Source organism: Streptomyces sp. NPDC093109 (genome assembly GCF_040701725.1).
Taxonomy (GTDB): domain Bacteria; phylum Actinomycetota; class Actinomycetes; order Streptomycetales; family Streptomycetaceae; genus Streptomyces.
This window is the reverse complement of the sequence record NZ_JBFBEZ010000016.1, coordinates 1-175,508: the sequence shown is the minus strand read 5'-3', so window position 1 is coordinate 175,508 and position 175,508 is coordinate 1. Positions and strand designations below refer to the sequence as shown.

Here is a 175,508-nt window from a genome sequence, read left to right as displayed (position 1 = left end):
GGCAGCTCGGCGTCGTCCACGATCCCGTGGCAGGCCTCTACACGGCCGTCGCCCGGGTGACCTTCCCGGGCCTGGCCCTGGTGGACACCGAGAAGAGCGCCGGATCGGGCTGCACCCGGTGCCGGTCCAGCCGCAGGACCGTGGTCTTGCGGGCGCCCTGGAGCTTGATCCGTACCTCCGAGTTGCCCCGGTGGTGGCTGAGGATCTCGCCGAGCCTGCTGACCATCGGCGGGGTGAGCTTCACCGTGGGGATGGTGATGGTGACGGGCGCGTCCGTCCCCGCGTTCGACACGTCGGGGACCTGCATCTCCATCGCGACGAGCCGGGGGACGTCCTCGCGCTTGTCGAGACGGCCCTTGACGAAGACGACGGTGTCCTCGACGAGCTGGGTGGAGACCAGCTGGTACGTCGCGGGGAAGAACATGCACTCGATGGAGCCGGCCAGGTCCTCGACCGTGGCGATGGCCCAGGCGTTGCCCTGCTTGGTCATCTTGCGCTGGAGGCCGGAGATGATGCCGCCGATGGTGACGACCGCGCCGTCCGCGTGCTCACCGCCGGTGAGCTGGGAGATCGCCGCGTCGGACTTGTCGGACAGGACGTGCTCGATACCGAAGAGCGGGTGGTCGGAGACGTACAGGCCGAGCATCTCGCGCTCCTGCGCGAGGAGGTACGACTTGTCCCACTCGACGTCGGAGAACTCCACGTCGAGCCCGAAGCCCGGCTCGCTCGATTCCTCGTCGCCGCCGCCGAAGAGGTCGAACTGCCCCTCGGCCTCCTTGCGCTTGACGGCCACCACATTGTCGATCATCGGTTCGTGGTGGGCGACGAGCCCCTTGCGGGTGTGGCCCATCTCGTCGAACGCGCCGGCCTTGATCAGCGACTCGACGGTCCGCTTGTTGCAGACGACCGCCTCGACCTTGTCGAGGAAGTCGGGGAACGTCGCGTACTTCCCCTTCGACTTGCGGCAGCGGATGATCGAGTCCACCACGTTCTGGCCGACGTTCCTGATCGCCGTCAGACCGAAGAGGATCACATCGCTGCCCTGGGCGGCGAAGTTCGACTGCGACTCGTTGACGTTCGGCGGCAGCACCTTGATGCCCATGCGCCGGCACTCGTTGAGATAGACCGCCGACTTGTCCTTGTCGTCCTTGACGGAGGTCAGCAGCGCCGCCATGTACTCGGCGGGGTAGTTCGCCTTGAGGTACGCGGTCCAGTAGGTGACCAGGCCGTACGCGGAGGAGTGCGCCTTGTTGAAGGCGTATCCGGCGAACGGCACCAGCACGTCCCACAGCGCCTTGATCGCCGCGTCCGAGAAGCCGTTCTTCTTGGCGCCCGCCTCGAAGAGGACGAAGTTCTTCGCCAGCTCGTCGGCCTTCTTCTTGCCCATCACACGGCGGAGGATGTCGGCCTCGCCGAGCGAGTACCCGGCGACGATCTGGGCGGCCTTCTGCACCTGCTCCTGGTAGACGATCAGACCGTAGGTGAGCCCGAGAACCTCCTTGAGGGGCTCCTCCAGCTCCGGGTGGATCGGGGTGATCTCCTGGCGGGCGTTCTTGCGCTCCGCGTAGTTCGTGTGCGAGTTCATGCCCATCGGGCCCGGCCGGTAGAGGGCCGAGACGGCGGAGATGTCCTCGAAGTTGTCGGGCTGCATCTGGCGCAGCAGCGAGCGCATGGGGCCGCCGTCGAACTGGAAGACACCGAGCGTGTCGCCGCGGCAGAGCAGTTCGTACGTCTTCGGGTCGTTCAGCGGCAGGGCGAGCAGGTCGAGTTCGACGCCCTTGTTCGCCTTCACCATCTTGACGGCGTCGTCCATGATGGTCAGGTTGCGCAGGCCGAGGAAGTCCATCTTCAGCAGGCCGAGCGACTCGCACTGCGGGTAGTCCCACTGGGTGATCGTCACCCCGTCGGTGTGCCGCACCCAGACCGGTACGTGGTCGGTGATCGTCTCGCTGGACATGATCACGCCGGCCGCGTGCACACCCATCTGCCGGACCAGGCCCTCGACGCCCTTCGCGGTGTCGATGACCTTCTTGACGTCCGCCTCGTTCTCGTACATCCCCCGGATCTCGCCCGCCTCGCTGTAGCGCGGGTGCTTGGGGTCGGTGATGCCGTTGAGGTCGATGCCCTTGCCGAGGACGTCGGCGGGCATGGCCTTGGTGAGGCGGTCGCCCATGGCGTACGGGTAGCCCAGGACGCGCGCGGAGTCCTTGATCGCGTTCTTGGCCTTGATCTTGCCGTAGGTCCCGATCATGGCGACCTTGTCCTCGCCGTACTTCTGGGTCACGTACCGGATGACCTCGCCGCGCCGGCGTTCGTCGAAGTCGATGTCGACATCGGGCATCGAGATGCGCTCGGGGTTGAGGAACCGCTCGAAGATCAGTCCGTGCTCGATCGGGTCGAGGTCGGTGATGCCCATGGCGTACGAGACGATCGAGCCGGCCGCGGAGCCACGGCCGGGGCCGACCGCGATGCCGTTGTTCTTGGCCCACATGATGAAGTCGGCGACCACGAGGAAGTACCCCGGGAAGCCCATGTCGATGATGATGCCCATCTCGTACTCGACCTGGCGCTGGCGGTCCTCGGGGATCCCGTTCGGGAAGCGGCGGGCCATGCCACGCATGGTCTCCTCACGGAACCAGGAGACCTCGGTGAACCCTTCGGGCACCTCGAAGCGCGGCATCAGGTTCCGCTCCTGGAACCAGCCCTCGGTGTCGACCTGCTGCGCGACCAGCAGGGTGTTGGCGCACCCCTCCTGCCAGGCGTCCGAGGAGTCCACGGCGTACATCTCGTCGGTGGACTTGAGGTAGTAGCCGGTGCCGTCGAAGCGGAAGCGGTCGGGGTCGGAGAGGTTCTTGCCGGTCTGGATGCACAGCAGCGCGTCGTGGGCGGTGGCCTCCGACGCGTAGGTGTAGTGGGAGTCGTTGGTGACCAGCGGCGGGATGCCGAGCTTCTTGCCGACCTCCAGCAGCCCGTCGCGGACCCGGCGTTCGATCTCGATGCCGTGGTCCATCAGCTCCAGGAAGTACCGGTCCTTGCCGAAGATGTCCTGGTAGTCGGAGGCGGCCTGGAGCGCCTCGTCGAACTGGCCGAGCCGCAGCCGGGTCTGGAGTTCCCCGGAGGGGCAGCCGGTGGAGGCGATCAGGCCCTCGGACCACTTCGAGATGGTCTCCCGGTCCATCCGCGGCCACTTCTGGAGCCAGCCCTCCTTGTACGCGTCCGAGGAGAGCCGGAAGAGGTTGTGCAGCCCGGTGCTGTTCGCCGCCCAGATCGTCTTGTGGGTGTAACCGCCGGAACCGGAGATGTCGTCCCGCTTCTGGTGCGGCTGGCCCCACTTGACCTTCCGCTTCAGCCGCCGCGACTCCGGGGCCACATACGCCTCGATGCCGATGATCGGCGTCACGCCCGCCTTCTTCGCCTGGTGGAAGAAGTCGTAGGCGCCGTGCAGATTGCCGTGGTCGGTCATCGCGATGTGCGTCATGCCCATCTCGTTGCACGCCTTGAACATGTCCCCCAACCGCGCGGCACCGTCCAGCATCGAGTACTGGGTGTGCACATGCAGATGGGTAAAAGGCGGCTTGGTCACGGCGGGGGCCTCCAGCGGGCGGACGACACGGGGGTGTCCGGAAACAGCCTCCGGGGCCGGTGGGCCGGCGGTGGCCGGGTGGGACAGCTGGGAAGTCTACGTCGCGAAAGCGGCGGCCGACGGGCACTCGTGGCGAGCGCCGGGCGTTGCCTCTCCGGGTGCGGCGTGCCGCTCCCGGCCGCTCCGCTCACGGTCCCGTTCGTTACGCCGTCCCCGTACATCCATCCGATTTGTCAGGCACCAGGAGGCACCCAGCGATGTCGGTCCCGCGACCCGTGGACGCAGCTGACGAGCAGCGCGGCGAAGAGATCCTCGACGTTTTCGAGACGGCGTTCGGGGAGTTGTCGGCGGCGGATCCGGCTGCTTTCCGGGTGAAGTTCCGGAAGATGGCCGCCTCGCCCTTCGCCTTCTACCGGGGCACGGCCTGCCTCTTCTACCGCGACCTGGAGCAGGCGCGCGCCGGGTCCCGGGCGGCGGGCCCGTTCCTCGACGAGCGGACCGGCCGGGTGTGGATCCACGGTGATCTGCACGCGGAGAACTTCGGTACGTACATGGACGCCACCGGGCGGCTGGTCTTCAATGTCAACGATTTCGACGAGGCGTACATCGGTCCGTTCACCTGGGACCTCAAGCGCTTCGCCGCCTCCCTCGCGCTGATCGGCCACACCAAGGCCCTCAGCGACGACGTGATCACGGAGCTGGTGGAGATCTACGCGGGCTCCTACCGCGAGCGGATCCACGCGCTGGCGACCGGCGCCAAGGACGACGAGGTGCCGCCCTTCACCCTGGACACGGCGCAGGGCCCGCTGCTCGCCGCCCTGCGCTCGGCGCGCTCGCGCACCCGCTTCGCGCTGCTGGACTCGATGACCGAGATCCGGGACTACGAGCGGCGCTTCGCGCCCGGCGCCGGCGCGGTCGAGCTGGACGCGGCCACCCGGTACAAGATCCTCGCGGCGTTCGACGGCTATCTGGAGACCCTCCCCGAGTCCAGCCTGAACCGGCCGGACTCCTACCGCGTCAAGGACGTCATCGGCCGGCGGGGCGTCGGTATCGGCTCGGCGGGGCTGCCCTCGTACAACATCCTGCTGGAGGGCGGCAGCGACGCCCTGGAGAACGATGTCGTGATCTATCTGAAGCAGGCGCAGTCCCCGGCGGCGGCCCGGCACATCACCGACCGCGCCGTGCGCGAGTACTTCCAGCACGAGGGGCACCGCACGGTGATCTCGCAGCGGGCCCTCCAGGCGCACGCCGATCCGTGGCTGGGCTGGACCGAGCTGGGCGGGGCCGGGCAGCTGGTGGCGGAGGTCTCGCCGTACGCGGTGGATCTGGACTGGTCGGAGCTGGACGACCCGGAGGAGATCGCGGAGGTCGTCGCCGACCTCGGCAGGGCGACGGCCACGATGCACGCGGCGGCGGACGACGAGAGCGGTCACTCGCTGGTGCCGTTCTCCACGGAGCGGGCGATCGACGCGGCGATCGCGGCCGACGAGGACGGCTTCGGGGCGCTGCTGGTGGACTTCGCGCACTCCTACGCGGCGCGGGTGCGGACGGACCACCAGATCTTCGTGGACCTGTTCCGCAACGGCCGGCTGGTCAGGCAGGCGGCCCCGGTCGTCCTTTAGGGACCGTTTACAGGGAGCCATGGCACACTCGGCGACGATGGACATATCCGGGACGCGGCTCAGAGCGGCGCGGGCAGCACTCTTCACGGCACTGGTCGTGACGCTGTCCGCGGGCTCCCACGTGCTGCTCTCCCGCGTCCCGCTGCCGCTGTCCGTGGTGGCCGCGCTGAGCGCCGTGGTGTTCCTGGCCGCCTACGCGGCGGCGGGCCGCGAGCGGGGCTTCTGGCGGATCGCCTCCCTGGTCGTGCCGCTGGAGCTGGCCGCCGACACCGTCTTCACCAGCGGCCAGCGCGTCTGCTACGGCCCGGCGGGCGGCCCCGTGGCGGGGTCGCTCCGCGCGGTCGGCTTCGACGTGCTGTGCGGCGGCGCGCTCGGAGGCCGGGCGGCCGGTACGCCGCTGCCCGGCGTGGTCCCGGCCGACTCGGCCGCCGCGGCCCTGCTGAACTCTCCCGACCCGGCCCTGCCCTGGCTGCTGCTCGGCGTCCATGTCTCGATCGGGCTGGCCGCCGCGCTCTGGCTGCGGCACGGCGAGCGGGCGCTGTGCCGGCTCGTCAGGGCGGCCGGGGCCGCCGCCTTCCGGCCGCTGCTGACCGCGGTCGCCGCGGTGGCCACCGGCGCCGTACGTTCCGTACGGCGCGGGCCCCGCCCGGCGGACCGGCCGCGTCCCTCCCGTACCCGCTTCCTGGTGCACTCCGTACGACGGCGGGGGCCACCGCGCCCCGCGCTCGGCGCTGTCTGAGCCCCCACCCCGGCCGTCCCCCTCGTACCCCCACGTCCTCACACGGAGTGAACCAGCATGAGCGCACGGAACAACCAGTCCAACAAGGCCGCCGCCCGTGAGCGGCTGCGTCTGGAGCGCGAGCGGCAGGCGAAGAAGGACAAGGTCCGCCGCCAGGTCGTCGTCGGCGTCTCCGCCGTCGCCGTCCTCGCGATAGCCGGCGGCGTCGGCTACGCCGTCGTCCAGGCCAACAAGCCCTCCCACTGGGAGGCCATGAAGGACGAGAAGACCGTCGTCGCCCCGAAGAACACCGAGGGCACGGACGGCACGACCGTCGTCATCGGCAAGTCGACCGCCAAGAAGACCCTCGAACTGTACGAGGACTCCCGCTGCCCGATCTGCGCCCAGTTCGAGCAGACCGTCGGCCCGACCGTCCAGAACGACATCGACGCCGGCAAGTTCAGGATCAAGTACATCGGCGCGACCTTCATCGACAACTCCGACAACGGCACCGGCTCCAAGAAGGCCCTGTCGGCGCTCGGCGCGGCGCTCAATGTGAGCCCGGAGGCGTTCCTGGAGTACAAGACCGCGCTCTACTCGGCGAAGTACCACCCCGAGGAGAGCAGCGACAAGTTCGCCAAGGACAGCTACCTGATCGAGGTCGCGGACTCGGTCAAGGCCCTCAAGGGCAACACGGCGTTCCAGAACGACGTCAAGAACGGTACGTACGACGCCTGGGCCATGAAGATGTCCGCCACCTTCGACAAGAGCGGCGTCCAGGGCACCCCGACCCTCAAGATGGACGGCAAGAAGCTCACCGCCCCGGGCAGCGACAACCCGCCCATGACGGTCGCCGACTTCAACACGGCCCTCACCGCGGCCCTCAAGGGCTGACCGCTGATCCGCCCGTCCGCGGTCCCCTCCCTCTCGGCGGGGGCCGCGGACGTTCGCGACGTTACGGTGCCAGCGACTCGATGAACGCGAGCCCGGTCCGCCAGGTCTCCTCGGCGGCCCGCTCGTCGTAGTCCGGCAGCTCCGGGTCCGTGTACAGATGCCCGGCCCCCGGATACCGGTAGATCTCCACATCCGCCCCCGCCCGCCGCATCTGCAGGTACCAGGACGACAGCCAGTCGTGCGACTCGAACGGGTCCGGGTCCGCCACATGCAGCTGTACGGGCAGATCGTCGACCGACGCGCTCTCGGCGATGTCCGACGTGCCGTGCAACAGCAGCAGCCCGCGCGCCTTCGCGTCGCCCAGCGCCAGGTTCTGCGCGATCGAGCCGCCCAGCGAGAGGCCGACGTAGACGAGGCCGCGCTCGGAGTAGGGCGCGGCGGCCAGAACCGCGCGGCGCAGCAGCTCGTCCTTGCCGATCCGGTCCTTCAGCTTGGTGCCCTCCTCCACGCTGGAGACGGTTTCCCCGTCGAAGAGGTCGGGCACGCGCACCTCGTGCCCGGCGGCGCGCAGCCGGTCGGCGGCTTCCCGCACCGCGGGGCGCAGACCGTAGACCGAGTGGAAGAGCATGATGTCCATCCGGACATCCTGCCAGCCCGGCCGCACCGCACCGCCGCACAGTCCCCGCGGGAGCGGCCCGCGAGATCCGAGAGAGATCCGAGAAGCCATGGAACACCTGCTGCGCCCGCTCATCGTCTTCGGGGGCTCCGTCCTGCTCACCCTGGCGCTGGGCTGGGCCGTCGACCTGGTGCTGCGCCGCGCGGACGGCCGCCACCCCGAGACCCCGCTGTGGGGGCTGCTGCGCCGCTGCCGGCTGCCGCTCCAGGTCCTGCTGCTGACCGCCACGCTGCGCAGCACGTACCGGCAGACGCGGTGGGCGGTCGTCGAGACGTACCAGGGGGCCATCGGCCAGGTGCTGACGCTGGTGCTGATCGCGGCGGGCGCGTGGCTGGTGGTACGGATCGCGTCGGCGGCGGTGGAGTCGGCGTACGCGCGCTACGCGTCCTCGACGCGGGATCCGGCGCGGCTGCGCCGGGTCCGTACGCAGGTGACGCTGATCATGCGGATCGTCACGGCGGTGGTCATCGTGGTGGCGGTGGCGGCGATCCTGATGACGTTCTCCGATCTGCGGTCGATCGGCGCCTCGCTGCTGGCCTCCGCGGGCATCATCGGCATCGTGGCGGGTGTGGCCGCGCAGTCCACGCTCGGCAATCTCTTCGCCGGGTTCCAGATCGCGTTCGGCGACATGGTGCGGATCGGCGACACGGTGGTGGTGGACGGCGAGTGGGGCGTCGTCGAGGAGGTCACCCTGACGTTCCTGGCGGTAAGGACCTGGGACGAGCGGCGGATCACGATGCCGGTGTCGTACTTCACGGGGAAGCCGTTCGAGAACTGGTCGCGCGGCGGTGCCCAGTTGACCGGCACGGTCCTGTTCCAGCTGGCCCACACGGCGCCGCTGCCGCTGATGCGCGAGCGGCTGCACGAGATCCTGCTGGACTGCCCGGCCTGGGACGGCCGGTCCTGGAGCCTGGCCGTCACGGACACGAACGCGACGGCCATGGAGGTGCGCGCGGTGGTGACGGCCAAGGACGCGGACGACCTCTGGACGGCGCGCTGCGCGGTACGGGAGCGGATGATCGCCTGGCTGGTGGCGCACCACCCGTACGCCCTGCCGGGGACGGCGGCGGAGGCGCCGGCCCCCGAGCTACCGGGCCCGCGCGACGAGCCGCCCCGTACGGCGAGCGCGGCGGACCGCGCCGACGGGGCCGACCGGGACTGACCGGGCCCGCCCCTGCCGCACTCAGTGCATGCTGCGGACGTCCAGGTGGCGCAGCACCCGGTCCACGATCTCCGGGTCCGAGCCCGGCTCGTTGCGCGCCGACAGGACCTCGTGGCGGGCCGCCGACATCATCTCGCGCTGGATGCGCTGGACGGTCTTGATGCGGTCCACGCGCTTGGCGACCCACTCGCGCCGCTCGTCGTCCGCGAGGTCGGGGCTGATCCGCAGCCCGATGTCGGCGGCGGCGCGCATCAGCCGCTCGCTGATCTCCTCCGGCAGCTCCTCGACCTTCTCGATCTCCTTGAGCCGCCCCTTGGCCGCCTTCGCGGCGCGCAGCGCCAGCGAGTGCTCCAGCTCGTGCTCGGCGTTCGTGTCGGCGCGTACGCCCAGCTTCTTCACCAGCCAGGGCAGCGTCAGCCCCTGGACGACGAGCGTGGCCATGATCACCGCGAACGCGATGAAGATGATCTCCTCGCGGCCGGGGAACGGCTCGCCGCTGTCGGTCTCCAGCGGAATGGCCAGCGCCAGCGCGACCGACGCCACCCCGCGCATCCCGGCCCACCACATGACGACGGTCTCGCGCCAGCTGGTCGGGATCTCCTCGTCGTAGTCGCGCAGCTTGTGCATGCGCTTGGCCAGCCAGGTGGCGGGCAGCAGCCAGAGCAGCCGGACGAACACGACGACCGCGACGACCGCCGCGCCCCAGCCGAGCATCTCCCAGCCCCGGCCGGTCGCCGCGCCGAACGCGTTGTGGAGCTCCAGCCCGATCAGCCCGAACGCCACCCCGGTCACCAGGGTGTCGATGACCTCCCAGAAGGAGTTGCCCGCGAGCCGCCCCATCACGTCGTCGGCGTCCGCGGTGTGCGTGGCGAGGAAGAGCGCGATGGTGAGGACGGCGAGCACCCCGGAGCCGTGCAGCTCCTCCGCGAGTACGTACGCGACGAACGGTACGAGCAGCGAGAGGCCGATCTGGAGGGTCGCGTCGCCGAGCAGCGACATCAGCTTGTTGGTGAGCCAGCCGAGGGCGAGCCCGACCACCACGGCCACCACGGCGGAGAGCACGAGCGAGCCGACCGCGCTGGGCCAGGAGAACGTGCCGGAGACGGCCGCGGCGATCGCCACGTGGTAGAGCACGATCGCGGTGACGTCGTTGAAGAGCCCCTCGCCCTCCAGGATCGAGACCAGCCGCCGGGGCAGGCCCAGCGAGCCGGCCACCGCCGTCGCGGCCACCGGGTCCGGCGGGGCGACGAGCGCGCCGAGCGCGATCGCGCCGGCGATGGGCAGCCCGGGCACGATGGAGTTGGCCACCGCCGCCACGGCCGCCGTCGTCACGAAGACGAGCGCGACCGCCAGCAGGAAGATCGGTCTCAGGTTCGCCGTGAACTGCCGCCAGGACGTGCGCTGTACGGCGGCGTAGAGCAGGGGCGGCAGCAGCAGCGGGAGGATGAACTCCGGGGGCACCTGCACATTGGGGACGAACGGCAGCAGCGCCAGTATGACGCCGACGATCGTCATGAGGACCGGCGAGGGCAGCCCCAGCCGGTCACCGAGCGGCACGGTCAGCACCGCCCCGAGCAGGAGCACGATCAGCAGTGCCAACTGGTCCACGGTGGGCCCTCCGGTGGTCGAGACCTCAAGCCCTGTGGGGGCGAGCAAGGTGAGTGATCAAGACTCAAGCCTGCCATGGGCCCGGTCGGAATCAGGCCATGGGGTACCGGAAACCGGCCTCAGAGGGCCCGGCGCATCGACCGGTGCGCGATGCCCGCGTCCAGGAACTCCGGACCGTACGCGGTGTATCCGAGCCGTTCGTAGAAGCCCAGCGCGTGCGACTGCGCGTGCAGCTCGACGGCGGTGAGACCTCGCTCACGCGCCGCGTCCTCGACGGCCCCGACCAGCGCGACGCCGATCCCGAGGCCGCGGGCGGCCTTGCCGACCGCCAGCCGGCCCAGCGCGCCGGTGGCCGGGTCCCCGCCCGTACGGTCGGCGGCCTCCGGCCCGTACAGCAGCCGCGCGGTGCCCAGCGGGTGCCCGTCGGCCCGTACGGCCAGCACATGGAGCGCCGTCGCGTCGCGGCCGTCGTACTCCAGCTCCTCGGTGACGCCCTGCTCGACGACGAAGACGTCCCTGCGGACCGCGAAACACGCCGCGAGGTCCGCCGGGGCCTTCGCGACCCGCAGCGTGTAGCCGGGGGCGGTGGGCGCACTCACGCGTTGCTCTCCGCCCGGACCTTGTCCAGCGCGCCCTGGAGGTCGTCGGGGTAGGTGCTGGCGTACTCCACCCAGCGCCCGTCCGACGGGTGCTCGAAGCCGAGCCTGACGGCGTGCAGCCACTGCCGGGTGAGCCCGAGCCGCTTGGCCAGCGTCGGATCGGCGCCGTAGGTCAGATCGCCCACGCAGGGGTGGCGGTGGGCGGACATGTGCACGCGGATCTGGTGCGTACGGCCCGTCTCCAGCTTGATGTCCAGCAGGGAGGCCGACCGGAACGCCTCGATCAGGTCGTAGTGCGTGACCGACGCCTTGCCCTCGGCGGTGACGGCCCACTTGTAGTCGTGGTTCGGGTGGCGGCCGATGGGCGCGTCGATGGTGCCGCTCATCGGGTCGGGGTGCCCCTGGACGAGCGCGTGGTAGCGCTTGTCGACCACGCGCTCCTTGAACTGGGCCTTGAGCAGGGTGTACGCGCGCTCCGACTTGGCCACGACCATCAGCCCCGAGGTGCCGACGTCGAGCCGGTGGACGATGCCCTGGCGCTCGGCCGCTCCCGAGGTCGAGATGCGGTAGCCGGCCGCGGCGAGGCCGCCGATGACGGTCGTACCGGTCCAGCCGGGGCTGGGGTGCGCGGCCACGCCGACCGGCTTGACGATCACGACGATGTCGTCGTCGTCGTGCACGATCTCCATGCCCTCGACGGGCTCGGCGACGATCTGCACCGGCGCGGCGGCCGGGGGCATCTCCACTTCGAGCCAGGCACCGCCGCTGACCCGCTCGGACTTCCCGACGACGGCGCCGTCGACCTGGACCTTCCCGGAGGCGGCGAGGTCCGCCGCCTTCGTCCGGGAGAACCCGAACATACGGGCGATGGCGGCGTCGACGCGCTCGCCCTCCAGTCCATCGGGCACGGGCAGCGTTCTGATCTCGGGAAAGCTCACCTGTCGAGTATGCCTTGTAGCTACACCCGGCCGGACCGCCAAGCCTTACCGTCAGTCCTTGTGGACGGTCCCGTCGGGGTCGAGCCCGCGGAACGACAGGATCACGATCAGGACGCCGCCGCAGCAGATCGCCGAGTCCGCGAGGTTGAAGACCGCGAAGTTGGCGGGGGCGATGAAGTCCACCACGGCGCCCTGGAAGATTCCCGGCGAGCGGAAGATCCGGTCGGTGAGATTGCCGAGCGCGCCGCCGAGCAGCAGGCCGAGCGCGATCGCCCAGGGCAGGCTGTAGAGCTTGCGCGCCAGCCGGACGATCACCACGATGACGGTCGCCGCGATGATCGTGAAGATCACGGTGAACGCCTCGCCGAAGCCGAACGCGGCGCCCGCGTTCCTGATCGCCTGGAACTGGAGCAGATCGCCGATCACCCGGATCGGCTCGTGGTGCTCCAGCTTGGCCACCACGAGCATCTTGCTGCCGAGGTCCAGCAGATACGCGAGGAGGGCGACCGTGAGGAGCACGGCGACCCTGCGCTTCCCCTGGGGCTGCTCGGCCGGGGCCGCCGCCTCTTCGTCATCCACTTCCGGCGTACCGATGACCCGCTCCGCCTCTGCCACGTGAGTCCCTCAAACCTAGGTGCCGACTGAGGACGAGGGTACGGCACGGGACCCGGCACACACGTTCGCCATCAGCCCCGGCGTTCCTGCTTCTGCTTGTCCTCCACACAGAGGGTGGCCCGCGGGAACGCCTGCATACGGGCCTTTCCGATCGGCTTGCCGCAGATCTCGCAGAGCCCGTAGGTGCCCGAGTCGAGCCGCAGCAGCGCGCGCTCGGTCTGCTCCAGCATCTCGCGGGCGTTGGCGGCCAGGGACATCTCGTGCTCACGCGTGATGTTCTTCGTACCGGTGTCCGCGTCGTCGTCGCCCGCGCCGTCCCCCGAGTCCCGCATCAGCCCGGCGAGCGAGGTCTCGGACGCGGCGATCTCGGCCTGGAGCCGGACGATCTCGCCCGTCAGCTCGGCGCGCGCGTGCGCGACCTCCTCCGGGGTCCACGGATCCTCGCCGGGCCGTACGGGCAGCTCGCCCGGGGGCGTCGCGGCGCCGGCCGCCGCGACCGCGGTCGCCACCCCGGCTCCGCCCGCTCGCGCCGCCGTACGCCTGCCCGCGGTCTTCTTGGCTGCCACCTTTTTGGCTCCCGTCTGTTCAGCGGCCTCGGCCGCCCGGCCGGCCGCGGACGCGGCCTTCTTCGCAGTGGTGGTCTTCTTCGCCGTGGTCTTCCCGGCAGCCGCTTTCTTGGCCACCGCCTTCTTCGCCGCCGTTTTCTCGGCAGCGGCCTTCTTGGTAGCCGCCTTCTTGGCCACCGCCTTCTTGGCCGCCGTCTTCTTCGCCACCATGGCCGCGGCCCCTTCACATGTGGTGATATCGCACGCGAATCGTGCTGGGGACGATAAATCGGCCCCAGCCCCGCGGCAACGGGGCACGCCGCCGGTCGGGCCCCTCTCCGCCACGGCGAAACGGGCCTCCATCCGTTGTTCCCAGCTCCCCGCCCGGTAATCCGCCGCCACGCGGGCCGCCCGCGTCCGGCCCGGCCGGTATAACCATTCGGGTCATACGTTCGACCGGTCGGCCCCGCCGGGCGCCGGAAATCCGGTCGGCCACGCCCGGCCCCTCCCCGTACACTGGGCGCAGCGACAGGCGTGGATGGGGACAAGCAGCGTCGTACGCGGCCATGAGCGACCCGGGGACGGTGCGAGCCCGGGGGCAGAGCGCGAAGTGAGCATCACCCCTGAGCCGCCGGAAGAAAGCCACCGGCCCGACCACACGGGCCCGGAGCGAGTAGAACCGGCAGCGCGGCCTCAATGAGGGGGTCACGGACGGAGTCCCGTCCGGGGCCAAGGAGGGTGGTACCGCGGGAGCCTGGCTCTCGTCCCTCCGACGGAGATGCCACAGTTCCGCCGGAGGAAGCGCCCGATGACATCAGTGAACCCGCCGCAGTACCGCCAGGTACCCGCCCAGGTCGACCTGCCCGCGCTGGAGCACGCCGTACTCGATTTCTGGCGTGAGAACAAGGTCTTCGACAAGAGCCTCGAACAGTCCGAGGGCCGCCCCGAGTGGGTCTTCTACGAGGGCCCGCCCACCGCCAACGGCATGCCCGGCGCGCACCACATCGAGGCCCGCGTCTTCAAGGACGTCTTCCCGCGCTTCCGCACCATGCGCGGCTACCACGTCGCCCGCAAGGCCGGCTGGGACTGCCACGGGCTGCCCGTGGAGCTGGCCGTCGAGAAGGAGCTGGGCTTCACCGGCAAGAAGGACATCGAGGCGTACGGCATCGCCGCGTTCAACGCCAAGTGCCGCGAGTCCGTCACCCGCCACACCGACGCGTTCTCCGAGCTGACGACCCGCATGGGGTACTGGACGGACCTGGACAACGCGTACCGCACCATGAACCCGGAGTACGTCGACTCCGTCTGGTGGTCGCTGAAGGAGATCTTCAACAAGGGCCTGCTGGTCCAGGACCACCGCGTCGCCCCCTGGTGCCCGCGCGACGAGACCGGCCTCTCCGACCACGAGCTGGCGCAGGGGTACGAGACGATCGTCGACCCCTCCGTCTTCGTCCGCTTCCCGCTGACCTCGGGCCCTCTGGCGGGCGAGGCCGCGCTGCTGGTCTGGACGACCACCCCCTGGACCCTCGTCTCGAACACCGCCGTGGCCGCGCACCCCGAGGTCCGGTACGTGGTCGCCACGGACGGCACCGAGCGGCTGGTGGTCGCCGAGCCGCTGGTCGGCAAGGCGCTCGGCGAGGGCTGGGAGACCACAGGACAGTCCTTCACCGGCGCCGAGATGGAGCGCTGGACCTACGACCGTCCCTTCGCGCTCATCGACTTCCCGGCGGAGGCGCACTACGTCGTCAACGCCACCTATGTGACGACGGAGGACGGTACGGGTCTGGTCCACCAGTCCCCCGCCTTCGGCGAGGACGACCTGCTCGTCTGCCGCGCGTACGGCCTCCCCGTGGTGAACCCCATCCGCCCCAACGGCACCTTCGAGGAGGACATCCCGCTGGTCGGCGGGGTCTTCTTCAAGAAGGCCGACGAGGCGCTCACCGAAGATCTCAAGGCACGCGGCCGGCTCTTCCGCCATGTTCCGTACGAGCACAGCTACCCGCACTGCTGGCGCTGCCACACCGCGCTCCTCTACTACGCGCAGCCGTCCTGGTACATCCGTACGACGGCCATCAAGGACCGGCTGCTGGCGGAGAACGAGCGGACCAACTGGTTCCCCGACTCCGTCAAGCACGGCCGGTACGGCGACTGGCTGAACAACAACGTCGACTGGGCGCTCTCCCGCAACCGCTACTGGGGCACCCCGCTGCCCATCTGGCGCTGCGAGGAGAACCATCTGACCTGTGTGGGCTCGCGCGCCGAGCTGACCGAGCTGACGGGCACCGACCAGAGCGGCCTCGACCCGCACCGCCCGTACATCGACGAGGTCACCTTCGGCTGCCCCACCGAGGGCTGCGGACAGCTGTCGACCCGGGTCCCCGAGGTGATCGACGCCTGGTACGACTCGGGTTCGATGCCGTTCGCGCAGTGGGGCTACCCGTACCAGAACAAGGATCTGTTCGAGAAGCGCTACCCGGCGCAGTTCATCTCGGAGGCCATCGACCAGACGCGCGGCTGGTTCTACACGCTGATGGCGGTCGGCACCCTGGTCTTCGACAAGTCGAGCTACGAGAACGTCGTCTGCCTGGGCCACATCCTGGCCGAGGACGGCCGCAAGATGTCCAAGAACCTGGGCAACATCCTCCAGCCGATCCCGCTGATGGACCAGCACGGCGCGGACGCGGTCCGCTGGTTCATGGCGGCCGGCGGCTCCCCCTGGTCGGCGCGGCGCGTCGGCCACGGCACGATCCAGGAAGTGGTCCGCAAGACGCTGCTGACGTACTGGAACACGGTGGCCTTCCAGGCGCTGTACGCCCGTACGTCCGGCTGGGCGCCCAGCGCGGCCGACCCGGCGCCGGCCGACCGCCCGATCCTGGACCGCTGGCTGCTCAGCGAGCTGCACGCGCTGGTCGACCAGACGACGGACGCCCTGGAGACGTACGACACCCAGCGCACCGGCAAGCTGCTCTCGGCCTTCGTCGACGACCTCTCCAACTGGTACGTGCGCCGCTCGCGCCGCCGCTTCTGGCAGGGCGACAAGGCGGCGCTCCGCACGCTGCACGACGTGGTCGAGACGGTGACGCGGCTGATGGCGCCGCTGACCCCGTTCATCACGGAGCGGGTCTGGCAGGACATGATCGTGCCCGTCACCGAGGACGCCCCCGAGTCCGTGCACCTGGCCTCCTGGCCGGAGCCGGACCTCGCGATGATCGACCCGGCGCTCTCCCAGCAGATGGCGCTGGTACGGCGGCTGGTCGAGCTGGGCCGCGCGACCCGCGCCGAGTCGGGTGTGAAGACCCGCCAGCCGCTCTCCCGCGCCCTGATCGCGGCGACCGGCTTCGAGGCGCTCTCCCCCGAGCTGCGCGCCCAGATCACCGAGGAGCTGAACGTCTCCGCGCTGGCGACGCTCTCCGAGGTGGGCGGCTCGCTGGTCGACACGACGGCGAAGGCGAACTTCCGCGCGCTGGGCAAGCGCTTCGGCAAGGGCGTCCAGGCGGTCGCCAAGGCCGTCGCGGAAGCCGACGCCGCCGCACTCTCCGCCGCGCTGCGCGAGGGTACGGCGTCGGTGACGGTGGACGGCGAGAGCGTCCCGCTGGCCCCCGACGAGGTGATCATCACCGAAACCCCCCGCGAGGGCTGGTCGGTGGCCTCCGACGCGGGCGCGACGGTGGCCCTCGATCTGGAGATCACCCCCGGACTCCGGCTCGCGGGCCTGGCCCGTGACGCGATCCGGCTCATCCAGGAGGCCCGCAAGAACAGCGGTCTCGATGTGGCGGACCGTATCGCGGTGCGCTGGACGGCGACGGCCCCGGACACCGCCGAGGCCCTGACGGCGCACACCCCGCTGATCGCCGACGAGGTCCTGGCGACGGACTTCGCCCAGGGCGCCGCGGACGACACCTACGGCGAGCCGTTCGAGGACGAGGGCCTCTCCCTCGTCTTCCGTCTCCGCAAGGCGTAGGAGACTCCCCGGGCGTCGGGCGGGCCGGACCTCCGGCCCGCCCGGCGCTCACCCGGGGAGCTCGGCGGGACCCGCGTCGACCGTGTGGTCGAAGACGAACATGTGGCCGGGATGGTGCGTGATCGTGTACGCGGCCCGCACGGCGGGCAGCGCCAGCTGCGGGGTGACTCCGCAGGCCCAGAAGACCGGTACGTCGCCGGGTTCGACGACCGGCGAGGGCCCGAAGTCCGGCCTGGCCAGGTCGGCGATGCCGAGCGCGGCCGGATCGCCGATGTGTACGGGCGCGCCGTGTCCCGCGGGGTAGCGGGACGTGATCTCGACGGCGCGCGGGACCAGTGGTGCGGGGATCGCCCGCATGCTGACCACCAGTGGCCCGGACAGCCGTCCGGCGGGCCGCGTCGGCAGGTTCGTGACGTAGACGGGCGGCGCGGCGGACTCCTGGGCGTAGCGGACGGGAACGCCCGCCGCGCGCAGCGGCCCCTCGAAGGTATGGCTGCACCCGAGGAGGAAGCCGACCGCGTCCTCGCGCCAGTACTCCGTGATGTCGGTGGGTTCCGCGACCTGTTCGCCGTGCTGCCAGACCCGGTAGCGGGGCAGCTCGGTACGGAGATCGGCCGTGGTCGCGCCGAGCCGTACCGTCGGATCGCCGGGCTCGGTGACGGCGAGCACGGGACACGGCTTGGGGTTGCGGGTGCAGTAGAGCAGGAAGTCGTACGCGAGGTCCTGGGGGACGACCACGAGATTGGCCTGCTGATAGCCGTCCAGCAGACCGGCGGTCGGCCCGGTCCACCGGCCGGCCGCCACGAGGCGCCGCAGCTCGGCCGGGGTCTCCGGGGCGGCCGGGGTGGTCCGGGCCGCCGTCACGCGAGTTCCGTGTGGCTGGATTCCTTGACGGTGCGCAGCGTGAGCAGAGCCATCACGGAGGCCGCCATGAGCAGATACCCCGGGGCGAGCAGATCGCCGGTGGAGGCGATGAGCCAGGTGGCGAGGTAGGGGCTGAGTCCGCCGCCGATGATGGTGCCGATGTTGAAGCTGAACGAGAGGCCCGTGTAGCGCACCCGGGTCGGGAACATCTCGGCGTAGGTCGGGTAGGTGACCGACTGGACGATGGGCATGGGCAGGGCGAGCACGACCATGGCGCCGACCGCGAGCGGGAAGCTGCCGAGTCCCATGACCAGCATGGCGGGGACGACGAGGATCGCGTATCCGGCGAATCCGACCGTGATCAGCCGTTTGCGGCCCCAGCGGTCGGAGAGTCCGCCGAAGACGGGCATGAGACAGGCCACGAAGAGGCTGATCCCGCCCATGATCCAGAAGGTGTTCGACTTGGAGTAGCCGAGGTCGGTGGTGAGGTAGATGTTCATGAAGATGAGGCCGACCCAGTAGCCGCAGTTGGACCCGATGGCCAGCAGGGTCACCTTGAGCACCTGGGCGCGGTGTTCGGTGAGCACCTCGGTCAGCGGCGCCTTGGCCGTGGCCTTCTCCGACTTCTTCGCGAGGAAGGTCTCGGAGTCCTCCAGCCGGTTGCGGGCGATCAGCGCGACGGCGATCAGGGGCAGCGAGAGCAGGAAGGGGATGCGCCAGCCGTACGCGTCGAGCTGACGCTCGTCCAGTACGGTCGTGGTGATCCCGGCCACCAGGGCCGCGGTCCCGCCGCCGAGGGCGACGCCGACCGGGGTGAACGCGCCGAAGAATCCGCGCTTGCCGTGCGGCGCCGACTCGGCGAGATACGTGGCGGAGCCGGTCACCTCGCCGCCCGCGAAGAACCCCTGGGCCAGCCGTACGAGGAGCAGCGCGATCGGCGCGGCGACCCCGATGGTGCCGGCGGTGGGGAGCAGTCCGACGGCGGCGGTGGCGCTGCCCATACCCACCACCGTGAGGATCAGTACCGGTTTTCGGCCGACCCGGTCGCCGAGCCGCCCGAGGACGATGCCGCCCAGCGGTCGCATCAGGAACGCGCTGCCGAACACCGCCAGCGTGGCCAGCAGGGAGGCGGTGGGGTCGTCGCCGGGGAAGAAGTGCGGTCCGATGATCACCGCGAGATAGCTGTAGACGCCGAACTTGTAGTACTCGATGGCCGTTCCGGCGGCGGCGGCGATGGCCGCCCTGCGCGGACGGCCGCGTGCCGCTCCGTCGTCCGCCGGGCTCGCGGTGGCCGGGAGAGTCGGTTCACTTCCCGTCCCTCCGTTGTCCTCGACCGTCGTTGGTAGGCTTTTCATGGGGTCCTCCGGGTCTGACATGTCCTGTGGCCGGGATGTGCTGTCAGTCGTGCGGGCTTGTGTTCCACGGTCCGCGCGGCGCGGGGGTCCCCGCCGCGCGACGGCCATCAGCGGGACCAGTCCTCCTGCTGATGACCGTCGTCTCCTGCGAAGTGCGGACCGGTGCGGACCGGTGCGGACCGACCGGTCTCAGACGGCGAAGAGCTGGCTGATGTCGGCGAACGCCTTGAACTCCATCGCGTTGCCGGCCGGGTCGAGGAAGAACATCGTCCACTGCTCGCCCGGCTCGCCCTGGAAGCGGACATAGGGCTCGATCACGAACTGGGTGTCGACGGCGGTGAGCCGCGCGGCGAGTTCCTGGAACTCCGGCACCGAGAGCACCAGACCGAAGTGCGGAACCGGCACCTGGTGGCCGTCGACGGGGTTCGTCCCTGCGATGCCGTCGCGCGGAGTCCCGGACGGGCCGTCGCCGACCTGGTGGGTCACGACCTGGTGGCCGCCGAAGTTCCAGTCGATCCACTTCGTGTCGGAGCGGCCCTCGCCGAAACCGAGCACCTTGCCGTAGAACTGCCGGGCGGCGTCGATGTCGTCGACCGGGATGGCGAGGTGGAACGGGGCGAGGGAAGCGGGCTGGTCGGTCATGGTTCTCTCCTTGTGGGTCCTGCTGTTGCCGTGCGGCGTGGAATGAAGGAACAAAAGGGAATGTGCGGAGCCCGGTCGCCCGGGCCCGTTCTGCTACGGCCCTCCTCTCAGCGCATGGGCATGAGCCGCAGTTCGTCGCCCGGCACCGCCTGGCCGACGAGATCGATGTCGGCGTCGGTGACGACGCCGATGACGGGATAGCCGCCGGTGACCGGGTGGTCGGCGAGGAAGACGATCGGCTCGCCCGAGGGCGGCACCTGGATGGCTCCGCGCATGGTGCCCTCACTGGCCAGGTCGACCGAGCCGATGGAGAGCGCGCCGCCGGTCAGCCGCGCGCCCACCCGGTCGCACTGGGCGGAGACCCGCCAGGGCTCACTGGTCAGCCGGTGCCGGTCGGCGGCGCCGAACAGCTCGTGCCGCGGCCCCCACCGGAACCGGACGGGGATCGGCCCACCGCAGGGGACGATGCTGAACGCCAGCTCCAGCGGCACCCCGGGCACCGGTCGCGCGGGCCCGAGACCGTACCGCGACCCGGCACCGACGGGCGCGGGTCCGAGTCCGGTGAGGGAGTCCCGCGAGGCCGACCCCAGCACCCGTTCCGGCTCCATCCCGCCGGAGACGGTGAGATACGTACGGCAGCCGGCCCACGGACGCCCGATGGCCAGCACGGCTCCGGCGGGCAGCCGCACGAGCGGCGCGTCGTACACCGGTACGCCGTCCACCGTCACCGGAGCCGGCGCCCCGGTGATCGCCACGTACCGGGACTCCGACAGGGTCACGGCCAGGCCGCCGACGGTCACTTCGAAGGCCGGGGTGTTCTCCGGGTTGCCGGCCAGCCGGTTGGCGAGGCGGAAGCTGCGCCGGTCGGCGGGGCCCGAGGCCGGGACGCCCAGATGGGCGAGACCGGGCCGGCCGAGATCCTGCACGCTGGTCGCGACCCCCGCCGCGACAACGGTCAGGACCGCGCGGGCGCCCCCCGCCGAGCGCGCCGCGTCCGCCACGACCGGTGCGGTACGGACGGACACCACCGGACTCCGCCGGGGACCGAGTGCGGTGGTCATGACGCGACCTCCTCGAACACGACCCGGTCACCGATCGCCAGCCGGTTGGGCGGCTGCGCGTCGACGTCCCACAGCCGCTCCTCGGTGACCCCGATCTGGTGCCAGCCCCCGGGGGTGCCGCCGGGGTACACCACCGTCTGGTTCCCGGCGATCGCCACCACCCCGGCCGCCACCCGGGGGCGGGGGCTGGAGAGCCTGGGCAGCCGCAGGCTCTCCGGTACCCCGTCCAGATAGGCGAAGCCGGGCGCGAAACCGAAGAACCCGACCGTGTACGTGCCCCCGGTGTGCAGCCGCGCGACCCGGCGCGGGGTCATCCCGACGCGCTCGGCGACCGCCGCCAGATCCACCCCGTCGTACCGGACCGGAATCACGACCGTACGTCCCGGAGCCGGCCGGGACGCCCGCCCGCCGACCTCGTCGAGCACGGCGCGCAGTTCGGCGGCGAGCGGCTCCATCCCGGCGAGCGTCTCGGCCACCACCAGGACGGTCGTCGCGGCGGGTACGACGTCCCGCAGCTCCGACGACCAGGGCCGCGCACGGATCGCGGTGGCCACATCGGCGGGGCGCGGCCCGGCGCAGTCGATCAGCCAGCCCCGGTCACCCGCCCGCCGCAGGACCGGTTCCGCGCGGGTCACAGCCGTACCCCGGTCGGCACGGCGGTGAGGCCGTCGGGCGTGCTCACGGCAACTCCGGCCGCGGCGAGGGCCGTCCGTACGGCGGCGGTGATGGCGACCGCGCCGGGCGTGTCGCTGTGCACGCACAGCGCCGCCACCTCCCCGCCGTCCGGGGTGATCCGTACCGTCCTGCCGCTCACCGAGGTCACCGTTCCCGTCCGCGCCATCTCCAGCGCGCGGCGCGCCGCCTCGGCCGGATCGGTGACCAGGGCGCCCGGCTCGGACCGGGGCACCAGCAGGCCCTCGTCCGTGTAGCCGCGGTCGATGAACGCCTCGGCCAGCGGGCGGCAGCCGGCCTCGACCGCGCGCTCCCACACGGCCGTCCGCGGCTGGCAGAGCAACGGCAGCTCGCGGTCGTACAGCGTGACGGCCTCGACGATCGCCGCCGCGTGTCCCGGGTGGTGGGCCGCCGCGTTGTACAGCGCGCCGTGCGCCTTCAGATAGCTGACCCGGCTGCCCGCCAGCCGCGCGAAGACCTCCAACGCGCCTATCTGATAAAGGATTTCGTTGACCAGCGTCCCTTTCGGCACATCGATGAAGCGCCGCCCGAAACCGGCCAGGTCGCGGTAGGAGACCTGCGCCCCGATCGCCACGCCCCTGGCCGCGCTCGCCTCGCAGGTACGGCGCAGGATGTCGGGGTCGCCGGCGTGGAACCCGCAGGCGACATTGGCGGCCGTGACGAGGTCGAGCAGATCCCCCTCGTCGGCGGGCCCCCACACCCCGAACCCCTCGCCCACATCCGTGTTGATCGCGAGCGCGGTCACCGGCCCGTCTCCGCCCAGTAGGCCTCGATCGTGTTGCCGCTGTTCTCCCAGGCCGCGTGCAGTCCGTGCTGTCCGCCGTCGATGTGCGCGACGATCTGCCGGGCCAGCTCCTCCGCGTTGCCGTCGGCCAGCGCCTGGACCATCGCGGCGTGTTCGCACTGCACGCGCTCGTACGCCGAGGTGCCGTGCACGTAGAAGCGCGAGTACGGCTCCAGGCGGTGGTACATCCCCGAGATGACCTCGTAGCGCAGCGGCAGCCGGGACAGCCGGTACATGTCGAGATGGAACGCGAGGTTCGTCCGCGACCAGGAGTCGGCGGCGGATTCGGCGAGGCGCTCCATCTCCTTGGCCATCGCGTCGAAGCGGCTGATGTCGCGCCGCGAGACCCGCTCGGTGACATGCTCGGCGAAGCTCGGCTCGACCAGTCGGCGCAGGTTGTAGATCTCGTCGATCTCCTCCAGATCCAGCACCGTCACAAAGGTGCCGCGCCCCGGCGTCGTACGGAGCAGCCCCTCGCTGGCGAGGGTCCGCATGGCCTCCCGCAGCGGGATCCGGCTCACCCCGAACCGGTCGGCCAACTCGTCCTGCACCAGCCGGCAGCCGGGCGGATAGACCCCCTCGACGATCAGCCGACGCAGCTCGCCGGTGACATCGTCGGCGCCGTTGGCGTCACCCCGGGTCCCTCTGACTTCTCGACTCATATCCCGTGTATACAGTGGATGCACAAGCCAGGGGAAGAGTGTCGACCAACAGTGATCCGGGATTTACCCCAAGGAAACCCGCCGCTTCCAAGCCCGTCCGCCCCTTCAAGCCCGCTCCGCCCCCGTCAAGCCCGCCCGGCGATTGAGGACACCCTTGAGCCCGCCCGGCGATTGAGGACACCCTTCAGCCCGCCCGGCGATTGAGGACACCCTTCAGCCCGCCCGGCGATTGAGGGCACCCTTCAGCCCGCCCGGCGATTGAGGGCATCCTTCAAGCCCGTCCGGCGATTGAGGACCGGGGCCCGGGGCGGAGCCCCGTTCAAGCCCCCGCGCAGCGGAAAAGGGCCGGGCCCGGGACATCAGTCCCGGGCCCGGCCCTTCAGCCTGCCGACGGCTACGCGTACCGCACGCGCACCCCCGTCAGTTGTCGTCCTCGTCGATCAGGAACCCACGCATCGGCGACGGCGCCTGCTGCATCGGCTGCGGCGCCTGCGGCCGAACCGGCGCCATCGGCTGGGTCATCGCCGGCGACATCTGCTGCTGGCCACCGTACGAAGGACCCGACGACGGCGCGCCCATGGAACCGCCCATGGAGCCACCCATCGAGGACCCGCCCATGGAAGGTCCGCCCATGGAGCCGCCCATCGAAGGCGCGCCTCCCATTCCCATCGCGCCCGCACCCGCCTGCGCCATGGAGGGCGACGGCGGCAGCGAAGCGGTCGCGGGGGTCCGCGGCGGCGCCAGCGAGTCGTCCGCCTGGGTCTCCAGCTGACGCAGCTGGCTCTCCAGATAGGACTTCAGCCGGGTCCGGTACTCGCGCTCGAAGCCGCGCAGATCCTCGACCTTGCGCTCCAGCGTCGCGCGGGCGGACTCCAGGGAGCCCATCGCCACGCGGTGCTTCTCCTGCGCGTCCCGCTCCAGCGCGTCGGCCTTGGCACGCGCGTCGCGCTCAAGACCCTCGGCGCGGCTGCGGGCCTCGCCGACGATCTTGTTGGCCTCGGAACGCGCCTCGGCGATCGCCTGGTCGGCGGTCTGCTGCGCGAGGGAGAGCACCCGCGCGGCGCTGTCGCCGCCGGGGCCCTGACCGGGCTGCTGCATCTGCGGGTTCTGACCCATGGGACCGCCCATCGGGCCACCCATCGGTCCGCCCATGGGGCCACCCTGCTGCTGCATGGGTCCACCCATGGGGCCGCCCTGCTGCTGCATGGGTCCACCCTGCATGGGGCCGCCCTGCATCGGACCTCCCTGCATGGGGCCGCCCTGCATCGGGCCACCCTGCTGCATGGGTCCGCCCATGGGGCCGCCCTGCTGCTGCATGGGTCCACCCTGCATGGGGTGCTGCTGCTGGCCGCGCGGGTCGTGGCCCTGCGGACCGGGACCCTGGCCATGACCGCTCGGTCCCGCGGGCAGCTGGGGCGCGCCACCGGGCAGTTGGGGGGGACCCATCTGCGGGGGCTGCTGCTGCTGCGGCGGTCCGGATATGGCGGCGGGCACGGGACCCCCGGGCCGGTCCTGCTGCTCCGGAGGCTTGCGCATGCCCTGTTGCTGCTGCTGTTGCTGCTGGTTCTGCGCGGCGGCACGCGTCGCGGCGGCCAGCTTCGCGCGCAGATCCTCGTTCTCGCGGAGCAGGCGGGTCAGTTCGGCCTCGACCTCGTCGAGAAAGGCATCGACCTCGTCCTCGTCGTAGCCTTCTCGGAGGCGGACGGTCGTGAACTGCTTGTTCCGCACGTCCTCGGGGGTCAACGGCATCTCTACTTCACCTCTACGTAGTCGTCGGCAGTCGGCAAGACCGTATCGCTCACATTCCCCTCGCAAGACTGCTCACGAGCGAGATCAGGATCCAAACGATGATCATCAGAACGAAGAAGGACAGGTCGAGTGCCACGCCCCCGAGACGCAGCGGCGGAATGAACCGCCGCAGAAGCTTGAGCGGTGGATCGGTGACAGTGTAGGTGGCCTCCAGAACGACCACCATCACCTTGCCGGGCTGCCATGAGCGGGCGAACTGGAAGACGTAATCCATGACCAACCGGAAAATCAGCACGATGAGGAAGCACATCAGCGCGATGTAGACCACCTGTAGTGCGATGCCCATCCCGCTGCTTCCCTCTCCCCTGGTTCACTCTGCTTCGGTCGTCCGCCGGGCCGTTCCCGACGTCCGACCGGGTTGTTCCCGGTGCTGCGTTCTAGCTCTGGTTGAAGAACCCGCCCTCCGCGATGCGGGCCTTGTCCTCCGCCGTGACATCGACGTTAGCAGGAGACAGCAGGAACACCTTCTGCGTCACGCGCTCAATGCTGCCATGGAGACCGAAGACGAGTCCCGCGGCAAAGTCGACAAGTCGCTTCGCGTCCGTATCGTCCATCTCCGTCAAGTTCATGATCACCGGGGTGCCTTCGCGGAAGTGTTCCCCGATGGTACGGGCCTCGTTGTAGGTCCTCGGGTGCAATGTGGTGATGCGGTAGGGCTCCCGCTCGGACACGACCTTGGGCATGATCACCGGCGCGTTCTTCTCCAGGCTCGGACGTTCAGGTGTGATGGACGCCACGGGGGCGATTCGCGCCGGACGTCCGCTTTCCGCAGCCAGCGCGACCGGCTCCCGCTCGCGCTGCGCGGGGGGTTGGACCATACGCACCGGTTCCTCACGCTCCGGCTGGTGCGCGGACTGGTGCCGCCGGTGCTCACGCTCCGGCTCCGGCTCGGGTTCGAAATCATCGTCGGGGTCGAAGCCCCGGCCGTCGTACCCATCGTCCTCCACGAGGCCGAGGTAGACCGCCATCTTGCGCATCGCGCCGGCCATGCTCTGAGTCCTCCGCTCTGTGGTGGATCGGCCTCGTCACCAAGTGCCCGCGATCCACTGGGTCTACCCACCTTTCGGCGGAAATGACCATATTTTCTGCTGTGGTCCGACTTGCTTCGCGACGTTACCCGAGCCGGGGTCGGACTCCGAGTACCGCCGTACCGACGCGTACATGTGTCGCACCGGCGGCCACGGCGTTCTCGAGGTCCGCACTCATCCCCGCGGAGACCATGTTCGCAGCCGGATGGTCCGCGCGCAGGCGGGATGAGATTTCCCGCAGCCGCTCGAACGCCGCCTCGGGACGACCCGCGAAAGCCCCGGCCAGCGGGGCCACGGTCATCAGTCCGCCGAGCCGCAACCCGGGCGAAGCGGCCACCGCCGCCGCCAACTCCTCGACCCCGTCGGGCGCCACGCCACCCCTCGCCCCGCGCTCGCCCGACTCGGCGTCCAGCGCGACCTGGATCAGACAGACCGGCTCGCGCCCCGCGCGGACCGCGGCCGCGGAGAGTGCGGAAACGAGCTTGAGCCGATCGACAGACTGCACCACATCGGCGTAACTGGCTACGGAACGGACCTTGTTCGTCTGCAATTGGCCCACAAAATGCCAGATCAGCGACAAATCTTTACAACTGGCGGCCTTGGGGGCGGCGTCCTGGTCCCGGTTCTCGGCCACCTGCCGGACGCCGAGTTCATGGAGCAGCCGCACATCGCTCGCGGGGTAGGTCTTGGTGACCACGATCAGCGTCACCTCCGACCGCTCGCGGCCCGCGGCGGTACAGGCGTCGGCGATCCGGCGCTCCACCGCCGCCAGGTTCGCCTCCAGTTCACTCCTGCGGTCCTTCATGTTCACCGGTCCAGCCAGACATAGCCGGCGAGCCGCCCGGTCGTGCGGTCGCGGCGGTACGAGTAGTGGTCGTGCGACTCCCGGGTGCAGACCGCGGAGCGCTGCCGGTCGCTCACCCCGAGGGCCGCGAGCTGCGCGTGCACTCCGGCGACGACATCGACGGACGGGGTGCCCCAGCTGGTCTCGGACCCGGCCTCGGGCACCGCGGCGGCGACCTCGTCCCGCATCGCGGCCGGGACTTCGTAACAGTGGCCGCAGACGGCGGGTCCGCTGCGGGCGGCGATCCGTCCCGGCTCGGCGCCGAGCGCGGTCATCGCCTCGACGGCGGCGGGCACGATTCCCGCGACGAGTCCGGGGCGGCCGGCGTGGGCGGCGGCCACGATCCCGGCGACCGGGTCGGCCAGCAGCAGCGGTACGCAGTCGGCGGTGAGCACGGCGAGGGCGAGCCCGCGGCGCGCGGTGACGACCGCGTCGACGGCCGGGATGTCCTCACCGGTCCACGGTCCTTCGGCGACGGCCACCTCGCGGCCGTGCACCTGGTTCATCCACACGACCCGCGCGGGGTCGATGGCCAGGGATCTCGCCGCGCGGTCCCGGTTGGCCAGGACGGCGGCGGAGTCGTCACCGACCGCGCCGCCGAGATTGAGCTGATCGTACGGAGCGGCGCTCACCCCGCCCCACCGGTCGGTGAAGGCGAAGTGCGCGCCGCTCAGATCCGTGTGGCTTCCTATCACTTCAGGAAGTCCGGGACATCCAGCTCTTCCGCCTGGCTGTCCTGGTACGGACGGGCCGGCGGGACATGCGGCTGGCCCAGCTGCGAGAACTTCTCGCCCACCGGGGCGGGATCGGCCTTGGCCGGGCTCTCGTCACGCGGCGGGACGGTGCCGAGGCCGCCGCCGGAGCGGCCGGTGTCGGCCGTCCGGGAGGAGGACTGCGGCTCGTCGCGCTTGGACGAACCCGCGCCGAGGACGTTCTCCCGCCGGGTCGGCGGCTGTCCGCCGTCGAAGCCGGCCGCGATGACCGTGACCCGTACCTCGTCACCGAGGGCGTCGTCGATGACGGCGCCGAAGATGATGTTGGCCTCGGGGTGGGCCGCCTCGCTGACCAGCTGCGCCGCCTCGTTGATCTCGAAGAGACCGAGGTCGGAGCCGCCGGAGATGGAGAGCAGCACCCCGCGGGCGCCGTCGATGGACGCTTCGAGGAGCGGCGAGGAGATCGCCATCTCGGCCGCGGCCACCGCGCGGTCGTCGCCGCGGGCCGAGCCGATGCCCATCAGCGCCGAGCCGGCCTCGGACATCACGGACTTGACGTCGGCGAAGTCGAGGTTGATCAGGCCGGGCGTGGTGATGAGATCGGTGATGCCCTGGACGCCCGAGAGCAGCACCTGGTCCGCGGACTTGAACGCGTCGAGGACGGAGACCTGCCGGTCCGAGATGGAGAGCAGCCGGTCGTTGGGGATGACGATGAGGGTGTCGACCTCTTCGCGGAGCTCCGCGATGCCGTCCTCCGCCTGGTTCGCCCTGCGGCGGCCCTCGAAGGTGAACGGGCGGGTGACCACACCGATCGTCAGGGCGCCCAGGGAACGCGCGATGTTGGCGACGACGGGCGCGCCGCCGGTGCCGGTGCCGCCGCCCTCGCCGGCGGTGACGAAGACCATGTCGGCCCCCTTGAGGACCTCCTCGATCTCCTCGCGGTGGTCCTCCGCCGCCTTGCGGCCGACCGCCGGGTTGGCGCCGGCGCCGAGGCCACGGGTGAGTTCCCTGCCGACGTCGAGCTTGACGTCGGCGTCGCTCATCAACAGCGCTTGCGCGTCGGTGTTGATCGCGATGAACTCGACACCCTTGAGACCGACCTCGATCATTCGGTTGATGGCATTGACACCACCGCCGCCGACACCGATGACCTTGATGACTGCGAGGTAGTTCTGCGGTGCTGCCACGTCGAAGGCCTCTCGCCTCGAGTTACGTGTCGTCGCGGTGCCGGGATGGCGCTGCGACGACTGATGCCGATGGGACGGTCCGAAACGCCGACCCAAACCCTCACGTTGAAGTTCAGGGTTACCAGTGTGTCCGCTTCTTGGACTCTTCCGAACAGGACACTAAGTCGACAAGTGGCGCACGTTCAACGAACACGCCGAACCTCCCGTTTTTCTTTTCACCCTATGTGATCACCCATAGCGCTGACCAACCAGGGTGCTGGCCAGCACATATGTGCGTCAACTACCCGATGCGGCAGGCGCGGTGGGTGCGCTCACATCGAAGTGCCCCGCTTTGGGGACCGCTTTCATGAGCGCGGCGAGCGCACGCGCCTTGGCCGTGCCGTCCTCACCGCTTCCCCACATCACCGTACGGCGGCCGGTCAGCTCCAGGGAGATGGAGTCGTACGAACGGACCCGGACGACCCGGGTGTCCGCGGCCACTTCCGGGGGCAGCTCCGCGCGCACCCGGACCGCTTCGAGGGCGAGACGCTCCGCCGGGAAGCGCTGTGAACCGGCCTGCTGACCGACCGTCAGGGCGAGCAGCGGAACGCCCTTGGGCGCCGAGTCGACCGTGGCGAACCGGACTCCCTTGGCGTCCATTTCGATAAACTTCGCGCCCTCTTCGACGAGCAGAGTGGGCTTACGTTCGGTCACTTTCAGGCCGATTCCGTTCGGCCATGACCGTTCGACCACGACCGCGTCGATACGCGGCAGCTCCTCGCGGAGCCGCGCCCCGATCGCGTCCGTGTCCACGGAGATCAGCGGCGTCCCGAGCGGGACGGCCGCGGCCCGCTCCACCTGGGCGCGGGTGAGCACCTCGGCGCCCCGGACGGTCACCTTCTCCGCGCGCAGCCACGAGGAGCCGTACAGCACCCACAGGACGCCCGCGGTCAGCAGGACCAGCCCGGCCAGGACGAGCACCGGCCGGGACCGGGCGAGCCGGAACCGGCGCTCCTCCGGCTCGTCACCGGGGTGGCCGGACGCCGACCCGGGTCGGGCGTCCCGTTCGGCGGTCGTCGGTCCGGCCACGCTCCTGCCTCCCTGTTCTGCGCCTGGTTCTACGCCTGTCGGCGTGCGGCGATCGCCTCGTACACCATGCCGACCAGCAGATCGTCGGCGTCCCTGCGGCCGAACTCGGCCGCCGCGCGGGACATCTCGTACAGCCGGTGCGGATCGGCGAGCACCGGCAGGACATTGCCCTGGATCCACTCGGGCGTCAGTTCGGCGTCGTCGACCAGCAGTCCGCCGCCGGCCTTGACCACCGGCTGGGCGTTGAGCCGCTGTTCACCGTTGCCGATCGGCAGCGGTACGTAGGCGGCCGGCAGTCCGACGGCGGAGAGTTCGGCGACGGTCATCGCGCCCGCGCGGCAGAGCATCATGTCGGCCGCCGCGTACGCGAGGTCCATCCGGTCGACATACGGTACCGGGATGTACGGCGGCATCCCGGGCATGTTGTCCACGCGCGGCATTTCGTTCTTCGGACCGACCGCGTGCAGGATCTGGATCCCGGAGCGCTGGAGCACCGGGGCGATCTGCTGCACCACCTCGTTGAGCCGGCGTGCGCCCTGCGAGCCGCCGGAGACGAGCAGCGTCGGCAGGTTGGGGTCGAGCCCGAAGGCGGCGCGCGCCTCGGGGCGTGCACGGGCCCGGTCCAGGGTGGCGATGGTGCGGCGCAGCGGGATCCCGATGTAGCGGGCGCCGCGCAGCTTGCTGTCGGGGGTGGAGACGGCCACCCCGGCCGCGTACCGGGAGCCGATCTTGTTGGCCAGTCCCGGCCGCGCGTTGGCCTCATGGACGATGATCGGCACCCCGAGCCGTTTGGCCGCGAGATAGCCGGGCAGGGCGACGTAGCCGCCGAAGCCGACGACACAGTCCGCCTTGGTGCGCTCCAGGATCTGCTCGGCGGCCTTGATGGTGCCGCGCAGCCGCCCGGGGACGGTGATCAGCTCGGGCGTGGGCTTGCGCGGCAGCGGCACGGCGGGGATCAGTCCCAGCTCGTACCCCCGCTCGGGAACGAGCCTGGTCTCCAGGCCCCGTTCCGTGCCGAGGCACGTGATCCCCACAGTGGGGTCCTGCCTGCGCAGGGCGTCCGCGAGGGCGAGCGCGGGCTCGATGTGGCCGGCGGTCCCCCCACCGGCGAGTACGACATGCACCGAAATTCACCGCTCTCCGGACGGACGCTTCTTGACGCGCCGTCTCATCGTCTTCCATCTCACCCCGGCCCGCTTCCCACGGAAGACAGGCTGCCGCATGGCCAGGGCCGCCTTCGCGGCGGGATCCTCCCGCGCGAACGCGATCAGCAGCCCGACGGCGAACATGGTCGGCAGCACTGCCGATCCTCCGTAGGAGAACAGCGGGAGCGGGACACCGGCGATCGGCAGCAGGCCGAGCACCGCACCCATGTTGATCACGGCTTGCACCATGATCCAGGTGATCACACCTCCCGCGGCGTACCTCACGAAGGGATCCTCCGTGCGTCCGGCCACGCGGATACTCGCATAGCCTAGAGCCGCGAAGAGCGCGAGCACCGACAGCGTCCCCGCCAGTCCCAGTTCCTCCCCGGTGATGGCGAAAATGAAGTCGGTGTGCGCTTCCGGCAGTTGACCCCACTTTTCCACACTCGCGCCGAGGCCGGAACCGAACCATCCGCCGGAGGCGAGGGCGTAGATTCCGTGGACCGCCTGCCAGCACTCCCCGTCGGGGCCGAGTTCGACCGCGCCGACGCAGGAGAACCGGGACAGCCTGTTCTCGCTGGTCTTGATGAGCATGAAGCCGATGAGCCCGGCGACCCCGAGCACCCCGGCGAAGAGCCGGGTGGGGGCGCCGGCCAGCCAGAGCAGTCCGAAGAGGATGGCCGTGAGAATGATCGCGGTGCCCATGTCGCCGCCGATCATGATCAGTCCGAGCAGTACGAAGGCGCCGGGCACCAGCGGCACCAGCAGGTGCTTCCACTGCGTCAGCAGCCGCTTGTCCTGTTTGCGGGCGAGCAGATCGGCGCCCCACAGGACCAGCGCGAGCTTGCCGAACTCGCTGGGCTGGAGCTGGAACGGGCCGCCGAGATAGATCCAGTTCTGGTTGCCGTGGATCGACCGCCCTATGCCGGGGACCTGCACCAGCACCATCAGGAAGACGGTGCCGACCAGCAGCGGGTAGGCGAGCGCCCGGTGGAGCTTGACCGGCATCCGGACGGCGGCGAGCAGCAGCCCGCCGCCGAGGACCACCGCGATGAGTTGCTTGCGGAAGAAGTAGCTTCCGGGCAGCGAGTTCTGGAGCGCGTAGATCATCGACGCGGAGTAGACCATCACCAGACCGAGGACGGTGATCAGCAGCGCGCTGCCCAGGATCAGGTAGTACGCGGTCAGCGGCCGGTCCCAGGCGCGGCGCAGCCGCTCGTACAGCCGCCGGGGGGCACCGCCCCCGGGCGGCCGGGTCAGCCCGCTCCCCCCGCCGCGCCGGGCCGCCGCGGGGGGCCGCCGTACGGGAACGCCGGGGGCCCGGCCGCGCAGCGCGAGCCCGAACCGCCTCCCGTTCGAGGGGCAGGCGCCGACCTCGCGCGTGGTGTCGGTGGCGTGGCTGCCCGCGAGGGCGGGCGAGCCCGGGAGTACGCCCGCGTAGCCCCAGCGGCCCGCCGTGGGCCGCGGTCCGCGGTCCGCGATGTCGTCGGCCGGCATCGTCGCTGTCCCCTCCAGTCGTGCCTGGCGCGGCTGCCGGTGGGCGCGGGGCCCACGGCCGGTGGCGCGGCCCCGGACAGCTCGGCGCGGCACGGGGCCGCGGCCGGTCAGGCGTGCTCGGCGGCGAGGGCGTGCACGGCGTCCGCGAACGCCTCGCCCCGCTTGTTGTAGTTGACGAACATGTCCATGGAGGCGCACGCCGGGGCCATCAGGACCGTGTCCCCCGGTTCGGCGAGCCGCGCCGCTTCCCGGACCGCCGCGGACATCGCCCCAGTGTCGGTCCGGTCGAGGTCCACGACCGGGACTTCGGGGGCGTGTCGCGTCAGGGCTTCCTTGATGAGCGCCCGGTCGGCGCCCAGCAGGACCACTCCGCGCAGCCGGCCGGCCGCCGCGCCGACCAGTTCGTCGAAGGACGCGCCCTTGGCGAGGCCGCCCGCGATCCAGACGATCGGGTCGTAGGCGGTGAGGGAGGCCTGGGCGGCGTGGGTGTTGGTGGCCTTGGAGTCGTCGATGTAGGTGACGCCGGCGACTTCGGCGACCCGCTCGATCCGGTGCGGGTCGGGCCGGAAGGCGCGCAGCCCGTCGCGGACGGCCTTGGCGGGCACGCCGAAGGCGCGGGCCAGGGCCGCCGCGGCGAGCGCGTTGGCGACGTTGTGCGGGGCCGGCGGTTCCACGTCGGATACCTGGGCGAGTTCCTGGGCGTGCTCGCGCCGGTTCTCGACGAAGGCCCGGTCGACCAGGATGCCGTCCACGACGCCGAGTTGGGACGGGCCCGGGGTGCCGAGGGTGAAGCCGATCGCCCGGCACCCCTCCTCGACGTCGGCGGCCCGCACCAGCTCCTCGGTGGCGGGGTCGGCCGCGTTGTAGACGCAGGCGACCGTGTTGCCCTCGTAGACCCGGCCCTTGTCGGCGGCGTAGGCCGCCATGGAGCCGTGCCAGTCCAGGTGGTCGGGGGCGAGGTTGAGCACGGCGGCGGAGTGGGCGCGTACGCTCGGCGCCCAGTGCAGCTGGTAGCTGGACAGCTCGACGGCGAGCACGTCGTACGGTTCGTCACCGGTGACCGCGTCGAGCAGCGAGACGCCGATGTTGCCGACGGCGGCCGTACGGAGCCCGGCGGCCTCCAGGATGGAGGCCAGCATCCGTACGGTGGTGGTCTTGCCATTGGTACCGGTCACGGCGAGCCAGGTCGCGGAGTCGGGCTTCCGCAGCCGCCAGGCCAGCTCGACATCGCCCCAGATCTCCACACCGGCGGCCTCGGCCGCCGCGAAGAGGGGCTTGTCGGGCCGCCAGCCGGGCGCGGTGACGACCAGCTCGGTCCCCTCGGGCAGCGTGGCGCCGTCCCCGAGGCGGACCGTCACGCCGAGCTGTGCCAGCTCGGCGCCCTGGGCGCGGGCCCGTTCGTCGTCCACCTCGTTGACGACGGTGACCACCGCGCCGAGCCCGTGCAGGACCCGGGCCGCCGGGATCCCGGACACCCCGAGACCCGCGACGGTGACCCGCTTGCCGTGCCAGTTCACTTCTCTGCCGCCCAGCCCGCGTAGAAGATGCCCAGACCCACGATCACGCACATGCCCTGGATGATCCAGAAGCGGACCACCACCAGGACCTCCGACCACCCCTTGAGTTCGAAGTGGTGCTGGAGGGGAGCCATCCGGAAGACCCGCTTACGGGTCATCTTGAAGGATCCGACCTGGATGACCACGGACATCGTGATCATCACGAACAGGCCGCCGAGGACGGCCATCAGGAACTCGGTACGGGAGAGGATCGCGAGGCCCGCGATCCCGCCGCCGAGCGCCAGCGAGCCTGTGTCCCCCATGAAGATCTTGGCCGGCGAGGTGTTCCACCACAGGAAGCCGAAGCAGGAGCCCATCAGGGCGGAGGCCACGACGGCGAGATCGAGCGGATCCCGTACCTCGAAACAGGCGTTGGGGTTGGTCAGGGTTATTGCGCTGGCGCAGGACTCCTGGAACTGCCACAGCCCGATGAAGGTGTAGGCGCCGAAGACCATCACCGAGGCGCCGGTGGCGAGCCCGTCCAGACCGTCCGTCAGGTTCACGCCGTTGGACATGGCGAGAATCATGAAGAGCGCCCAGACCACGAAGAGCACCGGGCCGATCGACCAGCCGAAGTCCGTGACGAACGACAGCTTGGTGGACGCCGGGGTGATGCCCCGGGAGTCGGCGAACTGGAGCGAGAGCACCGCGAAGGCGGTACCGACGATCAGCTGGCCCGCCATCTTCGCCTTGGCCCGCAGTCCCAGCGACCGCTGCTTGACGATCTTGATGTAGTCGTCGAGGAATCCGACGACCCCCATCCCCGCCATCAGGAACAGCACCAGCAGGCCCGAGAACTTCGGGTCCTCGCCGGTGATCACCTTCGCCAGGGCGTACGCGATCAGCGTGGCGAGGATGAAGGCGATACCGCCCATGGTGGGCGTCCCCTTCTTGCTGCCGTGCGTACGCGGACCGTCGTCCCGGATGAACTGCCCGTATCCCTTGCGGGCCAGGAGCTTGATCAGCAGCGGAGTGCCGATCAGGGTCAGAAAGAGCCCGATGGCTCCCGCGAAGAGGATCTGCCTCATCGGCCGGCGACCTCGCCCTCGGTGGCGTTCTCCAGCAGTGCCTGGGCGACCCGCTCAAGACCGACCGACCTGGAAGCCTTCACCAGCACGACGTCTCCCGGACGCAGTTCACTGCGCAACAGGTCGACCGCCGCCTGCGCGTCGGACACGTGCACCGACTCCTCACCCCACGAACCCTCGTTGTAAGCGCCCAATCGCAGCCAGGACGCTTCCCTGCCCCCGACTGCCACGAGCTTGCTGACGTTGAGCCGGACGGCGAGCCGTCCGACCGCGTCGTGCTCGGCGAGCGATTCGTCCCCCAGCTCGGCCATCGGGCCGAGCACCGCCCAGGTACGGCTCCCCGCGGGCCGTGAGGCACCGCCCATGGCGACCAGCGCACGGAGCGCCGCTCTCATGGATTCGGGGTTCGCGTTGTAGGCGTCGTTGACGATCGTCACGCCGTCCGAGCGCTCGGTGACCTCCATACGCCAGCGGGAGAGGGTTCCCGCCTCGGAGAGCGCCACGGCGATCTCGTCGGCGGACATGCCCAACTCATGGGCGACGGCGGCCGAGGCGAGCGCGTTCGACACGTGGTGCTCACCGTACAGCCGCAGCGTCACGTCGCTGCACCCGGAGGGTGTTCGAAGCCTGAACGCCGGCTGTCCCGTGGCTGTGAGGCGGACGTTCTCTGCCCGTACGTCTGCTTCGCCCGACTCTCCGAACAGCACGACGCGCGCCTTCGTGCGCGACGCCATGGCGCGGACCAGCGGATCGTCCGCGTTCAGGACGGCGATGCCGCCCTGTTCCGCGGAGGGCAGGGACTCCACCAGCTCGCCCTTCGCCTGCGCGATCTGCTCCCGGCCGCCGAACTCGCCGATGTGGGCGGTGCCGACGTTCAGGACGAGACCGATCCTGGGCGGTACGAGACCGGTGAGGTAGCGGATGTCACCGATGTACCGCGCGCCCATTTCGAGCACGAGGTAGCGGGTGTCCTCGACGGCCCGCAGGGCGGTGATGGGCAGGCCGATCTCGTTGTTGAGGTTGCCTTCCGGCCAGATCGTGGGACCCGCGCGCCGGAGCAGCTGGGCGATCAGGTCCTTGGTGCTGGTCTTGCCCGCCGATCCGGTGAGCGCGACGGAGGTGGCGCCGAGGCGCTCCACGACGGTACGGGCGAGGGCGCCGAGGGCCCCCACGACATCGTCCACGACGATGGCGGGCACGCCGACGGGGCGGGTGGCCAGCACGGCCACCGCGCCCGCCGCGACGGCGCCGCGCGCGTAGTCGTGGCCGTCCACGCGCTCACCGGCGAACGCGGCGAAGAGACCGCCGGGCTCGACCGCGCGCGAGTCGTAGACGACGGATCCGGTGACGAGAACGGCCGGATCCGGTATGTCGTGCGGCTGCCCGCCGACGATGGCGGCGATCTCGGCGAGGGAGAGGGCGATCACTGGGTCATCCCTGACTGTTGTTCTCGTGACGGTGCTCCCGCCGCGCGGCGGGAGCGCTCGATGGCCTCGCGCAGCACCAGCCGGTCGTCGAAGGGGCGCACCACCCCGGCGATGTCCTGGCCCTGCTCATGGCCCTTGCCCGCGATCAGTACGGTGTCGTCCGGCCTGGCGCGGGCGACCGCGGCGGCGATGGCCGAGGCGCGGTCCGCGTCGACGAGGACGTCGCCGCGCTCGTGGGACGGCACCCCGGCGGCGCCGGTGAGCATCGTGGCGAGGATCGCGAGCGGGTCCTCGCCGCGGGGGTTGTCCGAGGTCAGTACGGCCGTGTCGGCGAGCCGGGCGGCGGCGGCGCCCATCGGGCCGCGTTTGGTCTCGTCGCGGTCGCCGCCGCAGCCGAGGACGATGTGCACCTTGCCGGGGGTGACCTTGCGCAGGGAGCGCAGGACGGACTCGACGGCGTCGGTCTTGTGGGCGTAGTCCACGACGGCCAGATACGGCTGGCCCGCCTCGACGCGCTCCAGCCGGCCCGGCACGCCCGGTACGGCGGCGATGCCGTCGGCGGCGGTCTGCGGGTCGATCCCGGCGGCGGCCAGCGTGACGATCGCCGCCAGGGTGTTCGCGACGTTGAAAGGCCCTGGCAGCGGCGCCCTGGCGGCCACGCGCTCGCCCTTGGGGCCGACCGCGGTGAAGGCCGAGCCGTGGGTGCCGGTCTCGACGTCCTCGGCGTGCCAGTCGGCGTCGGGGCTGCCCTCGGCGGAGAAGGTGGTGACGGGCACGCCGGACTCGCCGGCGAGCCGGCGGCCGTACGCGTCGTCGAGGTTCACCACGCCGGTCCTGCTGCGCTCCGGGGTGAACAGCCCGGCCTTCGCCCGGTAGTAGTCCTCCATGCCGGAGTGGAACTCCATGTGCTCCGGGCTGAGGTTGTTGAAGACGGCGACGTCGAAGACGCAGCCGTCGACCCGGCCGAGCACCAGGGCGTGGCTGGAGACCTCCATGGCGACCGAGTCGACGCCGCGTTCGCGCATGACGGCGAAGAGCGCCTGGAGGTCGGTGGCCTCGGGGGTGGTGCGCTCCGACTTGATGCGTTCGTCGCCGACGCGCATCTCCACGGTGCCGATGAGGCCGGTGCGGTGGCCCGCCTCGCGCAGTCCGCCCTCGATCAGATACGCGGTGGTGGTCTTGCCCGAGGTGCCGGTGATGCCGATCTGGAGGAGCCCGGCGCCGGGGCGTCCGTAGATCTCGGCGGCGAGTTCCCCCATGCCGGCGCGCGGGTCGGCGACGACCAGGAGCGGCAGTCCGGTGGCGGCGGAGCGCTCCGCGCCCGCCGGGTCCGTGAGGATCGCGACGGCGCCGAGCGCGGCGGCCTGTCCGGCGAAGCCGGCGCCGTGGACCCGGGCACCGGGCAGCGCCGCGTACACATCACCGGGTCGTACGGCCCGCGAGTCGTGGGTGATGCCGGTCGCCTCCCCCGGGCCCCTCACCTCCTCCGGGCGGGGGAACTCGGCTCCCAGCAGAGCGGCCAGCTCCGCGAGGGGGATCGGGCGGACCCGTTCCGGACGGGGCGTCCCCGGCGGCCTCGGCGGGGCTTCGTCAGGGGTGGCGGGGGTGGTTCGGGACTGATCAGCTTGTGGCACGGCGGTGAGCGTACCGGGCTCGAAGGCGGCCGGGCCACGCGAGGTGGCCGGGTGCGCGGGGGGTTCCTGGTGGTTCCCGGAATCGGGGGTGATCGTTGTCACTGGCGCTTTCCCTGGGGGTCACTCGCCGGGTTTGAAGGTGACCGGCAGCCGGGCGGGTGTACTGCCGGTCGGTGCGACCCGCAGTGTCTTGAGAGCGAACTCCATGACCTTCTTGTAGATGGGTCCGCAGGTCTGGCCGCCGAAGTAACTGCCCTTGGTGGGGTTCTGGATGGCGCAGTAGACGGTGACCTGCGGGTCGTCGGCGGGCGCGAAGCCCGCGAAGGAGGCGGTGTATCCCTTGTAGATGCCGAGCTTGGGGTCGACCCGGTTGGCCGTACCGGTCTTGCCGGCGACGCGGTAGCCGGGGATGCGGGCCCTGGTGCCGGTCCCCTCCTCGTCGTCCACGACGGACTCCAGCATGGAGGCGACGGTCTTGGCCGTCCCCTCGCTGACGACACGGGTCTTCTTGGGCGCGGCGGCGGGGGTGAAGCGGCCGTCGGGGTCGTGGGTGCCGCGGATGAGGGTGGGCTCGATCCGTACCCCGCCGTTGGCGATGGTGGAGTAGACGGAGGCGGCCTGCATGGCGTTGAGGGAGAGGCCCTGGCCGAAGGGGATCGTGTACTGCTGCGAGGTGGACCAGTCCTGCGGCTTGGCCAGCAGGCCCTGGGTCTCCCCCGGGTAGTCGAGGCCGGTGGGCCGGCCGATGCCGAACCTGGTCAGATACGAGTGGAGGACCTTGTTGGCCTCGGGCTGGGTCTTGCCGAGCTGTCCGGTGGCCAGGATGGTGCCGATGTTGCTGGACTTGGCGAGGACGCCGTTGAGCGTCAGGTACCAGGTGGGGTGGTCGATGTCGTCGTGGAAGAGCCGGTCGCCGCGGTGCAGGGTGTTGGGGACGACGACATGGGTGCCGGGGTCGGCGGCCTTCTCCTCCAGGACTGCGGCGATGGACATGACCTTGCTGGTGGAGCCCGGTTCGTAGGCGTCCTGGAGCGCGGCGTTGCCCAGGGTGGCGGCGTTGGCCCGGGAGAGGTCGTTGGGGTCGAAGCCGGGGGCGTTGGCCATGGCGAGCACCTCGCCGGTCCTCGTGTTCTGCACTATCACGTACCCGCGGTCGGCCTTGGACTCCTTGACCTGGTCGGTGATGGCCTTCTGGGCCGCCCACTGGATGTCGCGGTCGATGGTCAGCTCGATGCCCGAGCCGGGGACGGCGGGCTTCTCGTGGGAGGTGGCGGTGGGCACGCGCCGGCCGCCGGACTGGACGTAGGTGGCCTTGCCGTCCTCGCCCGCGAGCTCCTTGTCGAGCATGGACTCGATGCCGCCGCCGCCGTGGCCCGCGGCGTTGACGTAACCCAGTATCCCGGCGGCGAGGTCGCCGTTGGGGTACACCCGCTTGCTGCTGGGCTCCTGGAAGACGCCCGAGAGCACGCTGACGCCGGATCCGCCGCCGGACTTCTCCTTGGCGGCCTGCTCGGCGAGCACGCGCTTGAGGTCCTTGATCTGGTTCCAGACCTGCGGGGTCTGCCGCCGGGCCAGCACCGCGTACCGGGACTTGAGCTTGAGCTGCTTGACGACCTCGGCGCTCTCCACCCCGAGGATCGGCGCGAGCAGCTCGGCGGCCTGTTCGGGGGCGTCGGGGATCTTGCTGAAGCGGGGGGCGAACATCGACGGGTCGGCCGTGATGTCGTACGCGTCGACGCTGGTGGCGAGGGCGACCCCGGAGCGGTCGGTGATCTCGCCGCGCTCGGCCGCGATCGTATGGCTGAGGTAGCGGCTCTTCTCGGCCCTGGCGGCGTACGCGCTGGCGTCGACGGCCTGCACCTGGAGCAGCCGGACGACGAACACCAGCAGGACGAGGGTCAGTCCGAGGCCGACCAGCCGCAGCCGGGGCCGGGGGCTGCCCAGCTGGATGCGGTGCGGGGCGGCGGGTCCGGTACGCGGCCGGCCGGGCGCCGGGCGGGCGCCGGGGCGTGGCCGGCCGGCGTTCGCGGGGCGGGCGGGGCCGGGTACCCGGCGGCGCGGTGGTTCCTCGGGGGGCACTGTGTCACCTGCCGGAGGTGGTCGGGGCCGGTGGTTCGGACGCGCCGGCCGAGGGCGAGGGGACGGGAACGGACGGGGAGGACGGAGAGACGGAGGGGGAAGGCGAGGGTGAGGGCGCCGGGTCGGGCGCGGGCACCGGCGGCGATTCCTCCATGGTGGAGGGCTGCCCGGCGGCCCCCGTACCCGTGGCCGCCGTACCCGTGGCCGCCGGATCGGCCGGCTCCGGTACGCCCTTGACCGTGCCGTCGGCGTTCAGGAAGGCGGGGCTGCCGCCTGGCACCATGCCCAGCTCCCGGGCGCGCCGCTCCAGGGCGTACGGCGCGGAGTACTCGTCCACGTCACGCTGGAGTGCCTGTTCTTCGTCGGTGAGGTCGGTGGTGCGCTTCTTGAGGGCGCTCAGCTGGAACGAGCCCTCGTTGAGCGCGGAGTTCAGCAGCAGCAGCGTGATCAGACCGCTGCCGAGGAGCAGGACGACCAGCAGGACGAAGGGGGTGCGGGCCGCCGAGCTGTTCCCGGCCGGCATCAGCCGGGAGAGCCGTGCGGCCCGTCCCCTCAGCTGCTTGGCCGGCCCCTTCACCGCACGTCCTCCCGGATCCGCTGCGCCCCCCGGAGCCGGGCCGGAGCCGCGCGCCGGTTCTCGGCGATCTCCTCCTCGGTGGGCAGTTCGGCGCCGCGGGTGAGGAGTTTCAGCCGGGGCTGGTAGCGCTCGGGGACCACGGGCAGGCCGGGCGGCGCGGTGTTGGCGGCGCCGGCCGCGAAGACCTGCTTGACCATCCGGTCCTCCAGCGACTGGTACGAGAGGACGGCGATCCGGCCCCCGACGGCGAGGCGCTCCACGGCGGCCGGGATGGTCCGCTCCAGCACGGTCAGTTCGCCGTTGACCTCGATGCGCAGGGCCTGGAAGGTGCGCTTGGCGGGGTTGCCGCCGGTGCGCTTGGCGGCCTGCGGAAGCGCGTCACGGATCAGCTCGACGAGCCGGGCGCTGCGGGTGAAGGGCTCGCGCTCGCGCTCCCTGACGACCGCGGACACGATCCGCTTGGCCTGCTTCTCCTCGCCGTACGCGCGCAGGATCCGTACGAGTTCGCCGGGCGGGTAGGTGTTGAGCACCTCGGCGGCGCTGACGCCCGTCGTCTGGTCCATCCGCATGTCGAGCGGCGCGTCCTGGGCGTACGCGAAGCCGCGGTCGGCCTCGTCGAGCTGCATGGAGGAGACGCCGAGGTCGAACAGGATGCCCTGGACGCGGGGGATGCCGAGACGGTCGAGGACATCGGGCAGTTCGTCGTAGACGGCGTGCACCAGGGTGGCGCGGTCGCCGTACGGGGCGAGCCGCTCGCCGGAGAGGCGCAGCGCCTCGCGGTCGCGGTCGAGCGCCACCAGCCGTGCGGCGGGGAAGGCGGTGAGCAGTGCCTCGCTGTGTCCGCCGAGGCCGAGGGTGCAGTCGACGACGACGGCCCCGGGTTCGGTGAGCGCGGGGGCCAGCAGGTCGAGGCACCGCCGGAGCAGCACGGGGACGTGCCGGGCCTGGTTGCCGAGTGTCTCCGTGGCCGGCTCGCCGCTCTCGCTCATACGCCCTCTCAGGTCCGGCGCGGCCGTACGTACTGCCGGGTCCCCGCCCGCTCAAGAAGGGGAGGTGGTCCGCCGGCGCCGGGAAGGGCGTCGGCCGACCGCCGAGCGGGAGGGGGCCGAGCCGCACGTTTCGCCGCGCACGCGGGGAAATTCGGGATGTGATTCGGGGGGTGTCCGTGGACTTCGCGCCACTTTAGTCCACTGGTCCTTCGGGTCAATCAACCGGCCAGCGCGCCGCGCGGGTCGCTCGCCACAAGCCCACAAAAGCCTTAATTCACCCATTCGGCCGCCCCCGGCTCGGCCTTGTGGGTTAGCTCACACAACGCCCCGATGAGGTTCTTTGTCCCCTCCCGCAGAGGGCTTCACCTGCTGGTGCCGACTAACGTCTTGGGTATGTCGACTTCCGCGCATCTCCCCGCAGGGGCCGCCGGGGCCTCCGCCGGTGCGGCCCGCACCGGCGGGACGGTCACCGACCGGCTCGTGGACGCCAATCATCAGTACGCGGCCGGGTTCGAGGACCCGGGAATGGACGCCCGCCCGGTTCTCCAGGTCGCCGTGGTGGCCTGTATGGACGCCCGTCTCGACCTGCACGACGCGCTCGGGCTCGCCCTGGGCGACTGCCACACCATCCGCAACGCGGGCGGTGTGGTCACCGACGACGTCATCCGCTCCCTCACCATCAGCCAGCGGGCGCTCGGCACCCGCAGCGTCGCGCTGATCCACCACACCAACTGCGGCCTGGAGAGTCTGACGGAGGACTTCCGGCACGAGCTGGAGATGGAGGTCGGCCAGCGGCCCGCCTGGGCCGTGGAGGCGTTCCGCGACGTCGACCAGGACGTGCGGCAGTCCATGCAGCGAATACGCACCTCACCCTTCCTCCCGCACCGGGACGACATCCGCGGCTTCGTCTTCGACGTGAAGACGGGACTGCTGCGGGAGATCGACCCGTCAGTCTGAGACCCGTCAGTCTGAGACCGGTCGGTCTGAGCACCGGCGGGTCGCCGCACGTACTCCGGGAGGTGCCCGCCATGACACCTCCCGGAGGGTTTCCGGACCAGAGAAACAGCAAAGCCGACAATTCCCACCGACTTATCCACAGGCGGATGACACGAGACGGTAACGGCAACAAGAATGCGTGTGGTGGCGGCGTCCCGGATCCTTCCGCGGACGGTGCCAGTGTTTCGGGGAGGGCCGGGCCGTCTGATGACCATCGGCCCGAGGAAAGGGCCGAGGAGGGCCGGGTGACGACCTATGACGATCGAGCGAGCCTCACGGATCTGACCACCACAGCGGAGCGTGTCCGCGCGTCGGTGGAGGGTGTGATCGAGGGCAAGCCAGAGGTCGTACGGCTTTCGCTGACCGTGCTGCTCGCCGAGGGACATCTTCTGATCGAGGATGTTCCCGGCGTGGGCAAGACCATGCTGGCCAAAGCGCTCGCACGCTCCATCGACTGTTCGGTGCGGCGTATCCAGTTCACCCCCGACCTGCTGCCGTCGGACATCACCGGCGTGTCGATCTACGACCAGCAGCAGCGGGAGTTCGAGTTCAAACCGGGCGCGATCTTCGCGCAGATCGTGATCGGCGACGAGATCAACCGCGCCTCGCCCAAGACCCAGTCGGCGCTGCTGGAGTCCATGGAGGAGCGCCAGGTCTCCATCGACGGGCACACCTATGAACTGCCCGACCCGTTCATGGTGGTCGCCACCCAGAACCCGGTGGAGATGGAGGGCACCTACCCGCTGCCGGAGGCGCAGCGCGACCGCTTCATGGCCCGGGTGTCGATGGGATATCCCAGCGCCGAGGCCGAGTTGCAGATGCTCGACGTGCACGGTGGCGTCTCCCCGCTGGACGATCTCCAGCCGGTGGCCCACGCGCACGACATCGTGAAGCTGATCGACGCGGTGCGCACGGTCCATGTCGCCGAGTCCGTCCGGCGGTACGCGGTGGAGCTGGTCTCGGCGACCCGTACCCACCCGGACCTCAGACTCGGTGCCTCCCCGCGCGCCACGCTCCATCTGGTGCGGGCCGCGAAGGCGGCGGCGGCGCTGGCCGGCCGGGAGTACGCGCTGCCGGACGACGTGCAGTCGCTGGCGGTCGCCGTGCTCGCGCACCGGCTGCTGCCCACGGCGCAGGCCCAGCTGAACCGGCGTACCGCCGAGCAGGTCGTACAGGACATCCTCCAGCGGACCGCGGTTCCCACGGCCGACGGCGGCCGTGCCCCGGGCCGCGCGACCGCGCCAGGCGGCGCGCTCTTCGGCCAGCAGTCCGGCGCTCGGCGGCTGTGATGGCCTCCGGGGTGCCGGCCGGCGCGGACGGCGGGGACGGCCGGGACGCCGGGGAGCACGGCGGGCTGCGGGCCGCGCTGTCCGGACTGACCACGCGCGGCCGGTCGTTCCTCGCCGCCGGGGTCGCCGCGGCCGTCTGCGCCTATGTGCTGGGCCAGTCGGATCTCCTGCGGGTGGGGCTGCTGCTCGCGGTCCTGCCGCTGATCTGTGTGGCCGTCCTGTACCGCACCCGCTACCGGGTCGCGGGCAGCCGGCGGCTGACGCCCTCGCGGGTGCCGGCGGGCGCCGAGGCGCGGGTCCATCTGCGGATGGACAACGTGACCCGGCTGCCCACCGGGCTGCTGATGCTCCAGGACCATGTGCCGTACGTCCTCGGGCCGCGCCCCCGGTTCGTGCTGGACCGGGTGGAGCCGGGCGGGCGCCGCGAGGTGTCCTACCGGGTCCGGTCGGATTTGCGCGGGCGCTATCCGCTGGGGCCGCTCCAGCTGCGGCTGAGCGACCCGTTCGGGATGTGCGAGCTGACCCGCTCGTTCAGCGCGTACGACACCCTGACCGTCATCCCGCGCACCGAACCGCTGCCGCCGGTGCAGCTCGCCGGCGACTCCTCGGGGTTCGGCGACGGGCGCCAGCGCTCGCTGGCGCTGGCCGGCGAGGACGATGTGATCCCGCGCGGCTACCGGCACGGCGACGACCTGCGCCGGGTCCACTGGCGCTCCACCGCGCGGTACGGCGAGCTGATGGTGCGCCGCGAGGAGCAGCCGCAGCGCGCGGGGTGCACGGTGCTGCTGGACACCCGGCGCGCCGGGTACCAGGGCTCCGGCCCTGACTCGGCCTTCGAATGGGCGGTGTCCGGCGCGGCCTCCGCCCTGGTGCACATGCTGGAACGCGGCTTCGCGGTACGGCTGCTGACGGACACCGGCGGCACGGTCCCCGGCGAGGGCGCCGACGGCTTCGCCGGCGCGACGCAGGAGACCGCCGAGGCGGCCGGGCTGATGCTGGACACCCTCGCCGTCGTCGACCACTCCGACGACACGGACCTCTCCCGCGCGTACGACGTGCTGCGCGGCAGCTCCGGCGGGCTGCTGGTGGCCTTCTTCGGTGATCTCGACGCCGAACAGACCGCGGTGGCCGCCCGGATGCGGCAGCGCAGCGGCGCCGCCGTCGCCTTCGTGCTCGACAGCGGCGGCTGGACGGTGGGCGGCGGGCCCGCGGGCCGGGCCGAGGAACGGCTGCGGCAGCTGCGCGAGGCGGGCTGGACGGCGCTGGCCGTGGCCTCGGGCGCGGAGCTGCCCGAGCTGTGGCGGCAGGCCGCGCGGCAGCACTCGGAATCGGCCGTCACGGGCGGCTCCACAGGCTTCTCCGGAGGATGGTCATGAGCGGTCGCGGAAGGCTGGCGCTGTGCGCGCTCGCCGCCACGCTGATGTCGGCGGGCGCCCTGCTGCCGCTGGTGGAGCCGGCGCTCTGGCTCCTGCAGGCCGGGCTGATGGTCGCGGTCATGAGCGCGGTGGGCGCGCTGGCCAGACGGGTGCCGCTGGCGCGCGCGCTGACGGTCGTGCTCCAGACGGTCGCCGCGCTGATGATGCTCACGGTGGCGTTCACCAAGGACGAGGCGCTGTTCGGCTTCGTACCGACCCCGGAGGTCTTCACCGCGTTCGCCGATCTGTTCTCCTCGGGCGCCGACGACGTCGGCCGGTACGCGATACCGGCCCCGGCAACGGACGGCATCCGGCTGATGCTGATCGGCGGGGTGCTGCTCATCGGGCTCGCGGTGGACGCGATCGCGGTGACCTTCCGCAGCGCCGCCGCGGCCGGACTGCCGCTGCTCGCGCTGTACTCGGTGGCCGCGGGGCTCTCGGGCGGGGCGGGCGGCTGGATGTGGTTCCTGCTCGCGGCCGTCGGCTATCTGCTGCTTCTGCTGGCCGAGGGCCGGGACCGGCTGTCCCAGTGGGGCCGGGTGTTCAGCGGAGCGCCCGCCGCCGCCCGCTTCCCGGCCGGGCCGAACGCGTCCGGCCGCGCCCCGGTGCGCACCGGCCGCCGGATCGGTGTGGTGGCGCTGGGCGTCGCCCTGGCGGTCCCGGCCGTCCTGCCCGCGCTGGACGGCGGGCTGCTCGCCGACGCGGGCCGCGGCACCGGCGCGGGGTCGGGCGGTGGCGGGACCATCTCCGCGGTGAACCCGCTGGTCTCGCTCCAGGACAATCTGAACCAGCCCGAGGACCGCGAGGCACTGCGCTACAAGACGAACGCGAAGAACACCCAGGACATGTATCTGCGGATCATGGCCCTGGACCGGTTCGACGGCACGTCCTGGCGCTTCTCGCAGCGCGCCGTCGAGGACGTGCCCGACCGGCTGCCCGGCGCGCCCGGTCTGCGCTCCGACATCGGCACCACCGAGGTGACGACCAATGTCTCGGCCGCGGGCTGGTACCGGCAGAACTATCTGCCGATGCCCTACCCGGCGACCAAGGTGAAGATCTCGGGCCGCTGGCGCTTCGAGCCCACGGGCCGCACGCTGGTCGGCGACCGCGGCCAGTCCACGCGCGGCGCCCGGTACGAGGTCGACAGTCTGCTGGTGAATCCCACCAGCGAGCAGCTCGCCTCGGCGCCCGAGGCGAGCGCCGCGCTGCGCCGCGAGTACACCCAGGTGCCGGCCATCCTGCCGGACGAGGTGAAGCAGACCGCGCTCGACGTCACCAAGGGCGCCAAGAACGACTACGAGAAGGCCGTCAAACTCCAGGACTGGTTCGCGCTGGACGGCGGGTTCACGTACAACACCGAGGTCGACTCGGGCACCGGGGTCACGGCGATCACCCGCTTCCTTCAGAACAAGGAAGGCTTCTGCGTCCACTTCTCGTTCGCGATGGCCGCGATGGCCCGCACGCTGGGCATTCCGGCGCGGGTCGCGGTGGGCTTCACCCCGGGCACTCCGCAGTCGGACGGCAGCATGTCGGTCGGGCTGCGCGACGCGCACGCCTGGCCCGAGCTGTACTTCGAGGGCGTCGGCTGGACCCGCTTCGAGCCGACCCCGAGCCGGGGCAGCACACCGGACTACACCCGTCCGGAGACCCCGGCCGACGGACCGACCGATCCGAGCAGCCCCGACGCGAGCACCTCGGCCGAGCCGACGGTGGCGCCGACCGCCTCGGAGAGCGGCTGCCCTGCCGAGGCACGCCGGCTGAACGAGTGCGACGCGGCGGCGGCCGACACGATCACCCCGCCGACCGACACGGGCACCCCGGTGGGCACGGTGGTCTCCGTCGTCCTGGGCTCCCTGGCCGTCCTGCTGCTGCTTCTGCTGCCGCTGCTGTGGCGGACCAGGGTCCGGGCCCGGCGGCTCGGCTCCGGTGGGCGCACCCCGCAGGACGCCTCGGCGCGGACACTGGCCGCGTGGCGGGAGATCACCGACACGGCGTGGGACCACGGCATCCCGCCGGACGATTCGCGGACTCCGCGGAAGGCCGCCGCCCGGATCGTACGGCTCGGTGGTCTGGAGGGGCCGCCGGCCGAGGCCGTGCACCGGGTGGCCGGTTCGGTCGAGCGGGTGCTGTACGCGCCGGATCCCCTGCCGGGGACGGGCCTGGCCGAGGACGCCCGGCTGGCCGGGGCGGGGCTGAGCGCCTCGGCGGGCCGCTGGACCCGGCTGCGCGCACTGCTCGCGCCGCGCTCATCCGTTCGGGTGGTCTGGGCCGTCTCGGAGCGCTGGACGGCGCTGGCCGACCGCTGGGAAGCAGGGCGTGCGGCCCTGGCCACCCGCTGGTCGGTCGCCACGGCCCGGCTGCGGCCCTCCCGGCAGCGGGGCTGACCGGGCAGAGCGGGCCGGTGGTCATGACTGAGGGGCGAACGCTCAATGCGTTCGCCCCTCGGTCATAGGTCCTGCTGTGGTGACCTCGCTCGCTTACTGACCCTGTTCGTCGCGGCGGCGCTGCCACCGCTGCTCGATCCGGTTCATCATCGAGCGACGCTGTCTGGATTGTCGCCGGTCGGCCGTGGCGCCGCCCGAAGCGCCGCCCGCCGCCTGTTGTTCACCTGGTTTGGGCGCTTTGCGCCAGCCAGTGACCGCCAGGACCGCACAGCCCAGCATGACGAGGAACCCCACCACACTGATCCAGATCTGCTGGGCGACCATTCCGGCCATGAGGAGCGCGATACCCACCAGGAAGCCTGCGACTGCCTGGTAGACCCGTCGCCGGGTGTACGTACGCAGCCCGCTTCCCTCAAGCGCTGTCGCGAACTTGGGATCTTCGGCGTACAGCGCTCGCTCCATTTGCTCGAGCATTCGCTGCTCGTGCTCCGAGAGCGGCACGGAGTCCTCCTAGTCGTCGGTCGCGGGGGGCGACCGGTATGCGGCTCCTTCAAGGATAGGCAGGGAATCGCCCCCGTGAAACCCGCCCTCAACGCCAATTCGCCATTCCGGGCCGCCATGTCGGCTCGCTTGTTGAGGCGTTGATTCCCCAACCATCGACCCGTCATGCCGGATGGTGTACCCCGATCATACGGCGCCCGACGCCCCGCCGGGGGGCCTGTGGCGCACTCCATGCGCGGCTGCGTCGCTGATCAGCAACGCGATCGGTCCTCCCGGCCCCCGCCGGTGCCCTCCGGACGCGCTCCGGGGGGCCTCGCGGACGGTCTCGGGCCCCGGCCGCGTCCCGGTTCCGCCTCTCAGTTCCGCTTCTCGCCCAGGACGTGGAGCTGGCCGGCCACGGACTGGAAGGCGGGCAGCTCGGCCGCCGCCGCCTCCAGTTTCAGCAGCGCGTCCAGGGCGCCGGGCTGGGTGTCGACCAGACCGCCGGGGACCAGGTCGGCGAAGACCCGTACGCCGTGTACGGCGCGGACGGCCAGGCCTGCCTCGCCGACCAGCTCCGTGAGCTGCTCGGCGGTGAAGCGCCGGGGCACGGGGTCGCCCTCGCCCCAGCGTCCCGCCGGGTCGGTCAGCGCCTGCCTGGCCTCGTTGAAGTGCCCGGCGAGCGCGCGGGCCAGCACGGCGCCGCCCAGGCCCGCGGCGAGCAGGCTGAGCGTCCCGGCGGGACGCAGCGCCGCCACCGCGTTCCGGATGCCGTCGGCCGGGTCGTCCACGTACTCCAGCACGCCGTGGCAGAGCACGGCGTCGAAGCCGCCGCGCTCGACCACGTCGAAGAGGCCGTGGATGTCGCCCTGCACCCCGCGGACGCGCTCGGCCACCCCGGCCTCCGCCGCCCGGCGCTCCAGCGCGAAGAGCGCGTTCGGGCTGGGGTCGACCACCGTCACCCGGTGCCCCAGCCGGGCGACGGGCACCGCGAAGTTGCCGGTGCCCCCTCCGGTGTCGAGCACATCGAGGACATCCGTCCCCGCCGCCTTGGCCCGCTGGTCGAGTGCGTCCTTGAGGACCTCCCAGACCACGGCGGTACGGAGGGAACCACGGGGGCGGGATGGCGTCTCCCCGCCGAAGACAGCGGAAGGCTCCGACACGGCAGTTGACTCCTAGGGCGGCGCCGCCCCGGACGGCGGGGCGTGGAACAGTGCGGATTCGCCCCCACCCTATTGCCTGCGGCCTCTCCTCCCGGTCACCCGGGCGGCCGGGGCCGGGGCGCGGCCGGTACGAGCAGCCGCTCCACCAGACGCAGGAACATCGCCGCGTCCCGCAGCAGGTCGTCCGCGTCCCGGCTGCTGGCCGCGTCCCGTATTCCGGCCTCGGCACGGGCCCTGCGGGTGGCGCCCGCCGCGAACAGGCCGCTCCACTCGGTCAGCTCGGGCGCGATCTCGGGGAGCACCTCCCAGGCGCTCCTGATCCGGCGCCGGCGCTGGGGCGTGGCCTCCGGGCGTCCCCGGACCGCGAGCACCGCGGCGGCGGTGCGCAGCGCGGCAAGATGGGCGGTGGCGTAGCGCTCGTTCGGAGAGTCCAGCGCGGCGGCCTCGTCCAGGCCAGAACGCGCCTGCGCCAGCAGGTCCCGGGCGGCGGGCGGGGCCGAGGTCAGGCGGGCGACGGGGTGGATGTCGGCGGGCGGTCCGGTCGGTGAGGGCGAGGGGGCGGGACCGTCCGTACGGCGCCGGTGCGCGGCATCCGTGGAAGAGCGGGCCATGACGAGCCTCCTGTCGTCGTGTGACGGCGCTGTGGCCGTATGTGCCCATCCTGAGGGGCACCACTGACAATCGGCTCCGACCTGCGGTTTTCCCCGTTCGGTGGCCTGCCCGCCACCCGCCGCCCACCACGCGCGGAAGCGCCGGTCCGGTGCGGCTCCGTCCCCCCGAAGCCGCGCCGGACCGGCGCCTTCCCCCCGTTCCCCCGTTCGTTCCCCCGTGTCCCCCGTGTCCCACGTTCCCCCGTGGTCCCCCTGTCCCCTCGCGTCGGGGGTGCCGCGCCGTTCCGCCGCCCCGTGTCGGCGGTGCGGCGCCGCGCCCCCTCCGCGGACTCCACTCTCTCGTCTCCGCGGATGACGGCCCATCCGCTCCGCTACTCATCCGGGGTCTGGGTACACGTACTCAGCCCGCCCGTTTAGAGTCCCTGGCATGGCACGGATTGTGGTGATCGGCGCCGGCATGGGCGCCATGGCGGCGGCTGCCCGGCTGGCGGTGGCGGGGCACCGGGTGGCGGTGTACGAGCGCGCGGCGACCTACGGCGGGGCGGTGGGGCGCTTCGAACGCGACGGTTTCGTCTTCGACACCGGCCCCGGGCTGCTGCGGCTGCCCGCCGTCCAGCGCGATCTCTTCGTCAAGACCGGCAAGGAGTCGCTGGAGCAGAGCGTGCGGCTCGACCAGGTGGACCCGGCGAGCCGGCATGTCTTCGCCGACGGTACGGACGTACGGCTGCCGAACAGCTCCCGCGCGGGCGTCGTCGCCGCCCTGGACGCGGCGCTCGGCGCGGGCGCGGGCGTCCGCTGGGGCGAGTTCCTCGGCCGGGGACGCGATGCCTGGGACCGGTCCCGCAGGCCGCTGCTCGAAGAGCCGCTGTGGCCCGACTGGCAGGTGCTCGGCCGCGATCCGTACCCGGCGCTCCGGCAGCGCCGGCTGCTGCGCGGCGCCCGGCAGGCCACCACGCTCGCGGAGATCGGCGCCTGGGAGCTGGCCGATCCCCGGCTGGCCGCCCTGCTGGACGGCTGCGCCCTGTCGTACGGCCTCGACCCGCGTACCGCCCCCGCGAGCGCCGCGCTGCTCCCGTATCTGGAGCAGACCTTCGGCAGCTGGTATGTGCGCGGCGGGATGCGGGAGTTGGCGCGCGCGGTGTACGAACGGTGCCTGGCGCGGCGCGTGGAGTTCCACTTCGGCGCCGAGGTGGTCCGGATCGTGGAGAAGGACGGCGCCGCCGCCGGGATCGAGCTGGCGGACGGCACGGTCGTGCCCGCCGACCGGGTCGTGGCGGGCGTCGCGCCCGGCGGGCTGGTCTCGGCGGAGCTGGACGCGGAGGGCGACGTCCTGCCGCGGGCGGCGGACGGGAGCGCGGTGCCCGGCCGGTTCACGGTGCTGCTGGCGCTGCGCGGCGCCCGCGACGCGGACGCGGCGCACCGTACGGTGCTGCACTCCCCCGACGGCGGCGCCGAGGCCGCCGACCTCTTCGCCGGGCGGACGGCCGCGCGGCCCACGGTCACGGTGGTGCGCCCCGACGATCCGGCGACCCGCCCCGACGACGGCCACGAGGCGGTCACGCTCACCGCGACGGTCGCGCCGCACGGCCCGCAGGGCCGGTCGGTCGACTGGTCGGCCGGCGAGCTGCGCGAGCGGTACGCCGATGTGCTGGTGGCGGCGGCCGGCGCTGTCGTGCCCGGGCTGGCGGAACGGCTGCTCTGGCGCGAGATCCGTACCCCCGCCGACACGGCGGCCGAGACCGGCGCGCCCGGCGGTGCGGTGCCGCCGCCCGCACTGGCCGGCGCGGGCGGCCGGCTGCTGTATCCGGCGAACGCCACCCGGCTGGCCGGGCTGTACCGGGCGGGCGGCTGGGCGCATCCCGGCGGCGGGCTCGCCCATGCCGGGATGTCGGGCGCGCTGGTGGCCGGGCTGATCGTGGAGGGGGCCGGCTTCCGCGGCTCACAGTGAGCAGTGAGCAGTGAGCAGTGAGCCGACGGTCCGTCAGTAGCGGTACTGCTGGTCGTTGTAGTGCGGCTGGGAGCCCGAGCCCTGGTCGTACCCCTGCTGGTACGGCGGCTCCCCCGGCATCGGCGGGAACGGCTCCTCCCCGTCGCGCTCGCGCTGCTGCGGCATCCAGACGCCGCCGGGGGGTGTGTCGCCGGCGTACTGCTGGCCGCCGTAGGGGTCGGCGTACTGCTGCTGGTCGCCGCCGAAGCCGTCGTACGAGCCGTACGCCCCGGCGCCGCCGGCCGGGGCGGCGGGGGACGGGCCTACGTACGGGTCGGAGTACGCCGCGTACTGCTGCCCGCTCGCCCCGATATCGCCGCCGGTCCCGGTCCCCGTCCCGTTGCCCGTCCCATAGTCGTACTGCTGCGCGTAGACGTCCTGGCCCTGGTAGCCGTAGCCGCTGTTGTACGCGTCCGAGGGCGGGGACGCGTCCTGCGCGCGGACCGCGAAGACGTCCTGGTCGGCCTGGTCCGGCTGCTGTCCCGGCTGGTCGGGCAGGCCGGTCCGGTAGGCGTCGAAGTCGGCCGCCCAGTCGTTCACCCGCTGCCCGTCCGCGTCCTGGCCGTTCGCGTCCTGCGCCGACCGGGACCCGTCGCCGTACCCGCCGTACTGCGCGGTCTCGTCGGGCAGCGGCTCCGTCTCGTACACGAACGCGGGATCGGCCGCCGGTGCGACCGGCGCCGCGTACTCCAAGTCCGAGACTTCGAGGGCCGGTTCACGGTCGGCGGCCTTGCGGCGGCGGCTGACGCTCGGCCTGCCGCTGATCGCCCAGCCGGTGGCGAAGCCGCTGCGGAAGGAGAGCGTCACATACGTCTGACCGACCGCGAAGCCGGTCGCGCCGAGCCCGATGACGAAGACGTTCGGAATCAGGACGCCGAGCACCACCACCATGAACCCGGCGAAGGCGAGCAACCGCCAGCGCAGCCGCGCCTTGTACTGAAGCAGTACCTCGCCCAGCAGCCACAGGGCCACGATGCCGAATGCGATGTAGAGGACCGTCCAGCCCATGCCCGCCCCTCTCCTGCGGCCGCCGCCCCGGAGCGGGGGCGGGTACGGCCGGTCACGACTGCACGTGCAGTCCGAGATTCTCGTAGATTTCGAGCGTCGCAGTGGAGTTGTTGAGCGTGATGAAGTGCAAGCCGGGGACACCCTCGGAGAGCAGCTCGGCGCAGAACTCCGTTGCGAACTCGATGCCAATGGAGCGTACAGCGGCCGGATCCTCCCTGACCGCGAGGATCCGCTCCTTCAGCCGGGCCGGGAAGACAGCGGTGGAGAGCTGCGGCAGCCGTTCCAGCATTTTGACGCTCGTGACGGGCATGATCTCGGGAATGATCGGTGTCGCGCAACCGGCGGCGGCGACGCGGTCGCGAAGCCTCAGATAACCCTCGGGGTCGAAGAACATCTGGGTGATGGCGTAGTCGGCGCCGGCCCGGCACTTGTCGACGAAGTGCCGGATGTCCGTGTCCCAGTCCGGCGAGCGCGGATGCATCTCCGGGAAGGCGGCCACACCGACGCAGAAGTCGCCGGACTCCTTGATGAGCCTGACCAGTTCGGCGGCGTAGCGCACACCCTGCGGGTGCTTGGTCCACTCACCCATGGGGTCGCCGGGCGGATCGCCGCGCACGGCCAGGATGTTGCGGATCCCGGCGTCGGCATACTGGCCGACCATGTTGCGCAGCTCGGCGACGGACTGGCCGACCGCCGTCAGATGGGCGACCGGGGTGAGGGTGGTGTCGGCGGCGATGCGCTCGGTGGCCCTGACCGTGCCCTCGCGGGTGGAGCCGCCCGCGCCGTAGGTCACCGAGACAAAGCTCGGGGCCACGGCTTCGACCCGGCGCAGCGCGTTCCAGAGATTGCGCTCCCCCTTCTCGGTTTTGGGAGCCCAGAACTCGAACGAGAAGGACGTTTGTCCGGATGCGAGCAGGTCACGCACGGTAGGTGCGTGATCGGATCTGGTCGAAGCGGTGCCGTGGGCCATACGGGCAGGTTAGCGAGGGGCGCGGCTCAACCCAACCGGTCAGGGAACATTCGCCGGTATTGCCGGTTAACTGGCCGGCTTCGCCGTCCACATTCCGATACGAGGGCGTCACTCCGCGCGTTCGCGCACCCGCTTCGCCAGGGCGGCGGTCGCCGCGCCCGGGTCGTCCGCCTCGGTGATCGCCCGTACGACGACGATCCGGCGGGCGCCCGCGTCGAGCACCTCGTCGAGGTTGCCCGCGTCGATCCCGCCGATCGCGAACCACGGGCGCGCGGGGGCCAGCGCCGCCGCGTACCGGACGAGCCCGAGCCCGGGCGCGTGGCGGCCCGGCTTGGTCGGGGTGGGCCAGCAGGGGCCCGTACAGAAGTAGTCCACGCCGGGCTCGGCGACGGCGGCGTCCACCTCGGCCTCGGCGTGGGTGGAGCGGCCGACCAGCGTCCGCGGGCGCAGGATCGCGCGGGCCGCCGGCACGGGCAGGTCGCCCTGGCCCAGGTGCAGTACGTCGGAGCCGATGGCGTGCGCGACATCGGCCCGGTCGTTCACGGCGAGCAGCCGGCCGTGGCGGCGGCAGGCGTCGGCGAAGACCCGGAGGTGGTCCAGCTCCTCGGCGGCCTCCAGGCCCTTCTGGCGCAGCTGCACGATGTCCACCCCGGCCGCGAGGACGGCGTCGAGGAACGCGGGCAGGTCCCCCTGGCGCGTACGGGCGTCCGTGCAGAGGTAGAGCCGGGCATCGGCCAGCGTCGACGGATCGGCCGTGGGCATGGGAAGTCCCCCCGTTCGGTTCGGCTCGGTGCGCGACGGCGTCATCCCCTACGGGGGACAGCGCCGCCGCGCACCACGAAAACGCTAGACGGCGAGCGCCTGGGCCCGGCGCTTCACCTCCGTGCCGCGGTTCTCACTGAGCGCCTGCGCGGGGGTGCCGGGCAGGCTGGGGTCGGGAGTGAAGAGCCACTCGATCATCTCTTCGTCGGTGAAGCCGTCGTCCCTCAGGAGCGTCAGGGTGCCGGTGAGGCCCTTGACCACCTTGTTGCCGTCGATGAAGGCGGCGGGCACCTGAAGCGCCCGGTTCTCCCCCCGGCGCACGGCGATCAGCTGGCCTTCCTTCACCAGCTGCCGCACGCGCGTCACCTCGATATCGAACATTTCGGCGATATCGGGCAGGTGGAGCCACGCGGGGACGAGAGCATCGATCTTTGCGTCAATCTCGGTCACGGGACAAGCGTGCCATCCCGGACTGACAGTCGGTAGCCAAGGCCCCCTGAACGAGCGCGCACCACGGGGTCACCGCCGTCACACCACCGCTCCGCGCAGCGGTACGGACGGATCCGCCACCCGAGCGGGATCCACGCGCGCGCCCGCGTCGATCAGCTTGCGGCCCTGCGCGAGGTCCCGGGGCCTGCCGACGGCCAGCAGCGCCACCAGCACCCCGTCCCGCAGCCACACCGCCGACCAGGCCGCGCCCGCCGGGTCACCGCGCCGTACCAGCGCGTCGGCCGCCGCGTGATGGCCCGCGTACTGCACGAACCGGCCGAACTGCTCGGACCAGAAGTACGGCACCGGGTCGTAGACCCGCTCGGTCTCGCCCAGCACCTGCGCGGCGACCGTACGCGGCCCCTGGAGCGCGTTGTCCCAGTGGTGCACCAGCAGCCGCTCGCCGTAGCGCGCGGACGGGAAGGAGGCGCAGTCCCCGACCGCGTACACGTCCGGCAGCGAGGCGCGCAGCCGCTCGTCGGCCGTGACGGAACCGTCCGGGCCGAGCGCGATGCCCGAGCCGGCCAGCCAGGCCGTCGCGGGCCGCGCGCCGACGCCCACGACCACCGCCTCGGCGGGCAGCGACCGGCCGTCCGCCAGCACCACCGCGCCCGGCTCGACGGCGGCCACGCGCGCGTGGGTGAGCAGTTCGGCGCCGCTCTCCCCGTACCAGCCGGCCATCGGTCCTGTGACCTCGGCGGGCAGCGCGCCCGCCAGAGGCCTGTCCGCCGCCTCCACGACCGTCACCGCGCAGCCGGCCTCGCGGGCCGCCGTGGTGAACTCCGCGCCGATCCAGCCCGCGCCCACCACCACGATCGCCTGCCGCCGCGCGAGCACCGGCCGCAGCCGCTCGGCGTCGTCCAGCGTCCGCAGCGCGTGGACACCGGGCATCCCCTCGGTGCCGGGCAGCAGGACCGGCTCCGCGCCGGTGGCGACGACCAGCACGTCGTACGGGACCGGTCCCGCCGCCGTGTCCAGCTCCCGGTCCCCCGCACGCAGCCCCGTCACGTCCAGCCCGAGCCGCAACTCGACGTCGAGCGCCGCGAAATCGAGGTCGAACGCCGAGCTGTCCGCCTTGCCGAGCAGCAGCGCCTTGGAGAGCGGCGGCCGGTCGTACGGCGGATGCGGTTCGGCCCCGATCAGCGTGACCGCGCCGCCGTACCCCTGCTCCCGCAGCGCGACGGCCGTCTGCACGCCCGCCATTCCCGCGCCCACGACGACAACCCGCCGAGCCGGCTCAGACATCCGAGCCCTCCAGGAGGGCGCCCGCGGGCAGCTCCTCCACCACGCTCGTGCCGCTGCCCTCCCGCGACTCCCACTCCCAGGTCTCGTCCAGCCTGACCCGCCCGTCGGGCAGCTCGCCGACGGTCGAGAGGCAGTGCCCCGACGACGTCCCGCCGTCCCGCTTCAGCTGTACGTAACGGAAGTCCAGCCGGTCGCCCTCGCGTGTCCCCACGAGATGGCCGCACACCACGTCGCCGCCCGCGTAATCGGCCCAGATCCGGCCGTTCTCCTCGTGGTACCGGAAGCGTGTACGGGTCCCGACCTGGCCCGGAGCCTGGTCGGCGACCGGGGAGAGGACGAGTCCGTCGAGCGAGCGTGCCACCGTGAATGCTCCCTTACCGCCCGCCGCGCGGGACGTTAGTCTGGCCGTCGACACTACCTCGCGGGAGTCCGGACGCACCGGGCTGAGAGGGAGGCTGACGCGGCCTCCGACCGTACGAACCTGATCCGGGTCATGCCGGCGAAGGGAGGGGCTGGACGCCCATGCAGTCGTTTCCCCAAGGTGCTACCCGTTCCGATGTCCTCGTCATCGGGGGCGGGATCATCGGCCTCGTCACCGCCTGGCGGGCCGCGCAGCGCGGGCTGCGCACCGCCGTCGCCGACCCGGACCCGGGCGGCGGGGCCGCGCGCGTCGCGGCCGGCATGCTCGCCGCCGTCACCGAACTCCACCACGGCGAGCAGACCCTGCTCGGCCTCAACCTCGCCTCCGCCGAGCGCTATCCCGCCTTCGTCGCCGAACTGGAGGACGCGAGCGGCCAGGACACCGGCTACCGCGCCTGCGGCACCCTCGCGGTCGCCCTCGACACCGACGACCGCGCCGAACTCCGCGAACTCCACGCCCTCCAGCTCCGCTCCGGGCTCACCGCCGAGTGGCTCACCGGGCGCGAGTGCCGCCGCCTCGAACCGATGCTCGCGCCCGGCGTCCGCGGCGGCCTGCGGGTCGACGGCGACCACCAGATCGACCCCCGCCGGCTCGCCACCGCCCTGCTGACGGCCTGCGAGCGCGCCGGGGTGGTGTTCCACCGCGCCCGCGCCGAACGCCTCTCCGTCGCCCGGGAGCGGGCCACCGGCGCCGTCCTGGCCGACGGCCGCGCGCTCGCCGCCGGCCAGGTCGTCCTGGCGGCCGGCAGCCTCAGCGGCCGGCTCCCGGGCGTCCCGGACAACGCCCGCCCGCCGGTGCGGCCCGTCAAGGGCCAGGTCCTGCGGCTGACCGTGCCACGCCCGTACGCGCCGTTCCTGTCCCGGACCGTGCGGGCCGTCGTACGCGGCAGCCACGTCTATCTCGTACCGCGCGAGAACGGCGAACTGGTCGTCGGCGCGACCAGCGAGGAGCTCGGCTGGGACACGACCGTCACGGCGGGCGGCGTCTACGGACTCCTGCGCGACGCCCACGAACTCGTCCCCGGCCTCACCGAACTCCCCCTCACCGAAACCCGCGCGGGCCTGCGCCCCGGCACCCCCGACAACGCGCCCCTCCTCGGCCCCACCGCCCTGCCCGGCCTGCACCTGGCCACCGGGCACTACCGCAACGGCGTCCTGCTCACGCCCGTCACCGGCGACGCGATGGGCGAGCTGCTGGCGACGGGTGCGCTGCCGGCCGTCGCCCGGCCGTTCGCCCCCCTGCGGTTCGCCACGCGCGCGTTCACCGCGCCCGTACGTCAGGAGCAGCTCACGTGAACGTCCCCATGCCCGTCCCCATGACCGTCTCCGTGAACGGCGAGCCCCACGCGTTCGCCGCCGCCACGACCCTCGACGCGGTCGTCGCCACCCTCACCCCGGCCCGCTCGGGCGTCGCCGCCGCCGTCAACGAGACGGTCGTCCCCCGCACCCGCTGGTCCGACACCCCGCTCGCCGACGGCGACCGGGTCGAGATCCTCACCGCCGTCCAAGGAGGCTGACCGCTGTGGCCGACGACCCGTTCACCCTCGCCGACACCACCTTCGGATCCCGGCTGATCATGGGCACCGGCGGCGCGACCGGTCTCGACGTGCTGGAACGTTCCCTCATCGCCTCGGGCACCGAACTCACCACCGTCGCCATGCGCCGCCTGGACCCGGCCGCCGGGGACTCCGTCCTGTCGCTCCTGCGCACCCTGGGCATCCGCGTACTCCCCAACACCGCCGGCTGCTTCACCGCCGGCGAAGCCGTCCTCACCGCCCGGCTGGCCCGCGAGGCCCTCGGCACCAACTGGGTGAAGCTGGAGATCATCGCCGACGAGCGCACGCTGCTGCCCGACCCGATCGAACTCCTCGACGCCGCCGAGACCCTCGTCGACGACGGCTTCACCGTCCTCCCGTACACCAACGACGACCCGGTCCTCGCCCGCAAACTGGAGGACGCCGGCTGCGCCGCGATCATGCCGCTCGGCTCCCCGATCGGCTCCGGCCTCGGCATCCGCAACCCGCACAACTTCGAGCTGATCGCCGCCCACGCGCGCGTGCCGGTCATCCTCGACGCGGGCGCGGGCACCGCGTCGGACGCGGCGCTCGCGATGGAACTCGGCTGCGCGGCGGTCATGCTGGCCTCGGCGGTCACGCGGGCGCGCGAACCGGTCCTGATGGCCTCGGCGATGCGCCACGCGGTCGAGGCGGGCCGCCTCGCCCACCGCGCGGGCCGAATCCCCCGCCGCCACTTCGCGACGGCGTCCTCGCCAACGACCGGCCTCGCGTTTTCGCCTCCCGGCTAGGGGCCGTGGACTGTAGCGGTACGGGTACGTCTTGGGCCGGCCCCCGGCACAGACGCAACGACCGTACCCGTACCGCTACAGTCCACGGCCCCCCGCCGGGAGGCGGAACCGTAGACTCACGGACGTGGATACGACCCTTCAGGACCCCATCGTCGGGCACATGCTCGACGGCCGCTATCGCGTCGACGCGCGCATCGCCGTCGGTGGCATGGCCACGGTCTACCGGGCCGTCGACACCCGGCTCGACCGGGTCCTCGCGCTCAAGGTGATGCACCCCGCGCTCGCGACGGACGCGACGTTCGTCGAGCGGTTCATCCGGGAGGCCAAGGCCGTTGCCCGGCTGGATCATCCGAATATCGTCGGGGTGTTCGACCAGGGCGCCGAGGGCGCGTACGTGTATCTGGCGATGGAGTACGTCGCGGGGTGCACGCTGCGCGACGTACTGCGGGAGCGGGGCGCACTTCAGCCGCGTGCGGCGCTGGACATTCTGGAGCCGGTGCTGGCCGCGCTGGGCGCCGCGCACCGGGCGGGGTTCGTGCACCGGGACATGAAGCCGGAGAACGTGCTGATCGGAGACGACGGCCGGGTCAAGGTCGCCGACTTCGGGCTGGTGCGGGCGGTGGGCGATGTGACGAACACCACCGGGTCGGTGCTGGGGACGGTGTCGTACCTCGCGCCGGAGCAGATCGAGCAGGGGACGTCGGACACCCGGGTCGACGTGTACGCGTGCGGGGTCGTGCTGCACGAGATGCTGACGGGGGCCAAGCCGCACACCGGGGACACCCCGGCGCAGGTGCTGTATCTGCATCTGAACGAGGACGTTCCGGCGCCGTCGAAGGCCGTGCCGGGGCTCGCCGCGGAGCTGGACGCGCTGGTCGCGGTGGCGACGGCGCGGAACCCGGAAGGGCGGCCGGAGGACGCGGTGGCGCTGCTGGCGCGGGCGCGGGCCGCGCGGGCCGCGCTGACGGACGCTCAGCTGGACGCCGTACCGCCGAAGGCGAAGCCGGAGCCCGGGCCCGGCGAGGGCAGGGGCGCGGGGACCGAGAGCCGTACGACGGTGATACCGCGGGTCCTGCCCGTCGAGGACCGGCCGGTGAACCGGACGAGCAGGCTGGAGACCGGGCCGCCGTCGCAGGACGGTCCTGGCCGGCGGGGCGGCGCCGGGCCGCGGATGCCGTGGATGCCGCGGCGCGGGATCGTCGCGGTGGTGCTCGGTGTGCTGCTGGCGCTCGGGCTCGGTACGGGGGTCTGGTACATCAACTCGGGCCAGTTCACGCGTGTGCCGTCGGTGCTCGGGAAGAGCGAGGCCGACGCGCGCCGGCGGCTCGCGGACGAGGGTCTCGACGCGAAGGTCACGGACGGCTTCAGCGACGCGTTCGAGCGGGGCACGGTGATGGCCACGGAGCCGGAGCCGCGCGCGCGGGTGCGGGGCAGCGGGCCGGTGACGCTGGTCGTCTCGCGGGGGCCGAAGACCGTGCGGGTGCCGGAGCTGGCGGGCAGGCCGCTGGCGGAGGCGCGGAGCCTGCTGAAGACGGAGGGGCTGGCGGCCGGGGTGGTCACCGAGGAGTTCAGCGACGAGGTCGCGCAGGGCTCGGTGGTCTCCTCGAAGCCGGCGGGCGGGTCCGACGTACGGCCCGATACGGGTGTGGCGCTGGTGGTCAGCAAGGGGGCCGCGATCGAGGTCCCGGAGGTCACCGGGGAGCCGCTGGCGGATGCCACGGCGCGGCTGGAGGAGGCGGGGCTGACGGTCAAGGTCGCCGCGGACCGGGTGAACTCGACGGTGGCGGAGGGTTCCGTGGCGGAGCAGTCGGCCGCGCGGGGGACCCGGCTGGCCAAGGGCGACACGGTCACGCTGACGGTGTCGAAGGGGCCGCGGATGGTCTCCGTACCGGATGTGACCGGGCAGAAGACGGCGGACGCCAGGAAGACACTGGAGGCCGCGGGCTTCGAGGTCAAGGAGGAGCGCAGCTTCCCGTTCCTGGGCGACACCATCGGCAAGCAGTCCGTGGCGGGCGGCGACACCGCGCCCGAGGGCAGCACGATCACCATCACGACCAAGGGACTCTGAGGCGATGCGCAACCCTGTCGGCGGCCATGTGCCCGTGGCCGGCGGGCTGGCGACGACCGGACTGGCGTACGCCCGTGAGCTGGGGGCCGAGGTCGTCCAGGTGTTCGTCGCCAATCCGCGGGGCTGGGCCACACCGGCCGGGAATCCGGCGCAGGACGAACGGTTCCGCGCGGAGTGCGCGGCGGAGGGGATCGCGGCGTACGTCCACGCCCCGTATCTGATCAACTTCGGTTCGCACACGGAGGCGACGGCCGAGAAGTCGGTGGAGTCCCTGCGGCACAGTCTGCGCAGGGCCCGCGAGATCGGCGCGCCGGGCGTGGTGGTGCACACCGGGTCGGCGACCGGCGGCCGGTCGCGGGAGGTGGCGCTGGCGCAGGTACGGGAGCTGGTGCTGCCGCTGCTGGACGAGCTGGACCACGCGGACGATCCGTTCCTGCTGCTGGAGTCGACGGCGGGCCAGGGCTCCTCGCTCTGCTCCCGGACGTGGGACTTCGGCCCGTACTTCGAGGCACTGGACGCGCATCCCAAGCTGGGCGTCTGTCTGGACACCTGCCACATCTTCGCCGCCGGGCACGACCTGACCGGTCCGCACGGTATGCGGCAGACGCTGGATCTGCTGGTGGAGACGGTCGGTGAGGGGCGGCTGAAGCTGATCCACGCCAATGACTCGAAGGACGTGGTGGGCGCGCACAAGGACCGGCACGAGAACATCGGCGCGGGCCATATCGGCGAGGAGCCGTTCCGGGAGCTGTTCCGCCATCCGGCGACGGCCGGCGTACCGCTGGTGATCGAGACGCCCGGCCACGGGGACGGGCACGCGTCGGACGTGGAGCGGCTGAAGAAGCTGCGCGGCTAGCAGGGGCCAGTGCCCCTCCCACACAGGCCCTAGAGTTCCGGGCCCTCGCCGGGGGCTTCCTGGTACGAGTAGCGCTGCTCGGCCCACGGGTCGCCGACGTTGTGGTAGCCGCGCTCCTCCCAGAAGCCGCGCCGGTCGGCGGTCATGTACTCCACGCCCCGGACCCATTTGGGTCCCTTCCAGGCGTACAGGTGCGGGACGACGAGCCGGACCGGGAATCCGTGTTCGGCGGTGAGCAGTTCACCGTCCTTGTGGGTGGCGAAGATCGTACGGTCGCCGGCGAAATCGTCGAGCCGGAGATTCGCGCTGAAGCCGTATTCGGCCCAGACCATCACATGGGTCACGTCGGGCGCGGGCGGCGCGAGTTCCAGGACCGTACGGGCGGGGACACCACCCCATTCGGCTCCGACCATGCTGAACTTCGTCACGCAGTGCAGATCGGCGACGACGGTGGAGAACGGCAGGGCCGAGAATTCTCCGTGATTCCAGCAGTGTTTGTCGCCGTCGGCGGTGGCTCCGAAGACGCGGAACTCCCAGCGTTCCGGCCGGAACTTCGGCACCGGACCGTAATGGGTGACCGGCCAGCCGCGCTGCAGTCGCTGCCCCGGTGGCAGCTCGGGCTGTTCCGGCTCCCGATGTTCCCGGCTCTCCGGCTGACCCATGTCTTCCATGGTGACAGACCGGCGGGGGTGGTCATGACCAGCCACGGGCCGATTCGGGCAACTCCTACTAAGCATGTACTTACTGGACGTCCCCTCGGCGTCGGTGCAAAGATGCGCGCATTCTGCCCCGACACCTTGCCCGAAAGGAGTCTCTGCGATGCAGGGCGACCCCGAGGTCATTGAATTTCTCAATGAGCAGCTGACTGCCGAACTCACCGCGATCAACCAGTACTTTCTCCACGCGAAGATGCAGGAGAACTTCGGCTGGACGAAGCTCGCCAAGTACACGCGCGCCGAATCCTTCGACGAGATGAAGCACGCCGAGCTGCTCACCGACCGGATTCTGTTCCTGGACGGGCTGCCCAACTATCAGCGGCTTTTCCATGTGCGCGTCGGCCAGACCGTCACCGAGATGTTCCAGGCCGACCGGCAGGTCGAGGTGGAGGCGATCGACCGGCTGAAGCGCGGCATCGACGTTATGCGCGTCAAGGGCGACCACACGTCCAAGGGGATCTTCGAAGCGATCCTGGAGGACGAGGAGCACCACATCGACTATCTCGACACGCAGCTGGAGCTGATCGAGAAGCTCGGGGAGCCGCTCTACATCGCACAGGTCATCGAGCAGCCCGACAGCTGACCTGCCGGTGACCCGTCGGGCGTCAGGCCGCCCTGGCCGCTTCGGGGAGGTCCTGTACGGCCGTCTCCGAGGCTGCCGCGAGCGTCTCGGAGAGCAGCTCGCGGCGCGGGCAGCCGCCGCGGCCAAGGAGCGACTGGATCCGGCGTACGCACGAACCGCAGTCGGTGCCGGCCTTGCTGGCGGAGGCGATCTGCCGGGGGGTGCACGCACCCGCAGCCGCGTGTTCCCTGACCTGTGTTTCGGTGATGCCGAAGCAGGAGCAGACGTACACGCGCGGTTCACCTCCCGGGCGGGGGTCGAGGTCGGAGTCTCCGAGGGCCGCTCCGGACCCTTCCGGTGAGGCTAACCTAACCTTACCCGTGACGAGCCCGGCGGAAAAGTCCCGGAAACGGCAGTGGGGTACGGATCACATCGATCCGTACCCCACCGGTGCACTCCGGGCGTCTACTGGTCGCGGTACATCTCCGCGACGAGGAAGGCCAGGTCCAGCGACTGGCTGCGGTTGAGGCGGGGGTCGCAGGCCGTCTCGTAGCGCTGGTGGAGATCGTCGACGAAGATCTCGTCGCCGCCGCCCACGCACTCGGTGACATCGTCGCCGGTCAGCTCGACGTGGATGCCGCCCGGGTGGGTGCCGAGGCCCTTGTGGACCTCGAAGAAGCCCTTGACCTCGTCGAGCACGTCGTCGAAGCGGCGGGTCTTGTGGCCGGAGGCCGCCTCGAAGGTGTTGCCGTGCATCGGGTCGGTCACCCACGCCACCGTGGCGCCGGCGGCCGTGACCTTCTCGACCAGCTCGGGGAGCTTGTCCCGTACCTTGTCGGCGCCCATCCGGACGATGAAGGTCAGCCGGCCGGGCTCGCGGTCGGGGTCGAGCCGGTCGATGTAGGTGAGCGCCTCGTCCACCGTCGTCGTCGGGCCGAGCTTGATCCCGATCGGGTTGCGGACCTTCGAGGCGAACTCGATGTGCGCGCCGTCCAGCTGCCGGGTGCGCTCACCGATCCAGAGCATGTGGCCCGAGACGTCGTACAGCTTGCCGGTCCGGGAGTCGACGCGGGTCAGCGCCGTCTCGTAGTCCAGCAGCAGAGCCTCGTGCGACGAGTAGAACTCGACGGTGCGGAACTCGGCCGGGTCGGTGCCCGCGGCCTTCATGAAGTTCAGGGCGTTGTCGATCTCGCGGGCGAGCTGCTCGTACCGCTGGCCCGACGGGGACGACTTCACGAAGTCCTGGTTCCAGGCGTGCACCTGGCGCAGGTCGGCGTAGCCGCCGGTGGTGAAGGCGCGGACGAGGTTGAGCGTCGCGGCGGACGCGTGGTACATCCGCTTGAGCCGCTCGGGGTCCGGGACGCGGTCCTTCTCGTTGAAGGCGAAGCCGTTGACGGAGTCACCGCGGTACGTCGGCAGGGTGACGCCGTCCCGGGTCTCGGTGCCCTTGGAGCGGGGCTTCGAGTACTGGCCGGCGATCCGGCCGACCTTCACCACGGGCACGGACGCCGCGTAGGTGAGGACGGCGCCCATCTGGAGCAGCGTCTTCAGCTTGTTCCGGATCTGGTCCGCGGAGACGGCGTCGAAGGCCTCGGCGCAGTCGCCGCCCTGGAGCAGGAACGCCTCGCCCTTCGCCACGGCCGCCATCCGGGACCGCAGCTGGTCGCACTCGCCCGCGAAGACGAGCGGAGGATAGGCCGCCAGTTCGGCCACGACCTCGCGCAGGGCCGCCGGGTCCGGATACTCCGGCTGCTGGGCAGCGGGCAGTTCCTGCCAGGACGGCACGTCGGTGGTGAGCTTCTCAGCGTTCACTGTCACGCGCCCCAGATTACGTGGTCGGCGCGGCGTTCATCCGCACGGACCACAGTGTGGAACGCGCGGCCGGTTCCGATGCGCTACAGTCCCGCTCATGTTCGCGCTTTCGAACCAGACCTGGTGGTGGCCCGCTCGTCCGGCGGCCCACTGAAATCGCGCGCGAACGTATCGCGAAGGCCGCCCGAGGGGCGGCCTTCAGTGTTTTCCGGGGCCGGGACACCGGCCGGGGAAGGCGGGCCGTTCCTCTCCTCTCCCGGAAGGAACACCCGCCCATGGCTCTCATCCCGATCACACCGGTCACCCCGGTCACACCGGTCACACCGCTCGGCCCTCCCCCGCCGCTCGCCGTACTCGTCGCCCGGCTGCTCGCCGACGACTGCCCGCCCTTCGCCCTGCTGCGCCGCCGCACCCCAGGCCGCGACCACGGGATCGTGGAGCTGCTGATCGGCTCCGTGCACGAGGCCGACCGGCTCGCCGACCTCCCTGACGGGGAGCGGACCGCGCTCGCGCTGGTGCCGTTCCGGCAGATCAGGGAGCGGGGCTTCGACGTACGGGACGACGGCACGCCGCTGGCCGTGCTGGTCGCGGACGAGACGTACGAGCTGCCCCTCGACGAGCTGTCCGGGCTGCTGCCCGCGCATGACGTACGGGTCGAGGACGGCGCCTTCGACCTCGACGACGACCGGTACGCGGATGTCGTACGGCGGGTCGTCGACGACGAGATCGGCCGGGGCGAGGGCGCGAACTTCGTGATCCGGCGGACCTTCGGGGGCCGGATCCCCGGCTTCGGACGGGCGGACGCGCTCGCGCTCTTCCGGCGGCTGCTCACGGGCGAGCGCGGCGCCTACTGGACGTTCCTGGTGCACACCGGCGCGCGCACGCTGGTCGGCGCCAGCCCCGAGGTGCATGTGCGGATGAGCGGCGGGACCGTCGTGATGAACCCGATCAGCGGCACCTTCCGCTATCCGCCGCAGGGGCCCGACACGGCCGGGCTGCTGGAGTTCCTCGGCGACCGCAAGGAGACCGACGAGCTGTCCATGGTGGTGGACGAGGAGCTGAAGATGATGTGCACGGTCGGTGACCGGGGCGGGGTGGTGATCGGCCCCCGGCTCAAGGAGATGGCCCATCTCGCCCACACCGAGTACGAGTTGCGCGGCCGGTCCTCGCTCGATGTGCGCGAGGTGCTCAGGGAGACGATGTTCGCGGCTACGGTCACGGGATCGCCGGTGCAGAACGCCTGCCGGGTCATCGAGCGCCACGAGTCGGGCGGGCGCGGCTACTACGGCGGCGCGCTCGCGCTCATCGGGCGGGACGCCGGCGGGGCGCAGACGCTCGACTCGCCCATCCTGATCCGTACGGCCGACATCGACGCCGACGGCGGGCTGCGGGTGCCGGTCGGCGCGACGCTCGTACGCCACTCGCGCCCGGAGAGCGAGGTGGCCGAGACACACGCCAAGGCGGCGGGCGTGCTGGCGGCGCTCGGGGTCGCCCCGGACCGGTCCCGTACGGAACCGGCGCGGCGGCGGCTCGCCAACGACCCCCGGGTACGGGCGGCGCTGGACGCGCGGCGGGCGGACCTCGCGCCGTTCTGGCTGCGGATGCGGGACGAGCGGCCGACCCTGGCGGGGCACGCCCTGGTGGTGGACGGGGAGGACACCTTCACCGCGATGCTCGCCCATCTGCTGCGCTCCTCGGGGCTGGAGGTGACGGTACGGCGCTACGACGAGCCGGGGCTGCGGGAGGCCGCGCTCGGTCACGAGGGGCCCGTGGTGCTCGGCCCGGGACCCGGTGACCCGGCGGACACCGCCGACCCGAAGATGCGGCTGCTGCGCGGGCTCACGGCCGAGCTGACCGGCGGCGCGGCCCCGCGCCGGGGCGGTCTGCTGGGCGTCTGCCTCGGCCACGAGCTGATCGCGGCGGAGCTGGGCCTCGCCACCGTACGCAAGCGGCTGCCGTACCAGGGCCTCCAGGCCCGGATCGGTCTCTTCGGCCGGACGGAGACCGTCGGCTTCTACAACAGCTTCACCGCGCGCTGCGACGACGCGTCGGCGGCGGAGCTGGCGGAGCGCGGGGTGACGGTGAGCCGGGACGCGTCGAGCGGCGAGGTGCACGCGCTGCGCGGCGCCGGATTCGCCTCGGTGCAGTTCCACCCGGAGTCCGTGCTGACGCTCAACGGCCCGGCGATCGTCACGGAGCTGCTGACGGGAGTGGGCGCGGGAGCCGGCGCCGGTACGGGGCGGGTCGCCGCGTCGGGCTGAGGGGTCCCGGCCTCCGGCCCGCCCCGTCCGCTCTCAGACGTCGTCCAGGCCGCGCTCGATCGCGTACCGCACCAGCTCGACGCGGTTGTGCAGCTGGAGCTTGCCCAGGGTGTTCTGCACATGGTTCTGCACGGTGCGGTGCGAGATGACCAGCCGTTCGGCGATCTGCTTGTACGACAGCCCCTTGGCGACCAGCCGCAGCACCTCGGTCTCCCGGTCGGTCAGCTGCGGCGCCTTGGGCTCGTCGGGCGCGGCCGGCGCCGGGTCGGAGGCCAGCCTGCGGTACTCGCCGAGGACCAGCCCGGCCAGTCCTGGGGTGAAGACCGCGTCACCGGCCGCCGTGCGGCGTACGGCGTCGGTCAGCTCCTCCGTACTGGCCGACTTGAGCAGATAGCCGGTGGCACCGGACTTGACCGCTTCGAGGACGTCGGCGTGCTCCCCGCTGGCGGAGAGCACCAGGACGCGCAGCCCCGGGAGCGAGCCGACCAGCTCCTTGCAGACCTGGACGCCCGGCATGCCGGGCAGGTTGAGGTCGAGGACCAGGACGGCCGGGGCGACCGCCCGTGCGCGGCGCACCGCCTGCGGGCCGTCCCCGGCCGTGGCGACGACCTCGAAGCCCGCCGCGTCCAGGTCGCGGGCGACGGCGTCCCGCCACATCGGGTGGTCGTCGACCACCATCACCCGGATCGGGCCGTGCGTGTCCGTCGTCGTCATGTCGCGCTCGCTCATCGGTCTCTCTTTCCCCGTCCCCGTGGAACTCTCAGTTCGACCTCGGTGCCCTGGCCCGGCACCGAGATCAGCTCGGCCGTCCCGCCGAGATCCCGCAGCCGGCCCCGGATCGAGAGGGCCACCCCGAGCCGGCCCTCGCCCTCGGCCTGCGCGAGCCGGCCCTCGGGGATGCCGGGGCCGTCGTCCCGTACGGTCACGATCACCTCGTCCGTCCAGTCCTCGACCAGGATCCAGGCGCGGGCGTCGGCACCCGCGTGTCTGCCGACATTGTCCAGCGCGGCACCGACAGCGGCGGCCAGTTCGTCCGCGGCGGCCCGGTCGAGCAGCACCGGAGCGCCGGGTTCCGCGAAGCTGACGCGGGGGCCGGCGTACGGCGTGAGCAGGGCGCGCAGATCGCACGGGCCTTCGTCGGGTGCGGCGTCCGGCGGCCCGGCGTCCGGCCGCTGCGTGCCCGGCCGTTCGGTGCCCCGCGGCACGCGGGGGGCGGGCACCGGGCCGCCGGTGACCAGGCTGCGCAGGGCGATCTCCTGCTCCCCCGCCATCCGGCCCAGCTCGGCGGCCTCGCCGCCCAGGGCCGTACCGCGCCGCTGCACCATCGCCAGCACCTGGAGCACGCTGTCGTGGATGTCGCGGGCCAGCCGTTCGCGCTCCCGCGTGGCCGCGTCGATCTCCAGGGCGCGGGCGAGGGTGGCCTCGATGGCGCGGGCGACCTCGACGACGTACCCGATGGCGATGGAGACGAACCACACCAGCAGCACGTTGTGGGCGGTGTCCCGGCTGGGGTGGCCGCGCTCGATGAGATTGGCGACCGCCACGAAGGTCGAGGCGAAAGCGGCCCAGCGCCAGCCGCCCTTGAGGGCGAACGCGAGGACCGAGCCGGCGGTCCATATCGACGGCAGGGTGGTGCCGTCGATGTTCCGGGCATCGAGATCGGCCAGCGGGGTCAGCAGAATGCCGGTGAGCGCGATGGTGAGGTCGGCGGCCAGGAAGCGGGTGGTGCAGCGGGCCGCGTTCGCCACCTTGGGCAGGGTGGCGATCGTCCAGACCGCCAGGAACGCGAGGAACACGATGGCGATCCAGGGGCGTTCGAAGCGATCTCGCCCCAGGACGAAGAGCAGGATCGCGTAGCCCATCGTCAGCAGCCGGTAGCCGGTCAGCGCCCGCCACAGCGGCAGCTCCACCGACATCCGTGCGGCAGGCTTGCTCTTCGCCATGTGCCCCCCTGTTGTTCCCGCCGCCGGCGGCGGTTCACTGGCCCTTCGGGTCCGCCGCCCTCGGGGTCGCGCCCTTGGCCGCGGTCGCCGCCTTCGCGTCCTCGGCGAGCTGGCGCTTCGCCGCGGTCGCGTAGATGTCGACGTACTCCTGGCCACCGAGCTTCATGATCTCGTACATGACCTCGTCGGTGATCGACCGCAGGATGAAGCGGTCACTCTCCATGCCCTGGTAGCGGCTGAAGTCCAGCGGCTTGCCGATCCGGATCCCCGGGCGCATCAGCTTGGGGAGCACCTTGCCGGGCGGCTGGATCTTCTCCGTGTTGATCATGGCGATGGGGATGACCGGCGCCCCGGAACCGAGCGCCACGCGCGCGAGGCCGCCGGGCTTGCCGCGGTAGAGGCGGCCGTCGGGCGAGCGGGTGCCCTCCGGGTAGATGCCGAAGAGTTCGCCGTTGGCCAGCACCTTGATGCCGCTCTGGATCGCGGCGTCACCCGCGCCGCGCGCGCCCGAGCGGTCCACCGGCAGCTGCCCGACGCCCTTGAAGAAGGCGGCGGTGAGCTTGCCCTTCACCCCTGGCGAGGTGAAGTACTCGGACTTGGCGATGAAGGTGACCTTGCGGTCGAGCACGGCCGGCAGGAAGAACGAGTCGGAGAAGGAGAGATGGTTGCTCGCGAGGATCGCCGGCCCCTCCGCGGGAATGTTCTCCAGTCCCTCCACCCAGGGCCGGAAGGCGAGTTTCAGGGACCCGCCGATGGAGAACTTCATTGCGCCGTAGATCAACTCGGGTGCCTCCTGTGTGCTGTCGGAGAGACCTTAACCCGTGGCCGCCCCGGGCTCCCCTTCATGGGTGTCCGACGGACCTGGTCGGTGTCGGTCCGGTCGCGTACGGTGAAGTACATCTTCCGAGACTCACGAACAGGAGACCCCGTGCCGGTCCTCCCCGGAGCCGAGCCGTACCGTCATGAGGGCGGCGAGGTCGGCGTCCTTCTCTGTCACGGATTCACCGGCTCCCCGCAGTCGCTGCGTCCCTGGGCCGAGTATCTGGCAGCGCGGGGTCTGACGGTCTCTCTGCCGCTGCTTCCCGGCCACGGCACCAGCTGGCGGGACATGGCGCTCACCGGCTGGCAGGACTGGTACGCGGAGGTGGACCGGGCGCTGCGGGAGCTGCTGGAGCGGTGCTCCCAGGTCTTCGTGGCCGGACTCTCGATGGGCGGCGCGCTGGCGCTGCGGCTCGCGTCGAAGCACGGGCGGGCGGTCAGCGGGGTCGTGGTGGTCAACCCCGGGATCAAGGTGCACGGCCTCGCGGCGCACGCGCTGCCGGTCGCCCGCCATCTGGTCCCGTCGACGAAGGGGATCGCGAGCGACATCGCCAAGAGCGGTGTCGCGGAGGTCGGTTACGACCGGGTGCCGCTGCACGCGGCCCATTCGCTGCGGAATTTCTTCCGGCTGGTGGACACGGGGCTGCCCCAGGTCACCCAGCCCCTGCTGCTGCTGCACAGCGCCGTCGACCATGTGGTGCCGCCGGCGGACTCGGCCCGGATCCTCGGCCGGGTCTCCTCGGTGGATGTCCGGGAGGTGGTGCTGGAACAGAGCTACCACGTCGCGACGTTGGACCATGACGCGGAGCGGATTTTCGACGAGAGTCTCGCGTTCATCGGCCGGCTCGCTCCGACTGTCGGCAAGAAGGGGAGCACCACCGGTGGCTGAACATGACGCGGACCGTGAGCCGCAGCCGATCGACGAGGACGCCGCCTGGGCGGCGATCGTCGCGGGGTACGGCGAGGAGCCGGCGGATCCGCCGGGCGCCAAGCCGTTCAAGTCCGTGGAGGATCTGGCGCTGCTGGAAGGCGACCGGAACCGTACGGGTACGGGGAAGGTCCCGGCCGTAGAGAAGGTGGTGGAGACCGGTCCGGACAAGGCGGCCGAGAAGCCCGCCGAGAAAGCCGCCGAACCGGTCGAGGCCCCGGAACCCGCAGCATCCGCCGGGCCGGTGGACGACGACATCCCCGGCGAGAAGGCGGCGGACGCCCCCGCCGCCGACGCCGCCGACGCCGGAAAGCCCGCGCTGGGCGGCTCCGTCGTCTTCGCGCCCGGCGTCGGCGGTCCGCGCGACTACCGGCTGGCCGAGCCCCGCGACGAGGACCTCGACGCGGGCGACGAGGGCCACTTCGTCCCGCCGGAGCCGCCGCCCCTGCCCGAGTCCGATGTGACCAGCCGGTTCGCCTGGCTCGCCGTCATCGGCGGGCCCGTACTGATGCTGGTGTCCGTCCTGCTCCAGTGGGACATGACGTGGTGGCTGACCACGATCTCCGTCGGCGGCTTCCTGGGCGGCTTCGCCACCCTGGTGGCCAGGATGAACGATGACGACGAGGAGAACGACGACCCGGGCCGCGGCGCGGTCGTCTGAGAGCGGCACTTTCAGGACACGGGCACACGCAGGGCGGCGAGGACCGGCAGATGGTCCGTCGCCGCCCTCAGATCGTCCTCGGTGACGCCGGGCAGCCCGCGCGGCACCCCGCAGCCGAGGACCTCGATCCCCTCCGTGACGAAGACTGCGTCGATGCGCTGACGCGGCTCGGCGGGCGTGGACGTGTACTCGTCGCCCCAGGGGCTGACCGCCCGGCAGTCCCGCAGCTCCCCGGCGAGCAGCCGGAAACTCCGGCCGGTGGGGCCCTCGTTGATGTCGCCGGCGGCGATGGCGTACGGCACGTCCAGGGCCGCCAGCCGGGCCGTCAGCGCCCGCGCCTGCGCGTACCGCTCGTCGGCCCGCAGGCTCAGATGGCAGCTGAGCAGCCCCAGCCGGGCGCCGCCGATCCGTACCACCGCCGTCGCGAAGCCGCGCCGGTGCAGGCCAGGGGTGTGGGGCAGCAGGATGTCCTCGGTGCGCTCGACGGTGGCGCGCAGCGAGCAGAGCAGCAGCGGGCCGGTCGCGGGGGCGCCGCCGCCGAGCACCACGAGACCGGTGTGCGCGGCCAGCCAGGCGGCGTGTTTGCGCCAGCGGAAGAACCGGGGCGCCTCCTGGACGAGGACGAGATCGGGCGCGCAGGCGCTGATCACCCGGGCCAGCGCCGCCCGGTCGTCGCGCATCGAGCGGATGTTGTAGCTGAGCACCCGGATCTGAGCAGAACCGTCCGGTGCGGTGCCGGATCCTGGCAGCGTGTCCATCGCCATGGGGACAACGTATCCGCGTACGGCCGCGACGGCAGCCGCCCGGCACGGCCGCGCCCGCCGTACCCCTGACGGATACGGCGGGCGCGGCGCTCGGATACTGCGTGAGCTTCTGCGTCAGCCCTGCCTGGCCAGGTCGGCGGCGCCCACCAGCCCTGCCTCGCCGCCCAGTTGGGCCGCGAGCACCTGGGCGTGCGGACGCCACTCGCCGCCGATCAGCCAGCGCCGGAACGACTTGCGGATCGGGTCGAGGACCAGTTCGCCCTCGTCCGAGACCCCGCCGCCGACGATGAACGCGGACGGGTCGAAGAGCGAGGCCAGGTCGGCCAGGCCCGCGCCCGCCCAACGCGCCAGCTCACGGAACGAGTCGACGGCCACCGGGTCGCCCGCGCGGGCCGCCGCGCTGATGTGCCGGCCCTCGATGGCGTCCGGGGTGCCGTCGCCGAGCCCGAGCAGTATCGCCGCGTTCTCCGGGGTCGCGTTGGCGCGCTGTTTGGCGTACCGCACGAGCGCACGCCCCGACGCGTACTGCTCCCAGCAGCCCTGGCTGCCGCAGCCGCAGAGCAGCCCGTCCGGTACGACCCGGATGTGGCCGAACTCGGCGGCCACGCCGAAGCGTCCGCGGCGCAGCTTGTTGCCGATGATGATGCCGCCGCCGAGGCCGGTGCCGAGGGTGATGCAGATGACGTCCTCGTGGCCCTGCCCGGCACCGAACTTGTACTCGCCCCAGGCCGCCGCGTTCGCGTCGTTCTCCACGACGACCGGCAGTCCGACCCGCTGCTCGACCTTGTCCTTGAGCGGTTCGTGCCGCCAGTTGATGTTCGGTGCGAAGAGGACCGTGGCGCGCTTGTCGTCGACGTAACCGGCCGCGCCGATGCCGACCGCCTCGATCTGGTGCCCCTCGCCGGCGCCGGAGACCGCGGCGCAGATCGCGTCCACGATGCCTTCGGCGGTCGGCGGGGTGGGCACCTTGTGCGTCTCCAGGATGGCGCCCTCTTCGTCGACCACGCCGGCCGCGATCTTCGTGCCGCCGATGTCGACGCCGATGGTGAGTCCCATGTGTCCCTCAGTTTTCGGTCGAGCCCCGCTGGCGTCAACCGTACCCGAGGGCGGGCGCCCGACCGGTCAGTCCAGGTCGATGGGACCGCCGGAAGCGGGCCCTTGGTCCCTGGGGTCGGTGGGGTCACCCGAGGTCTTCGTGTCGGGTGCGGGCCCCGGGGCGGCGTCCGGGGTGTCCCCGCGGGTCCACCGGGTCTCCTGGGACTCGACGGCCGAACGGTACGCGGCGAGAAGCTCGCCACCGGCGGCGGCGAGATGGTCGAAGACGTCCGGGTTCCGCTCGATGACCGGCTCGACGGCGGCCTTCGCCTGCTGGATGAACTGCTGCACGGCGCCCTGCGCGGCCATCCCGAACAGCGGGTTCTGCAAGGCGGAGACCTTGTCCGCCACCGCGTCGACCAGCTTGCGCAGCTCCTCGGCGGCCGAGCCGGGCGGCGGCCCGTAGGTAGCGCGGCGGCGTGCCTTCTCCGCCTCCAGATCCTCGGCGCAGGCCGAGGCCCAGGCGTCCGGGTCGGCGGCGTCGCGCTCGGTGGGATCGCTCATGGGGTGCTCCCGCGGTATCGGCCGGTGCTGCTCACCATTGCCGCTCACCTTCGACGGTACCCGAACGGCCGGGCGCCGTTCAGGGGGTAAGCGGTTCAGTTCGTACGCGGCCACAGCGAGGGATCGGGCGCGAAGCGCACCCGCAGCACACCGTCCGTGAGGGCCGCGCCGGTGACCGTGCAGCGGCGCAGCGCGGAGGGCAGCGGCACGATACGGCGGAACGCGCCCACGGTGAGCAGGAGTTCGTCGTCGCGGCGCACCAGGCCGAGCTCGCTCTTGACCGCGCCGGGCAGCGGCACGTGCCAGACGAGCAGCTTCTCCTCGGTGAGCCGGTCCTCGACGGTCCACGGCGCCGCCCCGGGCGCCGGCTCCGCGGGAGGTGCGACGCCGAGCAGGGCGAGATCGTCCAGCCCGCGCGGGTCCCGGCCCAGGTGGGCGGCCTCGTGGACGGCCCCGTACTCCTCGTGCCACTCCTCCAGGCACTTGCGCTGCTGCGCGACGAGCGTCGCGAGCCAGGGGCCCGCGTCGTCGCCGGGCAGCACCCGGTTGGGGACGAGGGTGTCCGCGCGCAGTCCGTAGAGGCCGAGCGCGGTACGGGCGGCGCGCAGCGCGTCTGCCGCCGCGGGTCCGGGCTCGGCGACCAGCCGTACGGTCGTCGCGGGGTCCTCGATCAGGGTCTGTACGGCGGCGAGCCCCTCGTCCCAGCGGGCGGTGGCCTCGTACAGCCACTGCGCGGGCATCGGTATCCCCGCGAGCTGGGCCATCAGCGGGCGCAGCGCGCGGGCGGCCTGGCGTTCCTTGGGGACCAGACGGCGCAGATAGCGGCGCAGCTGTTCGGGCAGGGCGAGTACGGCGAGCGCCTCGCGCAGCGGCGGCAGGTCGACGACGACGACGTCCCAGTCGCCCTCGGCCGCCCGGCGCAGGGCGTGCAGCAGGGCGAACTCCTCGCTGCCGGGCAGTTCGGTGATCTCCTCACCGGCCAGCGGGCGGGCGCCGAGCAGATCGAGTCCGGTGCCCAGGCGCTCCTGGAGGCCGAGCAGCTCCGTACGGAAGTGCTCCCCGGAGTCGATGCCGACGGCCCAGAGCCCGTCGGTGACCGCGGTGGGCTCCGGCCCTGCCGGGCGGCCCAGCAGGGCGTCGAGCGGGTCGGCGGAGAGCAGCAGGGCGCGCGCGCCGCCCCGGGCTGCGGCCAGCGCGGTCGCGGCGGCGACGGTGGTACGGCCCGCGCCGCCGGGGCCGGTGACCAGGACCGTACGCATCGGGGTCAGGCCTCCGGCCCGGATTCGACGTGCTTCTTGAGGCCGGCGAGGGCGCGGTCGATGATGACCTTCTCGGCCTTGCGTTTGATCATGCCGAGCATCGGGATCTTGACGTCGACGGTCAGCCGGTAGGTGACCTCGGTGCCGCCCGCGACGGGCGTGAGCGCGTACGTACCGTCCAGCTGGCGCAGCATCTGGGACTTGACCAGGGTCCAGCTGACCTGGTCGTCGCCGGTCCAGGTGTAGGCGAGGGTGTGGTCGTCCTTGATGGCGCCGGCGTCCAGCACCAGTCTGACCTTCTCGGCGCGGCCGTTCTCGTCGGTGGAGAGCACCTCGGCCTCCTTCACCTCGCCGGTCCAGTCCGGGTAGCGGGCGAAGTCGGCGATCACGCCCATGATGTCGGCCGGGGCCGCCTCGATCGTGATGCTCGAACTGGTGTGTTCCGCCATCGCCGTGCCTTTCCGGTGCCTGGGTGCGCGGTGTGCAGGCTATCGCGACCGCACGGGCCCGCTCTGCCCGGTATCGCTCACCACGGGGTCACCGCGGGGTCACCGCGGGCTCACCACTCCATGGTCCAGGGCCGTCCGGTCGACGCGAAGTGCCCGACGTTGACGCACTCGGTGGCGCCGATCCGCATCCGGCGGGCCAGCGGCTGGTGGACATGGCCGAACAGCGCGTAGCGCGGCCTCGTCCGGCGGATCGCGTCCAACAGGGCGCGGCTGCCGCGCTCGAAGCGGCGGGCGACGGTGTCGTACGTCAGCTCCGGCACGTCCGGCGGGATGTGCGAGCAGAGCACGTCCACCTCGCCGAGCGCCTCGATCTTGGCCGCGTACTCCTCGTCGGAGATCTCGTACGGGGTACGCATGGGCGTCCGCAGGCCGCCGCCGACGAAGCCGAAGACCCTGCCCCCCAGTTCGACGCGCTCGCCGTCGAGCACGGTGGTGCCGGGCCGCGCGTACTCGGGCCAGAGCGCCGGCATATCGACATTGCCGTAGGTGGCGTACGTCGGTGTGGGGAAGGCGGCGAAGAGTTCCGCGTACTGGCGCCGTACGGCCTTCTCGATGGCGGTCGCCTGGTCGATCCCGAGCCCGGCCCACAGCTCCCGGCCGAACTCCCTGGCCTCCTCGAAGCGGCGGGCGGTGCGCAGTTCGACGATCCGGTCGGCGTTCGCGGTGCCGAAGAGGTCCGGGAAGATGCCCCGCGAGTGGTCCGCGTAGTCCAGGAAGAGCACGAGGTCCCCGAGGCAGATCAGGGCGTCCGCACCGTCCCCCGCACGAGCGAGATCCCGCGCGTTGCCGTGCACGTCACTGACCACATTGACTCGCATACCTCGCATGCCGATCACCCTAGGACCCCACCGGCCCGCCCGGTAGAGGGGGCCGGACCTGCGCTTCCGTAGCGGCCCGCACCGCACGGATCACGGTGCGCGAGGTACCGTCGTAACCGTGTGACGCGGGGAACATCGGTCAGGACCCCCTATCGGTGGGCGCGTACCGATGGGTAACGTCCGGGCAGTCCAGTGGCCCGCAGCCCGTGCGCACAGAGCCGTGTCGCCGGCGCCCGATGAGGAGCAGCAGATTTGCGCGAGTTCAGCCTTCCGGCACTGTACGAGGTCCCCTCGGACGGCAATCTGACCGATCTCATCCGGCGCAACGCCGTGCAGCATCCCGATGTGGCGGTCATGGGCCGCAAGGTGGACGGCGTCTGGACCGACGTCACCGCCACCCAGTTCCTCGCCGAGGTGCGCGCGGCGGCCAAGGGTCTGATCGCGGCGGGCATCCAGCCCGGCGACCGGGTCGCGCTGATGTCCCGTACCCGCTTCGAGTGGGTACAGCTCGACTTCGCGATCTGGAGCGCGGGCGCGGTCACCGTACCGGTGTACGAGACCAGCTCCGCCGAGCAGATCCAGTGGATCCTCGGTGACTCCGGCGCGGTCGCCGCGATCGTCGAGAGCGACGGCCACGCGGCGACACTGGAATCCGTACGGAAGGACCTGCCCGGCCTCCGCGACGTCTGGCAGATCGACAAGGACGGCGTGGACCGGCTCGTCGAGGCGGGCGCGGAGATCCCCGACGAGACCGCCGACGCCCGCGCCACCAGCGCCAAGGCGGACGACCCGGCGACCATCGTCTATACCTCGGGCACCACCGGCCGCCCCAAGGGCTGTGTGCTGACCCACCGCAGCTTCTTCGCGGAGTGCGGCAACGCCGTCGAGCGCCTCAAGCCCCTCTTCCGCACCGGCGAGTGCTCCATCCTGCTCTTCCTGCCCGCCGCGCACGTCTTCGGGCGGCTGGTCGAGGTGGCCGCCGTGATGGCCCCCATCAAGCTCGGCTGCGTACCCGACATCAAGAACCTCACCGAGGAACTGGCCACGTTCCGGCCGACCCTGATCCTCGGCGTCCCCCGCGTCTTCGAGAAGGTCTACAACGCGGCGCGCGCCAAGGCCCAGGCCGACGGCAAAGGCGCGATCTTCGACCGCGCGGCACGCACCGCCATCGAGTACAGCCGCGCGCTGTCCACCCCGCGCGGCCCCTCCCTCGGCCTGCGGATCCGCCACGCGGTCTTCGACCGTCTCGTCTACGTCAAGCTCCGCACCGTCCTCGGCGGGCGCGGCGAGTACGCCATCTCCGGCGGCGCGCCCCTCGGCGAGCGCCTCGGCCACTTCTTCCGCGGCATCGGCTTCACCGTCCTGGAGGGGTACGGCCTCACCGAGTCCTGCGCCTCGACCGCGTTCAACCCCTGGGACCGGCAGAAGATCGGCACCGTCGGCCAGCCGCTGCCGGGCAGCGTCGTGCGGATCGCCGACGACGGCGAGATCCTCCTCCACGGCGACCACCTCTTCGCCGGCTACTGGAACAACGAGGCGGCGACCGCCGAAGCCCTCACCGACGGCTGGTTCCACACCGGCGACATCGGCACCCTCGACGAGGACGGCTACCTCTCCATCACCGGCCGCAAGAAGGAGATCCTCGTCACCGCCGGCGGCAAGAACGTCGCCCCCGCCGTCATCGAGGACCGCATCCGCGCGCACGCCCTCGTCGCCGAATGCATGGTCGTCGGCGACGGCCGCCCGTTCGTCGGCGCGCTGATCACCCTCGACGAGGAGTTCCTCACCCGCTGGGCCACCGACCACGGCAAACCCGCCGACGCCACGGCGGCGACGCTCCACGACGACCCGGAGCTGCTGGCGGAGATCCAGCGGGCGGTGGACGAGGGCAACGCGGCGGTGTCGAAGGCGGAGTCGGTACGCAAGTTCCGCGTCCTGACGACCCAGTTCACGGAGGAGGCGGGGCACATCACGCCGTCGCTGAAGCTGAAGCGGAACGTGGTGACGCGGGAGTTCGCGGAGGAGATCGAGGTCTTGTACCAACGGTGACGCCTCCCGGCGAGGGGCCGTGGGCTTGGTGGTGCGGTTGCGGGGTGCGGCCGGTGGTGTCTGTGCCGGGGGCCGGGGCACTCCGGAGGCGCATCCCCGGATGCATGATTTACGCCGCGTGCGGCGGCGTTCTTCGACTGCGGGTGCGTGCAGCGGCACAAATCACGCTCTACATCCGGGGACGTCACCTCCTGCGACCCCGGCCCCCTCCGGTCGGTGGACGGCCGGCGCACGAACATCCCGGGCCGAGCCCGGTGGGTCTGTGCGGGCGGGGAAGGGGGCACCGCAGGGGGTATGTGTCCGGACGTAAAGCGCGATTTGTGCCGCTGAACGAAACCCGCGCCCTGCGTACCGGCCCGCACGCGGCGTAAATCGTGCAGTCCGGGCACGTGCCCCCGGAGGGGCACCCGGCGACAACCCGCACGTACCCACCGGGCCGAGCCCGAACAGACCCGTACCCCCGGCCGTCACCCGCAGGTGTGCATCGGGCCGAGCCCAAGACGGACCCCGGCCCCCGACCAGCACCCGCAGGCCCGCACCGGGCCGAGCCCAAAACAGACCACGGCCCCTCGCCGGGAGGCGGCCCGGCGGGAGGCTACAGAAGCCGCCGCAGGCGCTCCGCCAGCGTGTCCCAGCGCCACTTCTCCTCGACCCAGGCCCGCCCCCGCTCCCCCATCCGCCGTCGCAGCTCCGCGTCCTGGAGCAGGGTGACGATCCGTTCCGCCGACTCCGTCGCGGCTGTCTCCGGCGGGCCGCCGCGGACGACCCAGCCCGTCTCGCCGTCGAGGACCGCGTCGGGCGCGCCGCCCGAGTCGCCCGCGACGACCGGGAGGCCCGTCGCGGATGCCTCCAGGTAGACGATGCCGAGGCCCTCGACGTCGAGGCCGCCGCGCCGGGTGCGGCAGGGCATCGCGAAGACGTCGCCGGCGCCGTAGTGGGCCGGGAGGTCGGCCCAGGGGACCGCGCCGGTGAAGTGGACGGACGCGGCGACGCCAGTCTCGGCGGCCAGGCGGCGCAGGTCGCGTTCGTACGGGCCGCCGCCGACGACGAGCAGGACCGTGCCGGGGACGCGGGCGAGGATCGCGGGCAGGGCGCGGATCAGGGTGTCCTGGCCCTTGCGCGGGACGAGGCGGGAGACGCAGACGACTACGGGCCGGTCCGTGAGGCCGAGCGCCGCGCGTACGGCCGCGCCTCCCGAGTCGGGGTGGAAGGTCTTCTCGTCGACGCCGGGCGGGAGTTGGACCATGCGCGCCGCCGCCGCGGGCGTCACCGCCGCGGCGATCCGGGAGCGCGTGTACTCGCCGAGGTACGTGATCGTGTCGGTGGACTCGCCGATACGCCGCAGCAGGGCGCGGGAGCCCGGCAGTTGCGCCCACGCGGCCTCGTGGCCGTGGGTGGTGGCGACGAGCCGCTCCGCGCCCGCGCGCCGCAGCGCGGGCCCCATCAGACCGAGCGGGGCCGCCGCGCCGAACCAGACGGACCGGCAGCCGTGCTCCCGCAGCAGCCCGGCGGCCCGCCGGGTAACTCTTGGGGTGGGCAGCAGCATGGTCGTACGGTCGCGGACGACGGCGAAGGGCTGTTCGGCGTCGAACGCAGCCGTCGCCTCCGCGCCTTCCCGTCCGCGCTTCCAGGTGGAGGCGTAGACGACGACGCGTTCGGGGTCCAGGCGCAGCGCCATGTTGTGCAGGAAGGCCTGGATGCCCCCCGGCCGCGGCGGGAAGTCGTTGGTCACGATCAGTGTCTTGCGCATCCCGGCCGACAGTACCGGGCGCGCCCCGCGCGGCGCCCGCCCGGCGTCGCACGGCGCCCGGCATCATGACGGGATGAGCATGGCGGGTGCGCGCGGTACGTGGATCGCGGTCGCGGTGTGGTCGCTGACCAGGGCGGCGCTGCTGCTGTGTGTCTTCAAGGTCGTCACGGTGCCGGGGCCCGATGTGACGAGCGATGTGTCGGTGATCTACCGGGGCTGGTACGACGTGCTGCGCACCGGCACGTATCCGCTGGGGGATGTGACCTGGCAGTATCCGCCGGCCGCCGCGCTGGCGGTGGTGTCTCCGGCGGCGCTGCCGTTCCTGGGCTACGCGTCGGCGTTCTTCGTGCTGGTGTGTCTGTGCGACGCGGTGGTGCTCGGCCTGCTGGTCCGGGCCGGTGGGGCGGCCGGCCGGTCGATGCGTGGTGTGTGGGTGTGGATCGCGGGGGTGCCGCTGCTCGGCGCGACGGCGTACGCGCGTTACGACCTGATGGTGACCGCCGTCGCGGTCGGCGCGCTGCTCGCGGGGGCGGCGCGGCCCCGGCTGCTGGGGGCGCTCGCCGGGTTCGGGGCGGTGCTGAAGGTATGGCCCGCGCTGCTGCTGGTGGGGACCGCGCGCGGCCGGGTGACGCGGCGGGCGTGGACGGCGGCGGCGGTCACGGCGGGCGCGGTGGTGGCGGGGTGCTGCGTGGCGATGCCGGGCGCGCTGACGTTCCTCACGTACCAGCGTGACCGGGGTACGGAGGTCGAGTCGCTGGGGGCGCTGGTCTTCCAGGTGGCGCGGCACTTCGGCTGGGAGGGGAGTGTGCTGTTCAGCTACGGCTCGGTGGAGTTCGCGGGGCCGTACGTGCCGCTGGTGAGCCGGCTGGCGCTGGCGCTCGCCGTGCTGTCGTTCGGCTGGCTGCTGGTGTGGCGGCTGCGGGCGCGCGGGCTGACCGCCGCGGTGGTGCCGGAAGCGGCGTTCGCGGCGGTGCTGCTGTTCACGACGGTGAGCCGGGTGATCAGCCCGCAGTACATGCTGTGGCTGGTGGGGCTGGCGGCGGTGTGTCTGACGCTGCGGCCGGGCCGGATGGCGCTGCCCGCCGCTCTGGTGCTGGCCGCGACGGCGGTGACGCAGCTGGAGTTCCCGCTCTTTTTCGATCAGGTGGTGGCGGGCCGTCCGCTGGGTGTGACGCTGCTGTTCGTCCGCAACGGCCTGCTGGTGGCGGCAACGGTGACCGCCTGCCGTGTGCTGTGGCGCGCGACGGTGCGGGAGCGGGAGCCGGAGTGTTCTCCGGACGGGGTCAGGCCAGCCGCTTCCGTACGTAGTCGCGCCAGCGCGCCGTGAACTCCGCCTCGGTGGTGCCGAGGACGTCGCGGGCCGCCCGCGCCACCGCGCCCGCGCGGCCGGGGTGCGCGCCGACGGTCCGGTAGAAGGCGGTCAGCGTCCGCTCGTCCCACCGGTCGGCGATCAGCTCGCAGGCCAGCCAGCCGCTCTCGTACGCCCTGGCGAGCCGGTCGGCGTCGCCGCTGAAGGCGAAGTCGGTGTCGGGCGGCAGGGCGGCGGGGGCTTCGTCGCGGCGGACGGCGCGCCGGAGTTCGGGCGCGATCCGCGCGGCGGTGAGGCCGGTGGAGCGGTAGGCGACATGGTCGGCGAAGCCTTCGGAGAGCCAGGTGGGGGTGGCGGGCGTGGTGGCGGCGCGGGTGGCCACATGGGTGGTCTCGTGGGTGAGGACGACGCCCTGTCCGAGGTCGCTGAGTTCGCCGTACGCGTCGGGGTTGACGATGATCCGGTCGGCGGGCGTGGCGCCCGTACCGCCCGTTTCGCCGGTGGTGACGGCGGCGATGGACCGGTAGCCGTCCTCGGCGGCCCCCAGCAGCGCCGCCATGGCCCTCCGCGAGGCCGGTACGAGCAGGACCACCCGGCGGGCCCAGGAGTCCGGCCAGGCGCCGTCGACGGCGGGGACCGCCCGGTCGGCGGTGGCGGCGATCCGGCGCAGCAGCCGCTCGTCCTGCCCGACGCCGAGGACCAGGCTCCGGGCGCCGGTCACGGCCCGTACCCTGCCCTGCTGCCAGAGCTGTTCGGCGCCGCCCGCGCCGGCCTTGTCGCCGGTCACGTACCAGCGGCCGTCGCGTTCGGCGAGGGTCAGCGCGCGGGGGGTGGCGACGGGAGCGGTGTCGTAGCCGGTGATCCGGTAGCGCAGTTCGGCGCGGACGGTGGCGCGGGCGCCGGTGCGCCGTACGTCGGTGAGGTGGTAGCTCCAGGAGCGGAGCGGCAGTTCGGCGAGGTTCGCGAACTCGGCGCGTACGGTGGCGCGCAGGGCGTCCGCGCGCGGGTCGAGGACGGCGAGACAGGCCGCTTCGTCGCGGTCGAGTACGGCGGCGGCCCGGCGGTCGAGGAGCCGGCGGATCGCGTCCGTGGCGGTGCCGGCCGCCGGGGCCGGTGCCGGGGCCGTGCAGGCGGCGGCCGGCAGCAGGAGCGCGGCGAGCGCCGGCAGGACAGCCCGCCGGCGGAGCCCGTGCCGCTCCGGTCCTTCGTCCGCCCGCTCGCCCGCCATCCGGCCGATCGTACCGACGCCGCGGACCGCGTCAGATCCGGGTGACCGACGAGACGGGCATCATGCCGACCGGGTCGTAGCGCACCGGCGCGCCCGGGTAGGGCGCGTGGATGACCTGGCCGTTGCCCACGTACATCGCGATGTGGCTCGCGTCCGCGCGGTACGCGACGAGGTCGCCGGGGAGCGCCTGCGAGAGCGGCACCTGGCGGCCCGCGTACCGCTGGGCCTGGGAGGTGCGCGGCAGGCCGATGCCCGCCTGTCCGTACGCCCACTGGGTGAGCCCGGAACAGTCGAATCCCGAGGGGCCGTTGGCGCCCCACACATAGGGCCGGCCGACCGCGCCCGCCGCCGCGCGCACGGCGGACGTGGCGCGGGCCGAGGAGCCCGTGGCGGAGAGGCCGCCGCCGAACGCGCCGCCGTCCAGGTCGCCGCGGTCCGAGCGGGAGGACCGGTCGTAGGCGCCGCGGTCGGCGGTGGGCAGGGCCGCCAGCACGCGGCGCGCCTCGGCGAGCTTTCCCTCGACGGTGCGCTTGTGGCGGGCGACCGCGGTCCGGCTGCGCTCCAGTTCGGTGAGGTCGCGGGCGGCCTCCTTCCGTACCTGCCCCAGTTGCCGCTGGGCCTGCTGGAGTTCCCGCAGGGCTCCCGACTGGCGCTGGCCGACCCGTTCGAGTACGGCTGCCTTGTCGAGATAGCTGTCGGGGTCCGAGGAGAGCAGCAGGGCCAGCGACGGGTCGATGCCGCCCGAACGGTACTGGGCGACGGCCAGCGAACCGAGCGCGCCGCGCATGGTGTTGACCTGTTCCTGGCCGCGCGCCGCCCTGTCCTGTGCCTCGTCCACGAGCGTACGCAGCCGCCGGGTCCGCTCGTCCGCCGCGTTGTACTGCTCGGTGGCCCGCTCCGCGTCGGCGAGGAGCCGGTCGACCGTGGCGCTGGTGACCTCGGGCCTCTGCCCCGGGTCGGCGCTGGCCGGGGCCGCGCCGAGCGCCGCCGCCGTGGCCGCCGCGGCGGAGACGGCGGAGATGGCGCTGACCCGGGCCCCGAGAGTGGGTCCTGACTGGGTGGGACGGCGATGGGACACCACAGGAAGCCGAACTCCCTTCCGCTGTACGCACTGACGCGGCCCGTGCCGCCCGACGGGCGGACCGCTCACCGGGGCCGCGCGCAGCAGACAGTAGCCGGGCGACCACGGAGCGGCCAACGACCGCCTCGCGTACACAAAGTGACGCCCCGTCGAAGACCACAAGGTCATCGACGGGGCGCGGCGTCAGCGGAAGACGCGGGATTTCCCTCGAATGGGCGGTGTCGTCGGCGGGTCAGCCGATCCGGACGCCGAACTGGAACGGCATGTTGTTGATCGACTCGTAGCGCACGACGGTGCCGGTGCGCGGGGCGTGCAGCACCTGGCCGTTGCCCGCGTAGAAACCGACGTGGTGCTGGTCCCCGTAGAAGATGACGAGGTCGCCGACCTGGAGCTGGCTCATCGACAGGTGGGCACCGGAGGCGCCCTGGGCCTGGGAGGTACGGGGTATGGAGACGCCGGCCTGCGCGTACGCCCACGAGGTGAGCCCGGAGCAGTCGAAGGTGCTGGGGCCGCTCGCGCCGTAGACGTACGGCGAGCCGATCTTGCTCTGCGCGGCGGCGAACGCGGCGGAGGCGCGCTGCGAGGCGGGCACGGAGCTGCCGAGGTCGGGGGTGGTGGAGCCGGTCGAGGAGGTGGTGCGGGTGCTGTCGCGGCTGGCGCGGTCGGCGGCGGCGCGCTCCTCGTCGGCCTTGGCGATCGCGGCGCGCTCGGCGGCGGTGAGGGAGTTGAGCAGCCGCTGCGCCTCGGCGAGCTTGGCCTTGACCTCGTCCTTCTTCTTGCCCAGTTCCTTGCGGGTCTCCGCGAGGTCGTTGACCTTGGACTGGGCCTCCTTGCGCTGCTGCGCGAGGGTCCGCTGCTTCGACTGGACCTGCTGGAGGGCCTCGGCCTGCTTGGCGCTGACCTGGTCGAGCGCGGAGGCGTTCTCCAGGTACGAGTCCGGGTCCGAGGAGAGGAAGAGCTGGAGGGCGGGGTCGATGCCGCCGGTGCGGTACTGGGAGCTGGCGATCGCACCGAGGCCGTCGCGCAGTTCGTTCAGTTCGTCCTGGCCGCGGGCGACCTTGTCCTGGACGGCCTTGACTTCCTTCTGGAGCTTGTCCTGCGAGTCCTCGGCGGCCTTGTACTTCTCGGTGGCGACCTCCGCCTCGTCGTAGAGCTTGTCGACCTTCTCCTTGACGTCTGCCTTGCTCGGCTTCGGGTCGGCCTGGGCGGCCTGGGACGTAAGAGCGACAGCGGCGGCGGCGACCGTGGTGAGCACGGTCACCCGTGCGCGGCTCGGCTGCTTGGGACGACGGTGGGACCCCACGGAGGCGAGCTCCTTCTCCTCAGCCGTCCACCGGGCCACGGTCGACGGTTACTTCGCCGCCACCCCGAATGGGTGATCAACCGCGCGAAGGTTCGAGGCATGACCCTAGTGACCTTCTTGTGATCAGTTCAAATCCTCACCAGAAAAAAGTCGGTCACGACGCATATTATTTACAGCCACCACACAGGCAGTAATGGACATTTGACGCTGCGCTCTGTCAATGTGCGACCAATTCGGTCATTGGCCGCAGGAGTTGACCAAAGCCCGCAGGACCGCTCCAATACCCCGCTATACGCGCGAAAGCCGCTTCAGCAGCAGCGCGGACGCGACGGGCCTGGCACCGGCCTTCGCCACACCGTCCGCGACCTCCCGGTCGGTGGAGACGACCACCACGGGCCGGCCGGGCGGCTCCGCCCTGACGAGCTGGCGGATCAGCTCGTCCGCCGTCACCCCCGGCTTGGAGAACAGCACCCGCACCCCGCGCGGCGGCGCGAGCAGCACCGGCGCCGCCAGCTCCGCACCGTCGAACACACAGGTCATCTCCGCGCCCGTCTGCGCCGCCAGCATCGCCAGCCCGCCGAGCAGCCGCAGCCGCTGCTTCTCCAACGGCATCGTGGGATAACCGGTCTTGGTGACGTTGTAGCCGTCCACGATCAGATGCGCCTGCGGCAGCGCGAGCAACTGGTCGAGCAGCGCCGGATCCGTCTCGGAGAGCGCGCGGGCCGCCACGTCCTTCGGGGACATCCGGCCCGGCTCCACCGCGTCGACCGTATCGGCCGGGCGGCTGGCGGCCGGCGGCAGCGCCAGTTCGCGCCGCAGCCCCTGCGCCGACTCGAGCACCGTGTCCAGCAGCAGCCGCAGCCGCATGTCCTCCACCGACCGGCCCTCGCGCACGGCCCGGCGGCTCGCCTCCACCGACGCCTCCGCCTCCGCCAGCCGCGCCCTGACCCGGCGCGTCTCGCTCTCGGCCGCCGACACCTGGGCGGCGCTCTCGGCCCGCAGCGCCTCGGCCTCCGCCGCCGTACGGCGCAGCGCGGCCTCGCCCCGCTTCACATCGCTCTGCGCGCTGCGCAGCTTGCGGTGGAGCGACTCGGCCTCCTTGCGGGCCGCCTCCAGCTCCGTACGCAGCCGCTCGGTGTCGCTCTTCGTCAGCGCCCTGGCGACGGCCAGCTCCTCGCGGAGCCGCTCCAGCTCCCGCCGGGTCTCCTCGTCGGCGCGCTCGGCGTCCGCCCGCTGTGCCTCCTCGCCCGCCGCGGCCACCAGCTTCACCCATCCGGGTGGTCTCAGGACATACGCGGCGGCGGCCACGTCGACCGGATCCGCGGCGGCCGGCGGCGATCCCGACTCCAGGGCCGCGGCCAGCTCCGGCTGGGACTGGGCGATGCGCTCCCCGATCCGGCCCCGGAACACCGCGTCGCTCTCCAGGGCGGCGGCCATCGCGTTGCCCGCGAACTTGGTCCGCCGGTTCGGGGTGAAGCGGGCGTACTGGCGCAGCTGCGCCGGCAGCTCCGTGACGGTCAGACCGCCGAAGGCCTCAGAGACCAGCGCCACGACCCGGCGCCGTACCCCGTCAGGCAGGGGGCGGTCGAGCGCCTCCACGGCGTCACCGCCGGCCGCGCCGGCCGGCTCAGCACCGCCCGTGGGCTGCTCCACGATCCGTCACCCCACTACCCCTTTCGGGCGGCTCCCTCAGGAACCGGCGCCCGGCCTGTCCACCAGTTCGATCTGATCCACCGCGTTGCACCAGCGGCAGCGCACGGACTCGATGGTCTCACTGACCACCTCGCGCTCCTCGACCTTAGGCTCCCCGGCCAGGTCCAGATGGACGTACTCGACGGACTTCGAGGACCGGGTCACATCGAACCGGGTCAGATTGCCGCACAAGGTGCAGCGCCATCGGGTGGTGGCCGTGGGCTGCGGAACCGTCGTCATCGTGATCGTGCCGTCCTTTTCCATCGTCCTTGGTGCGGGTGCCCCGCGGCGCGACGTCGAACCGCGGATGGCATCCGGCAACCCTAAGGCCTCAGGGGCACCCCGCGGGGCGGCGAGGCGCTCTGTACCGAAGGGTCCCGGTACGCCATGCTCTGTCCGTGATCTCATGGCGGAGGCTCGCACGCGGACCCGTGGTGACCTACGGGCTGATCGGCGTCTGCGTGCTGGCCTTCCTGCTCAGCCCGGTCTCCGGGCTGCGTCCGGGGTACGGCGACGGCGACGCGCTCCGCGCCGCCCAGAGCGCCTACTTCGAACGGTGGGGCGTCATCCCCGACCAGCTGATGCGCGGCGCCTCCGCCCGTACCCTCCTCACCCCGCTCACCGCGCTCTTCGTCCACGGCGGCTGGCTGCACCTGCTCGGCAACATGCTCTTCCTGCATGTGTTCGGGGCGATGACCGAGGAGCGCATGGGCCGGGCGCACTTCCTGCTCTTCTCCCTCGGCGTCGGCTATCTCGCCCTCTTCGCGTACGCGGCGGCCAACGCCGGCTCCGCGCAGACCCTGGTGGGCGCCTCCGGCGCGATCTCGGGGGTGCTCGGCGCCTTCCTCTACCTCTTCCCGCGGGCCCGGGTCACCAGTCTCTTCCCGTTCCTGCTCTTCCTGCCGCTGCGCTTCCCCGCCTGGTCCGTGCTGATCTTCTGGTTCGCGCTCCAGTGGCTGGCCCTGCGCGGCGCGGGCGAGGGCCCCGGGGTCGCCTACCTCGCGCATCTGGTGGGGTTCGGCGCCGGCTTCTGCTACGCCTGGGTGCGTTACTGGCGTACCGATAGAGTGCACGGACAGACCGGGGCCACCGAGGGAGAACGCCAACCGTGATCACCGCGATCGTGCTCATCAAGACCAGCGTCGACCGGATCCCCGAGATCGCCGAGTCCATCGCCTCGCTCGACAGCGTCAGCGAGGTCTTCTCGGTGACCGGTACGTACGACCTGATCGCCATGGTGCGCGTACCCAAGCACGACGATCTCGCCGATGTCATCCCCGGCCGGATCAGCAAGATCCCCGGCGTCGAGGCCACCGACACCCACGTCGCGTTCCGTACGTACTCGCAGCACGACCTGGAGGCGGCCTTCGCGATCGGACTCGACGCGTAGGACCGCCTCCGGCGGGTACGTACGTACGTACGCGTTACGCGGCGGCCGTCGCGGCGCCGTTACGGTCCGGGACGCACCGGCCGTCCTCCGTGCGGTAGTTCCACCGGGCGCCGTCGCTGACCAGCTCGCGCACCGCCCGGACGAACCGCTCCACGTGCTCGTCCGGCGTCCCCGCGCCGAAGCTCACCCGGATCGCGTTGAGCGAGCGCTCGCCCGGCTCCGCCTCCGGCGCGCCGCACTCCCCCGGGTCCTGCGGGTCGCTGCCCAGCAGCGTCCGCACCAGCGGGTGCGCGCAGAACAGCCCGTCCCGTACCCCGATGCCGTACTCCGCCGAGAGCGCGGCGGCGAAGTGCGAGCTGTTCCACCCCTCGACGACGAACGACAGCACCCCGACCCGCGGCGCGTCGTCCCCGAAGAGGGAGAGCACCTTCACCTCGGGCACCTCGGCGAGCCCCGCCCGCACCCGCGCCACCAGCGCCTGCTCGCGCGCCGACAGCGCGTCGAAGCCGGCCTCCGTCAGCGCCTTGCAGGCCGAGGCGATCGCGTACACCCCGATGACGTTCGGCGAACCGGCCTCGTGGCGCGCCGCCGTGGTGTGCCAGTCGACGTCCACGCCGCCGTCGGCCCGGCGCGCGACCTTGCGGCTGGCGCCGCCGCCCGCGAGATACGGCTCGGCGTCCCGCAGCCAGTCGGCGCGGCCCGCGAGGACCCCGGAGCCGAACGGCGCGTACAGCTTGTGCCCGGAGAAGGCGATCCAGTCGACATCCAGCTCGGCGATGTCCACCGCGTGGTGCGGTACGAGCTGAGCGGCGTCCAGCACGATCCGGGCGCCGTGCGCGTGGGCGGCGGCGGCCAGCTCCCGCACGGGCCACAGCTCGCCCGTCACATTGGACGCGCCCGTGACACAGACCAGCGCCGGCCCCTTCGGGTCGCGCGAGGCGAGCGCGCGCTCCAGGGTGGCGACGGCCTCGGCCGGGGTACGGGGAGCGTTCAGGTAGGTCACCAGGGCGTCCCGCCACGGCAGCAGCGAGGCGTGGTGCTCCGTCTCGAAGACGAACACCTGGCAGCCGTCGGGGACCACGGCGGCCAGCAGATTCAGCGAGTCGGTGGTCGAGCGGGTGAAGACGACCTGGTCGTCCGGGCGGCAGCCGAGGAACTCCGCGACCGTGCGGCGGCTGTTCTCGAAGAGGTCCGTGGACAGCTGCGAGAGATAGCCGGCGCCCCGGTGGACGCTGCCGTAGTACGGGGCGTACGCGGCGACGTCGTCCCACACGCGCTGGAGCGCCGGGGCGCTGGCCGCGTAGTCCAGGGCCGCGTAGCCGACCTCGCCACCGGTGACGAGCGGCACGGTCACGTCCCGCCCCAGCACCGGGAGCGGCGCGCCACAGGCGGGGTCGTCGGAGGGGGGCGCGGAGCCGGCGGTGGCAGTGGCGGTGGCGTTCGGGTATGCGGACATGGCGGTATCTCCCGGCAGGACAAGGCGGAATGGCGGCTTCAGGAACCCGCGGGCGGGCATGGCGGAGCCATGACGTTGGCGCGGGGAATGCCTCGACACACGGAGATCACCGTGCGGAGGTGTGGTGAAGAGGGGGCGTAACAGCCCTAACGCATTCGCTTGCTCACGAGACTGCTCCCTTGAGGACCAGGACCCCAAAGGCACAAGGGGTCCGCGCTTGCCGTAGACCTCGCTGCCTACGGCCTGGTCTTCACCCGGGGCACCCCGCCACGGACGGAGGGTTGCCGGACAGCGAGCCGGGGCCTAAATCGCTGTCACTCATGACCTTGGGCGAAAGTATGGCACAGCGTGCCGGACCGCCCAACAGCTGTCCGCGATACGGGACGGAAAAGCCACCCCCGTCCCGTAACGCCTCACCTCACCCTGCCGTCAGGCGTTGCTCGCGCTCACCCAGCGGGCCAGCGAGCGCGCCGCCGCGCCCGAGTCGATGGACTCCGCCGCGCGGGCGATGCCCGCCGCCAGCTGGAGTTCCAGCGCGTCGTCGGTCGGGTCCAGGGCCACCAGCGCCGCCGCCGCGTTGAGCAGGACGGCGTCCCGTACGGGCCCGGTCTCGCCGGCCAGCAGCCGGCGGGCGACATCCGCGTTGTACGACGCGTCCGCGCCGCGCAGCGCCTCGACCGGGACGAGGGACAGCCCGACGTCGCGCGGGTCGAAGGCCTGCTCGGTGACCTTGCCGTCCCGGACGACCCAGACCCGGGAGGTGGCCGTGGTGGTCAGCTCGTCGAGTCCGTCGTCGCCCCGGAAGACCAGCGCGGACGAGCCCCGCTCGGCCAGCACCCCGGCGACGATCGGCGCCATCCGGGCATCGGCGACACCGGTCGCCTGGGACCGTACCCGGGCGGGATTGGTCAGCGGGCCAAGGAAGTTGAAGACCGTACGGATGCCCAGCTCGCCGCGCGCGGCCCCCACATGGCGCAGGGCGGGGTGGAACTTCACCGCGAAGCAGAAGGTGATGCCCGCCTCCTCGGCGACCTCGGCCACCCGCTCCGGGGTCAGCTCCAGATTGACGCCGAGCTTCGCCAGTACGTCGGAGGCCCCGCTCGCCGAGGACGCGGCGCGGCTGCCGTGCTTGACGACCTTCGCGCCGGTGCCCGCGACGACGATCGAGGACATGGTGGAGATATTGACGGTCTTGGCGCCGTCGCCGCCGGTGCCGACGACATCGACGGTCCGGCCGGGAACCTCTATCAGCCGGGCGTGCCCGTACATCGCCCGGACCAGACCGCTGATCTCCTCGACGGTCTCGCCCTTGGCCCGCAGCGCCACCGCGAACCCGGCGATCTGCGCGTCGGTGGCCTCGCCGCTCATCATCCGGTCCATCGCCCAGGCGGTCGCGCCGGCGCTCAGATCGGCACCGTCCAGCAGGGCGTTCAGCACACCCGGCCAGGTGCGGTCCGCCACGGGGTCGCCTCCGACGGGGGTAACAGCGCTCATCGCTCGCTCCTGGTCTCCGGGACGGGTACGCGGGCCCGCGAGGACCCGGGGCCAGCCTATCGGCGTACGCCCGGCACGTAAGACGCCTGCCCGCACTCCGGACGGAGATCAAGCGGACGCGTACCGGAAACGCCGAGGGCCCCGGCCGGTTCCCTCGCGGGAGACCGGGCCGGGGCCCTCGGTGGTGGCGACCTCGGTGAGGCCGGGTGGGATCAGTGGTGGCCGTGGCCGCTCTGGATCTCCTGGAACTCCTCGGCGGTGGGCTTGGGCAGCTGGTTCCCCTCGCCGTAGAAGCCCTTGCTGAGCTTGACCCGGACCTTCTCGACGGGCGAGACCTTGCGCTCGACACCGTTCTCGTCGACCGTCGGGCCCAGCTCGGCCGGCTTGTACTGCTCGTGCGCGGTGAGCGTGTGCAGCGCGCCCTGGTCCAGCGGGGTGTGCACCTCGATGAACTCACCGTGCGGCAGTCGCTTGATGATCCCGGACTCGCGGCCGTGCAGCACCTTGTCCGCGTCGCGCCGCTGGAGGCCGATGCAGATCCGCTTGGTGATGATGAAGGTGACGACCGGCGCGACGAAGAACGCGATCCGGACGAACCAGGTGATCGTGTTGATCGACAGATGGAAGTGGGTCGCCCAGAGGTCGTTCCCACCGCCCGCCAGCAGGATGAAGTACCAGACCAGCCAGGCCACACCGAACGCCGTACGGGTCGGCGCGTTGCGCGGGCGGTCCAGGATGTGGTGCTCGCGCTTGTCGCCGGTGACCCAGGACTCGATGAACGGATAGACCGCGATCGCGCCGAGGACCACACCGAGCAGCATCAGCGGGATGAAGACCCCGAGGACGAGCGTGTGTCCGGCGAAGTTGATCTCCCAGCCGGGCATCGCCCGGATGAGACCTTCGGGCGCTCCCATGTACCAGTCGGGCTGGGCGCCGGTGGAGACCTGGTCGGGACGGTACGGGCCGAGCGCCCAGATCGGGTTGATCGTGGCGATCGCGGCGACGACCGAGATCACACCGAAGACCAGGAAGAAGAAGCCTCCGGCCTTCGCCATGTAGACCGGCAGCAGCGGCATGCCCACGACGTTGTTGTTCGTACGGCCGGGGCCCGCGAACTGCGTGTGCTTGTGGTAGAAGACCAGGATCAGGTGGGCCACCACAAGACCGAGCATGATGCCGGGCAGCAGCAGGATGTGCACCGAGTAGAACCGGGCCACGAAGTCGCCGCCGGGGAACTCCCCGCCGAACAGGAACATCGAGATGTACGTACCGACGATCGGTACGGACAGGATCGCGCCCTGGGTGAACCGCACACCGGTGCCGGACAGCAGGTCGTCGGGGAGCGAGTAACCGGTGAACCCGGTGAACATGCCCAGGACGAACAGCAGGAAGCCGAACAGCCAGTTGACCTCGCGCGGCTTGCGGAACGCGCCCGTGAAGAAGACGCGCATCATGTGGACCATCATGGCGGCGAGGAAGATCAGCGCCGCCCAGTGGTGGATCTGCCGGATCAGCAGACCACCGCGGATGTCGAAGCTGATGTTCAGCGTGGAGGCGTACGCCTCCGACATCAGCACACCCTGCATGGGGATGTAACTGCCGTGGTACTCCACCTCGTTCATCGACGGGTGGAAGAACAGCGTCAGATACACACCCGTGAGGATGATGATGATGAAGCTGTAGAGGCAGATCTCCCCGAGCATGAAGGACCAGTGGTCCGGGAAGATCTTCCGCATGTTGGCCTTGGCGAGGGAGTAGATCCCCAGCCGGCCGTCCGCCCAGTCGGCGACCCGCTCACCGGCGGGCGCCTTGCGGCTTTTCTCGTCTGTGGCCGTCGTGGTACTCATCCGCGCTCCCAGAAGGCAGGACCGACGGGCTCGTCGAAGTCGCCGAGCGCCTCGAGGTTTCCGTCCGCGTTCACACCGATCCGCAGCTGCGGGAGGGCGTGGCCGGCCGGTCCGAAGATGACGCGGGCGCCGTCGGTGAGATCGAAGGTGGACTGGTGGCACGGGCAGAGAACGTGGTGCGTCTGCTGCTCGTACAGGCTGATCGGGCAGCCGACATGGGTGCAGATCTTCGAGAAGGCCACGATCCCCTGGTGGGACCACTCCAGCTCGCGCTTGTCCTTGATCTCGTCCGGCTGAATCCGGACGATCATCAGCGCGGCCTTGGCGATCTCGGTCTGGAAGTGCTCGTCGTGCTCGCTCAGACCCTCGGGCATCGCGAACGTCAGCGAGCCGATGACGACGTCCTCGGGACGCAGCGGCTCGTTGGTGTTCATGTTGATGAGCTGCTTGCCCTTGGCCCACAGCGTCGACCTGAGCTTCTTCTCCGGCAGCGGCCCCAGGTCGCGCAGGAGCACCACGCCGGAGAGCGGCACCAGGGCCAGCGCGCCGAACATCGTGTTGCGGATCAGCTTGCGCCGGCCGAAGCCGGACTCGGCCGCGCCCGCCGCGAAGTCCTCCATAACCTTCTGCTTGACCTCGGGCGACGCCTCGATCGGGTGGCGCTCGTCGGCCACCTCGACGTCCGACATCAGCGTACGGGCCCAGTGGACCGCGCCCGCGCCGATGCAGAACAGCGCCACGCCCAGCGTCAGCCCCAGCGAGAAGTGCAGGATGCTGACGTGGCCGAACGGGAAGATGAAGACGTTCTTGTCGACCGGGAACGCCACGAACGAGGCGATGAACGCCACCGTCGCGGCCATCGACAGCAGGAACAGGAAGGCGACCGCGCGCTCGGACCGCTTGGCCGCCCGCTCGTCGATGTCCTGGATGCGCGGCTGGTGCGCCGGCAGCCCGGGATCCGCGAACGGATCGTCCTTGACCACCACCGCGCCGTGCGCGGTGTCCTGCTCTCTCGGCAGGTTTTTCTCTGAGATCTCTTCTTGGCTACTCATGACTTCTTGGCCTTAGCGGTGTGGGCCGCGACCCAGACGGCAACTGCGATCAATGCGCCCAGACCGAAGATCCAGGCGAACAGCCCTTCGCTGACCGGGCCGAGGCCGCCCAGCGACAGACCGCCGGGGCTGGGGGTTTCGTCCCCGTTCACCGCCTTGATGTAGGCGATGATGTCCTTCTTCTGCTGCTCCGGCATCGTGGTGTCGGGGAAGGAAGGCATGTTCTGCGGGCCGGTCTGCATGGCCTCGTAGATGTGCTTCGGGTCCACGCCCTCAAGGCTGGGGGCGGACTTGCCGTGTGTCAGCGCGCCGCCCTCACCCGTGAAGTTGTGGCACTGGGCACAGTTCGTACGGAACAGCTCACCACCGGCGGCGGCGTTGGCGTCGGTGCTGTTGTACTGCTCCTTGGTCGGCGTGATCGGACCGGCGCCGAGGGACGCGACGTACGCGGCCAGCTGGTCGATCTGCGCCTGGGAGTAGATGACCTTCTTCTTCGGTACCTGCGCGCCGGGCTGCTGGGCCGGCATGCGGCCGGTACCGACCTGGAAGTCCACGGCGGCCGAGCCGACGCCGACCAGGCTCGGACCGTCAGAGGAACCCTGACCGCCGGTGCCGTGGCAGCTGGCGCAGCCGACCGAGTAGAGCTTCTTGCCCTCCTCGATGGCGAGGGACTGGGAGGTTTCGTCAGCCTGCGCCTTGCCCGCGGGCGCGAACGCGGTGTACAGCCCCCCGGTGGCCGCCAGCGCGAGGAGTAGGACGACGAACGCCGCCAGCGGATGGCGTCGTCGTGCGGAGAGCTTTTTCACGGATTACCCCGGTGTCAGGATCTTCAGCGTCGGTGCTTCTGGACTGTGTGCGCGCCGGGCGCGTGCCCGGGCTACTTGATCAAGTAGATCGTGGCGAAAAGGCCGATCCAGACAACATCGACGAAGTGCCAGTAATAGGACACGACGATGGCCGCGGTCGCCTGCTCGTGGGTGAACCTCTTGGCCGCGTAGGTCCTGCCCAGCACGAACAGGAACGCGATCAGACCCCCCGTCACGTGCATGCCGTGGAAGCCGGTGGTCAGGTAGAACACCGAGCCGTACGGGTCGGAGGAGAGCGAGATGCCGTCCACCTTGACGAGTTCGGTGTACTCGTAGACCTGCCCGCCGATGAAGATCGCGCCCATCACGAACGTGACCACGAACCAGGTTCGCAGCTTCTTCACGTCTCCCCGCTCGGCGGCGAAGACACCCAGCTGGCAGGTCAGCGAGGAGAGCACCAGGATGGTGGTGTTCGTCAACGAGAACGGGACGTTCAGGGCATGAGCCATTTCCTTCCAGTGCTCTGCGCCCATCACCGACCGCAGGGTGAAGTACATCGCGAAGAGGGCCGCGAAGAACATCAGCTCGGAACTCAGCCAAATGATGGTTCCGACGCTGGTGAGGTTCGGTCGATTGACCGACGGGTGCGCGTGCCCGGTTTCTACTGTCGTTGCTGTCGCCACGACCGACATTATGTCGGTCCCTTATCCCGCGCTGACTCCCGGGGTGCCGTTCGGTGTGTCCATGGGGCGTGTGCAGCTCGAACGGCCCAGCGAAGGGCTGTTCTTACCCGTGCTGACACGGTGTCCGACGGAGTACGATCCGCGCATCGGTTCAGGGCCTGTGGAGCCCTGGAGCCCTCGCAGACACTGATGTCACGGAGGAACCAATGCAGCCGACCGCCACGGTGCTGGTCTACAGCGACAACGCGAACACCCGCGAGCAGGTCCGGCTGGCGGCGGGCCGTCGCCCGGCCGCCGATGTACCGCCGGTCGAGTTCCTCGAATGCGCCACCCTGCCCGCCGTGCTGGAGCGGCTGGACCGGGGTGGCGTCGACGTCTGCGTACTGGACGGCGAGACGGCCCCCGCGGGCGGCATGGGCGTCTGCCGGCAGATCAAGGACGAGATCTTCGACTGCCCGCCCGTGCTGCTGCTGATGGGCCGCCCGCAGGACGCCTGGCTGGCCACCTGGAGCCGCGCGGACACCGCGGTGACCCTGCCGGTCGAGCCGGTCGGCTTCGCGGACGCGCTGGCCTCCCTGCTCCGTACCCGGCTCGCCGTCGGCGCCTGAGGCCGGGCCGCCGCCGGGCCGCCCGTAGCGGCCCGGCGCCGCCGTACCCGAGCCCGCGCCGCCCGTCAGACCTGGGGACGCAGCCGGGCCGCGTCGGACGGGCTGCTGCCGTCCCTGACACCGGCCTGGACGACGCTGCCCTTGCGCCAGTCCGACCAGTCCAGGTTCCAGTCGCCGAAGCCGTTGCCGAACTCCTCCATGTCATCACCGATGCTGTTGATGACCTGGACGATGTCGCCCTCCTCGACGATCTCGAAGAACCACGCCGCGTTGGCGGTGGACATCCCGGTGCAGCCGTGGCTGACGTTCGCCGACCCCTGCTGCCCCACGGACCACGGCGCGGCGTGTACGTACTCCCCGCTCCAGGTCACCCGGGTGGCCCAGTAGACCGGCAGGTCGTACCCCTCGCTGCCGCCGATGCCGACGCTCGTGCCGCGCATCCGTACGAAACTCTCCTTGCCGAGCACGACCTTGATGCCGTTGCGGGTGGAGAAGCCGGGCTTTCCGGTGGTCACCGGGATGGTGTTGAGCCATTCGTCGTTGCGGTACACCGTCATCGTGTGCGCCGAGGCGTCGACGATGGCCTCCAGCTTGTTGCCGATCTTCAGGGTGAGCGGCTGCACGGCGCCGCCGTACAGCTTGTCGCTGACTTTCACCCCTTCGAGGCTGCTGGAGACGGTGACGGTGGAGTTCGCGGGCCAGAACTCCTTGGGCCGGTAGTGCAGCTCCGTGTCGTCCACCCAGTGCCAGGTGCCCTCCTCGGCGCCCGGCGCGCGGACCTTGAGGGAGCGCTCGACGACGTCCCGGGCCGCCTTGGACTTGATGGGCTCGCTGAGGGTGGCGGTGAGGGGCTGCCCCACCCCGTACGAGCCCTCCTCCGGGCCGAACTCGACCGTCAGCTTCTTCTTGGCGGCGGCGGTGTCGAAGGTGAGGACGCGGTTGCCGGGCGCCCCCTCCTTGTTCTCGGTGGCGACCTTGACCGTGTAGCGGGCGCCGGCCGCCAGCGGGGCCGTGGAGTGCCAGCGCATGCCGTCGGCGGTGAGCTCGCCCGCCAGGTAGTGACCGCCGACGTCGACCGCGGTGACGTCCGTGATCCGGCTGTCGCGGTTCTTGGCGGTGATCTCCAGGGGCTTGTCCGGGTTGGCCTTGACGCTGCCCTCGGGCGCGCTGAAGGCGATCTGCCCGGTGGCGTTGTACGGCTTGGTGGAGAGCGGGTGGGGGTCGTTGCTGCTGCCGCACGCGGTCGCGCTCGCCCCGAGGGACACGACCAGCAGGGTGCAGCTCAGGACGGTACGCAGACGTGGCGAGTGGGTCATGGATCACACCGTATGAAGATTCCTCGGCGTGGGCGCGACGAGTGACGCAAACGGGGGGCCCGGACACTCCGCGGTGGAGTGTCCGGGCCCCCCGGACGGGCGCGCCGACGGATCGGCGGGCCCGGTGACGCGCGTCCTACTGGGTGCGGCTCTCGCCGCGGTAGTACTCGAAGACCCAGCCCCAGAGGCCGATCAGCAGCATCGGCGCCGAGAAGTACGCCAGCCACCAGCCGACCGCCACGCTCAGGAAGAGCAGCGCGCCGCCGATCGCGAGCGAGAGCGGCTGCCAGCTGTGCGGGGAGAAGAACCCGACCTCACCGGACTCGTCCGCGACATCGGCTTCCTTGTTGTCCTGGGCGAGCGAGTCCATCCGGCGGGCCGTGAAGGCCAGATAGAACCCGATCATGATGCTCAGGCCGAAGGCCAGGAAGAGCCCCGTGGTCCCGACCGGCTCCTTCGACCAGACGCCGTACACGATGGCGACGGCCAGGATGAAGAAGCTCAGCCAGATGAACATCCTGCCTTGGATCTTCACTTACCGGCCTCCTTGCCATCGGTGAGGGCACCGGAGCCGGCACCGTGACCGGCGTGCTCCAGCTGCTCCAGGGCGACGATCTCCGGGTGGTGCAGATCGAACGCCGGCGATTCGGAACGAATACGCGGCAGGGTGACGAAGTTATGCCGCGGCGGCGGGCACGAAGTCGCCCATTCGAGGGAACGGCCATAGCCCCACGGGTCGTCGACCTCGACCTTCTTGCCGTACTTGGCGGTCTTCCAGACGTTGTAGAAGAACGGCAGGATCGACAGACCGAGCACGAAAGAGCTGATCGTGGAGATGGTGTTCAGCGCGGTGAATCCGTCGGCGGCGAGATAGTCCGCGTAACGGCGCGGCATACCCTCGGCGCCCAGCCAGTGCTGCACCAGGAATGTGCCGTGGAAACCGATGAACAGCGTCCAGAACGTAATCTTCCCGAGCCGCTCGTCCAGCATCTTGCCGGTGAACTTCGGCCACCAGAAGTGGAATCCGGCGAACATCGCGAACACCACGGTGCCGAACACCACGTAGTGGAAGTGCGCCACCACGAAGTACGAGTCCGAGACGTGGAAGTCCATCGGCGGCGACGCCAGGATGACCCCGGTCAGACCACCGAAGAGGAACGTCACCAGGAAGCCGACGGTCCAGAGCATCGGCGTCTCGAAGGAGAGCGAGCCCTTCCACATCGTGCCGATCCAGTTGAAGAACTTCACCCCGGTCGGTACGGCGATCAGGAACGTCATGAACGAGAAGAACGGCAGCAGCACACCGCCGGTCACGTACATGTGGTGCGCCCACACCGTCACCGAGAGACCGGCGATGGAGATCGTCGCGGCGACCAGACCGATGTAACCGAACATCGGCTTGCGGCTGAAGACCGGGATCACTTCGGAGACGATCCCGAAGAACGGCAAGGCGATGATGTACACCTCTGGATGCCCGAAGAACCAGAAGAGGTGCTGCCAGAGCAACGCGCCGCCGTTGGCCGCGTCGAAGATATGGGCACCGAACTTACGGTCCGCCTCCAGGGCGAACAGCGCGGCTGCCAGCACCGGGAAGGCCAGCAGGACCAGCACACCGGTCAGCAGGACGTTCCACGTGAAGATCGGCATCCGGAACATCGTCATGCCGGGCGCGCGCATGCAGATGATCGTGGTGATGAAGTTGACCGAGCCGAGGATCGTACCGAAGCCGGAGAACGCCAGACCCATGATCCACAGGTCCGCGCCGATGCCCGGCGAGCGGACCGCGTCGGAGAGCGGCGAGTACGCGAACCAGCCGAAGTCGGCCGCGCCCTGCGGGGTGATGAACCCGCTCACCGCGATCAGCGAGCCGAAGAGGTACAGCCAGTAGGCGAACATGTTCAGCCGCGGGAACGCCACGTCGGGCGCGCCGATCTGGAGCGGCATGATCCAGTTCGCGAAACCGGCGAACAGCGGAGTGGCGAACATCAGCAGCATGACCGTGCCATGCATCGTGAACGCCTGGTTGAACTGCTCGTTCGACATGATCTGCGTGCCGGGGCGGGCCAGCTCGGCGCGCATCAGCAGCGCCATCACCCCGCCGATGCAGAAGAACGCGAACGACGTGACCAGGTACATCGTGCCGATCGTCTTGTGGTCCGTGGTGGTCAGCCACTTGATGACGACGTTGCCCGGCTGCTTGCGCCGTACCGGCAGCTCGTTCTCGTAGGAGTCCTCGGCTGCCGCGGCGACACCCTGAGGTTCGTTGAGGATGCTCACAGTTTGTTCGTCTCCGCGTTCTTGGCCGGATCCGTCTGGGCGATGCCCGCCGGAATGTAGCCGCTCTGGCCCTTCTGGGCCAGCTCCTCAAGGTGCTTCTGGTAGCGCTCCGGGGAGACCACCTTGACGTTGAAGAGCATCCGCGAGTGGTCCGCGCCGCACAGCTCGGCGCACTTGCCCATGAAGGTGCCCTCCTGGTTGGGGGTCACCTCGAAGGCGTTGGTGTGGCCCGGGATGACGTCCTGCTTCATCAGGAACGGCACCACCCAGAAGGAGTGGATGACGTCACGCGAGGTGAGGATGAACCGGACCTTCTCCCCCTTGGGGAGCCACAGGGTCGGACCCGGGTTGCCGTTCTGCGGATTACGGGTGCCGGGCACGCCGTAGTCGTAGACGCCCTCGGCGTGCTGGGGGAAAGCCTTCACGAACCGGTCCGGGATGGCGTCGAGTTCCTTGGGGAGCTCGTTGCCGGTGGTGCTCTTCCCGTCCACGTTCTCGATGTAGTTGAAGCCCCAGCTCCACTGGTAGCCGACCACGTTGATCGTGTGGGTCGGCTTCGCGGTGAGCGCGAGGAGCTTCGACTCGTCACGCGCGGTGAAGTAGAAGAGCACCGAGACGATGATGAGCGGGACCACGGTGTACAGCGCCTCGATGGGCATGTTGTACCGGGTCTGTGGGGGGACCTCCACCTTGGTGCGGCTGCGCCGGTGGAAGAAGACACTCCACAGGATCAGACCCCATACCAGTACGCCCGTGATGAGCGCTGCCGCCCACGAGCCCTGCCAGAGGGAGAGGATCCGTGGAGCCTCCTCCGTCACCGGGGTGGGCATTCCGAGGCGGGGGAAGTCCTTGTATGTGCAACCGGTGGCGGTCGCGAGGATCAGGCCCGCAGTCAGCACCTGCGGCAGCTTCCGCCGCATCGGGCGCCGCGACGAGCGGTCGGAGCCGTTGGGACTCACGTAGCGCCTTCCCGAGAGTCTCGCCCGCGCGGCCGGCTGCGGCCGTCTCCTGGTCGGTCGCCGACCCTGACGCGGGCAGGGGTTTGGATGTTTATGCGGACCAAACCCTACTGGACGCGATTTCAGGTCGTGCGGGGAGGGTGCCCAACGCGCCGCCCGACCCCCGAAGGGATGGACGAGCCCATTCCGCCGCTGGTCCGGCCCCGCCGACCGACCGCGCGGGGCAGACTCCTGACGCTCCCTCCGGGTCCGCGCGTTAGCGTGACGGCGTGCCCTACTTCGACACCGCGTCCTCGGCCCCGCTGCACCCCGTCGCCCGTCAGGCCCTCCAGGCGTCCCTGGACGAGGGGTGGGCGGATCCCGCCCGGCTCTACCGGGAGGGCAGGCGCGCCGGGCTGCTGCTGGACGCGGCCAGGGAGGCCGCCGCCGAGTCCGTGGGCTGCCGCCCCGACGAGCTGGTTTTCACTCCTTCGGGGACGTCGGCGGTGCACTCCGGAATCGCGGGCGCCCTCGCCGGGCGTCGGCGTGTCGGGCTCCATGTGGCCGTATCGGCGGTGGAGCACTCGTCGGTGCTGCACGCGGCGGCGGCCCACGGGCGGGCGACCGGTGGCGCGGTGAGCGAGGTGCCGGTGGACCGGTACGGCGCGGTGGCACCGGCGGCGTACGCGGAGGCGCTGCGCGCGGACACCGCCCTGGCGTGTCTCCAGTCCGCCAACCACGAGGTGGGGACGGAGCAGCCGGTCGCCGAGGTCGCCGAACTCTGCCGCAGCCGGGGCGTTCCGCTGCTGGTGGACGCGGCGCAGTCGCTGGGCTGGGGCCCGGTGGAGGGCGCCTGGTCGCTGCTGGCCGCGAGCGCGCACAAGTGGGGCGGCCCGGCGGGCGTCGGGCTGCTGGCCGTACGCAAGGGCGTGCGGTTCGCCCCGCAGGGACCGGCCGACGAGCGGGAGTCGGGCCGTACCCCCGGCTTCGAGAACATCCCGGCGATCGTGGCCGCCGCCGCGTCGCTGCGGGCGGTACGGGCGGAGGCGGCGGCCGAGGCACTGCGGCTGCGGGCCCTGGTCGACCGGATCAGGGCCAGCGTGCCCGAGCTGGTGCCGGAGGTCGAGGTGGTGGGCGATCCGGTGCGCCGGCTCCCCCATCTCGTCACGTTCTCGTGCCTCTACGTGGACGGGGAGGCGCTGCTGCACGAGCTGGACCGGGCGGACTTCTCGGTCTCCTCCGGCTCGTCCTGCACGAGCAGCACCCTGACGCCCAGTCATGTGCTGCGGGCGATGGGGGTGCTCTCGGAGGGCAATGTCAGGGTCTCGCTGCCGCCGGGCACGCCGGAGGCGGACGTGGACCGCTTCCTGGAGGTGCTGCCGGGCGTGGTGGCGGGGGTACGGGAGCGGCTGGGCGCGCCGGCGGCGGGCGGGGCGGCGGTGTCCGGGCCGGTGGCGGCGGCGGATGGGGCGGCGGCGGATGGGGCGGCCGAGGCGGAGGAGCTGGTGGTGGACGCGCTGGGGCGGCGCTGTCCGATCCCGGTGATCGAGCTGGCGAAGATCTTCGGCGAGGTGCCGGTGGGCGGCACGGTGACGGTGCTCTCGGACGACGCCGCCGCCCGGCTGGACATCCCCGCGTGGTGCGAGATGCGCGGCCAGGAGTACGTGGGCGAGCGGCCGGCGGACCACGGCGACGGGGGCGCGGTCGCGTACGTGGTCCGCCGGTTGTCGTAGGGCTGCTGCCGTAGGGCTGTTGCGTGGGGCGGTTGCCGTGGGGCGGGGGTCAGACGGCCGTCTCGGGCAGGTGGCCGTGGACCTCGGCCGCCGCGTCGTGCCCGTACTGCTTGGTGAAGCGCTCCATGAAGTGGGTCCGGTGCAGGGTGTACTCCTGGGTGCCGACCGTCTCGATGACGAGCGTCGCGAGCATGCAGCCGACCTGCGCGGCGCGCTCCAGGCCGACGCCCCAGGCGAGCCCGGAGAGGAAGCCCGCGCGGAACGCGTCGCCGACGCCGGTCGGGTCGGCCTTGGCGTTCTCCTCCGGGCAGCCGACCACGATCGGCTCCTCGCCGACGCGGTCGATCCGGACGCCGTTCTTGCCGAGGGTGGTGACGCGGTGGCCGACCCGGGACAGGATCTCGGCGTCGGTCCAGCCGGTCTTGGACTCGATGAGCCCCTTCTCGTACTCGTTGGAGAAGAGATACGTCGCACCGTCGAGCAGGATGCGGATCTCCTGGCCGTCCATGCGCGCGATCTGCTGCGAGAAGTCGGCGGCGAACGGGATGCCGCGGGCCCGGCACTCCTCCGTGTGGCGGAGCATGCCCTCGGGGTCGTCCGCGCCGATCAGCACCAGGTCGAGCCCGCCGACGCGGTCCGCGACCTTCTTCAGCTCGATCTGCCGGGCCTCGCTCATGGCGCCCGCGTAGAAGGAGCCGATCTGGTTGTGGTCGGCGTCCGTCGTACAGACGAAGCGGGCCGTGTGGAGCACCTCGGAGATCCGGACGGACTCGGTGTCGACGCCGTGCCGGTCCAGCCAGGCGCGGTACTCGTCGAAGTCCTGGCCTGCCGCGCCGACCAGCAGCGGCCGGGTGCCCAGCTGGCCCATGCCGAAGCAGATGTTCGCGCCGACACCGCCCCGTCGCACCTCTAGGTTGTCGACCAGGAAGGAGAGGGAGACCGTGTGCAGCTGATCGGCGACCAGCTGGTCGGCGAAACGGCCGGGAAAGGTCATCAGATGGTCGGTTGCGATGGAGCCGGTGACTGCGATTCGCACGGCGTGAACGCTCCTGGTGAGGAGAACGGTTGACAGTTCACGCTACCCGTTCGGGAACCGGGTCCCTCCTCTTTCCGTCAAACGGTTGTTCCCCCATAGGGAGGGATACGGGAAACCATGGAGATACGCAGGGTGCCGCATCCGTTACGCTCCGCGTTATCCATGGGGGCATCGATGGCACTGAGCAGTGACCCGAGCATTGACACGCAGCCGAAGGAGCAGCGGTGACCAGCACCGAGCGGCCGAACGAGAGCCCAGCAGATACCGCGGGCGAAAGCGGGAGCGCCGCCGGCCGTTGGCGGCCCCGGCGGCCCCGGGTCGCGGTCGCCACGGTGGCGGCGGCGGTTCTGATGGCCGGGGGCGGGGGCGCGTACTTCGCGACGAACGCCTTCGGTGGCAGCAGCGGCACGGAGGGCGCCAAGGGCATGGGTACGGGTACGGGTACGGGCACGGGTACGGAGGCCGGCGGTTCGGGTGGCAGCGGCAAGGACGGCGACGGCGGGCCGCCCCTGCTGACGCTCGACGACGCGGTCGCCCCGCCGAAGGGCGCGCCGGGCGCTCCGGGCTCCCCGGCCTCGTCGGTCGGCTCCTCGGACCCGTCGGCGCCGCAGGGCATCGCGGTGGGCGAGCCCGACCCGGGCGGGGTCACGTACCGCGCCAAGGGCAAGCTGCCCGACGGCCCGGACTCGGCGCGTGTCTACCGTACGAGCGGCGAGGTCACCGCGGCCGATGTGGCGCGGCTGGCGAAGGCGCTGGGGCTGACGGGGACGCCGAAGCAGGACGGGGCGGCCTGGAAGATCGGTCCGGACAAGGACGGCTCGGGCCCGGTGCTGAATGTCGCGAAGCAGGCGCCGGGGACCTGGACCTACGCACAGACCGCGCGGTCGGGCAGCGACAACTGCCTGAAGGGCAAGGCGTGTCCGGACAGCGGATCGCGCGCGAGCGAGGTCGGCGGCTCGGGCGGCAGCGCGGGCGGGAGCGCGGGTTCGGCGGTCAGTGAGGCGGCGGCCAAGAAGGCGGCGGCGCCGGTGCTCAAGGCGCTCGGCCAGGCCGACGCGGACCTGGACGCCAAGCAGTTGATGGGCTCGACGCGGGTGGTGAACGCGGACCCGGTGATCGGCGGCCTGCCCACGTACGGCTGGTCGACGGGGATCCAGGTGGGTACGGACGGCCAGGTCATCGGCGGCAGCGGGCAGTTGGCGGAGCCGGTGCGGAGCGACGCGTACCCGGTGATCGGCGCGGACGCGGCCCTCAAGGCGCTGAACAAGGCCGCAGAGGGGGCCGGTACGGGCCGGACCGGCGGCTGTGCGACAGCGGTGCCGCTGGAGGGCGCCAAGGCCGACGACGGCCCCACCGCCCTGTGCGGGCCGTCGAAGCCGCGGACGGCGCGGGCGGTGGAGATCGACAAGGCGGTCTTCGGGCTCGCGGTGCGGTCGGTGGAGGGCCGGGGCACGCTCGTACCGTCCTGGCTGTTCGAGGTGGCCCCGGGCGGCGACGCGCCGTCGTACACGGTCACGCACCCGGCGGTGGCGCCGGAGTACCTGTCGAAGCCGGCGCCCGCGCCCGCCACCTCCTCGGGCGCCATCCGGACGTACACCGTGAACAGCGCGGACGGGGACGGCCGGAAGCTGACGCTCCACTTCATGGGCGGGGTGTGCGCCCGCTACACGCCGCAGGCGGACGAGAGCGGTACGGCGGTGAAGGTGAAGCTGCTGGTGTCGTACCCGGACCCGGACCGGGTGTGCATCGCGCTCGCCAAGGAGCAGTCCGTGACGGTGACGCTGGACAAGCCGCTGGACAAGCGGCCGGTGGTGGACGCGGAGACGGGCGAGAAGATCGCGCGCGGCTGAGCGCGCGGCTGAGCGGACGCGAAGCCGGCTCCGAGCGGACGCCGAGCGCGCGGAAGGCGGCGGTCCCGGGTGGGGCCGCCGCCTTCCGTGTGCTCGGCGTGCGACGCAGGCTGGTGCGATGCAGCTGGTGCCGGTTTAGCTGAAGGAGTCGCCGCAGGCGCAGGAGCCCGACGCGTTCGGGTTGTCGATCGTGAAGCCCTGCTTCTCGATCGTGTCGACGAAGTCGATGGAGGCGCCGCCCAGGTACGGGGCGCTCATCCGGTCGGTGACGACCTTGACGCCGCCGAAGTCCTTCACGACGTCGCCGTCGAGCGAGCGCTCGTCGAAGAAGAGCTGGTAGCGCAGGCCGGAGCAGCCGCCGGGCTGAACCGCGACACGCAGCGCGAGGTCGTCCCGCCCTTCCTGGTCGAGCAGGGCCTTGACCTTGCCGGCGGCAGCGTCGGACAGGAGGATGCCGTCGCTCACGGTGGTGGTCTCGTCCGATACGGACATCTGCTTGTCTCCCGGGTTGTACGGACTGCTTGCGGACACCTTGCCGACAGTGCAACCGGGGCGGCCACGGATTCATTCCGGGGCGCCGGCACCTGCATTCCCGACGTTGCTTTCCCCGTTCATGCTCGCACACCGGCCCTGCCTTCGGAATGCGTCACATCGACGCTATCGGCATCGTCAAAGTGACGTGAACCGGCTATGATAGATAGCGTCATTTAGACGAAAAGGCTGCGTCCTTCGTCCGTAGAGAAGAAAAGGTGCGTGCCGTGACCACCACCCAGTCCGTGGACCTCGATGTCCAGCCGACCCCTCTCGCCCTGCTGCTCCTCGGCCGCGGGGCCGACCCGCGCAGCGAGCGCGGCGTGGAGTGCCCCGGCGACCTGCCCTCCCCGTCGGACCCGGATCTGGTGGCGCGCGCCCGCGCGGCGAAGGAGAAGCTCGGGGACAAGGTCTTCATCCTCGGCCACCACTACCAGCGCGACGAGGTCATCCAGTTCGCGGATGTCACGGGCGACTCCTTCAAGCTGGCGAAGGACGCGGCGGCCCGGCCGGCGGCCGAGTACATCGTCTTCTGCGGTGTCCACTTCATGGCCGAGTCGGCGGACATCCTCACCACCGACGACCAGAAGGTCGTCCTGCCCGACCTGGCCGCCGGCTGCTCCATGGCCGACATGGCCACGGCCGAGCAGGTCGCGGAGTGCTGGGACGTGCTGACCGAGGCCGGCATAGCCGACCGGGTGGTACCCGTCTCGTACATGAACTCGTCCGCCGACATCAAGGCCTTCACCGGCAAGCACGGCGGCACGATCTGTACCTCCTCGAACGCCGATCGCGCCCTGACCTGGGCCTTCGAGCAGGGCGAGCAGGTGCTCTTCCTGCCGGACCAGCACCTGGGGCGCAACACCGCGGTCCGGGACCTGGGGATGTCGCTCGACGACTGCGTCCTCTACAACCCGCACAAGCCGAACGGCGGACTGACCGCGCAGCAGCTGCGCGACGCCAAGATGATCCTGTGGCGCGGCCACTGCTCGGTGCACGGCCGCTTCTCGGTGGAGTCGGTGCGCGAGGTACGGGAGCGGATCCCCGGCGTGAACGTACTGGTGCACCCGGAGTGCAAGAACGAGGTCGTGGCGGCGGCGGACTACGTCGGCTCGACGGAGTACATCATCAAGGCCCTGGAGGCGGCCCCGGCCGGCTCGAAGTGGGCGATCGGCACGGAGCTGAACCTCGTACAGCGCCTGGCAAATCGTTTCGCCCCGGAGGGCAAGGAGATCGTCTTCCTCGACAGGACGGTCTGCTTCTGCTCCACGATGAACCGCATCGACCTGCCGCACCTGGTGTGGACGCTGGAGTCGCTGGCGGAGGGGAACGAGATCAACGTCATCGAGGTCGACAAGGAGACGGCGGACTTCGCGCAGCTGGCGCTGGAGCGGATGCTGGCGCTGCCGTAGCGGGCGCGTGGGTACGGGGGCGCGTGGGTACGTCAGTACGCCCCCGGAGCCGGTGGTTTGCGGCTCCGGGGGCGTACTCGTCTGCTACTTCAGCAGGTACGCGTCGGTGATGGTCACCTCGTAACCGTTGCCCTCGGTGTCCGTCAGCGCGCCCTTGAGGGAGACGGACGTGGCGGACGCCGGGTGGTCCAGGGTGACCGTGCGCTCGGCGCCCTCGGTGGTGACGGGGGCCTTCACCCAGGTCTTGCCGCCGTCGTAGGACGCCTCGACCTCAAGGGACTTGACGCCCACGCCGCTGCCCGCCGCGTAGCCGTCGACGGAGAGCGGCACCGTCAGCTTCGTGCCCGCCGCGGCCGTGCTGGCCAGGTTCAGCTTCGGCGCGAAGGTCAGGGTGGAGAGCGGCAGGTTCACCTGCTCGTTCCCCGGCGACGCGGACCGGAACGTCCAGGCTGCCCGGACCCGGGTGCTGACCCCGGCGATGTCGGTGCCGCGCGAGGACTCGGTGCGCAGCGTGTACGCGGCGGACGCGTCGGGCAGACCCGTGGCGAAGGTGCACTCGGGGTTGTCCCCCTCGTACACCGTCTTGTCGTCCGCCGTCATCACGGTGCTGTTCTCGGCACCTCGGGTGTATCCGGCACGGCCCTCGTGGTCGGAGTAGACCGGAGCGCAGATCATCGCGATATCCGCCGCGCGCGCCGCGAACCCGTTCCGCATGGTCGGGCTGAAGACACCCACGTTGAGCGTGAGCCCGTACGCCTTCCCCGCCTCGTACCTCTTCGACGCCGCGGCGTCGAAGAGCACCTCGTTCGAACCGTCGTACTCCTCGTCGGCGGGGACCTGTCCGGCGCCGAAGGACCATCGGTAGCCGGGCGGGGTGGTGACGTACTGCTTCGAGCTGAGGGGAAGCGGGAACAGGCCGACGGTGAGCGATCCGATGCCCATGACGTGGTTGGACCACATCGGGTGGATCGCGCCCACCTTGTTCTCCGCCGAGACGCCCATGTCCGCCGTGATCACGGCGAGTTCGCTCTCCTCGGCCTGATGCGTGAAGCCGTCGAACATACGGCCTTCACGGGTGTAGAGCAGCGTGTACTGATCCGCGCCCGCTCTCCGCGTGGCACTGACCTGTGCCTGGAACCCCTTGTTCACCGTGTCACCGACCGAGGCGGCCGAGAGCACGTCCAGCGAGTCCGTCATGAAACGGCTGAACTCGCCGCCGCCGTCCTCCCTCTCGTTGTACCAGGCGACCGTCCCGCCGTCCTCCTTGGTGGCCTCCGGCGCGGTGATGTCGAACGGCTTGGCGTCCCGCGCGTCGAAGACGATCCGCATGTCGTCGGTGACGGCGAGCCGCTGCTGGGTCAGCATCGCGACCCGGATCCCGCGCTCGCCGTCCGGGGTGAAGACGGGAGCGTCCACCAGGTACTCACCCTTGGGGACGCGGAAGACGAGCCGGCCGCTGCCGGTCCACTGCTGGTAGGACTCCCGGGTGGTGTCGTGGCTGATGAACGTGGGCATCGCCTCGGCCGGATCACCGTTCGCGTCGATCACGTCCATCGTGACGTCGTACGACTCGGGCTCACGGATGACCCCGAAGGCGGTCCGTACGGTCTGATCGCTTGAGGCGCTCCGATCGCTTGAGGAAGGCTGCCCGCTTGAGGCGACCGTCGCCACCACGGAGCCGGAGAAGCCGCCGTACCGCGAGCTGAGGCGGGTGTCGGCGGTCAGCGCGATCCGCTTCGTGGCGCCGGGCGCCACGGTGATGTGTGCGGAGTCGACCGTGAACAGTCCGTCGGGCGCGGCCTTGCCGTCCGGGCCGAGCGCCTCCGTCCTGAGGTCGAGGGTGACCGCCTCGGTCCCGTCGTTGCGGTAGGTGATCTCCTTCGTCACCGGGTCGGATCCGGTCGGTGTCCAGCGCTGGAGACCGAAGTTGACCGAGGTCTGCTCGGTGACGACCGTCTGCTCGATGGCCTTGGCCACCTCGACCCGGCCGGTGCCCTGCTGGTAGACCGTCAGCCCGGGGTTGCCGAAGGCCGAGGCGGTGAGCGCCTGCTTGATCCGCTCGCCGGTCCAGTCCGGGTGCCGCTGCGCGACGATGGCCGCCGCGCCCGCGACATGCGGCGCCGCCATCGACGTACCGTCCATGGCGACGTAGCCGTCACCCGCCGGAGTACCGATCCGCCCCTTGGCCGCCTTGGCCGCGACGATTCCCACGCCGGGAGCGGTGATGTCCGGCTTCAGCGAGCCGTCGGCGGTGGGGCCGACACTGGAGAAGTCGGCGATCTCGTCGTTGCGGTCCACCGCGCCGACCGTGAGGGCGGAAGCCGCGCTGCCGGGCGAACCGATGGTCCCGGCGCCGGGACCGTCGTTGCCCGCCGAGATGACGAACAGGATGCCGCTGCTCGCGGAGAGGGAATCGACCGCCTCTTCCAGCGGGTCGATCTCCACGTCGTCGTAGCCGCCCAGGCTCATGTTCGCGACCTTGGCGCCCTGGTCGGACGCCCACTGCATGGCGCCGATGATGCCCGAGTCGGAGGCGTACCCGTAGCGGTCGAACACCTTGGCGTCGAGGATCCTCGACTTGGGTGCCACGCCCTTGTAGGCACCCGCGGACTTGGCGCCGCTGCCCGCGATGGTGGAGGCCACGTGGGTGCCGTGCCCCATGTAGTCCACCGAGTCGCCGTCGTCGGTGAAGTCCATCTCCGCGATCTCGGCGTCCGCGAGGTCTGGGTGGGTCTGGTCCACGCCGGTATCGATGACGGCGACCTTCACACCATCGCCGTCGTAACCGGCCTCCCAGGCGGTGGGCGCGCCGATCTGCGGCACGCTCTTGTCCAGGTTCACCTGCCGGCGGCCGTCCAGCCATACGCGGCTGACGCCGGGGGCGGCGGCGCGGAGTTCGGACTTCTCCGTGGTCAGCGCGTCCCACACGTCCGAGGCGTCGTCCTTCGGGACGGAGACGGCTTCGCCGTTCAGCGAGGGGAGGTTGCGCTCCACCGTCGCACCGGCCTCCGCGACATCCGTCTTCGCCTCGGCCTTCAGCCTGGCCTTCGCGGAGCCTGCGGAGCCCTTGGAACCCTCGGTGTCCTTGGGGTGGGCGACGATCAGCGGGAGGTTCTCGCGCCGGTCGTCGTCGAAGCCGTCCTCGAACAGACCGGTCACATCGAACAGCCGCCGGTCGACCGTGCCGTCCCCGACCAGCCGCACGGCGTCGGCGGGGATCACGTACGTCCGGTCCTGCGCCCGCTGGACCGACACCGGGATGTGCTCGCGGCCCTCGCCGGGCCGTACGGAGGTCACCTGGCCCTTGGCGTCCACGTCGACGCGGTCGCCGGTGATCAGTGTGACGGTGGCCTTGCGCGGGCCGGGGGTCGGGCCTGGTGTCAGGCCGGGGGTCGGGCCGCCCGGCCCCTGGCTCGCTCCCGGCTCTAAGCCGCGAACGCCGTCGGGCGACGCGGCGACGGCTCCGGTCACCGTGCCGGCCGCGAGTGCCACCGCGACGGCGATGACACTCGCGCGGTAACCACTGGGTCTGCGCATCAAAGCTGCACCAGCCTTCCTGTTGGGGTCCCCGTCGGGAGTCCCACTGGGGGGGGTGAGACGAAGGGTGGTGCGGGAATGTGATCAACGCTGGCCCAAGTGGTCACGGATCGATAACACGACGCCGCCGCCTGAACGGCGCCTGCCGGGCGCCCCCCACCCGGTCACTCAACCCGCGCGAACTCCAGCCGCCCGCCCCGGCTTTCGGCGATCCGCAGGGTCACGCGAAGAGCGTTGACGAGGCTGAGGAGCATGCGGGACAGCTGGGCGGCGTCGATGTCGACGTTGGCGCCGACGTTGGCGCCAACGTTGGCGTCGGCATCGGCATCGACGCCGGTGCCAGTGCTGGTGCCGGCGTCGGCGTCGGCGTCGGCGTCGGCGTCGTGCGGCTTCTTGGCCAGCGACCCGACCAGCGGCCCGGCGTCCTCAAGCAGCCACTCGGCCGAGAGAAGCAGATCCTCCTCGACATCGTCGGCCAACCGGGACATCCGGCTGTCGGGCCCGTCCGGGCTGAGGTAGCACCGCTTCCCGTCGTCGTTCGTCCACGGCAGCAACCGCAGGGGGGCTTGGGGGTGGGATCCGGGACTCGCTTCACTCGTCGTACTGGGGCACATGCTCTATCCGCTCCTGTCGTGTTCGGGACCCGATTTCGGGGGCTGGAAAGCACACACATCGACCGTTACGGTGTGTGCCACCATCGTCACACTGCGACGCATGGCATCAACAGGGGCGGCCCGTCCCAGCGTTGAGAACGGGATGAATCGGCAACTCGAACAGGTGAGACCCATGAAGTTCCAGCCACAGTCACTGACCCCGTACGTCTCCGCCCGCCACTACTTCGGCTCAGAACAACGCCGCCACCGCGAGCGCGCGAACCTGTCGCTCATCCAGCTCGCGGAGGTCGTGAACTCCAGCAAGAGCGCGCTCGCGCGCATTGAGACGGCCGAGCTGATGCCGCCGCCGGACCTGCCGAGCAGGCTGGATGCGGCGCTGGGGACGGACGGGCTGTTCCATGGGCTGTACCAACTGGCGAAGCGGGAGGCGCATCCGGACCAGTACCGGCGCTTCATGGACTTCGAGTCGCAGGCCGAAATCATCGAGAACTACGAGCCGCAGGTCGTACCTGGCCCGCTACAGACTGAGTCGTACGCTCGCGTGCTACTCAGCTGCCAGAAAGACCTGACAAGGGAACAAGTCGAAGAGCGGGTTGCCGCCCGGATGTCCCGGCAGGAGCGACAGCGATCGGAAAACCCTCCGCGCCGCTGGGCCATCATCGACGAGTCTGTACTGCGACGACAGATCGGCAGCAGAGAGTGCACCTTCAAACAACTGGCCCGGCTGCTGGAGCAGGTGGATAATCGTGACAGCCTGGTTCAGGTGATGCCATTCAGCGCAGGCCCACACTCCCTGATGAGCGGCGCACTGACCCTACTAACAAGCCCCGACGGCTCCGCTGTGGCCTACGAAGAGGGCATCGAGGCCGGCCACCTCTACGAGGACCGGGACGCGGTGAAAAAGTGGCGGCGACAGTACGAAGCACTACGCGCCACGGCTCTCTCGCCTACGGAGTCGGCGACGCTGATCCGGAAGGCAATGGAGGACTACAAACCATGCAACACACCCCCGAACTGAGCGCGGCTCAATGGCGCAAGAGCAGCCACAGCAACACCAACGGGGGCAACTGCGTCGAGATCACCGAGGACTTCCCCGGCGTCGTCCCCGTACGCGACAGCAAGAACCCCACCGGCCCCGCCCTCATGATCCCGGCCGCCACCTGGACCACGTTCATCGCCACCCTCAAGGCGTAGAGCCCGGCAATTCCACAGCTCAGCCCGTCCCCAGTCACCACCCCGGGACGGGCTGAAGGCAACGGAGCGGAGGACCACGAGCCATGCGACACACCCTCAAGCTGAGCAACGCGTGCTGGCGCAAGAGCAGCTACAGCAACACCAACGGGGGCGAATGCGTCGAGATCACCGAGGACTTCCCCGGCGTCGTCCCCGTACGCGACAGCAAGAACCCCACCGGCCCCACCCTCATGATCCCGGCCGCCACCTGGACCACGTTCATCGCCACCCTCAAGGCATAGAGCCCGGCAATTCCGCAGCTCAGCCCGTCCCGGCACCGCCCCGGGACGGGTCTGAGGCACCGGTGAGACCGGTGAGGTTCTTCCGGTATAGGGCGATGGCCTGCTCGGTCGGGTAGTTGGGGACGGTGACGGTTTCGCCGGTCGTCTTCGACACCACGATCTTGGCTCCGCCCGGTGGGGCGGGCCGCAGCCGGCCGGTGGCGTCGGCGGGGCGCGGGGACGCCGCGTACACGAGGTAGCCGATGTCGAACTCGTGGACGTGCAGTTCGGCGGGGGTGCCGTACCGCGCGCAGACGATGTCGATGGCCTGGTCCGGGGTGAAGGGCCGCGTGGCGGGTGTCCTATCGGGTGGAACCATGGCCCTGTCCGATCTCGGCGACGACCACCGTATCCGTATCCGCCTCCGCCAGGAGGCCACCGCCCGGGGCCCACACGGCGGAGCGGCCACAGCCGGTCCACGGACCCGCTGGCCCGGCGTGGTTGTGCTTCCGGTACGTGGTGACCAGCTCACCGGCGAGGGCGGCCATGCGCCGCACATTGGCGGTTACGTCGGCGGGGACGCAGGCGAACTGGGCGGTGGCGATCCTCATAGCCCCCAGCCTGCCAGCCCGCGATCGGGCCCGGCAGGGGGAGCCGAGCAGGCCGCCCGTGGGTGGCATGTCGGGGGTGGGCCGGTGGCGCGGGCCGTGGGGAAGGGGGCCGCCCCTCCTGCTGTGAGTATCGCGACTCCGTGACAGGTGTAAAGGGCGCTCCTGCGTCGCGTCGGCTGCGCCGATTTCGCTTCGCTACACCCTTGACACCTGTCCCGGAGTCGCAAGTGCGGGTGCGGGAGGGGCGGCCGGGGGGTGAGGGGGGCCCAGGAGGTCCGCTGTCCTACCACTCGGCTCAGGGTCCGGCGGCCCGGTGGGCCCTGCGGGGCTGCGCACACTTTCAATGGGGCGGCCCGGCTCGTCTCGGCGGCTGACGGCCGCCTGTTGGTCGGCACTCATGCCCCGCTGGTCACCGTTGCGCTGTGGTGCCCGGGAGCTGGACGGGAGTTGCTGTCCGGCCGGGTCCTCGGGCCGGTCCGGGGGCCGGGGGTCTCCGGGCGGTGCCCGGGGGCGGGAGCAGGGAGTGCGACGTTAGAGCCACTTCCGGCACGTCAGACGACTGCAACGTCACAGTCGTCGGGATCAAGCCCCCCACCCCCGTCAACATGTCCCATACGGGACGGTTTGACGGAGGATTGAGGGCCTCTCTGGACGGCACATGTGTCCTGAGGTGCGTTAGACGCACTCCTCGGCGCGAAGACCGCCTTGGGAGCCCACTTGTCGCCACACACGTCCCAGCAGACCCTGCCCCCACTCCACGGTGACCAGCGGGGCAGGTGTCGCAACCGGCAACGGACCGTTGGCCGCTGAGCCGGTGTCGGACCGCCCCTCTCCTCTGCCGCGTGGCCCCGCAGGGTCCACCGGGCCGCCTGACCCTGAACCGAGCGGCAGAACAGCCGGTCCCCCGGGCAACCCCCTCCCCCCGGCCGCCCCTCCCACACCCGCACTTGCGCTGGAGGGCCGGGTGTCCAGGGTGGAGCGCAGCGGAATCGGCGCAGCCGACGCGACGGAGGAGCGCCCTTGACACCCGGCCCGGAAGCGCGAAACTCACACCAGGAGGGGCGGCCCCACACCCAACAACCCCCGCCACCCACCCACACCACTCAACACCGCTCTGACCCGCACCCGACAATCCCACCGAGACCAGCGGGGCATGAGTCTCAGCAAGCAGCGGACCGTCAGCCGCCCAGCCCACCGGCGCCCTCACTCGGCCGTGCTCAGGGGTCCGCTCCGTCATCGGCCTGCGTCGTGCCGCTCGGGCCACTCAGCTTCTCCCGCTCCTCCAACCCCACCAGCCCTACCAGCTCCAGCAGCAGCCGCAGCTCCCGCCCCTCCCCGCGCAGTCGGAACCCGCACCCCTGTCTGCGGGCCGCCAGTCGGAGCCGGGCCAGTACCTCGACGGCCGCCAGGCCCGGTTGGACGAGGCCGCCCACGTCGCAGATCACCTCGCCCCGGTCGGCGGCGGCCAGCTTCGCGCCCAGGTCGGCGCAGAGCCTCGGTACGTCGGCGGGCGTGACGTGGCCGGCGATGACGAGCAGGATCGGTTCTGTGACATCCACGGGTGGGAGACCGGTCACACTGCCAAAACTCATCGCAGCAGCTCAAGGACCGGCCCGTACGCTGCTGAACATGACCATGACGCATGAACCTGTCGAGCCTGTCGAGCCTGTCGAGCCTGTCGAGCCTGTCGAGCCTGTCGAGCTGGTGATTTTCGACTGCGACGGTGTCCTCGTGGACAGCGAGCGCATCTGCGTGAAGATCGACGTGCGGGTGATGGCCGAACTGGGCTGTGACTTCACCGAGGAGGAGGTGGTCTCCACCTTCGTCGGCTCGTCCTTCGCCGTCCGGAACGCTCTCATCGAGGAGCGGCTCGGGCGGGCCCTCGCGCCGGAGTGGTACAAGGCGTACGACCATCTCTACGAAGAGGCGCTCGCCACCGACCTGTTGGCGATCGACGGGGTCGCGGACGCGCTCGAAGCGCTCGACCTGCCGTTCTGCCTTGCCTCCAACGGCGGGCACGCCAACATCCGGCGCAATCTGACCACCACCGGCCTGCGTCACCACTTCGCTGAGGACCGTATCTTCAGCGCCGCCGATGTCGCCGTGGGCAAGCCCGCGCCCGATCTCTTCCTGCACGCGGCCCGCTCGCTGGGCGTGGCTCCGGCGCGCTGTGTGGTGGTGGAGGACAGCCCGTACGGGGTGACTGCGGCTCGGGCGGCGGGGATGGCGGCGTTCGGTTACGCGGGCGGCCTGACCGCCGCGCACCGGCTGGCCGGGCCGGGCACGGTGGTCTTCGAGGACATGCGGGAGCTGCCGCGGCTGCTGGGGGTGGGGCGGAGCCGGGCCGTGCGCCCCGTCAGCTGACGGGGAACTCCGCCGTGTCGATCGCCAGGTCGAAGGGGGCGGGGAGGGTGAGCTTGCCCCCGTACGCGACCGTTTCGAGCATGCGGTACGTGCCGCCCTCGGGGTCGCCGTAGAGCGTGGCTGTCGGAGAATCCGACGCCCACGGGTCCAGCAGCAGATAGAGCGGAACTCCCGCCTGGGCGTAGCCGTGCGCCTTGGCGATCCGATCATGGTGGGCGTTGCCGCGTGAGGTGATCTCAACGACGAGCTTCGCCCGGCTAGCCGGGAAGATTTCCCCGGGTGCGGACCGGTCCGCCTGCGACGCCACCATGAGGTCGGGGATGTAAAGGCCCTTGCGACCCGGTACCGCTGCTTCCTGCGTCTGAAAGACTCTCCAGTTCCCCGGAATGACGCTTGCGAGACGGAGCAGCAGCAGGTATGCCGTTGAATTGTGGTCCCAGGACGGCGACGGTGACACGGTGATGATCCCCTCGATGATCTCCACCTTGCAGCCCTCGGGTGCGTCCTTCTCTTTCCAGAGACGGACGAGGTCGTCCCAGCCCTGCTCAGGGCCGTGGTCGACAGTGAGTGCGCTCATGGCGGTCTCCATTCGTTTGCGTCACCGATCCCAGCATGCCGAACGGGACCGGTGGCCGTCCACCGATCCCGTTCACCCGAATGGGTATCCCCGCAGGTCAGACCCGCGTCAGACCCGCGTCAGACCCGCGCCAGACCCGCGTCAGGCGATACGTTCCCGCACCACCGGCGCCGCCGTGAACGCCGTGCCCGGTGCGCCGATGTCGTACGTGCCCGCCAGGGCCTCCGTCGCGTAGGCGAACTTCTCCGGGGTGTCCGTGTGCAGGGTCAGCAGGGGCTGGCCCTCGGTGACGCGGTCGCCGGGCTTGGCGTGGATCTCGATGCCGGCGCCCGCCTGGACCGGGTCCTCCTTGCGGGCGCGGCCCGCGCCGAGGCGCCAGGCGGCTACGCCGACTCCGTAGGCGTCGAGGCGGGTGAGGACGCCGGTGGCGGGGGCCGTGATGATCTGCTGTTCGCGGGCGACCGGGAGGTCCGCGTCCGGGTCGCCGCCCTGGGCCGCGATCATCCGGCGCCAGACGTCCATCGCCGAGCCGTCGGCCAGCGCCTTCGCCGGGTCGGCGTCGGGCAGGCCCGCCGCGTCGAGCATCTCGCGGGCGAGCGCCAGGGTGAGTTCGACGACGTCGGCCGGGCCGCCGCCCGCGAGGACCTCGACGGACTCGCGGACCTCCAGGGCGTTGCCGGCCGTCAGGCCGAGCGGGGTGGCCATATCGGTGAGCAGGGCGACGGTCTTCACGCCGTGGTCGGTGCCGAGGCCGACCATGGTGGAGGCCAGCTCGCGGGCGTCCTCGATGGTCTTCATGAACGCGCCGGTGCCGACCTTGACGTCCAGGACCAGCGAGCCGGTCCCCTCGGCAATCTTCTTGGACATGATCGAGGAGGCGATCAGCGGGATCGCCTCGACCGTGCCGGTGACATCACGCAGCGCGTACAGCTTCTTGTCGGCCGGGGCCAGCCCGTCGCCCGCCGCGCAGATGACCGCGCCGGTGGTGTCGAGGACGTACAGCATCTCCTCGTTGGAGAGCAGCGCCCGCCAGCCGGGAATGGACTCCAGCTTGTCGAGGGTGCCGCCGGTGTGGCCGAGGCCCCGGCCGCTGAGCTGCGGTACGGCGGCGCCGCACGCGGCGACCAGCGGGGCCAGCGGGAGGGTGATCTTGTCGCCGACGCCGCCGGTGGAGTGCTTGTCGGCCGTCGGGCGCGACAGCGCGGAGAAGTCCATGCGCTCGCCGGAGGCGATCATGGCGGCGGTCCAGCGGGCGATCTCGGTGCGGTTCATGCCGTTGAGCAGGATCGCCATCGCGAGCGCCGACATCTGCTCGTCGGCGACCTCGCCGCGCGTGTAGGCGTCGATCACCCAGTCGATCTGCTCCGGGCTCAGCTCGCCCCGGTCGCGCTTGGTGCGGATGACGGAGATGACGTCCATGGTGGTCCTTACGCGTGGATTGGTTCGGTATTACGGCGGCCCCGGGGGAGCCGGATCGCGGCTCTCCCCGGGACCGGGCTCAGTGGAGGCGGCCGGCGTCGAGGCGACCGGCGTCGAGGTGTCCCGGGCCGAAGGCCTGCGGGAGCATCTCGGCCATGGTCCGGAAGCCGTCCGGGGTCTCCAGGATCAGCTCGGCGCCGCCGAACTCGTACAGCAGCTGCCGGCACCGGCCGCACGGCACCAGCACCTCGCCCGCGCCGTCGACGCAGGTGAAGTGGGTGAGCCGGCCGCCGCCGCCGAGCTGGAGGGCGGAGATCAGGCCGCACTCGGCGCAGAGCCCGATGCCGTACGAGGCGTTCTCGACGTTGCAGCCGGTGACCGTACGGCCGTCGTCGACCAGGGCGGCCACGCCGACCGGGTACTTCGAGTACGGCGCGTACGCGTGGGTCATGGCGTCGCGGGCGGCGGCGCGCAGGGCGTCCCAGTCGACGGCGGCGGTGTCCACGGCGGTCACGGTCATTTGCCCTGCCCTCTTCGGTACGGCATCCCGTCGGCCTTCGGCATCCGCAGCCGTTGCGCGGAGAGCGCGAGGACGAGCAGCGTCGTGACGTACGGCGCGGCGTCGACGAACTGGCTGGGCACCTGGTCGGTGAGCCCGTACCAGACGAAGAGCAGCACCGAGACGGCCGCCGAGATGGCGGCGGGGACGTACTTCTTCTTGTACAGCTGCCAGGCTACGGCGATGACCAGCAGGATCGCGAGCAGGAGCAGCATCGCGTGGACGTTCTCGGCGCCGCCGCGCAGCTTGAGGCTGTCGGTGAAGCCGAAGAGCCCGGCGCCCAGCGCCATGCCGCCCGGCATCCAGTTGCCGAAGATCATCGCGGCGAGGCCGATGTAGCCGCGCCCGCCGGTCTGGCCCTCCTGGTAGATGCCGGTGGAGACGATGGCGAGGAAGGCGCCGGCGAGTCCGGCGAGTCCGCCGGAGACGGCGACGGCGATGTACTTGTACTTGTAGACGTTGACGCCGAGGGATTCGGCGGCGACCGGGTTCTCACCGCAGGAGCGCAGCCGCAGTCCGAACGCGGTGCGCCACAGGATCCACCAGGTGGCGGGGATCAGGAGCAGCGCGACGACGGTGAGCAGCGACAGGTTGGTGACCAAGCCGCCGACGATGCCCGCGAGGTCGGAGATCAGGAACCAGTGTTTCCCCTGGAGGGTCGCCATCCAGTCGGCGAGTCCGGGGACTGTGATCTCGGTGATGGAGCCGATGCGCGGGGACTGCTTGGTGGAGCCGCCCTCGACGCCGTCGAAGGCGTAGTTGGAGAGGTAGCGGGTGACGCCGACGGCGAGGATGTTGATGGCCACACCGGAGACGATGTGGTTCACGCCGAAGGTGACGGTGATGACGGCGTGCAGCAGTCCGCCGAGGCAGCCGCCCAGGATGCCGACGAGGACGCCGGTCCAGGGGCCCCACTGGTAGCCGGCCCAGGCGCCGAACCAGGTGCCGAGGATCATCATGCCTTCGAGGCCGATGTTGACGACGCCCGCGCGCTCGGCCCACAGACCGCCGAGGCCGGCGAGGCCGATCGGGATGGCGAGTTCGAGGGCGCCGGCGACCTGGCCGACGGAGGTGATGTCGTCGGCGCCGCTGATCAGCCGTACGAGCGAGACGAGGGCGAGCGCCCCCGCGACGATCAGCAGGATGACGGGCACGGAGAACGTCGGGCGTCCGCCGCTCTTCCTGGGTGCGGCGCTCGTGGCAGAGACGGTGCTCGTGTTCGTACTCGTACTCACAGCGCGGACCCCTCCTTCTCGGTCTGGTCGGACGGGTCGGGGTGGGCCTCGGTGGTGAGGGCGCCGCCTGCGGCGAGTTCCTCGCCGACCTTCTGCTGCTGGCGGCGGATCCCGTAGCGGCGGACGAGTTCGTAGCTGACGACGACCGCGATCACGATCAGGCCCTGCATGATCGTGGCGATCTCCTTCTCGTACCCGAACTGGTCGAGGGAGGCGGAGGTCTTGTCCAGGAAGGCGATCAGCAGCGCGCTGAAGAGCATGCCCACCGGGTTGTTCCGGCCGAGCAGGGCGATGGTGATGCCGAAGAAGCCGATACCGGCCGGGAAGTCCAGGCTGTACGTGTGGGAGTCGCCGAGCAGGGTCGGCATTCCGACGAGCCCGGCGACCCCGCCGGAGATCAGCATCGCGGTCAGGGTCATCTTCTTGGCGTCGACGCCGGAGGCCTGTGCGGCGCTCTCGCTGGCGCCGGTGGCGCGCAGGTCGAAGCCGAAGCGGGTGCGGCCGAGGACGAACCAGTAGACGATGCCGCAGGCGACGGCGACGAAGGTGAAGCCGTAGATGTCACCGGCCTCGGCGCCGAGGGAGAGGCCGGGGAACCAGCCGGACTCCGGGATGATGCCGGTGGTCAGGTTGTTGGAGCCGGCGGGCTGGACGCCGAGGTTCGCCGGCTGGATCAGCCAGGCGATCAGGCTGGTGGCGATGGCGTTGAGCATGATCGTCGCGACGACCTCGCTCACTCCGCGCGTCGTCTTCAGGATGCCCGCGATGCCCGCCCAGAACGCGCCGACCAGCATCGCGACGATCACGATCAGTGCGATGTGGAGCGGTCCGGGGAGGTTGACGTTGGCGCCGACGAGGGCGGCCATCATGGCGGCGAGCCGGTACTGGCCGTCGACGCCGATGTTGAAGAGGTTCATCCGGAAGCCGACGGCGACCGCGAGCGCGGCCAGGTAGTACGTGCCGGCCTGGTTGATGATCAGGACCTGGATATCGACGTACTGCGCGGAGTCGGACATCAGCTGGTAGAGCCGGAACGGGTCCTTGCCCGAGGCCAGCAGCACCACGGTGGTGAGGGCGAACGCGACGATCATGGCGAGCGCCGGACCGGCGACGCCCAGGATCAGCCTGTCCTTGTCGAATTTCTTCATCGGGCGTCGTCCTCCGCCGTCTCGGCCGCTTCCGGTGCCTCCAGGTGACCGGTGGCGGCGCCGGTCATGGCGGAGCCCAGCTCCTCCGGGGTGATGGTGGCGGGGTCCGCGTCGGCGACGAGCCGGCCGCGGTACATGACCCGCAGGGTGTCGGAGAGCCCGATCAGCTCGTCCAGGTCGGCGGAGATCAGCAGGACGGCGAGGCCCTCGCGGCGCGCCTCGCGGATCTGGTCCCAGATCTGCGCCTGCGCGCCGACGTCCACGCCGCGGGTCGGGTGCGCGGCGATGAGCAGCTTGGGGCTGTGGCTCATCTCGCGGCCGACGATCAGCTTCTGCTGGTTTCCGCCGGACAGGGAGGCCGCGGTGACCTCGATGCCGGGGGTACGGACGTCGTACTCGCGCACGATCCGTACGGTGTCGGCGCGCGCGGCGCGCGGGTCGAGCAGGCCGCGGCGGCTGTTGGGCGTCTCGGTGACATGGCCGAGGATGCGGTTCTCCCAGAGGGACGACTCCAGCAGCAGGCCGTGCCGGTGCCGGTCCTCGGGGATGTAGCCGATGCCGTCCTCGCGCCGTTTGCGGGTGGGTGCGTGGGAGATGTCGGCGGAGTCGAGGGTGATGGTGCCGCCGTCGGGGTCGCGCATCCCCATCAGCGCCTCGATCAGTTCGGTCTGGCCGTTGCCCTCGACGCCGGCGATGCCGAGCACCTCACCGCGGTGGATGGTGAAGGTGATGGAGTCGAGCACCTCGCGTACGGCGCCGTCGGGGTCGGTGGCGGTGAGCCGCAGTCCGTCCACGGTGAGTGTGGGGATGTCGGTGACCGTCGACTCGCGGGTCTCGGGCGAGGGCAGTTCGCTGCCGACCATCAGCTCGGCGAGTTGCTTGGTGGTGGTGCCGGCGGGGTCGGCGGTGCCGACGGTCGTGCCGCGGCGGATGACGGTGATGTCGTCGGCGACGGAGAGCACCTCGCCCAGCTTGTGCGAGATGAAGATGACGGTGAGGCCCTCGGCCTTGAGCTCGCGGAGGTTGTCGAAGAGCGCCTCGACCTCCTGCGGTACGAGGACGGCGGTGGGCTCGTCGAGGATCAGGATGCGGGCGCCGCGGTAGAGGACCTTGAGGATCTCGACGCGCTGGCGGTCGGCGACCCCGAGGTCCTCGACGAGCGCGTCGGGGCGGACGCCGAGACCGTACGCGTCGGAGATCTCCTGGATCTTCTTGCGGGCCTTGGCGCCGATGCCGTACAGCTTCTCGCCGCCGAGGACGACGTTCTCCAGGACGGTGAAGTTGTCGGCGAGCATGAAGTGCTGGTGCACCATGCCGATGCCGCGCGCGATGGCGTCGCCGGGGGTGGCGAAGGCCGCCGGCGTGCCGTCGATGGTGATGGTGCCCTCGTCCGGCTTCTGCATGCCGTAGAGGATCTTCATCAGGGTCGACTTGCCGGCGCCGTTCTCGCCGACCAGGGCGTGGACGGTGCCTCTGCGGACGGTGATGTCGATGTCGTGGTTGGCGACGACACCGGGGAAGCGCTTGGTGATGCCGCGCAGCTCGACGGCGGGGCTGCCCGTGGTGGGCGGCTGGCCTGCGGCTTCTGGCGGACTGCTGGACGCGTTGATGACGCACTCTCCTTGGCGGGGAAAGGAGTGGAGACGGTGGAGGCGGTGTGGGAGAGCACGTCGGTGTGTCGTCACGGTATGCCGGAAATCGCCGGACGGGCGGTAGGGCCCGTCCGGCGATCGGCCGACAGTGGGAGGACCTGGCGCGCGGTCCCTCCGGTTACGGCGTGGTCTTGACGGTGATCTTGCCGTCGATGATTTCCTTCTTCGCCTTCTCCACCGCGGCGACCACGTCGGTCATCTTGGTGTACGCGGGGTTGGAGTCGGCCAGGCCGACGCCGTCCTTGTCCAGGCCGTAGCGGATCTCACCGGACTCGGGCTTGCCGTCCTGGACGGACTTGATCAGGTTGTAGACGGCGTCCGCGACGTCCTTGGTGACCGAGGTGAGGATCGAGTCCTTGTAGTCGGCCAGGCCCTTCTGGTTGTACTGGTCGGAGTCGACGCCGATGTTCCACTTGCCGGCCTTCGACACGGCCTCGATCGAGCCGGAGCCGGCCAGACCGGCGGCGGCGTAGATGACGTCGGCCTTCTTGTCGAGCTGGCCCTGCGCGGCGGCCTTGCCCAGGTCGGGCTTGGAGAAGCCGTCGAAGTTCGGCGGCTGGGTCAGGTACTGGGAGAGGACCTTGACCTTGGGGTCGGTGTCCTTGACGCCCTGCTCGAAGCCGGCCTGGAACTTCTTGATCAGCGGGGTCTCGACACCGCCGATGAAGCCGACCGTGGCGGTCTTGGTGGTCTTCGCGGCGGCGACGCCCGCGAGGTAGGAGCCCTGCTCCTCGTTGAAGACCATGTTGGCGATGTTCGCGCCGGTGACCGAGGCGTCGTCGATGATCCCGAAGGTCGTCTTCGGGAACTTCTTGGCGACCTTGTCGATGGCGGGCGCGTAGGCGAAGCCGACACCGATGACGGGGTTGTTGCCGCCGCGGGCCAGCTCCGTCAGGCGCTGGACCTTGTCGGCGTCCGACTCGCCGTCGGAGGGCTCGGAGTCGACGCCCTTGACCTTGAGGTCCGTCTCGGCCTTCTGCAGACCCGCGTAGGCGGCGTCGTTGAAGGACTGGTCGCCGCGTCCGCCGACGTCGTACGCGATGGCGGCGGTCTCCTTGGTACCGGCGGAGCTGCTGTCGCCGGAGGAGGACGAGGACGAGGTCTTGCCACACGCCGTGGCGGTCAGCGCCACCGCCGAGGCGATACAGAGCGTGGCGATCCTGGTGATCCGACGCAAGAGGGGCTCCTTCAACCTGACCGAAGCGCCTCTTCCGGCGCTGGTTTCGCGGCGATCGTAACGCGCGTAGATGTCAGGTAAAGACCCGTACGGAAGCCGTTATCGGATCGTCGCGAACAGAAGATGTCATGGCCGATTACAACCGGTTGCCGTCGATCAACGCGGCGGCGGTGAAAAGCTCCACACCGGCCGTGATCGCCAGCTCGTCGACGTCGAAATCCCCGCGATGCAGGTCATACCGATCCTGGCTGCCGGGACGCCGGACACCGAGGCGCGCCATCGCGCCCGGGACCCGCTCCAGGTACCAGGAGAAGTCCTCCCCGCCGAGGCTCTGCTCGGTGTCCTCGATTGCGTACGATCCGCGGCGGGCGGTCTGCGCGGCGCGCAGCAGCTCCGTGACGGCGGGGTCGTTGACGACCGGCGGCACGCCCCGGACGTAGTCGATCACGGTCTTCGCCCCGTACAGCGCGGCGACCTCGTCGATGGCGGCGTGCACCAGGTCCGGCGCGTCGCGCCAGGCGGGCAGGTCGAGGCAGCGGACGGTGCCGGACAGCTCGGCGTGCTGCGGGATGACGTTGCAGGCGTGGCCGGCCGCGATCCGGCCCCAGGTGACGGCCAGGCCCGAGCGCGCGTCGACCCGGCGGGCGAGCAGCGCGGGGACCTCGGTGGCGACCTTGGCGGCGGCGGTGACCAGGTCGGTGGTCAGATGCGGGCGGGCGGTGTGGCCGCCGGGGCCGTCGAGGGTGATCTCCAGCCGGTCGCAGGCGGAGGTGATCGGCCCGGGGCGCAGCCCGATGCTCCCGGCGTCGACGCGCGGGTCGCAGTGCACGGCGATGATGGAGCCGACGCCGTCCAGCACGCCCGACTCGATGGCGTCGGCGGCGCCGCCGGGCAGCACCTCCTCGGCGGGCTGGAAGAGCAGCCGTACGGGGTGGGGCAGCAGTCCCTGCCGGTCCAGCTCGGCCAGCACGAGCCCGGCGCCGAGGACGGCGGTGGTGTGTACGTCGTGCCCGCAGGCGTGCGCCCGGTCGGGCACGGTGGAGCGGTACGGGACGCCCGTCTTGGTGTCGGGGATGGGCAGGGCGTCGATGTCGGCGCGCAGCGCGAGCATGGGCCGCGCGGGCCGTACGCCGTCCCGTGCCCCGTCCCGGATCCCGATGTCGCAGATCAGCCCCGTACCGGTGTCGAGCACGCGCGGCGCGAGCCCGGCGCGCTCCAGCCGGCTCTTGATCGCGGCGGTCGTGCGGAACTCCTGGTTGCCCAGCTCGGGATGCATGTGCAGATCCCGGCGGAAGGCGATCAGCTCGGCGCGCAGCTCGTCCGGCAGAGCGCCGGGAAGCGCGGCGGCGGCGGACGTCTCGGCGGACGCCTCCTCGCTGGAGCGGTCGGTTGTGGACTCACGGGACATCAGCTGGCTCACCTGTTGAAGAGTAGGCCCCTTCACTGATCAACCAGGCATGGATCAACAAAATTTCAGCCGCTCAGGGGAAGAAATCCGCTGCGGCCGTGCATGGCGATCACTGGCTGCGGGTATACCAGCCGTTTTCTGCCCCGATGGGGCCGGTCACCTGGTCGATATCGACCGGTCCGGCCGGGATCGCCTCAGTCCAGGGTGACGCGGGCGGCGACCGGCAGATGGTCACTGCCCGTGGCGGGCAGGGTGCGGATGTGACCGACGGTTGCCGAGCGGGCCATGACCTGGTCGATCCTGGCCAGCGGCAGCGTGGCGGGGAAGCTGAGGGCGAAGCCCCGTTCTGCGGCGTTCATCCGCGAGGTCAGCGGGGCCAGCCCACGGTCCTCGACCGTGCTGTTCAGATCGCCCAGCAGAATCACCGCCTTCACTTCCTCGGCGGCGACAGCCCTGCCCAGCAGACGGGCGCTCTCGTCGCGCGGTCCTGAGGCGAGGCCGCTCGCGCGGATACGGATCGAGGGCAGGTGCGCGACGTACGCGGCGATCTCGCCGTGCGGAGTACGGACCACGGTGCGCAGCCCGCGGCTCCAGCCCTCCTCGATCCCCTTCGGTCTGATGTCCAGCGGCCGGGTGCCGGTCAGCGGATGCTTCGACCAGAGTCCGACGGTGCCCAGGACCGCGCGGTACGGGTACTCCGGGGCAAGGGTCTTCTCGTACACCGCCAGCGCGGGAGGCACCAGCTCCTCCAGCCCGATGAGATCGGGTGCGGCGTCGGCCAGCGCGCGGGCGGTGCCCGCCGGGTCGGTGTTCTCGTCGCTGACGTTGTGCTGCACGACGAGCAGATCGCGCGCGCCGGGCTCCGGCCCGGGCAGGAGCAGTCCGCCGAAGAGGTACGTCCAGGCCGCCGCCGGCAGGAGCAGGGCGACCAGCGCGAGGGCCGAGCGGCGCAACAGCGCCAGGGCGAGCAGCACCACGACCGTGAGGCCGAGCCACGGCAGGAACGATTCCAGCAGACTGCCCAGGCGGCCAACGGAGTTGGGCACGGCCCGGTGGAACGCCAACAGCGCGGCCGTCAGCACCGCGAGCCCGGCGAGCACCCGCCCCCGCCCCCGCCCCCGCGTCCTGACCGGCCGGCCCTCCGTGTCCCCCGCCGCGTCCCCCGCCGTGTCCTGCGTCCCGCCCTCGCCCGGAGCCCCCGCCTCGCCCTCGCCCGGAGCCCCCGGCCCTGCCCGCCGGAGCGCCGCCCGCACCCTCGACGCCGTACCCCTGCCTTCGCGCACCTGCTCCACCGTGGTTCTCCCGTCCGCTTGCCCTCACTCCCCAGGACGTGTCACCCGCCGAACGCGGTTCAGTCGTCCGCGGGGCCCTCGGGCCGGCGATTGTCCGGTCCGGCCGAGCGGGTGTATTCGGTGGGTGTCTGGCCGTAGCGCTTTCTGAAGGCCCGGGTGAAGTGGCTGCTGTCGGCGAAATGCCAGTAGGCGGCGAGTTCGGAGACGCCCGGCCGGCCGGGCGTGGCGGTGAGGGCGCGCCGGGCTTCCTCCAGGCGCCGGTGGCGGATGTAGGCCGTCGCCGACTCTCCCGCCGAGGCGAATGCCCGTTGCAGCGTGCGCACGGAGACGCCGAGTCTGCCGGCCAGCATCGTCGTGGACAGTTCCGGCTCGGTGAGGTGGCTGTCCGCGAGATCCTTCGCGGCCTGGGTGAGCGCGGGCGCCAGCAGTGGTTCCGCGTCGTCGAACCGGCGCAGTGCCACCGCCTTGGCCAGTTCGATCAGGGTGCCGCGGACGGCGTGCACACCGGCCGGGCCGAGGTCGGACACGGTCGCGTGGATCATGTTCGTGTGGGCCAGTAACAGACGCATCTCGGCCGAGCCGGCGGTCCCGTTGATGATCCGGTCCCCGAGCAGGGGTGTGAGCATCGCGGGAGGCAGCAGGAGGACCTTCGCCGCGGTGTGCGGTGCCGTCTCGAAGCGCGGCGGCGGTCCGAAGTGCCCGAGCAGGAACTGGCCCGCCGGTACGGTGCGTTCGCCGTGCGGGGGCCGCCGGCTCAGCGTCAGCGCGCCGCGCCTCGTCACGTACATCCGTACCTGGTCCTCGACATGGGACGAGGTGCCCACGCCCCGGCCGGTCCGAACGCCGCGCAGGTCGATGATCGCCACGTCGCGCACCCTGACGCCGCGCATTCTGACCCGCTGGTCATCCGTCGGGGCCGCGTCCGGGGCCGTGTCCGGGTCCGGGTCCGGGTCCGGGTCCGGGTCCGGGTCCGGGTCCGGGTCCGGGTCCGGGTCCGGCGGTCCGAATTCACCCAGCCGCGTCTCCCATTGGCGCCCGAAGGCACCGAAACCGCGCGCCGCTGAATTCGGGACGGTGGAATTCAGAGAGAACGCCCCGAGCGCTCTGCTTATCCGCACTCCGGTGTTTTTCATCGCAGACTCATCCACCTTGCGTTGACAGGACTATGTGCCGTGGCGCCGATGTTCCATTCGGATGGCGCTGTGGTTCGAGTGCGTGACGCACCCATCGATCTACTCTTTTCTGACGCGAGTTGAGCGCACATCGGATGCGCGGAAGGAAGGCGCAATGACGACTACTGAGCCGGTTCCGGAAGAGATTCTGGACCCCACACTCCCGATCATCGATTCCCACCACCACCTGAGCGACCGCCGAAAGCCGGGCCCCGACGTCCTGGGGCCGCCGACGCGCTACCTCGTCGACGAGTACGCCGACGCCGTCGGCGGAGGGCACAACGTCATCGCCTCGGTGTGTGTGCAGTCCTCCGCGATGTACCGCGCGGACGGCCCCGAGGAGCTCAAGCCGGTCGGGGAGACCGAGTTCCTGAACGGCCAGGCAGCGATGTCGGCGAGCGGCCTCTACGGGAACTGCCGCATCGGCGCCGGGATAGTCTCCTACGCCGATCTGACGCTCGGCGACCGGGTCGACCGCGTTCTCGAAGCGCACATGGCCGCCGCGCCACAGCGGTTCCGGGGAGTCCGGCAGGGCGGTATGTGGGACGAGGACGCGTCGCTCGTGGGATGGCTCGCGGACCTCGGTCCCCGGTTCTACGCTCGCGACGACTTCCGCCGGGGCTTCGCGCGGCTCGCCGGTTTCGGAATGACCTTCGACGCCTTTGTCCTCGCGCCGCAGTTGCTGGACGTACATGACCTCGCGCGCGCTTTCCCGGGGACGGAGATCGTACTCAACCACGTGGGGCAGCCGCTCGGTTCCGGACGTTACGCGGGGCGTATGCACGAGTTCTTCGGCCAGTGGAAAGCCGATGTGGAGACCGTCGCGACGAATCCGAACGTCAAGATCAAGATGGGTGGTCTCGGCACCATGCTCAGCGCCTTCCCGTCGTTCCGGGCGGACCCGCCGTTCCCGTCGGGGGCGCTCGCCGAGCAGTGGCGGCCCTACGTCGAGACCGCGATCGAGGCCTTCGGGGCGGAGCGGTGCATGTTCGAGAGCAACCTGCCGATGGACAGCTCCGGTCCGTTCGTCAACGTCTGCAACGCCTTCAAGCTGATGACCAAGGGGTGCTCGGAGCCCGAACGGCGGGCCTTCTTCGCCGGGACAGCGGCGAGTTTCTACCGTCTGGACGTGTAACGGCGGCCGGCCCGCCACCGGGAAGGTGACGGGCCGGCCGGGTGGTGCCGTCGCGGGTGCGTCGCGGGTTACGTCGCGGGTGCGTCGCGGGTTACGCCGCGCGGTGCCGTTCCGGGTTACGCGGGCGAGGGCAGGCGCGGGAGGCGGTGGACGTCGCGGGCCGTGCCCGTGACGACCGACAGGAAGCCGTGGGCGCGGGGGGAGGCCGTTTCGCGGAGCCACTCCGGGGCTATGTCGCAGACCGCGACCCGTACGCCCGTGCCCGCCAGGGCCAGGGGGAGGGTGTGGACCACGGTGGACGGGAAGCTCAGGATCGTCCGGCCGATCGGGCCGCGGCGCGCTATCAGTTCCAGCGGGAGGTCCGGGCGGACGATCTCCAGGCCGGTCGCCGCGTGCAGTTTGTGGAGCTTGTCGACGTTCTCGCGGCGGTGCGCGAAGTAGCGCGTCGCGTTGTGCGTGCGGGCCAGGGCGATGACCGCCGCGGTGTACTGGTCCGCGTCGACCACGCCCGTCTCGACCAGCGACGTGCCGACCATGTCCGCGCCCGCCGAGATACGCGGCGGGCCGAAGGTGGCGCGCGTCCAGGCGAAGTCGTTGGCCGTCACGGTGATGCCGTCAGGCACCTCCTCGACCGGCATCGAGGTGAAGACCTCGACCGTACGGGCGGCCGACGGTGTCAGCCGGCGGCGGGCGACCGCCGTGACGGGCGCCAGGACCAGCTCCCGGGGCGAGCGGCTGCCGCGCCGGTGCCAGCGCACCAGCCGTTCGCCGCGCGCGATCTGCGCGATGAACTCCATCGTCGCCGTACCGTCGTCGACGATCGTCAGCTCCTTGCCGCCGACCAGCGTCAGCAGCAGCTGTACGTAGCGGGAGAACGGGTCGCCGATGACGATCCGGTCGCTGGCGCGCAGCAGCGGCGCCAGTTCGCGCACCGTCTTCAGCGGCGCGCCCGCGCCGCCGCGCGCCTCCTGCCAGCGCACGGCGAAACCCGCGTCGCGGGCCAGCTCGGCCATCCGGCGGAGCTGGCCGCGCGACATGGGGTCGGTGGGCGACAGGACGACCAGGATCAGTTCCTCACCCGTACCGCTCGCGTCCGCCCACTCCAGCACGTTGAGCAGCTGAACCGGGCTCTCCACGAAGGCGATCGCGGGTGCGGGTGCTTGTGCGTGTGCTTGTGCGTGTGCGGAATCGCGGGTGCGTGTACGGTCCCCACCTTCAGCGGTCATGGCGCTAGACCGCGACCGGCTCGGCCGGCTCCGCGACGACGCCCGTGACGCGGCGCAGCTTCTTCATCGGGCCCAGCTCCGACTCGTACACCTTCTTGACGCCGTCACCGAGGGACGCCTCGATGGTGCGGATGTCACGGACGAGGCGGGTGAGGCCGCCCGGCTCGACGGAGGCGGCCTGGTCGGAGCCCCACATGGCGCGGTCGAGGGTGATGTGGCGCTCGACAAACGCGGCGCCGAGGGCGACGGCTGCCAGCGTGGTCTGGAGGCCGGTCTCGTGGCCGCTGTAGCCGATCGGGACGTTCGGGTACTCGGCCTGGAGGGTGTTGATCACCCGCAGGTTGAGCTCCTCGGCCTTGGCCGGGTACGTCGAAGTGGCGTGGCAGAGCAGGATGTTGTCGCTGCCGAGGACCTCGACCGCGTGGCGGATCTGCTTCGGCGTGGACATGCCGGTGGAGAGGATGATCGTCCGGCCGGTGGCGCGCAGGGCGCGCAGCAGTTCGTCGTCCGTGAGGGAGGCGGAGGCGACCTTGTGGGCGGGGACGTCGAACTTCTCCAGGAAGGCGACGGCCTCGGTGTCCCACGGGGAGGCGAACCAGTCGATGCCGCGCTTGGCGCAGTGCTCGGCGATGGTGCGGTACTCGTCCGCGCCGAACTCGACGCGGTGGCGGTAGTCGATGTACGTCATCCGGCCCCAGGGGGTGTCGCGCTCGATGTCCCACTGGTCGCGCGGGGTGCAGATCTCCGGCGTGCGCTTCTGGAACTTGACCGCGTCGCAGCCCGCGTCGGCGGCCACGTCGATCAGGGCGAGGGCGTTGTCGAGGTCGCCGTTGTGGTTGATGCCGATCTCACCCGTGACATAGACAGGCCGGCCGGGACCCGCGGTCCGCGTGCCGAGGGTGCGCAGGCGGGAGGTGGTGGCGTTGGTGCTCATGGAACTGTCCTTAGATGTTGGGGGTGGGGGTGGAAAGGGTGGAATCGGTGGTGGGAGCCGGACCGGTGGTGGGAGCCGGACCGGTGGTGGGAGCCGGACCGGTGGTGGTGCGGAGGGTGGGGCCAAGCAGCCAGGCCGCGATCTCGCGGATCGCGCCCTCGCCGCCGGCCGTCGTGGTGACGGCGCGCGCGGCGGACCGTACGGATCCGTGCGCGTCGGCCACGGCCACCGGCCAGCCGGCCACGTCGAAGCAGGGCAGGTCGTTGACGTCGTTGCCGACGTAGAGCACGCGGTCGGGCGCGATGCCCTCCTCGTCGCACCACTGCTTGAGCGCCAGGTCCTTGCGGTCGATGCCGTGGAGGACGGGCATGTCGAGCTTGCGGGCGCGGGCGGCGACGACCGGGTTGCGCTCGGTGGAGAGGGTGAGCAGCTTCAGCCCGGAGCGGCGCAGCGCGGCGATGCCGAGTCCGTCGCCGCGGTGTACGGCGACGATCTCGCGGCCGTCCGCGTCGATGAGGACCTTGTCGTCGGTCTGTGTGCCGTCGAAGTCGAGGACGACGGCGTCGATGTCGGCGCGCGCCGGCAGTGTGGGCGGGTCGACCAGCGGCGCGAGCGCGCGGGCGCGGGCCAGGTCGTGCGGGTCGTCGATCTCCAGGACGCGGCCGGCGTCGGTGCGTACGAGCGCGGTGCGGCCGAAGAAGCGGTGGCGCGCGGTGCGGAAGCCGTCGGCGCGCATCGCGTAGGCGGCGCCGGTCTCCAGGTACTCCTGCTCGCGGTCCTGGCGGCGCGGGCGGTTCGCCTTGTCGTGGTTGACGCCGATGCCGTCGGCCGCTTCAGCGCCGCCCGTCTCGCGCCAGAGGAAGCCGTGGGCCGGCGCGACCGTCAGCGCGGTGTCGGCGCCGTCCTCGGTGACGGCGGTGACCACGCCGTCCAGGTCGCCGGCGGTGAGGAACGGGCTGGTCGCCTGGACGAGCAGGACGACCTCCGCGACCGCGCCGCGCATCGCCTCGTACGCGTCCATGGCGTGCAGGACTGCGGCCTCGCTGGTCGCGGTGTCGCCCGCGATGGCGGCGGGCCGCAGGACGACCTCGGCGCCGGCGCCGCGGGCCGCGTCCGCGATGGCCGCGTCGTCCGTGGAGACGACGACGTCGGTCACGTGCCGGGCCGCCAGGGCGGCGCGGACGGCGCGGACGACCAGCGGGACGCCGCCGACGGGCGCGAGGTTCTTGGCGGGGACGCCCTTGGATCCGCCGCGTGCGGGGATCACCGCGAGGACGGTCATGAGTTCTCCTTGAATGGTTGGCGGTCTGCGCCGGGGCGGGTCACGGCTCGGGTCACAGCTCGCCCATCCGGCGGATGACGGGGGCCACGCGCTGCACGCCGTGCCGGTACGCGCCGCGCGCCGCTCCCCGTACCGCCTCGCGCACCACGCGCCGCAGCCCGCCGGCCGGCTCGTCCCTGGCCGTACGGGACGACGCGAGCGCGGTCCCGTCGGCGGCCAGGTGGTAGCGGGCGAGCAGCCCCGGCAGATAGCCGGGCGCGGTGGTGGCCGTGTAGTACGGGGCGAGCGGCGGGAGTCCGGCGCCGGGCCCGGCGGACCGGGTTTCCAGCAGCTTCGCCAGGTGCGCGCGGGCCTCGTCGAAGGCGGTGGCGTACGTACCGTCGGCGGCGACGCCCTGCCGGTCGGCCCAGACGGCGTCGGCGCGCGGGCGCCCGCCGCCGTCCAGCTGGTCCCAGGAGGCCAGGCAGCCGGAGCCGAGGAAGTGGTGGTTGCCGAGCGGCTCGCGGATCCCGAAGTCGGTGAGGATCGCGGTCGGGACGGACCGGTGGAGGGCTTCGAGGGCGGCGGTGGACGAGACGGTGACCAGCAGGTCGGTCCGGTCGAGGACCTCGCCCATGTTCCCGTACACGAGCCGGAAGTTGGGGGGCAGACCGCCGGGCGTCTTCTCGGCGAGCCTCTGGTACGGGAACTCCTCGACGTGCGTGGTGTGCTCGCCGGGCTTGGAGCGCAGCTTCAGCAGCACCTCGCGGCCCGGGTGCAGCCGGGCGTGCTCGACCAGGCGGCGCAGCAGGTAGGCGCGGTCGGCGCGGGTGGCGGGGACGGAGGGCTGGGCGGCGAAGACGAGCGTGTCGCGGCCCTCCTCGGCGCGGTAGCGCTCGCCGCCGAGGAACGGCAGCGCCGCCTCGGTGACGGCGGAGGCGTCGGCGCCGACGCCCGCGTAGACGCCGCGGAACCGCTGTGCGTCGTAACGGGAGTTGGCGAGGACGATGTCCGCGCCGTGCCGCAGCAGCAGCCCGTCGGAGAGCTTCTCGTAGACGACGCCGACGTAGCCGGTGACGACGACGGGCCGCTTCTCCAGCCCCAGCGCGGCGATCCCGTGCAGCATGGCCTGGACGGCGCCGCCGACGAGGGCCAGCACGACGACGTCGTACGCGCCCTCGCGCAGCTCCTTCAGGAACCCGATGCCGGTGACCTCCCGCAGGGCGTCCGCCGCCGCGCCGACCTCGTCGAGCTGGCGGGCGGTGGGGGTGGCCCGGCCGCGCAGCAGGAAGCCACTCAGCTCGACGGAGCCGTGGGAACTGTCCGTGGAAATGCGGCGCGCGGTCAGCGCGCCCCATTTCCATCGGGTGTCGGAGTCGGCGAGTACGGCGACCCGGACCGCTCCGCTGGTGGATGAAGGCACGACACGGACGTTAGGAAGCCATTTCGTTCGGCGGCCCAACTCAACCGCAATAAAGGGTTAACAGAACCTCTACGAATGGCGTCGGGGGCCGGATTCACGGTCCCGACACCCGTCGTTCACCTTGCGGGCGTGCGGATGTCGGGCGGGAGGACCCGCCGCCGTTTAACGTCGCCTGGTGGTCAAGCTCTCTGTTGTCGTGCCGTTCTACAACGTGCAGACATATGCCCTGGAAACCCTGAGAAGCCTGCGCGCGAATACGCGCGAGGACTTCGAATTCCTGCTGGTCGACGATTGTTCGACCGACGCCACCCCGGAAATACTGGAACGGGCTGTGCGTGATCTTCCGGGGGCGGTCCTGCTGAGACACGAGCGGAACGGGGGGCTGGCCACCGCGCGCAACACGGGCCTGGACGCGGCGCGCGGCACGTACGTCACCTTCCTCGACGGCGACGACTGGGTGACGCCCGGCTACTACGCCCGGCTGGTCGCGACGGCCGAGGTCCTGGGCTGCGACTTCGTCCGTACGGACCATGTCCAGTTCACGGCCAGGGCCCGTACGGTCCACCGCGTCCCGGTCGGCCGGCGCGACGAGGTGCTGAACCCCCGGGACGCGATCCTGCCCGTCACCAGGACCACCTCCGTCGACTACGCGTACGCCTGGGCGGGCATCTACCACCGGCGACTGCTGGAGCGCGGGGTGCTGCACTTCACCGACGGGCTGCGCACCGCCGAGGACCGGCCGTGGATCTGGCGGCTGCACCGGGAGGCGGAGTCGTTCGCCGTGTCCGGGCTGCTCGGGGTGTTCTACCGGCGCGGGGTCGCCTCGTCGCTCACACAGATCGGCGATGTCCGGCAGCTCGACTTCATCCGGGCGTTCGACCAGGTGATCGCGGAGACGGCGGCCGACCCGGAGGCGGACCGCTTCCTGCCGAAGGCCGTACGGACGTACTGCGCGATCATCGCCCACCATCTCGCGGCGAAGGACCGCTTCGAACCGGCCGTGGCCCGGCAGTTGCGCGCGCTGAGCGCGGGCGCGCTGAAGCGGCTGCCCCAGGACCTGCTGAAGGAAGCGCTGGACTCGATGGATCTCGACCGCTCGGACCAGCTGCGGAAGCTACGGCGCAGGATGTCGACGGGTGCATCCGGCACGTCCGGTACATCGGGTACGTCCGGAGAGGCGGCAGCGTAATGACTGACGCCACGACGACCCAGATCTTCTGCGCCTCCACCCTCTACGGCGCGGCCACCCTGGCCGCCGCACTGGACGCGGGCCTCTTCCGCCCGGCCGGCCGACGTGTGCTGGTCGTCTGCAACACCACGGGTACGCCCGAACTGACCCCGGATGTCGATGAGATGCCCGGTTTCGAGCGGCTGCGCGGCCGGTTCGACGACCTGGTGTCGTGGAACGGGACGATCGCGCCGTTCCACCCTGGCGCCTGGTCGCCGAGGCCGGACGACATCCCGCTCTGGGAGAAGTACCTGCGACTGGACTGGCAACTGGCCGACGCCCACGTTGAGTTGATTGTGGAGTCGCTCCAGGTCAACCCGGCGCTGGCGATCGCGCAGATCTTCACCGGCGCGCCCCTGACCGTCTACGCGGACGGCCTGATGAGCTACGGTCCGACCCGCTCGAAGATCGAGCCGCTGGTGGGCGAGCGGGTGCGCCGGCTGCTCCATCTGGACCTGGTGCCGGGCCTGAAGCCGCTGCTGCTCACGGAGTTCGGGGTACCGGCCGAGGTGATCCCCACGGACGCCTTCACCCGGGTCCTGGACCAGCTCGCCGACACGGCGAGCGGACGCGCGGTCGAGGCGCCCGCGGAACCGCCGGCGCTGCTGCTCGGCCAGTACCTCTCCGCGCTCTCGATCCTCACGGAGGACGAGGAGGAGGAGCTGCACATCGGAATGGTGCGGGGCGCGGTCGCACAGGGCCACACCCAGGTGGTGTTCAAGCCGCACCCGGCGGCCCCCGCCGTCTGGTCGACGCGGCTGGCGGTCGAGGCGGCCCGGCTCGGCGCCGAACTGACCGTGCTGGACACGCCGTTGCTCGCCGAGGTGCTCTACCGGCGGCTGAAGCCGGCACTGGTGGTGGGCTGCTTCTCGACGGCCCTGTTCACGGCGTCGGAGTTCTTCGGCATCCCGGTGGCACGCTCGGGCACGGAACTGCTGCTGGAACGGCTCACCCCGTACCAGAACAGCAACCGGGTCCCGGTGACGATCGTGGACGCGATGCTGCCGCCACTGGAGACATACGGCACCGCCGCCGACACCAACACCGCGCACCGGCCGGACGCCCGCCTGGAAGACCTGCTCGTGGCGGTCGGCTTCGTCATGCAGCCCCAACTCCACCCAGAACTGAGGCCATCGGCGGAACGCTACCTCGCCGGCCCCCTGAACGACCGAGAACGCCGCTACTTCAAACGCCGCCGCCTGACCACCCTGGGCCTCCCCGGCGGAGTCCCGGGCCAACTCGCCACCCGCCTCCCCCGCAACGCGACGGCCCGCAGAATGGTCCGCCGCGCCCGCAAACTGCGCCGGGCGGTACTGCGAGTGGGCACGAGCTGACCGGAACGGACTTCACGAGCCCACGCGCCCGTTCCGGGCCTGTCGCCGACGACGGCGACAGGCCCGGTAGGGATGGCGCGTCACGGAGAGCCCTCCTCCGTCCACAGGAGACCGCCCGGCTTCGCGGGGACGGGTACGCCGTCATGCTGCGGGTGCCTGCGGAGCAGCACCACGCAATCGACTACGTCGCTGTGGCGCCGCTGCCGTTCGGCGACATCCTTGTCGGCCCGGAGTCTCGCGCACTCCACGCATTCCTCATTCGTCCACGCGGTCCGCCATGGGCAGTTCAACGCTTCACGCTAGCCACCACCAAAACACAATGGGCCCCTGCCCCCCTTCCTCAGGGAGGCCAAGCACCCGTTGTGTTTTCCGGCTGGCTGGATGCGGCTCACGGCCGGTGAGGAGGACCCGTCCGACGGCCCACCGAGATCGCGCACCGGAGACGTACCGCACTCCTCGCATCATGAGCCGTCTATGAGTTTCTGCACCTCGGGCGGAACCTTCGAGCCGGAGTAGGAGGCGACGAATACGGCTTCTGCCGGTGTGCCTCCGACGGCGATAGCCACCTTGGGAGAGATGCCGTTCACCTCGTACGCGGTCTCCTCAGTTCCGACTCCCTCTGTTTCGCCCTCGCCGCCGGTGTCGTCACAAGGCGGTTTTGTGGCGGTGCCCAGTCTGCCGGTGACTGTGAAGTTGACATTTGCAACGTCTCGGTACGTTCGGCCTTCGTAGGTGAACTGGAGGGCACAGGACTCCGCCCCCTCACCACTGCTGCTGTCGGCTGTACACGCGGCAGCTGACAGCAGCATGGTTACTGCCAGCAGCAGGCCCGCAGATCGTCCGCCCCGGATCATCGACGTCCTCCTCAGTAGATGCTGCGAAGAGCGAGAACGTCTCCCTTGCCGAGAGTTCTCGCCTTCTTCGTACACGTGAACGAGTTTGTGTACATGGTGAGGTTCTGATGTCCCGATCCGACGTGCCCAAGCCCGAAGACGTGTCCGGCTTCGTGCGTGGCAACGGAACGGATGTCATATTTGTCGGAGCAGCTACTGGTCGGCTTGTTCGTAAAGTCGTAGTCGTGGGTATTGAAGCGAACATCGGCCTCCCGCAGGTCGTTCTTAACACCCGGCATAGGCCAAGTCCACGAGCAGGTCGTAGCAACGACCCCGGATTTGAGGTCACCTGCGTCCCAGGTGCTCAGTCCATCGCGAGCCGTGCACTGACCTTTATTGTTTATGTCCGCTTCCCAGCTGGTGGGAGCCCGGTAGTTATGCTTCGCACCAACCTGGTCGGTGTAGCCGCAGTTGTTGTAGCTTTCAGTGATGTTATCGATGGCATCGTAGAACGCCCACATGGCGTCTGTGCGTGACAGCCCGCCAGGCATTCCCCCGTCGCCGATCCACCACTCGTAGGAGCCATACTCTTTGCGATCGGCCGTTGTATACGCGCCATCGCTACACGCACCGGGAGCCGCCAAGGCATCCACATCTGCCACCTCGGCATCTTCCGGTGCGGCACTGTCCGCGGTATCCGCATCCGTTTCGTCCGACTCCTGCGACAGGTCATCTGCCGTATTGACAGGGTTCGACAGAACGTCAGGAATATCGGAACCGGCAGTGGAAAGGTCCGCGCCGGCATCAGTCAGCTCGTAGGAGACTCTGCCGTCAGCAGCGACTTCCAGAGTAAAGCCGTGCGTCTGACCGTCCGTGGTCAGTGAATCGATGCTCACAGCGGTGCCAGGCTCGGGGACCGTTACCCCGGTTCCGTCGTAGGTCACGACACGACCGACAACCTCGCAACTGATCACGGATGAGCCAATAGGCAGCTCGCCGACAGTCAGTTCACCTTCTTCAGGAATGTTGCAGACGGTCGGCCCAGAAGTGGTCGCCCGCGCGCTGCCAACACCCCCTGACACTGAAGCCACGAGCGCGAAAGCGATGAGAGAGATACCCATGAGTCGTAAATTGCGGCCAGCCATTTTCTACCCCCCGGATACTCCCGCTGAACGGGATTGATCGAACCGGGCTACAGTAGCCACCAATTCGGGAAAATCATCCTCCATTTTCAGCCGCAGTTGAAACTTATTTCATATGTCTGGTTCGGAACCATGCAGGGAGCTCGACCCGCACAATCGAGTACTTCACCAGCGACGTCGGACATTTCGCTCACAAGCGCGTGCCAGGAGACCGAGGTGGCACTGACACTCTTCGTGAGGTTCAAACTCCAGACGCGTCGCCGACCGCCTCACCGAACTCCACGAAGACGCCGCCACGTCCTCCGAGGCCGAGTCTGCGACCGGATTGAGGCCGCCGCCGGCGCCCCCGAGCGCGTCTCAGGTGTAGCAGATGCCGGAGCCACCGGCATCCCTCCACACCAGCGGCGGAGCGCGCCCTACCGCACCGGCGACCCCAGAATGACCCGCAGGTCCGCCGCGTTGGCTTCGGTGATCTTCCACAACTCCTGCTGCCTGCCGTGTACGTCGGCGACCGTCGCCGCGTGGTCGGACAGCAGGTCCGCGGCGCGCTCGACCAGCAGGGAGCCGAGGTTCTTCTCGTGGACGGAGACGCCCCACTCCGGGCGTTCGATGTCCGCCAGGAAGTACGCCATCTTCGGGTGCGAGATCAGGCTGATGATGGGCGTGCCGCAGCCGAACGGGATCATGCCCGCGTGGCCGCGCGCGCCGATGACCAGCTTCGTCCGCGCGTAGGTGTCGCGGATCTCGTCGTTCTCGAAGTCGTACATCGGGATGACCGGCAGCGAGATGCCGTGCTCGCGCCGCAGGTCGAAGGCGATCTTCTCGTCGTCCAGGGAGTGTGCGACACACTGCACCTCGGCGTACGCGCCCAGGCCCCGTACCGCCTTCGCCATCTCGGCCAGGAAGTGTGCGTAGTCGTGGCCAAAGCGCAGGCCGGCGCGGTCGTACGCGGCGTTGATGAGGATCGTGTCCTCGCGCGACGCCGGGTCGGTCCAGCCCTCGACGAGCTGCCGGGTGACGGTGGTGGGGCAGGGCTGGAAGCGGACCCGGTCGTGGAGCGAGTCGGGCAGCAGCGCGCGGACCTTCGCGATGGAGCCGTGGTTGCGCAGCCCGAAGAACGAGGAGCGTTCCACGAGTTGGCGCAGGCTGGAGTTGAAGCGCTCGGCCCGGTAGGACTGACCGTCGAAGGCGTTGAAGCCGACGGCGTAGACCATGATCGGCACATCGATCCGGTTGAGATGCGCGTCCGGGACGTTCCACTGCCAGGCGCTGTTGCCGTTGGGCGCGGTGTCCGGGATGAAGAGCCCGCCGCCGCCGATGACCAGCCCGCGCCGGGCGTTGACGCGCTCCAGCGCGGCCTCGTCGAAGAGGCGGTGCGCGTGGACGGAGTGCCAGCGGCGCGCCCCGGTGTCGGGGCCGAAGGTCAGCCGTACGGACTCGGGCAGCAGCTTGTCGCCCGCGTTGCCCTGCTGCGGCATGTAGAAGGCCACATGGGCGAGTTGCTCGTCCGCCGAGCCCTCGCGGGGGCCGGGAACACTGCCCGCCGTACGCAGCCGCATCAGCCTCGCGGACCGGTGGCTCGGGTCGACGGTGAGCCCGTCGGTGGCGTACGCGTGCGCCGTGGCGTCGTCGCCGTGGACCCAGGCGATCTGCGCGAGCCGGGAGAAGGCGGTGGCCGCGCGGTTGGGCGCTGCGGTCGCCAGCAGCAGCTGCGCCTCCGCCTCGTCGTACCGGGAGACGCTCATCAGCGCGTGCCCGTACACCTCGTGCGGCCACGCCGAGTCGACAGGGATCCGGACGGATTCGAGGATGTCGACCGCCTGCTGGAACTCGCCGGCGCCGATGTGCGCGAGCGCGAGCCTGCGGGCGGTGTCGACCTCGCCGGTGCGGTGGACGTGCGGGGTGCCGTAGTGCACGAGCAGATCGTGGTGCGCGTTGCCCGAACCGCCGGAGCGCTGGACGTACGCGGCCCGGAACTCGTTGTCGGACATCTCGAACTCGCGCCACCGCTCCTCGGCCTGCGCGTAGCCGGCCTCGCCGCCGAGCCAGGGCTTGTGGCGCCCGGTGAAGTGCAGGATCGCGGTGTCGTCGGGGACGGGCTGGTCGCCGGAGAGCCGCCGCTTCACGAAGTTGTAGCGGTTGTCGAGCCGGCGGAAGTCGCCGTCGAGCACGGCGTTCAGGATGCCCTGGTCGTGCTTGTCCAGCTCGTAGTCACCACTGCGGCCGGTCGCGTCGATCCGCGCGCAGAACTCGTCCGTCAGATACTCGCGCTGGATGACCAGCAGACCGCTGTTGAGCTTGTGCTGCCCGTAGAAGAACTGCGGTACGGCGGCCAGCCCCTCGCGCAGTGTCAGCAGCTCGCTCAGGTCGCCGAGGACGACCATGTCGGTGTCGAGTGTGATGACGGTGTCGTAGTCCCTGATCCGGAACACGTCGAGGATGAAGTACGCCTTGCGCACCAGGTAGTTGTCCTGGTCACCCTTGGCGTACGTGTCGTAGCGGGCCGCGTCGACCCGGCGCAGCTCGATGCGCGGGTGCAGGGCGCGGATACGGGCGACGGAGGAGGGGCGCAGCCCGTCGTGGAGGACGAGGAAGTCCTCGCACACCTTCGGGTTGGTGAGCGCGAGGCTGCGCAGCAGCGCCAGGAAGCCGGGCAGGTAGTTCTCGTCGACGAAGCTCGCGAAGGCGATGCGTCGCTTGCCGGTGAGCGCGCGGGCGGAGGCGGAGGCGGCGTCGGAAGCGGCGTCGGAAGCGGCGTCGGAAGCGCCGACGGACGGCGAAATGGCCTCCGGGGCAAGGCGGTCTACGGTCATCGCAGGGATATCCTCGTGTCGGTCACGCTCTGGGCGCGTTCCATGACCCACGCCTTCTCGCTGGTGTATTCGTGCACGGAGGTGATGGGCATCTTCATCGCCTCCTGGATGCGGTACGCGCCGCTCTCGTAGAAGTCGAAGCCGATCAGGTCGAGCTTCGGGCTGACGTCCAGGAAGTCCAGCAGCCAGAGCATGTTGAAGCCGCTGGTGGGGATGGCGGGCCAGGCGGACGCGCCGATCCGGCCGATGTTCCGCAGCGGCCAGCGCAGCGACTCGTCGCCGAGGTACGTCTGGGCGCCCGGCACCAGCCGGTTGCGCAGGGAGTACTTCCAGTCGCCGGAGATTCCGCCGAACACGAGCCGGATCGGGACGTGTTGGTCCCAGTTGAAGCCGTGCTTGTGGATGGAGACGTGGATGTCGGTACGGCGGCCGGTGGCCGGTGCGTCGATACGGTACGAGTTGAAGCGGACGACGAGGTCGTACGCGTCGATCTCGGGCCCGAGCGAACTGCGGCCCACGCTCTGGGAGTTGGCGATCAGGCAGATCGACTTGCCGGCGATCTTGTTGCGGAACTCGCCGAGGCTGATCCACTCGACCCCGCCGAAGACCGGGTCGGAGATCGGGCCGCGCATCCGGTTGCGCCGCATCTCGGCGTAGAGGCCGACGAGTTCGCGCAGCGTCGAGGCGTCGCCCGACTGCGCGGCGATCCGCAGGTCCAGGAAGTGGCCGATGGCCTCCTGGAGGTCGGGCAGCGCGACGGTGGTGTCGCGGGCCATCGCGAGCAGCGCGCCGACCAGCCGGGCCTCGGCACCGGCCGTGTCGCCGAGGTCGTGCAGCGCGAGGCCCTGGGCCCAGACGTCGGTGGCGGGCCCGGCGGCGAACGGCGCGGCGCCGGGCGTCTCGCGCTCCAGCAGCGCCAGCAGCTGCCGGCCGCGCTCACGGCCGATCCGCAGCCCGGCGTTCTTCGCGGCGACCCCGAACCCGTCGTCCTCGGTGAGCGCGAGGTAACGGTCGTACGCGTCGATCGTGCCGGCCTCGTCGCCGAGCGCCTCCAGCGTCCTGGCGCGCAGCCGCCAGCCGGCGCGGGAGCCCTTGCGGTGGGTCAGCACGGTGTCGGTGATGAGCAGCGCGAGCTTCAGCTCGTCGTCGTAACCGCAGTCCAGCGCCTTGTTGCCGACCGCGAGCAGCGCGTCGAGCAGATCGCCGTCGACGGTGGACCGGGGACCGGTGGCGCGCCGCAGCAGGGTGGCGGCGCGCGCGGGCGCCGAGGGCTGCTCGGTGACGGCGTGCACGGCGAGCAGCTGCCGCAGCTTCTCGGCCAGCTCGACCCGCCTGCGGCCGAGCGTCCCGACCAGCTTCCCGCTGTGCGCGGCGCAGGCGCGGACGCACTCGTCGAGCCCGGCGGGACCGATCCGGACCTCCGGCACACCCACTTCGTGCGTTTTGGCCGCACTGTCACCGTTTAGCGGCATCGGCCATCGATTGCGGCCCATTGTCATGCTTCTCCAAGCGTCTGCCCCGCGAACGGTAGGCGGGGGGCAAAACGCTAGTAAAGGCAGACGACTTGGAGGTGAACCGGATTCATCGGGCGGGGAAACGCGCGGGTCAGTCGGTGAAGGTCCTGGGGGCAAAGGCGTGTTCGATCCCCGCGACAACGGCAGCGAGCCCCGCCTCGAACCCCGCCCCGCGGTCCCGGAACAGCTCCTCCCCCGCCGCCGCGGCCAGCGGATACGCCGCGAGCCGCTCGGCCCGCGCGGCGAGGTCGTACGGCTCGACGGGCGGCCCGGCGGGCGGCACCTCGGGCGGCACCTCGGGATCGGCGACCTCGGCATCGGCCGCGTCCGGCCCCATCGCCTGCTCCTCGGTGACGTACCCGATGGTGTAGCTGTACGCGGTGAACCAGGCGCGGGCGGCGGCGCGCGCGGTGAAACCGGCGTCGGTGAAGGTGCGCAGATAGGCGTCCATGGAGACCGCGTACGTGATGTCCGTGAAGTGCGTACCGCTGTAGACCTTGGCGCCGTCGCGGTAGCGCAGCAGCTCGGCACGGAGTCCGCGCATGCTGTGCGCGAGCCCGGCCCGCCAGTCGGGATCGGGCGCGGCGGGCGCCGCGGCGGTCGCGCGCCGGAGCATCTCGGTCGCCATCTCGTCCAGCAGCGCCTGCTTGTCCTTGAAGTGCCAGTAGAGGGCGGGCGCCTTGACGTCCAGCCGCCCCGCGATGGCGCGCAGGGACAGCCCGTCGAGCCCGACCTCGTTCAGCACGTCGAGCGCGGTACGGGCGACCAGCCCGCGGTCCAGTCGTGTCACAGCCACCTTGACAATTTAACAGCGATAAGTGCAGTCTCGAAACCATGGAACTTAACGACGTTAAGGAAACGGTCCGGGACGTTCTCGTCGTGGGCGCGGGCGCGGCCGGCCTGGCACTCGCCTGCGATCTGCGCCGACGCGGGGTGGACGTACAGGTGGTGGAGCGGGCGGAAGGGCTCTTCCCCGGCTCGCGCGGCAAGAGCATCCAGCCCCGCACCCAGGAGGTGCTGGACGATCTCGGGGTGATCGCGGAGGTCCGCGCACTGGGCGGCCCCGCGCCGGTCGGCATGGTCTGGGAGAACGGCGTACGGCAGGGCGAGCACCGGCTGTTCGAGGACCAGACGGCGACCGCGGCCGAGCCGTACACCGGCCCGTGGCTGCTGCCGCAGTGGCGGACGCAGGAGATCCTGTACGCGCGGCTGCTGGACCTGGGCGGCAGCGTCACGTTCGGTACGGCACTGACGGGCCTTGCGCAGGACGCGGACGGCGTGACGGCAGAGCTGACGCGGGCAGGCGGGGACGGGGGCGAGGGCGCGGGCGGGGGCGCGAGGTCCCTCCGTACGGCCTATGCCGTAGCGGCCGACGGAGGCCGCAGTACGGTGCGCCGGCTGCTCGGCATCGGCATGACGGGCGAGAGCGTCGATCCGGCGCCGATGCTGGTCGCGGACGTACGCGTCCCCGCGCTGGACCGGCTGAACTGGCACATCTTCCCGGCCGCCGGAGGCACGTTCACGACCCTGTGCCCGCTGCCGGGGACACCGGACTTCCAGCTGGTCGCCAACTTCGCCCCCGACCAGGCGCCGGACACCACCCCCGAGGGGGTACGGGCGCTCGTCGCGGCCCGTACGCACCTCACGGCCGACGACGTCACCGAGGTGCGCCGGGCGTCGGACTTCCGGCCGCGCGCCGCGCTCGCGGACCGGTTCCGCGACGGCCGGGTCTTCCTCGCGGGCGACGCGGCCCACGTCCACTCCCCGGCCGGCGGCCAGGGCCTCAACACCAGCGTCCAGGACGCGTACAACCTGGGCTGGAAGCTCGGCCAGACGCTGCGGCACGGAGCGGACCCCGCGCTGCTCGACTCGTACGAGGAGGAGCGGCGGCCCATCGCGGCGGACATGCTCGGCCTGTCGACCCGGATCCACCGGGGCGAGGCCCGCAGGGGCGCGGAGACGCGCCAGCTCGGCCTCGGCTACCGGGGCGGCCCGCTCGCCACGGGCACGGCGGGCGCCCTGCACGCCGGGGACCGCGCCCCCGACGGCCCCCTCCCGGACGGCACCACGATCTTCGACGCCCTGCGCGGCCCCCACTTCACCCTGCTGACGGTGGCCACGAACGCCGAACTCCCGCCGCTGGACGGGCGGTTGGTGCGACGGTACGAGGTCGACGCGTACGAGCCGTACGGCAAGGGCCTCTTCCTGATCCGACCGGACGGCTATGTGGGCTGGGCGGGCGAGGACGCGAGGGGCCTGCGGGAGTGGTTGCGGGCGGTCGGCGCCGACACCACCGGCCACCGACCGTAGCCGGAGGCGCACGATCCGTACACTCTCCGTCACGGATCGGATGTCCACGGAGGATCGGAGAAACAGCCATGAAAGCGAACAAGGGCGACCGTCTCGTCACCCACGGCCGGGTGGTCGGGGAGCACGACCGGGAAGTGGAGATCGTCGAGGTGCTGGGCCCGGAGGGGACGCCGCCGTTCCGGGTTCGGGCGGAGAACGGCCACGAGTCGATCGTGTCCCCGGACCCGGACAGCGAACTGAGGCCGCACCGGGACGGGGAGTAGCGAACCGGCCGGGGCCGGGCACCGCGCGGCGATTCGCGCGGTGCCCGGCGCCGTAGGGGATACGGCACTACGGCGTGACGAAGGTGATCCGGCCCGCCGCCGGCACCGGGGCCGGGTTGTCGGCCGAGGTGGTGGTCTCCAGGTACGAGACGAGCGCGTCGAGGTCGGTGATGTCGCCGGCCTCGCGCGTCGCGATCTCGCCGAAGACGTCGAAGTCGTTCCCGCCATTGGCGAGGAACTCGTTGACCGCGACCTTGTACGTCGCCGCCGGATCCAGCGGCTGCCCGTTCAGCCGGATCGTGTCGACGAGCAGCCGGTCGGCGCCGGACTTGCTCATGTCGACGGAGTAGCTCAGCTCCTTCGACAGCTGAAGGAAGCGCGGAGCCGCCTCGTTGGCGCCGCTGAGCTGCTGCTTGAGCGCGGTGCGGATCTGCTCCCCGGTGATGGGCAGCACCCACAGCGCGTTGGCGAACGGCTGGACGCGGTAGGCGTCCGCGTACGTGACCACGCCCCCGTCCTTGTAGATGAGGTCGGCCCGCATACTGCCCGGGTTGGTCAGCGCGAAGTCGGCGCCGTAACCACGGCCCGCCGCGGCCTGGGCATCGGTGATGAGGCTGCCGAGCGGCGTCTCGGGGGCGGTGGAACCGCGGCCCGGCATATCGCCCGCGATATGGCCGACGACCCGGTTGGCCTGCGTCTCGGACCGGCCGCGCCAGATGTCGATCAGCTTCGACATGGCGGGCTGCTGGGTGGTGGTGACGGGCACGGGACGGTGCTGGGCCCGTACCGTACTGCGCAGGATCTCGCCCTTGGCGTTCAGGTCGAAGCGCAGATCGGTGAAGGAGCGGCCGAACGAGTCGGCCTGCGTGACCATCCGCCGCTTGCCGGCCGGGTCCAGGACCGTGCACTCGAACGAGTCGTGCGAGTGCCCGCTGACCACCAGCCCGACGGCGGTCGGCACCTTCTGCGCGATCTCCTTGATCCGCCCCTTCAGCTTGGCGCCGGGCCCGCCCTCGTCGCAGTTGGTCCCGGCGACGCCGTTGACACTCTCGCCCTCGTGGATCAGCAGCACCTGCGCGCGGACGCCCTGCTTGGTCAGTTCCTTCGAGTACTTCTCGATGACCGGGATCTCGTCGTGGAACTCCAGATCGCGGACCATCGACGCGTTGATGACGGTCGGCGCGGTCTTGGTCACGATGCCGATGAACCCGATCTTCTGCCCGGTGGGCAGGGTCGAGACGCTGTACGGCTTGAGCAGCGGCGTTTCACTGCCGCGCGCGGTCACATTGCCCCCGAGATACGGGAACCCGGCCCCGGCGTACGGCGCGTCCGGCGCGCAGCCGTCCGTCGGATGGCAGCCACCGTCGACCATGCGCCGCAGCTCCGTCGGCCCCTCGTCGAACTCGTGGTTGCCGACCGACGACGCGACGACCCCCAGCTCTTCGAGCGCGGCGACGGTCGGCTCGTCGTGGAAGATCGCCGACAGCAGCGGACTCCCGCCGATCATGTCACCGGCCGCCACGGTCAGGGTGTTCGTCTGCCCGGCCCGCGCCTCGTCCAGCAGAGTCGCCATCTGCGCCAGGCCGCCCGCCTGAAGGGGCGTACCACGGTGGGTGATACGGCCCGCCGCGCCGTCGACGGGTTCGAGGTTGCCGTGCAGGTCGTTGAGGGAGAGGAGTTGTACGGGGACACGGTCGGCGGCACGGTCCACGGCACTGGCGACGGCACTGGCGGGCGAGGGCGCCGCCGTCTGGAGGCCGAGGAGCGCGGTGGCGGCGGCGAGGGCGCCGATGGCCACGGTGCCGCGCGAACGAAGTCTGAGTAAACGGGTATTTGTCACGCACGAGATCCTATGGAGCCCTTTTGACCCCAGTGGCTCACGACACACCCCGGCGAAATGCGAGTGCGCCGGTCGCGCAGGTTGCGTAAAGCTGCGTCGATGAGCGCCCGAACCTTCCCGACACCGTCCGAACAGGCCCTCCACCACGTCGCGGAGCAGTCGTCCGGCAGCCCTGTGAATGCGGCGCTGCGCACCACGCTCAACTTCCATCCGGACCGCCTGGTACGAGGCGAACCGATCCTGGACGCTCTGGCCGAAGACGGCGTGTACCGCTCGCAGTTCGTCACCGGCACGAGCAACGGAGGTCTGACCGCCCACCCCGGCGGCGACCGGTGGCGCTGGGAGAGCCGGATCTTCGGCGGCGCGTACGACGAGGCACCGGCGGACGAGCGGCCGGTCTACGGAGCACTGAACTTCCGCCGCAGACCGGTCGGCGCGGCACCACGGTTCGGCTCCGCCCACTTCCGGCTGGCCGCCGAAACGCTGACAAGGACCACGTTCTGCTATCCGGACAGTTGCCTTGAGCCGTCGGCCTTCGGCGTCGCGGCCCGGATGCCGCTGATCGAACTTGCCGAGGCCGACCACCGGGACGCGCTCGACGACTACATCGAGGCGCAGGTACACGGGCCGGTCCGGCTGGATAGCGACGTGGAGGCGGTGGTCCTGGACCCCTGCTACAGGAGTACGGCGGTGGAAGCCTCGGCCCGGCGCCTGCCCTGCCCGGTCGAGTGGCACCCGGGATTCAGCCTCGCGGTCGAGGAGCTACGACGCCATCCCCAGTACCGCGGGCAGGAGTTCATCGACCTGGGCGCGGAGATCGCGACGGACGGTCGGCTCGATCCGGGCACCATCGGGACCGCCGCCCGCACCGGCCGCCACGACGAGCAGGCACTCAAGCGCGTATGGCACTACGTGGCACGCTTCGGCACGCCCCCGAGGCCCACAGCGGAACCGGCGGCACGCCGTGCGCCGCTGGAACGGGAGACGCCGGAACGGCAGACGCTGGAACGGGAGACGATCGCGGCGCCGTCCGCCTGAAGCGCGGCGTTGAAGGCGCGCCAGGCGGTGGGGGCGAGGCGGAGGACGGGGCCGCCGCCGGACTGATCCTTGGAGTCGCGGACGGCGACGGTGCCGGGGATGTTCCGGGCGACCTCGACGCACTCACCGGTCTGCGAGCTGTGGGTGGACTTCACGAAGACGAAGTCGTTCACGAGTACGTCCCCTCAGCACCGCCTACTTGGCACGCGGCGCTGAAGGCGCGCCAGGCGTCGGGGGCAAGACGAAGGATCGGGCCGGACTGATCCTTGGAGTCCCGGACGGCGACGGTGCCGGGTATGTTGTCGGCGAACTCGACGCACTCACCCCCCGACGTGCTGTAACTGGACTTCACGAAGACGAAATCGCTCACGTTTACATCCCTTTGCAGATGCTGTCGATCAGGCTCACCGAACCCTTCGGAGCGAGGCTCAGCCGGGCGGTTCGGTCGAAGAACGTGCTGTACACAGCCCCTTCTTCCTCATTCTCCACCCATACGGTAGAAGCAATCGTGTCGGTGTGGACAACGTCCACCGCCCCAGTCTCCGCAAACGAGATGATGTTGAAGGAGCCCCCGACGCAGGGATGTCCACCTGACTGGAACGGCATCACCTGAAGTCGCACATTGGGCAAGTGAGCCATCTCCAACAAGTGCTCCAACTGGCTCCGCATCACCTCGGGGCCGCCCACCTTCTGACGTAGCGCAGCCTCCCAGACCACCGCGTACACCTCCAGTGGACTCTCACCCGTCAACCGAGCTTGTCGCTTCATCCGTACTTCGACGACGCGCTCAATGTCGTCCGGGTCCTCCCACGTACCATCGCTGACCGCCAGCGCCCGCGCATAGTCAGACGTCTGGAACAGGCCGGGAATCAGCGAAAGCTGCCACGTCCGTACGCGGTGGGCCACGTCCTCCATCGCGATGTACTCCGCCAGTGCGCCCGCTTGTGGCGAGTGTTGCCACCAGCCCTTCGCCTTACGGCGCTCCCGGTCCAGCCTGGCCAGTTCCATCAGCCGGCCCGTGGCCTTGGCATCCGCGCCGTAGAACTCGCACAGCACTCGGATGTCCGGGTCCCGCATGGGCACCCAGCCGCTCTCCATCTTCACAATCTTCGAGTTCGTGGCGTTGATGGCGCCCCCGGCTTGCAGTTGGGTCTTGTCCGCCGTGGTGCGCAGCCGATGCAGCTCCCGCCCCAGCCTGCGTGCAAGGACAGTTGACGCCCTATTGCCCAGTTTCGGTGATCCATTCACATCTCAAGTGTGGCCCCCGAGGTAGCGGCCAGTCGAGCCGCTTCACTCCATGGAGGCAATTGTCTCCGGCGCCCTTGCACCTGAGACTGCCACTTGGCTACGTTCGGTGCGTCGCCGCTCGCACAGCGGAACCACTGGCGGAAGTGCACCGCGCTGCGCTGCGCACAGCCAAACGCCCGGCGCGGCATCGCCACCGCCAGCCCACCAACCCCGGCAGTTCCCCGACCACACACGGAGGCGCGTGTCCATGACCTCGACCCATGAAGCCCATCTGCCCCCGCCGGAAGGCACGTTGCGGGAGGACCGGCTGAACTACACGCCCGTACCGGGCAGTGTGACGCTCGCCCGCCACCGCACGTCCCGGCTGATCACCGAGTGGGGGCACCCCGAACTCGCCTGGGCCACCGGCCTCGTCGTCAGTGAACTCGGCACCAACGCCCTGCTGCACGGATGCCTGCGGGACCGGCTCTTCCAGGTCGCCATCCTGCTCCGGCCCGCCCTCTTCCGTATCGAGGTCAGCGACCCGCGCGGCGAACGCCTCCCCGCCCTCCGGACCGCCGAGGACGGCGAGTGCTTCGGGCGCGGGCTGCCGCTCGTCGTACAGATCACCGACCGCTGGGGCACCGAACCCCGCACCGTCGGGAAGACCGTCTACGCGGAGATCGACCTCACGCCCCCGCCGGCGCGGTGACCGTAACGACCGCCGCCGTGGATGAGCAGACCTTCTGGGGCGTCACCGCCCTCGCCATCAGCTTCACCGTGCTCGTACTCGGCGTGCTCTACGCGGCCAACTCACGGGAGGAAGGGGACAATCGGCCGCCGCCGCCCCTGCCGGTCGAGTCCGAGGAGACGTACTCGTACACCTGTTACTGCCACCGCAACCCCGTGCACATCACCATCCGCGTCCATCAGATCCCCCGCATATTCGGGCGCGGGCGCTGGCTGCCCTGACAAAGGGGGCGTGTGTACGCGGCGTCTGCCCGTACATACACTCCGGGCCATGAAGGTGCTGATTTCCATCGACATGGAGGGCGTCTCGGGGATCGCTCATCCCTCCGAGACGAATCCGGAACGCTACGACTACGAGCGCGGCCGGGCGTTGATGACGGCCGAGGCGAACGCCGTGATCGCCGGTGTCCTGGACGCCAAACCCACCGCCGTGGTGTGGGTCGCCGACTCGCACGGGACGTACCGGAACCTCCTGCCGGAGGAACTCGACCGGCGGGCCAGGCTGGTCCGTGGCAAGCCGCGTCCGCTGGGCATGCTCGGCGGGCTCGACGAACACACCGACGCGGTTCTGTTCGTCGGCTACCACGCGCGGGCCGGTCAGGGGCCGGCCGTACTGGCACACACGATGAGCGACGCCATCCTCGATGTGCGGGTGGCGGGGCGGTCGCTCGGTGAGATCGGGCTCAACGCCGCGATGGCGGGGCATGTGGGGGTGCCGGTTGTGATGCTCAGCGGCGACGACACCGCCTGCGCGGAACTGCGGGAGCTGGTCCCGGACGCGGTCACCGTCGCGGTCAAGGAGTCTCTGGGACAGGCTGCCGCCGTCACCCTCCACCCCGAAGAGGCACGGGAGCGCCTGCGGCGGGCGGCTGCCGAGGCCGTCGCGGGGCGGGCGCGGGTCGCGCCGCTGGATCTGGCCGGACCGCTTGATGTCGAGGTCGACCTCTACGGCCCGTACATGGTCGATCTCGCGACCCTCGTGCCCGGTGTGTCACGCGCCAAGGGCGACGGCCGTACGGTCGCCTTCACGGCCGCCGACTTCGCCGAGGCGTACCGGCTGGTCGTACTGCTCGTACAGCTCGCCTCCATCAAGCCCGGCTAGACCGCACGGGGCGGGGCGGGCGAAGCGGGACACTCTGATCTTCGTCATGGTTGGACTTTCATTTCGTTGTGCGCACCGCACCACACCACACCACAGCGAATGCGCGGACGCCGATTCATACCTCTTGCAGCCCCGCGCGTCCGTCGACGAGGAGGAAGGCACGAGGGGGAAGTCACGAGGGGGGAGGGGATCGCCTGGCGGTGCGTGACGTGTCCGTCGATCGCATGCCCGCTGTGCATCCGCCGGCAATAGTGCGCCGGCTCTGATGCTCAATCAAGTCGCTTGTGCAACAGCCCAGTTGTACTTATATGCAACTGGCGAACGGCTTCCGTCCCCCACGATGCGCGAGGCCGCGCCCGATGGAGGGGCCCGGCCGTTTCTGCCGGATTCGGGATTCGGCCCACCACTTCAGCCGCCGTCGCTGCCTGCGGGTCAGAGCAACGCTGAGTGGGGTGGGTCGGTGGCGGAGGTTGTGGGTGTGGGGCCGCCCCCTTCGGCCGTCATTTTCGCGCTTCCGGGCCGGGTATCAAGGGCGCTCCTCCGTCGCGTCGGCTACGCCGATTCCGCTGCGCTCCACCCCTGACACCCAACCCTCCAGCGCAAGTGCGGGAGTGGGGGGGCGGCCGGGGGGTGAGGGGGCCCAGGGGGTCTGCTGTTCTGCTGGTCGGTTCAGGGTCCGGCGGGCGAGTGGGCCCTGCGGGGCTGCGCGGCAGAGGCATGGGGCTGCCGGGCTCGTCTCGGCGGCTGACGGCCGCCTGTCGGCCGGCACTCATGCCCCGCTGATCACTGTTGCGTTGTGGTGCCCGGGAGGTGGGCCGGAGTTGCTGTCCGGCCGGGGCCCTCGGGCCGGTCCGGGGGCTCCGGGCGGTGCCCGGGGGCGGGGAGTGTGACGTTAGAGCCACTTCCGGCACGTCAGACGGCTACAGCGTCGCAGTCTTCAGGATCAAGCACTCCACCCCCACCAATCTGTCCCATATGGGGTGGTTTGGCGGGCGATGGGGAGTCTCTCCGGACGGCACATGTGTCCTGAGGTGCGTTAGACGCCCTTCTGGAGGCAAAGACCGCCTCCAGAAGCCCACTTACCGCCACACCAGTCCCAGCAGACCCTGCCCCCACTCCACGGTCACCAGCGGGGCATGCGTCTCAGCCAACAGCGGACCGTCAGCCGCCGAGCCGGTGTGGGACCACCCCACTCCTCTGCCGCGCAGCCCCGCAGGGCCCACCCGCCCGCCAGACCCTGAGCCGAGTGGCAGGGCATCCGGTCCCCCGGGCAACCCCCTCCCCCCGGCCGCCCCTCCCACACCCGCACTTGCGTCTCCGGGACAGGTGTCAAGGGTGAGCGAAGCGAAATCGGCGAAGCCGACGCGACGCAGGAGCGCCCTTTACACCTGTTCCGGAGACGCGACACTCACAGCAGGAGGGGCGGCCCACCTACCCAACAACCCGCGCCACCCACCCACACCACTCAAAACCGCCCTAACCGGCAGGGCCACCAGCCCGCGGCCCCTGAACCGGCCCCAGAGCGGCAGACCTTCCGGGCCCCCTCACCCCCGGCACCCCCTCACCCCGTACACCCGGCCCGCCTCTCGAAACTGACCCGAACCTGACAACGGCGACTGCGCCCGTTCAAGGAAATTGAGCGTTGATAGCGTTCGTCCCGGGCCGCTCCTCCGTGCCCGCCGCCGTACCCGCCGCCGTGTCAGGCGCAGAGTCGGGCGCAGAGTCGGGCGTCCCGTCACAGCCGAGTCGTCACCCCGCAGACGGGATCAGATATGTCCATCCTCGCCCGCCCCCCGGTGGCCGCCCTCGCCGCCAAGACGTTGCAGCGTCTCCTCGCCCTCGCGCAGCGGCGGTCCGCGTCAAAGGCGCCGGCTCCCGGCCGGTTTCCGGAGTTCCCGGGGCACACCCGGGAGATCGTCATCCCCACCTCGGTCAGCCCCGCCCGGGCCGTCGTCTATCTGCCCGAGGCCCGGAAAGCCGAGGCCAAGGACGCCGCTCCTCCGCCCGTGCACGTCAACTTCCACGGCGGCGGGTTCGTTCTGGGGCATCTGGAGCTGGACGATCCGCTCTGCCGCTACCTCGCCGCCGAGGCGGGCGTCGTGGTGGTCAACGTCGATTATGTGGTGGCACCTCAGTACCCGTTCCCGGCGCCGCCCCGGCAGGTGTTCGAGGTCGTCCAGTGGGTCGCCGCCCACGGCGCCGAGCAGGGCTGGGACGGTGGCCGGCTCACGGTGGGCGGGCAGAGCGCCGGGGGTTCGCTCGCCGCCGCGGCGGCCCGCCAGGCGTTCGAGCAGGGTGGGCCCCCGATCGCGCTCCAGGTTCTGCACTACCCGCCGCTCGACCTGGTGACCGGCGCCAAGGACAAGCCCGCGGCCATCCCCAAGCCGATGCTGCGCCCCTGGATGGGCGAGGTGTTCGACAGCGCGTACGTACCGGACGTACCGCAGCGCGCGGACCGGCTGGTGTCACCCGCGCATCCGCTGGACGACGCGGATCTCAGCGGGATCGCACCGGCCCTGGTGATCACGGCCGAGTACGACCGCCTCCGGGCGGAGGGCCTGCGCTACGCGGAACGGCTCCGCGCGGCGGGGGCGCTGGCCGAGTACCTGGAGGTGTCCGGCGTCGACCACGGCTATGACCTCAAGGAATCCGGCACCGGTGCAGGGACCGAGAACGGCACTGGCACCGGTGCCGAGAAGGCCCGTGAGGTCTACGCGTTGATCGCGCGCCATGTGCGGCGCGCGACCGAGGGCTCCTGATCCGGATACTTCCCAGCGCTCCCCCTTGCCTTCGTATGCACTCCAACTCGTAGCGTTCCCAGGCATGGAGAACAGGACGCTGGGAGACAGCGGCATCAAGGTCAGTGCGCTCGGATTCGGGTGCTGGGCCATCGGCGGCGAGTGGCAGACCCCCGAGGGGAAGCCCCTCGGCTGGGGCGCGGTCGACGACGACGAGTCCGTCGCGGCGATCCGGCGGGCGATGGACCTGGGGATCACCTTCTTCGACACCGCGGACGTGTACGGCACCGGCCACAGCGAGCGCGTGCTCGGGCGCGCGCTCGCGGGCCGGCGGGACGACGTGGTCATCGCCACCAAGTGGGGCAACCTCTTCGACGAGACGACGCGCACGATGGACGGCAGGGACACCTCCGTCGCGTACGCGCGCCGGGCGCTGACCGCCTCGTTGCGGCGGCTGGGCACCGACCGGATCGACGTCTACCAGCTGCACCTGGGCGACACACCACCGGACGAGGCGGCCGAACTGCGCGAAGCCTGCGAGGAGTTCGTACGGGACGGACTGATCCGCGCGTACGCCTGGAGCACCGACGACCCCGAGCGCGCGGCGCTCTTCGCGCAGGGACGGCACTGCGCGGGCGTCCAGCACGCGTGCAATGTGCTGGTGGACGCGCCCGAGATGCTGGAGGTGTGCGAGCGGCGCGGACTCGCGTCCATCGTGCGCAGCCCGCTCGCCATGGGGCTGCTCACCGGCAAGCGGGCGTCGCCCGACCGCGGCGCGGCCGGCGACATCCGTTCGGTGCCGCCGGAGTGGCTGCACTGGTACGACGAGGGCGGCGTGCCCGCGGCGCGGTGGAAGGCGCGCGTCGACGCCGTACGGGACGTGCTGACCGCCGACGGCCGCACGCTCACGCAGGGCGCGCTCGCGTGGCTGTGGGCGCGCAGCCCGCGGACGGTGCCGATCCCCGGCTTCCGTACCGTCGCACAGGCCGAGGAGAACGCCGGGGCCCTCCAGCACGGCCCGCTGTCCGAGGCCCAACTCTCCGAGATCGCCGGGCTGCTCGGGTGACGGACCCCGGAGAGGCCGGTGCCTCCACTGGCGGCCCCTGCCGGCCGGCCTCCCTGACCTAGACGCTGCTCAGCGAGAGCTTGACCGCGAAGCCGAGGAACAGCGCGCCCGCCGCCGTCGTCATGCCCGCCGAGAGCCGCTTGCGGCGGCGGAAGGCGGCGGCGAGGTGGGTGCCGCCGAAGATGAGGGCGGAGAGGTAGAGGGCGCTGGCCAGGTTGGCGACGAGGCCCAGCAGGACGAAGGACAGCGCGGGATACGCGTAATGAGGGTCTACGAACTGAACGAAGAAGGAAATGAAGAACAGGATCGCCTTCGGGTTGAAGAGGCTGATCACCAGGGCCCGGCGGTACGGACGTTCGACGGCGGGTACACCGGTGTCCGTACGGGGCCCGGCCGCGGCACCGGCCGCGGCGCCGAACGTACCCTCGCCCGTACCGTCGGCGGTGGCTTCGGCCGTACCGGCGGCAGGCCCGGCGGCCGTACCGTGGGCCGGCCGCTCGCGCACGGTCCCCTCCCGTACGTTCCCCTCCCGCACGTTTCGCTCCCGCCACAGCGACCACGCCGCGCGGAGCATGCCGATCGCCAGCCAGGTCAGATAGCCGGCGCCGGCGTATTTGACGATGCCGAAGAGCAGCGCGTTCCCCTGGAGCAGCGAGGCGACACCGGCCGCCGAGAGTGCCATCAGGACGGTGTCGCCGCACCAGACGCCCGCGGCGGCGCCGTAGCCGGCGCGTATGCCGCGCCGGGCGGCGACCGAGAGCACATAGAGCGAGTTCGGTCCCGGCAGCAGAATGATCAGTGTGAGGCCGACCAGATACGTCGGCAGATCAGTTACACCCAACATAAGCCGGAGTGTCGCACGGGCCGGGCCCGCGCCACCGGCCGCGTCCGCACGCCGGACACACCGGACAGACCGAACACACGAGACACAGCACACCTATGGCTGTTTCTCCCGGGAGTCGCTGTCCTTTGCCCGAACTGCGCGTAAGAATTCACCTCTTGGCCGGGGAGAGAACAGGGGAACGGACATGCACAGCACAACCGCCTTGTGCAGATACCTCACCACCACCGCCGCCACCACCGCCGCCACCGCGACCGTCACCGCCGTCGTACTCGCGGTGAGTGTCGGCTGTACGGTCCAGCCGGACACCGGCGCGGCGGCGGGCGACGCGAAGCCGGGGGGCGGGAGCCCGCTCGGGGTGAGCAGCGGCCCGCCGCCCGATCCGGCCACCGCGACGCCCGGCGCGAAACCACTGGCCGCGTCGCCGTCACCGTCGCCGTCGTCGCCGGACCGGGGTTCGACTCCGACCCCGCCACCGGGCCCGAGTACCGCCACCCCCACCCCCACGCCGACGCCCCCGGCACCGCCCGCGCCCGTCGTACTGCTGGCGAGCGGCGCGGAGAACGCTCAAGTACGGGAACTCCAGGCCAGGTTGCGCCAGATCGGCCACTTCGACCGCGCGCCCACCGGCTACTACGGCACGGTCACCGCCACCGCAGTCTCGTCCTTCCAGGGCAAGCGCGGACTGCCCCGTACCGGCACGACCGACACCGTCACCTGGCAGCGCCTGCTCGGCATGACGAAGCAGCCGACCGCCGACGAGCTGCGCCCGCCGACCGCGAAGCCGGTCGCGGCGCCGGATCCCCGGTGCATGAAGGGGCGGGTGATGTGCATCAGCAAGAAGAGCAGCACGCTCGCGTGGATGGTCAACGGCACGGTGGTCTCCGCGATGGACGTGCGGTTCGGCTCGGAGTACACGCCGACGCGGGAGGGCCTGTTCTCGGTGGGCTGGAAGTCCCGGGACCATGTCTCGACGCTGTACGACTCCCCCATGCCGTACGCGATGTTCTTCAGCGGCGGCCAGGCGGTGCACTACTCGTCGGACTTCGCGGCGCGCGGGTACGCGGGCGCTTCGCACGGCTGCGTCAATGTCCGGGACGAGAAGAAGATCGCCGCGCTGTTCGAACAGGTCGGCGTAGGCGACAAGGTGGTCATCTACTGGTAGGAACGACGGTCTTCCGATACGTCAGGCCGGGGCGGCCGTCGAGCCGCGTCTCGCCGGTGACGGTGAATCCCGTACGGGCCAGCACGGCTCGCGACGCCGCGTTGTCGAGGGTGGCGGCGGCCCGCAGGGAGGTCAGCCCGTACGTGTCGGCGGCGCGGGCGCACACCTCCCGTACGGCCGAGGTGGCCAGCCCCCGGCCCGCGGCCCGCTCCGCGATCCGGTACCCCAACTCGGCACTGCCGTCCGCCACATCCACCAGGTTGACCCGCCCCAGCACCTCGCCCGCGGCGTCGACCAGTACATGGAAGAAGCAGGCCCCGGTCGCCTGCTCGGCCAGCAGGTCACGGTGGCGCTCGTCGAACCGGGCGAAGTAGTCCTCTCCCCGATCGGGGACAACCGCCGCGAAGTAGGCCCGGTTCTCCCGCTCGAAGGCGAGGAGCGCGGGGGCGTGGTCGGGACGGAGCAGTTGCGGCTCGGGCATGGCGAGGACTGTAGGGAATCCGGCCGGCCACCCGCCACACGTTTACGACAGGGCGACAGGGCGACAGGGCAGGTCCTGGCACGGAGAAAGGGCGCGGGCGGGACCGGGGGAACGTATCCCGCCCGCGCCGGGTGCGCCGAGCCGAAGGTACGGGGGGAACCCCGGCTCTCGCGCGGCCGATGACCAGTCGGCACTCTGTACTGCGTCAACCCGGGCAGAAACGTCACACCTGCCCGTGAAACCAACGGAACCAGCAGGTCAGGACGGTACGGACGTGGGCCGGCCGGAAGCGCTCCCGGAAGGCTCGACGCTCTCACCGGGAACCGGGCTTACGGGCGGCGTCGGGTTGCCCGACAGGACCGGGGCCGGGACCGGGACCGGGGTCGGGTACGTCGTCCGTTCGACGGGCGGCGGGGTGGACGGCCGCGGCGGGGCCAGTCCGGGCGCGCCCGCCGGTGGCCCGGCCTCGCCGTCGCCGTCACCCGAACCGTCGCCCTCACCTGAACCGCCACCGCCACCGCCGCCGTCGCCGGGGCCGTTCCGGTCTCCGCCCCGCCCGCCGCCGCGCCCCGGCGTGCCGCCGTCGCTCAGCAGGTCGGCACAGAAGCGCTCGACGCCCTCGGGCCCGTCGGCCGCCGACTCCAGCGCCTTGCGGCGCTCGTCGTCGATCGCGCCGCTCGCGTAGTCGCGGCACGCCGCGGCCGTCCGGTCGTACCACTTCCAGCTCTCGGCGCCCGCGCCAGGAGCGGGACGCCCGTGGTGCTTGGCGTCGGGGCCGATGGCGAGGTCCGTACGGTCGGCGCCGCCCTCCTCGGCGCGGTCGGCCCTGCCGTCGCCGTCACTGTCGTGACCAGTGCCGCTGCCGGTGCCTCTGGGGTCGTCGACTCCGTGTCCGCCCGTACGGGACGAGGCGCCGGGGGTGGGTTCTCCCGTAGGGGCCGCGCCCGGCGCGCTCGGGGTTCCGGCCGGGTCGCCGCCCTCGGCGTCCCGCCCGTCGGGGCCCGAAGAGGCCGCCGCGGAGACGGAGTTCGCCGGGCTGTTGCGGGAGCCGCCGTCGAACACATCCGGCAGAACGCCGGCCACCGCCGCGACCGCCATGCTGCCGAGCGCGCAGCCGGCCACCGCCGCGACGAGCCCCCGGCGCGCGCGGCCCCCGGTGCCCGAGGGGCGCCGGCCGCCGCGGGGGGCGCGGGCGATCCGTACCGTACCGGGCAGTTCGTCCGCGGCCACCGGTGACGGCCGGGCCCCGGTGGCGCGCGCCTGCCGGAAGGCGGCGAGGGCGGCGGCCTCACCGGGGAGTTCCGTACCGTTTGCGTACGTGACGACGGTCATGTCCCGCAAGGCGTCATCGAGCAGATCCAGCCGGGCCCTGACATCGTCGTCAAGACCCTCGACGGGCTCCCCTCTCAGGAATTTCTCCGCCTCGTCCTCGCTGAGCCACGGGTCACCCTCATCGGCCATCACATGTCCCTCTGCGTCCGCAGGCGCGAATGCGTCACACCTCCGGAGGCAGAGAATACCGAGCGGCCGGAGCGCTGCGGAGGGACGCCCCCCGGCCCGGCGACCGGCCCCGCGCCCGATCCCGTATCCGCATCCGCATTCGTTCCCACGCCGACACCCATGCCCACGCCCGCCCCCGCGCCGGCCCCGTCAGGTTCCTCGTCGGCCGCGGCGAGCAGCTCGGCCAGCCGCTTCAGTCCGCGGTGGGCGGCGGTACGTACCGCGCCCGGGCGTTTGCCGAGCGTCCGGGCTGCGCTCTTCGCGTCGAGTCCGACCACGACCCGCAGCACGACGGCCTCGGCCTGGTCCTGCGGGAGCCGCGCGATCAGCGCCATCGTCCGGCCGGTGTCGAGCGCCTCCATGGCCTCGACGGCGGTGTCCGACTCGGCGGCCTTCCCGGCCAGCTCCGTCTCGTCGGCGCCGATGGCCGGGCGCCGGCCGCGCATCCGGATGTGGTCGAGGGCACGGTTACGGGCGATCCGCGCGGTCCAGCCGCGGAACCGGTCGGCGTCGCCGGAGAAACGGTCGAGGTCACGGGCTATCTGGAGCCATGCCTCCGAGGCCACGTCCTCGGCGTCCGGCTCACCGACGAGTGTCCGTAGATAGCCCAACAGCCGCGGGTGCACCGTGCGGTACACAGTCCGGAACGCGTTCTCGTCACCGTCCTGTGCCGCGAGCACCGCGGCGGTCAGCTCCGCGTCATCCCCCAGCACTCCCACTACCCGCCTGCCAAGCTGTCCTGAAATCGCGGCCCGTCACCGCCGCGCGCCCCCCGCGCGCTCCCTGAACGCTACGGCCTTACCGGGTCCGCGTCCACGTCTTGTGCACTCTGCAACATCCTCCGTGCCACCTCTCGTGACACCTGTCACGCCCGGGGTGTGACAGAAAACGCGGCGACGGCGCTGAGTTGAGTACGGGGCCGTATCGCGGCTCCGCCGGAAGGCGACCGGGGTCTCTCCTGTGGGGGGTGGCGACCCCGGTCGCCTTCCTCTTCCCTCCGTCCCGGCCAGGCGATACGGAGGGCGCGAGACACCATCGACCCTCCTCCATTCGGGTGAATTGTGCCCCGAATGCACCTTCCGGCCAATCCGTACCACCCTCCGCGCCGAATTCCGTCACAGCTGGGGACGGGGAAGGCGCCCCCCGTTTCTCCGGAAAAAACTCCGGGTGCCGATATCGCGCGAATCGCGAAGAAACGATTCCTCAACAAGTGTAACCCTCAACTCCCCTTCGCCTTGCGTGAATGATGCGAAATAAGTGGGGACAGAATCGATCGGCCTAATCCACGGCTGCGTGTCGGACCTGGTTCACGCCTCCCCCCCCCTCCTGAGCATTTCACGCACTTCACCTGCGGTTCTTCCCGGAAGCGCCGAAGGGGAAGGGAATCGGCACGGAATCACATCGGCCCGTTACGGCGCATCTTCGTGCTTCTCTGTTTCCGCGCCCCGGATATATTCGGGGCGCGGTGATGCTCGACCGGTCACGGCTGCCTTCGCAGAAGCCGCCAGGACACGTTCCGTTGTCCGCCGGGCGGACTTCACACCTCCCCCATCCGAACCCCTTGTGTCCATGTACGGCGCCGCCGTATCCGGACACGGGAAATTCGCAGAGAGAGGCTTCATGAAACCCCCTTCGGTACGGCCCCGTGCCCGCCGCGTCCTGGATCGTTCCCTGCTCGTCCTCGGTACGGGCGCGCTGGCCACCGGGCTCGGCGCGCTGACCCTGGCGCCCGGCGTCAGTTCGGCCTCCAGCCACCGGGAGGCGCCGCTGATCGCCGGTGACCCCCGGGCGGACAACACGGACGTCTACGCGTTCACCAGCCCGGACAAGTCCGACACAGTGACCCTCGTCGCGAACTGGATTCCGTTCGAGGAGCCCAACGGCGGCCCGAACTTCTACGCGTTCGCCGATGACGCGCGGTACCACATCAAGATCGACAACACGGGCGACGGACGTCCGGACGTGACGTACACCTGGTGCTTCCGCAATATCGTCCGGGACGCCGCGAACCAGTTCCTGTACAACACCGGTCCCGTGCGCACGATCGACGACCCGAATCTCAACTTCCGTCAGGTGTACGACCTGACCGTGACCGAGAACGGACGTACCCGCACCCTGCTGAAGGATGCTCCGGTCGCGCCGTCGCGGGTGGGTCCCGCGTCGATGCCCGACTACAAGACCCTGCGCGACCAGGCCGTACGTGACGTGCCCGGTGGCGCGAAGGCGTACGCCGGACAGGCCGACGACCCGTTCTTCGCCGACCTGCGGGTCTTCGACCTGCTCTACGGCGGCAACCTCAGCGAGACCGGTCAGGACACCCTGGCCGGCTACAACGTGAATTCGGTCGCGCTCCAGATCCCCAAGAAGGCCCTGGCCCTGCGCGGCAATCCGGCCCGCAACCCGGTCGTCGGCATCTGGTCCACGACCGAACGCCAGGGGGCGGCCGTCACCGACAGCCGCGCGAAGGACAAGACCGCCGGCGCCGGCTGGCGGCAGGTCTCACGGCTGGGCAACCCGCTGGTCAACGAGGTCGTCGTACCGCTCCAGTACAAGGACGCCTTCAACGCGCTCTCCCCGGACCAGGACCGCACCGTGCAGCCGGTCGTCGACAAGGTCTACGACCCGATCCTGCCCAAGCTCATCCAGCAGGTCTACGGGATCCCCGCGCCGAAGACGCCGCGCGACGACCTCGCCGAGATCTACCTGACCGGCATCTGCAAGGCGTGCGGCCCGATCAAGGCCGACCTCAACGCCCACAGCCTCAACCAGGACGCGAACCCTCGGCAGATCGTCCCGGCCGAGGAACTCAGGCTCAACATGACGGTGCCGCCGACGGCGAAGCCCCAGCGGCTCGGCGTGCTCGCCGGCGACCTGGCCGGATTCCCCAACGGCCGACGGCTGACCGACGACGTCATCGACATCTCCCTCCAGGCGGTCGAAGGCGCTGCCCAGACCGGTGTGCTCGTCCCCGCCCTCAAGGACGGCGACAAGGTCAACGCCAATGATGTCGGCTTCGGACGCGGTTTCCCGTATCTGGCGCTGCCTCACACCAAGGCCGTGAACTCGCCCCGGACGGGCGCCCAGCGGTCCTCGGTCCTCCACCCCAACAGCGCCGCGGCGATCGGCGGAGTAGGCGCGCTGCTGCTCGGCGCGGGCGGGTTCCGCGTCTGGCGCCGCCGGGCCGCCACCACCTGACGCTCCCGGACCCGGGGGCAGGGCGGGGTTCTCCCTTACGGAAGACCCGCCCTGCCCCCGGGCAGACGTCACCCGTAACCGTCATCCCTCGGAGGAGGACCGTGTCCCAGCCGGCCAGCCATCCCAGCCCCCCGCCTCATCACCTGCCGCCCGACGCGCGTCCCGACGGCAGAGACCGAAGACGGCTGCGCGGGGCGGTGGTCGCTCTGACCCTCGGTGCGACGTTCTTCGCTGTGGGCGCGGTCGGGCTGGCCGGACGGGACGCCGCTCCGGCCGGCGGCGAAGCGGCGGCGGCGGGCGTACGGCCCGGGTCGCCCGAAGCGATGCGGGAGCGGCTGCGCCGACTGCCCGAAGACGCACCGGGCTGGGCCTCCCTGGGCATGGCCTACGTACAGCAGGCCCGTACCACCGCCGACCCGGCCACCTACGACAAGGCCGAGTCCGCACTGCGGACTTCACTGAAAGTCCAGCCTCGGGACAACTTCGCCGCCCAGACCGGGATGGGCGCACTGGCCGCCGCGCGACACGACTTCGCCGCGGCTCTGGACTGGGGCCGCCGGGCCGTCGCCACCAACCCGGCGGGATCCGGGGCGTACGGGGTGCTCGCCGACGCCCACACCCAGCTCGGCCAGTACGAAGCGTCCTACCAGGACGTTCAGCGCATGACCGACCTGCGGCCCGACACCGCCTCGCTCGCCCGCGCCTCGTACACCTGGGAACTGCGCGGTGACATCCCCCGCGCCCGCGCCCTCATGGAACGCGCGCTCAACGACGCCCCGACACCCGGAGACCAGGCGTTCCCCCACGCCCATCTCGCCACCCTGGCAGTGGAGTCGGGGGACGCGCGTACCGGGTTGCGGGAGGCGGAGCACGGTCTGCGCGCCAACCCCCGCGACCCTCAGCTGCTGGAGGCACGGGCCCGCGCCCACGGCGCGCTCGGCGACAGCCGGCGCGCCGTCGCGGACTACACGGCGGCAGTGGCGATCACCCCGCTGCCCCAGTACGTCCTGGGCCTCGGCGAACTCCAGCAGTCCCTCGGCCACACAGCCGCCGCGCAGGAGCAGTACGCGGTCCTGCGCGCACAGGAGCGGCTGCGGGTGGCCGCGAAGACCCCGGCCGATGTGGACGCCATCCTCTTCGAGGCCGATCACGGCGATGCCCGGCGCGCCGTCGGCATGGGCCGTACCGCGGTGGAGAACCGGCCCTTCATCTCCGTACAGGACGCCTACGCCTGGGCGCTGCACCGAGCGGGGCAGGACGCGCGGGCGCTGCCGTACGCGGACCTGGCCCTGGCCCTCGGTACCCGCAGCGCGCTCTCCCACTACCACCGCGCCATGATCGAACAGTCGCTCGGCGATCTGGCGGCGGCCGGCCGGGACCTGGAAACCGCCCTCGCCATCGACCCGCACTTCCACCCCCTGCACGCACCCGCCGCACGGACCGCTCTCCGCGCTCTCCAGCGAATCGACGCCGCCTCATGAACAGCTACAGATTCCCCGGGATCCGCCGCGCCGCCGCGCTCAGTGTCCTCACGGCGGCCCTGGCCGCCGCCTCCGCCGCTGTGGCCACCGCGCACCCCCTGGGCAACTTCACCGTCAACCACCACACGGGGCTCACCTTGCGTCAGGACCGTATCGACGCGGCTCTCGTCGTCGACCGGGCCGAGATCGCCGCCGCGCAGGAGCGTGTACGCGTCGACCGGGACGGCGACGGCACCGTCGACGCGGCGGAAGCCCGCGCCCACGCCCGGCGGGAGTGCGCCACCGCGGCCGGCCGGCTGCGGGTGGAGACCGGCGGCCACCGACTGGAATGGACTCCGTCGGGCAGTTCGTTCACCTACCACCCGGGCGGGGCCGGGCTCACCACGAGCCGGCTCACCTGCGCGCTCACCTCGGCGGCCGACCTGCGCGGCCCGTCGGACATCACCGTGCACACCGGATACGACACCAGCCGGATCGGCTGGCAGGAGATCACCGCCCGCGGCGTCGGTGTCACCCTCACCCACTCCGATGTGCCCGCCCGTTCGGCCACCGACGCACTGCGCCACTACCCCACGGACCCGCTGGCCGACCCGCTCGATCAGCGGTCCGCCGCACTGCGCACCACGCCGGGCGACACGGGTGGGACGCCGGGCGCGTCGGCCGTCCTGCCCGGTGCCGGGCCCCTCAGCACAGCCCTGGACCGGGTATCCGGGGTATTCGACTCCCTCGTCGGCAGCCGCGAACTCACCGTGCCCGTGGGGCTCTTGGCGCTGCTCCTCGCCGTAGTCCTCGGCGCCTCGCACGCGGCGCTGCCGGGCCACGGGAAGACCATCATGGCGGCCTACCTCGCCGGCCGGCGAGGAACGCCCAGGGACGCGGTCACGGTCGGCGCCACCGTCACCCTCACCCATACGGCCGGAGTTCTGGTCCTGGGTCTTGCCCTGCCCGTCGCCACCACGCTCGCCGGCGAAACCGTACTGACCTGGCTGGGAGTGGCCAGCGGCCTCCTCGTCACCGGCATCGGCCTGTGGCTGCTGCGCGCCGCACTGCTGAACCGCCCCACCCACGGTCACCATCACCACCACGGGCACGGGCACGGGCATCATCACCATGACGATGTCGGACTCCGCCCGCAGACAGAGCAGGCGGACCAGGCCGAGCGGACAGACCTGTCACACGGTCAAGGCCCGGCACTCGCCGTACTCACGAAGCCTCACAGCCACACAACGCACCGTCACGAGCCGCACCGTCACGAGCCGCACCGTCACGAGCCGCACGGCCACCCGCCGCACAGCCACCCGGATCCCGCCGCGGTGACACGCGGCGGACTGATCGGCATGGGCGTCGCGGGCGGGCTCGTCCCCAGCCCCTCCGCCCTGGTCGTCCTGCTGGGCGCCGTCGCCCTGGGCCGCACGGCCTTCGGCATCCTCCTGGTCCTGGGCTACGGACTCGGTATGGCCGCGACCCTCACCCTCGCCGGCCTCATCCTCGTACGACTGCGCGACCGCATCGACCGCACCGCGCGTACGAGCACGTCCCCCCGCTCGGCCCTCCTGCGGCGGCTGGCCCGGATCGGCCCCGTGGCCACCTCGGCCCTCGTACTGCTCGTCGGCATCGGACTGACGCTCAGGGCCGGGTCGGGCCCATGGTGAGCCCCGAGGCCAACAGCGGCCCGCCCCCGCGTGGACCCGTCGCTCTCTCAGCTCCGCGCGCGGGCCCGGCGTGAGACCACCGCGCGCAGTACCCGCTGGCCCTCCGTGGACACGTCCAGTGCCTGGCGCAGTCCGGCCGGGCCCTCGGTCTCGGTGAGGATCTCCAGGATGCGGATCTGCCTGCGGAGTTCACCGGCGACCAGCGGGCCGACCCCGTCGCCGCCCTCGGCCCCGTCGACCGCGTCCGGGACGGCCGTACGGTCCTCACGGCAGCGCGCCAGCCGGTCGGCCGCGGCGGGGTCGCCGCTCGCGTCGCCCACCGCGTCAAGCTTCTGGTGGATCTCCAGCGCGACAACGGAGCAGGTGTCCGCCCAGGCACGCAGCGGCTCAGCCGACCACTGGGCCGGCGCGGAACCAAGCAGGCTCCGGACGAGTTCGGCGGTGACGTCGGCGGCGGTCACCTCCGTGTCGAGCCCGGCGGCGGCGTCCGCCTCGATGGCCTCGTCGAGGGCGGTCCTGGCCTCCGTCAGCCGGTCGGGCCAGTCCCGTTCGCCGCCCTGCACCCCCGCCCACAGCGGCCGGAGAACATCGTTCTCCTCCGCGAGGAGGGGCAGACACCGGTCGAGGGAGGCCAGTCCGCTCGCGGCGAGCGCTCTCTCGTCGGCTCGGGCGATCAGTTTCACCAGGCTCATTCACGTCTCCTGTCGCGGACGCGTACTGGCCAGTACTGACCAGTACTGCCCTCTACTGCGCCAAAGGACCGGAAAACGTCACTCGTGCTCCGCGCGTAGACGCGGCACGGTCAGGTACAGATCACCTACAGATCAGGTACGGATCAGGTATGGATCAGGCCTGGACCCGGCAGACGGGTCATCACATGCCGTACACGGACAGGTCGTTCGTCAACGGTACGGAACTCATCCGCCGGCCGGCGCCCCCTTCGGCACGCCCAGCCCGTCCAGCAGCCGGAAGAACAGCTCCGCCGCGTCCACGCCCGGCTCCGGCCGCGCCAGGTGCAGCACATCGAGCAGCGGCCCCGGCTCCACCGTGGCGCCCGCCTCGACGGCCCACTCGACCGCGCGCCGCGCCGCGTCCTCCGCCGGGAGGAACACCTCTTCGAGGACCAGGCCGCTCGCCGCCAGGTGCCTGACCATCGGCTCGCGCGCGAGGCACGCGTACCAGGATCCGCTGACGGGCGCCGCCGCCTCCACCGCCACGCACTCGCCGCCCATGACAAAGCCGAAGACGACCGGCGAGTCCATGGCGCGGGCCAGCGTCCCCATGCCGCCGATGTCGGGTTCGCCGGTCCGTCGCCACACCTGCCAGCCGTCCGGCCGCCGGTCGTGGCACGTCAGCTCGTCCCGTACGGCGGCCAGCGCCGGCAGTTCGGCGAGCGGCAGGTCGCTCCGGGCGGCGAGGAAGTAGCCCCAGAAGCCCGCACCCGCACCCGCACCCGCGCCCTCACCCGCGCCCGTACCCTCGACGGCGTCCGTATCCGTACTCATATCCATGTCCCCCCACTCGGGACTCCACCCTCACCCGGCCGGGATCACCTCGGCCCTTCCGGCATGGATCCATCACGAGGCCATCACACATTGCCCTCAAGAGGAAGCGGCACCTCCTCTTGAGGGCAGCGCGCTCAGCCCGTCCCCTCCACCTTCGTGTAGAGCGAGGTGAACTGACTCCAGCTCAGCTTCGGCTTCTCCGCGTTCCACGTCTTCTCCGCCGTCGCCGCCAGCGGCAGCCTGATCCCGGCCGCCACCTGCGCCTCCGTCTGCGCGTTCGGGAAGTCGCCCCAGATGGCGAAGGTGCCGCCGCGGATCTGCTTCGCGTGCGCCGCGGGCACCGGCTTCGTGCCGCGCAGGACCAGCGGGGTCCACTGCTCGTAGATCCGCTGACCGGTCGGGTAGACGAAGGTGTTCGGCTGGCCGAGGACGTAGTAGAGGTACTCGTCGTTGAAGTTCACGACCTGGCGCCCCTCGTCCAGATACTCCTGCGGCTGCCGCGCGCCCAGCTCCTTGCCCGTCCAGTACTGGACCTCGAAGGCCGGGTTCGCCTTGACGACGCCGCCCTTGAAGAGCCCGTCGTTCCAGACCTTGAACTTCTTGTTGAACGACTTCAGCGCCGCCGCCCGGTCGTTCGTCCAGGCGGTCGTCAGGTCCTGGACGCGCGCGCCTGACCCGTACTTCTGGACCGCCTGCCGGGCCAGCTCCGGGTACGAGGCCTCCGGGTTCCTGACCACCAGCGCCTGGTACTCGTCCGCGCCGAGGTTCCAGTACGGCCCCTTGAAGAGCGCGGCGAACTCGCGGTCCAGATCGTCGACGATCTTCGCGGAGGCGGGTTTCGAGATGTCGATGGCGCCCTGGGTGGCCTTCCCGCTCGCGTTGCGCAGCTGGAGATCGGGGTGCGCGCGCAGCACCGCGCCGAGGTGTCCCGGTGAGTCGATCTCGGGGACGACGGTGATGTGCAGCTGGTCGGCCAGGGCGAGGATCTTACGGACGTCGGCCTTGGAGAGGTGCTGCGCGGAGACGATCTCGGGGTGGGAGCTGGACTCGATGCGGAAGCCCTGGTCGTCGGAGAAGTGCAGCCCCAGCATGTTCATCTTGAGGTCGGCCATCTCGCGCAGCCGGGCCTCGATCCAGCCGGGTGTGTAGTACTTACGTGCGATGTCGAGGTTCAGTCCGCGCTCGGCGCGCGCCGGGCTGTCGCGTACGACGCCCTCCGGCATCACGCCGTCGGCGCGCAGGGACTGCTTGAGGGTGCGGGTGCCGTAGAAGACGCCGGCCCGGTCGGGGCCGGTGATCCGGACCCGGCCGCCGCTGGTGGTGAGGGTGTACGACTCGGCCGCGCCGGCTCCCGATCCACTGGCCAGGGCCAGTTCGACGTCACCGGCGCGGGCGGCGGCGGCGCCCCGGTAGGCGATCTTCAGCTCCTGGGAGAGCAGCTTCCCCTCGCCGGCCAGGGAGTCGCTGCCCTTCGCGAGGACGACGCCGCTGTTCGCGCCGGGCCGCCAGCCGGGGCCCCTGGCCGGCTCGTGGGCGCGTACGGCGGGTATGGAGCGCGGTGCGCTGGAGAGCGCGTACGACCGTGTGGGTGATGGCGTGGCCGAGGGGCTGGCCGCCGTGGCGGCGCCGGAGGCGGCCGACGACAGTGCGCCGTCCGAGGATCCGTCGCCCGTCCCCGATCCCCCCGATCCCCCTGATCCTCCCGCGCCGCAGGCCGCGACCGTCGTGGCAGTGGCCAGCACGACGACCGCGCCGGCTATCCGGGCACCCGGAGATGACCTCATCACGTAGAACCTCCCTGGTACGAATGGAGCCGGCCGCAAACATACATACGCACATACACGTACATACGTACGACGGTTACGCGTGGCGTGCCCGTGAGGGGCACACCCGGTGAGGGCGTGCGGCCCGCGGCGGCGGCATGACGCGCTACGGCGAAGGTCCCACGGCGGCGTCCACCCCGCGCGTCGAAACTCTCCCGTCCGAGTGACATACGAGCGGGATACGGGAATCCCCGTCCGAGCGTCGATAGCGTTTACGGCGCGAAGGACCCGCCCCACTCAGCGGCCCGTCCCACCGGCCGTGACCTCCACTCAACCTCCACGCCCCCGCACACGTCTGCCCTTACGGCTCACAAGCACGCCACACCCCAGCCACGCCGTGTCGCCCCGTCACGCCCGCACCCGGCCAGGACCCCGTCCCCGGCCCGTCGAGGAGCCCCCGCTGTACCGCGCATCCCAGGCCGGCCGACCGCACGGCCTCCACCGCTTCAACACCGCCCCGCCGGCCGCCGCCGAGGCCGCGCTGCTCGGCTGTCTCGGCAGCAGCCGCTGGGCCCAGCGGCTCGCCGCGCACCGCCCGTACCCCGATCTCGACGTGCTGCTCGCGGCCTCCGACGAGGCGGGCTACGACCTCTCCTTCGCCGATCTCGCCGAGGCCCTCGCCGCCGAGACGCCCGCCGGGCCGCCCCCGGGCGCCCCGCCCGCCGCCAGGACCGCGCTGAACGCCGCGCACGCCGCGTACGAGAGCCGTTTCGGCCACGCCTTCGTGATCAGCCTCGACGGCCACCGGCCCGAGGAGTCCCTCGACCACGTCCTGGCCGCCGTCCGCGCCCGGCTCGCCCACGACCCCGACCACGAGCGGTCCGTCGCCGCCGACGAGCTGCGCCGACTCGCCCGGAGCCGGATCACCCGGCTGATCGCGGGCCCGCCGGAGCAGGCGGTCCGGCGCCCAGCGCCCCGCCCGGCCGGCGCGGGGCCGGCGGAGCCCTCGACGGGATGTCCGGATAGCCCATCCGTGGCCGTTTGATTGCGTGTTTGATCACACCGGGGTACCCCGCGCGAACGAACCGACAACACGTCGCTACGATGGCCGGGGCCGGTGGACCGTACCCGGCCGGGCGCGACCGACACCACTGTGCTTGATTGAGTAGAAGATGGCGGCCGGCCCCGATCCCCGCTCCCGGAGGGTTTTTCCGTGCCGGCTGGAACGCTGTACCGCGGCCGGGAAGGAATGTGGTCGTGGGTGGCTCATCGAGTCACCGGCGTGCTCATCTTCTTCTTCCTGTTCGTACATGTACTGGACACCGCTCTCGTGCGGGTCTCGCCCGAGGCGTACGACGATGTCGTGGCGACCTACAAGACGCCGCTCGTCGCGCTGCTGGAATACGGCCTCGTGGCCGCGATTCTCTTCCACGCGCTCAACGGCCTGCGCGTCATCGCCGTGGACTTCTGGTCCAAGGGCCCGCGCTACCAGAAGCAGATGCTCTGGTCCGCCGTGGGCATCTGGGTCGTCCTGATGATCGGCGCCCTCTACCCCGTGCTCGGCCACGCCGTACGCGAAGTCCTCGGGAGCTGAGAGACCGCATGTCCACTGAGACCCCCTCCGCGATCGGCGCCGTCGAGAGCGAGAGCCTGTACGACGCCGATTTCCCGGCCCCGGTCATCGAAGCGCCGAGGAAACGTACCGCCAAAACGCCCAAATCGACCCGCGGCAACTTCGAGATGGCCGCGTGGCTCTTCATGCGCCTCTCGGGTGTCGTGCTGGTCGTGCTGGTCATCGGCCACCTGCTCATCCAGCTCGTCCTCGACGGCGGCGTGTCCAAGATCGGCTTCGCCTTCGTGGCGGGCCGCTGGGCCTCCCCGTTCTGGCAGGTCTGGGATCTGCTGATGCTGTGGCTGGCCATGCTGCACGGCGGCAACGGCCTGCGCACGATCATCAACGACTACGCGGAGCGCGCCAACACGCGCCTGTGGCTGAAGGGCCTGCTGTACACCGCCACGGTGTTCACCATCCTCCTCGGCTCGCTGGTGATCTTCACCTTCGACCCGAACATCCGCTAAAGCCGGGGCTGACGACACCAATGAAGATCCATAAATACGACACCGTCATCGTCGGCGCCGGTGGCGCCGGTATGCGCGCGGCCATCGAGTCGACGAAGCGCAGCCGTACCGCCGTGCTGACGAAGCTCTACCCCACCCGCTCCCACACGGGCGCGGCGCAGGGCGGCATGGCCGCCGCGCTCGCCAACGTGGAGGAGGACAACTGGGAGTGGCACACCTTCGACACGATCAAGGGCGGCGACTACCTGGTCGACCAGGACGCCGCCGAGATCCTGGCGAAGGAGGCCATCGACGCGGTCCTCGACCTGGAGAAGATGGGCCTGCCGTTCAACCGCACCCCGGACGGCACCATCGACCAGCGCCGCTTCGGCGGTCACTCCCGCAACCACGGTGAGGCCCCGGTCCGCCGGTCCTGCTACGCCGCGGACCGTACGGGCCACATGATCCTCCAGACGCTGTACCAGAACTGCGTCAAGGAGGGCGTGGAGTTCTTCAACGAGTTCTACGTCCTTGACCAGCTGCTGACCGAGGTCGACGGCGTGAAGGTGTCCGCCGGCGTCGTCGCGTACGAGCTGGCCACCGGCGAGATCCACGTCTTCCAGGCGAAGTCCGTGATCTACGCGTCCGGCGGCACCGGCAAGTTCTTCAAGGTGACCTCGAACGCGCACACCCTGACCGGTGACGGCCAGGCCGCCTGCTACCGGCGCGGTCTGCCCCTGGAGGACATGGAGTTCTTCCAGTTCCACCCGACGGGCATCTGGCGCATGGGCATCCTGCTGACGGAGGGCGCCCGCGGTGAGGGCGGCATCCTCCGCAACAAGGACGGCGAGCGCTTCATGGAGAAGTACGCGCCCGTCATGAAGGACCTCGCCTCCCGCGACGTCGTCTCGCGCTCCATCTACACGGAGATCCGCGAGGGGCGCGGCTGCGGTCCCGAGGGCGACCACGTCTACCTCGACCTCACGCACCTCCCGCCGGAGCAGCTGGACGCCAAGCTGCCCGACATCACCGAGTTCGCGCGGACGTACCTGGGCATCGAGCCGTACACGGACCCGATCCCGATCCAGCCGACCGCGCACTACGCCATGGGCGGCATCCCCACCAACGTCCAGGGTGAGGTCCTCTCGGACAACACCACGGTCGTGCCCGGCCTGTACGCGGCCGGCGAGGTCGCCTGTGTCTCGGTGCACGGCGCCAACCGTCTCGGCACCAACTCGCTGCTGGACATCAACGTCTTCGGGCGCAGGTCCGGCATCGCCGCCGCCGAGTACGCGGCGAAGCACGACTACGTCGAGCTGCCCGACAACCCGGCCGAGCTGGTCGAGGCCCAGGTCGAGCGGCTCCGCGAGTCGACGGGCAAGGAGCGGGTCGCCGAGCTGCGCCTGGAGCTCCAGGAGTGCATGGACGCCAACGTGATGGTGTTCCGCACCGAGCAGACGATCAAGACGGCCGTGGCGAAGATCGGTGAGCTGCGCGAGCGCTACCTGAACGTCTCCGTCCAGGACAAGGGCCGCCGCTTCAACACGGACCTGCTGGAGGCCATCGAGCTGGGCAACCTGCTGGACCTGGCCGAGGTCATGGCCGTGTCCGCGCTCGCCCGCAAGGAGTCGCGCGGCGGTCACTACCGCGAGGACTTCCCGAACCGCGACGACGTCAACTTCATGCGCCACACCATGGCGTACCGCGAGGTGGGCGACGACGGCGCCGAGTCGATCAGGCTCGACTACAAGCCGGTCGTCCAGACCCGCTACCAGCCGATGGAGCGTAAGTACTGATGGCTACCCCGACCATGGACAAGCTGGAGGCGCTGGAGGCGGACTCCACCTCCTCCCACCTCATCGCGGTCACGTTCCGGATCCGCCGGTTCAACCCGGAGGTCTCCGACGAGGTCCAGTGGCAGGACTTCCGGATCGACATCGATCCCAAGGAGCGCGTCCTGGACGCCCTCCACAAGATCAAGTGGGATGTCGACGGCACGCTGACCTTCCGGCGCTCCTGCGCGCACGGCATCTGCGGCTCGGACGCGATGCGGATCAACGGCCGCAACCGGCTGGCGTGCAAGACGCTGATCAAGGACCTGGTCTCGGTCGACAAGCACGGGACGGTCACCAAGCCCGTCACGGTCGAGCCCATCAAGGGGCTGACGGTCCTCAAGGACCTGATCGTCGACATGGACCCGTTCTTCCAGGCGTTCCGCGATGTGATGCCCTTCCTCGTCACCAGCGGCAACGAGCCGACGCGGGAGCGCCTCCAGTCCGCCGAGGACCGCGAGCGCTTCGACGACACCACCAAGTGCATCCTGTGCGCGGCGTGCACGTCGTCGTGCCCGGTGTTCTGGAACGACGGCCAGTACTTCGGTCCCGCCGCCATCGTCAACGCGCACCGCTTCATCTTCGACTCGCGTGACGAGGCCGGCGAGCAGCGGCTTGAGATCCTCAACGACAAGGACGGCGTGTGGCGTTGCCGCACGACGTTCAACTGCACGGACGCCTGCCCGCGCGGTATCGAGGTCACGAAGGCGATCCAGGAAGTCAAGCGCGCGCTGATCACGCGCCGCTTCTGACCGTACGGCCGTCATCGGCCGAGGCCCGTTTCCGTGGGTACGGAAACGGGCCTCCGCTGTGTCAGGATCGATCCGCCGACAGTGCGGCATCAGGAGAGCGGGGAGAGAGATGAGCGAGCCGAATCCGTACGGGAACAAGGACGGCGCCTACAACTGGGGGCCGCCGGAGGACGCGGTTCCGGCCAAGCCGTCCGGCCTGCCGCCGGGTCCGCCGACCGGGGCCCCTGAGTACGACTTCCCGCCGCCGACGCTCGCCGGCACGCCGCCGCCCGGTGCCCCCGCCCCCGGGTACGGCTACCCCGCGGCCCCGCCCGGATACGGCTACCCGCCGCCGGCGCCCGGGTACGCGGAGCACCTGCCCGTGGCGCCGGTCGCGGGGGCCGGGGTGCCGGTGCTGGCGATCGGTGACATCACGGTCGTCGGCGACCGGATCGTCACGCCGTCCGGGACGATCCCGCTGCGCGGCGCGGTGTGGAACGCCACGGACATGTCCCGTACGGAGGAGCGGATTCCGCCGGTCGCGATCGTGCTGGCGATCGTCTTCGCGCTGCTGTGCCTGGTCGGTCTGCTCTTCCTGCTGATGAAGGAGAAGAAGACGACCGGCTTCATCCAGATCACGGTCACCGGCGGCGGCAGGCACCACGCGACGATGGTCCCGGCCACCCACGCGAACTCCTTCCAGATGGTCATGGGCCAGGTCAACTACGGGCGTTCGCTCAGCAGCATGTAGGGACGGCGGGCGCGCGCGGGCAGGCCCGGACGCGCGGGTGCACCCGGGCGGGCAGGCCCGGTCCGCGCGCGTCCCCGTCAGTCGTCCCTCTCCTGTCTCTCCTGCGGGCCGTCCGCGCGCGACCTCTCCGGAATCCAGTCGTCGGGGCGGCACTTGGGGCCGCCGCAGCGGCAGGCGGGCCAGTTGTCGGACGTCCCCGGGGCCGGCGCCGGGTAGCTGTCCTCCTCGATGGGCTCGTCCCATCCGACGAGCAGCCCGCCGTCCGAGCCGAATGTCTCCATGAGCAGCGAGAGCCTCTCCCGCGCGTCGCTGCGGCCCGCCTGTCCCGCGCGCCCGCGGCCCGCGCGCCCGGCCTCTTCGCCGCCTCGCTCTTCCGGGTCATCGGTCCCCGTATCGGTGGTTCGCTCACCCATGGGAGATGTACCTTCCGTTATCCGTTCTCGCTTTCCGTCTTCAAGCTTCGGTATCCGCGAGAACGTTTACCAGGCATCAGCCCATGACATGGCGTTGGTCATGACGAAGGAACGCGCAGATGACGGCAGAGACCGATGCTCCCGACCCCACTTCCTCGCTTCTCGCCTTTTTCGGCAGCGAGTTGAAGCGCATTCGGCAGGGGGCGGGAGTCTCCCAGGACGAGGCGGCGACGCGCTCCCACACGACGCAGTCGATGATCAGCAAGGTGGAGGCGGCCAAGCGGGTGCCGTCCGAGGAACTGGCCTGTGATCTGGACATGGCGTTCGGTACGGGTGGGCATTTCGCACGGCTGTACCCGCTCGTTATTACGTACGCGTACCCGTCGTGGTTTCTGCCGTTCGTCGAACTGGAACGCGAAGCGACGGCAATGCGGGTATTCGAAAGCCAGATCGTTCCCGGGCTTCTCCAGACGGAGGAATATGCCCGCGCCATGCTCTACGCGGTCCGGCCGGAAAATCTCGACGGACTCATTGCCGCGCGGATGACACGACAGGAAGTATTCGAACGGGAATCATCTCCCCGTACCTGGTTCGTCATGGACGAGAACGTGTTGCTCCGGCCCATCGGCGGCGCCGCCGTCATGCGCCACCAGCTCACGCGCCTGCTCGAACAAGGGCGGAATCCGCGCTGCGTGATCCAGGTCGTGCCGCGTACGGTCCCCGCCCATGCCGGGCTCGCCGGCCCCTTCACCGTGCTGAGTTTCGAGGAAGGGGCGGACGTGCTCTATGTCGACGGCTTCTCCCAGGGCCGGACCGCCCTGGACACGCATGAGATCGCCACCGCCACCTACTCCTTCGATCTGCTGCGGGCGGTGGCCCTCTCACCCGACGAGTCCGCCTGCCTGATCAGCGCGCATCTGGAAGGACTGGACCGATGATCGGCACGAACAAGCTCTCCGTCGCGTGGCGGAGCAGCAGTTACAGCACCAACGGCGCCAACTGCATAGAGGTCAGCGACGCGTTCACGCGCTCGGTACCGGTCAGGGACTCCAAGAATCCGGGCGGGCCCGCGCTGGTCTTCCCGCCGCGGGCCTTCGCGTCGTTCATCCGGGCCGTACAGCGCGGCGAGTTCATAGTCGGCTGATCCGGGCTCCCGATCGGCCCGCACCCCGGATACGGCTGCGCGCGCCGGCGGGCGCGCGGGCGGCGCCCGCGCGCCCGCCGGCAGGCCGGTCAGGGCC

General features: G+C 71.1%; 158 protein-coding genes, 1 pseudogene and 2 riboswitches. Of the genes and pseudogenes, 54 read left to right on the top strand and 105 right to left on the bottom strand.

The annotated features are described in order from the left end of the window. Positions 1 to 37: 37 nt before the first annotated feature. Positions 38 to 3,583 (bottom strand): DNA polymerase III subunit alpha, encoded by a 3,546-nt coding sequence (gene dnaE, locus AB0389_RS17975; protein ID WP_366396364.1) that lies wholly within the window; start codon positions 3,581 to 3,583, stop codon positions 38 to 40. Positions 3,584 to 3,840: 257 nt separating this feature from the next. Between dnaE and AB0389_RS17970 the strand changes: the two genes are divergently transcribed. The 3 genes from AB0389_RS17970 to AB0389_RS17960 are packed head-to-tail and all read left to right on the top strand — an operon-like array spanning position 3,841 to position 6,817. After that, entirely contained in the window at positions 3,841 to 5,205 is a 1,365-nt protein-coding gene (locus tag AB0389_RS17970) for a DUF2252 domain-containing protein (protein WP_366396363.1), read from the top strand. A 37-nt stretch (positions 5,206 to 5,242) separates the two neighbouring features. Beyond that, on the top strand, positions 5,243 to 5,944 hold the full coding sequence (locus AB0389_RS17965; protein ID WP_366396378.1) for a hypothetical protein: 702 nt from the start codon (positions 5,243 to 5,245) through the stop codon (positions 5,942 to 5,944). 57 nt (positions 5,945 to 6,001) lie between these two features. Continuing rightward, positions 6,002 to 6,817: a DsbA family protein gene (locus tag AB0389_RS17960; protein WP_366396362.1), complete on the top strand. Its 816-nt coding sequence runs from the start codon at positions 6,002 to 6,004 to the stop codon at positions 6,815 to 6,817. A gap of 61 nt (positions 6,818 to 6,878) precedes the next feature. Here AB0389_RS17960 and AB0389_RS17955 read toward each other — a convergent pair whose 3' ends face one another. After that, a complete protein-coding gene (locus AB0389_RS17955; RefSeq protein ID WP_366396361.1) occupies positions 6,879 to 7,454 on the bottom strand; it encodes a dienelactone hydrolase family protein in 576 nt (191 codons plus the stop codon). An 88-nt stretch (positions 7,455 to 7,542) separates the two neighbouring features. On the opposite strand from AB0389_RS17955, the gene AB0389_RS17950 reads away from it, so the two are divergent. Further along, positions 7,543 to 8,655, top strand: a complete 1,113-nt coding sequence (locus AB0389_RS17950; RefSeq protein WP_366396360.1) for a mechanosensitive ion channel domain-containing protein — start codon at positions 7,543 to 7,545, stop codon at positions 8,653 to 8,655. Between the two features lie 21 nt (positions 8,656 to 8,676). On the opposite strand, the gene AB0389_RS17945 is transcribed toward AB0389_RS17950, so the two are convergent. The 5 genes from AB0389_RS17945 to AB0389_RS17925 form a co-directional block, all read right to left on the bottom strand. Further along, positions 8,677 to 10,263 carry a Na+/H+ antiporter gene (locus AB0389_RS17945; RefSeq protein ID WP_366396359.1) on the bottom strand — a complete coding sequence of 529 codons (1,587 nt, stop codon included), beginning with the start codon at positions 10,261 to 10,263 and terminating at the stop codon, positions 8,677 to 8,679. Positions 10,264 to 10,382: 119 nt separating this feature from the next. Further along, entirely contained in the window at positions 10,383 to 10,862 is a 480-nt protein-coding gene (locus AB0389_RS17940; protein WP_366396358.1) for a GNAT family N-acetyltransferase, read from the bottom strand. Next, positions 10,859 to 11,800, bottom strand: coding sequence for an RluA family pseudouridine synthase (locus tag AB0389_RS17935; protein WP_366396357.1), 942 nt, complete (start codon positions 11,798 to 11,800; stop codon positions 10,859 to 10,861). Before AB0389_RS17935 ends, AB0389_RS17940 begins: the two co-directional genes overlap by 4 nt. Before the next feature lie 51 nt (positions 11,801 to 11,851). Beyond that, positions 11,852 to 12,415, bottom strand: coding sequence for a signal peptidase II (lspA, locus tag AB0389_RS17930; protein ID WP_366396356.1), 564 nt, complete (start codon positions 12,413 to 12,415; stop codon positions 11,852 to 11,854). 71 nt (positions 12,416 to 12,486) lie between these two features. Then, the gene (locus tag AB0389_RS17925) at positions 12,487 to 13,191 is read right to left on the bottom strand and encodes a TraR/DksA C4-type zinc finger protein (protein WP_366396355.1); all 705 of its coding nucleotides are present in this window, start codon (positions 13,189 to 13,191) and stop codon (positions 12,487 to 12,489) included. Between the two features lie 577 nt (positions 13,192 to 13,768). On the opposite strand from AB0389_RS17925, the gene ileS reads away from it, so the two are divergent. Beyond that, positions 13,769 to 16,921, top strand: coding sequence for an isoleucine--tRNA ligase (gene ileS / locus AB0389_RS17920; protein WP_366396354.1), 3,153 nt, complete (start codon positions 13,769 to 13,771; stop codon positions 16,919 to 16,921). Positions 16,922 to 16,969: 48 nt separating this feature from the next. Here ileS and AB0389_RS17915 read toward each other — a convergent pair whose 3' ends face one another. From AB0389_RS17915 to rsmH, 23 genes are all read right to left on the bottom strand, one after another. Continuing rightward, complete coding sequence (locus AB0389_RS17915; RefSeq protein ID WP_366396353.1) at positions 16,970 to 17,785, bottom strand: putative hydro-lyase; 816 nt, start codon at positions 17,783 to 17,785, stop codon at positions 16,970 to 16,972. Further along, a complete protein-coding gene (locus AB0389_RS17910) occupies positions 17,782 to 19,140 on the bottom strand; it encodes an MFS transporter (RefSeq protein WP_366396352.1) in 1,359 nt (452 codons plus the stop codon). The genes AB0389_RS17915 and AB0389_RS17910 overlap by 4 nt, the downstream gene beginning before the upstream one ends. Before the next feature lie 189 nt (positions 19,141 to 19,329). Further along, positions 19,330 to 19,782: a VOC family protein gene (locus AB0389_RS17905; protein ID WP_366396351.1), complete on the bottom strand. Its 453-nt coding sequence runs from the start codon at positions 19,780 to 19,782 to the stop codon at positions 19,330 to 19,332. A 107-nt stretch (positions 19,783 to 19,889) separates the two neighbouring features. Beyond that, entirely contained in the window at positions 19,890 to 20,843 is a 954-nt protein-coding gene (locus AB0389_RS17900; RefSeq protein WP_366396350.1) for a biotin-dependent carboxyltransferase family protein, read from the bottom strand. Continuing rightward, positions 20,840 to 21,478 (bottom strand): allophanate hydrolase subunit 1, encoded by a 639-nt coding sequence (locus AB0389_RS17895; RefSeq protein ID WP_366396349.1) that lies wholly within the window; start codon positions 21,476 to 21,478, stop codon positions 20,840 to 20,842. The genes AB0389_RS17900 and AB0389_RS17895 overlap by 4 nt, the downstream gene beginning before the upstream one ends. Then, entirely contained in the window at positions 21,475 to 22,281 is an 807-nt protein-coding gene (locus tag AB0389_RS17890; RefSeq protein WP_366396348.1) for a 5-oxoprolinase subunit PxpA, read from the bottom strand. Before AB0389_RS17890 ends, AB0389_RS17895 begins: the two co-directional genes overlap by 4 nt. After that, on the bottom strand, positions 22,278 to 22,982 hold the full coding sequence (locus AB0389_RS17885; protein WP_366396347.1) for a GntR family transcriptional regulator: 705 nt from the start codon (positions 22,980 to 22,982) through the stop codon (positions 22,278 to 22,280). The genes AB0389_RS17890 and AB0389_RS17885 overlap by 4 nt, the downstream gene beginning before the upstream one ends. 420 nt (positions 22,983 to 23,402) lie before the next feature. Beyond that, positions 23,403 to 24,731 carry a DivIVA domain-containing protein gene (locus tag AB0389_RS17880; RefSeq protein WP_366396346.1) on the bottom strand — a complete coding sequence of 443 codons (1,329 nt, stop codon included), beginning with the start codon at positions 24,729 to 24,731 and terminating at the stop codon, positions 23,403 to 23,405. Between the two features lie 49 nt (positions 24,732 to 24,780). Further along, positions 24,781 to 25,077 carry a YggT family protein gene (locus tag AB0389_RS17875; protein ID WP_366396345.1) on the bottom strand — a complete coding sequence of 99 codons (297 nt, stop codon included), beginning with the start codon at positions 25,075 to 25,077 and terminating at the stop codon, positions 24,781 to 24,783. A gap of 91 nt (positions 25,078 to 25,168) precedes the next feature. Further along, the gene (locus tag AB0389_RS17870; protein WP_366396344.1) at positions 25,169 to 25,780 is read right to left on the bottom strand and encodes a cell division protein SepF; all 612 of its coding nucleotides are present in this window, start codon (positions 25,778 to 25,780) and stop codon (positions 25,169 to 25,171) included. A 124-nt stretch (positions 25,781 to 25,904) separates the two neighbouring features. After that, complete coding sequence (locus tag AB0389_RS17865) at positions 25,905 to 26,624, bottom strand: YggS family pyridoxal phosphate-dependent enzyme (RefSeq protein ID WP_366396343.1); 720 nt, start codon at positions 26,622 to 26,624, stop codon at positions 25,905 to 25,907. Between the two features lie 2 nt (positions 26,625 to 26,626). Next, positions 26,627 to 27,337: a peptidoglycan editing factor PgeF gene (gene pgeF / locus AB0389_RS17860; protein ID WP_366396377.1), complete on the bottom strand. Its 711-nt coding sequence runs from the start codon at positions 27,335 to 27,337 to the stop codon at positions 26,627 to 26,629. 17 nt (positions 27,338 to 27,354) lie between these two features. Further along, positions 27,355 to 28,563, bottom strand: a complete 1,209-nt coding sequence (gene ftsZ, locus AB0389_RS17855; protein ID WP_366396342.1) for a cell division protein FtsZ — start codon at positions 28,561 to 28,563, stop codon at positions 27,355 to 27,357. 276 nt (positions 28,564 to 28,839) lie between these two features. Then, positions 28,840 to 29,631 (bottom strand): FtsQ-type POTRA domain-containing protein, encoded by a 792-nt coding sequence (locus AB0389_RS17850; RefSeq protein WP_366396340.1) that lies wholly within the window; start codon positions 29,629 to 29,631, stop codon positions 28,840 to 28,842. Positions 29,632 to 29,660: 29 nt separating this feature from the next. Further along, positions 29,661 to 30,755, bottom strand: a complete 1,095-nt coding sequence (murG, locus tag AB0389_RS17845) for an undecaprenyldiphospho-muramoylpentapeptide beta-N-acetylglucosaminyltransferase (RefSeq protein ID WP_366396339.1) — start codon at positions 30,753 to 30,755, stop codon at positions 29,661 to 29,663. 6 nt (positions 30,756 to 30,761) lie between these two features. Further along, positions 30,762 to 32,273 carry a putative lipid II flippase FtsW gene (gene ftsW, locus AB0389_RS17840; RefSeq protein ID WP_366396338.1) on the bottom strand — a complete coding sequence of 504 codons (1,512 nt, stop codon included), beginning with the start codon at positions 32,271 to 32,273 and terminating at the stop codon, positions 30,762 to 30,764. A 107-nt stretch (positions 32,274 to 32,380) separates the two neighbouring features. Then, on the bottom strand, positions 32,381 to 33,805 hold the full coding sequence (gene murD, locus AB0389_RS17835; protein WP_366396376.1) for a UDP-N-acetylmuramoyl-L-alanine--D-glutamate ligase: 1,425 nt from the start codon (positions 33,803 to 33,805) through the stop codon (positions 32,381 to 32,383). Then, positions 33,787 to 34,857, bottom strand: a complete 1,071-nt coding sequence (gene mraY / locus AB0389_RS17830) for a phospho-N-acetylmuramoyl-pentapeptide-transferase (protein ID WP_366396337.1) — start codon at positions 34,855 to 34,857, stop codon at positions 33,787 to 33,789. Before mraY ends, murD begins: the two co-directional genes overlap by 19 nt. After that, positions 34,854 to 36,284, bottom strand: a complete 1,431-nt coding sequence (murF, locus tag AB0389_RS17825; protein ID WP_366396336.1) for a UDP-N-acetylmuramoyl-tripeptide--D-alanyl-D-alanine ligase — start codon at positions 36,282 to 36,284, stop codon at positions 34,854 to 34,856. Before murF ends, mraY begins: the two co-directional genes overlap by 4 nt. Then, entirely contained in the window at positions 36,281 to 38,020 is a 1,740-nt protein-coding gene (locus AB0389_RS17820; RefSeq protein ID WP_366396335.1) for a UDP-N-acetylmuramoyl-L-alanyl-D-glutamate--2,6-diaminopimelate ligase, read from the bottom strand. Before AB0389_RS17820 ends, murF begins: the two co-directional genes overlap by 4 nt. 18 nt (positions 38,021 to 38,038) lie before the next feature. Further along, positions 38,039 to 39,997 (bottom strand): penicillin-binding protein 2, encoded by a 1,959-nt coding sequence (locus tag AB0389_RS17815; protein WP_366396334.1) that lies wholly within the window; start codon positions 39,995 to 39,997, stop codon positions 38,039 to 38,041. Between the two features lie 4 nt (positions 39,998 to 40,001). Further along, positions 40,002 to 40,574 (bottom strand): cell division protein FtsL, encoded by a 573-nt coding sequence (locus AB0389_RS17810; RefSeq protein ID WP_366396333.1) that lies wholly within the window; start codon positions 40,572 to 40,574, stop codon positions 40,002 to 40,004. Then, positions 40,571 to 41,563, bottom strand: a complete 993-nt coding sequence (gene rsmH, locus AB0389_RS17805; protein ID WP_366396332.1) for a 16S rRNA (cytosine(1402)-N(4))-methyltransferase RsmH — start codon at positions 41,561 to 41,563, stop codon at positions 40,571 to 40,573. Before rsmH ends, AB0389_RS17810 begins: the two co-directional genes overlap by 4 nt. Positions 41,564 to 41,893: 330 nt before the next feature. Here rsmH and AB0389_RS17800 point away from each other — a divergent pair, with 330 nt between their 5' ends. From AB0389_RS17800 to AB0389_RS17785, 4 genes are all read left to right on the top strand, one after another. After that, on the top strand, positions 41,894 to 42,520 hold the full coding sequence (locus AB0389_RS17800) for a carbonic anhydrase (protein WP_366396331.1): 627 nt from the start codon (positions 41,894 to 41,896) through the stop codon (positions 42,518 to 42,520). 284 nt (positions 42,521 to 42,804) lie between these two features. After that, complete coding sequence (locus AB0389_RS17795; protein ID WP_366396330.1) at positions 42,805 to 43,848, top strand: MoxR family ATPase; 1,044 nt, start codon at positions 42,805 to 42,807, stop codon at positions 43,846 to 43,848. Then, positions 43,848 to 45,224, top strand: a complete 1,377-nt coding sequence (locus tag AB0389_RS17790) for a DUF58 domain-containing protein (RefSeq protein ID WP_366396329.1) — start codon at positions 43,848 to 43,850, stop codon at positions 45,222 to 45,224. The genes AB0389_RS17795 and AB0389_RS17790 overlap by 1 nt, the downstream gene beginning before the upstream one ends. Then, positions 45,221 to 47,647, top strand: coding sequence for a DUF3488 and transglutaminase-like domain-containing protein (locus tag AB0389_RS17785; RefSeq protein WP_366396328.1), 2,427 nt, complete (start codon positions 45,221 to 45,223; stop codon positions 47,645 to 47,647). Before AB0389_RS17790 ends, AB0389_RS17785 begins: the two co-directional genes overlap by 4 nt. 93 nt (positions 47,648 to 47,740) lie before the next feature. Here AB0389_RS17785 and AB0389_RS17780 read toward each other — a convergent pair whose 3' ends face one another. The 3 genes from AB0389_RS17780 to AB0389_RS17770 form a co-directional block, all read right to left on the bottom strand. Then, positions 47,741 to 48,148: a DUF3040 domain-containing protein gene (locus AB0389_RS17780; protein WP_366396327.1), complete on the bottom strand. Its 408-nt coding sequence runs from the start codon at positions 48,146 to 48,148 to the stop codon at positions 47,741 to 47,743. A gap of 356 nt (positions 48,149 to 48,504) precedes the next feature. Beyond that, a complete protein-coding gene (locus AB0389_RS17775) occupies positions 48,505 to 49,290 on the bottom strand; it encodes a methyltransferase (protein ID WP_366396326.1) in 786 nt (261 codons plus the stop codon). 95 nt (positions 49,291 to 49,385) lie between these two features. Next, positions 49,386 to 49,901 (bottom strand): SAV_6107 family HEPN domain-containing protein, encoded by a 516-nt coding sequence (locus AB0389_RS17770; RefSeq protein WP_366396325.1) that lies wholly within the window; start codon positions 49,899 to 49,901, stop codon positions 49,386 to 49,388. A 427-nt stretch (positions 49,902 to 50,328) separates the two neighbouring features. Here AB0389_RS17770 and AB0389_RS17765 point away from each other — a divergent pair, with 427 nt between their 5' ends. Next, positions 50,329 to 51,849 carry an NAD(P)/FAD-dependent oxidoreductase gene (locus AB0389_RS17765; protein ID WP_366396324.1) on the top strand — a complete coding sequence of 507 codons (1,521 nt, stop codon included), beginning with the start codon at positions 50,329 to 50,331 and terminating at the stop codon, positions 51,847 to 51,849. A 33-nt stretch (positions 51,850 to 51,882) separates the two neighbouring features. On the opposite strand, the gene AB0389_RS17760 is transcribed toward AB0389_RS17765, so the two are convergent. From AB0389_RS17760 to AB0389_RS17735, 6 genes are all read right to left on the bottom strand, one after another. Beyond that, positions 51,883 to 52,896 carry a hypothetical protein gene (locus tag AB0389_RS17760; protein ID WP_366396323.1) on the bottom strand — a complete coding sequence of 338 codons (1,014 nt, stop codon included), beginning with the start codon at positions 52,894 to 52,896 and terminating at the stop codon, positions 51,883 to 51,885. A 52-nt stretch (positions 52,897 to 52,948) separates the two neighbouring features. Then, positions 52,949 to 53,866 (bottom strand): methylenetetrahydrofolate reductase [NAD(P)H], encoded by a 918-nt coding sequence (gene metF, locus AB0389_RS17755; RefSeq protein WP_366396322.1) that lies wholly within the window; start codon positions 53,864 to 53,866, stop codon positions 52,949 to 52,951. Positions 53,867 to 53,974: 108 nt separating this feature from the next. After that, a complete protein-coding gene (gene thiE, locus AB0389_RS17750) occupies positions 53,975 to 54,628 on the bottom strand; it encodes a thiamine phosphate synthase (RefSeq protein ID WP_366396321.1) in 654 nt (217 codons plus the stop codon). 84 nt (positions 54,629 to 54,712) lie between these two features. Further along, positions 54,713 to 55,078, bottom strand: coding sequence for an Rv2175c family DNA-binding protein (locus tag AB0389_RS17745; protein WP_366396320.1), 366 nt, complete (start codon positions 55,076 to 55,078; stop codon positions 54,713 to 54,715). A 78-nt stretch (positions 55,079 to 55,156) separates the two neighbouring features. Further along, positions 55,157 to 56,362 carry an FAD-dependent oxidoreductase gene (locus AB0389_RS17740; RefSeq protein WP_366396319.1) on the bottom strand — a complete coding sequence of 402 codons (1,206 nt, stop codon included), beginning with the start codon at positions 56,360 to 56,362 and terminating at the stop codon, positions 55,157 to 55,159. Further along, positions 56,355 to 56,723: a hypothetical protein gene (locus AB0389_RS17735; protein WP_366396318.1), complete on the bottom strand. Its 369-nt coding sequence runs from the start codon at positions 56,721 to 56,723 to the stop codon at positions 56,355 to 56,357. The genes AB0389_RS17740 and AB0389_RS17735 overlap by 8 nt, the downstream gene beginning before the upstream one ends. A gap of 50 nt (positions 56,724 to 56,773) precedes the next feature. After that, positions 56,774 to 56,887, top strand: a riboswitch (TPP riboswitch). Between AB0389_RS17735 and thiO the strand changes: the two genes are divergently transcribed. The 5 genes from thiO to AB0389_RS17710 all read left to right on the top strand — a co-directional run bounded on the left by thiO (position 56,885) and on the right by AB0389_RS17710 (position 62,011). After that, complete coding sequence (thiO, locus tag AB0389_RS17730; protein ID WP_366396317.1) at positions 56,885 to 58,078, top strand: glycine oxidase ThiO; 1,194 nt, start codon at positions 56,885 to 56,887, stop codon at positions 58,076 to 58,078. Its footprint overlaps the riboswitch before it by 3 nt. 20 nt (positions 58,079 to 58,098) lie before the next feature. Next, positions 58,099 to 58,299, top strand: coding sequence for a sulfur carrier protein ThiS (gene thiS, locus AB0389_RS17725; RefSeq protein ID WP_366396375.1), 201 nt, complete (start codon positions 58,099 to 58,101; stop codon positions 58,297 to 58,299). A gap of 5 nt (positions 58,300 to 58,304) precedes the next feature. After that, positions 58,305 to 59,087 carry a thiazole synthase gene (locus AB0389_RS17720; RefSeq protein WP_366396316.1) on the top strand — a complete coding sequence of 261 codons (783 nt, stop codon included), beginning with the start codon at positions 58,305 to 58,307 and terminating at the stop codon, positions 59,085 to 59,087. 124 nt (positions 59,088 to 59,211) lie between these two features. After that, positions 59,212 to 61,155, top strand: coding sequence for a Stk1 family PASTA domain-containing Ser/Thr kinase (gene pknB, locus AB0389_RS17715; RefSeq protein WP_366396315.1), 1,944 nt, complete (start codon positions 59,212 to 59,214; stop codon positions 61,153 to 61,155). A 4-nt stretch (positions 61,156 to 61,159) separates the two neighbouring features. After that, positions 61,160 to 62,011 (top strand): deoxyribonuclease IV, encoded by an 852-nt coding sequence (locus AB0389_RS17710; protein WP_366396314.1) that lies wholly within the window; start codon positions 61,160 to 61,162, stop codon positions 62,009 to 62,011. A gap of 29 nt (positions 62,012 to 62,040) precedes the next feature. Here AB0389_RS17710 and AB0389_RS17705 read toward each other — a convergent pair whose 3' ends face one another. Continuing rightward, positions 62,041 to 62,673, bottom strand: coding sequence for a sulfite oxidase-like oxidoreductase (locus AB0389_RS17705; protein WP_366396313.1), 633 nt, complete (start codon positions 62,671 to 62,673; stop codon positions 62,041 to 62,043). Positions 62,674 to 62,830: 157 nt separating this feature from the next. Between AB0389_RS17705 and bfr the strand changes: the two genes are divergently transcribed. Next, complete coding sequence (gene bfr, locus AB0389_RS17700; RefSeq protein WP_366396312.1) at positions 62,831 to 63,310, top strand: bacterioferritin; 480 nt, start codon at positions 62,831 to 62,833, stop codon at positions 63,308 to 63,310. 22 nt (positions 63,311 to 63,332) lie between these two features. Here the strand turns inward: bfr and AB0389_RS17695 are convergent, their stop codons facing one another. Continuing rightward, positions 63,333 to 63,581, bottom strand: coding sequence for a (2Fe-2S)-binding protein (locus tag AB0389_RS17695; protein ID WP_366396311.1), 249 nt, complete (start codon positions 63,579 to 63,581; stop codon positions 63,333 to 63,335). Between the two features lie 173 nt (positions 63,582 to 63,754). Next, the gene (locus tag AB0389_RS17690; RefSeq protein WP_366396374.1) at positions 63,755 to 65,101 is read right to left on the bottom strand and encodes a class II 3-deoxy-7-phosphoheptulonate synthase; all 1,347 of its coding nucleotides are present in this window, start codon (positions 65,099 to 65,101) and stop codon (positions 63,755 to 63,757) included. Positions 65,102 to 65,376: 275 nt separating this feature from the next. Between AB0389_RS17690 and AB0389_RS17685 the strand changes: the two genes are divergently transcribed. Continuing rightward, the gene (locus AB0389_RS17685) at positions 65,377 to 67,362 is read left to right on the top strand and encodes an anthranilate synthase family protein (RefSeq protein ID WP_366396310.1); all 1,986 of its coding nucleotides are present in this window, start codon (positions 65,377 to 65,379) and stop codon (positions 67,360 to 67,362) included. 33 nt (positions 67,363 to 67,395) lie between these two features. On the opposite strand, the gene AB0389_RS17680 is transcribed toward AB0389_RS17685, so the two are convergent. From AB0389_RS17680 to AB0389_RS17670, 3 genes are read right to left on the bottom strand one after another with little or no spacing between them, the layout of a single operon-like run. After that, entirely contained in the window at positions 67,396 to 68,076 is a 681-nt protein-coding gene (locus tag AB0389_RS17680; RefSeq protein ID WP_366396373.1) for a response regulator transcription factor, read from the bottom strand. 11 nt (positions 68,077 to 68,087) lie between these two features. Further along, on the bottom strand, positions 68,088 to 69,305 hold the full coding sequence (locus tag AB0389_RS17675; RefSeq protein WP_366396309.1) for a DUF5931 domain-containing protein: 1,218 nt from the start codon (positions 69,303 to 69,305) through the stop codon (positions 68,088 to 68,090). Between the two features lie 34 nt (positions 69,306 to 69,339). Then, the gene (locus tag AB0389_RS17670; protein WP_366396308.1) at positions 69,340 to 70,086 is read right to left on the bottom strand and encodes a lysophospholipid acyltransferase family protein; all 747 of its coding nucleotides are present in this window, start codon (positions 70,084 to 70,086) and stop codon (positions 69,340 to 69,342) included. A gap of 147 nt (positions 70,087 to 70,233) precedes the next feature. Here AB0389_RS17670 and AB0389_RS17665 point away from each other — a divergent pair, with 147 nt between their 5' ends. Beyond that, positions 70,234 to 71,013, top strand: coding sequence for an alpha/beta fold hydrolase (locus AB0389_RS17665; protein ID WP_366396307.1), 780 nt, complete (start codon positions 70,234 to 70,236; stop codon positions 71,011 to 71,013). Further along, positions 71,006 to 71,713, top strand: coding sequence for a hypothetical protein (locus AB0389_RS17660; protein ID WP_366396306.1), 708 nt, complete (start codon positions 71,006 to 71,008; stop codon positions 71,711 to 71,713). The genes AB0389_RS17665 and AB0389_RS17660 overlap by 8 nt, the downstream gene beginning before the upstream one ends. Positions 71,714 to 71,724: 11 nt before the next feature. On the opposite strand, the gene AB0389_RS17655 is transcribed toward AB0389_RS17660, so the two are convergent. From AB0389_RS17655 to AB0389_RS17630, 6 genes are all read right to left on the bottom strand, one after another. Then, positions 71,725 to 72,477, bottom strand: coding sequence for an endonuclease/exonuclease/phosphatase family protein (locus AB0389_RS17655; RefSeq protein ID WP_366396305.1), 753 nt, complete (start codon positions 72,475 to 72,477; stop codon positions 71,725 to 71,727). A 114-nt stretch (positions 72,478 to 72,591) separates the two neighbouring features. Beyond that, positions 72,592 to 73,533, bottom strand: a complete 942-nt coding sequence (locus AB0389_RS17650; protein ID WP_366396304.1) for an ROK family glucokinase — start codon at positions 73,531 to 73,533, stop codon at positions 72,592 to 72,594. 66 nt (positions 73,534 to 73,599) lie between these two features. After that, on the bottom strand, positions 73,600 to 74,076 hold the full coding sequence (locus AB0389_RS17645; RefSeq protein ID WP_366396303.1) for a DUF5304 domain-containing protein: 477 nt from the start codon (positions 74,074 to 74,076) through the stop codon (positions 73,600 to 73,602). A gap of 95 nt (positions 74,077 to 74,171) precedes the next feature. Next, the gene (locus tag AB0389_RS17640; protein WP_366396302.1) at positions 74,172 to 75,335 is read right to left on the bottom strand and encodes an ArsA-related P-loop ATPase; all 1,164 of its coding nucleotides are present in this window, start codon (positions 75,333 to 75,335) and stop codon (positions 74,172 to 74,174) included. 5 nt (positions 75,336 to 75,340) lie between these two features. Beyond that, complete coding sequence (locus AB0389_RS17635; RefSeq protein WP_366396301.1) at positions 75,341 to 75,784, bottom strand: SRPBCC family protein; 444 nt, start codon at positions 75,782 to 75,784, stop codon at positions 75,341 to 75,343. Positions 75,785 to 75,894: 110 nt separating this feature from the next. After that, the gene (locus tag AB0389_RS17630) at positions 75,895 to 76,662 is read right to left on the bottom strand and encodes a metallophosphoesterase (protein ID WP_366396372.1); all 768 of its coding nucleotides are present in this window, start codon (positions 76,660 to 76,662) and stop codon (positions 75,895 to 75,897) included. A 252-nt stretch (positions 76,663 to 76,914) separates the two neighbouring features. On the opposite strand from AB0389_RS17630, the gene AB0389_RS17625 reads away from it, so the two are divergent. Next, positions 76,915 to 78,711 (top strand): AMP-dependent synthetase/ligase, encoded by a 1,797-nt coding sequence (locus AB0389_RS17625; protein WP_366396300.1) that lies wholly within the window; start codon positions 76,915 to 76,917, stop codon positions 78,709 to 78,711. Between the two features lie 595 nt (positions 78,712 to 79,306). Here the strand turns inward: AB0389_RS17625 and AB0389_RS17620 are convergent. Then, a complete protein-coding gene (locus tag AB0389_RS17620; protein ID WP_366396299.1) occupies positions 79,307 to 80,461 on the bottom strand; it encodes a glycosyltransferase family 4 protein in 1,155 nt (384 codons plus the stop codon). A gap of 79 nt (positions 80,462 to 80,540) precedes the next feature. Here AB0389_RS17620 and AB0389_RS17615 point away from each other — a divergent pair, with 79 nt between their 5' ends. Continuing rightward, positions 80,541 to 81,788 carry a glycosyltransferase family 87 protein gene (locus AB0389_RS17615; RefSeq protein WP_366396371.1) on the top strand — a complete coding sequence of 416 codons (1,248 nt, stop codon included), beginning with the start codon at positions 80,541 to 80,543 and terminating at the stop codon, positions 81,786 to 81,788. On the opposite strand, the gene AB0389_RS17610 is transcribed toward AB0389_RS17615, so the two are convergent. The 5 genes from AB0389_RS17610 to AB0389_RS17590 form a co-directional block, all read right to left on the bottom strand. Beyond that, entirely contained in the window at positions 81,745 to 82,998 is a 1,254-nt protein-coding gene (locus AB0389_RS17610; protein ID WP_366396298.1) for a hypothetical protein, read from the bottom strand. The two genes, AB0389_RS17615 and AB0389_RS17610, sit on opposite strands and share 44 nt — an antisense overlap. A gap of 31 nt (positions 82,999 to 83,029) precedes the next feature. Continuing rightward, a complete protein-coding gene (locus tag AB0389_RS17605) occupies positions 83,030 to 84,079 on the bottom strand; it encodes an NlpC/P60 family protein (protein WP_366396297.1) in 1,050 nt (349 codons plus the stop codon). 232 nt (positions 84,080 to 84,311) lie between these two features. After that, the gene (locus tag AB0389_RS17600; protein ID WP_366396296.1) at positions 84,312 to 85,382 is read right to left on the bottom strand and encodes an NlpC/P60 family protein; all 1,071 of its coding nucleotides are present in this window, start codon (positions 85,380 to 85,382) and stop codon (positions 84,312 to 84,314) included. A 288-nt stretch (positions 85,383 to 85,670) separates the two neighbouring features. Next, on the bottom strand, positions 85,671 to 87,035 hold the full coding sequence (locus AB0389_RS17595; protein WP_366396295.1) for an NYN domain-containing protein: 1,365 nt from the start codon (positions 87,033 to 87,035) through the stop codon (positions 85,671 to 85,673). Between the two features lie 36 nt (positions 87,036 to 87,071). Further along, positions 87,072 to 87,314, bottom strand: coding sequence for a hypothetical protein (locus AB0389_RS17590; protein WP_114664948.1), 243 nt, complete (start codon positions 87,312 to 87,314; stop codon positions 87,072 to 87,074). A gap of 158 nt (positions 87,315 to 87,472) precedes the next feature. Between AB0389_RS17590 and AB0389_RS17585 the strand changes: the two genes are divergently transcribed. Together AB0389_RS17585 and AB0389_RS17580 are read left to right on the top strand one after the other, a co-directional pair. Next, complete coding sequence (locus AB0389_RS17585) at positions 87,473 to 88,186, top strand: rhomboid family intramembrane serine protease (protein ID WP_366396294.1); 714 nt, start codon at positions 87,473 to 87,475, stop codon at positions 88,184 to 88,186. Next, positions 88,183 to 88,464: an Lrp/AsnC ligand binding domain-containing protein gene (locus tag AB0389_RS17580; RefSeq protein ID WP_366396293.1), complete on the top strand. Its 282-nt coding sequence runs from the start codon at positions 88,183 to 88,185 to the stop codon at positions 88,462 to 88,464. The genes AB0389_RS17585 and AB0389_RS17580 overlap by 4 nt, the downstream gene beginning before the upstream one ends. 34 nt (positions 88,465 to 88,498) lie before the next feature. Here the strand turns inward: AB0389_RS17580 and AB0389_RS17575 are convergent, their stop codons facing one another. The 6 genes from AB0389_RS17575 to AB0389_RS17550 all read right to left on the bottom strand — a co-directional run bounded on the left by AB0389_RS17575 (position 88,499) and on the right by AB0389_RS17550 (position 95,811). Further along, a complete protein-coding gene (locus AB0389_RS17575; protein WP_366396292.1) occupies positions 88,499 to 89,920 on the bottom strand; it encodes an aminotransferase class V-fold PLP-dependent enzyme in 1,422 nt (473 codons plus the stop codon). Positions 89,921 to 90,128: 208 nt separating this feature from the next. Continuing rightward, positions 90,129 to 90,246, bottom strand: a riboswitch (SAM riboswitch). 103 nt (positions 90,247 to 90,349) lie between these two features. Then, positions 90,350 to 91,414, bottom strand: coding sequence for an anthranilate phosphoribosyltransferase (trpD, locus tag AB0389_RS17570; RefSeq protein ID WP_366396291.1), 1,065 nt, complete (start codon positions 91,412 to 91,414; stop codon positions 90,350 to 90,352). Between the two features lie 212 nt (positions 91,415 to 91,626). Further along, complete coding sequence (locus AB0389_RS17565) at positions 91,627 to 93,261, bottom strand: ubiquinol-cytochrome c reductase cytochrome b subunit (RefSeq protein WP_366396290.1); 1,635 nt, start codon at positions 93,259 to 93,261, stop codon at positions 91,627 to 91,629. Beyond that, a complete protein-coding gene (locus AB0389_RS17560) occupies positions 93,258 to 94,313 on the bottom strand; it encodes a Rieske 2Fe-2S domain-containing protein (protein ID WP_366396289.1) in 1,056 nt (351 codons plus the stop codon). The genes AB0389_RS17565 and AB0389_RS17560 overlap by 4 nt, the downstream gene beginning before the upstream one ends. Then, on the bottom strand, positions 94,310 to 95,119 hold the full coding sequence (locus AB0389_RS17555) for a c-type cytochrome (RefSeq protein WP_366396288.1): 810 nt from the start codon (positions 95,117 to 95,119) through the stop codon (positions 94,310 to 94,312). The genes AB0389_RS17560 and AB0389_RS17555 overlap by 4 nt, the downstream gene beginning before the upstream one ends. A 71-nt stretch (positions 95,120 to 95,190) precedes the next feature. Then, positions 95,191 to 95,811, bottom strand: a complete 621-nt coding sequence (locus AB0389_RS17550) for a heme-copper oxidase subunit III (RefSeq protein WP_366396287.1) — start codon at positions 95,809 to 95,811, stop codon at positions 95,191 to 95,193. Between the two features lie 197 nt (positions 95,812 to 96,008). On the opposite strand from AB0389_RS17550, the gene AB0389_RS17545 reads away from it, so the two are divergent. Beyond that, positions 96,009 to 96,410: a hypothetical protein gene (locus AB0389_RS17545; protein ID WP_366396286.1), complete on the top strand. Its 402-nt coding sequence runs from the start codon at positions 96,009 to 96,011 to the stop codon at positions 96,408 to 96,410. A gap of 65 nt (positions 96,411 to 96,475) precedes the next feature. Here AB0389_RS17545 and AB0389_RS17540 read toward each other — a convergent pair whose 3' ends face one another. From AB0389_RS17540 to coxB, 4 genes are all read right to left on the bottom strand, one after another. Then, positions 96,476 to 97,726: an Ig-like domain-containing protein gene (locus AB0389_RS17540; RefSeq protein WP_366396285.1), complete on the bottom strand. Its 1,251-nt coding sequence runs from the start codon at positions 97,724 to 97,726 to the stop codon at positions 96,476 to 96,478. Positions 97,727 to 97,862: 136 nt separating this feature from the next. Continuing rightward, entirely contained in the window at positions 97,863 to 98,261 is a 399-nt protein-coding gene (locus tag AB0389_RS17535) for a cytochrome c oxidase subunit 4 (RefSeq protein ID WP_366396284.1), read from the bottom strand. Beyond that, entirely contained in the window at positions 98,258 to 100,003 is a 1,746-nt protein-coding gene (gene ctaD / locus AB0389_RS17530; protein WP_366396283.1) for a cytochrome c oxidase subunit I, read from the bottom strand. The genes AB0389_RS17535 and ctaD overlap by 4 nt, the downstream gene beginning before the upstream one ends. Continuing rightward, entirely contained in the window at positions 100,000 to 100,962 is a 963-nt protein-coding gene (coxB, locus tag AB0389_RS17525; RefSeq protein WP_366396282.1) for a cytochrome c oxidase subunit II, read from the bottom strand. The genes ctaD and coxB overlap by 4 nt, the downstream gene beginning before the upstream one ends. A gap of 269 nt (positions 100,963 to 101,231) precedes the next feature. Between coxB and AB0389_RS17520 the strand changes: the two genes are divergently transcribed. Next, positions 101,232 to 102,674, top strand: coding sequence for an aminotransferase class V-fold PLP-dependent enzyme (locus AB0389_RS17520; RefSeq protein ID WP_366396281.1), 1,443 nt, complete (start codon positions 101,232 to 101,234; stop codon positions 102,672 to 102,674). Between the two features lie 49 nt (positions 102,675 to 102,723). On the opposite strand, the gene AB0389_RS17515 is transcribed toward AB0389_RS17520, so the two are convergent. Then, complete coding sequence (locus AB0389_RS17515; protein WP_366396280.1) at positions 102,724 to 103,710, bottom strand: carbohydrate kinase family protein; 987 nt, start codon at positions 103,708 to 103,710, stop codon at positions 102,724 to 102,726. A gap of 224 nt (positions 103,711 to 103,934) precedes the next feature. Between AB0389_RS17515 and AB0389_RS17510 the strand changes: the two genes are divergently transcribed. After that, positions 103,935 to 105,560 (top strand): hypothetical protein, encoded by a 1,626-nt coding sequence (locus AB0389_RS17510; protein WP_366396279.1) that lies wholly within the window; start codon positions 103,935 to 103,937, stop codon positions 105,558 to 105,560. A 135-nt stretch (positions 105,561 to 105,695) separates the two neighbouring features. Here the strand turns inward: AB0389_RS17510 and AB0389_RS17505 are convergent, their stop codons facing one another. Further along, positions 105,696 to 106,052 carry an iron-sulfur cluster assembly accessory protein gene (locus AB0389_RS17505; RefSeq protein WP_023542295.1) on the bottom strand — a complete coding sequence of 119 codons (357 nt, stop codon included), beginning with the start codon at positions 106,050 to 106,052 and terminating at the stop codon, positions 105,696 to 105,698. Positions 106,053 to 106,318: 266 nt separating this feature from the next. Between AB0389_RS17505 and nadA the strand changes: the two genes are divergently transcribed. Beyond that, a complete protein-coding gene (gene nadA / locus AB0389_RS17500; protein ID WP_366396278.1) occupies positions 106,319 to 107,503 on the top strand; it encodes a quinolinate synthase NadA in 1,185 nt (394 codons plus the stop codon). Between the two features lie 84 nt (positions 107,504 to 107,587). Here nadA and AB0389_RS17495 read toward each other — a convergent pair whose 3' ends face one another. Continuing rightward, complete coding sequence (locus tag AB0389_RS17495; RefSeq protein ID WP_366396277.1) at positions 107,588 to 111,040, bottom strand: S8 family serine peptidase; 3,453 nt, start codon at positions 111,038 to 111,040, stop codon at positions 107,588 to 107,590. A 164-nt stretch (positions 111,041 to 111,204) separates the two neighbouring features. Continuing rightward, the gene (locus AB0389_RS17490; RefSeq protein ID WP_366396276.1) at positions 111,205 to 111,654 is read right to left on the bottom strand and encodes a hypothetical protein; all 450 of its coding nucleotides are present in this window, start codon (positions 111,652 to 111,654) and stop codon (positions 111,205 to 111,207) included. 172 nt (positions 111,655 to 111,826) lie between these two features. On the opposite strand from AB0389_RS17490, the gene AB0389_RS17485 reads away from it, so the two are divergent. From AB0389_RS17485 to AB0389_RS17475, 3 genes are all read left to right on the top strand, one after another. Then, positions 111,827 to 112,672: a helix-turn-helix transcriptional regulator gene (locus tag AB0389_RS17485; protein ID WP_366396275.1), complete on the top strand. Its 846-nt coding sequence runs from the start codon at positions 111,827 to 111,829 to the stop codon at positions 112,670 to 112,672. Further along, positions 112,651 to 112,848: a DUF397 domain-containing protein gene (locus tag AB0389_RS17480; RefSeq protein WP_366396274.1), complete on the top strand. Its 198-nt coding sequence runs from the start codon at positions 112,651 to 112,653 to the stop codon at positions 112,846 to 112,848. Before AB0389_RS17485 ends, AB0389_RS17480 begins: the two co-directional genes overlap by 22 nt. Positions 112,849 to 112,931: 83 nt before the next feature. After that, the gene (locus tag AB0389_RS17475) at positions 112,932 to 113,129 is read left to right on the top strand and encodes a DUF397 domain-containing protein (protein ID WP_366396273.1); all 198 of its coding nucleotides are present in this window, start codon (positions 112,932 to 112,934) and stop codon (positions 113,127 to 113,129) included. A gap of 19 nt (positions 113,130 to 113,148) precedes the next feature. Here the strand turns inward: AB0389_RS17475 and AB0389_RS17470 are convergent, their stop codons facing one another. From AB0389_RS17470 to AB0389_RS17460, 3 genes are all read right to left on the bottom strand, one after another. Further along, on the bottom strand, positions 113,149 to 113,487 hold the full coding sequence (locus tag AB0389_RS17470; RefSeq protein ID WP_366396272.1) for a hypothetical protein: 339 nt from the start codon (positions 113,485 to 113,487) through the stop codon (positions 113,149 to 113,151). Further along, a complete protein-coding gene (locus tag AB0389_RS17465; RefSeq protein WP_366396271.1) occupies positions 113,471 to 113,719 on the bottom strand; it encodes a hypothetical protein in 249 nt (82 codons plus the stop codon). Before AB0389_RS17465 ends, AB0389_RS17470 begins: the two co-directional genes overlap by 17 nt. A 1,217-nt stretch (positions 113,720 to 114,936) precedes the next feature. After that, positions 114,937 to 115,278, bottom strand: a complete 342-nt coding sequence (locus AB0389_RS17460; protein ID WP_366396270.1) for an STAS domain-containing protein — start codon at positions 115,276 to 115,278, stop codon at positions 114,937 to 114,939. 145 nt (positions 115,279 to 115,423) lie between these two features. Here AB0389_RS17460 and AB0389_RS17455 point away from each other — a divergent pair, with 145 nt between their 5' ends. Further along, positions 115,424 to 116,083, top strand: coding sequence for an HAD-IA family hydrolase (locus AB0389_RS17455; RefSeq protein ID WP_366396370.1), 660 nt, complete (start codon positions 115,424 to 115,426; stop codon positions 116,081 to 116,083). On the opposite strand, the gene AB0389_RS17450 is transcribed toward AB0389_RS17455, so the two are convergent. The 10 genes from AB0389_RS17450 to AB0389_RS17405 all read right to left on the bottom strand — a co-directional run bounded on the left by AB0389_RS17450 (position 116,076) and on the right by AB0389_RS17405 (position 127,683). After that, positions 116,076 to 116,660, bottom strand: a complete 585-nt coding sequence (locus AB0389_RS17450) for a Uma2 family endonuclease (RefSeq protein ID WP_366396269.1) — start codon at positions 116,658 to 116,660, stop codon at positions 116,076 to 116,078. The two genes, AB0389_RS17455 and AB0389_RS17450, sit on opposite strands and share 8 nt — an antisense overlap. Before the next feature lie 141 nt (positions 116,661 to 116,801). Then, on the bottom strand, positions 116,802 to 118,079 hold the full coding sequence (locus AB0389_RS17445; RefSeq protein ID WP_366396268.1) for a thymidine phosphorylase: 1,278 nt from the start codon (positions 118,077 to 118,079) through the stop codon (positions 116,802 to 116,804). Positions 118,080 to 118,158: 79 nt separating this feature from the next. Further along, positions 118,159 to 118,599: a cytidine deaminase gene (locus tag AB0389_RS17440; protein WP_366396267.1), complete on the bottom strand. Its 441-nt coding sequence runs from the start codon at positions 118,597 to 118,599 to the stop codon at positions 118,159 to 118,161. Then, complete coding sequence (locus AB0389_RS17435) at positions 118,596 to 119,873, bottom strand: ABC transporter permease (protein ID WP_366396266.1); 1,278 nt, start codon at positions 119,871 to 119,873, stop codon at positions 118,596 to 118,598. Before AB0389_RS17435 ends, AB0389_RS17440 begins: the two co-directional genes overlap by 4 nt. Then, the gene (locus AB0389_RS17430; RefSeq protein ID WP_366396265.1) at positions 119,870 to 121,021 is read right to left on the bottom strand and encodes an ABC transporter permease; all 1,152 of its coding nucleotides are present in this window, start codon (positions 121,019 to 121,021) and stop codon (positions 119,870 to 119,872) included. The genes AB0389_RS17435 and AB0389_RS17430 overlap by 4 nt, the downstream gene beginning before the upstream one ends. Beyond that, positions 121,018 to 122,562 (bottom strand): ABC transporter ATP-binding protein, encoded by a 1,545-nt coding sequence (locus tag AB0389_RS17425; protein ID WP_366396369.1) that lies wholly within the window; start codon positions 122,560 to 122,562, stop codon positions 121,018 to 121,020. Before AB0389_RS17425 ends, AB0389_RS17430 begins: the two co-directional genes overlap by 4 nt. Before the next feature lie 229 nt (positions 122,563 to 122,791). Continuing rightward, positions 122,792 to 123,850, bottom strand: coding sequence for a BMP family ABC transporter substrate-binding protein (locus tag AB0389_RS17420; RefSeq protein ID WP_366396264.1), 1,059 nt, complete (start codon positions 123,848 to 123,850; stop codon positions 122,792 to 122,794). A 136-nt stretch (positions 123,851 to 123,986) separates the two neighbouring features. Beyond that, on the bottom strand, positions 123,987 to 125,258 hold the full coding sequence (locus AB0389_RS17415; protein WP_366396368.1) for an amidohydrolase: 1,272 nt from the start codon (positions 125,256 to 125,258) through the stop codon (positions 123,987 to 123,989). 194 nt (positions 125,259 to 125,452) lie between these two features. After that, the gene (locus AB0389_RS17410; RefSeq protein WP_366396367.1) at positions 125,453 to 126,358 is read right to left on the bottom strand and encodes an endonuclease/exonuclease/phosphatase family protein; all 906 of its coding nucleotides are present in this window, start codon (positions 126,356 to 126,358) and stop codon (positions 125,453 to 125,455) included. Positions 126,359 to 126,609: 251 nt separating this feature from the next. Further along, the gene (locus AB0389_RS17405) at positions 126,610 to 127,683 is read right to left on the bottom strand and encodes a helix-turn-helix domain-containing protein (protein WP_366396263.1); all 1,074 of its coding nucleotides are present in this window, start codon (positions 127,681 to 127,683) and stop codon (positions 126,610 to 126,612) included. A gap of 154 nt (positions 127,684 to 127,837) precedes the next feature. Here AB0389_RS17405 and AB0389_RS17400 point away from each other — a divergent pair, with 154 nt between their 5' ends. After that, on the top strand, positions 127,838 to 128,857 hold the full coding sequence (locus tag AB0389_RS17400; protein WP_366396262.1) for an amidohydrolase family protein: 1,020 nt from the start codon (positions 127,838 to 127,840) through the stop codon (positions 128,855 to 128,857). Positions 128,858 to 128,973: 116 nt separating this feature from the next. On the opposite strand, the gene AB0389_RS17395 is transcribed toward AB0389_RS17400, so the two are convergent. The 4 genes from AB0389_RS17395 to AB0389_RS17380 form a co-directional block, all read right to left on the bottom strand. Next, entirely contained in the window at positions 128,974 to 130,002 is a 1,029-nt protein-coding gene (locus AB0389_RS17395; RefSeq protein ID WP_366396366.1) for a hypothetical protein, read from the bottom strand. An 85-nt stretch (positions 130,003 to 130,087) separates the two neighbouring features. Further along, positions 130,088 to 131,017, bottom strand: a complete 930-nt coding sequence (locus AB0389_RS17390) for an N-acetylneuraminate synthase family protein (protein ID WP_366396261.1) — start codon at positions 131,015 to 131,017, stop codon at positions 130,088 to 130,090. A 10-nt stretch (positions 131,018 to 131,027) separates the two neighbouring features. Continuing rightward, positions 131,028 to 132,299 (bottom strand): acylneuraminate cytidylyltransferase, encoded by a 1,272-nt coding sequence (locus AB0389_RS17385; protein WP_366396260.1) that lies wholly within the window; start codon positions 132,297 to 132,299, stop codon positions 131,028 to 131,030. Between the two features lie 52 nt (positions 132,300 to 132,351). Continuing rightward, a complete protein-coding gene (locus AB0389_RS17380; RefSeq protein ID WP_366396259.1) occupies positions 132,352 to 133,701 on the bottom strand; it encodes a DUF6716 putative glycosyltransferase in 1,350 nt (449 codons plus the stop codon). A gap of 175 nt (positions 133,702 to 133,876) precedes the next feature. Between AB0389_RS17380 and AB0389_RS17375 the strand changes: the two genes are divergently transcribed. Continuing rightward, positions 133,877 to 134,890, top strand: coding sequence for a glycosyltransferase family 2 protein (locus AB0389_RS17375; RefSeq protein WP_366396258.1), 1,014 nt, complete (start codon positions 133,877 to 133,879; stop codon positions 134,888 to 134,890). Continuing rightward, positions 134,890 to 136,263 (top strand): polysialyltransferase family glycosyltransferase, encoded by a 1,374-nt coding sequence (locus tag AB0389_RS17370; protein ID WP_366396257.1) that lies wholly within the window; start codon positions 134,890 to 134,892, stop codon positions 136,261 to 136,263. The genes AB0389_RS17375 and AB0389_RS17370 overlap by 1 nt, the downstream gene beginning before the upstream one ends. A 461-nt stretch (positions 136,264 to 136,724) precedes the next feature. Here the strand turns inward: AB0389_RS17370 and AB0389_RS17365 are convergent, their stop codons facing one another. From AB0389_RS17365 to AB0389_RS17345, 5 genes are all read right to left on the bottom strand, one after another. Next, a complete protein-coding gene (locus AB0389_RS17365) occupies positions 136,725 to 137,117 on the bottom strand; it encodes a DUF6281 family protein (RefSeq protein ID WP_366396256.1) in 393 nt (130 codons plus the stop codon). 11 nt (positions 137,118 to 137,128) lie between these two features. After that, complete coding sequence (locus tag AB0389_RS17360; protein WP_366396255.1) at positions 137,129 to 138,217, bottom strand: matrixin family metalloprotease; 1,089 nt, start codon at positions 138,215 to 138,217, stop codon at positions 137,129 to 137,131. A 437-nt stretch (positions 138,218 to 138,654) separates the two neighbouring features. Further along, positions 138,655 to 141,051 (bottom strand): glycosyltransferase, encoded by a 2,397-nt coding sequence (locus AB0389_RS17355; protein ID WP_366396254.1) that lies wholly within the window; start codon positions 141,049 to 141,051, stop codon positions 138,655 to 138,657. Continuing rightward, on the bottom strand, positions 141,048 to 142,484 hold the full coding sequence (locus AB0389_RS17350) for a hypothetical protein (RefSeq protein ID WP_366396253.1): 1,437 nt from the start codon (positions 142,482 to 142,484) through the stop codon (positions 141,048 to 141,050). Before AB0389_RS17350 ends, AB0389_RS17355 begins: the two co-directional genes overlap by 4 nt. 172 nt (positions 142,485 to 142,656) lie before the next feature. Further along, positions 142,657 to 143,361: a TetR/AcrR family transcriptional regulator C-terminal domain-containing protein gene (locus tag AB0389_RS17345; RefSeq protein ID WP_366396252.1), complete on the bottom strand. Its 705-nt coding sequence runs from the start codon at positions 143,359 to 143,361 to the stop codon at positions 142,657 to 142,659. Positions 143,362 to 143,399: 38 nt separating this feature from the next. Here AB0389_RS17345 and AB0389_RS17340 point away from each other — a divergent pair, with 38 nt between their 5' ends. Further along, a complete protein-coding gene (locus AB0389_RS17340) occupies positions 143,400 to 144,875 on the top strand; it encodes an FAD-dependent oxidoreductase (protein WP_366396251.1) in 1,476 nt (491 codons plus the stop codon). A 68-nt stretch (positions 144,876 to 144,943) separates the two neighbouring features. After that, positions 144,944 to 145,138: a DUF1918 domain-containing protein gene (locus tag AB0389_RS17335; RefSeq protein WP_366396250.1), complete on the top strand. Its 195-nt coding sequence runs from the start codon at positions 144,944 to 144,946 to the stop codon at positions 145,136 to 145,138. Between the two features lie 67 nt (positions 145,139 to 145,205). Here AB0389_RS17335 and AB0389_RS17330 read toward each other — a convergent pair whose 3' ends face one another. Next, positions 145,206 to 146,978 carry a bifunctional metallophosphatase/5'-nucleotidase gene (locus AB0389_RS17330; RefSeq protein WP_366396249.1) on the bottom strand — a complete coding sequence of 591 codons (1,773 nt, stop codon included), beginning with the start codon at positions 146,976 to 146,978 and terminating at the stop codon, positions 145,206 to 145,208. Between the two features lie 99 nt (positions 146,979 to 147,077). Here AB0389_RS17330 and AB0389_RS17325 point away from each other — a divergent pair, with 99 nt between their 5' ends. Next, positions 147,078 to 148,016: a DUF3626 domain-containing protein gene (locus AB0389_RS17325; RefSeq protein WP_366396248.1), complete on the top strand. Its 939-nt coding sequence runs from the start codon at positions 147,078 to 147,080 to the stop codon at positions 148,014 to 148,016. Here AB0389_RS17325 and AB0389_RS17320 read toward each other — a convergent pair. The 3 genes and pseudogenes from AB0389_RS17320 to AB0389_RS17310 all read right to left on the bottom strand — a co-directional run. Then, positions 148,016 to 148,189 (bottom strand): annotated as a pseudogene (locus tag AB0389_RS17320) (DUF397 domain-containing protein); the annotation flags it as partial. The gene AB0389_RS17325 and the pseudogene AB0389_RS17320 overlap by 1 nt on opposite strands. Further along, the gene (locus AB0389_RS17315) at positions 148,186 to 148,386 is read right to left on the bottom strand and encodes a DUF397 domain-containing protein (protein ID WP_366396247.1); all 201 of its coding nucleotides are present in this window, start codon (positions 148,384 to 148,386) and stop codon (positions 148,186 to 148,188) included. The gene AB0389_RS17315 and the pseudogene AB0389_RS17320, both read right to left, overlap by 4 nt. A 2-nt stretch (positions 148,387 to 148,388) precedes the next feature. Beyond that, positions 148,389 to 149,264, bottom strand: coding sequence for a helix-turn-helix transcriptional regulator (locus AB0389_RS17310; RefSeq protein WP_366396246.1), 876 nt, complete (start codon positions 149,262 to 149,264; stop codon positions 148,389 to 148,391). A gap of 247 nt (positions 149,265 to 149,511) precedes the next feature. On the opposite strand from AB0389_RS17310, the gene AB0389_RS17305 reads away from it, so the two are divergent. The 5 genes from AB0389_RS17305 (at position 149,512) to AB0389_RS17285 (ending at position 154,899) form a co-directional block, all read left to right on the top strand. Then, positions 149,512 to 149,955 carry an ATP-binding protein gene (locus AB0389_RS17305; RefSeq protein ID WP_366396245.1) on the top strand — a complete coding sequence of 148 codons (444 nt, stop codon included), beginning with the start codon at positions 149,512 to 149,514 and terminating at the stop codon, positions 149,953 to 149,955. 17 nt (positions 149,956 to 149,972) lie between these two features. Beyond that, positions 149,973 to 150,215 (top strand): hypothetical protein, encoded by a 243-nt coding sequence (locus AB0389_RS17300; RefSeq protein ID WP_366396244.1) that lies wholly within the window; start codon positions 149,973 to 149,975, stop codon positions 150,213 to 150,215. A gap of 49 nt (positions 150,216 to 150,264) precedes the next feature. Next, positions 150,265 to 151,095, top strand: a complete 831-nt coding sequence (locus AB0389_RS17295) for a M55 family metallopeptidase (protein WP_366396243.1) — start codon at positions 150,265 to 150,267, stop codon at positions 151,093 to 151,095. A 1,772-nt stretch (positions 151,096 to 152,867) separates the two neighbouring features. After that, positions 152,868 to 153,854, top strand: a complete 987-nt coding sequence (locus AB0389_RS17290; RefSeq protein ID WP_366396242.1) for an alpha/beta hydrolase — start codon at positions 152,868 to 152,870, stop codon at positions 153,852 to 153,854. Between the two features lie 64 nt (positions 153,855 to 153,918). Beyond that, positions 153,919 to 154,899 (top strand): aldo/keto reductase, encoded by a 981-nt coding sequence (locus AB0389_RS17285; protein WP_366396241.1) that lies wholly within the window; start codon positions 153,919 to 153,921, stop codon positions 154,897 to 154,899. Positions 154,900 to 154,957: 58 nt separating this feature from the next. On the opposite strand, the gene AB0389_RS17280 is transcribed toward AB0389_RS17285, so the two are convergent. After that, the gene (locus tag AB0389_RS17280; RefSeq protein ID WP_366396240.1) at positions 154,958 to 155,743 is read right to left on the bottom strand and encodes a leucine efflux protein; all 786 of its coding nucleotides are present in this window, start codon (positions 155,741 to 155,743) and stop codon (positions 154,958 to 154,960) included. A 184-nt stretch (positions 155,744 to 155,927) separates the two neighbouring features. Between AB0389_RS17280 and AB0389_RS17275 the strand changes: the two genes are divergently transcribed. Next, positions 155,928 to 156,905 carry a L,D-transpeptidase family protein gene (locus AB0389_RS17275; RefSeq protein WP_366396239.1) on the top strand — a complete coding sequence of 326 codons (978 nt, stop codon included), beginning with the start codon at positions 155,928 to 155,930 and terminating at the stop codon, positions 156,903 to 156,905. On the opposite strand, the gene AB0389_RS17270 is transcribed toward AB0389_RS17275, so the two are convergent. The 3 genes from AB0389_RS17270 to AB0389_RS17260 form a co-directional block, all read right to left on the bottom strand. Next, complete coding sequence (locus AB0389_RS17270) at positions 156,892 to 157,386, bottom strand: GNAT family N-acetyltransferase (protein ID WP_366396238.1); 495 nt, start codon at positions 157,384 to 157,386, stop codon at positions 156,892 to 156,894. The genes AB0389_RS17275 and AB0389_RS17270 overlap by 14 nt on opposite strands. Before the next feature lie 258 nt (positions 157,387 to 157,644). Further along, positions 157,645 to 158,847, bottom strand: coding sequence for a hypothetical protein (locus tag AB0389_RS17265; protein ID WP_366396237.1), 1,203 nt, complete (start codon positions 158,845 to 158,847; stop codon positions 157,645 to 157,647). After that, on the bottom strand, positions 158,847 to 159,599 hold the full coding sequence (locus AB0389_RS17260) for an RNA polymerase sigma factor (RefSeq protein ID WP_366396236.1): 753 nt from the start codon (positions 159,597 to 159,599) through the stop codon (positions 158,847 to 158,849). The genes AB0389_RS17265 and AB0389_RS17260 overlap by 1 nt, the downstream gene beginning before the upstream one ends. A gap of 907 nt (positions 159,600 to 160,506) precedes the next feature. Here AB0389_RS17260 and AB0389_RS17255 point away from each other — a divergent pair. From AB0389_RS17255 to AB0389_RS17245, 3 genes are all read left to right on the top strand, one after another. Continuing rightward, entirely contained in the window at positions 160,507 to 162,081 is a 1,575-nt protein-coding gene (locus AB0389_RS17255) for a DUF4331 domain-containing protein (protein ID WP_366396235.1), read from the top strand. A gap of 101 nt (positions 162,082 to 162,182) precedes the next feature. After that, positions 162,183 to 163,562 carry a hypothetical protein gene (locus AB0389_RS17250; protein ID WP_366396234.1) on the top strand — a complete coding sequence of 460 codons (1,380 nt, stop codon included), beginning with the start codon at positions 162,183 to 162,185 and terminating at the stop codon, positions 163,560 to 163,562. Then, complete coding sequence (locus AB0389_RS17245) at positions 163,559 to 165,214, top strand: nickel transporter (protein WP_366396233.1); 1,656 nt, start codon at positions 163,559 to 163,561, stop codon at positions 165,212 to 165,214. The genes AB0389_RS17250 and AB0389_RS17245 overlap by 4 nt, the downstream gene beginning before the upstream one ends. 47 nt (positions 165,215 to 165,261) lie before the next feature. On the opposite strand, the gene AB0389_RS17240 is transcribed toward AB0389_RS17245, so the two are convergent. The 3 genes from AB0389_RS17240 to AB0389_RS17230 all read right to left on the bottom strand — a co-directional run bounded on the left by AB0389_RS17240 (position 165,262) and on the right by AB0389_RS17230 (position 168,503). Beyond that, entirely contained in the window at positions 165,262 to 165,906 is a 645-nt protein-coding gene (locus tag AB0389_RS17240) for a hypothetical protein (protein ID WP_366396232.1), read from the bottom strand. A gap of 225 nt (positions 165,907 to 166,131) precedes the next feature. Next, positions 166,132 to 166,719 (bottom strand): hypothetical protein, encoded by a 588-nt coding sequence (locus AB0389_RS17235; protein ID WP_366396231.1) that lies wholly within the window; start codon positions 166,717 to 166,719, stop codon positions 166,132 to 166,134. A gap of 134 nt (positions 166,720 to 166,853) precedes the next feature. Then, positions 166,854 to 168,503 carry a glycoside hydrolase family 20 protein gene (locus AB0389_RS17230; RefSeq protein WP_366396230.1) on the bottom strand — a complete coding sequence of 550 codons (1,650 nt, stop codon included), beginning with the start codon at positions 168,501 to 168,503 and terminating at the stop codon, positions 166,854 to 166,856. A gap of 439 nt (positions 168,504 to 168,942) precedes the next feature. On the opposite strand from AB0389_RS17230, the gene AB0389_RS17225 reads away from it, so the two are divergent. The 6 genes from AB0389_RS17225 to AB0389_RS17200 all read left to right on the top strand — a co-directional run bounded on the left by AB0389_RS17225 (position 168,943) and on the right by AB0389_RS17200 (position 173,854). Next, a complete protein-coding gene (locus AB0389_RS17225) occupies positions 168,943 to 169,527 on the top strand; it encodes a 2-oxo-4-hydroxy-4-carboxy-5-ureidoimidazoline decarboxylase (RefSeq protein WP_366396365.1) in 585 nt (194 codons plus the stop codon). A 168-nt stretch (positions 169,528 to 169,695) separates the two neighbouring features. Continuing rightward, positions 169,696 to 170,076 carry a succinate dehydrogenase, cytochrome b556 subunit gene (gene sdhC / locus AB0389_RS17220; protein ID WP_366396229.1) on the top strand — a complete coding sequence of 127 codons (381 nt, stop codon included), beginning with the start codon at positions 169,696 to 169,698 and terminating at the stop codon, positions 170,074 to 170,076. Between the two features lie 8 nt (positions 170,077 to 170,084). Beyond that, complete coding sequence (locus AB0389_RS17215; protein WP_366396228.1) at positions 170,085 to 170,561, top strand: succinate dehydrogenase hydrophobic membrane anchor subunit; 477 nt, start codon at positions 170,085 to 170,087, stop codon at positions 170,559 to 170,561. Between the two features lie 20 nt (positions 170,562 to 170,581). Further along, positions 170,582 to 172,336 (top strand): succinate dehydrogenase flavoprotein subunit, encoded by a 1,755-nt coding sequence (gene sdhA / locus AB0389_RS17210; protein ID WP_366396227.1) that lies wholly within the window; start codon positions 170,582 to 170,584, stop codon positions 172,334 to 172,336. After that, entirely contained in the window at positions 172,336 to 173,124 is a 789-nt protein-coding gene (locus tag AB0389_RS17205; protein ID WP_366396226.1) for a succinate dehydrogenase iron-sulfur subunit, read from the top strand. Before sdhA ends, AB0389_RS17205 begins: the two co-directional genes overlap by 1 nt. Positions 173,125 to 173,233: 109 nt before the next feature. Next, entirely contained in the window at positions 173,234 to 173,854 is a 621-nt protein-coding gene (locus AB0389_RS17200; protein WP_366396225.1) for a hypothetical protein, read from the top strand. A 77-nt stretch (positions 173,855 to 173,931) separates the two neighbouring features. Here the strand turns inward: AB0389_RS17200 and AB0389_RS17195 are convergent, their stop codons facing one another. Then, positions 173,932 to 174,267: a hypothetical protein gene (locus AB0389_RS17195; protein ID WP_366396224.1), complete on the bottom strand. Its 336-nt coding sequence runs from the start codon at positions 174,265 to 174,267 to the stop codon at positions 173,932 to 173,934. A 119-nt stretch (positions 174,268 to 174,386) separates the two neighbouring features. Here AB0389_RS17195 and AB0389_RS17190 point away from each other — a divergent pair, with 119 nt between their 5' ends. Together AB0389_RS17190 and AB0389_RS17185 are read left to right on the top strand one after the other, a co-directional pair. After that, positions 174,387 to 175,205 (top strand): helix-turn-helix transcriptional regulator, encoded by an 819-nt coding sequence (locus AB0389_RS17190; RefSeq protein WP_366396223.1) that lies wholly within the window; start codon positions 174,387 to 174,389, stop codon positions 175,203 to 175,205. Then, positions 175,202 to 175,411 (top strand): DUF397 domain-containing protein, encoded by a 210-nt coding sequence (locus tag AB0389_RS17185; RefSeq protein WP_366396222.1) that lies wholly within the window; start codon positions 175,202 to 175,204, stop codon positions 175,409 to 175,411. Before AB0389_RS17190 ends, AB0389_RS17185 begins: the two co-directional genes overlap by 4 nt. Positions 175,412 to 175,508: the final 97 nt, after the last annotated feature.

Bases quoted from the DNA above. Each gene is read 5' to 3' on its own strand.
- AB0389_RS17970 (WP_366396363.1), top strand. From the start codon at position 3,841: ATGTCGGTCCCGCGACCCGTGGACGCAGCTGACGAGCAGCGCGGCGAA.
- AB0389_RS17965 (WP_366396378.1), top strand. From the start codon at position 5,243: ATGGACATATCCGGGACGCGGCTCAGAGCGGCGCGGGCAGCACTCTTC.
- AB0389_RS17960 (WP_366396362.1), top strand. From the start codon at position 6,002: ATGAGCGCACGGAACAACCAGTCCAACAAGGCCGCCGCCCGTGAGCGG.
- AB0389_RS17955 (WP_366396361.1), bottom strand. From the start codon at position 7,454: ATGGACATCATGCTCTTCCACTCGGTCTACGGTCTGCGCCCCGCGGTG.
- AB0389_RS17950 (WP_366396360.1), top strand. From the start codon at position 7,543: ATGGAACACCTGCTGCGCCCGCTCATCGTCTTCGGGGGCTCCGTCCTG.
- AB0389_RS17925 (WP_366396355.1), bottom strand. From the start codon at position 13,191: ATGGTGGCGAAGAAGACGGCGGCCAAGAAGGCGGTGGCCAAGAAGGCG.
- ileS (WP_366396354.1), top strand. From the start codon at position 13,769: ATGACATCAGTGAACCCGCCGCAGTACCGCCAGGTACCCGCCCAGGTC.
- AB0389_RS17910 (WP_366396352.1), bottom strand. From the start codon at position 19,140: ATGAAAAGCCTACCAACGACGGTCGAGGACAACGGAGGGACGGGAAGT.
- AB0389_RS17905 (WP_366396351.1), bottom strand. From the start codon at position 19,782: ATGACCGACCAGCCCGCTTCCCTCGCCCCGTTCCACCTCGCCATCCCG.
- AB0389_RS17900 (WP_366396350.1), bottom strand. From the start codon at position 20,843: ATGACCACCGCACTCGGTCCCCGGCGGAGTCCGGTGGTGTCCGTCCGT.
- AB0389_RS17885 (WP_366396347.1), bottom strand. From the start codon at position 22,982: ATGAGTCGAGAAGTCAGAGGGACCCGGGGTGACGCCAACGGCGCCGAC.
- AB0389_RS17880 (WP_366396346.1), bottom strand. From the start codon at position 24,731: ATGCCGTTGACCCCCGAGGACGTGCGGAACAAGCAGTTCACGACCGTC.
- AB0389_RS17875 (WP_366396345.1), bottom strand. From the start codon at position 25,077: ATGGGCATCGCACTACAGGTGGTCTACATCGCGCTGATGTGCTTCCTC.
- AB0389_RS17870 (WP_366396344.1), bottom strand. From the start codon at position 25,780: ATGGCCGGCGCGATGCGCAAGATGGCGGTCTACCTCGGCCTCGTGGAG.
- AB0389_RS17865 (WP_366396343.1), bottom strand. From the start codon at position 26,624: ATGAAGGACCGCAGGAGTGAACTGGAGGCGAACCTGGCGGCGGTGGAG.
- ftsW (WP_366396338.1), bottom strand. From the start codon at position 32,273: ATGCCGGCCGACGACATCGCGGACCGCGGACCGCGGCCCACGGCGGGC.
- mraY (WP_366396337.1), bottom strand. From the start codon at position 34,857: ATGAGGCAGATCCTCTTCGCGGGAGCCATCGGGCTCTTTCTGACCCTG.
- rsmH (WP_366396332.1), bottom strand. From the start codon at position 41,563: ATGAGCGAGAGCGGCGAGCCGGCCACGGAGACACTCGGCAACCAGGCC.
- AB0389_RS17800 (WP_366396331.1), top strand. From the start codon at position 41,894: ATGAGGTTCTTTGTCCCCTCCCGCAGAGGGCTTCACCTGCTGGTGCCG.
- AB0389_RS17790 (WP_366396329.1), top strand. From the start codon at position 43,848: ATGGCCTCCGGGGTGCCGGCCGGCGCGGACGGCGGGGACGGCCGGGAC.
- AB0389_RS17785 (WP_366396328.1), top strand. From the start codon at position 45,221: ATGAGCGGTCGCGGAAGGCTGGCGCTGTGCGCGCTCGCCGCCACGCTG.
- AB0389_RS17770 (WP_366396325.1), bottom strand. From the start codon at position 49,901: ATGGCCCGCTCTTCCACGGATGCCGCGCACCGGCGCCGTACGGACGGT.
- AB0389_RS17765 (WP_366396324.1), top strand. From the start codon at position 50,329: ATGGCACGGATTGTGGTGATCGGCGCCGGCATGGGCGCCATGGCGGCG.
- AB0389_RS17760 (WP_366396323.1), bottom strand. From the start codon at position 52,896: ATGGGCTGGACGGTCCTCTACATCGCATTCGGCATCGTGGCCCTGTGG.
- metF (WP_366396322.1), bottom strand. From the start codon at position 53,866: ATGGCCCACGGCACCGCTTCGACCAGATCCGATCACGCACCTACCGTG.
- thiE (WP_366396321.1), bottom strand. From the start codon at position 54,628: ATGCCCACGGCCGATCCGTCGACGCTGGCCGATGCCCGGCTCTACCTC.
- AB0389_RS17740 (WP_366396319.1), bottom strand. From the start codon at position 56,362: ATGTCTGAGCCGGCTCGGCGGGTTGTCGTCGTGGGCGCGGGAATGGCG.
- thiO (WP_366396317.1), top strand. From the start codon at position 56,885: ATGCAGTCGTTTCCCCAAGGTGCTACCCGTTCCGATGTCCTCGTCATC.
- thiS (WP_366396375.1), top strand. From the start codon at position 58,099: ATGACCGTCTCCGTGAACGGCGAGCCCCACGCGTTCGCCGCCGCCACG.
- AB0389_RS17710 (WP_366396314.1), top strand. From the start codon at position 61,160: ATGCGCAACCCTGTCGGCGGCCATGTGCCCGTGGCCGGCGGGCTGGCG.
- AB0389_RS17705 (WP_366396313.1), bottom strand. From the start codon at position 62,673: ATGGGTCAGCCGGAGAGCCGGGAACATCGGGAGCCGGAACAGCCCGAG.
- bfr (WP_366396312.1), top strand. From the start codon at position 62,831: ATGCAGGGCGACCCCGAGGTCATTGAATTTCTCAATGAGCAGCTGACT.
- AB0389_RS17685 (WP_366396310.1), top strand. From the start codon at position 65,377: ATGGCTCTCATCCCGATCACACCGGTCACCCCGGTCACACCGGTCACA.
- AB0389_RS17680 (WP_366396373.1), bottom strand. From the start codon at position 68,076: ATGACGACGACGGACACGCACGGCCCGATCCGGGTGATGGTGGTCGAC.
- AB0389_RS17675 (WP_366396309.1), bottom strand. From the start codon at position 69,305: ATGGCGAAGAGCAAGCCTGCCGCACGGATGTCGGTGGAGCTGCCGCTG.
- AB0389_RS17655 (WP_366396305.1), bottom strand. From the start codon at position 72,477: ATGGCGATGGACACGCTGCCAGGATCCGGCACCGCACCGGACGGTTCT.
- AB0389_RS17650 (WP_366396304.1), bottom strand. From the start codon at position 73,533: ATGGGACTCACCATCGGCGTCGACATCGGCGGCACGAAGATCGCGGCC.
- AB0389_RS17645 (WP_366396303.1), bottom strand. From the start codon at position 74,076: ATGAGCGATCCCACCGAGCGCGACGCCGCCGACCCGGACGCCTGGGCC.
- AB0389_RS17640 (WP_366396302.1), bottom strand. From the start codon at position 75,335: ATGCGTACGGTCCTGGTCACCGGCCCCGGCGGCGCGGGCCGTACCACC.
- AB0389_RS17635 (WP_366396301.1), bottom strand. From the start codon at position 75,784: ATGGCGGAACACACCAGTTCGAGCATCACGATCGAGGCGGCCCCGGCC.
- AB0389_RS17630 (WP_366396372.1), bottom strand. From the start codon at position 76,662: ATGCGAGTCAATGTGGTCAGTGACGTGCACGGCAACGCGCGGGATCTC.
- AB0389_RS17620 (WP_366396299.1), bottom strand. From the start codon at position 80,461: ATGCGCAAGACACTGATCGTGACCAACGACTTCCCGCCGCGGCCGGGG.
- AB0389_RS17615 (WP_366396371.1), top strand. From the start codon at position 80,541: ATGGCGGGTGCGCGCGGTACGTGGATCGCGGTCGCGGTGTGGTCGCTG.
- AB0389_RS17610 (WP_366396298.1), bottom strand. From the start codon at position 82,998: ATGGCGGGCGAGCGGGCGGACGAAGGACCGGAGCGGCACGGGCTCCGC.
- AB0389_RS17590 (WP_114664948.1), bottom strand. From the start codon at position 87,314: ATGACGACGGTTCCGCAGCCCACGGCCACCACCCGATGGCGCTGCACC.
- AB0389_RS17575 (WP_366396292.1), bottom strand. From the start codon at position 89,920: ATGTCCGCATACCCGAACGCCACCGCCACTGCCACCGCCGGCTCCGCG.
- trpD (WP_366396291.1), bottom strand. From the start codon at position 91,414: ATGAGCGCTGTTACCCCCGTCGGAGGCGACCCCGTGGCGGACCGCACC.
- AB0389_RS17565 (WP_366396290.1), bottom strand. From the start codon at position 93,261: ATGAGTACCACGACGGCCACAGACGAGAAAAGCCGCAAGGCGCCCGCC.
- AB0389_RS17560 (WP_366396289.1), bottom strand. From the start codon at position 94,313: ATGAGTAGCCAAGAAGAGATCTCAGAGAAAAACCTGCCGAGAGAGCAG.
- AB0389_RS17550 (WP_366396287.1), bottom strand. From the start codon at position 95,811: ATGTCGGTCGTGGCGACAGCAACGACAGTAGAAACCGGGCACGCGCAC.
- AB0389_RS17545 (WP_366396286.1), top strand. From the start codon at position 96,009: ATGCAGCCGACCGCCACGGTGCTGGTCTACAGCGACAACGCGAACACC.
- AB0389_RS17540 (WP_366396285.1), bottom strand. From the start codon at position 97,726: ATGACCCACTCGCCACGTCTGCGTACCGTCCTGAGCTGCACCCTGCTG.
- AB0389_RS17505 (WP_023542295.1), bottom strand. From the start codon at position 106,052: ATGTCCGTATCGGACGAGACCACCACCGTGAGCGACGGCATCCTCCTG.
- AB0389_RS17495 (WP_366396277.1), bottom strand. From the start codon at position 111,040: ATGCGCAGACCCAGTGGTTACCGCGCGAGTGTCATCGCCGTCGCGGTG.
- AB0389_RS17490 (WP_366396276.1), bottom strand. From the start codon at position 111,654: ATGTGCCCCAGTACGACGAGTGAAGCGAGTCCCGGATCCCACCCCCAA.
- AB0389_RS17485 (WP_366396275.1), top strand. From the start codon at position 111,827: ATGAAGTTCCAGCCACAGTCACTGACCCCGTACGTCTCCGCCCGCCAC.
- AB0389_RS17480 (WP_366396274.1), top strand. From the start codon at position 112,651: ATGCAACACACCCCCGAACTGAGCGCGGCTCAATGGCGCAAGAGCAGC.
- AB0389_RS17475 (WP_366396273.1), top strand. From the start codon at position 112,932: ATGCGACACACCCTCAAGCTGAGCAACGCGTGCTGGCGCAAGAGCAGC.
- AB0389_RS17470 (WP_366396272.1), bottom strand. From the start codon at position 113,487: ATGGTTCCACCCGATAGGACACCCGCCACGCGGCCCTTCACCCCGGAC.
- AB0389_RS17465 (WP_366396271.1), bottom strand. From the start codon at position 113,719: ATGAGGATCGCCACCGCCCAGTTCGCCTGCGTCCCCGCCGACGTAACC.
- AB0389_RS17450 (WP_366396269.1), bottom strand. From the start codon at position 116,660: ATGAGCGCACTCACTGTCGACCACGGCCCTGAGCAGGGCTGGGACGAC.
- AB0389_RS17445 (WP_366396268.1), bottom strand. From the start codon at position 118,079: ATGGACGTCATCTCCGTCATCCGCACCAAGCGCGACCGGGGCGAGCTG.
- AB0389_RS17440 (WP_366396267.1), bottom strand. From the start codon at position 118,599: ATGACCGTGACCGCCGTGGACACCGCCGCCGTCGACTGGGACGCCCTG.
- AB0389_RS17430 (WP_366396265.1), bottom strand. From the start codon at position 121,021: ATGAAGAAATTCGACAAGGACAGGCTGATCCTGGGCGTCGCCGGTCCG.
- AB0389_RS17415 (WP_366396368.1), bottom strand. From the start codon at position 125,258: ATGTCCCGTGAGTCCACAACCGACCGCTCCAGCGAGGAGGCGTCCGCC.
- AB0389_RS17405 (WP_366396263.1), bottom strand. From the start codon at position 127,683: ATGAAAAACACCGGAGTGCGGATAAGCAGAGCGCTCGGGGCGTTCTCT.
- AB0389_RS17400 (WP_366396262.1), top strand. From the start codon at position 127,838: ATGACGACTACTGAGCCGGTTCCGGAAGAGATTCTGGACCCCACACTC.
- AB0389_RS17390 (WP_366396261.1), bottom strand. From the start codon at position 131,017: ATGAGCACCAACGCCACCACCTCCCGCCTGCGCACCCTCGGCACGCGG.
- AB0389_RS17385 (WP_366396260.1), bottom strand. From the start codon at position 132,299: ATGACCGTCCTCGCGGTGATCCCCGCACGCGGCGGATCCAAGGGCGTC.
- AB0389_RS17370 (WP_366396257.1), top strand. From the start codon at position 134,890: ATGACTGACGCCACGACGACCCAGATCTTCTGCGCCTCCACCCTCTAC.
- AB0389_RS17365 (WP_366396256.1), bottom strand. From the start codon at position 137,117: ATGATCCGGGGCGGACGATCTGCGGGCCTGCTGCTGGCAGTAACCATG.
- AB0389_RS17360 (WP_366396255.1), bottom strand. From the start codon at position 138,217: ATGGGTATCTCTCTCATCGCTTTCGCGCTCGTGGCTTCAGTGTCAGGG.
- AB0389_RS17355 (WP_366396254.1), bottom strand. From the start codon at position 141,051: ATGACCGTAGACCGCCTTGCCCCGGAGGCCATTTCGCCGTCCGTCGGC.
- AB0389_RS17340 (WP_366396251.1), top strand. From the start codon at position 143,400: ATGGAACTTAACGACGTTAAGGAAACGGTCCGGGACGTTCTCGTCGTG.
- AB0389_RS17335 (WP_366396250.1), top strand. From the start codon at position 144,944: ATGAAAGCGAACAAGGGCGACCGTCTCGTCACCCACGGCCGGGTGGTC.
- AB0389_RS17325 (WP_366396248.1), top strand. From the start codon at position 147,078: ATGAGCGCCCGAACCTTCCCGACACCGTCCGAACAGGCCCTCCACCAC.
- AB0389_RS17305 (WP_366396245.1), top strand. From the start codon at position 149,512: ATGACCTCGACCCATGAAGCCCATCTGCCCCCGCCGGAAGGCACGTTG.
- AB0389_RS17295 (WP_366396243.1), top strand. From the start codon at position 150,265: ATGAAGGTGCTGATTTCCATCGACATGGAGGGCGTCTCGGGGATCGCT.
- AB0389_RS17290 (WP_366396242.1), top strand. From the start codon at position 152,868: ATGTCCATCCTCGCCCGCCCCCCGGTGGCCGCCCTCGCCGCCAAGACG.
- AB0389_RS17285 (WP_366396241.1), top strand. From the start codon at position 153,919: ATGGAGAACAGGACGCTGGGAGACAGCGGCATCAAGGTCAGTGCGCTC.
- AB0389_RS17280 (WP_366396240.1), bottom strand. From the start codon at position 155,743: ATGTTGGGTGTAACTGATCTGCCGACGTATCTGGTCGGCCTCACACTG.
- AB0389_RS17275 (WP_366396239.1), top strand. From the start codon at position 155,928: ATGCACAGCACAACCGCCTTGTGCAGATACCTCACCACCACCGCCGCC.
- AB0389_RS17270 (WP_366396238.1), bottom strand. From the start codon at position 157,386: ATGCCCGAGCCGCAACTGCTCCGTCCCGACCACGCCCCCGCGCTCCTC.
- AB0389_RS17265 (WP_366396237.1), bottom strand. From the start codon at position 158,847: ATGGCCGATGAGGGTGACCCGTGGCTCAGCGAGGACGAGGCGGAGAAA.
- AB0389_RS17255 (WP_366396235.1), top strand. From the start codon at position 160,507: ATGAAACCCCCTTCGGTACGGCCCCGTGCCCGCCGCGTCCTGGATCGT.
- AB0389_RS17245 (WP_366396233.1), top strand. From the start codon at position 163,559: ATGAACAGCTACAGATTCCCCGGGATCCGCCGCGCCGCCGCGCTCAGT.
- AB0389_RS17240 (WP_366396232.1), bottom strand. From the start codon at position 165,906: ATGAGCCTGGTGAAACTGATCGCCCGAGCCGACGAGAGAGCGCTCGCC.
- AB0389_RS17235 (WP_366396231.1), bottom strand. From the start codon at position 166,719: ATGAGTACGGATACGGACGCCGTCGAGGGTACGGGCGCGGGTGAGGGC.
- AB0389_RS17230 (WP_366396230.1), bottom strand. From the start codon at position 168,503: ATGAGGTCATCTCCGGGTGCCCGGATAGCCGGCGCGGTCGTCGTGCTG.
- AB0389_RS17215 (WP_366396228.1), top strand. From the start codon at position 170,085: ATGTCCACTGAGACCCCCTCCGCGATCGGCGCCGTCGAGAGCGAGAGC.
- sdhA (WP_366396227.1), top strand. From the start codon at position 170,582: ATGAAGATCCATAAATACGACACCGTCATCGTCGGCGCCGGTGGCGCC.
- AB0389_RS17205 (WP_366396226.1), top strand. From the start codon at position 172,336: ATGGCTACCCCGACCATGGACAAGCTGGAGGCGCTGGAGGCGGACTCC.
- AB0389_RS17200 (WP_366396225.1), top strand. From the start codon at position 173,234: ATGAGCGAGCCGAATCCGTACGGGAACAAGGACGGCGCCTACAACTGG.
- AB0389_RS17195 (WP_366396224.1), bottom strand. From the start codon at position 174,267: ATGGGTGAGCGAACCACCGATACGGGGACCGATGACCCGGAAGAGCGA.
- AB0389_RS17190 (WP_366396223.1), top strand. From the start codon at position 174,387: ATGACGGCAGAGACCGATGCTCCCGACCCCACTTCCTCGCTTCTCGCC.
- AB0389_RS17185 (WP_366396222.1), top strand. From the start codon at position 175,202: ATGATCGGCACGAACAAGCTCTCCGTCGCGTGGCGGAGCAGCAGTTAC.